Below are 230,686 nucleotides of genomic sequence, written 5' to 3' on the forward strand. Positions count from 1 at the left end.
GCACGGTGCTGCCCTCGTAGACGCGGTAGCCGGTGACGGTGCCGGTCGAGGCGTTCCAGGCGAGGGTGAAGCTGGTGTTCGTGGTCGCGGTCACCTGGAAGTTGCCCGGCACGCCAGGGGTCCCGGCCGGCGTGGTCGGGGTCGTGCCGCCCCCGCACGAGGCGCCGTTGAGCGTGCAGTTGGTCGGGGTGCCGCTGCCGGCGGCGATGAACCCGAAGCTGGCCGTGCCGCCGGGGGCGATCGTGCCGTTCCAGGAGTTCGTGAAGGTCACGTGACCGGAGGTGCCGGTCCGGTTGGAGTCCCACGACGAGCTGACCGAGGTGCCGCTGGGCAGGTCGAACGCGACCGTCCAGCCGTTGATCGTGCTGCTCGTGCCGTTGGTGATCGTGTACTTAGCCTCGTAGCCGGAACCCCAGGTGGAGGTTTGGACGAAGGCCGCGGTGGCGGCCGCGGCGGACGCCGGCGTCGCGGCGACGGTGATGACGGTGGCCGCGGCCGTTGCCAGGGCAGCCGCGATCACCCCGATTCGCAGTCTCATTGCAGACCTGCCTCGGAGTCGGGTCGAGATGGGGGATGTAGGGCGCCCTAGCGCGGACACTACGCGAAGGTTTGTTAACAGTAAAGATGTTGGTCAATTACCTGTTCTTGATCTCGTGCAGAGTGTCGTACCCGGCCGTTACGCTCGCGTCGTGGATGGTCGGTCGCGGGCGACGCTCGTGCAGGAGGCCGCCCGGCGGTGGCGCTCGCAGCTCATCGACCTGGGCGGACGTAACACACTGCTGTATTACAAGGACCTGCGCTCCGGCACGCTCGACCTGTCCGCCGCCGACCCCGTCGCGGTCTCCGCGCTGCTCGGCGGGCGCACCATGTCGCTCACCCAGCTGTTCCCCCGCACCGGCGGCAAGCGGTCCGCGGCGGCCCCTGCCCCTGCCGACACGGCGCTCGATGCCGGGGAGCCGCCCGTCGCCGCGCCCGACCCCGGCGCGTCCCGTCTGGTCGACGATGGGCGTCCGGCGATCGGGCGGGCCTCCGTACCGGCGACGCCTTCCGAACCCGAAGCAGCGATGGAATCCGTCGAGCCTCCGGCTGCCGAGTCCTCGGCCGGCGAGGCTGCGGTTGCCGAGTCCTCGGCTGCTGGGCTCTCTGCCGGCGAGTCCCCGGCCAGCGGACCCGACGACGGGCCGGTGCTGACGCACGCGGCGGCGGTGAAGCGGGCTCGCACGATCAGGAACAAGGCCCGTGAGCTGGCCGAGGAGCGCGGCATCGAGACGTGTTTCGTGGCGATCGGCTCGGCGACCTGGACCCCGGCGGCCGGCAGCGGCGTGCCCGCGGCGCCGGTCCTGCTGCGCTCCGCCCAGCTGCGCGCCCGTGGCGCCGCCGAGGACGACTTCGAGCTCAGCGTCCACGGCGACACCGAGGTCAACCCGACCCTGCTGCAGCTGCTGGAGGAGGAGTTCGGCGTCCAGGTCGACGCCGACGAGCTGGAGGAGCTGATCAGCTACACCGCCGGCTTCGACCCGCAGCCGCTGTATGAGCGGCTGGTGAAGGAGGCGTCCGGGCGGGTCCGCGGGTTCACGATCGGGCCGCGGTGCGTGCTCGGCACGTTCTCCTACGCGAAGCTGCCGATGGTCAACGACCTGCGGGTCGCCGCCGAGGCGCTCGAAGGCCACGAGATCATCGCCGCGATCGCCGGCGACGGCGAGGCGCAGCGGCGGCTGCACGCGACCGGCGCGGTCCAGCTCGACGACCCCGACCTGATCGCCCCCGACGACGAGTTCCTGGTCCTGGACGCCGACTCCTCGCAGAACTACGCGATCAACGCCGTCCTGTCCGGCCAGCACAGCGTGATCAAGGGGCCGCCCGGCACGGGCAAGAGCCAGACCATCGCCAACCTGATCGCGTCGCTGGTCGCGCGCGGCAAGCGGGTGCTGTTCGTGGCGGAGAAGCGGGCCGCGATCACCGCCGTCACCGACCGGCTCGCCCGGCGCGGGCTCGGCAGCCTCGTCATGGACGTCCACGACGGCACCACCTCGCGGCGCAAGGTCGCCGCCGACCTCAAGGCCGCGTTCGACTCGGCCGCCCGGATCGCCCAGCCCGACCTCAGCGTCCTGCACGAGACCCTGATCACGAAGCGCGCCCAGCTCAACGGGCACGACGAGGCGCTGCACCAGGTCCGCGAGCCGTGGGGGATCAGCGCATTCCAGTCGCAGACCGCCATCCTCGCGCTGACCGCCGCGGGGCGGCCGATGACGGCGGTGCGGCTGCGTGGGCAGACGCTCGCCGCGCTGGACGCCGGCACCGCCCGGCGCGTCCGGGAGCAGCTGCGCGACTTCGCCGCGCTCGGCGGTTTCACCCTCACCGGGCAGCAGTCCGGCTGGGCCGGGGCGGCTGTGCGGACCCCCGCCGACGCCGAGGCGGCGTTCGGGCTGGTCGAGCGGCTCGCCGAGCGCACCCTGCCCGCGGCCCGCCCCGCGATGCGCCACGTCCAGGAGCAGACCGGCCTGCGCCCGCCCGCCGACCTGGCCGGCTGGCGGCAGCTGTTCGGGTTCCTCGACGGGGTCGCCGCGACCCTGACCCAGTTCCACGAGGACGTGTTCCGCGTCGACCTCGCCACCCACATCGCGTCGGCCGCCGACGCCGCCTGGCGCCGCGAGCACGCCGGCCAGCCCGGCACCGACGCGGGCTGGCTCACCCGCCGCCGCATGCGCAAGCAGGCCGCCCAGCTGTGGCGCGGCCCCGGCAGCCCCAGCCGGCAGCAGCTCTTCACGGGCCTGTCCACGGCACTGGCGCAGCGCGCGGCTTTTGCGAACGGCGGCGGCCGGCCGCAGCTGCCCACGGAGTATGCGCGGGCGCGGGCAGCCTTTCACGAGCTCGACGAGCAGGTCGGGCAGCTGCAGCGGCACGTGCCGCACCTCGGGCTTACCGCGATGGACCTGGACCGGCTCGGCGCCGTGCTGACCGGGCTGGCCGGCGACGAGCGCACGCTGCGCCGCGTCCCGCGCCTCAACGAGCTGGGCGCCGGGTTCACCGCGCTCGGCCTCGACCAGCTCGTCGCCGACCTCGGCGGCCGTCGCGCCGACGCCGACCTCGCCGCGGCCGTCTTCGACGCCTGCTGGCACGCGTCGATCCTGCAGCACCTCGGGTTCACCGACGACCGCATCGGCGCGTTCGACGGGGAGCGGCACACCCGCACCGTCGCGGAGTTCCGCGCCGCGGACCACCAGCACATCGACGCGACCGCGAGCCGCGTCCTGCGGGCCGTCGCCGAGCACATCACGCGCACCCGCGACCAGTACCCCGACGAGAGCCGCCTCGTCGAGCACCAGGCCAACCTGAAGCGCCGGCACCTGCCGATCCGCCAGCTCTTCGCGACCGCCCCGCACATGCTGACCGCGCTGCGCCCCTGCTGGGCGATGAGCCCGCTGGTCGTGTCGCAGCTGCTGCCCGCCGCGGCGGACCTGTTCGACGTCGTCGTGTTCGACGAGGCCAGCCAGGTCACGCCCGCCGACGCGGTCCCCGCGCTGCTGCGCGCCCGGCAGGTCGTCGTCGCCGGCGACGAGCACCAGCTGCCGCCCACGTCGTTCTTCACCGCGGCCGAGGACGGCGGGGCCGACCCCCTCGGCGTCCGGGCCGACGGCTCGATCGACCTGTCGCTCACCTCCGGCTACGAGTCGATCCTGGACGTGCTGACGGCGCTGCTGCCCGCGTACCTGCTGCGCTGGCACTACCGCAGCCAGGACGACCGGCTCATCGGCTTCTCCAACGCCCACATCTACGAGCGCTCGCTCGTCACGTTTCCGGGCACGGCCGGCGCCGGCTCCGTGCAGCACGTGCACGTGCCCTTCGACCCGGCCGGTGCTTCCGGTGACGCAGACAGCGTGACCGCCGAGGTGGACCGGGTCGTCGAGCTGGCGTTGCAGCACGCCCAGCTGCGCCCGTCGCAGTCCCTCGGCGTCATCACGATGGGCATCACCCACGCCGACCGCATCGACCTCGCGCTGCGCAAGGCCCTGTCCGCCCGCCCCGACCTGCACCCGTTCTTCGCCGAGTCCGCCGCCGAGCCCTTCTTCGTCAAGAACCTCGAACGCGTCCAGGGCGACGAGCGCGACGCGATCATCCTCTCAATCGGCTATGGCAAGAACGCCTCCGGGCAGCTGCCGTACCGCTTCGGCCCGCTCCTGCTCCCCGGCGGCGAGCGGCGGCTCAACGTGGCGGTCACCCGCGCCCGCCGCCGGATGACCCTGGTCAGCTCCTTCACCGCCGCCGACATGGACCCGGCCCGCAGCACCTCCGAGGGCGTGCGCCTGCTCCGCGCCTATCTCGAGTACACCGCCTCGGGCGGCACGTCCCTCGGCGGCGTCGCGGCCCCTTCCGCGGCACCCGACGCCTTCGAGACCGACGTCCTCAACCGCCTCACCGCGGCCGGCATCCCGGTCACCGCCCGCTTCGGCGTCGCGGGCGCCTTCATCGACTTCGCCTGCGCCCACCCCGCCAACCCCGAGGAGCTCATCCTCGCCATCGAGACCGACGGCGCCACCTACCACTCGGCGAGCACCGCCCGCGACCGCGACCGCCTCCGGCAGGAGCAGCTGGAGCGCCTCGGCTGGCGGTACCACCGCATCTGGTCCTCCGACTGGGTCGCCGACCCCGCCGCCGAGACCGCCAGGACCCGCGCCGCGTACGACGAGGCCCTCGCCGCCGCCGACGCCCGCCGCTTCAACGAGCCGACGATCGTCCTCAACTTCCCGCTCGCACCGTCCCCCGCCGCGGCCTCTTCCCCCCGCACCCTGCCCCGCCCCGACATCACCCCCGGCCGCCCGATCACCGAGTACCCGCGGGCGGCGCTGGTCGCGCTGATCGCCTGGATCGAGTCCGACACCCTCCTGCGCACCGAGGAGGAGGTCCTGGAGGAGGCCCGCCGCGAGCTCGGCTTCAAACGCGGCGGCACCCGCATCAACGCCGCCCTCACCGAAGCCCTGCACGAGTCCCGCGCCACCTCCACCCCTGAGCCCCCTGCCCCCACCCCCGCCGCCACTCCACCAGACGCGGACCGGACCACGGCGCTACCCAGCACCCCCGCGGTCGCTCCGCCTGATGCGGACCGGACGACAGTGCTGCCCATCGTCCCAGCCGACCCCGACGAGACCCGCTTCTTACCGCAGCGCCCCGAAACCGACTGACTACCCCGGGCACGTCGGCCGCCCCGCACGCTTCCCACGATGCGCAAACCCGCCCCCGACGCTGAGCCGACCCATCGGGAACCGGTGTTGTCGTGGGCGTGCCGGCAGCACCAGACGGACGACACCTGTGCCCTGCCGCGGAACCCTGAGCCCGGCTGACCGCCTCCGGGATCACCTCTGCCGGCCCGCAGGCGTGGACTTCTACGGTGCGGGGAACGCAGCCCTGACGCTGTACTGGCTAGATCCCTCATCGGCCCAGTCGGCGGTAGCGACGAGTAGACAGGTCGGACGCCGCCTGGGCAGACGTTGGTCAATGCCCTGGTTTGTGGCTTTCGCTCGATGTCTGACTGGAGAGGTGTGTGGCGGGCATTGGTCAGCGTCTGTGTGGGGCCGTGTGGGTGGCTTTCCCGGACCCGGCCCTCGTTCCGGTGGTCGGCGGTTTGGACCGTCTGGTTGGTTGGGGTGTGCAGGTCTGGCGCTGCAGCGGCAGGTTGCGCAGAGGCCAGTCGGTGACGACGACGAGCGGCCGGCCGGTCGCCGCCTGGGCAGACGCTGGTCAATACCCTGGTTTGTGGCTTTCGCCCGATGTCTGACCGGAAGGTGTGCTGCGGGCATTGGTCAGTGTCTGCGAGGGGTGTAGGTGGCTCTGGACTCGGCCTCGTTCCGGTGGTCGGCGGGTTGAAGTGTCTGGTTCTGGTGTGCAGGTCTGGTGCTGCAGCAGCAGGTGGCGTAGAGGCGACAGCGACAGCGGGCGGGTCGACCGCCGCCCCGGCCGACGTTGGTCAATGCCCTGGTTCGTGGCTTTCGCCTGATGTCTGATCGGAAGGCGTGCGGCGGGTATTGGCCAGTGCCTGCAAGGGGTGTGCAGGTGGATCTCCTGGACCCGGCCTTGTTGCGGTGGTCGGCGGGTTGGGGTGTCTGGTTGGGGGTGCAGGTCTGGTGCCGTCGCGAGCGCAGGACGGTGCGGGTCGACACCTCCAGCTCACGGCGAGGGTCGCGGATTGGTCCCCGATCGGCCGGGCGGGGGTCGGCGAGCAAGCCTTTGACAAACGTTGGTCAATGCACTGGTTCGTGGCTTTTGTGTAATCGACGGTGCGCGATCTGCCCGCAAATCAGAGATCCAAATGTATGTGGATCGCGCGATGTCTATCTGGAAAAGGGGCTTTTCGGGGCATTGATCAATGTCTGTGCCGGGGGGGGCAGGTGGCGGGTGGCGGGTCGGGGTTTCGGTGACGGTCGCGGGTGGGCGGACTCGGCAGCGAGGAAGGGCTCCGGCTGCACGACGCGGTGCAGCCGGAGCCGGGACAGGTGACTACGCGGGGGCGGTGAAGGTGTAGGAGCCGGCGGGCAGCAGGAACGTGCCCGTGCCCGAGGGGACGGCCTGGCCGGGGGCCAGGATCGAGCCCGGTGCGGAGGTGGGGACGCGGACCGTCGCCGAGGTGCCGGCCGGGATCGTCACCCGCAGGGTGAGGGTGCCGGCGGAGACGGACCAGTCGCTGACGGCCAGGCCGTACGGGGTCTCGTAGGAGGACTTGGCGGAGGTGAGGCCGCCGCCGGGCTGGGGGGCGATGAGCAGCGACGCGTAGCCGGGGGAGGCCGGGCCCAGGCCGCCGACCTGGCGGTACAGGAAGTCGCCGACGGAGCCCAGGCCGTAGTGGTTGAAGGAGTTCATGCCTGGGTCCTGGAAGGAGCCGTCGGTGCGGATGCCGTCCCAGCGCTCCCAGATCGTGGTGGCGCCGCGGCTGTTCATGTAACCCCAGCCGGGGAAGCCGGGCTGGAGCAGGATCTGGTACGCCGTGTCCGCGTGGCCCGTGTTGGCCAGGACCGGCAGGAGGTTCTCGACGCCGAGGAAGCCGACGGACAGGTGCCCGCCGGAAGCGGCGACCTTGGTGACCAACCGGGAAGCCAGGGAGGCGACCCGCGAGGGCGGGACCAGGCCGAAGGCCAGCGCGAGGGTGTAGCCGGTCTGGGTGTTGCCGGAGACGGTCCCGTCGGCGGCGACGAAACGGGAGGTGAAGGCGGCCCCGACCTGGTCGGCCAGCGCGCCGTAGGAGTTGCCCTGCGCCGTGCGGCCCGTCGCGTAGGCCATGCGCGAGACCAGGCGGGCGGACCAGGCGAAGAACGCCGTGGATATGACGTCCTGGGCGGTGTTGTCGTTGACGTTGAGCCAGTCGCCGTAGGTGGGCTGGTTGCGGATCAGGTCACTGCCCGAGGTGGCGCGCAGGTAGTCGACCCAGCGGGCCATCGCGTCGAAGTGCTCGTCGACGACGCGGATGTCGCCGTGGCGTTGCCAGAGGGTGTAGGGGACGATGACGCCCGCGTCGCCCCAGCCGGCGGTGCCGGCGCCGCAGCAGACGGCGGGGGCGACGTCGGTGAAGGCGCCGTCGGAGCGCTGGGCGTCGACCAGGTCGTCGGAGAACTTGTCGAGGAAGCCCTGGACGTCGACGTTGAAGGTCGAGGTGGCGGCGAAGATCGCGATGTCGCCGGTCCAGCCGAGCCGTTCGTCGCGCTGCGGGCAGTCGGTGGGGATGGAGAGCATGTTGGAGCGCTCGCCCCAGAGGATGTTGTGCTGCAGCTGGTTGACCAGGGCGTTGGAGGTGGTGAGGGTGCCGAGCTGGGCGCCGGCGGTCCACGCGGCGCGGCCGGTGACGGTGTCCGCGGTCGGGGCGAAGCCGGCCGGGAGGCCGGTCAGCTCGACGTAGCGGTAGCCGTGCACCGTGAAGCGCGGCTCGTAGACCTCCGCGCCGCCGGTGCCGGCGAGCGTGAAGCGATCCGTCGCCTGGGCGGCGCGCAGGTTGGTCGTGTAGAGCTGGCCGCCGGTGAGCACCTCGGCGTGCCGGATCTGGACGGTGGTGCCGGCCGGGCCGGTGACGGAGATGCGGTTCCAGCCGGTGAAGTTCTGGCCCATGTCGAAGATCCACACGCCGGGCGACGGCTGCGTGACCGAGACGGGCCGGAACTCCTGCTGCACCCGGACGCCGTTGTCGACCTGCGAGACGAGGTTGGGCTTGGCGCCGGAGCGGACGACCGCAGAGGACCACGAGGAGTCGTCGAAGCCGGAATTGTCCCAATTAGCCACAGCAAGCCGGGCGTCGTACGTCTCGCCGTGGTACAGGTCGTCGGCGCGGATCGGGCCGCTGAGCACCTTCCACGTGTTGTCGGTGCGCACCACCGACGAGGTGCCATCAGTAAAGGAAATCAGCAGCTGCGCCGAGTACCAGGGCTGCGTGCCGTACTTCTGGCTGCCGGCGAAGCCCAGGCTGCCGGAGTACCAGCCGTTGCCGAGCCAGGCGCCGAGCGCGTTCGTGCCCTGCCGGATCTGGCCGGTGACGTCGTACACCTTGTACTGGACGCGCTTCGTGTAGTCGGTCCAGCCGGGGGCGAGCACGTCGGTGCCGACGCGGGCGCCGTTGAGCCGGGTCTCGTGCAGGCCGAGCGCGGTGGTCAGCAGCCGCGCGGACGCGACGGGCTTGCTCACCGTGAAGCCCTTGCGCAGCAGCGGCGCGGCCTTCGCGATCGAGACGTTCGAGGCCCAGGGGCCGGTGCCGTAGGTGGCCACGGCGCGCGCCGCGGGCCAGGAGCTGTCGTTGAACCCGCCGGCGTTCCAGCCCGCGGGGGCGGTAGTTGACGCCTTCCACGACGCGTCGGTGACGAGCGAGGCGCCGGTGAGCTTGGCGATCATGCCTGCCGGCGACTGGGTGGTGTTCTCCGACGCGATCGCGATGGTGTTGGTACCGGCGACGAGCCGGCTCCGGATGTCGACGGCGGACGCCTGCTGCCAGGACTGGTACACCCGCGGCGAGGTGCTGACCTGGACGCCGTTGACCCACACGTCGGCGGTGTCGTCGCCGGTGACCACGAGGGTGGCGGTGGCGGGGACGGAGGCGAGGGTGAACGTGCGCCGGAAGTAGCGGGTCGCCGCCGGCACCCCGGCCGCGGGGTCACCCTCGGGGTACCAGATCCAGGTCGCGCCGGACAGGTCGGCGGTGACGGCCGCCTGCCCGATGAAGTCGCCGGTCCACTCGGTCGCGGGCGCGCGCAGGCCGGTCTCGAACGACCAGGTGGGGCTCCACGCGCTGACCCGGCCCTGGGTGTCCCAGACGCGGACCTTCCACGTGTAGCGCCGCATCGACTGCAGGGCCGGGCCGGTGTAGACGACGTCGACCTGCTGGCCGGACGCGACCCGGCCGCTGTTCCACACGCCGTCGACCGACAGCTCGTAGGCGGCCTGGCGCTGCTGCACGGCGGTCGAGGTGAGCTTCCAGCCGAAGCGGGGCTGCGCGGCGTCGACGCCGAGCGGGTTGGCGCGGTGCTCGACCGTGCCGCTCGCGACGCTCAGCGGGGAGGGCGCGTCGGGGTCGGGCGCGACGACGTTCGAGTTCCATGGGCCGATGCCGTAGGCGCCGAGGTCGGTCGCGGCGGGCCAGCCGCCGTCGGCGAAGCCGGGCTGCTCCCAGTCGGTCGGCACGGTCTGGAACGCCTTCCAGCTGCCGTCGGTGACGAGGTCGGTGGTGCCGCCGGCGGTGACGACGTGCACCTTGCCGATCAGGCCGGCCGGCCCGTCGGTCGTGTTGCGTGCCGCGATCGCGAGGGTGTTGGCGCCGCTGACCAGGGCGGACTGCAGGTCGACGTAGACGGCGTTCTTCCACGAGTCCACGGCCCGCGGGGAGGCGGCGACGGGCTTGCCGTTGAGCCACACGTCGACGGTGTCGTCGCCGGTGACGACGAGCTGGGCCTCGCTGACCGCGCCGGCGGCGACGGTGAACGTCTTGCGGAAGTAGCGGTAGGCGGCGGGGGCGCTGCTGGCCGGGTTCCCCTCGGGGTACCAGACCCAGTGCGCTCCGGCGAGGCTGACGGGGGTCGCGGCCTCGGCCGGAGCCGACGGCGCGGCGAGGAGTGCGGCGAGCAGGACGAGCGCGGTGGCGCCCGCGCGGCGTCTCTTCAGGCGCATGGCGGTGCTCCTGTTCGATGGATTGAAACGTTTCATTGAGTGGTGATGTCCTGACTGTACGTAGACCCTGGTCAATAAGCAACGTCCAGCGCCGCGACGAACCGCAAGATGAGGGAAGTGTGGAGGTGGGATGCCGGGAAAGCTGCTCGTCATCGGTGGTGCGGAGAGTCATGACGCCGGCGACGACGCCATCCTCGAGCGGTTCGTGCTGCTCGCGGGCGGCTCCGAGGCGCACCTCGTGGTGATCGCGACCGCGAGCGAGTGCCCGGAGCAGCGGGAGAAGGAGTACACGGACGTCTTCCACCGGCTCGGCGCCGGCCGCGTCACCCCGCTGCGCCTCGACGAGCGCGACGACAGCAACAGCGACCTTGCCGTGTCCGTGATCGAGCACGCCACCGGCGTCTTCTTCACCGGCGGTGACCAGCTGCGGATCACCACCGTCGTCGGCGGCTCCAAGGTCGACACGGCGATGCACGCGCGGCTCGCCGAGGGCATGATCCTCGCCGGCACCAGCGCCGGCGCCGCCATGATGTCCAGCACCATGATCCTCGGTGGCAGCATCGCGTCGGTCTCCACCGACAGCGTCCGCACCGGCCCCGGCATGGAGTTCCTGCCCGGCGTGCTCATCGACATGCACTTCGCCCAGCGCGGCCGGCTCAACCGGCTGCTCAGCGCCGTCGCGATGTTCCCGCACGAGCTCGGTCTCGGCATCGACGAGAACACCGCGATCCTCGTCGCAGGCGACGTGTTCGAGGTGCTCGGCGCCGGCACCGTCACCGTCATCGACGCCGGGCAGGCCCGCACGATCAGCGCGACGATGTCGGAGGTCGGCGGGCCGATCGCCCTGTGCGGCGCCCAGCTGCACGTGCTCCCGGCGGGCTGGCGCTTCAACCTCACCGAGCGGGCGGCCATCAAGAGATCGGATCCTGACCATGCGAATTGAGAGCAGCCGCCGCCTGCGCGGCCCGAACCGCTATCTCGCGCGCCCCGTCCAGGTCACCCGGGTCCTGCTCGACGGGCTGACCGAGCGCGAGAGCAGCGACTTCCCCGGCTTCACCGACCGGCTCCTGGCCGCCTTCCCCGGCCTCGCCGAGCACCACTGCGCGTTCGGCGAGCCCGGCGGCTTCGTCAAGCGCCTGCACGGCGGCACCTACTTCGGGCACACCGCCGAGCACGTCGCGATCGAGCTCTCCCAGCGCATCGGCCGCCCCGTCAACTTCGGCCGCACCGAGGGCACCGGCGTGCCCGGCGAATACGACGTCGTCACCGAGTGCCCGGTCGACGAGCCACCCGACTCCGGCGTCGCCGAGGCCCTCCTCGCGCTGGCGATCGCCGGTGTACTGGCGGCGCTGCACGGCGAGCCGGTGCGCGTCGAGGACGAGCTCGCGGTCCTGCGCCGCACGTACGAACGCGAAAAAGCCGGACCGAGCACCGCCGCCATCGCCGACGCCGCCCGCGCCCGCGGCATCCCGGTCGAGCGGGTCGGCGAGCTCAGCCTCCTGCGCCTCGGCTACGGCCGGCACCGCAGGCTCGTGTGGGCCGCACTCACCGACCATACCTCCGCGATCGGCGTCGACATCGCGTCCGACAAAGAGCTCACCCGGCGGCTGCTCGACGAGGCCGGCGTCCCCGTCCCCACCGGCGGCGCCGCCGCCTCCCTCGCAGAGGCCCTGGACATCTTCGCCGAGCTCGGCCCGCCCGTCGTCGTCAAGCCCCGGCAGGGGCGCCAGGGGATGCACGTGTTCCTCGGCGTCGACACCCCCGACGCGCTGCGCGCCGCCTACGAGGCCGCCACCGCCGGCGGCGACGACGCGGTCGTCGAGCGCGAGCTGACCGGCCGCGACTACCGCGTGCTCACCGTCGGCGGCAAGGTCGTCGCCGCGGCCGAACGGGTCGCCGCGCACGTCGTCGGCGACGGCGCCACCGACGTCGCCGGCCTGATCGCCCGCGCCAACGAGGACCCGCGCCGCGGCGACGGGCACGCCCGGGCGCTGACCCGGATCGTCGTCGACGACGTCGCCCTCACCCTGCTGCGCCGCCAGGGCGTCGCCGTCGACACGGTCCCGGCCGCCGGGCAGGTCGTGCGGCTGCGCGAGAACGCGAACCTCTCCACCGGCGGCACCAGCGTCGACGTCACCGACGACGTCCACCCGTCCGTCGCCGACCTGTGCCGGCGGGTCGCCGCGATCGTCGGCCTCGACATCGCCGGCCTCGACCTGCGCCTGCCGTCGATCGCCGAGCCGCTGCCCCCGACCGGCGGCCTCGCGGGCGGCGGCGTCATCGAGGTCAACGCCGCGCCCGGGCTGCGGATGCACCTCGACCCCAGCGACGGCACCGCCCGCGACGTCGGCGACGCGATCGTGGAGGCGCTGTACCCGGCCGGCAGCCCGTCGCGGATCCCGCTCGTCGCCATCACCGGCACGAACGGCAAGACCACCGTCGCCCGGCTCACCGCGCACCTGCTGGACGGCGCCGGCCTGCGCGTCGGCGTCACCACCACCGACGGGATCGCCATCGGCGGCCGGCTCGTGCAGCGCGCCGACGCCACCGGGCCGCGCTCCGCCCGCGTCGTGCTCAGCGACCCGACCGTCGACGCCGCCGTGCTCGAGACCGCCCGCGGCGGCATGCTGCGCCAGGGTCTCGGGTACGACTGGAGCGACGTCGGCATCATCACCAACCTGGCCAGCGACCACCTCGGCCAGGACGGCATCGACAACATCGAGGACCTGGTCGACCTCAAGTGCCTCATCGGCGAGCGCGTCCGCGAGGGCGGCGCCGTCGTCCTCAACGCCGACGACCCGCGCAGCCGCGGCCTCGCCGCCCACCCCGGCCGGTTCGAGAAGCGCGAGATCGTCTGGTGCAGCCTCGACCCGCGCAACCCGCTGATCCGGCGGCACTGGGACACCGGCGGCCGCGCGTACCTGCTCGCCGACGGCTGGCTCGTCGAGCTCGCCGACCGCCGCTGGATCCCGATCCTCGCCGTCGGTGAGCTCGGCGGCGGCTTCGGCGGCGCCGCCCGCCACCTCGTCGCCAACGCCCTCGCCGCGACCGCCGCCGCCCGCGTCCTCGGCGTCGCCACCGCCCGCGTCGCCGAACGCCTCCGCACGTTCACCGACAACCCCGGCCGCGGCATGCTGCTGCACCTCGGCGGCGTCGACGTCCTCGTCGACTACGCGCACAACCCCGCCGCCATCCGCGCGATCGGCGACCTCGTCGACCGCCTCTGGGGCGCCGACCACGCCGTCGCCGCCGTCACCCTCCCCGGCGACCGCCGCGACGACCTGCTCCGCGAGTCCGCGCGCGAGGTCGCCCGCTTCGACCGGGTCGTCATCTACGAGGACAGCGACCGCCGCGGCCGGGCACCCGGCGAGGTCCCGGCGATCCTGCACGACGAGCTGACCGCCACCTCGCCGAAGGCCACCTGCGCCGTCGTGCGGACCGTCGACGAGGCCGTCCCCGCCGCACTGGCGATGGCCCGCCCCGGTGATGTGGTGCTGCTGCTGTACGAGAAGATCGAGCCGGTTCTGTCGCTCCTGCGGACCCTCGGCGCCGAGACCCCGCACGATCAACACGTGTCGTTTCCGCTCATTGGGGCATCTGTATGACGTGGAGCGCTATCGGCTGATCGAGCAACTCGGAGTGGGCGGCATGTCCGTCGTCTGGCACGGCTACGACGAGGTGCTCGGCCGGCCTGTCGCCGTCAAACACCTCGCGGCCGCCGCCGACCCCGTGTCCCGGCGCCGCATCCAGGACGAGGCCCGCGCCGCCGCGCTGCTGAGCCATCCGCACATCGCCGCCGTGTACGACTTCGGCCACGCCACCGACGGTTCGCCGTTCGTCGTGATGGAGCTGGTCGAGGGCGAGTCGCTGGAGGAGCGGCTGGTCCGCACCGGCGGCCCGCTGGAGGTGACCGAGTCGCTGCGGATCGCCGCCCAGCTCGCCTCGGCCCTGGCCGCCGTGCACGCCCGCGGCCTGGTGCACCACGACGTCAAGCCGGCCAACGTCATGCTCACCGCCGGCGGGGCGAAGCTCGTCGACTTCGGCGTCCACGTGATCGCCGGCGACGACAGCGACCAGCTGATCGGCACGCCCGCCTACCTGGCGCCGGAGCGCATCCGCGGCGTCGCCGCGTCGCCCGCCACCGACGTCTACGCGCTCGGCCTCGTCCTGTACCGCATGCTCACCGGCGAACTGCCGTGGCCCGTCACCACCACCGAGGAGCTGCTGCACGCGCACCGCAAGCTGCCGCCGGCGCCGCTGCCCGCGGGCCTGACCCTGCCCGCCGGGGTGGCGGACGCGCTGCGCCGCTGTCTGGCGAAGGCGCCCGGCAACCGGCCCTCCGCGACCGACCTGGCCGCGCTGCTGTCCGCCCCGGCGGTGACCCGTCGGCTCGGCGCCCGCCACCGCTTCGCCGCCCGGCGTGCCGCGCCCACCCTGCGGCTGAGCGACGTCGCGCTCGGCGGGTCGGCCAGGCGGCGGGTCTCCGTCGCCGTCGCGGCCCTCCTGCTCTTCGGCTCCGGCGCCGTGGGTGCCGCCGCGCAGGACCGCGACCCGTCCGCCGCCTGGACCCCGGGCTCCCCGGTGACCTCTCCCGTCGCCGGCACCGACCCGCAGCCGTCCGATCCGGCCGGGCCGCCGGTGGTGCCGGCCGCCGATCCGGCCGTCCCGGCCGACACCGCGGCCAAGCACGCCGGCGGCGCGCCACCCGCCGGTGCACAGAACGGCAAGGCCAAGGGCAAGCACAACGGCAACGGCAACGGCAACGGCAAGAAAAAGTAGTGGCTGAACCTTTTCGTTGCTTATGGCGTGCAACCTTCCCGACTGGTACACAAGTCTGATCTCGGTGATGCCCTATGGTGTCCGGGTCGAGGGATGGGAGGGGCCGTGCGCTTCGAGGTCAGCCGGGTCATGGACACCATCGAGCAACGGCTGACGACCGACGTCACGCTCGCGCAGGCCGTCGTCGACCTTGCCGACGTCGCCCGGTTCGTGGCCCTCGACGGTGGCCGGCCCATCAACCTCTTACGCCTCGGGATGGTCGTCGACGCGCTCAGCCGGTACCTCATCGACGCCGGCGCCATGCTCTACCCCGTGGTCGGCCGCGAGGCCCTGTCCGAGGCGGCGCTCACCTCGAAGGAGCGCATGGTGCTCGGCCGCTGGGCCGACGACGGCCTCATCGAGGTCACGCCCGTCGTCGCCGACCGGCCCGCCGAGATCGCCGACTTCACCGGCCTGCCCCTGATCGTGGTCCGTGACCAGCCGCAGTTCGCCGCCCGGTTCCCGTGGCTCGTCGACAGCCCCGAGCGCGTGCTGCGCCTGACCCCGCGCGCCGGCGGCGCGGTCCTGACCCCCGGCGGCGAGCCCACCCCGCCGAAGGACGGCAAGGAACGCCTGGTCGTGAAGGGCACCGCCACCTTGCCGATCATCCCGCTCGAGCCCGCCGACGCGGAGTCTCCGGCCGCACCCTCCGTCCTTCCCGCCGACGAAACCGAAATTTCGGATGTATCGGCGGAGGGGGAATCTTCCGAGCAGGGCGAGTCGCCGGAGCCGGTGGAGCCCGCGCCCAAGCCATCGCCTCGTCCGGCCAAGCCCGCCGCGGCCACCACCGCCGACAAGGCCGCCGCCGACAAGGCCGCCCCGGCACCCAAGCAGGAGCAGGGCGGGCGGCCGGACGGGCTGCAGTCGTTCACCGCCCGCGGGTCGCAGCGCGCGGGGCGCACCCGGGTGATGCGGCGGCGGTTCACCCGCGCGGAGCCCAGCGGTGTCGGCGCCGCCCTGATGGCCCGCGAGTGGCGGTGCGGCGAGCCCGAGTGCCCCGCGTTCGGCCGCTTCCGCCGGATCGGCCAGCCGGTCCCGCGCATGCGCGCCGGCGTGCCCGCCTGCCCCCGCCACGGCCAGGCGGTCAAGGACATCGGCCCGCGGCCGCCCGCGTTTGCCGTGTCCGTGGTCGTCGAGGACCTGGCCCGGCGCCGGTTCGTGGTCGGCGCCGACCGTCCCATGATCGTCGGCCGCGAGCCCGCCGACCCCGACGACATCGCCGTCGGCCAGTGGCTGCACGAGGCCGCGGCCGCCTGGATCGCCAAGGAGCACCTGAAGCTCGAGGTCCGCGACGGCCACCCCGTCGTCACCGACACGAGTGAAAACGGCACCCTGATCTGGAAGCGCTCGGCCCCCGACATCAAGGAGGAGACCGAGCGGATCTACCGGAAGTCGTACCAGCTGACCGGCTGGGACTCCGTCGAGCTCTACACCGGCGTCGAGCTCATCGTGGGCGACCACCGCCTGCAGACGATCGTCGGCTCCGAGCCCGCCTCGGTCCTGCTCGACGCCCCCACGGTCGCCCTGCGCCTGATCGACTAGCCGGGCGGCACGGGACCGGCGGCCCGGCGGAGCCGGCGCACCCGCAGCCGGTGCCGGCCGATCAACCCGATCCAGACGGCCACGACCGCCACCGCCAGTCCGGCCGCGAGCGGCGTGCTGCCGGCGGCGGCCACACGCGCCTCGGCCTCGGGCTCGAACTCGGCTTCGGGCTCGGATTCGGCCTCGGCTTCCGGCGGAGGTGGGGAATCGGCCGGCGGCAGCAGCCCGCCACCCGCCGGCTCCGCGAGGGCCGTCGGTGCCGATGCGAGTACAGGGGCGGACGCCGGCACGGGCGCCGGCGAGGGACCCGCGGAGGGCTGCCGCGACGCGCCGGGGGCGGTCGTGCGCCCAGGGGCCGGCGGCACGGTGGTCGGCTGGTCCTCCGCCGGCAGCGCACCGACGTGGAAGACCTGCTGGGAGGGGTCGGGGACGGTCTGGGTGTCGACCGTCTTCCCCGTCTCGGGCGGAGGCCTGATGGCCGCACCGATCACCGCCCAGTAGTACCCGACCGGAGCGTCCGCGCCGAAGTGGATCTCGTACTTGAAGGTCGTCCGGCCGTTCACCGGCAGGGTGTAGAGCAGGGTGTTGTCGAAGAGTAGGGCGACCTGGCCCGGCGAGACGCTCGGCGTGGCGGTCAGCCAGGCACCCGTGACCGGGCTCTGCATCCTGGCGCTGATGTCCGTGTCGGCCGGCATCGGGTCCACGTACACGGAGAACATCAGCGAGGGCAGCCACTGCAGCTCGTACGGCGTGGTCTGGGTGATCTCGATCGTCGGGGAGATCGTGGTGCCGGGCAGGATGACCTTCGGCAGCTTGCTCACCCGGACGACCGCGTTGCCCGGCACGTACTGGTCGTCGGCCGCGGCCGGGCCGGCGACGGTGACGGCGGGCGCGCCGGCGGCCAGGGCCGCGAGGAGCGCGATGAGCAGCCGGCGCATTGCCGTCATGGTGTGGCACTCCCGGAGGTCCGCCGACAGCTCGGCACCTTCTGCTGGTCGGTCAAGGTGTGGGTGGACGCGGTCCACAGCAACAGATTGCCGAGGTGCTCCATAGGCCAGGCCATGTCGGGAGCGTCGGTGTAGGAGACCGGCAGCGACGAGGGAGGGTCGCCGGCGGCGTACACCACGAAGAACAGGTAACCGCAGGAGCTTGCGATCGGGTTCAGGTCGGGCTCGGGCAGGGGCAGCGTCGGACTGGTCGCCGTGAAGTACAGGTTGGTCAGGCGCGCGCGGACGTACTGCTGCTGCGCCGCGCTCCACTCGTAGGTGACCGAGTAGATCCGTATGCGGGCGTCCGGACACCGCTGGAAGTAGTTGTCCGGCGCGACGTACAGCGGGTCGCCGCCGAGCACCTGGGGCTGGATCCCGCAGCGGGCGGGGGAGCCGGTCGTCGCGGTGGACGCGGTGCCGGACGGGCTGCCCGACCCCCCGGTGGGCGTGGGCGTGGGCGTAGGGGTGGCGGTCGTCGCCGTGGTCGGGTTCGGCGCCGAGCCGGACGCGCTCGGGGCGGTGGTCGGCGGGATGCGGGCCGGCTCCGGCCGTCCGGTCGGCCGCCAAAGGACGAACGCGACGAGCGCGGCGAGGGTCAGCGCGACGCCGGCGGCCACCGTACGGGAGAGCTGGCGGCGGTGGACGGTGCGGATCACGGCGTCGGCGCCGGGCGGCCGGGTCGCCGTGGAGGACGACTCGCGGAAGGCGGCGAACCGCTGGGAGAGGGGGTCACCGGGCAGCTGGTCGGGCAGGTCGTCAGGCATTCGACACCTCCCCGTCGCCGATGCCGAGCCGCGCCTGGAGGGCCGCCCTGCCCCGGGACAGCCACGACTTGACGGTGCCCTCGGCGACCCCGGTGAACTGCGCGATCTCGCGCACGGAGAACCCGGCGAGGTAGTGCAGCACGACGGCCTGGCGATGGTTCGCCGTCAGGCCGGCGAGCGCCCGGACCAGGTCCTGGTCGGCGTCGCTCGGGTCGGGCACCGCCGGCGGCAGCAGGTCGCGGCGCCATTTCAGCAGGCGGCGGGCCCCTCGCCAGCGGCTGATCGCCAGGTTCCAGGCGACCCGGCGCACCCAGCTGACCGGGTTGTCGTAGCGCGAGACGGCGGGCCATCGGGCGTACGCGCGGCAGAACGCCTCCTGCACCACGTCCTGCGCCTCGCCGTGATCCCCGATGAACGCGTGGAGCTGCGCCGTCAGCGGCCCGAACGTCGCGGCGTAGAAGTCCGCGAAGTTGAGGTCGGTCACGATGGGCTCCGCGTGTCGAGATGGGGATGACATCCCGCCGCCGCGGGTCGGGGCGTGCTGACCCGGCCCGCGGCGGCGGACTGCTGAGGTGGGGTCAGGCGAGGTGCTGCGGGGTCTTCGCGGTCAGTTTCGCCGGACCGGTCGCCGAGAGGTTCGTGATCACGTAGGCCGTCACGGTCCCGTCAGGGGTGACCGCCCACAGGTCGGGCACACCGTCGGCGTTCACGTCGGTGAGCTGCAGCTCGGACAGCTGCGCGCCCGGCAGCCAGGCGCCGGCCAGGCGGAACTGCGTGAAGGCGAGCGCCCCGGTCTCCTGGTCGTAGGTGACGCCCTGCCACAGGTACAGGGCCCCCGTCGACTGGTTCCACAGCGCGACGGCGGTGCCGCTGGGCAGCAGCTTCGAGGCGAGGCGCCAGTGCTCCCAGTCGCCGCCGCCGGTCGGGGTCGCCGTCCCGAGCTGCGTGGGGAACGCGAAGTTGGCGGTGCCGTTCTGCGAGGCGTAGTACTGCAGCGTGTACCCGTTGGCCGGGCTGCCCACGATGCCCAGCAGGTCCGGGTAGGTCAGGTGGTTGCCGCTGCCGTCGTAGGCGTTGACGAGCTGCAGCGGGTTGTCGTTGTTGATGTCGGCGAACAGGCCCGCGGACAGCGTCGCCTCGTAGCCCCGGTCGGCGCGCAGCGGCTCACCACGGCCGAGGCCGTCGATGATCATGCCGCTGCCCGGGTTGATCCCGCCCGGGTAGTACACGAAGACGTCCTCGAACGGCCCGCCCCTGAACTTGCCGGTGAAGACCTGCGCGCCGGTGAAGGGGGTGCCGACACCGTTGCCGTTGACGCCGATGTCCACCGCCGGGGTGCGCACCTGACCGCGCAGCCCGCGCCCGGTGGCCTGCCACAGGCCGGGAGCGAGCCCCGGGGTGCCGCCGACGGCGAGCAGGTCCGGCTTGCCGTCACTGTCGAGGTCCTGGTCGGCGGCCGGTGGTGGGAACGCCGCGTTGAAGATGGTGACGGTCGAGCCGCTGACCGAGCCGTCGGCGGCCACGGCGTAGACCGACAGGACGTTGGTGGCCCGCTCGACGACCACCGAGGCGGTGGCCCGCCCGTTGGTCGCCGTGACGTGGCCACCCGGGCCGCTGCTGAGCGAGAACACGAACTGGGTGACCGGCACGCTGCCGGCGGGCGTGCCGAACCGGAACCTGGCGGTGGCGCCGACCACCGGCGCGGTCGTGAGCGCCGTGACGGTCGGTGCCAGCACTCCCGCCGCGGACGCGGGCTCGGCGGCCAGGACGGCGCCGGCCACGGCGGGCGCCACCAGGACCGCCGCCGCGGTGGCGGTCAGGCGTCGCAGTCGATGCAGACTCATGGATTCCCCTCGTGATGTGCCCCGCGGGGTGCGGAGCGCATCAGTCAGACGCGGGCATCGACGATCGGTTGCACCTTCGGCCGAACTATTTTCTGACCGGCGCCGGTTGACAGAACCGTTGAGAGGATCTCGCGATGGTGTGAGGTCCGTATATTGGCGCTGTGGACTCGCGAGGCTACCGGCTGGGCATCGACTTCGGCACCTCGAACACGGCGGCGGTGCTGGCCTGGCCCGACGGGCACGTGCGGCCGCTGCTCTTCGACGGTTCGCCGAGCCTGCCCTCGGCGGTGTACGCCGACCCGCAGTCGGGCCTGCTCGTCGGGCGCGACGCGGTGCACGCCGCCCGGGTCAGCCCCGAGCGCTTCGAGCCCAACCCGAAACGGCGCATCGACGAGCCCGCCGTCCTGCTCGGCGACCACGAGGTGCCGACCGCCGACCTGTTCGCTGCCGTGCTCGCCCGCGTCGGCGGCGAGGCGCGGCGGGTCGCCGGCGGCCCGATCGGCCAGGTCACCATCACCTGCCCCGCCGCCTGGGCGCACACCCGCCGCGGTGTGCTGCTCGCCGCCGCCGAACGCGCCGGCCTCGGCACCGTGACGCTCGTGCCGGAGCCGGTCGCCGCGGCCGAGGTGTTCCGCACCCTCGAAGGCACCGACGTGCGCCCCGGCACCGCGTTCGTCGTCTACGACCTGGGCGCCGGCACGTTCGACGCGTCCGTCGTCCGGCACGACCCAGGCACGTTCGAGGTCCTCGCCGCGGAGGGGCTCAGCACCAGCGGCGGCCTCGACATCGACGCCGCGATCGTCGGCTACCTGGGCGCCAGCCAGTCCTCCCGCGACCCCGCCGCCTGGAGCCGGCTCGTGCACCCCACGACCAGCGCCGAACGCCGCGCCAACCGGCTGCTCTGGGACGACGTCCGGGCCGCCAAGGAGATGCTGTCGCGCACGTCCTCGACGATGATCCATATCCCGATGTACGACGAGGACGTCCCCCTCGGCCGCGACCAGTTCGAGCAGCTCGCCCGCCCGATCCTCGCCGCCACGGTCACCGCGACCCGGGCCGCCATCGCCGCCGCCGGGCTCACCCCGGCCGACATCGCCGGCGTCTTCCTCGTCGGTGGCGGCAGCCGGATCCCGCTCGTCGCGACACTGCTGCACCAGGCCCTCGGCACGGCCCCGACCGCCGTCGAGCAGCCCGAGATGGTGGTGGCGCAGGGCAGCCTCGGCGCCCCGGCCCAGCCCGGCCCGGCCGGCCAGCCGGCCTCCGCCCCGGTCTCCGGTGCCGCCTTCCCGACCTCGTCCCCACCCGTCACGTTCCCGACCTCGTCCCCGCCGGCCGCGTTCCAGGCAGCGGCGGCGTCCGCACCGGCCGCGTCCCCGCCGGCGCCGTCCGCCGGGTTCCCGACCTCGGCGCCGCCCGCGTCGTCACCGGTCTCCGGTCCGGTGTCCGGCTCCGCCGCCGTGCCGGTGTCGGGAGCGCCGATGTCAGGGGTGCCGATGTCGGCGGTGCCGGTGTCGCCGGGGTTCGCCGCCGAGCCGACCTCCGGCCAGCCGTCGTCGCAGTTCGGGCAGGACTCCGGGTACACCCCGCCGTCGGGCTACGCCGCCGCCCAGCCCGGGCCCGCGCAGCACTCCCCGGCCGCCCCGCAGCCCGGTCCGGCCCAGCACTCGCCGGCGGCCCCGCAGCCCGGCCGGGCCGCCGTGCCCGCCACCTACGGAACGCCGCCACAGCCGGCGCCGCAGACCCCTCCGCAGACCCCGCCGCAGGCCCCTCCGCAGACCCCGCCACGGACGCCGGCCCCGCCGCAGCCGCCGCAGCAGGCACCCGCGGCGGCGCCCGGCGGGCAGCGCCGGACCGGGATGCTCGCCGCGGCCGCCGTGGTCGTGCTCCTGGTGGTCGGCCTCGGCATCTACGGCTTCACCAAGCTCGGCGGCGACGACGACAACGGTGGCAAGGGCGACCAGTCGGCGAGCCAGACAGAGACCCCCGGCGACGGCAGCGGCGACAGCGGCGATGGCGGCGGTACCGACAGCACCACCGAGGTCAACGCCGAGAAGGACAACAGCGACTGGAACACCAACGCCGAGGAGTACAACGGCAACGAGGGCAAGCTCATCCGGTACACCTGCCCCAAGGGCGGCAAGGCCGGCAAGGTCTGGGGCAACGGCCCCTACACCACCGCCTCGTCCGTCTGCACCGCCGCCGTCCACGCCGGATACCTCAACCTCGACGAGGGCGGCAAGGTCGTGATCCAGATCCGGCAGGGCTCGGACTCCTACGAGTCCAACACCCAGTTCGAGATCACGACCAGGACCTACGGCAAGTCCGACTGGGAGTTCACGATCGCGGGCTGAGCCGCCGGCTCAGCGCAGCGCCCGGATCGCCGTCAGGGTGGTGTGCACGTTGAACTGCGCGCCGTCGTCGCTCTCCCAGCCGCCGTCGCTGCGCTGCGTCTCGCTGAGGCGCTTGCGGGCCGCGCTGAGCAGCCAGTCCTCCGGTGACATGCGGACCCGCCGCAGCGCCGCGTAGAGCGACGCCGTGTCGGCGGGGGTCATCTCCGGCACCCGGTCGGCGAGCGCCACCTGGATCTGCGCCGACTCGTAGAACCAGCCGAGGTGGAAGAGCACGGCGCAGCCGAGCCAGCCCGCGACCAGGAACGACGGCCAGCTGCCGTCGGGCCGCAGCGACGCCCGGAACGCCTCGGCGGCGCGGGCCACCCGGGTCGCGTGCTGGTCGTCGCCGTTGTTCGGGCCGCCGACCACCAGCCAGTAGGCGGCGTTGGTGGTCAGGTACAGCTTCGCCTCGTCGTCGCCGGGCTGGGCCCACGGCGGGGCGATGCCCGCCAGGGACGCGTCCTCTTCCCACATGCCGTCGGGCCGCTGGCTGCGGCCGAGCCACCCCAGGGCCCGGCGGGCCGCGGGGCGGTCGATGGCGCCGAGGTCGTCGAGCTCGCCGAGCCGGAAACAGGTGGCGTCCACGGACGCGACGTCGGCGCCCCACAGCGCCGGCCAGCCGCCGTCGGGCGACTGGCCGATCTCGGCCTGCTCCAGCACGTCGGCCGGTGGGGACTGGCCGGTGCGCAGCCAGGCGAGGCGGGCGCGATCGACGGCGTCGCCGTGTGCGACGACGTAGCCGATCGCGGCATCAAGGTCGACCATGGGCCGTACGCTACCGCCCGCCCGCTGCCCGCGCGTCGTGACCTAATACACCGGCAGTGACGGATCGACGGTCTTCACCCAGGAGACCACCCCGCCCTGCACGTGGACCGCGTCCTTGAAGCCCGCCGCCTTGACCGCCGCGAGGGCCTCCGCCGAGCGGACGCCGCTCTTGCAGTACAGGACGATCTGGCGGTCCTGCGGAAGGTCGGCGAGGGCGGAGCCGTTGAGGATCTCGCCCTTCGGCACGAGCCGCGCCCCCGGCACCCGCACGATCTCCCACTCGGCCGGCTCGCGCACGTCGATCAGCTCGATCGGCTTGCCCGAGTCCTGCCAGTCCTTGAGCTCGGTGGCGGTGATCGTCGAGCCCTGCGCGGCGGCCTGCGCCTCGTCGGACACGGCGCCGCAGAAGTCGTCGTAGTCGATGAGCTCGGTGACCGTCGGGTTCTCACCGCAGATCGCGCAGCCCGGGTCCTTGCGGAGCCGGATCTTGCGGTAGGTCATCTCGAGCGCGTCGTACACCATGAGGCTGCCGAGCAGCGAGTCGCCGACACCGGTCAGGAGCTTGATCGCCTCGGTGACCTGGATCGCGCCGATCGAGGCGCACAGCACGCCCAGGACGCCGCCCTCGGCGCAGGACGGGACCATCCCCGGCGGCGGCGGCTCCGGGTAGAGGCAGCGGTAGCACGGGCCGTGCTCGGCCCAGAAGACGGAAGCCTGGCCGTCGAACCGGTAGATCGAGCCCCAGATGTACGGCTTGCCGAGCAGCACCGCGGCGTCGTTGACCATGTACCGGGTGGCGAAGTTGTCCGTGCCGTCGACGATCAGGTCGTACTGCCGGAAGATGTCCATCACGTTGTCGTTGTCGAGCGCCTCGTTGTGCACCACGACGTTGACATACGGGTTGATCTCGAGCACCGAGTCGCGCGCCGACTCGGCCTTCGGCCGGCCGATGTCCGACTGGCCGTGGATGATCTGGCGCTGCAGGTTGGACTCGTCGACGGTGTCGAACTCGACGATGCCGAGCGTGCCGACCCCGGCCGCGGCGAGATACATCAGTGCCGGCGAGCCGAGACCGCCCGCGCCCACACAGAGCACGCGCGCGTTCTTCAGGCGCTTCTGCCCGGCGACACCCACGTCGGGGATGATCAGGTGCCGGGAGTAGCGACGGACCTCGTCAACGGAGAGGTCGGCGGCGGGCTCGACCAGTGGAGGCAACGACATGGTTCTCATTCTGCCGCGCCAGCACCGCAAACCCACGTGACCTACGGCACTTTGGCGCCGCTGTACCGCTGGCCATCGACGAACGGCCACGCGTTGGCGACGCAGCCCTTCAGCCCGTACGTCTGCTGCTGCATCACCGGTGCCGGACGGCCGGGGCCGGGGCAGGCCTCGTGGCCGTTGCCGAGCTCGTGGCCGACCTCGTGGTTGATCACGTAGTGCTGGTAGTCCTCGACCGGCGCGCCGTAGTCCGGCACCCCGGTCAGCCAGCGGGCCAGGTTGATGACGACCTTCCCGGTGATCCGGCAGGAGCTGTACCCGGCGGTGTGCAGCCCGGCGGTCGCGCAGATCTGCTCCGACGTGACCGGCGTGGCCAGGAAGATCGTGAAGTCGGCGGTGCCCTGGCCGGCGACCCGCTGCAGCCGCACCTGGCCGGCGGCGGGCCAGCCGCGCGGGTCGGCGAACACCCGCTCGACCGAGGCGGCGAACGCGTCCGCGTCCTGGCCGCTGCCGTTCTCCACCGCGACCCGGTACTTCCGCACCGTCCCCGCACTGCCGGCGACCGGTCCGGCGCTGGTCGCGTACGCGAACGTGCCGGCGGCGCTGGACGGGCCGGCCTCCGGCGGCTGGCTCGCGGGGCGGCTCGGCGGGTCGAGCATCGGCGCCGGCCCGCGGGTCGCGGCGACCGTCACCGGCGCCTCCTTGTCGGCGCCGCCGAAGAACAGCAGGCGGCCCAGGCCGGCCGCGGCGATCAGGAACGCGGCGGCCATCACGCCCGCGACGAAGTAGCGCCGCCGCCGGCGGACCTGCTCACGCCGCCGGCGCTGCTCGGCCCGGACGACCTCACGGGCCTGCCGCGGGTCGCTCGGCAGCGGCACCGGCAGCCGGGAGCCGCCGGAAGGGGGCTCCTGGGGGCTGCCAGCAGGGTGTGACAGCTCCTGGGAGCTGCCGACCGGGCGTGCCAGGTCCCCGGAGCTGCCGGAAGGGCGTGACATCTCCCCGGAGTTGCCGGAAGGGTGTGACGGATCCCGGGAGCTGTCGGCATGGCGTGACAGGCCCCGGCGGTCGCTGCTCAGCCGGCTCGCCATCGATTGGTCAGCTTGCCATGCGCACCCGCGGCGCGCGCTGCCGCACCCCATCCCGCACCTGAGTTGCAACCTGCTGGGTGGCGGCCCGGCCGGCCTTGTCCTCCTGCAGCTCGTCGAGCATGCCGAACACGGCGCGCGCGACCGTGCGCGGCACCTCCATCTGCGCCACGTGGCCGACGCCCTCCAGCATCATCAGCCGGCTGTCCGGGATGAGGCGGGCGACCTGCGGCGCGGTGCGGATGTCGACGAGCCGGTCCTGCCGTCCGGCGATCACCAGCGTCGGCGCCTTGATCCTCGCGGCCATCTTCCACATGGAGCCCTCGCCCGGCAGGTACGCGCGCAGAAAGCTGCTCACCAGGCCGCGGAGGCTGCCCACGTACGCCTCGGCGTACCACGGCACCAGGTGCCGCCGCCGGGCCTCCTCGATCGCCTCCAGCCGCCGCTGCTCCGGGTAGCGGGTCGGGTCGGCGTAGCAGGACTCGATGACCATCGAGGCGAGGGCCTCCGGCTCCATCGACGACATCCGCCGGGCCGCCAGCTTCGCCGCGTTGGGCAGCAGGAGCAGCGGCACGATCGGCCCCTGCAGCGACCGGCGCGGGTCGAGGAACGGCATCGCCGGCGAGATCAGCGTCAGGCTGCGCACCAGGTCGGGGCGCAGCGCGGCGGCCACGACCACGGCCGCGCCGCCCATCGAGTTGCCGAACAGGTGGACCGGGCCGCGGCCGCTGTGCTCGACCCACCGGACGATGTGCGAGGCCATCGCCGCCAGCGAGTAGCTGCGGGCCGGGTCGCTGTACCCGAACCCGGGCAGGTCGATCGCCTGGCCGTCGAGCCGCCCGGCGAGCACGCCGGCCAGGTCGGTCCAGTTGGTCGAGGAACCGCCGAGGCCGTGCACGTAGACCGCCGGCTCGGCGCCCGGCGCGGTGGCCGGCGTGTCCCGCACGTACGCCTTCAGGCCATCGAGCTCCACCTCGCGCCCGGGCCACATGTCCGGCAGCCGCTCAGGTGACGGGACGGTGAACTCCGGGACAAGGGCAGCTCTCTTCATGCTTACCAGTGTGCCCCAAGGGGTCTACGGCAGCCGTGCTTCCAAAATGCTTACCCGGCTGCCCGAAAGGGCTATGGCAGCAGGGCCTCCAGGCGCCGGTTCACGGCCGCGAGTGTGGCGCGGACCACAGCCTGCCGCGGATCGCCCGAGTTCACGGCGGAGCCCGTCAGCTGCTCGACCCAGCCGTCGTACAGCAGCAACAGCACGACGACGGCGACCTCGCAGCCGCCGAGCTGCACCACCGCGGCGTGCTCGATGTAACACCTGGCGCGGGACGTCGCGTCGACGTCGACCAGCAGCTGGTCCACGGCCGAGGCGGCGGCCGCCGCGGACAGCCGCAGGATGTAGCCGTCGACCGCCGGGCCGCTGGCGACCCCGACCGCCGGGTGACCGTCCGCGATCAGGCGCACCTCGACCACCGCGTCGACGCCCTGCGTGCTGACCTCGACCTGGTCGATGATCACCCGCGGCGACACGATCGTGCTGGACTGCGGCACCAGCGCCGGGGGCGCGTCCCGGTTCACCGGGACCGGCGCGTGCTCTCCCGGCGTTTTCGGCGCCTGTACAGGCTGCTGCAGGCCGGACGCGACGAGACCCGGCGGCTGCGGCGGCCGGCGCGGCTCGTCGACCTCGGCGTTCGGCACCTCCGCACGGAACTGCTGCGGGAGCTCCTCGACCTCGGGGCGGGGGGCCTCGGCCGGGCGGCGCACGCCGCTGACCGGGCGCCGCCGGCGGGCCTCGCGGCCGTAGCCGGGCAGGGCGCTGTGCGGCGCGTTGCCCCGGATCGCCGGGCGGCCCGAGAGCGCGGCGGGCTCCGGCGGGTTGGGCTCGGCGGCCAGGCCCATCCGCTCGTTGAGCAGGCGCGCGACGGCCCGGCTGACCCGGCCCGGGTCGGCCTCGTCGAGCAGCTCCAGCCGGAGCGTGTGCAGGCCGTCGGCGTTCTTGCGCAGCGTCGCCTCGCGTACACCGGAGACACCCTGCACGGCGCGGAGGACCGCCGGGATGTCGAACCCGTCGGGGCGGTCGTCCAGGCTGGGCTCGTCGTCCTCGTCCTCGCGCTCCTCGCGCAGGAACGTGGCGATCCTCGCCAGCTCCGCACCGCCGGCCGGGGTGGCCTCCGCCACGAGGGGCTCGACCTCGACCTCCGGCACCTGCGGCACGTCAGGGTGCGACGGGACGCGCTGCGGCAGCTCGGGGGCGTTGCCCCAGTCCGCGTCGGCGATCCCGGCGGGCTGCTGGGCGGCGTACGGCGGCTCCGACGCGAACGCCGGCATCGTCGGCTCCGCCGCGGACAGGGGCGTGGCGTTGCCGAGCAGCTCGGGCGGCAGCGGGCCGACGAGCGGGTCGTCCTCCGGCATCCGCTGCGTGGGCAGCGGCGGCACCGGGTGCAGCGCGGGCAGTGGCACGGGGTGCAGGGCGGGCTGCGGCACAGGGTGCAGGGCCGGCGCCGGGACCACCGGCTCCTGCGACGGCGCGGCCCAGTCGAACTCGGGGCCGGGCTGCTCGTACGCCTGGAAGCCGTTCGGGGGTGGCGGCTGCTGCTGCGGGTACTCCTGCGACGGGTACTGCTGTTGGGGGTATTGCTGCTGCGGGTACTGCTGCTGCGGGTACTGCGCGGGGTACTGCTGGCCCTGGTACGGGTACTGCTCCCGCTGATCCTGGCCCTGGTACTGCTCCTGTGCCTGGTAAGGCTCCTGGTGGCCGCCGGCCTGCGGGTCGTGGTGGGCCGCGCCGTTGGCGGCGGGCGTCTCCTGGTGGAACGCGCCGTTGTGCGGGCGGATGTCCCTGGTCTCGTAGCCCCAGGCCTGATCCGGATAGGCGGCGGGCCGGTCCGGGTAGGCACTGGCCTGGTCCGGATAGGCGGCGGCCTGTTCCGGGCGGGCCGGGGTCTGGTCCGGGTAGGCAGCGGCCTGGTCCTGGTAGGCGGCGCTCTGGTCCTGGTAGGCGGGGGCCTGGTCCTGGTAAGCGGCGCTCTGGTCCGGGTAGGCGGAGGTCTGGTCCTGGTAGGCGGGGGCCTGGTTCGGGTAGGAGCCATACGGCGGCATGCCGTTGTCGCCGTGCACCCGGGCGCGGGGGTCGACCGGGCCGGGCAGGCCGCTGAGCCGGTCCAGGGCCGACGGTGCCGCGCCATACCCGCCGGACGTCGGCGCGGGCGGCGGACCGTAGCCCCCGGAGGTCGGCCGGACCGCCTCCTCGCGCGCGTCGGCGACCGGGGCGGCGCCGTAGACGGTGCCGGAGCTGACGGCGGGCAGCGGGCCGGTGTGGCCGGTCTCGTGCGGCGGCTGGGCCTGCGCCGGCGACCCGGAGGCGGGGAGCGACCCGCTGGTCTCCGGCTGGCCGACGGAGCTCGGCCAGCCCTGGCCGTCGGGTCCGTAGTGCCCGTAGTGCAGCGACGTGGTGGGGTGCACCGGCGGCGGGGCGGAGACCGGGGGGCTCATCGGGGCGAGCATGTCGGAGTAGGAGCCGCGGACCTCGGCGCGGCCACGCGGGCCGCCGCCATTGATCGAACCGCTGATCGAACCGCTGATCGAGCCGTTGACCGACGCGCGCCCAGCGATGGCTCCTGTTGCCGGCTCACGCCATGCGGAGACGATCGCCTCGAGCGCGTCATCGCTCGGCGTCGACCCGTCACCATGGGTGCCGTCCGGTGACCTGTGCGGATCCGTGTGTCCTCCTCCGCGATATGCGCCTGACCCTTGTGGGCTTCCGGCTTGCCCCGTTTCGTCCACCGCGCGCTCCTCCGTCGCCCCTAGGTGAGGCTACCGTGTGGGCGGAAAGGGGGTAAGTTGCAATCCCGACCCAAATCCGGATGGTGAACATGACCTCGGCGATGAGCGGCACCCAGGCGGCCGGACGGCCGGTGCGGCTGCCCCGGTCGGCCCGCCGCAAGCAACTGCTCGCCGCGGCGCAGCAGGTTTTCGTGGCGCAGGGTTACCACGCCGCCGCGATGGACGACATCGCCGAGCGGGCGGGTGTCTCCAAGCCTGTGCTCTACCAGCACTTCCCCGGCAAGCTCGAGCTCTATCTGGCGCTGCTCGACACGCACTGCGACGCGATGGTCTCGCGGATGCGCGCCGCGATGGAGGCGACCACCGACAACAAGGAGCGGGTCCGCGGCGCCATCCAGGCGTATTTCGACTTCATCGACCACGAGAGCGAGGCCTTCCGCCTCGTCTTCGAGTCGGACCTGCGCAACGACCCCGCGGTCCGCGAGCGGGTCGACCGGGTGGAGAGCGGCTGCATCGCCGCGATCACCGACACGATCATGGCCGACACCGACCTGAGCCAGGAGCGCGCCGAGCTGCTCGCGTCGGGGCTCGTGGGCGCCGCCGAGGTCGCGGCCCGGTTCTGGGTCGCCGGTGGCCGCCAGGTCGCGAAGCCCGAAGCGGAGGCGCTGCTGACCGCGCTGTCGTGGCGCGGCATCGCGAGCTTCCCCCTGCACGGCGAACACGCCTGATCGCGTTAGTCTTCAACCACACTGGGTGTGCGCGCCGAGGCACGGCCGCGCCGCAGCCCGATCAAGGAGGAAGACGTGGAGGTCAAGATCGGCGTGCAGTATGCGCCTCGGGAGTTGGTGCTGGAGAGCAACCAGTCACCCGCCGAGGTCGAAGCTGCGGTCACCGACGCGATCGACGGTGGCGACAAGGGTGTGCTTTCTCTCGTCGACGAGAAGGGCCGCCGGGTGATCGTCCCGGTCGGCAAGATCGCCTACGTGGAGATCGCCGAGTCGTCGCCGCGGCCGGTTGGGTTCTCTTCCGCGCGTTGACAGATAGCGCTCAGGCCCTGCCCCGTACGGGTGCCAGGGCCTGGGCGTCGTCAGCCTTCGTGCCCCGAGCTGTTCGATCCCTCGGTTGTTGAGCGCTCAGCTGTTGAGCCTTCAGTTGTTGAGCCCGACGGCGCCCATACGGGCGGTGTGCGCCGAGGTCAGGCGCCTGAGCAGGGCCTGGAAGTCGGCGCCGCCGATGGCCAGCAGCTCGGCGAGCGACGGCCGCTCGGCCGCGACCCGCAGCGCCTGCGAGATGCCCTCGCCGACCAGGCGGCGCGCCCACATCGACAGCCGGTTGGCCACCTTCGGGTCGGCGGCGATCGCGGCCCGCAGCTCGTCGGCGGCGAAGTCGGCGTGCCGGGAGTCGTGCAGGACGTCCAGGATCAGGTCCCGGTCGGGGCCGGCGAGCACCGCCGCGACCTCGCGGGTGAAGTCGTCCGCGATGCCGTCGCCGACGTACGCCTTGGCCAGCCCCTCCAGCCAGTCGGCCGGCTCGGTCTGCTGGTGGTACTCCGACACCGCCTGCACATAGGGCCGCATGGCGTCCTCGGTGTCGGCGCCGAGCTCGGCCAGGCGGTCGGACAGCCGGCGGTAGTTGGTGATCTCGCGGGCGGCCATCTCGCTGAGCACCGCCCGGCGGCGGAGGTCGGGCGCGAGCCGCGCGTCGGCCGCCATCCGGTCGAACGCGACCAGCTCGCCGAAGGCCAGCATGCCCAGCAGGTCGACCACAGCCGTGGCGGGCGGAGTGAGATCGGACACGACGGCACACTACCTCGCCGGATCACCGGGCGCGCCCCGATGCCCGACCGAAGCCCGGCCGAAGCCCGGCCGAAGCCCGACTGAAGCCACTGAGCGGAACCGCTCACAAGCCGGTACAATGACTCCGATAGCCGTGGACGGACCCTAGTCCTGGCGCCCGGCGCTTGTAGCCCGCGACCTTGATCATTTCGGTCGCGTGTGGCCCGCGCCCTACCCATTTGAGCGCACCCAGCTTCACCAGGGGCGCTCCCGCGAGAGAGACACCCTGAGCACAACATGACGATCGACAACACTGAGGCCGCCGAAGCAGTGGCCCCGCGCGCACCCGTGCGCCCAGACGCACCCACGTTCGCCGATCTGGGGGCGCGGCCGGAGACCGTGGCCGCCCTCGAAGCCGTCGGCATCATCCACGCGTTCGCCATCCAGGAATACGCTGTGCCGATCGCGCTGCGCGGCACCGACCTCATCGGCCAGGCGCCGACCGGCACCGGCAAGACGCTCGGCTTCGGCGTCCCGCTGCTGGACCGGGTCACCGCCCCCACCGAGGGCGCCGACGGCCTGCCGCAGGCGCTCGTCGTGGTCCCGACCCGCGAGCTGGGCCTGCAGGTGGCCCGTGACATCGCCGCCGCCGGCAAGACCCGCGGCGTCCGCGTGCTCCCGCTGTATGGCGGCGTCGCCTACGAGCCGCAGGTCGACGCGCTGCAGAAGGGCGTCGAGATCGTCGTCGGCACCCCCGGCCGCCTGCTCGACCTGGCCAAGAGCAAGCACCTGCGGCTGCACGCCGTGCGGGCGCTCGTGCTCGACGAGGCCGACCGCATGCTCGACCTGGGCTTCCTCGACGACGTCGAGCGGATCCTGACCCTGCTGCCGGAGGACCGGCAGACGATGCTGTTCTCCGCCACGATGCCCGACCCGATCGTCACCCTCGCCCGGCGCTTCCTGCGCCACCCGATGACGATCCACGCGCACCACGACGCCAGCACCGGGCCGTCGCCGCTGACCAAGCAGTTCATCTACCGCACCCACCCGATGAACAAGATCGAGATCGTGGCGCGGGTCCTGCAGGCGGAGGACCGCGGCCTGACCATGATCTTCACGCGCACCAAGCGCGCCGCCGACCGCGTCGCCGAGGACCTGGACTTCCGCGGCTTCGCCGCCGCCGCCGTCCACGGCGACCTCGGCCAGGGCGCCCGCGAGCGCGCCCTGCGCGCCTTCCGCGCCGGCAAGATCGACGTGCTGGTCGCCACCGACGTCGCCGCCCGCGGCCTCGACGTCTCCGGCGTCACCCACGTCATCAACTACGACTGCCCCGAGGACCAGGACACCTACACCCACCGCATCGGCCGCACCGGCCGCGCGGGTGCGACGGGCGTCGCCGTGACGTTCGTCGACTGGGAGGACATGCCCCGCTGGCGGATCATCGACAAGACGCTGGGCATGGACCTGGCGGAGCCGCCGGAGACCTACCACACCTCGGCCCACCTGCTGACCGACATCGGCATCCCCGAGGGCGTCACCGGCTCCCTGCCGACCGCGGACCGCAAGCGCGCAGGCCTCGCCGCCGAGCAGCTCGAGGACATCGAGGGCAAGCCCCGCGGCCGGGGCCGCACCCGTGGCCGGGGCCGCGGCGGCGACCCGTCCGGCTCCGCCCCCGCCGCCGCGGACCCGATCGGCGAGCCCCGCCGTCCCCGCCGCCGCAGGCGGCGCGGTGAGGTCGACCCCGCCGAGCTGCCCGTCACCGACACCGCCGAGGCCACCGGCGCCTCCGCGGACGCCGGCGAGCAGTCGGAGCCCCGTCCGACCCGCACCCGCACCCGCCGCCGCCAGGTGGTCGAGGGCTCGGACACCACGGACACCGGCCCCGTCGCCACCGCCGAGGCCACCGAGGACGGCGAGCCCCGCACCGCCCGCGCCCGCACCCGCCGCCGCCGTCGCGGCGGCCGCGGCAAGGGCGGCGAAGGCCCCGCCACCGAGGCCGGCGACAGCCCCGAGGCCTGACCCTTCCGGCCGTCCGCGGCCGACTTCATCCCGACGATCCGAACAGCGCGGCAGGCCCCCAGCCGGCCGCGCTGTTCGCCGTCCTGGCGCCGGCACCCGTCGCCGGGTGGTCAGGGGACGACGACGGTGAACTCGACGCGGTGGACCTGGCCGGAGCGCTGGAACTCGAAGTAGAGGCGGTAGCGGCCGCTGCTCGGGGCCGACAGCCAGAACTTCACCGCGCCGCCGACCAGTTCGGTCTCGGGGTGCACGTGCAGGTAGCCGAGGTCGCCGTCGCGGAGGACGACGAGGTGGCCGTACGTGCCGAGATAGCGCTGCAGGTCGGTGACGGGGGTGCCCGAGGCCAGCACCCGCAGCGACAACGGCTGGGTGGCGTTGACCGCCGGGGTGCCCTCCATCGCCACCGTCATCCCGGCGACCTCCGCGGTCCGGGCGGGCGCGGGAAGGGCCACCGGCTGGTAATCGCCGGCGACGGTGGCGTCCACGGCGAGCGTGACCGGGGCCTGGGCGCCGGTCGCGTCGAAGGTGACGAAGTCCGTGTAGATCCGCCAGATGCCCGGCGACGGCAGGGCCAGCGGGATCGACCAGGTGCCGTCGGGGGCCATCTCCGGGTGCAGGTGCTGAAACCCGGACAGGTCGTGCCGGGCCACCACCAGGTGCATGAGCTTCTCGTGGTTGACCACGAAGCGGGTGACCGGCTTGCCGTCCGGGCCGAGGATCCGGAACGCGAACGGCTGGGTGGCGCCCGCGGCGAACGTCGTGGTCGTCGGCGACAGCGTGAAGCCGGCGGCGCTGAGCGACAGGCCGCCCAGGTCACCCGCGGTCGCGCCGCCGTGGGAGTGCGAGGGGATGGCCGTCGGGGCGGGGGCGGCGGCCGGCGGTGATGCGGTGGACCTGGCGATCACGAAGCCAAGCAGCAGCGCCAACACGAGTCCACCCGCGACGACCGGCCCCTTCATGCCCAAGACCGTAGCGGCAGGCCGTCGCCACCACTCCACCGGGGGACTTTTAGTGACGTTTGTCCAAATCGTGGTGTTAGTGACACGTGGGGTCAATCGGCAAGATGTGGACCGCGGCCGCGGGCATGGTCGCTGCGTTGATCGTGCCCGGCATCGGGTTCGCCGACCCGGTCACCGACCGGCAGCGGCAGCTCGCCACCGCCTGGCAGGAGCTGGAAGGCGTCATCGAGCGGTTCAACGCCGTACGCGACGACCTGCGCGCCACCGAGGCGCAGCTCGAGCGGGTGAACGCCCGCACCGGCCCGCTGCAGGCGAGCGTCGACGCCGCCCAGCGCGACGCGGACGAGCTCGCCGCCAGGCTGTACCGCAGCGGCGCCGTCACCAGCACGGCCGTGCTCGTCAGCGCGCCGTCGCCGGAGTCGTTCATGGACCAGCTGGCGACCCTGGACCACCTGCAGCGCCGGCGTACCGACGCGCTGCGCCGCCTGAAGGCCGACAAGGCCGCGCTCAAGAAGGAGCAGGCCGACCTCGGCGACCTCCAGGTCCGCCAGCGCACCCAGGAGCAGGAGCTGGGCCAGCGCAAGGCGACGATCGAGGCGCAGGTCCGGCGGCTCGGCGGGGTCCGGGCCGCACGCACCGCCAGGACGCCGTCCGGGGCGCTGCGCGACGGCTACGTGCCGCGCTTCACCGACGACCCGGCCGGGCGCGCGGTCAGGTACGCCTACTTGCAGCTGGGCAAGGTGTACCGGTGGGGCGCCGACGGCCCGGACACGTTCGACTGCTCGGGCCTGACGATGGCCGCGTGGAAGGCGGCCGGTGTGGTCCTGCCGCACAACGCGGCGAGGCAGAAGAAGACCGTCACGCCGATCAGGCGCGAGGAGCTGCGCCCCGGCGATCTCGTCTTCTATTACAAGGACGTCAGCCACGTCGGCATGTACATCGGCGACGGCAGGGTGATCGAGGCGCCGCGCGAGGGCGAGCGGATCTCGATGCGGCTGCTCGACTACGCCCCGATCGTGGGCTACGGACGGCCGGACTACCAATAGAAGATCAGCGCATCGCGATCGAGCCGCCACGATGCGCTGATCAACTCCCCGCGGACCAGCTACGACGGGCCTGTTTGTGTCCTAACGGACGAGGCGCGCCAGTCGGCTTGGCGACAGCATCTTCCTGACAGTGGACATCTACTGGCTGTCTCCCCCTGCGCGTCCGCATCCAGGAGTGCCCTCATGAGGCGTCGCCGCCGCTCCCGTTTATCCCTGGGCCTAGTGCTCGCGCTCTGCGTCCCGGCCTCGGCGGCGCTCACCGCACCCGAGGCGGCGGGCGCCGTGACCACCCTGCCGAGCGGGTTCTCCGAGCAGGTCGTGCTGTCCGGGCTCAACCACCCGACGAAGCTGGTGTTCTCTCCTGACGGACGGGTGTTCGTCGCGGAGAAGGGCGGCACGATCCAGGTCTATGACAGCCTGTCGGACCCGACGCCGACCCTGTTCGCCGACCTGAGCGCCCGCGTCCACGACAACGAGGACAAGGGCCTGCTCGGCCTGGCGCTGCCGCCGAACTTCCCGTCCAACCCGTCGGTGTACGTCACGTACACCGCGACGCAGCCCATCGGCGGCGGACTCGACCTCGGCGACACCTGCCCGACACCCGGCACCGGCTGCATCGTCAGCGGGCGGCTGTCGAAGCTCACCGCGAGCGGCAACACGTGGACCGGCACCGAGCAGGTGCTCATCAACGACTGGTGCCAGCAGTTCGAGACCCACTCGGTGGGCGACGTGCGCTTCGGCCCCGACGGCGCGCTCTACGTCAGCGGCGGCGAGGGCGCCAGCCCCGTCTTCACCGACTGGGGCCAGCAGGGCAACCCGGTCAACCCGTGCGGCGACCCGCCCGGCGGCGTCGGCGCGGCGCTCAGCCCGCCCACCTCCGAGGGCGGCGCCCTGCGCTCCCAGGACGTGCGGACCCTCGGCGACCCGACCGGCCTGAGCGGCACCATCATCCGCATCGACCCGGTCACCGGCGCCGCGAAGACCGACAACCCGCTCTACAACGCGACCACCGACCCCAACGCGCGGCGGATCGTGGCGTACGGCCTGCGTAACCCCTTCCGGTGGACGTTCAAGCCCGGCAGCAGCGAGATCTGGATCGGCGACGTCGGCTGGCGGACCTGGGAGGAGATCAACCGGCTGCCCAACCCGCTCGCCACGCCCGTCACCAACTTCGGCTGGCCGTGCTTCGAGGGCAACTCGCAGCAGCCCGGCTACCGCGACGCGAACCTGAGCCTGTGCACCACGCTGTACAACCAGAACACGGCGACCGGTCCGGTCTACACCTACGGGCACCACCAGCAGGTCAACGACAACGACGGCTGCCCGACCGGCGGGTCCAGCCCGACCGGCGTCGCGTTCTACCCGACGTCCGGCGGCGCCTACCCGGCCAAGTACCAGGGCGCGCTCTTCTGGGGTGACTACGCCCGCCGCTGCGTCTACGCGATGCTGCCGACCAACGGCACCCCCGACCCGAGCAAGATCGAGACGTTCGCGCCCGGCGCGGCCGGCCCCGTCGACCTGGAGATCGGCCCCGGCGGCGACCTGTACTACGTCGACGTCGACGGCGGCACGGTCCGCCGGATCAACTACAGCGCCGGCAACCAGCCGCCGACCGCGGTCATCGGCGCGGACAAGACCTCCGGCGCGCCGCCCCTGGCCGTCCAGTTCAACTCCGCCGGCACCAGCGACCCCAACAGCGGCGACGTCCTCACGTACCAGTGGGACTTCACCAACAACGGCAGCTACGACGCGACCGGCCCGACCGCGAGCTTCACCTACACGACCGCCGGCAACTACACGGCCAAGCTGCGGGTCACCGACGCGGGCGGGCTGTCGGACACCAAATACCTGCAGATCCTCGTCGGCTCCGACGCGCCGGTACCGGTGATCGACACACCCGCGGCCGGCTTCACGTGGGCGACCAACGACACGGTCAACTTCACCGGACACGCCACCGACGTCCAGGACGGCAACGTCCCCGCGGCCAACCTGCACTGGCAGCTGATCCTGCAGCACTGCGCCTCGGCCGACAACTGCCACCAGCACTACATCAGCGAGAGCGACGGCGCGTCCGGCTCGTTCATCGGGCCCGACCACGAGTACCCGTCCTATGTGGAGCTGCGGCTCACGGCGACCGACAGCAGCGGGCTCAGCACGACGGTCAGCCGCCGGCTGGACCCGAAGACCGCGAACATGACGTTCAACACCGTGCCGAGCGGCCTCAACATCACCGTCGGCTCGGTCACCGGCGTCACGCCGTTCACCGCGACGGTCATCCAGAAGTCGACGCAGACCGTGTCGGCGCCGACGCCGCAGACGCTCAACAGCACCCAGTACACCTTCGGCTCCTGGAGCCAGGGCGGCGCGGCCACGCAGGTGATCACCGCGCCGACCACGGCGACGACCTACACCGCGACCTACGCGGCGACCGGCGGCGGCACGTGCTCCGACAGCTTCGGCTACGTGTGCACCACCGCGACCAAGGCGTTCGTCAACGCCGATACGACGGTGCTGAGCCTGACCGGCGACGAGGCGCTGCAGCAGATCTCCCTGCCGTTCCCGGTCAAGTTGTACGGCGCTTCGTATTCGACCGCGTGGGTCGACACCAACGGCGTCGTCAGCCTGGTCAACCCGAACGGGCCGAAGTGGGACAACACCGCGGTGCCGAGCGCGGCCCTGCCCAACGCGGCGGTCTACGCCTTCTGGGACGACCTCGTGGTCGACGCCAACGCGTCGGTGCGGACCACGACCCTCGGCACCGCGCCCAACCGCCAGTTCGTCGTCGAGTGGCGCAACCCGTACATCTACGGCAACACCAGCCGACGCGTCACGTTCGAGGCGATCCTCTCGGAGAACGGTGACGTGGTCACCAACTACGCGAGCCTCGACAACGACATCGAGAAGGGCAACGCGGCGACGGTCGGCATCGAGAACGCCGACGGCACCGTGGGCCTCGCATACTCCGTCAACACCCCGAAGCTCCAGTCCGGCCGCGCGGTCATCTTCACCGCGCCGGGCGGCACGACCCCGCCGCCCCCGCCGCCGCCGTCCACCGGGACGGTCAGCGGCACCGTGAGCGTCGCGGGCGGTGGGCCCGTCGCCGGGGCGACCGTGACCCTCACGGCCGGCACGACGACGACCACCGACGCCTCGGGCAAGTACAGCTTCTCGAGCGTGGCGTACGGCTCGTACACCGTGAGCGCCACCGCCAACGGGCAGTCGACGTCGGCGGCACTCACCGTCGACGCCGCCACGGAGACGCTCAACCTGACGCTGCCGGCCCCGCCGCCGCCGACCGGAAACTACGGGATCACCACGGTGGCCACCCCGTTCGTCCCGGCCGACGCCACGGTGCTCACGCTCACCGGTGACGACAACATCCAGCAGGTCACGCTGCCGGCGCCGGTCACGTTGTACGGCGTCACCTACACCACGGCGTGGATCGACACCAACGGCAAGGTCTCGTTCGTCAACCCGGGCGGCGCCTACGTGGAGCACTCCGCGCTGCCGTCGACCGCCGCCCCGAACGCGACCGTCTACGCCTTCTGGGACGACCTCGTCGTCGACGGCTCGGCGTCGGTGCGCACCGCGCTCGTCAACGGTTCGGTCGTGATCGAGTGGCGCAACCCGTACATCTACGGCAACGGCGTCCACAACCGGGTGACGTTCTCCGTCGTGTTCGCCCCCGACGGGGTGATCACGCTGCACTACTCCAGCCTGGACAACGACATCGAGAAGGGTGGCGGCGCCACCGTCGGCGTCGAGAACGCCGCCGGCACCACGGCCGCGCAGTACCTGTTCAACCAGCCGTTGCTGGTGTCGGGGACGGCGGTCCGGTTCACGCCTTAGCGGGTTTCTGTCGTACCCGGCGGCTAAGTTCGTGGGGTGCGATCTGAGGCATCGGTACTTCTGAAGAAGCTCGCTGGTCCTTCCGCCGAACTGCGGGAGGACCAGTGGGCCGCCATCTCCGCCCTGGTGGCGGAGCGCCGCCGCGTCCTCTGCGTGCAGCGCACCGGGTGGGGCAAGTCCGCGGTGTACTTCATCGCCACCGCCCTGCTGCGGGCCCGTGGCGCCGGCCCGACGGTGATCGTCTCGCCGCTGATCGCCCTCATGCGCAACCAGGTCGACGCCGCCGCCCGCGCCGGGATCGCCGCCCGCGCGATCAACTCGGCCAACCTGGAGGAGTGGGACCAGATCACCGGCGAGATCGCCGCCGGCACCGTCGACGTCCTGCTCGTCTCGCCCGAGCGGCTCAACAACCCCGACTTCCGCGACAACGTGCTGCCCAAGCTCGCCGCGAGCACCGGCCTGCTCGTCGTCGACGAGGCGCACTGCGTCTCCGACTGGGGCCACGACTTCCGCCCCGACTACCGGCGGCTGGCCACCCTGCTGGCCGACCTCGCCCCCGGCACGCCGGTCCTGGCCACCACCGCCACCGCCAATGCCCGTGTCACCGCCGACGTCGCCGAGCAGCTCGGCGACGCGCTCGTGCTGCGCGGCTCGCTCGACCGCGAGTCGCTGCGCCTCGGCTCGCTGACGCTGCCGTCCGCGCCGCACCGGCTCGCCTGGCTCGGCGAGCACCTCGGCGCGTTCACCGGCTCCGGGATCATCTACACGCTGACCGTCGCCGCCGCCCACGAGACCGCCGCCTATCTGCGCGGCTGTGGCTACGAGGTCGCCGCCTACACCGGCCAGACGGAGAATGCGGACCGCCTCGCCGCCGAGGAGGACCTGCTCAACAACCGGATCAAGGCCCTCGTCGCCACGTCCGCGCTCGGCATGGGCTTCGACAAGCCCGACCTCGGCTTCGTCGTGCACCTCGGCGCCCCGTCGTCGCCGATCGCCTACTACCAGCAGGTCGGCCGGGCCGGCCGCGCCGTCGACAAGGCCGACGTCCTGCTCCTGCCCGGCACCGAGGACCAGGCGATCTGGCGGTATTTCGCGTCCCTCGCCTTCCCGCCCGAGGCGCAGGTCCGCGGCGTGCTGTCCGTCCTCGGCGCGGCGGGCCGGCCGATGTCCACCGCCGCCATCGAGCCGCAGGTCGAGCTGCGCCGCGGGCGGCTCGAGCTGATGCTCAAGGTCCTCGACGTCGACGGTGCCGTCCGTCGCGTCCGCGGCGGCTGGGAGTCCACCGGCGCGCCCTGGCGCCACGACAGTGAGCGCTATGACCGCATCGACGCCGCCCGCGCCGCCGAGCAGGACGCGATGCGCGAGTATGCCGCCCTGACCACGTGCCGCCTGGAGTTCCTGCGCCGGACCCTCGACGACCCGGGCGCCGTCCCCTGCGGCCGCTGCGACACCTGCGCGGGCACCTGGTATCCGGCGGAGGTCTCCGACGACGCCCTCGCCTCGGCCCGCGCCCACCTCGGCCGCACCGGCGTCGAGATCGCCCCGCGCAAGCTGTGGCCGACGGGCCTCTCCGCCGTCGGCGTCTCCCTCACCGGCAAGATCCCGCCCGCCGAGCAGACCCTCCCCGGCCGGGCGATCGGCCGGCTCAGCGACCTCGGCTGGGGCGACAAGCTGCGCAGGCTGCTCGCCGCCCCCGACGCCCCGCTCCCCGACGACATCTTCGCCGGCGTCGTCGCCACCCTGACCGAGTGGGCGAAGGGCGACGAGCGCTGGCCCGCCCGCCCCGTCGGCGTCGTGGTCCTCGGCTCCCAGAGCACCCCCGTCCTGCTGGAGTCGCTGGGCGCCCGCATCGCCGAGGTCGGCCGGATGCCGCTGCTCGGCACGGTCCAGCCGGCGCACGCGGCCGACGCCGCCTCCCGCACCAACAGCGCCCAGCGGGTCCGCGCCCTGCACACCGCCTTCACGGTCCCGTCGGAGCTGGCCGCCCGGCTGGGGACCCTCGACGGCCCGGTCCTCCTCGTCGACGACCTGGTCGACACCGGCTGGACGATGGCCATCGCCGGCCGCCTCCTGCTCCGCGCCGGCGCTCCGGCGGTCCTGCCCTTCGCCCTCGCCGTCTCCGCCTGACCCTTCCCGCCCATTCGCATGATCCCGAACGGTTGTGGCTGTTCTGGCTGCCGGAATCGTTCGGGATCATGAGGCCGGGGCGGGAGCAGCGTCAGGGGGTGTCGTCGGGCCACCAGGCGGCTCGGCGCATGTCGATTTTGTCCGACCTGAGCGGGGTGCCTTCCTCGCGGTGGCGGCGGAGGGCCTCCTGCTCGTGGCCCGGGACGAGGCGGCCGTTGGCGGCGACGACGCGGTGCCAGGGGACGCCGCCGCCGTAGTGGGACATGACGGCGCCGACCTGGCGGGGGCCGCCGCGACCCAGGTACTCGGCGATGGCGCCGTAGGACATGACGCGGCCGGGCGGGATGCGTTCCACCACGGTGAGGACCAGCTCTGTGAAGTCGTCGTCGGCCACGATATGGGAACCTACCGTGGATCGACGGTGGCGACCCGGCAAGATAGGCGGCGTGCGCACCCAGGTCACCGAGGCTCGACGGATCGTGGTCAAGGTCGGGTCGTCGTCGCTGACCACCGCGGCCGGCGGGCTCGACGGCAAGCGGGTCGATGCGCTCGTCGACGCCCTGGCGGGGAGCCCCGCGGAGGTGGTGCTGGTGTCGTCGGGGGCGATCGCGGCCGGGCTGGCGCCGCTGGGGCTGCTGAAGCGGCCGAAGGACCTCGCGACGCAGCAGGCGGCGGCAAGCGTCGGGCAGGGGCTGCTGATGCGGGCCTACAACGACGCGTTCGCCAGGCACGGCAGGGTCGTCGGGCAGGTGCTGCTGACGGTCGACGACGTGACCCGCCGGGCGCACTACCGCAACGCGTACCGGACCCTGCGCCGCCTGCTCGACCTGCGGGCGGTCCCGGTCGTCAACGAGAACGACACGGTCGCCACGGAGGAGATCCGGTTCGGGGACAACGATCGGCTCGCCGCGCTGGTCGCGTCCCTCGTCCACGCGGATCTGCTGGTGCTGCTGTCGGACGTGGACAGCCTGTACACCGGCGACCCGTCGCTCCCGACCTCCAAGAAGATCACCGACGTGCGAACGCCGGACGACCTGCTGGACATCGACGTGAGGCGGCCCGGGAAGGCCGGGGTCGGCACCGGCGGCATGGTGACGAAGGTCGAGGCGGCGAGGATCGCGACGACGAGCGGCATCCCGGTGGTGCTGGCCTCCGCGCCCGACGCCAAGGCGGTGCTCGACGGGGAGCCGGTCGGGACGCTGTTTCACCGGCTGCGGGAGCGGCCGCAGGCGCGGCTGTTCTGGCTCGCGCACGCCACCAGCCCCCGCGGCCGGCTGCACCTGGACCCCGGCGCCGTGCAGGCCGTGCGGCAGCGGCACGCGTCGCTGCTGCCCGCCGGGATCACCGCGGTCGACGGCCGGTTCGCCGCAGGGGACCCGGTGGACCTGGTCGACGTGGGCGGCGTGCCGGTGGCCCGCGGCCTGGTCAACTACGACGCGGCCGAGCTGCCGCCGCTGCTCGGCCGGTCGACGGGGGAGCTCGCCGCCGCGCTGGGCCCGGCGTACGAGCGCGAGGTCGTCCACCGCGACGACCTGGTCCTGCTCTAGAGCGCCTACAGCGTGCGGCCCACGCCGCCGCGGCGGGGGTCGCCGGCGGCCCCCGCGAGACCGACGGCGCTGACGCCGCCGAAGTAGTGGTCGAGCCGGTCCCAGTGCTGCACCTTGAAGCCGGTGAAGTGCGACGGGTCGCAGCCGGGCTCCAGGTGGACGAGCCGCGACCCGTCCACCGACACGGGGTGGAAGCGCGGCCGGCGGATCGCGGTCGTCATGTCGTCGCCGTGGACGAGGACGTTGGTGAGCGTCTGGATGATCGCGGTGCGGATGCGGGTCGCGCCGGCCGAGCCGATCGCCATGACCAGCGCGCCGGCGGGGTCCAGGACCACGGCCGGGCACATGCACGACGCCATCCGCTCGCCGGGCAGCGTGCCGGGGCGGATCAGCTCGCCCTCGCCGAGCATCGAGTTGAGGTGGACGCCCAGGCCGGGCAGCCACACCCCGGCCCCGATCCCGAGCGTCATGGTGATCACGCAGGCGTCGCCCGCGCTGTCGACGACCGAGATGTTGGTGGTGTCGCCGAGGCGCTGCGACCCGTACGCCAGCAGCGCCGACGCGAGATCGAGCGGCGAGAACAGGGGCGGCAGCGCGGCGATGGTCCTGATCGTCTCGTTCAGGTCGGCGCGGGCCAGCACCCGACAGGGACCGAACGAGGCCGATGAGACCGGTGCCTGCATCACGCGGTACGACGACAGATCCAGCGGACTGAGCACGCCACCGCCGGCGGCCACCTCCGACACCATCGCGGCGCCGATCCGCCCGGTGTAGAAGGCGGCCGGGCCCTCCTCCGCCAGGATCCCGAACGTCGTGTCGAGCCCGGGGTGGTGCAGCAGCTCGCCGCCCTCCAGGAGCCGCCCGTCCGGCGCGTACACCGCGGCACCGAGACCCGGCAGCATCGCCGGCGCGAGCGACACGAGCGTCCGGGCGTGCGCACCCGGCAGGAGCACGCCGCTGCGGGCCAGGTTCTGCGCCGGCGCAACGATCCGCTGCCAGGGGAGGCGGCCCCAGCGCCGGTGGATCTCGCCGGCCCCGGCCGGGATGCCGGGCACGCCGACGCTCGACGCGCCGATCTCGTACCGCTGCGGCACACCGCCGAAGGAGATCCTGATCGGCACCATCGGGGCCGCGGGGGTGGTGCTGCCCAGGCCGGGCACCGAGCAGAAGAAGTCGAGGCAGGTGACCTCGCCGGTGGACGCGTCGAAGTAGGTCGCGAACCCACCGCCGGCCAGCCCGGTCAGGACGCTCTCCGCGGCGCATCCCGCCAGCATCGCGGCGACGGCGGCGTCGGCCGCGGACCCGCCGGCGGCGAGGACCCGCAGCCCGACCTCGGTCGTGGCCGGATGCCCGGCGGCGACCCCGGCCGGCACCGACGACCTGGGGCGTGACTGGGGCTGCAGCAGCGCGGTGGACAGCGGAGGTTCCCTTCCTGCGAGGCGATGGCTAGCATCCGTGGACCATGGCCCCAGACGTGCGAACCGAGGTCCTGCCGGGACGTGTGCGGGCGGGCTACGCGCTCGGCTCACTGGTCACCGGCGCGTTCGGCACCGTGCCGGGACTTCTCCTACTGCCATACCTGACGGACACCCTCGGCGTCGCTGCCGGGGTGGCCGGGCTGCTGGTGCTGGCGCCGAAGGCGTGGGACGTGCTGATCAACCCGGTTGCCGGGAGGATTTCCGATCGTACTCGCACCTCGATGGGTGCCAGGCGGCCATTTCTGCTCTTCGGCGGCCTCGCGCTCGCGGTGCTGTTCGCCGGGATCTTCGCCGCGCCGTTCGGTGGCGGATCGGCCGCCTACGCGGCCGTGATGTTCCTGCTCGCGGCGACCGCGTTCGCGTTCTACCAGGTGCCCTACGTCGCGATGCCGGCCGAGATGACCGACGACTACGCCGAGCGGACCCGGCTGATGAGCTGGCGGGTCGCGATCCTCGCGGTCGCGATCCTGGTCTCCGGCGCGCTGTCGCCGATGGTGACGAAGCAGTTCGGGGGCGGCGTCCCCGGTCACCGGGCGATGGGGGTGTTCGTCGCGGCGTTGATCCTCATCGGCACCTTCGGCTCCTTCTTCGGCACCAGGAGCGCCCCGGTCGGCAAGGTGCTGCCGAGCGAGCCGTCGTTCGCCGCGCAGCTGAAGGTCGTGCGGGGCAACCGGCCGTTCCGGCTGCTGCTGATCTGCTTCGTCGTGCAGGCCGCCGGCATCGCCACGATGCTCGCCGGGGTCAGCTACTTCGCCACGCAGATCCTCGAGTCCCCGGACACCGGCGCGACGCTGCTCTTCGCCTGCTTCGTCGGCCCGGCGCTGCTCGTGATGCCGGTCTGGACCCGGGTCGGCGCGCGGCTCGGGAAGCTGCGCTCCTACACGGTCGCGTCGCTGGTGTTCGCGGCCGCCGCGGCGTTGCTGGCGTTCGCCCCGTTGCTGCCCGCCGTCGCCGTGTACGTCCTCACCGGGCTCGTCGGCAGCGGATATGCGGGGCAGCAGGTCTTCGGCATGGCCATGCTGCCGGACTGCATCGCCTTCGACGCGCGGCGGACCGGGCGGCGCCAGGCCGGCGTGTTCACCGGCCTGTGGACCGCGGGGGAGACGTTCGGCATGGCGCTCGGCCCCGGCGTCTTCGCCGTCCTGCTGGCGATCTTCGGATACGTCTCCAGCTCGTCGGGGGAGGCGGCCGTACAGTCGGACACCGCGAAACTCGGGGTTTTGCTCGGATTCACCGTCGTGCCGGCCATCGTCGTGGCATCGGCGCTCATCGGTCTGCGAGGCTACGACCTGACCGAACGACGGCTCACCGAGGAGGTCTCGTGAAGGGTGTCCCGGCCGAGCAGGTGCTCGCGGAGCTCGCCGAGCTGCGCAAGGCTGACCTGCCGACGCACGGCGGGCGGCTGTTCGCCTACGTCTACGACCCGGCGGTGCCCGGGCTCGACGAGCTGGCCGCCGCCGCGTACGCGTCGTCCGCGCACGTCAACGGGCTGGACCCGACCGCGTTCCCGTCGCTGCTGCGGATGGAGAACGACCTCGTCGGCATGGCCGCGGCGGTCCTCGGCGGCGGCCCGGCGACGGTCGGCAGCGTCACCAGCGGCGGCACCGAGTCGCTCATCCTCGCGGTGAAGGCCGCCCGGGACGCCGCGCCGCACATCGCCGAGCCGCGCCTGGTGATGCCGGTGACGGCGCACGCCGCGCTCGCGAAGGCCGCCGCCTACCTCCGGGTGGCGTTGGATGTCGTACAGGTCGGCGCCGACCTCCGGGTCGACCCGGAGGCGGTCGCGGCGGCCATCGGGCCCTCCACGGTGCTCGTGGCGTGCTCGGCGCCGTCCTACGCGCACGGGCTCATCGACCCGGTCGAGCCGATCGCGGCCGCCGCCGCCGCGGCCGGGGTCCGCTGCCACGTCGACGCCTGCTTCGGCGGGTGGACGCTGCCGTTCCTGCGCCGCCTCGGCGAGCCGGTCCCGCCGTTCGACCTGTCCGTCCCGGGCGTCACCAGCATCTCCGTCGACCTGCACAAGTACGCGTACGCGCCGAAGGGCGTCTCGGTCCTGCTGCACCGCGACGAGCAGCTGCGGCTGCCGCAGTACTTCGGCTACGCCGACTGGCCGGGGTACACGATGGTCAACCCGGTCATCTCCTCGACCCGCTCCGGCGGGCCGATCGCGGCCGCCTGGGCGACGCTGCGGCACCTCGGCGACGACGGCTACCTGGCGCTGGCCGCCACCACCCTTGAGGCGGTGCGCGGGCTGGCCGCCGCCGTCTCCGCCGTGGACGGGCTCGTCCTGCTGCCGGTCGAGTCGACGGTGGTCGCGTTCCAGTCCACCTCGGTGGATCTCTTCGTGCTCGCGGACGAGCTGGCGGCGCGGGGGTGGCACACGCAGCCGCAGTTCCAGCACGGGGACATCGCGCCGTCGGTACACCTGACGGTGACCGCGGCGGTGGCGCCCCGGGTGTCGGAGTTCGCGGCGGATCTCGCCGCCTCGGTCGACGCCGCCCGCGCACTCGGGCCGGTCGCGCTTCCTGACGGGATTTTCGATCTCCTGGGGTCCGTCGAAGCGGTCGCGGCCGCCCTCGGTGTCGGCTCCGGTCCGTCGGTGCTGCCCGATCGGATGGCCGTGATCAACACGTTGTTGAACGCGGCGCCACCGGCCGTGCGCGAGCAGTTACTGGTCGCATTCCTCAGTCTGCTGCAGCGGCCGACGAGCGTAGGCTGAAAGACATGTCGAGTGTCCTGGGCGACCCGATCAAGTTCGTGCTCAACTGGGGCCGCCGCTATTCGCTGTGGGTGTTCAACTTCGGTCTCGCCTGCTGCGCGATCGAGTTCATCGCCACCTCGATGGGGCGGCACGACTTCATGCGCCTCGGCGTCATCCCGTTCGCGCACGGGCCGCGCCAGGCCGACCTCATGGTCGTCTCCGGCACCGTCACCGACAAGATGGCGCCCGCGATCAAGCGGCTCTATGACCAGATGCCGGAGCCGAAGTACGTGATCAGCTTCGGCGCGTGCAGCAACTGCGGCGGGCCCTACTGGGACTCCTACTCCGTCACCAAGGGCGTCGACCAGATCATCCCCGTCGACGTCTACATCCCCGGCTGCCCGCCCCGCCCCGAGGCGCTGCTGCACGGCATCATGAAGCTCCAGGACAAGATCGCGGGGGAGCGGTCGGGGCTCGGCGGCGTCAACCGGACCGACGTCAAAGCGCTGACCGCCCCTCCGGTACACAAGCCTTAGGATCGCGGGCATGGATTCGGACGAGATCGGCGAGCTGTTCGGCGACGGTGCGTCCGTGACCGAGTCCGCCGGCGGCGGTCGCTTCGCCCGGCCGACGGTCGACGTGCCGCCGGAGCGCTGGGCGGAGGCGCTCCGCATCGCGCGCGACGAGCTGGCCTGTGACTTCTTCGACTGGCTGTCCGCCGTCGACGAGCTGCCGGGTGGCTTCGCCGTAGTGGCGCACGTCTATTCGACGTCGCGCCTGTCCGGCGTGCTGCTGCGCGCGGTGCTGCCGCGGCTCGCGCCGTCGGTGCCCACCGCCGTCGGTGTCTATCCGGGCGCGGCCTGGCACGAGCGCGAGACCCACGAGATGTTCGACATCGACTTCGCCGGCAACGACGCGCTCACGCCGCTGCTGCTGCCGCCGGAGTTCGAGGGGCACCCGCTGCGCAAGGAGTTCGTCCTCGCGTCCCGGGTCGCCAAGCCGTGGCCCGGCGCGAAGGAGCCCGGGGAGAGCGAGCACACCGTCAGCAAGCGTGCCCCGATGCGTCCACCGGGCGTCCCGGACCCCAGCGAGTGGCCGGGAGGCCGGACCTGATGCCGATCTGGTTGGAGCTGGCGCTGCGCGTGCTGGTCGTCGTCGGCGCGTTCCTCACCCTGCCGCTCATCGTCGGCCAGGCCGAGCACAAGGTGATGGCGCACATGCAGGGCCGCCTCGGCCCCATGTATGCCGGCGCCTTCCACGGCTGGGCCCAGCTGGTCGCCGACGGCGTCAAGTTCGTGCAGAAGGAGGACATCACCCCGCGCGCCGCCGACCGGCCGGTGTTCCGGCTCGCGCCGGTCGTCGCGCTGCTGCCCTACCTGGCCGTCCTGCTCGTCATCCCCCTCGGCCCGCACGGCCTCGTCGCCCAGCCGCTCGACGTCGGGCTGTTCTTCGTCCTCGCGGTCGTCGGCATCGGCGTCATCGCCGTGCTCATGGCGGCCTGGTCCTCCGCCAACAAGTACTCGCTGCTCGGCGGGCTGCGGGCGGCCGCGCAGCTGCTCGGTTACGAGCTGCCCTTCGTGCTCTCGGCGGCGTCGGTCGCGATGGCCGCCGGCACGCTGTCGCTGTCCGGCATCGTCGAGGCGTGGCGCCCCTGGTGGCTGCTGTGGCAGCTCCCCGCGATGCTGATCTTCTTCATCGCCGGGCTCGCCGAGATCCGCCGCCCGCCCTTCGACATGCCGATCGCCGACTCCGAGCTGGTCTTCGGCTACATGACCGAATACACGGGCCTGCGCTTCGCGTTCTTCCTGCTGGCAGAGTATGTCGGCATCGTCGTCATCGCCGCCCTCACCACCGTGCTGTTCCTCGGCGGCTGGAAGGGGCCGTTCGACGACCAGCTCGGCTGGCTGTGGACACTCCTGAAGGTCTTCGCCGTCGCGTTCGTCGTGATCTGGCTGCGGGTGGCGTATCCGCGGCTGCGCGAGGACCAGCTGCAGCGCCTCTGCTGGCTGATCCTCGTCCCCCTCGCGTTGCTGCAGCTCGTGCTCACCGCCGCGGTCAAGGTCGCGCTCTGAAAGGTCTCCGACTGTGGACATTCCTGGTAAGGGCCTCGTCAAGAGTCTCGCCGTCACGCTCGGCACGCTGACCCAACGCTCCCACACGCACCAGTACCCGGACGTCGAGCCCGACCTGCCGCCCCGCAGCCGCGGCGTCATCGCGCTCATCGAGGAGAACTGCACGGTCTGCATGCTGTGCGCCCGGGAGTGCCCCGACTGGTGCATCTACATCGACTCCCACAAGGAGGAGGTCGTCGTCCCGGGCGCGGCGCGGGCCCGGCAGCGCAACGTGCTCGACCGGTTCGCGATCGACTTCTCCCTCTGCATGTACTGCGGGATCTGCATCGAGGTGTGCCCCTTCGACGCGCTGCACTGGACGCCCGAGTTCGAGTACGCCGAGCACGACATCCGGGACCTGCTGCACGAGAAGGAACGCCTGGAGGAGTGGGTCGCGACCGTCCCCGCCCCGCCGGCCCACGACCCCCGCGGCGAACCGGCCAAAGAGCAGACCGCCGCCGCAAAACGCTCAGGTCGCGGCGCTGTCTGACCGATCCTCGTGGTGAGCCGCGCCTTCGCCGCGGCCGACTGCGCGGAGGTGGCGGCATGTCCCGGCTGGGGATCTCGCAGAAACTGTTCATCGGCTTCCTGCTCGTCTCGGTGGTGACGGTGGTGGTCGGCGTCTACGGGATCACCCGGCTACGGGTGCTCAACCAGCACACCGGCGACGTGTACGCGACGGCCGGCGCCCCTGGGTACAACGCCCAGCGGATGCAGAACCACTGGACCGAGACGCAGCTGCTCATGTACGCGGCGGCCATCAGCCCGGCGGCCAACCTCGAGCAGATCGTCACCGGCTACATCAAGCCGGTCGACGCCGAGTTCGACGCCGCGTACGCGGGCTACCTCGCCAGCCGGCACACCGCCGAGGGCAGGCAGCTCGCCGACGAGCTGGCCAGGCAGATGGCCACGGTCCGCAAGATCCGCGACGAGCAGCTGCTGCCGGCCGCCCGGCAGGGCAACACGCCCGCCGCCATGGGGGTGCTCTTCAAGCCGGAGATGGGCGCGATCCTGGAGGCGCAGCAGAACACCGGCAGCAAGATCGCCGACCTCGAGCAGGCGAACGCGAAGAAGATCTCCGACCGGGCCACCGAAACCTACAGCTCCGCCCGGACCAGCCTGATCGTCATGCTGGTGCTCGGCATCGCGCTGTCGATGCTCCTCGCGGGCCTCGTCGCCCGCTCGATCGTGCGCTCGGTGCGCCGCGCCAAGACCGTCCTGGACGAGGTCGCCGGCGGCGACCTGACCGCCCGCATGGACGTGACCAGCGGTGACGAGGTCGGCCAGATGGGCCGGTCGCTGAACGACAGCCTCGACCGCATCGCGGAGATGGTCCGCCTCGTCGGCACCTCCGCGACGTCCCTGGCCGGCTCGTCCAACCGGCTCACCGGCGTCGCCCGCACCATCGCCTCCGGCGTCGACGACGCCGCCGAGCAGGCCACCGCCGTCAGCGGCGCGGCCGGCGAGGTGTCACGCAACGTGCAGACCGTCGCCGTCGGCACCGACGAGATGAACGAGAGCATCCGCGAGATCGCGCAGAACGCCACCGAGGCGGTCCGGGTCGCCAACGAGGCCATGGAGGCCGCCAACGAGACCACCCGCACCATGGCGAAGCTCGGCGAGTCCAGCGCCGAGATCGGCAACGTCATCAACGTCATCACCGGCATCGCGGCCCAGACCAACCTGCTCGCGCTGAACGCGACGATCGAGGCCGCCCGCGCCGGCGAGGCCGGTAAGGGCTTCGCCGTCGTCGCCAACGAGGTCAAGGACCTCGCCCAGGAGACCGCGAAGGCCACCGAGGACATCAGCCAGCGGATCTCCGCGATCCAGGCCGACGCGGCCAGCGCCGTGGCCGCGATCAGCCGCATCAGCGAGGTCATCGAGAGCGTCAACGGCTACCAGACGACGATCGCCTCGGCGGTCGAGGAGCAGACCGCGACGACGAACGAGATGGGGCGCAACGCGGCGAACGCGGCGAACGGCAGCACCGAGATCGCGGCCAGCATCGACCGGGTGGCGAAGGCGGCGCAGTCCACGAGCGTCGGCGTGCAGGAGACGGAGACGGCGGCGGCGGAGCTGGCGGGCATGTCCGCGGAGCTGAGCCGGGTGGTGTCGCGCTTCCGGGCGTAGCTTTTTGCTCGTCTTTTGCCGCCCGCCGGTCGAAACCTGTCACACCCTGGTGGCAGGATGTCCGCCATGAGGGTGGCATCGGGATGACAGCGGCGGATGTGCTGCTCGCCGCGCTCGGCGCCGTCGCGCTGGGCGCCGGCCTGCTGGTCGTGACCACCCGCCACGTCGTGCGCGCCGGGCTCTGGCTCGTTGTCACGCTCGGCGCGGTGGCCGGGCTCTATCTCGTGCTGTCGGCCGAGCTGCTCGCCTGGGTGCAGGTGCTGCTCTATGTCGGCGCCGTCGTGGTCCTGCTGCTCTTCGCGGTGATGCTGACCCGCGCGCCGATCGGCGCCAGCGACGATCTCGACCGGGCCCGCTGGCCCGGCGCGCTCGTCGGCGCCGGCGCCGGCGCCGGGCTCGTGGTCCTGTTCGCCGACGCGTTCCACTGGAGCCGGGTCGGGCTGCCCGCGCCCGGCACCGCCGAGGCGATCGGCGGCGCGGTGTTCCGCACCTGGGTCCTGCCCTTCGAGCTGGTGTCGGTGCTGCTGCTGGCGGCGCTGGTCGGCGCGATCGTGGTGTCCCGGCCCGACATCAGCACCCGCTCCCGCTCCGACTCGCGGGGGCGCTGATGCATCCGGTCCTGCCGTTCACGATCGCGGCGCTGCTCTTCGCCATCGGCGTCTATGGCGTGATCGTCCGGCGCAATGCCGTCCTGCTGCTGATGGCGGTCGAGCTGCTGCTCAATGCCGTCAACCTGGTGTTCGTCACCGCCGACGCGACGATCCGGTCGGTCGTGCCGCACAGCGGCCAGTCCTTCACCCTGTTCGTCATCGTGCTCGCCGCCGCCGAGATCGGCGTGGGGCTCGCGCTGATTCTCCAGCTGTACCGGCTGCGCCGGTCCGTCGACGTCGAGGACCTGCCGCTCACCGAGGCCCCCGCACCCGACTCGGAGGTGGCGCGGTGAAGGCGGACCTGCTCGGGCTCGCGCTGCCCGCCGTCCCGCTCGCCGCCGGCCTGCTCGGGCTGCTCCTGCGGTATCAGCGCCGCGGCGTCGCGGCCGCGCTCGGCACCGGCGCCGCCGCGGCCGCCCTGGCCTGCGCCGTCGCCGTCGCCGTGCGGGGCCCGCGGCCGGCCGACGCCGGGCTCACCGTCGCGGAGTTCGGGCGGTTCTCCGTGCGGCTCGGCACCTGGCTCGACGGCCCGGCCGGCCTGGTCGCGGTCGCCGTCGGCGTCGTCGCGCTCTGCGTCCAGCTCTACTCGGTGGCCTACCTGCACGACGACGAGCGCTATGCGCCGTATGCCGCGCAGGTCAGCCTGTTCACCGGCGCGATGCTGCTCGTCGTCGTCTCCGGCGACCTGATCGCCCTGCTGGTCGGCTGGGAGATCATGGGCATCTGCTCCTACCTGCTGATCGGCCACGACCGCCGGCTCCCCGAGGCGCCCCGCGCCGCGGTCAAGGCGTTCCTCGTCACCCGCGTCGGCGACGTCGGCTTCCTGCTCGGCATCGTGCTGCTCGGGCTGCAGGCCCACAGCTTCCGCATCGCCGACATCTTCGCGGCGGACCTGCCGGCCGGCACCCTCACCGCCGCCTGCGTCCTGCTCCTCGCGGGCGTCGCCGGCAAGAGCGCCCAGTTCCCGCTGCACACCTGGCTGCCCGACGCCATGGCCGGCCCGACCCCGATCTCCGCCCTGATCCACGCCGCGACGATGGTCGCCGCCGGCGTCTATGTCGTCGCCCGGCTCCACCCGCTGTTCGAGCGCTCGGCCGCGGCCGTCACCGTCCTCGCGGTCATGGCGTCGATCACGATGCTGCTCGGCGCCCTCGCCGCCCTCGGGCAGGACGACATCAAGCGGGTCCTGGCCTGGTCGACGGTCAGCCAGCTGGGGTACATGACCGGCGCCCTCGCCGTCGGCGCCCCGGCCGCGGCCCTGTTCCACCTGCTCACGCACGCCGCCTTCAAGGCGCTGCTCTTCCTCGCGGCCGGCGCCGTCATCCACGCCGTCGGCACCAACCTCATGGCCGCCATGGGCGGGCTGCGGCCCCGCATGCCGGTGACCTTCTGGACCATGACCGCCGGCCTTGCCGCCCTCGCTGGCGTCCCACCCCTCGCCGGCTTCTGGAGCAAGGACTCGATCATCGAGGCCGCCTGGCACGCCGCCCACGACGAGACCGCCTCATCCCCGCTGCCCCGATGGGCGGCCTGGCTCGTGCTGGCCGCCGCCGCGCTCACCGTCCTGCTCACCGCGGCCTACGTGGTCCGCCTCTGGCGCCGCACGTTCTTCGGCGACGCCCGCACCGCCACCGCCCGCACCGCGCACGAGCCCCCGTGGGCGATGCGCGGCCCGCTCCTCGTCCTGGCAGTGCCGACGGTCCTGCTCGGCTTCGCCGGCCTGTCGGCCGCCTTCGCCACCCGCCTCGGCGGCGACGGGCCCATCGCCGAGGTGGGCGCCTTCGCGCTGATCCCGCTCGCCCTGCTGGTCGCGGGGGCCGCCCTCGCCTGGCGGCGCGACCCGGCCACCGCGCTGCCCGACACCGCCGTCACCCGCCTGCTGGCCAACGCCTTCTACCTCGACGCCGTCCAGGACGCCCTGGTCACCCGCCCAGTCACCGCCCTGGCCCGCCTCGCCCGCCGCACCGACGAGTCTGCCGTCGACGGCGCCGTCGACGCCACGGGCACCGCCGCCACGACCACCGGCGGCCTCCTCACCCGGGCCCACACCGCCGGCCTGCCCCGCGCCGTCACCACCGTCCTGACCGGCGCCGCCCTGCTGACCGTGGTCATCGCCCTCGTCGTGGGGGTGTCCTGGTGACCCCGGCCCCGACCCCACCGCCACCCGGCCCGCGTGTTCGCGTCCGGCACCTGGTCCGGCCGTCGGTCTGCCGGTCCGCGGAGCCGCTTGTCTGCCGCCCGGTCGAGACGCCGTCCGGCGCCGGCACGGCGCGCCGTCGTCGTGGGGGTGTCCTGGTGGCTTCGTCTGCGGTCCCGGTCCCGGTCCCGGTCCTGCCGCCGCCCGGTCCGTGTGTTCGCGTCCGGGCCGGGTGGCCTGCGCGTTTCCTGGCCGCTCGGCGCGTCCGGCATCCGGTCCGGTCGTCGGTCTGTGGGCCCGTCGAGCCGTTTGCCCGCCGCCCGGCCGAGGTGGCCCGCACCGCCGCCACCGCCGCAGCGCCGCCTCGTGTGGGCCTCTCGGGCGGCCGTGGTTGCTGCGGGGGTGCCTTCACGAGTTCGGCATCGGTGGTCCGGCCGGCGCTCGCGCGCTGTGCTGCCGAGGTGTTCGCTCATCGTTCGATCGAGCCGGTCCCGCGCCGTCCCGCGACGTTCCCGGTCGCCGCCGCGCCGTCCCGTCCGGTTCTCGCCGGCGGCCGTGCTTCCCACCGTGATTGGCGCGGGGGTGTCTTCGGGAGCCCGGCACCGGTCGCCCGTCCCGCCTTCGCGGCGCCGCCTGCTGCCGGTCCGGCGGTGTCCCGTGCCGCTCGCCGGAATGTTCCAGCGGGCGCCGGACCGGTTGCCCGTCCGGCCCGTCCCTCGGCCGGGGCGCCCGCACGGCCCCAGCACACCGGGGGCACAGCCGCTGTCGTCGCACTTGTCGTGGGGGTGTCCTGGTGAGCGCCGATCAGGGTCTGCTCCTCGCGCTGCTGATCGTCCCGGCGATCGGGGCGCTCTTCGCGGCGGGCATGCCGGCGAGGCTCGACCGGGTCGCCCGCATCGGTGGCGCCGCCTTCGCCGCCGCGAACTGCGGCGTGGTCCTCGCGTTCCTGCCCGGCGGGGATCCGCCGTCGTCGGCGAGCGAGGTCCCGACGTTCGCGCCCGTCAAGGCCAACCCCATCGCGCCGTGGGCCGAGATCGACCTGCCGTGGGCGCCCGACCTGAGCCTGCGGTTCCATCTCGGCATCGACGGCATCTCGTATCCGCTCGTGGCGCTCACGGCCGGGCTGACGATGCTCTGCTGCGCGTACTGCCTCTGGCGGGTGCCCGACCCCGGCCGCGGTCGGCTCCTCGTGGCGCTGCTGCTGGTCCTCGAGGTCGGCATCATCGGCGTGTTCCTCGCCCTCGACCTGGTGCTGTTCTTCGTGTTCTTCGAGGTCGTCCTCCTGCCGATGTACGCGGTCATCGCCGTCTGGGGCGGCCCCGACCGCCGCCGCGCCGCGCGCAAGTTCGTGCTGTACACGCTGTTCGGCTCGGTGCTGCTGCTCGTCGGCGTCTTCACCGTCGTGTCGGCCGCCGGCACCGGTGACCTCGTCGCGCTGTCCGACCCGACGAGCACCCGGATGGGCGGCGGCGTGCAGCTGCTCGCGTTCGTGTTGCTCGCCGTGGCGTTCGCGGTCAAGAGCCCGCTCTGGCCGCTGCACACCTGGCTGCCCGCCGCGCACACCGAGGCGCCGACCGTCGGCTCGGTCATCCTCGCCGGCGTCCTGCTGAAGATGGGCACCTACGGCCTGCTCCGCGTCGCCGTCGGCGTCGCGCCGGAGGCCGCCGCCCGCAGCGCGCCGGTCCTCGGGATCCTCGCGACCGCCGCCATCATCGTCGGGGGCCTCGTGTGCCTCGCCCAGACGGAGCTCAAGCGCCTCATCGCGTATTCCTCCGTCGGCCACATGGGCTTCGTCCTCCTCGGCGTCGCCACCCTCACCACGACCGGCTTCCAGGCCGCCCTCATCGGCAACATCGCCCACGGCGTCATCACCGGCCTGCTGTTCTTCGTGGCGGGAGGCATCAAGGACCGCACGCACACCGGCGACCTCGCCCAGCTCGGCGGGCTGCGGGAGACCGCGCCGGCGCTCAGCGGCGTCCTCGCGTTCGCCGCCATCGCGTCCCTCGGGCTGCCCGGCCTCGCCGGCTTCTGGGGTGAGGCGTTCGCGGTCGTCGCCGCCTTCGAGCGCGGCGGCCCCCTCTGGACCACCCTCGGCGTCGTCGCGGCCATCGGCGCCGCCCTCGCCGCCGCGTACTTCCTGCGCCTGCTCCGCCGCGTCACCCACGGCGCCGCGACGCCACCGGTCACCGCGCTCACCACGACCGCGACCGGCCGCCTCCGACCGGGCGAACTGGTCGCCTGGTCCCCGCTGATCGTCCTCACCCTCGCCATCGGCGTGGTCCCGATGGGCGTCCTGTTCTTCTCCGCCGGCGCCGCCGACGCCCTGGCAGGCGTGATCACCCGATGACGCCTTCCACCCGCCGCGCCGCACTCCGGGCCACCGCACCCGTGGCCGCCCGTCCACCCGGCCCACGCCCCGACCACGTGCCCGGTTCGGCGGCCTGGGTTCTGCCTGGCCCGGAGTCCGGGTTCGCGCCCGGGCCGGTGGGCCGTGAGCCTGTCAGGGAGGTCGGGCGATGACGATCGACCAGATCGCGCTCCTGCCGACGTACGTCGCCGCCGCCACCGCGGTCCTCGTGCTGCTCGCCGACCTGGTCGCGCCGGGCAGGCTGGGCGCGGTCGTGGGGACGACGGCGTTCGGGATGGTGGCGACCGCGGGCACCGCCATCGGGGTCGGGCTGGGGCTCGGTGACGCCGGTCGGCGGACCGCGTTCTGCGTCGGGCCCGACCAGTGCTCGCTGGTGGCGGACCCGGCCGCCGCGGCCGTCGGTGCCGCGTTCGCGATCCTGGCGCTCGGCGCGGTGGCGCTGTCGCTGCCGGTGCTGCGGACGGGTGAGGTGCCCGTCGGCGAGTACTGCTTCCTGCTCGCCTGCTCGCTGACCGGCGCGGTCGTCCTCGGCGGAGCCCGCGACCTGATCACGCTGATCGTGGCGCTCGAGACGCTCACCCTGCCGCTGTACCTGCTGGTCGGCATCAGGCGCGGCGCCACCGCCGGGGCGTCGGCGGCGGTCACGTTCTTCGTGGTCAGCGTCGTGTCGACGGCGGTGGCGCTGCTCGGGGCCGCCCTCGTGTACACGGCGACCGGCGGCGTGCACCTCGCCGACATCGCCCGGGCGGACCTCGCCGTGCCCGAGCTGCGCCCGCTGCTGAAGGTCGGCATGGTGCTGCTGCTGGCGGGGCTGGCGTTCAAGGTCGCCGCCGTGCCCGCGCACGCCTGGGCGCCGGCCACGTACGACGGCGCCCCGCTGCCGGTCGCCGCGTACCTGTCGACCGCCTCGAAGCTCGGTGGGGTTGTCGCGCTGCTGCTGGTCGGTGTGCTGGCCGGCGGTCCGGTCCTCGCCACGTCGGGGCTGACGCTCGCGGTGCTCGCCGTGCTCAGCATGACGGTCGGCAACCTCGTCGCCCTCCGGCAGCGGCGCATGGTGCGGCTGCTCGCCTGGTCGTCGGTGGCCCAGGCGGGCTACGTGCTGGCCCCGCTCGGCGCGCTCCTGGCGACCGGCGGCCGCACCACCGAGGCGGTCGCGCTCGCCGTCGCCGCGACCGTCGCGTACGCCCTCTTCTACGTCATCCTCGAGTTCTCGGCGTTCGCCGCCGTCGTCGCGGTCCGGGGCAGTGCCGACGGTGGTGAGATCGCCGACTACCGGGGGCTCGCCCGCCGCTCGCCGTGGCTGACGGCGGTCCTCGTGATCGCGTTGACGGGCCTCGCAGGGCTGCCGCCGGGCCTGGCCGGCCTGTTCGCCAAGGTCGCCGTGGTGCGATCCCTGCTCGGCGGTGACGCGGCGTGGCTGGCGATCGTCGTCGCGATCAACGCGGTCATCGGCCTCGCGTACTACATCCGGGTCGTCGCGAGCCTGTTCTCTGGTTCCGCGGAACCAGCGACCGTGACGGCCGTCACAGCCGCGACGGCCGCGACCACTGCGGGCGCACCGGCCACGCCACCGGCGCCCGCCACAACCACGACCACGGCGACCGCGCCGGCCATCGCAGCGGTCATGGCCCCAGGCGCGGCGCCGGTGCGCGCCGGGTGGCCGGTCGCCGCGGCGGTCGGGGTCGCCGCCGTGCTCGCGGTGCTGGTCGGGCTGGCGCCGCAGGGAGTGCTCGAGCTGGCGGCGTTCTTCACCCCATGAGGCACTCCATGAGGCTCGGACGAGACGTTCAGCCAGCTCACAGCCGGCGTAGGGAAGGGGCACGGCCGACCGGGGTGTTGTAGATGGTATGCAGCACAGGCATCTCAACGGTCTCAAGACGGCGGCCCTCCTGGGGCTGCTGACCTCGCTGATCCTGCTCGTCGGCTACTGGCTCGGTGGCAGCACCGGCCTGGTCGTCGCCGTGTTCCTGTCGCTCGGCATGAACGCGTTCAGCTACTTCTTCTCCGACAAGCTGTCCCTGCGTGCGATGAACGCCCAGCCTGTCACCGAGGCCCAGGCGCCCGAGCTCTACGCCATCGTCCGGGAGCTCGCGACGTCCGCCGGGCAGCCCATGCCCAGGCTGTACATCAGCCCGACGGCGCAACCGAACGCCTTCGCCACCGGGCGCAGCCCACGGCACGCGGCGGTCGCCGTCACGCAGGGCATCCTCGGCATCCTCACCCCGCGCGAGCTGCGCGGCGTGATCGGACATGAGCTGTCACACGTGTACAACCGCGACATCCTCATCTCCAGCGTCGCCGGCGCACTCGGCGGCATGATCACCATGCTGGCGCAGCTGGCGATCTTCCTGCCGATCGGGGGCTCGTCGAGCGACGACGACGGTCCGGGCATCGGCGGCCTGCTGCTGATGCTGATCCTCGGCCCGCTCGCCGCGACCGTGATCCAGCTCGCCATCAGCCGCAGCCGTGAGTACCAGGCGGACGAGTCGGGCGCCCGGCTCACCACGGACCCGCTCGCCCTGGCCAGCGCCCTGCGCAAGATCCATCGCGGTACGCAGGCCCTGCCGCTGCCGGCCGACGGTCAGCTCGCCAGCCAGGCCCACCTGATGATCGACAACCCGCTGCGGAGCGGGGGCATCGCATCGCTGTTCTCGACCCACCCGCCGATGGAGCAGCGGATCGCCAGGCTGGAGCAGATGGCGGGTGTCACGCGCCGCTGACGCAAATTCCTGAACGGGTGACCGGAGCCTGCCGTTAGGATCGGCAGGCTCTTCACCCGTTACCGGCAGGAAATGAGGCAGTGCGTTGCGGCAGTACGCGGCGGTTTGGCGGCTCCCCGGCGCACCGGTCCTCCTGGTCGTCGGCGTGATCGCCAGGCTCGGCATCGGCATGGTCTCGCTGTCGCTGCTGCTGCTCCTGCAGCAGACGACCGGCCGGTACGCGCAGGCGGCCGCCGCCTGCGCCGTCTACGCCCTCGCGGGCGCCGCGGCCAGCCCGATCGCCGGACGGCTCGCCGACCGGGTCGGTCCCGGACCGGTCCTGCTCGTCACCGGCATCGCCCACCCGCTCGCCCTCGCGGCGCTGATCGTGGTCGCGCTCCGGCATTCGCCGATGCCGTTCGTCGTCGGTACAGCGGTGCTGGCCGGCGCCACGTTCCCGCCGCTGACGGCTGCGGTGCGCGGTACGTGGAACGCGCTGACCGCCGACCTGCCACACGTACGGGTGACGGCGCTCGCGGCCGAGACGGCGCTGTTCGAGGTCGTCTTCGTGGCCGGGCCGATGCTGGTCGCGTTGTGCGTCGTGCTGTGGCAGCCCGCGGTCGCGCTCGGCGCCGCCGCCGGCGTCACGCTCCTCGGCACACTGACCGTAGCCCGGGGCCGGGCCATCCGGTCCTGGCGCCGCCACGCGGACCACACCAACGCCAAGGGCCTCGGCCCGCTGCGGGTCCCCGGCTTCGTGCCGCTGCTGGTGACCGCGTTCGGCCTCGGGTTCGCGTTCGGCGGGGTCGGGGTCGCGGTGCCGGCGTACGCCACCGCGTACGTCGAGCACGACCCGGCAGGCGTCGGCGGGCTGCTGCTCGGGGTGTGGGGCATCGGCAGCGCCGTGAGCGGCTTCTACTTCGGCACGCGCCCGCCGGGGCGCCTCGGCTGGCTGCTCGGCGGGGTCTCCGCCAGCATCCTGATCCTGGCCGCGATGCCCAGCGCGCTGGCGCTCGGCATCGCACTCGTGCTCGGCGGCGCGACCATCGCCCCGGCCCTCACCGTGCAGAACTCGCTCGTCGGGCAGATCGTGCCCGGATCGATGCTGAACGAGGCGTACACCTGGCTGGTGACCGTCTCCGTGGCGTCCAGCGCCGCCGGCGTCGCCGCGATGGGACTCGTCGTCGACCGCCCCGGCGGCGTCGTCTGGGCGTTTCTGCTGGCGGGCACCGCTGTCGCGTTCGGCGCCCTGGTGGCGGCCAACCCGCGCGGCGCGATCGCGCGGGCCGCCACGCAGACGTCACTCACATGAGTGATGCCAGGAGCACGTCCGTGTATGGTCCAGCCTCATGGCATTGCCGATCCACGCCGTGCTGGCAGACCCCGATCATCGGGAGAAGGCCGACACCGAGATCTGTGACACCGACAGTTTCGTGCTGATCCGGGCCGAGGAGACCGCGGAGCGCCCCGAGCGGCGCCCGCCGGCCCGCCAGGACTGAGCCGTCACCGGTAGTTGGTGAACTGCAGCGCGATCCCGAAGTCCTCGCCCTTGAGCAGCGTGATGACCGCCTGCAGGTCGTCCTTCTTCTTGCCGGTCACGCGCAGCTGATCGCCCTGGATCTGCGCCTGGATGCCCTTGGGCCCCTCGTCGCGGATCTTCTTGGAGATCGCCTTCGCCTTCTCCGACTCGATGCCCTGCACGATCTTCGCGTCGATCTTGTACGTCTTGCCGGACGCGCGCGGCTCGCCCGCGTCCAGCGACTTGAGCGAGATGTTGCGCTTGACCAGCTTCTCCTTGAAGACCTCGAGCGCCGCGACCACGCGCTCCTCGGTCTCCGCCTGGAGGCTGACCGTCTCCTCCCCGGCCCACTTGATCTCAGCGCCGGTGCCGCGGAAGTCGAACCGCTGCCCCAACTCCTTGTCGGCCTGGTTGAGCGCGTTGTCGACCTCCTGCCGGTCGACCTTGCTGACGATGTCGAACGAGGGTGCCGAAGCCATGGCAGCTGCTCCTGAGGTGCGGTCGATTGGCGGTATGGGCGTGCCGAGGGTACCCGTTTGCATTGCCCCCGGGGCGTACCGCTATTCTTGCTTCCGCCAGGCGGGTTGCCCGAGCGGCCAATGGGAGCGGACTGTAAATCCGTCGCGAAAGCTACAGAGGTTCGAATCCTCTACCCGCCACTGGCAAGACAGCACGGCCCCGGACCGGGGGTGACTCTGGTCCGGGGCCGTTCTCGTTCCGGCGGCCCTCCCCGGACCTGTAGGCAAGCTACCGGTTGAGCCTGCTCCCGAAGCTCCGAAAATTGTCGTACATGCGTTCTAAGATGTACCCATGAATGAGCGGCAGTGGTGGAACGGGCGGTGGTCCCGGCTCGTGCGGCGGGACGTCTTCGTGCGCAACGCGGCCGGCGGCCGGTGGCAGGTGGAGCTCCGGCGTGGCGGCCCCGACGGGCGGCTCCGGGTCCGGTCGTTCGACTCCGAGCGGGATGCGGTCGGCTGGGTCGAGTCCGCGGTCCTTGCCGACGACGATCCCGAAGCCGGTTGGCGTGAGGTGCGCGACGAGGCCCCCCGTCTCCCGTCCGTCAGGGGACGAAAGATGGGCAGGTCTGACTCCCGGCGTCGCGAAAAAGTTGCCAGGGATTTAGATCAGGCGGGCTGATGTAGCCGGATCGCCACTATCGGAATCGGCCGAAAGGTCGATTCTTCCGTGGCGGCGCTTCATCCTGGCCCTCGCACTGTTGGATCAGACGTTGGCTGTGGCAGGATCGTGGGTATCCATACGGGACCCTGATGTCACTGCGATCGCATGGGAGCGACAGATGCGAGAGACGACGCCTGGCCGTTGGATGACACGGTTCGCGGTGATGATCGGCGCTGGCGTGGTTGCGCTCGGTGTCTCGGCCGGTGCAGCGCATGCGAGCACGGACAGTGAGGGATCTGTGGTGAGACTGGTGAGCGTTCTGCGCGCCATCCAGCCGCACACTGCCCCGCCGGTGGTCGAGCCGATCTTTGTCACTGAAGGCTGGGACTGGAGCTAGCCGGCCCGCCCGCGTCGCGGACGGTGTGATGCACCAGGCTCCATGCCCGAAAGGTAGGGGAATGGGTGCCGGCTCCAAAGGTTCCGATCAGCCGCTCTGAGGTCCACTCGTGGCTGATCACGGCTCCCCTGTTCGTCCTGGGGGTCCTGCTCTCGCTCCCCATCCTGCTCTCCGACCGGCCGTCACACGTCGGGCACCACTACGGTCACGCGCTGGCGCTGCTGGCCCTCGCGACCCTCGCCACGCCGCTCGAGCTCCGCTTCGACATCAGGCGGCAGGGCCTGAGCACCAAGATGAACGAGATCCCGCTCATCCTGGCGCTGTACTACCTCTCGCCGTGGCTCGTCCTGGCGGTGCGGGTGACGGCCGGGCTGGTGTGGAACGTCTTCGGTGCGCGGTTCAGCTGGCACAAGGTCGCCTTCAACGCCGCCAGCCACTTCGCCGGCACCGCGACGGCCAACCTGATCGTGTTCCAGTTCGGGCTGCACGGCGGCGGCTCGCCGCTGACGTGGCTGGTGCTCGGCATGGCCATCCTCGCGGGCAACGTGGTCACCCTGGCTGCCATCGCGGGCGTCATGGTGCTGCTGCAGGGCGTCGGCCAGCTGCCGCAGTTCCTGAAGTCGTCGGTCCCCGGATTCGCCGTGATGGGCGTCAACATCGTCCTGGGCCTGGTCATGCTGCTCGCCCTGGTCGCCAGCGACTGGGGTGCGCTGCTGCTGGTCGCACTGGCGATCGTGCTGTTCATTCTGTATCGCTCCTACACGCAGTTCTTCCGGCAGCACCGCAACCTCACCGAGATCTATGCGTTGACGCGTGAGATCGCCGCGACCAACCACGACGGCACGCTGCCGGACGTGCTGCTCGGCCGGGTGCGGGCGCTGCTGACCGCGGACTCGGCGACGCTCTGGCTGCCGCGGCACGGGCGCCATCACGAGATGCTGCTGTCGTCCAGGTTCGACTACCAGGGGCTGCTGGACAGCGCCCCGACACCGGACCTGTTCCGGCAGCTGGCGATGCGCACCGGGCAGACCGTCGTCGCCGGGCCCAGGGCCGGCGGGCCGGAGCTGCAGTCCGCGCTGCAAGAGGCGCAGGTCAAGGACATCATCGTCGTGCCGCTGCGCTCCAGCGGCGTCGCGATCGGCACGCTGGAGGTCGCCGGCCGGCTCGGCGACAAGGTGCTCTTCGGCAAAGAAGACGTGCAGCTGCTGGAAACGGTGTCGCTGCAGGTCGGCGCGGCGGTCGAGAACAGCCGCCTGGTCGACCGGCTCCAGTTCGACGCCAACCACGACGCGCTCACCGGCCTGGCCAACCGGCGCCGGATGCTCACCGCGTTGGGCGAGGCGATGACCGGCCGGGGACCGCGCGAGGTCGTCGCCGTGCTGCTGTTCGACGTCGTCGCGCTGCGCGAGGTCAATGAGTCGCTGGGGCATGACGCCGGCGACCAGGTGCTGATCCAGGTCGCGAAGCGGCTGCGTGGGCTGGCGCCGCAGGGTGCGCTGGTGGCTCGGGTCGGCGGCGACGAGTTCGCGGTCGAGCTGCGCACGGCCAGTGCCGAGGCGGCCGCGGCGGTTGCCGACACGCTGCGGGCGGGGCTGCGCGACCGGATGGTCATCGACTCGCTCACGATCGACGTCGACACCAACGTCGGTGTGTCGATCTACCCGGACCACGGCTCGGAGCCCGAGGCGCTGCTGCAGCGGGCCGTGGTGGCCACATCGGTGGCGAAGTCGCGCGGGATCGTCCAGCTGTTCAACGCCGGCCTGCAGTCGCGCTCTGTGCGGCGCGTCGGGCTGGCCGCGGACCTGGATGCCGCGCTCAACACCGGCGAGCTGGAGGTCTACTTCCAGCCCAAGGTGTCGCTCAAGGACCGCCGGCTGGTCGGGGTGGAGTGCCTGGCCCGCTGGGAGCATCCGGTGCACGGTCAGGTGGCGCCGCCGGACTTCGTCGCGGTCGCGGAGCACACCGGTCAGCTCGCCCGGCTCAACAGTGTGGTCCTCAAAGAAGGCATCCGCAGGGCCCGTGAATGGGCCGACGCCGGGCGTTCGCTCACCGTGGCGGTCAACATCTCGGTCCGCACCCTGGGCGACGCAGACTTCCCGTTACAGGTGTCGGAGCTGCTCGAGAAGCACGGCGTGCCGGCCGAGCGGATCATCCTGGAGCTCTCCGAGCAGGAGCTGCTCGGCAGCGGCCGCAGCGTTCCCGCCCTGAAGCGCCTGCGCGAGCTGGGCGTGCTGCTGTCCGTCGACGACTTCGGCGCGGGCCGGTCGTCGTTCGCGGACCTCGGCCGCCTGCCGGTGCAAGAGGTCAAGATCGACCGCGCGTTCGTGCAGGGCATGGCGACCGACACCGCGGATCTCGCGATCGTGCGGACCGTTGTCGACATGGCCCGCCACTTCGGGCTCGCCGTGGTCGCCGAAGGCGTTGAGAGCGAGCTCACACTCGGCCTGCTCGAGGACATGCACTGCGACATGGGTCAGGGCTTCCTGTTCAGCCGCGCACTGCCCTACGAGCGCTTCGAGTCCTGGCTCCAGATCCAGGCCGACGCCGACCCCACCGTCCCACCCGCGGGCGAGGTCCGCTGGCTCCGCGCCGTGCCGTAGCCCCACTCCAGCCGCCGAGTCCCGTGCCCTGCGCTGTGCCGTAGGCCCGCCAACCGATGCGGCGGGGCGACACGGGCGGGCGGCTGGGCTGGGCTGGGCTGGGCGGCGGGGTGATGTGGCAGAGCGACGCGGCGATGCGGCTAGGGACGCGGCTCCGGCGCGGTGGTCACCGGGCGTGGACGTGCCGGGCGTGCCGGCGGACGTTGCCTCTAGAGGCCCCTGTGCCTCTCGGAGAGGCCCGAGCGGTCCTGCGACATGTGGGAACCAAGGCTCCCGGTCGTCCGCCGACCTCCCGGCCGAATCGTCACCCGGCGGCGTGCCCCGGTGCAGGGGTTCGCGGCGACACACGAAGCAGCGCCCTGGACCGGGGCTGCGCGACGTTCAGGCCGGCGCGGCAGGCAGTGATGCTGGACGGTGGCGCATCCGCGAGAAGGTGGTGACGTGGCCCACTCGGCGAGTGCGGGAAGGGTCGGCCGAAGCGGGGAGACACGCCGGAGGCAGGGGTCACAAGCTGGGCAAACACCACTTCGGGGAACTCGATTTCGTGCCACGGCGAGGGCCGTGTACGCTTAGCGAGCGCATGTGCGGGATCGCACTTGATGCGCCCCCTTAGCTCAGTCGGCAGAGCGTCTCCATGGTAAGGAGAAGGTCTACGGTTCGATTCCGTAAGGGGGCTCGAGAGACCGGGCTTGAGTCATCGAGTCCGCCGCGGCGGTGTAGCTCAGATGGTAGAGCAAGCGGCTCATAATCGCTGTGTCGCCGGTTCAAGTCCGGCCACCGCTACAGACGCACCACAGAGGTCGTCCGATTCGGCGACTGCCAGTGTGAGCCGCTATGCTCGTTCGCTGGACCTGAACCCCGCTCTGAAGGAAGGCACTTCGCCATGGCCAAGGCGACCGACGTTCGTCCGAAGATCACGCTGGCGTGCACGGAGTGCAAAGAGCGGAACTACATCACGAAGAAGAACCGCCGTAACGACCCGGACCGCATCGAGCTGAAGAAGTTCTGCCCCCGGGACGGCAAGCACACCGTGCACCGCGAGACGCGGTAACCAGTCTCAGGAACGAAGGAACAAAGCCCCGGCCCACGGCCGGGGCTTTTTCGTGTCAGCGGTAAGTTGCACACCATGCCGTTGGATCAGTCGTACATGGGTCGGGTGTTTCCGCCGACCCCGCCATACGAGGTCGCCCGGGAGAAGATCCGGGAGTTCGCCGACGCGGTGAGCGCCAGCGACCCGGTGCACCGGGATCTCGCCGAGGCGCGCGCCAAGGGCTACAAGGACGTGATCGCCCCGCCCACGTTCGCGATCATCTTGAGTCAGAACGCCGGGCAGCAGCTGGTCGAGGACCAGGCGTTCGGGTTGGACTACAGCCGGGTGGTGCACGGCGGGCAGACGTTCCGCTACGAGCGGCCGATCGTCGCCGGCGACCATCTGGTGACGGTGATGGCGGTGGAGGAGATCAGCAGCCGCGCCGGGCACGCGTTCCTGACGACCAGGCACGAGGTGTCGACCGTCGAGGGCGAGCTCGTCGTGACGATCTGGACCCGCCTCGTGGTCCGTGGGGAGGGCTGAGATGCAGGTCGGCACCGTTTTCCCGCCGCAGACGTTCCAGGTGACCCGCGCCGATCTGGTGCGGTATGCGGGGGCCTCCGGCGACTTCAACCCGATCCACTGGAGCGACCGCGTCGCGACCTCGGTCGGGCTGCCGGGTGTCATCGCGCACGGCATGCTGACGATGGCCCTGGCGGGACAGGCGGTTGCCTGCTGGGTGGGTGGCACCGCGTCGATCGTCGAGTACTCCACCCGGTTCGCCAACCCGGTGGTGGTCCCGGACGACGACAAAGGCACCGAGATCGTGGTGAGCGGCGTCGTGAAGCGGGTAGCGGAGGATGGTGTCGCGCAGATCGACATCACCGCCACGTGCAACGGCGACAAGATTCTTGGTGCCGCAAAAGCCCTGGTCAGGGCATAGGGAGCGACTCGGTGGAGGGGGGTGGTTGGGATATCCCACCCGAACCCGTACACTGGTCGCCCGTGGGGTGAGCAACCTCTCGGCACCCTCTGAAGAGGGGTCCGGGAGGCGCGATCACCACGAAGGGGTGTGGCGCAATTGGCAGCGCAGCGGTCTCCAAAACCGCAGGTTGCAGGTTCAAGTCCTGTCGCCCCTGCGCCGAAGGCCTGACCTGGGTCTGGGGTGCCCGATCCGCCGATCGGGTCGGACCTCCAGCGGTCACGGGTTGGTCCCGCCGAGTGCCGCCGGCTCATCGCCGGTGGCCCTGGTCGGGCGGATCCGCGGGCCACTCATCGGACCGAGCACTCGCGAGATCACGGAAGAGGGCGAAAGTGGCCGAACGCAGGCGACGCGGGACCGACCCCGCCGACGATCGCCGTGACGAGGAGCTCAGCGCCGAGGACGCGGCCATCGAGGAGGAGTTCGCCGATGAGCTCGACGAGCTCGACGGCGACCTTGACGATGACGTGGACGCCGATGACGACGACGCGGACGGCAAGACGGTCCTGACGAAGTCCAAGGACGCGAAGGCCAAGTCCAAGGACGTCAAAGAGACGGACAAGAAGAAGACCAAGGTCAAAGAGGGCAGCTCGAACAACATCTTCGCGCGGCTCATCAACTTCGTCCGCGAGGTTGTCGCCGAACTGCGTAAGGTGATCTGGCCGACCCGCAAAGAGCTGACCACTTACACGGTGGTTGTCGTCGTGTTCGTGATCGTGATGCTGACGATCGTGGGTGGCCTCGACTACCTGCTCGCCAAGGGCGTCCTCTGGGCCTTCGGCAACAAAGCGGAGTAGTCCACAGCGGACCGGCCGCAGATGCGAAGACTTGACAGACGGAAGTGAGCAGCGTGCAGGAATTCGACGAGACCGCCTCAACCGACGACGAGCAGCACGAGGAAACGTCGACGGTGATGACGGCCGCCACGCCCAGCACGGCCCCCGAGCCGGCAGGGGCGGCGGCCGACGCCGAGGACCCCGTCGCCGAGCTGCGTGCCGCACTGCGATTCGCGCCCGGTGACTGGTTCGTGGTGCACTCCTACGCCGGGTATGAGAACAAGGTCAAGACGAATCTCGAGACCCGTATCACGAGCCTCGACATGGAAGAGTTCATCTACCAGGTCGAGGTCCCGACTCGTGAAGAGGTCGAGATCAAGAACGGCAAGCGCACCCAGGTGCAGAACAAGGTCTTCCCCGGCTACATCCTCGTCCGGATGGAGCTGACGGCGGAGTCCTACTCGTGCGTGCGCAACACGCCCGGCGTGACCGGCTTCGTCGGCGCGACCGACCGGGCCGACCGGCCGGCGCCGCTGTCGCTGGACGAGGTCCTCAAGTGGCTCGCGCCGGTGGTGCAGCAGGAGGGCAAGAAGGCCGGCAAGCCCGAGGTCAAGGTCCTCGACTTCGAGGTCGGCGACTCGGTCACCGTCACCGACGGCGCGTTCGCCTCGCTGCAGGCCACGATCAGCGAGATCAACGCCGATCAGCAGAAGCTCAAGGTCCTGGTCTCGATCTTCGGCCGGGAGACCCCGGTCGAGCTCAACTTCAACCAGGTCACGAAGATCTAATTCGTCTGCGGTACGCTTGAGCGTCCGGCCAAGTGCCGGGCGCTCAGTCGTGCGTGGAGACGGCCGCGAGCCGTCATACAACAAGGCACGAAACTCCAGCCCAGGAAGACGAAAGCAGCCATGCCTCCGAAGAAGAAGCTCGTCAAGACCTTCACGCTTCAGTTGCCGGGCGGCCAGGCCACTCCGGCGCCGCCGGTCGGCCCCGCGCTCGGTCAGCACGGTGTGAACATCATGGAGTTCGTCAAGGCGTACAACGCCCAGACGGAGTCCCAGCGCGGCGACATCATCCCCGCGCAGATCAGCGTCTACGAGGACCGGACGTTCACGTTCATCCTCAAGACCCCGCCCGCCGCCCGCCTGCTGCTCAAGGCCGCCGGCGTGCCGAAGGGGTCGGGTGTGCCGCAGAAGGACAAGGTCGGCTCGATCACCAAGGCCCAGCTGCGTGAGGTCGCCGAGAAGAAGATGGCCGACCTCAACGCCAACGACATCGAGCAGGCCGAGAAGATCATCGCCGGCACCGCCCGCTCCATGGGCATCGTCGTCAAGGACTGATCAAGCTCCGCCGGCAAGCACAACCAAAGACCAAGTGGGAGGGCGCGGAAAGCGCCCGCACGATCACCACAGGAGTAAAAGCGACATGTCGCAGCACGGAAAGAACTACCGCAAGGTCTCGGACCTTGTCGACCGCAACGCGCTGTACAGCCCCATCGCCGCGGTGAAGCTGGCCAAGCAGACCACCACCGTCAAGTTCGACCCCACCGTCGAGGTGGCCATGCGGCTGGGCGTCGACCCCCGCAAGGCCGACCAGATGGTCCGTGGCACGGTCAACCTGCCCCACGGCACCGGCAAGACCGCCCGCGTCATCGTCTTCGCGCAGGGCCCGAAGGCCGCTGAGGCCGAGGCCGCCGGCGCCGACGCGGTGGGCACCGACGACCTCGTCGCCCGGATCCAGGAAGGCTGGCTGGACTTCGACGCGGCGATCGCCACCCCCGACCAGATGGCCAAGATCGGCCGGATCGCGCGGATCCTGGGCCCGCGCGGCCTGATGCCGAACCCGAAGACGGGCACGGTCACGATGGACGTCACCAAGGCGGTCAACGAGATCAAGGGCGGCAAGATCACCTACCGGGTGGACAAGCACTCCAACCTCCACCTGATCATCGGCAAGGCGAGCTTCTCCGAGCAGCAGCTGGTGGAGAACTACGCGGCGGTCCTCGACGAGGTCAACCGGGCCAAGCCGAGCGCGGCCAAGGGCAAGTACCTGAAGAAGATCTTCATCACCACCACCATGGGCCCCGGCATCCCGGTCGACCCGAACCGCACGCGCAACCTCCTCGAGGACGACGCGTCCGCGGAGTAAGCACAGCGGCACGACGACGGCGGGCATCCGAGGGTGCCCGCCGTCGTCTATGTTCGGGGGCGTGCAGTTCCACGACGTCTGGTTCCGGTACGCCCGTAATGCGGCGTGGACCCTGCAGCACGTCGACCTGGAGCTCGGTCCCGGCGAGACCGCGGTCGTGCTCGGCCCCAACGGTTCCGGCAAGTCGACTCTGCTCCAGCTCGCCGCCGGGGTGCTGAGGCCCGGCCGGGGCACGGTCTCCGGAAGGCGGCCGGTGGTGGGCTGGGTCCCGGAGCGGTTCCCCGCCGACCAGCCGTTCACCGCCCGCGCCTACCTGACGCACATGGCGGCGATCCGCGGAGCCGACAGCGCCGGCATCGACGAATGGGCCGAGCGCCTCAATTTCGTGGGGTTTCTCGATGTACGCCTGAGCCGCCTCTCCAAGGGCTCCGCCCAGAAGGTGGGCCTCGTCCAGGCACTGCTGGACCCGCCGGGCCTGCTGGTCCTCGACGAGCCGTGGGAGGGCCTCGACGCCGCGACCCGTGAACAGGTGCCGGCGATCGTCGCCGACGTGGTGGCCCGCGGCGGGTCGGTGCTCATCAGCGACCACCTCGGCGAGGTCGCCCGCCTGCCGGGGGCCCGCCGCTGGCACGTCCGCGACGGCCGGGTGAGCGAAGCCGATGGCCGGGTGGGCGAAGACAGCCGGGTGGGCGAAGACGGCCGGAAGGGCGTGACCGGCCCCCGGGGCGAGCGCCCCGCCGCCAGGCGCATCATCGAGCTCGCCGTCGCGGCGACGCACGCGGACCGGGCGGTGGCGAGGCTGCGCGCCGACGGGTTCGACGTCCTCGGCGTCCGGGAGGAGCGGTGACCGCCCTGGTCAGGATGCGGCTCGCGGGCTTCGTCCAGACGGGCCGGGCCGCCGCGCCGCTGCTGGCCGCCCTGGTCGTGCTGTCCATCCTGTACGGCGGCGGGCAGTCCCAGGCCGGCGAGGCCTACGGGGTGTCCGCGGCCGTGCTGTTCGGGGTCCTGGCCTGGCAGACGAAGCTCCTGCTCGACGTGGAGCCCGACGTGCAGCGGCGGATCGGCAGGGTCGCGCTCGGCGCCGGCCGGGAGACCGCCGCGGGGGTCGCCGCGGCGCTGGTCGCCGCCCTGCCGGTGATCCTGGTCGCGATGATCCTGCCGTGGCTCGTCGGTGGCGTCACCGGACCGCAGAAGGTCGGCGACCCGCCGCTGGGGGAGGGCATCGCGCTCGGCCTGTGGGCGCACCTGCTGCTGCTCCTGCCCGCCGTCGGCCTCGGCGCCCTGGCCAGCCGCGCGGTGTCCGGGCAGGCGGCCCGCGGCCTGGCGATCCTCGTCGGCGGCGTGGTCATGGCGGTCGTGCTCGGCCTGAAGAGCTCGCCGGCGCCGTGGCTGGCCCCGCCGCTGATGACCACCGCCCGCGACACCGTCGGCGGTGCCGACCTGACCGCCGTCGCCGTCACCACCGGCTGGGGCGTCGTGTGGGCCGCGCTCGCCGTCGCCGCCTACGCCCACCTGCGGCGGACCAGGCCGTAGACGCGCCGCGATTTGGTTGCGCACGGCGAGTCAAGTACAGTTTCCATCGAAACCCGAAGACCGCTGGTCATGTCCGCGTGAGTGGACATCGAAGGCCCTGTGTCAACGCAGGCGACCCGCGCAGGGCCGGACAAGCGTTGCCGACACATGTCGCTCCGCCCCGTGCGCCCCTGCGCCCGGGGCGTTTTTCGTTGCCGCGAGTGCGCCCGAGAGCGTGGCCAGCACCGTAGCAAGAGAGAGGAGGGACATGGCGGACAAGCCGGTTCGAGACGACAAGGCCACCGCGGTCGCGGAGCTCACCGAGAGCTTCCGGGGCTCGACGGCCACCGTGCTGACCGAGTACCGCGGCCTGACCGTGGCGCAGCTCAAGACCCTGCGCCGCAGCCTGGGCCGCGAGACCACGTACGCCGTCGCGAAGAACACGCTCGCGAAGCGTGCCGCGACGGACGCGGGCATCAGCGGGCTCGACGATTTGTTCTCCGGTCCTACCGCGCTCGCTTTCGTCTCCGGCGACCCGGTCGAGGCGGCGAAGAGCCTTCGTGAGTTCGCGAAGGCCCACCCGCTGCTCGTCATCAAGGGCGGCGTTTTCGAGGGCAAGGCCATCAGCGCGGACGAGGTCCGTCGCCTGGCCGACCTGGAGTCCCGTGAGGTGCTGCTGGCCAAGCTGGCCGGCGCGATGAAGGGCAGCCTGTCCAAGGCCGCGTCGCTGTTCCAGGCGCCGCTGTCCAAGGCCGCCCGCACCATCCAGGCTCTCGCCGACAAGCAGGACTCCGGCAGCGCGCAGGAAGCCGGCAGCGACGCGGCCGAATAGGCCCGCGCGCTCCACATCACTTTTTTCGAAAGGAACGCCAACATGGCGAAGCTGAGCACCGCCGAACTCCTCGACGCGTTCAAGGAGATGACCCTGATCGAGCTCTCCGAGTTCGTGAAGGAGTTCGAGACCACGTTCGACGTCACCGCTGCCGCGCCGGTCATGATGGGTGGCGGCGGCGCCGCTGCCGCTCCGGTCGAGGAGAAGGAAGAGCAGTCGGAGTTCGACGTCGTCCTCGAGGGCGACGGCGGCAAGAAGATCCAGGTCATCAAGGTCGTGCGCGAGCTGACCGGCCTGGGCCTGAAGGAGGCGAAGGACCTCGTCGAGGCCGCGCCGAAGGCCGTCCTCGAGAAGGCCAACAAGGAGACCGCGGACAAGGCCAAGGCCAAGCTCGAGGCCGAGGGCGCCAAGGTTACCCTCAAGTAACTTGCACCACAGCGGGGCGGTCGCCGGGAAACCGGCGGCCGCCCTTTGTGTGTAAGGACCCAAGATCTAGGGGTGGCCACCACAACACCTTGTGATCGGAGTGCGAGATTTCCGTCACGGTGGCCCGACGCGCGTGGGAACCCTTGACGCGATGACCTGGTGGCAGGCACGCTAATCAGGCACTGCCTTCCGCGGACGCGGCGGCCGGTGGCCCGACAGATGTGCCCCGATCCTTCTTGGGTCTGGTTCAGCGCACATCGACCGATGAGCCCCAGGCCTCGACCGACGCGAGCGGCTCGGCCGGTGGAACAGCGATCTTCAAAAAAGATCGTTGAAACATCGTGCACGGGGCCGCTCGACAGCGGTTAGCCTTTCGGCTACACTGCTAGTTTGCGCTGTCTTCTGACTTCACCTCTGGCGTGGAGTGCCTCTTCGTGGGCACTTTGCATCGGGGGTCGTCAGGCTGCACGCAAAACGGCCTGTCTGCACCACCGGTCCTCGGAAGGACGCATCTTGGCAGCTTCCCGCCCTGCGAAGACCAGTTCGAGCGCATACGCTCCCCGCCGGGTCTCCTTCGGCAGGATCACCGAACACCTTGAGGTTCCCAACCTCCTTGCCATCCAAACCGACTCGTTCGACTGGTTGGTTGGCAACGAGAAGTGGCAGAGCCGCTCGGCCGGTGATCCGCACGCCCGTTCCGGGCTGGCGGAGATCCTCGATGAAATCAGTCCCATTGAGGACTTCTCCGGCACGATGTCCCTGTCGTTCTCCGCGCCCCGCTTCGACGAGGTCAAGGCTCCCATGGAGGAGTGCAAGGAGAAGGACCTCACCTACTGCGCGCCGCTGTTCGTGACGGCGGAGTTCACCAACCACACCACTGGCGAGATCAAGAGCCAGACGGTGTTCATGGGTGACTTCCCGATGATGACGCCCAAGGGCACCTTCATCATCAACGGCACCGAGCGCGTCGTGGTGAGCCAGCTCGTCCGGTCGCCGGGCGTGTACTTCGACAAGCAGCCGGACAAGACCTCCGACCGCGACCTCACCAGCGTCAAGGTCATCCCGAGCCGGGGTGCCTGGCTGGAGTTCGACATCGACAAGCGCGACACCGTCGGTGTCCGCATCGACCGCAAGCGCCGGCAGGCCGTCTCCGTCCTGCTCAAGGCCATCGGTTGGTCCGCCGAGCGCATCCGTGAGAAGTTCGGCTGGTCCGAGCTCATGATGACGACGCTCGAGAAGGACCACATCGCCGGCCAGGACGAGGCCCTGCTAGACATCTACCGCAAGCTCCGCCCCGGCGAGCCGCCGACGCGTGAGAACGCGCAGACCCTCCTCGACAACCTCTTCTTCAACCCGAAGCGATACGACGTCGCCAAGGTCGGTCGATACAAGTTCAACAAGAAGCTCGAGTTGGACCTCCCGATCAACCAGGGTGTGCTGACGGAAGAGGACGTCGTCGCCACGGTCGAGTACCTCTGCCGCCTGCACACGGGCGAAGAGGGCTACGAGGCCGACGACATCGACCACTTCGGCAACCGGCGCCTGCGCACGGTCGGCGAGCTCATCCAGAACCAGGTCCGCGTCGGCCTGTCCCGGATGGAGCGCGTCGTCCGCGAGCGCATGACGACGCAGGACGTCGAGGCGATCACGCCGCAGACCCTGATCAACATCCGTCCCGTCGTGGCGGCGATCAAGGAGTTCTTCGGCACGTCGCAGCTGTCGCAGTTCATGGACCAGACCAACCCCCTCGCGGGCCTGACCCACCGCCGGCGCCTCAGCGCGCTCGGCCCGGGCGGTCTGTCGCGTGAGCGGGCCGGCTTCGAGGTCCGCGACGTGCACCCGTCGCACTACGGCCGCATGTGCCCGATCGAGACCCCTGAAGGTCCCAACATCGGTCTCATCGGCGCGCTCTCGACGTTCGCGCGGGTCAACCCGTTCGGCTTCGTCGAGACGCCGTACCGGAAGGTTGTCGACGGCCGGGTCACCGACCAGATCGACTACCTGACCGCCGACGAGGAGGACCGGTTCGTCAAGGCGCAGGCCAACGCTCCGCTCAAGAGCGACGGCAACTTCGCCGAGGACCGCATCCTCGTCCGCCGGAAGGGCGGTGAGGTCGACAACGTCCCCGCCGACCAGGTCGACTATATGGACGTGTCGCCGCGGCAGATGACCTCGGTCGCCACCGCGATGATCCCGTTCCTCGAGCACGACGACGCCAACCGTGCACTCATGGGCGCCAACATGCAGCGCCAGGCGGTGCCGCTGGTCAAGGCCGAGGCCCCGCTCGTCGGCACCGGCATGGAGTACCGTGCCGCCGTCGACGCCGGTGACGTGGTCGTGGCCGAGGTCGCCGGCGTGGTCGAGGACATGTGCGCCGACTACGTCACGATCCACCAGGACGACGGCCACCGCCGGACCTACCTGCTGCACAAGTTCCGCCGCTCCAACTCCGGCTCCTGCGTCAACCAGAAGCCGGTGATCTTCGAGGGCGACCGGGTCGAGGCGGGGCAGGTCATCGCCGACGGTCCGTGCACCGACGAGGGCGAGATGGCGCTCGGGCGCAACCTGCTCGTGGCGTTCATGCCCTGGGAGGGTCACAACTACGAAGACGCCATCATCCTGTCCCAGAAGCTGGTGCAGAACGACGTCCTCACCTCGATCCACATCGAGGAGCACGAGGTCGACGCGCGCGACACCAAGCTGGGGCCGGAGGAGATCACCCGCGACATCCCGAACGTCAGCGAGGAGATGCTCGCCGACCTCGACGAGCGGGGGATCATCCGGATCGGCGCCGAGGTCGTGACCGGCGACATCCTGGTCGGCAAGGTCACCCCCAAGGGTGAGACCGAGCTGACCCCGGAGGAGCGCCTGCTCCGCGCGATCTTCGGCGAGAAGGCCCGCGAGGTGCGCGACACCAGCCTCAAGGTGCCGCACGGCGAGACCGGCACGGTCATCGGCGTGCGCACGTTCAGCCGGGAGGACGGCGACGAGCTGTCCCCGGGCGTCAACGAGCTGGTGCGCGTCTACGTGGCCCAGAAGCGGAAGATCCAGGACGGCGACAAGCTCGCCGGCCGCCACGGCAACAAGGGCGTCATCTCGAAGATCCTCCCGGTCGAGGACATGCCGTTCCTCGAGGACGGCACCCCGGTCGACATCGTGCTCAACCCGCTCGGCGTGCCGAGCCGGATGAACATCGGCCAGGTCCTGGAGACCCACCTGGGGTGGGTGGCCAAGACAGGCTGGAAGATCGACGGTGACGACACCGAGTGGAAGCGGGCGCTGAAGGCCATCAACGCGGGGGAGTCCGAGCCGGACACCAACGTCGCGACCCCGGTCTTCGACGGCGCCAAGGAGGAAGAGATCGCCGGCCTGATGAGCAGCACGCTGCCCAACCGGGACGGCAACCAGCTCATCGGTGCCAGCGGCAAGGCACGGCTGTTCGACGGCCGCTCCGGTGAGCCGCTGCCGGACCCGATCGCGGTGGGCTACATCTACATCCTCAAGCTCAACCACCTGGTGGACGACAAGATCCACGCCCGTTCCACCGGCCCGTACTCGATGATCACGCAGCAGCCGCTGGGTGGTAAGGCGCAGTTCGGTGGTCAGCGCTTCGGTGAGATGGAGTGCTGGGCGATGCAGGCCTACGGCGCCGCCTACGCGCTGCAGGAGCTGCTGACGATCAAGTCCGACGACGTCCTCGGACGCGTCAAGGTCTACGAGGCGATCGTCAAGGGCGAGAACATCCCGGAGCCGGGCATCCCGGAGTCCTTCAAGGTGCTCCTCAAGGAGCTGCAGTCGCTGTGCCTGAACGTCGAGGTGCTCTCCAGCGACGGCGTGGCCCTCGAGATGCGCGAGACGGACGACGAGGTGTTCCGCGCCGCCGAGGAACTCGGCATCGACCTCTCCCGGCGTGAGCCGAGCAGCGTCGAGGAAGTTTGATCCGTGGGCGGGCGCCCCGCGAAGGCGCCCGCTCCACGACCTAGCAATTACCCGAGCAACTGAATCGTGAGGACATAGACGAAGTGCTCGACGTCAACTACTTCGACGAACTGCGCATCGGTCTGGCCACTGCCGACGACATCCGCCAGTGGTCGCATGGCGAGGTCAAGAAGCCCGAGACGATCAACTACCGCACCCTGAAGCCGGAAAAGGACGGGCTCTTCTGCGAGAAGATCTTCGGTCCGACCCGGGACTGGGAGTGCTACTGCGGCAAGTACAAGCGGGTCCGGTTCAAGGGCATCATCTGTGAGCGCTGCGGCGTCGAGGTGACCCGTGCCAAGGTCCGCCGCGAGCGCATGGGCCACATCGAGCTCGCCGCCCCGGTCACGCACATCTGGTACTTCAAGGGCGTGCCCAGCCGGCTCGGCTACCTGCTCGACCTGGCGCCGAAGGACCTCGAGAAGATCATCTACTTCGCGTCGTACGTGATCACGAGCGTCGACAAGGAGGCCCGCCACCGCGACCTCGCCACCCTCGAGAACGAGGTCTCGGCGGAGAAGCGCCAGGCGGAGAACGCCCGCGACTCGGAGATCGAGAAGCGCGCCGCCAAGCTGGAGCAGGACCTGGCCGAGCTCGAGGCCGAGGGCGCGAAGGCCGACGTGCGCCGCAAGGTCAAGGAGTCCGGCGAGCGCGAGATGCGCCAGATGCGGGACCGCGCGCAGCGTGAGATCGACCGTCTCGACGAGGTCATGGACACGTTCCGCAAGCTGGACCGCAAGAACCTCATCACCGACGAGCTGCTCTACCGCGAGCTGCGCGACCGGTTCGGTGAGTACTTCACCGGCGCCATGGGTGCCGAGGCGATCAAGGCGCTGCTGGAGAACCTGGACCTCGACGACGAGGCCGAGTCGCTGCGCGAGACCATCCGCAGCGGCAAGGGCCAGCGCAAGATCCGGGCCCTCAAGCGCCTCAAGGTCGTCGCGGCGTTCCTCAACACCGCCAACTCGCCGCTGGGCATGGTCCTGGACTGCGTCCCGGTCATCCCGCCGGACCTGCGTCCGATGGTGCAGCTCGACGGTGGCCGGTTCGCCACCAGCGACCTCAACGACCTGTACCGGCGCGTGATCAACCGCAACAACCGGCTCAAGCGCCTGATCGACCTGGGTGCCCCGGAGATCATCGTCAACAACGAGAAGCGGATGCTGCAGGAGGCCGTCGACGCGCTGTTCGACAACGGCCGCCGCGGTCGTCCCGTCACCGGCCCGGGCAACCGGCCGCTGAAGTCGCTGTCCGACATGCTCAAGGGCAAGCAGGGTCGCTTCCGTCAGAACCTGCTGGGCAAGCGCGTCGACTACTCCGGCCGTTCGGTCATCGTCGTCGGCCCGCAGCTCAAGCTGCACCAGTGCGGCCTGCCGAAGCAGATGGCGCTGGAGCTGTTCAAGCCGTTCGTGATGAAGCGCCTGGTGGACCTCAACCACGCGCAGAACATCAAGTCGGCCAAGCGCATGGTCGAGCGTCAGCGTCCGGTCGTGTGGGACGTGCTGGAGGAGGTCATCGCGGAGCACCCGGTGCTGCTCAACCGCGCGCCGACCCTGCACCGCCTGGGCATCCAGGCCTTCGAGCCGCAGCTGGTCGAGGGCAAGGCCATCCAGATCCACCCGCTCGTCTGCACCGCCTTCAACGCCGACTTCGACGGCGACCAGATGGCCGTGCACGTGCCGCTGTCCGCGGAGGCGCAGGCCGAGGCCCGCATCCTCATGCTGTCCAGCAACAACATCCTCAAGCCGGCCGACGGCAAGCCGGTCACCATGCCCACCCAGGACATGGTCATCGGCCTGTACCACCTGACGCACATCCAGAAGGGCCTGACGGGCGAGGGGCGCACCTTCAGCTCCGACGCCGAGGCGCGGATGGCGTTCGACAACGGCGAGCTGCACCTGCAGGCACCGGTGAAGATCCGGCTCCGGGGCATCATCGGGGTCGACAACGGCGCCTCCGGCCAGCCGTGGGAGGCCCCCGAGGGCTGGCAGTCCGGCGACACGGTCACGGTCGAGACGACCCTCGGCCGGGTGCTCTTCAACGAGACGCTCCCGGTGGGGTACCGCTTCGTCAACTACGAGATCCGCAAGGGTCAGCTGTCGGCGATCGTCAACGACCTCGCCGAGCGCTTCCCGAAGGTCTCCCTCGCGGCGACCCTGGACGCGCTCAAGCTTGCCGGCTTCCACTGGGCCACCTGGTCCGGCGTCACCATCGGCATGGAAGACGTCATCCAGCCGCCTCGCAAGCGCGAGATCCTCGAGCGCTACGAGAAGGAGGCCGAGCGGATCGACAAGCAGTACCAGCGCGGTCTCATGACGGCCGAGGAGCGCCGCGGCGAGCTCATCGAGATCTGGACCAAGGCGACCGGTGAGGTCGCCAAGGAGATGGAAAGCGCGCTGCCGCAGGAGAACCCGCTGTGGAAGATGATCAACTCGGGCGCCCGCGGTAACCTGCTCCAGCTCCGCCAGATCGCCGCGATCCGTGGCCTGGTGGCCAACCCGAAGGGTGAGATCATCCCGCGGCCGATCAAGGCCAGCTACCGGGAGGGTCTGTCCGTGCTGGAGTACTTCATCTCCACGCACGGTGCCCGTAAGGGTCTGGCCGACACCGCGCTGCGGACCGCCGACTCGGGTTACCTGACCCGTCGTCTGGTCGACGTGTCGCAGGACGTCATCATCCGCGAGGAGGACTGCGGCACCGACCGCGCCATCCCGATGACGGTCGGTGAGCTGCACGACGGCGTCATGCGCATCCACCAGCACGCGGAGACGGGCGTGCACGCCCGTACCCTCGCCGACGACGTCCGTGACAAGGACGGCAAGCTCGTCGCCGAGCGTGGCACGGACATCAACTCGATCACGGTCGACCTGCTGGTCGCCGCCGGGACCGAGACCGTCCGCGTCCGTAGCGTGCTCACCTGCGAGTCGAAGCTCGGCGTCTGCGGCGCCTGCTACGGCCGGTCGCTGCCCACGGGCAAGACCGTCGACGTCGGCGAGGCGGTCGGCATCATCGCCGCCCAGTCGATCGGTGAGCCGGGCACGCAGCTGACGATGCGTACCTTCCACACCGGTGGTGTCGCGGGTGAGGACATCACCCAGGGTCTGCCCCGTGTGCAGGAGATCTTCGAGGCCCGCGTGCCGAAGGGTAAGGCGCCCATCGCCGACACCCCCGGTCGCGTGCGCATCGAGGACGGCGAGCGGATGCGGAAGATCATCATCGTGCCGGACGACGGCAGCGAGGAGATCGTCCACGACAAGCTCAGCCGGCGCGTCAAGCTGCGCTACCAGGACGGCGAGCACGTCGAGGTCGGTGAGAAGCTCACCGAGGGCACGATCGACCCGCACGAGCTGCTGCGCATCATGGGTCCCCGGGCGGTCCAGGTCCACCTGACGTCCGAGGTCCAGGAGGTGTACCGCTCGCAGGGCGTGCTCATCCACGACAAGCACATCGAGATCATCATCCGGCAGATGCTCAAGCGGGTCACGGTCATCGACTCCGGCTCCACCGAGTTCCTGCCCGGTGTGCTGGTCGACCGTGCGCTCTTCGAGGCGGAGAACCGTCGCGTCGTCGCCGAAGGCGGCGAGCCGGCGGCCGGCCGTCCCGTGCTCATGGGTATCACCAAGGCGTCCCTCGCGACGGAGTCGTGGCTGTCCGCGGCCTCGTTCCAGGAGACGACCCGGGTGCTGACCGACGCGGCGATCCACGCGCGCAGCGACTCGCTGATCGGTCTGAAGGAGAACGTCATCATCGGCAAGCTCATCCCGGCCGGTACGGGCATCAGCAAGTACCGCAGCATCCGGGTCGAGCCGACCGAGGAGGCGAAGGCGAAGGTCTACTCGATGACCGGCTACCCGGAGGCCGACTACGGCTTCGGCCCGGCCAGCGGGCAGGCGGTCCCCCTGGACGACTTCGACCTGGGCTCCTTCCGCTAAGCACCACCGGACGACGAAGAGGGCGGGGACCCCACGGGGCCCCGCCCTCTTCCCGTGGACCGGATAGGCTCGGGTGGTGACGTCCTCGACGCGCCATCCGCTCGACCCCGACCCGGTCCGCGCCACCAAGGCCTCGGCCGTGTTCGGGCTGGGCCTGCTGTCGGTGGTGACCGGGCCGTTCCTCGGCGGGGCGATCCCGGCGACCCTGGCGCTGATGATGGCCCGGCAGTCGCACCGCGAGCTGGTGGCCGCGGAGGGCTTCCTGCTGGGCGCCAGGAGGCTCCGCAACGGCGTGCGGCTCGCCTGGACCGGCATCGTGCTGTCGATCGCCACGCTGGTCGTCCTGGCGATCCTGGGCCTGCTGGCCTATGCCCGGGGCCGCGGCACGGACTTCGACCCGCTGGTGAACTGACGTGACCTACCCCTACCAGCACCAGCCGCCCCACCAGCCCCAGCAGCCCTACCAGCCCCACCAGCCCCACCAGCCCTACCAGCACCAGCAGCCGGCCCAGCCCGTCGCGCAGCAGGGCATGCGGATCGACGTCGTCCAGGGGACCCCCTTCGGGGTGGCCTACCCCCTCGTTCAGGCGACCCCGAGCGGCCCCGCCATCGGCAGCCTCGTCGCCGGCATCGCATCGGTCTTCGTCGGCCTGTTCGTGGGCTGCCTCGGCCTGCTCGGCGCGCCCGAGGGGTGGGGCCCGCTCGCCGGCGGCGCGTTCACCGTGCTGGCCGTGTTTCTCGGCCTCGGCGCGATCGGCCTCGGCGTCTTCGGCATGCGCCAGGTCCGCCAGGCGGGCCGGCTGGTCAGCGGCCGCGGGATGGCGATCACCGGGGTGGTGCTGGGCTCCACCGGCGCGGGCGTCGGCGTGCTGTCCCTGTTGCTGGCCTTTGTGGCCGCGGCCACCTCTACGAGCCCATGAGAGCCCATGAGAGCCCATGAGAGCCCGTGAGCGCCCGCGAGAGCGCCGCTGACCGGCCCTGACGCCGAGAACGCGACCCCCGGGACGGACGGATCAGACACCAGGTACTCTTGGTGTGAAGAGTGTTCCGTCATGGGGCCGAGCCGTCGATTTTGACCAGCGTCCTCACGGTGGGTACTCTTTCCCCTCGTGCCCGGCTTTGCCGGGCAACTCGTGCGTGCGTCCACAACGGCCCGCCTCCGCGGGTTGAGGGTGGACGCAAACCGCGAAACCCGGTTGGCACTTCTTGGACCGGGTTCGCGCGGCGGGCGACACGCCCGACCGCGGGTGCCGGTCACGCCGTGGAGACAGCGAAGAAGAAGACGTGCGGCCGCGAGGCCGAAGGGAGACAGGCCCAGTGCCTACGATCCAGCAGCTGGTCCGCAAGGGCCGCCAGGCGAAGCTGAGCAAGACCAAGACGCCGGCGCTCAAGGGCAGCCCGCAGCGGCGTGGCGTCTGCACGCGTGTGTACACCACCACGCCGAAGAAGCCGAACTCGGCCCTGCGCAAGGTGGCCCGCGTGCGACTGAGCAACGGTATCGAGGTGACGGCCTACATCCCCGGTGTCGGTCACAACCTTCAGGAGCACTCGATCGTGCTGGTCCGTGGTGGCCGTGTGAAGGACCTCCCCGGCGTCCGGTACAAGATCATTCGTGGTTCGCTGGACACCCAGGGTGTCCGCAACCGCAAGCAGGCTCGCAGCCGGTACGGCGCGAAGAAGGAGAAGAGCTGACATGCCGCGTAAAGGCCCCGCGCCGCGCCGGCCCCTGGTGGCGGACCCGGTCTACAACTCCCTGCTCGTCACCCAGCTGATCAACAAGATCCTGGTCGAGGGCAAGCGTCAGCTCGCCGAGCGCGTTGTCTACAGCGCTCTCGAGGGTTGCCGGGAGAAGTCGGGCACGGACCCCGTCGTCACGCTGAAGCGCGCGATGGACAACGTCAAGCCGACCCTCGAGGTCCGCAGCCGCCGCGTCGGTGGCGCGACCTACCAGGTGCCGGTCGAGGTGCGCCCTCCCCGGGCGACGACGTTGGGCCTGCGCTGGCTGGTCACCTACTCGCGCGCCCGTCGTGAGAAGACCATGGTGGAGCGGCTCATGAACGAGCTGCTCGACGCCAGCAACGGGCTCGGTGCTTCGGTGAAGCGCCGCGAGGACACCCACAAGATGGCGGAGTCCAACAAGGCCTTCGCGCACTACCGCTGGTAAGCGACGCTTTACCAAGCAATCCGACGAGAGCGAAGTAGGGATTCGAAGTGGCTGCCGTAGACGCTGCCCTCGCCAAGGTCCGCAATATCGGCATCATGGCGCACATCGACGCCGGTAAGACGACGACGACCGAGCGCATCCTCTTCTACACCGGCATCACGTACAAGATCGGTGAGGTCCACGAGGGCGCAGCCGTCATGGACTGGATGGAGCAGGAGCAGGAGCGGGGCATCACCATCACCTCCGCCGCCACGAAGTGCGAGTGGAAGGGCCACGTCATCCAGATCATCGACACGCCCGGCCACGTCGACTTCACGGTCGAGGTCGAGCGGTCGCTGCGGGTCCTGGACGGTGCCGTGGCGGTCTACGACGGCGTCGCCGGCGTGGAGCCGCAGACCGAGAACGTCTGGCGGCAGGCCGACAAGTACAACGTCCCGCGTATGTGCTTCGTCAACAAGCTGGACCGCACCGGTGCCGACTTCTTCCGCTGCGTGCAGATGATGGTCGACCGGCTCAACGCGACCCCGCTGGTGCTGCAGATCCCGATCGGTCTGGAAGGCGACCACATCGGCGTCGTCGACCTGCTGGAGATGCGCGCGCTGACGTGGCGCGGCGAGACCCAGAAGGGTGACGACTACGCCATCGAGGAGATCCCCGCGGATCTCGTCGACCAGGCCAACGAGTACCGGGACAAGCTCCTGGAGACGCTGTCCGAGACCGACGACGACATCATGGTCCGCTACCTGGACGGTGAGACGTTCGACGTCAAGGAGCTCAAGGCCGCGATCCGCCGGGCGACCATCGCCGGCAAGCTCAACCCGGTCGTCTGCGGTTCGGCGTTCAAGAACAAGGGCGTCCAGCCCATGCTCGACGCCGTCGTGGAGTTCCTGCCGTCGCCGCTGGACATCCCGGCCGTCGAGGGCGTGGCGACCGACGGCGAGACGCCGCTGCTGCGCAAGCCGTCCAACAGCGAGCCGTTCTCCGGCCTGGCCTTCAAGATCCAGACGGACAAGCACCTCGGCAAGCTCACCTACGTGCGCATCTACTCCGGCACGCTCGAGTCCGGCTCCCAGGTGGTCAACTCCACCAAGGACCGCAAGGAGCGGATCGGCAAGATCTACCAGATGCACGCGAACAAGCGTGAGGAGCGCCCAAGCGCTCAGGCGGGTGACATCATCGCCGTGCAGGGTCTCAAGCAGACCACCACGGGTGACACCCTCTGCGACCCGGCCCACCCGGTCATCCTCGAGTCGATGACCTTCCCGGAGCCGGTCATCCAGGTCGCCATCGAGCCGAAGAGCAAGGCCGACCAGGAGAAGCTGGGCACCGCCATCCAGCGGCTGGCCGAGGAGGACCCGACCTTCCGCGTCAAGAACGACGAGGAGACCGGGCAGACCATCATCGCCGGCATGGGCGAGCTGCACCTGGACATCCTGGTCGACCGGATGCGCCGCGAGTTCAGCGTCGAGGCCAACATCGGCAAGCCGCAGGTGGCCTACCGCGAGACCATCAAGGGCATCGTCGACAAGATCGACTATGTGCACAAGAAGCAGACCGGTGGCTCGGGTCAGTACGCGAAGGTCATCGTCAAGCTCGAGCCGCTCGAGGTGACGGCGGACGGCCCGACGTACGAGTTCGTCAACGCGGTCTCGGGCGGTCGCATCCCGAAGGAGTTCATCCCTTCGGTCGACGCCGGCGCCCAGGACGCGATGCAGTACGGCGTGCTCGCGGGCTACCCGATGGTGGGCGTGAAGCTGACGCTGCTCGACGGGCAGTACCACGAGGTCGACTCGTCGGAAATGGCGTTCAAGATCGCTGGTTCGATGGTGATGAAGGAGGCGGCCCGCAAGGCTACCCCCGCTCTCCTCGAGCCGTTGATGGCCGTCGAGGTCACCACCCCGGAAGAGAACATGGGTGACGTGATCGGCGACCTCAACTCCCGGCGTGGCACCATCCAGGCGATGGAGGAGCGCGGCGGTGCCCGTGTCGTCCGCGCCACGGTGCCGTTGTCGGAGATGTTCGGCTACGTCGGCGACCTGCGGTCGAAGACCCAGGGCCGGGCGAGCTACTCGATGCAGTTCGACTCCTACGCCGAGGTTCCCGCGAACGTCGCCAAGGAGATCATCGCGAAGGCGACCGGGGAGTAGTTCCCGGTCCGCGGCCGCGAGGCTGCATCAGCGGGCCTGAAGGCTTCAGCCGCCAGACCCAAGTCGACAGGGTGCGTCGACGCTTCAGGCGTCGACGCACCGCGAACCAGAAGTCCACAGGAGGACACCAGTGGCGAAGGCGAAGTTCGAGCGGACTAAGCCGCACGTCAACATCGGCACCATCGGTCACATCGACCACGGGAAGACGACGCTGACGGCGGCCATTACCAAGGTGCTCCACGACCGCATGCCGGACGTGAACCCCTACACCCCGTTCGACGAGATCGACAAGGCGCCGGAGGAGAAGGCCCGCGGCATCACGATCTCGATCGCGCACGTCGAGTACCAGACCGAAGCCCGGCACTACGCCCACGTTGACTGCCCGGGCCACGCCGACTACATCAAGAACATGATCACCGGTGCCGCGCAGATGGACGGCGCGATCCTGGTGGTCGCGGCGACCGACGGCCCGATGCCGCAGACCCGCGAGCACGTGCTGCTGGCCCGCCAGGTCGGCGTCCCCTACATCGTGGTGGCGCTGAACAAGAGCGACATGGTCGAGGACGAGGAGCTCCTGGAGCTCGTCGAGCTCGAGGTCCGTGAGCTCCTGTCGAGCCAGGAGTTCCCCGGCGACGACGCGCCGGTCGTGCGCGTCTCGGCCCTGAAGGCCCTCGAGGGCGACCCGAAGTGGTCGGACGCCCTCATGGAGCTCATGGGCGCCGTGGACAGCGCGATCCCGCAGCCCGAGCGTGAGACCGAGAAGCCGTTCCTCATGCCCGTCGAGGACGTCTTCACGATCACCGGTCGTGGCACCGTCGTCACCGGTCGTGTCGAGCGTGGCATCCTCAAGCCGAACGAGGAAGTCGAGATCGTCGGCATCAAGGCCAAGTCGATGAAGACCACCTGCACCGCCATCGAGATGTTCCGCAAGATCCTCGACGAGGCGCGCGCCGGTGAGAACGTCGGCCTGCTCCTGCGTGGTATCAAGCGCGAGGACGTCGAGCGCGGCATGGTCGTGGTGAAGCCGGGTAGCAACACCCCGCACACCGAGTTCGAGGCGACCGTCTACATCCTCTCCAAGGAGGAGGGTGGCCGGCACACCCCGTTCTTCCAGAACTACCGTCCGCAGTTCTACTTCCGCACCACGGACGTCACCGGCGTCGTCACGCTGCCCGAGGGCACCGAGATGGTCATGCCCGGCGACAACACCGGCATGACCGTGCAGCTCATCCAGCCGATCGCCATGGAGGAGAACCTCCGCTTCGCGATCCGCGAGGGTGGCCGCACCGTCGGCGCCGGCCGTGTGACGAAGATCCTCAAGTAAGGACCTGAAGCACCCCGATTTCACTTTGTCGCAAGTCATGCGGCATAATGGTCGGGTTGCGTCGCGGGGCGGTCGAGACTGCTCTATATCCAGCTGTCACGCCATATCGGCAGCTCTGAGAAGTCTCGACCGCTTCCGCGCGGCGTCAGTCCAAGCGGCTGGCGCTCACCTCCGCGAACCGGGCGTGGCACGCCCTGGGGTAGGTCTCCTGAGCCACCAGCGGTCCTGCGAAGGACGTCGGCGGCGGAGCCTGGCCCTTGGCCGCGACACGCCCGACCGCGGGGGTCGGACAAACCAAATAGGCGGCACCGGACCCTTCGGGGTTCCGCGAGGTCGAGAGACCTCGCATGAGAGAGGGAACTGAAGCCACCATGGCGGGACAGAAGATCCGCATCCGGCTCAAGGCCTACGACCACGAGGTCGTCGACTCCTCGGCGCGGAAGATCGTCGAGACGGTCACGCGCACCGGGGCTCAGGTCGCTGGGCCGGTGCCGCTGCCCACTGAGATCAACCGCTACTGCGTGATCCGCTCGCCGCACAAGTACAAGGACTCGCGCGAGCACTTCGAGATGCGCACGCACAAGCGTCTGATCGACATCATCGACCCGACCCCGAAGACGGTTGACTCGCTCATGCGGCTCGACCTGCCGGCTGGTGTCGACATCGAGATCAAGCTGTAGGGACCGGACTTATGGACAGGCAAGTCAAGGGCATCCTGGGTGAGAAGCTCGGCATGACCCAGATCTGGGACAACGGCAAGGTCGTCCCGGTGACTGTGGTGCAGGCCGGCCCGTGCGTCGTGACCCAGGTGCGCACGGCTGACAACGACGGCTACTCCGCGGTCCAGCTCGCGTGGGGCCAGATCGACCCGCGCAAGGTCAACAAGCCGCGGTCGGGCCACTTCGCCAAGGCGGACGTCGCTCCCCGTCGGCACGTCGTCGAGCTGCGGACCAGCGACGCCGGCGAATACTCGCTCGGCCAGGAGATCACCGCGGACCTCTTCGCCGCCGGCCAGCGGATCGACGTCACCGGCCGGACCAAGGGCAAGGGCTACGCCGGTGTCATGAAGCGGCACGGCTTCCACGGCCTCCGCGCGAGCCACGGTGTCGAGCGCAAGCACCGCTCGCCCGGCTCCATCGGCGCCTGCGCGACCCCGGGTCGCGTCTTCAAGGGCGTGAAGATGGCCGGTCGCATGGGTGGGGCGCGCTTCACCGTGCAGAACCTGACCGTCCAGGCGGTCGAGCTGGAGCAGGGCCTGATCCTCATCAAGGGTGCGGTCCCCGGTCCGAAGGGCAGCCTCGTGCTGCTGCGGAGCGCCGCCAAGGTTGCGGTGAAGGCGCAGAAAGGTGGGATCACCAAGTGACCACCGTTGACATCAAGACGGCAGACGGCGCCACCAACGGCACCGTCGAGCTGCCGGACGACATCTTCGACGCGCAGGCCAGCATCCCGCTGCTGCACCAGGTCGTCGTCGCGCAGCTCGCCGCGGCCCGCCAGGGCACGCACAAGGTCAAGACCCGCGGGGAGGTGTCCGGCGGCGGCAAGAAGCCCTACAAGCAGAAGGGCACCGGCCGTGCCCGCCAGGGCTCGATCCGCGCGCCGCAGTTCACCGGCGGTGGCGTCACGCACGGCCCCGTGCCGCGTGACTACACCCAGCGGGTGAACAAGAAGATGAAGGCCGCCGCCCTGCGTGGCGCGCTCTCCGACCGGGCCCGCGAGGGTCGCATCCACGTCGTGGAGAACTTCATCAGCGGCGACACCCCGAAGACCAAGGACGCCCTGAAGGTGCTGCGCGGCATCACCGACGCGCGCCGGGTCCTCGTGGTCCTCCCGCGCGACGACGAGGCCAACTGGCTGAGCCTGCGCAACGAGCAGTCGGTGCACCTCCTGGTCGCCGACCAGCTCAACACGCACGACGTGCTCCTCGCCGACCAGGTCATCTTCACGACCGCGGCGCTGGACGAGTTCCTCGGCGTGCCGGCCGCCGGCGCTGCCGACGCCGCCGAGACCACCGAGGAGGCCTGATCATGGCGACGATCGCCGATCCACGCGACGTGATCATCCAGCCGGTGGTCTCTGAGAAGAGCTACAGCGAGCTCAACCGCAACTGGTACACGTTCCTGGTGCACCCGGACGCGAACAAGACCGAGATCAAGATCGCGATTCAGCAGATCTTCAACGTCCGCGTCCTGTCGGTCAACACCATCAACCGCGAAGGCAAGCGCAAGCGGACCCGCACTGGCTGGGGCAAGCGCAAGGACACGAAGCGGGCGATGGTCAAGCTCGCCGACGGTGACCGGATCGAAGCCTTCGGCGGACCGGTCAGCTGAGGGGTATAGACGATGGCTATCCGTAAATACAAGCCGACGACCCCGGGTCGTCGTGGTTCGAGCGTCGCCGACTTCGCCGAGATCACCCGATCGACGCCCGAGAAGTCGCTCCTCGTTCCGCTGCCCAGCAAGGGCGGACGCAACGTCCACGGCCGCGTCACCGCGCGCCACCAGGGCGGCGGCCACAAGCGTCAGTACCGGCTGATCGACTTCCGCCGGGCGGACAAGGACGGCATCCCCGCCAAGGTCGCGCACATCGAGTACGACCCCAACCGCACCGCGCGCATCGCGCTGCTGCACTACGCCGACGGCGAGAAGCGGTACATCATCGCGCCGAAGGACCTGAAGCAGGGCGACCGCGTCGAGGCCGGGGCCGGCGCCGACATCAAGCCGGGCAACAACCTCCCGCTGCGCAACATCCCGGTCGGCACCACCGTGCACGCGGTGGAGCTGCGCCCGGGCGGCGGCGCGAAGCTGGCCCGCTCGGCCGGCGTGGGCATCCAGCTGCTGGGCCGTGAGGGCCAGTACGCGACGCTGCGCATGCCGTCCGGCGAGATCCGGCGCGTCGAGGTCACCTGCCGGGCGACCGTCGGCGAGATCGGCAACGCCGACCAGTCGAACATCAACTGGGGCAAGGCCGGCCGCATGCGCTGGAAGGGCAAGCGCCCGACCGTCCGTGGTGTCGCCATGAACCCCATCGACCACCCGCACGGTGGTGGTGAGGGTAAGACCTCGGGTGGTCGCCACCCGGTCAACCCGAAGGGCAAGCCGGAGGGCCGCACGCGGCGCAAGGGCCAGCCGAGCGACCGACTCATCGTCCGTAGGCGTTACGCCACCCGGAAGCGCGGCTAAGGAGCCTGAGCAATGCCTCGCAGCCTCAAGAAGGGCCCGTTCGTCGACGACCACCTCATCAAGAAGGTGGAAGTCCAGAACGCCAAGAACTCCAAGAACGTCATCAAGACCTGGTCGCGCCGGTCGACGATCATCCCCGACATGCTCGGGCACACGATCGCCGTCCACGACGGGCGTAAGCACGTTCCCGTCTTCGTGACGGAGGCGATGGTCGGGCACAAGCTCGGCGAGTTCGCGCTGACCCGCACGTTCAAGGGTCACGAGAAGGACGACCGGAAGAGCCGCCGCCGCTAAGGCAGCCAACTAAAGGGGATTTCCCAATGCCAACGAAAGCAGCGGCGGCGCTGCCCGGTGCCCGGGCGATCGCGCGCCATGTGCGCGTGTCGCCCATGAAGGCCCGCCGGGTGGTGAACCTCGTCCGCGGCCTGCCCGCGCGCGACGCACTGACGGTGCTGCAGTTCGCCCCGCAGTCGGCGAGCGAGCCGGTCTACAAGGTGCTGGCGAGCGCCATCGCCAACGCAGAGAACAACGAGCGGCTCGACCCGGACTCGCTCCTGGTCGCCGAGGCGTACGTCGACGAGGGCCCGACGCTCAAGCGGTTCCGTCCGCGGGCGCAGGGTCGCGCGTACCGGATCCGCAAGCGGACCAGCCACATCACCATCGTGGTCGAGAGTGTCCCCGCCGCCCAGGCCCGCGCGGCCAAGGCCGGCGTGGCGAAGGCGACCAAGGCGGCGAAGGCCGTGACGCCGGAGACCGACGAGACCGACGAGGTCGAGGCGCCCGTGGCGAAGAAGGCCGCTCCGGCGAAGAAGGCCACGAAGGCGACGCCGAAGGCTGACGCCGAGGAAGGGACCGAGTAATGGGTCAGAAGGTTCACCCGCACGGGTTCCGGCTCGGCATCAGCACCGACTGGAAGTCCCGCTGGTACGCCGACAAGCTCTACAAGGACTACATCGCCGAGGACGTCAAGATCCGTCGGATGATGTCCAAGGGCCTTGAGCGCGCCGGCATCGCCAAGGTCGACATCGAGCGCACCCGCGACCGGGTCCGCGTGGACATCCACACGGCCCGCCCGGGCATCGTCATCGGCCGCAAAGGCGCCGAGGCCGACCGCATCCGCAACGAGCTCGAGAAGCTGACCGGCAAGCAGGTGCAGCTCAACATCCTTGAGGTGAAGAGCCCCGAGTCGGACGCGCAGCTCGTCGCGCAGGGCGTGGCCGAGCAGCTGTCCAGCCGGGTCAGCTTCCGCCGTGCGATGCGCAAGGCGATGCAGTCCGCGATGAAGAACACGCTCGTCAAGGGCATCCGGGTGCAGGTCTCCGGCCGCCTCGGCGGCGCCGAGATGAGCCGCACGGAGTTCTACCGTGAGGGTCGTGTTCCGCTGCACTCGCTGCGGGCCAACATCGAGTACGGCTTCTTCGAGGCCCGTACCACCTTCGGCCGCATCGGCGTGAAGGTCTGGATCTACAAGGGCGACGCCGTCCCGGGTCGCGAGGCGCCGGCCGAGGCCGCCGCTCCGCGCGGTGGCCGTCGCGAGCGCACCGACCGGCCCGAGCGGCCGCGTCGCGGGCGCTCCGGCTCCTCCGGCACGACCGCCGGTGGCACCGAGGCCGGCCGGGCCGCCGCTGCGGCGCAGGCCGCCGAGGTGACGCCCGACGCGGCCCCGGCGGAGTCCGCTCCGGCAGAGACGCCTCAGGAGGGCTGACGAATGCTGATCCCTCGTAAGCCCCCGAAGGGCTTCCGCAAGCCGCACCACCCGGACCGTCACGGTCCGGCCAAGGGCGGCACCCGCGTGGTCTTCGGTGAGTTCGGTATCCAGGCCCTCGAGCCCGCGTACATCACGAACCGCCAGATCGAGGCGGCCCGTATCGCCATGACCCGGCACATCCGTCGTGGCGGCAAGGTCTGGATCACGATCTTCCCGGACCGCTCCATCACCAAGAAGCCGGCCGAGACCCGCATGGGTTCCGGCAAGGGCTCCCCCGAGTGGTGGGTGGCCAACATCAAGCCGGGCCGGATCCTGTTCGAGATGTCGTTCCCGAACGAGCAGATCGCCCGCGAGGCAATGCGCCGCGCGATCCACAAGCTTCCGTTGAAGTGCCGGATCGTCACGCGTGAAGGGGCTGATGTCTGATGGCCGCCGGAATCAAGGCGACCGAGCTGCGCGAGCTGTCCGACGAGAGTCTGGTCGAGAAGCTCCGGGAAGCGAAGGCGGAGCTGTTCAACCTCCGCGTCCAGTCGGCCACCGGCCAGCTGGACAACCACGGGCGGTTGCAGATCATCCGCAAGGACATCGCCCGGATCTACACGATCATGCGCGAGCGTGAGCTGGGTCTCTCAGCCGCGCCCGACGCTGTGGCTGAGGTGGCATGAGCATGAGCGAGCAGACGACCGAGAGCACCGAGGTGCGCGGCCGCCGCAAGGTCCGCGAGGGCCTCGTGGTCAGCGACAAGATGAACAAGACCGTCGTCGTGGCGGTCGAGGACCAGGTCAAGCACCCGCTGTACGGCAAGGTCATGCGCCGCACCAACAAGCTCAAGGCGCACGACGAGCAGAACGCGTGTGGTATCGGCGACCGGGTGCTGCTCATGGAGACCCGGCCGCTGTCCGCCACCAAGCGCTGGCGGGTCGTGGAGATCCTCGAAAAGGCCAAGTAAGGCCGTCGTTCCGCCAAGCTCGGCACCGGCCCTCGAAGCGCCGGTGCCGAGAACTGGCAGACATTAGGAGACAAGCGTGATTCAGCAGGAGTCGCGGCTGCGCGTCGCCGACAACACGGGTGCCCGGGAGATCCTGTGCATCCGTGTGCTCGGTGGCTCGGGTCGCCGCTATGCAGGCATCGGCGACATCATCGTGGCCACCGTGAAGGACGCCATCCCGGGCGCCGGCGTGAAGAAGGGCGACGTGGTCAAGGCCGTCGTCGTCCGGACCACCAAGGAACGGCGCCGGCCGGACGGGTCCTACATCCGGTTCGACGAGAACGCCGCCGTGATCATCAAGGACGGCGGTGACCCCCGTGGTACCCGCATCTTCGGCCCGGTCGGGCGTGAGCTCCGGGACAAGCGTTTCATGAAGATCATCTCGCTCGCGCCGGAGGTGTTGTAACCATGAAGGTCAAAAAGGGCGACACCGTCCTGGTCATCGCGGGCAAGGACAAGGGCACCCGAGGCAAGGTCCTCACCGCCCTCCCGCGCGAGGACAAGGTCATCGTCGAGGGCGTGAACCGCGTCAAGAAGCACACCCGGATCCGCACCACCCAGCGTGGTTCGAAGACCGGTGGCATCGTGACCCAGGAAGCCGCCATCCACGTGTCCAACGTGATGGTGATCGACTCGGACAACAAGCCGACCCGCGTCGGTGCCCGCATCGACGAGGACGGCGTCAAGACCCGCACGTCGCGTCGCTCCGGTAAGGATCTGTGATGACGACGGTCGACAAGGTGAACCCGCGCCTCAAGCAGCGCTACCGCGACGAGATCGCCGGCAAGCTGCAGGAGCAGTTCAAGTACGCCAACGTGATGCAGATCCCGGGCGTCGTCAAGGTCGTCGTCAACATGGGTGTCGGCGAGGCGGCCCGCGACTCGAAGCTGATCGACGGCGCGGTCCGCGACCTGGCCACGATCACCGGCCAGAAGCCGCAGATCCGTCGCGCCACCAAGTCCATCGCGCAGTTCAAGCTGCGTGAGGGCATGCCGATCGGCGCGAAGGTCACCCTCCGCAACGACCGGATGTGGGAGTTCCTCGACCGGCTGCTGTCGATCGCATTGCCGCGTATCCGCGACTTCCGCGGTCTCGACGGGCGCAAGCTCGACGGCAACGGCAACTACACCTTCGGTCTCACCGAGCAGTCGGTGTTCCACGAGATCGACCAGGACCGCATCGACCGGCCGCGAGGGATGGACATCACCGTGGTCACCACCGCTCGCACGGACGAGGAAGGTCGCGCGCTGCTCAAGCTGCTCGGCTTCCCCTTCCGTGAGAACTAGGGAGAACTGACCAATGGCGAAGAAGGCCCTCATCCTCAAGGCCGCCGCGAAGCCCAAGTTCGCGGTCCGCGCTTACACCCGCTGCCAGCGCTGCGGCCGGCCCAAGGCCGTGTACCGGAAGTTCGGGCTGTGCCGCGTGTGCATCCGTGAGATGGCGCACCGCGGCGAGCTGCCCGGCGTCTCCAAGGCCTCCTGGTAAACCTCCTTCGCCGTAGGCCCGCCCACAGCGGCGAGGAACCGCGGCGAGAAAGGCTGACAAAGCAATGACCATGACCGACCCGATCGCAGACATGCTGACGCGTCTGCGCAACGCCAACCAGGCGTACCACGACCGGGTGTCGATGCCCTACTCGAAGATCAAGGCGAACATCGCCGAGGTGCTCAAGTCCGAGGGCTACGTGTCCTCGTGGCAGGTTCAGGAGCCGGACGAGGGCAAGGTCGGCAAGACGCTGATCGTTGAACTCAAGTACGGCCAGAGCCGTGAGCGCAGCCTCGCCGGCATCCGCCGCGTCTCGAAGCCCGGTCTCCGGGTGTACGCGAAGTCGGTGGAGATGCCGCGCGTGCTCGGTGGCCTCGGTGTGGCCATCATCTCGACGTCCCAAGGGCTGCTCACCGACCGGCAGGCCCGCAAGCGAGGGGTGGGCGGGGAAGTCCTCGCCTACGTCTGGTAAGGGAGAGCCTTCAATGTCTCGAATCGGACGTAAGCCCATCGCGGTGCCCGCCGGCGTTGACCTGCGGGTCGACGGTCAGGTCGTCACCGTCAAGGGACCCAAGGGCGAGCTGAACCACACGATCGCCGAGCCCATCACGCTGGAGAAGGCCGAGGACGGCTCCTTCAGCGTCGTGCGCCCCAATGACGAGCGCAAGGCCAAGGAGCTGCACGGCCTGACCCGCACGCTCATCGCGAACATGGTCATCGGCGTGACCGAGGGCTACCGCAAGAGCCTCGAGATCGCCGGCACCGGTTACCGCGTCACCGCGAAGGGCGCCGACCTGGAGTTCGCGCTCGGGTTCTCCCACCCCGTGCTCGTGACGCCCCCCGCGGGCATCACGTTCACCGTCGAGCGGCCGACGCTGTTCCACATCGCCGGCATCGACAAGCAGCAGGTGGGCGAGGTCGCCGCCAACATCCGCAAGATCCGTCCGCCGGAGCCGTACAAGGGCAAGGGCGTGAAGTACCAGGGCGAGGTCATCCGCCGTAAGGCTGGAAAGGCAGGCAAGAAGTGAGCGCCACGCTGCTCAAGCGCCGCAACGCAGGCGGCACCGCCGCGGCGCGCCGAGTCGGGCGCGCACGCCGGCACTTCCGCATCCGCAAGCACGTCAGTGGCACCGCCGAGCGTCCGCGCCTGGTCGTCACCCGCACGCTGCGGAACATCACGGCGCAGATCGTCGACGACCTCAAGGGCCACACGCTGGCCTCGGCGTCGACGCTCGACGCGAGCATCCGCGGCACCGACGGCGACAAGAAGGCGCTGGCCACCAAGGTCGGCACCCTCCTCGCCGAGCGGGCGAAGGCCGCGGGTGTCGGCAAGGTCGTCTTCGACCGTGGCGGAAACCGTTACGCCGGCCGCATCGCGGCCCTGGCTGACGCCGCCCGCGAAGCCGGACTCGAATTCTAGGAAAGGGAACGTTCATGCCTGGTCCTCAGCGCAGGGGCGGCGGGTCCGGTGGGAACACCGAAGGTGGCGGCCGTCGCGAGAATCGTCGCGAAGGAGGCGGCCGCGGCAACGCGCCCGCCGAGAAGACCCCGCACCTCGAGCGGGTCGTCGCGATCAACCGTGTCGCCAAGGTCGTGAAGGGTGGTCGTCGCTTCAGCTTCACCGCCCTCGTCATCGTCGGTGACGGCGACGGCACTGTCGGCGTCGGATACGGAAAGGCCAAGGAGGTGCCCGCGGCCATCGCCAAGGGCGTCGAGGAGGCCAAGAAGCACTTCTTCAAGGTGCCGCGGATCGCGGCCTCGATCCCGCACCCGGTGATCGGCGAGGACGCCGCTGGCGTCGTGCTGCTCAAGCCGGCCTCCGCCGGTACCGGCGTCATCGCCGGTGGCCCGGTGCGTGCCGTCCTGGAGTGCGCGGGCATCCACGACGTGCTCTCCAAGAGCCTCGGCTCCTCGAACGCGATCAACATCGTCCACGCGACGGTGGCGGCGCTGAAGAAGCTCGAGGCGCCGGAGGCCGTGGCCGCCCGTCGCGGTCTGCCGGTCGAGGACGTCGCTCCGGCGGCCATGCTGGCCCAGCGGGCCGGGGTCGGTGCATGACCATGGCGCGCCTGAAGGTCACCCAGATCCGGTCCGAGATCGGCACCAAGCAGAACCAGCGGGACACGCTGCGTTCGCTCGGTCTGAAGCGGATCCGCGACGTCGTCGTCAAGGAAGACCGTCCGGAGATCCGCGGCATGATCCACACCGTGACGCACCTGGTCACCGTGGAAGAGGTGGAGTAATCCGATGACGATCAAACTGCACCACCTGCGGCCCGCCCCGGGCGCCAAGACCGCGAAGACCCGTGTCGGTCGCGGTGAGGGCTCCAAGGGCAAGACCGCCGGTCGTGGCACCAAGGGCTCCAAGGCCCGCAAGAACATCTCGGCGGCGTTCGAGGGCGGGCAGATGCCCCTCCACATGCGCCTGCCGAAGCTCAAGGGCTTCAAGAACCGCAACCGCATCGAGTTCCAGGTCGTGAACCTGGCCCGCCTCGCGGAGCTGTTCCCGAAGGGCGGCACCATCGGGGTCGACGAGCTCGTCGACGCCGGCGCCGTCCGTAAGGGCGAGCTGGTCAAGGTCCTCGGCGACGGGGAGCTCGGCGGCGTGAAGCTGCAGGTCAGTGCGCACAAGTTCAGTGCGACGGCCAAGGAGAAGCTGGAAGCAGCGGGCGGCTCCGCCACGCTGCTCGGCGGCTCCGCAGCGGAGTAGAGAACGCGCTACCGTGGCGTCCACCGGAGCATCTTTGGTGGGCGCCACGCGGTGCCTCAAGGACAGTCGGAGCACCACCCATAGGACCACCTGAAAAGCTGAGGGATCGCCGGGGCGTGATGTGCTGCGGGCATCCTGTTAGAGTCCGTTGCGCAGTAACACGCTCTGCTCAGCCGTTCAGTCGCACCACCCGCACCAAACGCACCACCAGGACCCCACCTCGTCGGCCGACTGGCCGCCTTGCGCAGGAGGAAGAACGTTGCTCTCCGCCTTTGCCAGCGCGTTTCGCACGCCTGACCTGCGCAACAAAATCCTGTTCACATTGCTGATGATCGCGCTCTACCGGGTGGGTGCCACGCTCCCCAGCCCCGGTGTGTCGTTCGGCAATGTGCAGAAGTGCCTCGACATCGTCGAGAGCGGTGACAGCAGCAACGTCGCGACGCTGCTCAACCTGTTCTCCGGTGGCGCGCTGCTGCAACTTTCAGTCTTCGCGCTCGGCATCATGCCGTACATCACCGCGAGCATCATCCTGCAGCTGCTGACGGTCGTGATCCCGCGCCTGGAGCAGCTGCGCAAGGAAGGCCAGTCCGGCCAGGCGAAGATCACCCAGTACACGCGCTACCTCACCCTCGGGCTCGGCGTGCTGCAGGCCTCGGCGATCGTCGCCCTGGCGCGGTCCGGCCAGCTCTTCAACGGCGCGTGCGACCAGACGCAGTTCCCGGTCATCCCGGACACCGGCAAGATCCCGCTGTGGCTGACGCTCACCGTGCTGGTCATCACGATGACCGCCGGCACCGGCATGGTCATGTGGTTCGGCGAGCTGGTCACGGACCGCGGCGTCGGCAACGGCATGTCCGTCCTGATCTTCACCTCGATCGCCGCCCGGCTCCCCAACGAGGGCCTCTCGATCTTCCAGGACGACAAGACCACGTTCTTCGTCATCGTGGGCCTCGCGGTCGTCGTCATCGCCTTCGTGGTCTTCCTGGAGCAGGCCCAGCGTCGCATCCCGGTGCAATACGCGAAGCGCATGATCGGCCGCCGCATGTACGGCGGGACGTCGACCTACATCCCGCTGAAGGTCAACCAGGCGGGTGTCATCCCGGTCATCTTCGCCTCGTCGCTGCTCTACCTGCCCGACCTGATCACCAGGTTCGCCGGGTCGGACACGACCAACAAGACCGTCCTGTGGATCCAGCGCAACATCGTCGCCCAGGACAAGCCGGCGCACATCATCCTCTACTTCATGTTGATCATCTTCTTCACGTACTTCTACGTGTCGATCACGTTCAACCCCACTGAGGTCGCGGACAACATGCGCAAGTACGGCGGGTTCGTCCCCGGTATCCGGCCGGGCAAGCCGACCGCCGAGTATCTCGACTTCATCCTCAGCCGCATCACCCTCCCCGGCGCGCTCTACCTGGGCATCATCTCGATCCTGCCCAACCTGCTCATCGGGGTCGTCGGTGGCGGACAGGCTCTGCAGAACTTCCCGTTCGGCGGCACCGCAGTGCTCATTATTGTTGGTGTGGGCCTCGAAACGGTGAAGCAGATCGAGAGCCAGCTCATGCAGCGCAACTACGAAGGGTTCCTCCGGTAGTGAGGCTGGTGCTGGTAGGTCCCCCCGGGGCGGGCAAGGGGACCCAGGCCGAGTTCATCGCCGCGCACCTCGCCGTGCCCAAAATCTCCACGGGGGACATCTTCCGGGCCAACGTCGGGCAGGGCACCCCGCTCGGCGTCGAGGCGAAGCGCTACATGGACGCCGGCCAGCTCGTCCCCGACGAGGTCACCATCAACATGGTGTCCGACCGCCTGTCGGAGGGCGATGCGGCCGACGGCTTCCTCCTCGACGGCTTCCCGCGCACCGTCCCGCAGGCCAACGCCCTCGACAAGCTCCTCGCCGACCTCGGCACCGGGCTCGACATCGTGCTCGAGCTCGTCGTGGAGAACGAAGAGGTCATCCGGCGGCTCTCCGGCCGCCGGACCTGCCGTGGCTGCGGCAAGATCTGGCACGTCGAGTTCGACGCGCCGACCCACGAGGGCGTGTGCGACCGCTGCGGCGGCGAGCTCTTCCAGCGCGACGACGACAAGGCCGAGACGATCGCCGAGCGGCTAAAGGTCTACGCCCGGGACACCTCGCCCCTCGTCGACTACTACGGCGCGCAGGGCAAGCTGGTGGGCATCGACGCCACCGGACCGGTCGAGGACATCACGGTCCGCGCGATCGATGCCCTGCGCTCCTACGGCGGCTGACCGTGGCGCACCAGGTCGAGATCGAGCTCAAGACCCCCGAGCAGGTCGGCCACATGCGGCGCGCGGGCCTGGTCGTCGCCGACGCCCTGGCCCGCATGCGGGCCGCGGTGGCGCCCGGCGTCAGCACCGCCGACCTGGACGCGATCGCGGAGGAGACGATCCGGGCCGCCGGCGCCATCCCGTCCTTCAAGGGCTACCACGGCTACCCGGCCTCGATCTGCTCCTCGGTCAACGACCAGGTCGTCCACGCCATCCCCAGCGCCCGCCAGGTGCTGCGCGCCGGCGACCTGATCTCGATCGACTGCGGCGCCGAGCTGGACGGCTGGCACGGCGACGCGGCTATCACGGTCGGCGTCGGCGAGATCAGCAACGACCTGCGCCGCCTGGTCACCGTCGCCGAGGACGCGATGTGGGCCGGCATCGCCGCCGCCGCCCGCGGCGTCCGCTCCGGCAAGGGCCGCCTCACGGACATCTCTTTCGCGATCCAGTCCGCCGTCCGCAAGGCCGGCCGCTACGGCATCGTCGACGGCTACGGCGGCCACGGCATCGGCAGCGCCATGCACCAGGACCCGTTCGTGGAGAACTCCGGCCGCCCCGGCAAGGGCCCCGCGCTGCGCCCCGGCATGGCCCTCGCCATCGAGCCGATGATCACGAAGGGCAAGCCGAAGGTCGCCGAGCTCGACGACGGCTGGACCGTGGTGACGGTCGACGGCTCCGTCGCCGCCCACGTCGAGCACACGATGGCCATCTGCGACGACGGCGTCTGGGTCCTCACCGCCCCCGACGGCGGCAGGTCCCGCCTCGGCGAGCTCGTCACCGCCCGCCAGCAGGTCAACGCCTAGCTCATCGCCATGCGGCGACCCCGGTCCTTCGGAAGGGGTCAGCGCGACGCACAGCCGATCCCTCATGGCGTTGGTGCTCTTTCATGATCCGCGGGACTTCTTATCGCCAGGGCGGCACAAAGTCCTCCGGATCACGGAAACGGGGCGGACGGGAAGGGTGAGCGGCAGTCGTACCGTGGCGGGCCAGGGTGGAAGAACGGCGTGCGCGGATGGGATGCTTCTTGCGGGGAACGCGACTCGGGGAGGGTGGCAAATGGCGGTGGACCGGCGGGAGCACCTGCGCGCGGCCGACGTCGACCGGCAGTTCGTGGCGGAGCGGCTCAAGGCCGCGGTCGACGAGGGCCGGCTGTCACTCGGCGAGTACGACGAGCGGCTGAAGGACACCTACGCCGCGCGGACCTATGGCGACCTCGACGTGATCCTCAGCGACCTGCCCGGCTTCCGCCCCGTGGACAGCGGCGCGGTGGCGCCCGCGAGCGGGTATGCGTCGGCGCCCGCGCCGGCCGAGCCCGAGGCCAGGGCGCAGTTCGGGCGGCAGCCGCACTGGCTGCTCGGGATCTGGAGCGGCTGGCTGATCGCGGTCACCGTCAACGTCGTGATCTGGGCGCTGGTCAGCATCTCCAAGGGCGACGCGGTGTACTTCTGGCCGATGTGGGTCGCCGGGCCGCTCGGTGCGGTGCTGCTCGCGACGTCGGTGAGCACCTATCTCGCGGGCGGGCCGGACGCCGCGCGGGAGCTGAAGCGGGAGCGCAGGCGGCAGCGGCGCGGGGGTTGAGACCCCGATTTGGTGCATCGCGCTCACCGCGCGTAGACTCGTCCATTGGCGCAAAGCGTCCACTCAGGCATGCCCCCACGCGCTTCTAGTGGTAGGCCTGAGCCGCGGCTGGCGCGGGTCCTCCAACAGGGCTCGTGAAAAGGATGCAAGCGTCGACACCCAACCCGATCGTCAGGTAGCGGAGGACATGCCGAAGAAAGACGGGGCCATCGAGATCGAGGGCCGAGTGATCGAGCCACTCCCGAACGCAATGTTCCGGGTGGAGCTCGCCAATGGCCACAAGGTCTTGGCGCACATCAGCGGGAAGATGCGGCAGCACTACATCCGCATCCTGCCCGAGGACCGAGTGGTCGTCGAGCTGTCGCCTTATGACCTGACTCGCGGGCGCATCGTCTACCGCTACAAGTAAATCGGTGTCGGTTCCCAGGAAACGGTCGGGACTGTCGCTCCCATGTAGGGGTGCGCAGCGAGAGTTAGGCAAACCGTGAAGGTCAAGCCGAGCGTCAAGCGGATCTGCAACAACTGCCGGATCATCCGGCGGCATGGCCGGGTCATGGTCATCTGCAGCACTGACCCGCGCCACAAGCAGCGCCAGGGCTGAGTCCCGGCGTCGCCAGATCCACGGCACCACCATGTTTTAGCCCGTTCCAGCCCCGGGCCACCGCGCGCGACGCGTGCGGAGCGCGTGGGCTGCACCCCCGGTCGGAGGCCGGGGCCCGTCTGTGGGCAGACGGGAGTGGAGCGGGCTCAGACCTCCGCACACGCAAGGAGCACGCCCACCTATGGCACGTCTCGTTGGTGTCGATCTCCCGCGCGAGAAGCGCACCGAGATCGCACTCACCTACATCTATGGCATCGGGCGCACCCGATCCATCGAGCTGCTCGCCGCCACCGGTATCGACGGCAACAAGCGGGCTCGTGACCTCACCGATGAAGAGATCGTGCAGCTGCGCGACTACATCGAGCAGAACTTCAAGGTCGAGGGCGACCTGCGCCGCGAGGTCGCCGCGGACATCCGCCGCAAGGTCGAGATCGGCTGCTACCAGGGCATCCGGCACCGCAAGGGCCTGCCCGTGCGCGGTCAGCGCACCCGGACCAACGCCCGCACCCGCAAGGGTCCGAAGCGCACGGTCGCCGGCAAGAAGAAGCCGGGCAAGAAGTAGTAGCTGGTCGGTAGAGAAAACAATCTAGGAGCGCATAGAGAATGCCGCCGAAGGCTCGCGCCGGCGCGACCGCTGTCAAGAAGGTCCGGCGCAAGGAACGCAAGAACGTCGCCCACGGGCAGGCGCACATCAAGAGCACCTTCAACAACACCATCGTGTCGATCACCGACCCGACCGGTGCTGTCATCTCCTGGGCCTCCGCCGGCCAGGTGGGCTTCAAGGGCTCGCGCAAGTCGACCCCGTTCGCCGCGCAGCTGGCCGCCGAGGCCGCCGCTCGCCGCGCGATGGAGCACGGCATGCGCAAGGTCGACGTGTTCGTCAAGGGCCCCGGCTCCGGCCGGGAGACCGCGATCCGCTCCCTTCAGGCCGTGGGCCTCGAGGTCGGGCAGATCAGTGACGTCACGCCGCAGCCGCACAACGGTTGCCGTCCGCCGAAGCGCAGGAGGGTCTGACGATGGCTCGTTACACCGGGGCTGACTGCCGCCGCTGCCGTCGCGAGAAGATGAAGCTGTTCCTCAAGGGCAGCAAGTGCGATGGGCCGAAGTGCCCGTTCGAGTCGCGCCCCTTCCCGCCCGGCCAGCACGGCCGCGGTCGCCCGAAGGAGACCGAGTACCTGCTCCAGCTGCGCGAGAAGCAGAAGGCCCGCCGCATCTACGGCGTCCTCGAGCGGCAGTTCGCCGGCTACTTCGACGAGGCTGTGGCCAAGCCCGGCAAGACCGGTGAGGAGCTGCTCAAGATCCTCGAGTCGCGCCTCGACAACGTGGTCTACCGCGCCGGCCTCGCCACCTCGCGTGACGCGGCCCGCCAGCTGGTGAGCCACGGCCACATCCAGGTCAACGGCAAGAAGGTCGACATCCCGTCGTACCGGCTGCGCGAGCACGACATCGTGCAGGTGCGGCAGAAGTCGCGGGAGCTCACCCCGTTCCAGATCGCGCAGGGCCTCGCGGGCAGCAAGACCGTCCCGGCGTGGCTCGAGTTCATCCCCAGCGAGCTCAAGGTCCTGGTGCACAGCCTGCCCGCGCGGCAGGTCATCGACACCCAGGTCCAGGAGCAGCTGATCGTCGAGCTCTACAGCAAGTAGTTGTGTTGTGGGGGCGGGGCGATCACGCTCCGCCCTCTCGGAGCGCGTCAAATAGCGGGCGCGCAACGAACTGGAGGAACCGCAAGTGCTCATCTCCCAGCGTCCGAGCCTCGCCGAAGAGTCGATCAGCGAGACCCGGTCAAAGTTCACCATCGAGCCGCTCGAGCCCGGCTTCGGCTACACCCTCGGCAACTCGCTGCGTCGCACCCTGCTCAGCTCCATCCCGGGTGCCGCGGTGACCAGCATCAAGATCGACGGTGTGCTCCACGAGTTCACCACGATCCCCGGTGTCAAAGAGGACGTCGTCGAGCTCGTCATGAACGTCAAGGAGCTGTGCGTCAGCTCCGAGCACGACGAGCCGGTCTCGATGTACCTGCGCAAGCAGGGCCCCGGTGACGTCACGGCGGGCGACATCCAGCCCCCGGCCGGCGTCTCCGTGCACAACCCCGACCTGAAGCTGGCCACGCTCAACGGCAAGGGCCGGCTCGACATGGAGCTGACCGTGGAGCGGGGTCGCGGCTACGTGACCGCGAACCAGAACAAGCAGCAGGGCCAGGAGATCGGTCGTATCCCGATCGACTCCATCTACTCCCCGGTGCTGAAGGTCACGTACCGCGTCGAGGCCACCCGCGTCGAGCAGCGCACCGACTTCGACCGGCTCATCATCGACGTCGAGACCAAGGCGTCGCTGACCCCCCGCACCGCGCTGGCCTCCGCCGGCTCCACCCTCGTCGAGCTCTTCGGCCTGGCCCGTGAGCTGGATGAGACCGCAGAAGGCATCGACATCGGCCCGTCGCCGCAGGACGCGCAGCTCGCTGCCGACCTGGCACTGCCGATCGAGGAGCTCGACCTCACCGTCCGCTCGTACAACTGCCTCAAGCGCGAGGGCATCAACTCCGTCGGGGAGCTGATCAGCCGCACGGAAGCAGACCTCCTCGATATAAGGAATTTCGGTCAGAAGTCGATCGACGAGGTCAAGATGAAGCTCGCCGGGATGGGTCTGGGTCTCAAGGACTCCGCCCCGACGTTCGACCCGGCACACGTCGTGGACTCGTTCGCCGATGTTTCCTACGACGACACCGACGACTACCGCGAGACCGAGCAGCTCTAACCGGCTGCTGTTCGATTTGAGGAGCCCCAATGCCCACGCCCACCAAGGGTCCCCGCCTCGGCGGCAGCCCCGCGCATGAAAAGCTGATGCTGGCGAACCTCGCCACGTCGCTGTTCAAGCACGGTCGCATCCAGACCACCGAGACGAAGGCCAAGCGGCTTCGCCCGCTCGCCGAGCAGCTCATCACCAAGGCCAAGCGCGGCGATCTGCACGCGCGCCGTCAAGCGCTCGCCGTGGTGCGCGACAAGGACGTGGTGTTCCAGCTGTTCGACCAGATCGCGCCGCGGTTCGCCACCCGGCCGGGTGGCTACACCCGGATCGTGAAGACCGGCCCGCGCAAGGGTGACGCCGCTCCCATGGCGATCATCGAGCTGGTCGAGGAGCTCGAGGTCGCCGCCGCGCCGGCGCCGCGCAAGGCCGCCGCCCGGAAGGCCGCCAAGGCCGACTCGATCGCGGTCCTGGCCGGCGAGGACACCGACGAGGCCCCCGCGGCCGCGTCGGCGACCGCCTCCGACGAGGCCGCCACGGCGGAGTCGACGGACGAGCCGGCCGCGGACGAGGACGAGAAGAAGGCCTGACCACAGGCCTGAAATCGACGGCCCGGCACCCCGCGCGACGGGGTGCCGGGCTGGTTCTTTTGGAGGGTGTGCGTTGATCCGTGTCCGCCTCGACGTGGCGTACGACGGGACCGACTTCTCCGGCTGGGCGGTCCAGCCGACCCGCCGCACCGTCGCCGGCGAGCTGACCACGGTCCTGACCCGCCTGTTCGGCACGGTCGAAGGGCTGACGGTCGCGGGCCGCACCGACGCCGGGGTCCACGCCACCGGCCAGGTCTGCCACGTCGACGTCCCCGACGAGCGCTGGGCGGCCCTGTCGTCCATGCTGCTGCGCAAGCTCGCCGGCCTGCTCCCGCTCGACGTGCGCGTCCACGCGGCCGCGGAGGTCCCACCGGAGTTCGACGCCCGCTTCTCGGCCCTGTCGCGCCGGTACGAGTACCGCGTCACCGACGCCGTGGCGGGCGCCGAGCCGCTGCGCCGGCACGACACGGTGGCCTGGCCCCGGCCGCTGGACCTCGACGCCCTGAACGCCGCCGCCGCCGGCCTGGTCGGCGAGCACGACTTCGCGGCCTTCTGCCGCCGCAAGGAACACGCCACGACGATCCGGGCCGTCAACCGCCTCGACTGGCGCCGCGACCCGGACGGCATCCTTGTGGCGACCGTCCAGGCCGACGCGTTCTGCCAGCAGATGGTGCGCAGCCTCGTCGGCGCCCAGCTCTTCGTGGGCGACGGCCGCCGCGACCCCTCGTGGCCCGCCGGGCTGCTCAGCCGGAGGATCCGCGCCGACGAGGTGACGGTCGCGCCGGCGCACGGCCTGGCACTGGTCGAGGTCAGGTACCCCGACGACCCTTCGGAGCTCCGCCTGCGCTCGGAGCAGACCCGCCGCCGCCGCGACGCCGACTGACCGGTGATCCAGTGGCGGATCCGGCCGCCATGACGACCGGATCCGCTACCTGATCAAGACGGAGGCGGGACCGAGCCGGGGAGGGACGCGGCGGGGGTGGCTTCCGGCTGGATGATGGCCCGGTTGCCGATGATGCCGTTCTCCAGGTAGGTCTCGACGATGTCGTACGTGATCTGGTTGGGGTACGGGTCGTCGGGCGCGAAGTCCTTGCCGTCGACCCTGGCGATCACGACGAACGCGATGAAGTGCCCCCGGTAGTTCCAGCCGAGCTGGGTAGGGGCGCGGACGATCGCGTCGGTGCCGGTGCCCGCCCCGACGCTCATCCCGGCGAAGCGGCCCTTCTGGCCGTCGACGATGGGTTTGACGCCCTCGAACGCGGTGGCGGCGGACTTCTCGGTGTCGAGGTTGAAGATGCCAGCGGTGATCAGGTACTCCTCGTTGGGCGACTTCATCGTCGCCCGCACGACCTCGGAGCAGCCGGCGCCGGCGAGCAGGGTCGCCAGCTGGTCGGTGGCCGCGGTCTTGCAGTCGGGGGAGGCCTGCGTCTTCAGGATCAGGTACGGCGGCTCGTCCGGCACCGCGATGATGTTGTTCTGCGGGAAGACCTCGGCCTCGGTCAGCGGGTTGGGGTCGACCTGCCGGCTGCTGATGTCGCGCTTCTTCGGGCCGGCGTTGGCGGTCGAGCGGGCCGACTCGGGGCCGTTCTTCTCGTCCTTGAAGATGAACCAGGAGCCCAGGCCGCACGCGCCGAGCAGCACGATCACGCCGATGACGCTGAGCGCGGCGATCCAGCGGTGCGGGCGGTGCTCGCCGCCGCGGGCCGGCTCGGCCTTGGTGGTGCGGCCGCCGCCGGGGCGCCGGCTGTCGGGGCGGTCCGCGGGCCGGTTGCCGGGTGGCTCCCGTAGCGCCCGCTTGGTGCCGCCGGTGGTGTACTCGCCCGTCCCGCGGGCCGAGCCGCCGCCTGGACGCCCGCGGCGGCCGGTGCCCGACGGCTCGTCGAACGGCAGGCCGTCGTCGAGCGGGCGGCGCTGGTGGGGTGCCTCGTCGGCGCCGGGGCGGCGGCGGGTCGCGGTGCCGCTCGCCTCGAACGCGGCGCTCGCCGGTTCGTAGCCGTTGCCGGTCCGGTCGAAGCCGGGGCCGGTGGGCTCGAAGCCGCGCCGCCGGGCGGTGCCGGTGTCGTCCCGCCTGTCGTCGCGCCTGTCGTCGCGCCGCAGTGGCATGTCGTCGAACCCGCGCCCCCGCACGCCGGTGTCGTCACGGCGGAGCCCGGACGTGTCGTCCCGCCGGAGCCCGGAGGTCTCGTCACGGCGGAGGCCGGAGGTCTCGTCACGCCGGAGGCCGGACGTGTCGTCCCGCCGGAGCCCGGAGGTGTCGTCGCGGCGGAGGCCGGAGGTGTCGTCGCGGTCCGCGCCGGAGGGGGCGCCGGTGTAGAAGCCGCCGCGGCGGCCGGTGCCGGTGCCTGGCTCGGTGGAGCCGGGGCCGTAGCCCGACCCGGTGGAGGGGCCGCCGACGAACCCGGGGCCAGAGCGTTGCCGGCCGACGCCGGGCTCGGGGCCCGCTGGCTCGAAGCCACCGCGCTCCCGCCGGGCCGTGCCGGTGTCGTCGCGCCGGAACGCGGCGGGGTCCTCGGCACCGCGGGACCGCCGGCCAGGGCCAGTCTCCGTTGCGGCGGCGGCTGGTGTACCGGTGTCGAACCCACGGCGCCCCGACGTCGTCTCGGGGCCGGCGTCGCGGCCCCGCCGCCCGGCCGTCGGGCTCTCCGCGCCCCCACCGGCCCCGCCGGCGGCGCGGCGGCCGGTGCTGTCGGGGTCGTCGAACCGGCGGCGGGCGCCCGTCGGCGAGTCGGCCTCCTCCGCGGCGCGCCGGGCCCGGCGGCCACCACCCGAGCCGCTGGTCGGGCTGCCCGGGGGGCCGCTGACAGGGCCGCGGGAGCCGCCTGAGCCGCTGGTGGGGCTGCTGTCGGGGCGCATCGTCGGGAAGATCGGCACGAGCGGTGGCGGCTCGGTCGAGGTCCCCGGCGGCGTGTAGTCCGCGAGGGGCTTGATGATCGGCTCGAGGGCGGGCCCGTGCGCGTACGACTCCGAAGGGCGACCTTCCGCGGCGCGCCGGCCGGCGGGCTCGTCGTCGGTGCGCGCCCGGCGGCGGCCGCCGCGCGGCTCGGTGGTCTCCACGGGCGGTGGCGGCTCGATCGCGGCGCGTGCCGGCGGTGGCACGGTGGCGGGCCTGGGGAACACCCCGCTCGGCGAGTCGCCGCGCCCGGCCCGCGGCTCGGCGGGCTCGTCACGCACCGGCCGGAACGCTCCACCGGCCGAGTCGTCACGCAACGGCCGGAACGACGTCGGCTCGTCCCGCGGCCCCCGGAACGACCCGCTGGGCGAGTCTTCGCGGGGCGCCCGGAAGGACCCGCTGGGCGAGTCTTCGCGGGGGGAACGGAAGGACCCGCTGGGCGAGTCTTCGCGGGGGGAACGGAAGGACCCGCTGGGCGGGTCTTCGCGGGGGGAACGGCCCGGGCCGCCGGCGGAGTCGCGCGGCGCGCGGAAGGAGCCGCTGGGCGGGTCTTCGCGAGGTGCCCGGAACGACCCGCTAGGCGAGTCTTCGCGAGGAGCGCGGAAGGAACCGCTGGGGGAGTCGTCGCCCGGCGCCCGGCGCCGGCCGCCCTCCGGGACCCGGGGCCCGGCCGGCGGCGGCACGGCAGAGGCCCGGAACACCCCGCTGGGTGAGCCGTCGCGGGGGGAACGGCCCGGCCCCCCGGCGGCGTCGCGCGGCCCCCGGAACGACCCGCTGGGCGAGTCGTCACGCGGCGCTCGGAAGGATCCGCTGGGCGAGTCGTCACGGGGAGCGCGGAACGACCCGCTCGGCGAATCGTCCGGACGCGAACGACCACCCCGTCCTCCGCCGCGGAGATCGTCGAAGGCCGGCTCGTCGTACGACGGCGGTGGCGGCGCCGTGAACGGGTCGGGTCCGCTGCCGCGGAGACCGGCCAACCAGTTGTCGGCCTCGTCCGCCTCGTCCCGGCGGAACGAGTCGGAGCGCCGCTTCCGGCGCTGCTCGTTCCCAGAAGTCATGTCGCACAGGGTAGCCGAGACTCCTGGGAGGTGGCGTGTCGGCGATGTTTCGCACTATCCGAACGAGTGGGCCGCGAGCAGGGGCGTTCACCTCCTTGGGGACAATGCGTTGCGTCACCGGTCGAAGGAGGGGCATCGTGTCCGGCGAGCACTACTTCACCGCGGAGCCGGCGGCCGCCGAAACCCGGCACGCCGTCGAGTTCACCATCGACGACCAGGAGTTTCGCCTGGTGGCGTCGGCCGGGGTGTTCTCCGCGAACCGCCTGGACCCGGGCACCGCCGTGCTGCTGCAGCGCGCCCCGCTGCCGGACGCGGCGGAGACCGGGCCGCTGCTGGACCTCGGCTGCGGGTACGGCCCGATCGCCGCGGTCCTGTCCCGCAACGCGCCGCGGGCGACGATCTACGCCGTCGACGTCAACCAGCGGGCCCTGGAACTCGCGCGGGAGAACACGGGCCCGAACGTGGTCACCGCGCTGCCCGGCGACGTGCCGGACAGTGTCGGGTTCACGCAGATCTGGTCCAACCCGCCGATCCGGATCGGCAAGCCGGAGCTGCACGCGCTGCTGCTGCGCTGGCTGCCCCGGCTGGCCCCGGACGGCGTCGCGTGGCTGGTCGTGGCCAAGAACCTCGGCGCCGACTCGCTCCAGCGGTGGCTGGAGGAGCAGGGGTTCAGCGCCGCCCGGCACGCCAACCACAAGGGCTTCCGGATCTTCGAAGTCAGAAAAGCGGGCGACGGACCGGCGGACGCGGCGCAGAATTCCTGACTCGTGGGATACGTGGACGTGGCAGGGGTCGGGCACACGCTCGCGGACGGTCGTGAGCTGTTCGCCGAGGTGTCGTTCAGGGTCGGTGAGGGCGCCAAGGTCGCGCTCGTCGGGCCGAACGGCGCGGGCAAGACGACGCTGCTGAAGATGGTGGCCGGTGACCTGCCGGTGCGGACCGGCGCGATCGCGCGCTCCGGCGGGCTCGGCGTGATGCGCCAGTTCATCGGCATGATCGGCGACGACCGCACCCTGTACGACCTGGCGCTGCAGCTCGCCCCGGACGGCCTCAGGAAGGCGGGGGAGCGGCTGCACGCCGCCGAGGTCGCCATGCACGCCGAGGGCACCGAGAAGGCGCAGCTGCGGTACGCGAACGCGCTCGCCGCGTGGGGTGAGGCCGGCGGGTACGACGCCGAGGTCCTCTTCGACACGGTGAGTGTCGCCGCGTTGAACAAGCCGTGGGACGAGACCCGGGACCGGCCGGTGCGGACCCTGTCCGGCGGGCAGCAGAAGCGGTTCGCCCTGGAGCTGCTGCTGCGCGGCGACGACGAGGTGCTGCTGCTCGACGAGCCCGACAACTTCCTGGACGTGCCGGGGAAGCGCTGGCTGGAGGATCGGCTGCGCGAGTCGGCGAAGTCCGTCCTGTACGTGTCGCACGACCGTGAGCTGCTCGCCAGGTCCGCGGACCGGGTCGTCGCGGTCGAGGGCGGCTCGGCGTGGGTGCATCCGGGTGGGTTCGCCTCGTGGCACGAGGCGCGGGTCGCCCGGCACGAGCGCCTCGACGAGCTGCGCCGCCGCTGGGACGAGGAGCACCAGAAGCTCAAGGACCTGGTCCTCATGTACAAGACGAAGGCCGCCTACAACGACGGGCTCGCCTCGCGGTATCAGGCGGCGCAGACGCGGCTGAAGAAGTTCGAGGAGGCGGGCCCGCCGCCGACCCCGCCGAAGGACCAGGACATCCGCATGCGGCTGTCGGGCGGGCGCACCGGCAAACGCGCCGTCATGTGCGAGCAGCTCGAGCTGGACGGCCTGACGTACCCGTTCGACCTGGAGATCTGGTACGGCGACCGGGTCGCGGTCCTCGGCGGCAACGGCACCGGCAAGTCGCACTTCCTGCGGCTGCTCGCCCGCGGCGGCACCGACCCGGACCCGACGCAGACCCCGATCGGCGTGCAGATCGCGCCGGTCGCGCACGGCGGGCAGGTGCGGCTCGGCGCGCGGGTGCGCCCGGGCCACTTCTCGCAGACGCACGACCGTCCGGAGCTGCTCGACAAGACGCTCGTGGAGATCCTCTGGCGGGGCGACGACTGGCGGACCGGGCTGCCGCGGCCGCAGGCGATGCCGGCGCTGTCACGGTACGAGCTGGCGGCGCAGGCCGACCAGCGCTTCGGCACCCTGTCCGGCGGCCAGCAGGCCAGGTTCCTGGTGCTGCTGCTGGAGCTGTCCGGGGCGACGCTGCTGCTGCTCGACGAGCCGACGGACAACCTGGACCTGGCCAGCGCCGAGGCCCTGGAGGAGGGGCTGCGCACCTTCGACGGGACGGTGATCGCCGTGACGCACGACCGCTGGTTCAGCCGGTCGTTCGACCGGTTCGTGCTGTTCCGGGCCGACGGTGAGGTCGTAGAGGTGCCGGAGCCGGTGTGGGAGGGGCGCGGCTGACGTCCTGACGGACGCGTTGTCCGTGGCGCTGCGTCACCGCGTGCTCACATAGCCCGGTGAATCCCTCTGTTGTGCTCACCGTCGGCGCGTCCGACTCGTCCGGTGGTTCCGGAATACAGGCTGACCTGCGCACCCTCGCCGCGATGCGGATGCACGGGGCGTCGGTCGTGACGGCGGTGGTGTCGCGGAACACGCGCGGCACCACCGATGTGTTCCCCCAGCCGACGACCGTGGTGTCGGGGCAGCTCGGCAGCGTCCTGGAGGACCTGCCGGTCGCGGCGGTCAAGACCGGCATGTTCCCCAACCCGGAGACGGCGGTCGCGGTCGCCGCGAGGGCCCGGTCGGGCGCGCTGCCGAACCTCGTCGTCGACCCGGTCCTGGAGGCGGCCGGCGGCGGGTCCAGGAGGGGTCTCGCCGCGGCGGTGGAGCGGCTCCTGCCGCACGCGCTGGTCGCCACCCCCAACCGGGAGGAGGCGTCGCTGCTGGTCGGCTGGGAGGTCGTGACGCCCGCCGACATGGCGAAGGCGGCGGCGCAGCTGTCGTCGGGGGGTCCGCGGTACGTGGTGATCACCGGGGGTGACTTCGTCACCGGCGACGACGCGGTCGACATGATGTGGGCCGACGGCGCGGCGCGGCTGCTGCACAGCCCGCGGGTCGCCAGCCGCAACACCGACGGCTCCGGCGCGACGTTCGCGACGGCGGTCGCGGCGCGGCTCGCCATGGGTGACGACCCGGTCGAGGCGGTCACCTGGTCGAAGGGGTTCGTCGGCAGGGCGATCAGCGACGCCGCGGACTGGCGGATCGGCGCCGGCACCGGACCCATCGACCAGTTCGGGTGGTCGTCACTCACCCTCCGCTGACGCCGGCGCGACCGGGCATGATGACGGGATGGACGAGAAGACGTTGATCCACCAGATCTCGGCGCTTGTGGACGACGAGCACAAGCTGAGGACCCAGCTGCAGGCGGGCAAGATCTCCGAGGACGAGGAGCACGAGCGGCTCCGCGCCATCGAGGAGCAGCTCGACCAGCTGTGGGACCTGCTGCGCCGCCGCCGGGCGGCGAAGCTGCAGGGTGTCGCCCCCGACGAGGTCGAGCCGCACGCGGTCGACGAGGTCGAGCACTACCTGCAGTAGCGGTGCCGTCGCCGGCCGCCTGCCTCAGTCGATGCGGAGGCGGTAGCCGCGCTTGACGACCGTCTGCACGAACGCGGGGCCGCCGAGGGCGGCACGCAGGCGGGCGACGGCCATCTCGACGGCGTGCTCGTCGGCGCCGCGGGGCAGCTCACGCAGCAGCGCTGCCCGGGACAGGACCCGCCCGGGCGACGCGGCGAGCGCCCGCAGCACCGCCATGGGGCCGGGGGCGAGCGGCTTCAGCGTGCCGTCGATGATCGCGGCGTGCCCGCGCAGCGTGACCGCGGCACCCGCGACGTGCAGCGTCGGGGCGCGCTTGGGCAGCTCGTCGACGAGGATGCGCACGAGCGCGCCCAGGCGGGCCCGCTGCGGCGCCGCCACGGGCACGCCGAGGCGTTGCAGCGGCGCGGCGGTGACCGGGCCCACGCACGCGGCCAGGACGTCGGTCCGCAGCGCCTCCAGGACGTCGGGGGCGTCGGGGCCGGCCACCCGCAGCAGCGAGCTGACGGCGGGCGCGGACGTGAACGTGACCGAGTCGACCAGCCGCGAGCAGATCAGGTCGACGAGCCGCCGCAGCGGCGCGGGGTCGACGGGCGGGGCCCACCGGTACACCGGGATCTCCACCACGATCGCCCCGGCGTCGCGCAACGCGGTCGTGAACTCGGGGTGCGGCTCACCGTGCAGCTGCAGCGCGATCCGCCGGCCCGCGATCCCGCCCGGGAACCCGCCGCCGAGGAGGAAGTCGAGGACCTCGTCGCAGCTCTCCGTCTCCGGGGACCAGGCCTCGAGCATGCCGGCGGCGCGGACGGCACCCTTCGCCTTCGGGCCGCGGGCGATGAGGAACGCGTCGTTGAGCCGGGCCCGCAGCGACTCGGCGAGCCCCCAGCCCTCGGCGGCCTCTAACCAGCCGCGCAGCCCGATGCCGGTCGTCGCGATCACGATCTCCGGCGCGACGTCGACGCAGGACACGGTCGCGGCCTTCAGCTCGGTGTCGTCGGCGACCGGCACGATCCGCAGCGCTGGCGCGAGCACGACCCGGGCGCCGCGGCGCTCCAGCAGGGCGCTGAGCTCGTCGCGCCGCCGGTCGGCGGTCACCGCGACCGTGAACCCGGCGAGGGGCAGGTCCTCACCCGACATCGGCTTGGCCTCCAAAACGCTGGCCGCGCTCATTCCGTCACCTCCGCTGGCGCTCCGGCGCCGGCCTGAGCCGACACTGCGCCCATGGTTCGCGGTCCTCCGCTGCGCTCCGGCCCGCTCACGTAACGGCCTCGGCCGCCGCCAGCTCGACCGCGGCCACTTCGACGAGGCCGTCGCGGACGCGCACCGGGTAGACGGGCACCCGTACCCCCGGCTGGTCGAGGCACTCGCCGCTGCGCAGGTCGAACGCCTGCTTGTGCATCGGCGACGCGACCGTCGGCACGTCGCCACGGCTGCCGACGATCCCGCGGGACAGCACCGCGGCGCCGCTGATCGGGTCGAGGTTGCCGATCGCGTGCACGTCACCGTCGTACGTGCGGAACAGCGCCACCTGCGCCCCGTCGACCAGCGCGGCGACGCCACGCTCCGGCTCCAGGCGGGGGAAGGGGCACACGACGGTCCACTTCATGAGCGCACTCCAAGGACGACAGGGACGGGCTGGCCGCGTTCGGAAGCGAACGTGATCGTCGGGTCGGGGGTGTCCGGCGCGTTGACGAACGACACGAACCGGGCGAGCCGCTCAGGGTCGCCGATCGTCGCCCGCCACTCGTCGACGTAGGACCCGACGTGGTGCGCCATCATCGATTCGAGCTCGCCGGCGATGCCGAGGGAGTCCTCGACGATGACGGCCTTCAGGTAGTCCAGGCCGCCGTCCATCGCCTCGATCCACGCCGACGTGCGCTGCAGCCGGTCGGCGGTGCGGATGTAGAACATCAGGAACCGGTCGACGAGCCGGATCAGCTCCTCGGTGGTGAGGTCGCCCGCGATCAGGTCGGCGTGGCGGGGCCGGAAGCCGCCGTTGCCGCCGACGTACAGGTTCCAGCCGTTGTCGGTGGCGATGATGCCGAAGTCCTTGCCCTTCGCCTCCGCGCACTCCCGCGCGCAGCCCGACACGGCCGACTTCAGCTTGTGCGGCGCGCGCAGCCCGCGGTACCGCAGCTCCAGCTCGACGGCGAGCCCGACGGAGTCCTGCACGCCGTACCGGCACCAGGTCGACCCGACGCACGACTTCACGGTCCGCAGCGCCTTGCCGTAGGCGTGCCCGGACTCGAAGCCGGCGGCGACGAGCCGGTGCCAGATCGCCGGCAGCTGCTCGACGCGGGCGCCGAGCAGGTCGATGCGCTGCCCGCCGGTGATCTTCGTGTACAGGTTGAAGTCGCGGGCGACCTCGCCGATGACGATCAGCTTGTCGGGGGTGATCTCCCCGCCGGGGATCCGCGGGATCACCGAGTAGGTGCCGTTGCGCTGGATGTTGGCCAGGAAGTGGTCGTTGGTGTCCTGCAGCGCCGCCTGCTCGCCGTCCAGGACGTAGTCGTTGTGCAGCGACGCGAGGATCGAGGCGACCGTCGGCTTGCAGATGTCGCAGCCGCGCCCCGTGCCGTGCTCGGCGACGAGCTGCGAGAACGTGCGGATGCCGCGGACCCGGATGATGTCGAAGAGCTCCGCCCGCGACTGGGTGAAGTGCTCGCACAGCGCCTTGCTGGGCGCGACGCCGCCCTCGGCGAGCAGCTGCTTCAGCAGCGGCACGCACGAGCCGCAGCTGGTGCCGGCGCGGGTGCACGCCTTCAACTCCGCCACGTCGGTGCAGCCCTGCTCGTGGATCGCCGTGGTGATCTGGCCCTTGGTGACGGCGTTGCAGGAGCAGATCTGCGCGTCCTCGGACAGCGCCGCGCGGGGCGCGTCACCGGCGAGCAGCGCGAGGGGCGACGCGGGCAGCGGGCCGCCGACGCTGGCCCGCAGCGCCGGGTACGAGCCGGCGTCGCCGACGAGGATGCCGCCGAGCAGTGTCTGCGCGTCGTCGGACAGGATCAGCTTCGCGTACGTGCCGCTCGCCGGGTCGAGGTAGACGACGTCGAGCAGGTCGGTGCGCAGCGCGTCGCCGAAGCTGGCGACGTCGACGCCGAGCAGCTTCAGCTTCGTCGACGTGTCCGCGCCCGGGAACGACGCCTCGCCGCCGAGGAGCCGGTCCGCGACGACCTCCGCCATCGCGTAGCCGGGGGCGACGAGGCCGTAACAGCGGCCGTCGATCTCGGCGCACTCGCCGATCGCGTACACCGCCGGGTCCTCGGTGCGGCAGGCCTCGTCGACGACGATCCCGCCGCGCGCCCCCGTCGGGAGGCCCATCGTGCGGGCCAGCTCGTCGCGCGGCCGGATGCCGGCCGCCACCACGACGATGTCGGCCGGGATGTGCGCCCCGTCGGACAGGGTCAGCGCGAGCGTCGCGTTGACCGTCTGGGTCTGGCGGATCGCGGTGGTCGCCGCGCCCAGGTGCACCCGGACGCCGAGGTCCTCCACGTACTTGCGCAGGACCGCGCCGCCGGCCTCGTCGACCTGCACCGGCATCAGCCGCGGCGCGAACTCGATCACGTGCGTGCGCAGGCCCAGCAGGCGCAGCGCGTTCGCCGCCTCCAGGCCGAGCAGGCCACCGCCGATGACCGCGCCGACCTCGCGACCCTGGGCGTGCGCCCGGATCGCCTCCAGGTCGTCGAGGGTGCGGTAGACGAAGACGCCCGGCTGGTCGACGCCGGTGATCGGCGGCACGAACGCCGACGAGCCCGTCGCCAGGACCAGCGCGTCGTACTCGTACATGGCCCGCGCGGTGGTGACCTTGCGGGCGGCCCGGTCGATCGCCAGGGCCGGCTCGCCGAGGTGCAGGTCGACGCCGTCCGGCACGTCGTAGGTGAGCTCCTCGGCGGACACGCCGTCGAAGAACGCCGACAGCCGCACCCGGTCGTACGCGGAACGGCTCTCCTCGGCGAGAACCGTGATCTCCCAGGCGTTCCCGGTGTCCCGGGCGCGGAGCGCCTCCAGGAACCTGTTCCCGACCATGCCGTGACCGACAACGACGACCTTCATGGCCAAAAGGCTGACGCCGGGCGGTTTCGCTCCAGGGTCCCAAATGTTTCGCGCCTGCTAAGAGCGCCTCACTAGAGCGTTGAGCAGGACGTTACGGCGCAGCCACAGCCTGGTGAAGGTTGTGCCAGATCGTCCCACGGTACGGTTCGACGATCTGCTCGCGGGGGTAGACAGTAACGGACCCCAATATGAGGAGGAACCAGATGCGCTCGACCGCCAAGGTCACCATCGTGGCCATGACGGCGCTGGGCGTCGGGCTCGCCGGCTGCAGCGGCGAAGCCGGCACCCCCGGCGCCGGTGCCAGCGGCAAGACCTCGGCCGGTGCCTCGGCGGGGGCTCCGGGCGGCTCGGCCGGCGCCACGTCCGGCACCCCCGGCGGCACGTCCGGGACCGGCGTCGCGGCGCCGTGCCTCGTCGGCACCTGGAAGGCGACCGGGCTCGACGGCAAGCTCAGCGGACCCGTCACCGGGACCTTCACCGGCGGCGGCGGCACCACGCTGACCGTCGACAGCGCCGGCAAGGCCCAGGTCGACTTCGGCGCCATGAAGCCGGTCACCTTCGCGTTCACCGTCTCCGGCGGCGACGTCAAGGGCAGCTTCGGCTACGGCGGCAAGGTCAACGGCACCGTCAAGACCCCGTCGGCGGCGACCGGCACGTGGGAGCCCGTCGGCACCGTCGACTTCAGCACCCTCACTGTCACCGTCGACCTGACCAGCCCCGCCGCGGTCCGGGTGGCCGACAAGACCTCCATCGCCGACTTCGCCGGCACCGGCACCGCGGACACCGGCGGCGCCGTCGACGCCCAGCCCGTCCTGAAGAAGAGCAGCTACGACTGCTCGGGCGGCACCACCCTGAAGCTCGGCCCGCCGCAGGGCGGCCCGGACACCGGCACCTGGATCTTCACCAAGGCCTAGCAGCCGATCTCTGCTCCGCGGGCGGCCGTCCGGTTCTCACAACCGGGCGGCCGCCGACGTGGGGGAAACGTTTCGGTCAGGACAAGAAGCGGTGCGCGCGACCGAAACGTGGCGTCCTTAACTTCCGCGTCATGACTCTCGCCGTGGAAACCACCGAGCCTGGCGCACAGCCCCCGGCCCCCCGCCGCGGCGGCCGCTGGATCAGCGACTGGCGGCCAGAAGACCGCACCTTCTGGGAGGACGGCGGCGCGAAGATCGCGCGGCGCAACCTCATCGTCTCCATCCTGTCGGAGCACATCGGCTTCTCCATCTGGAGCCTGTGGTCGGTCTTCGTGCTCTTCCTCGGCCCGAAGTACGGCTTCGACCCGGCCCAGAAATTCCTGCTCACCAGCGCCCCGACGCTCGTCGGCGCGGTGCTGCGGCTGCCCTACACGTTCGCCGTCGCCACCTTCGGCGGCCGCAACTGGACCATCTTCAGCGCCCTCATGCTGCTGGTGCCGAGCATCCTGGCCGGCATCATCCTGGAGCCTGGCGTCTCCTTCACCACCCTGCTGATCGTGGCGTCCGTCGCCGGCGTCGGCGGCGGCAACTTCGCCTCCTCGATGGCCAACATCAACGCCTTCTACCCGCAGCGGCTGAAGGGCTGGGCGCTCGGCATCAACGCCGGCGGCGGCAACATCGGCGTCCCCGCCGTCCAGCTCGTTGGCCTGCTCGTCCTCGCGACCGCCGGCGCCGGTCACCCGCGCCTCATCATCCTGATCTACCTGCCGCTCATCGTGATCGCGGCGACCCTCGCGGCGCTGTACATGGACAACCTCGCGCACGCCGCGAACGACCGGCGGGCCATGCGTGACGTGATCAAGGACCGCCACGCGTGGATCATGTCACTGCTGTACATCGGCACGTTCGGCTCGTTCATCGGCTTCGGCTTCGCGTTCGGCCAGGTGCTCCTCGTGCAGTTCAAGTCCGACTTCGACACCCCGGTGAAGGCGGCCTACCTCACATTCCTCGGCCCGCTGCTCGGCTCGCTCATCCGCCCCGTCGGCGGCCTCCTCGCCGACCGCTTCGGCGGCGCCAGGATCACCTTCTGGAACTTCGTCGGCATGGCCCTCGGCGCCACCCTGGTGCTCACCGCGTCGCGGCAGCACTCCCTGCCGCTGTTCCTGACCGGGTTCATCGCGCTGTTCGTCTTCAGCGGCATCGGCAACGGGTCGACCTACAAGATGATCCCGGCGATCTTCCGCGCCAAGTACCCCACGGACGAGAACCAGTCCCGGCGGCTCGCCACCGCGCTCATCGGCGTCGCCGGCGCGATCGGCGCGGCCGGGGGCGTGCTGGTCAACCTCGCGTTCCGGCAGTCGTTCCTCGCGTACAAGACCGGTGACGGTGCGTACATCGCCTTCCTCGCCTTCTACGCCGTCTGCTTCGCCGTCACCTGGTTCGTCTACCTCCGCAGGTCACCCGGCAGGCTCGAGGGGGTCTGAGGCCGTTTTGACTCGCACAACAGCGGCCCGGTATCGTGGACCGCTGTTGTGCGATGACAAGGCGTCCCCACTGTTCGGGTACGCTAGGTGGTCGTGCGCCCCTTTAGCGCCGCCATGAGAGCGCACCCCAGAACCGACGACGTGGAAGACAAGGTAGACCTGTGGGTACGTACAGCCCGAAGCCGGGTGAAATCGAGCGCGTGTGGCACGTGATCGACGCGTCGGACGTAGTGCTCGGCCGCCTGGCCACGCACGCCGCCACGCTGCTGCGCGGTAAGCACAAGCCGACGTTCGCCCCGCACGTTGACACCGGCGACTTCGTCATCGTGATCAACGCCGGCAAGGTGGCGCTGACCGGCAACAAGCGGCAGACCAAGGTCGCCTACCGCCACTCGGGTTTCCCGGGTGGGCTCAAGAAGGTGGGCTACGAGGAGCTGCTGACCAAGAACCCGGAGCGGGCGATCGAGCTGGCCGTCAAGGGCATGCTCCCGCACAACCGCCTCGGCGCCCGGCAGATCCGGAAGCTGAAGGTCTACGCGGGCGCCGAGCACCCGCACGCCGCGCAGCTGCCCCAGCCGTTCGAGATCAAGCAGATCGCGCAGTGAGCGCGGACGAAGGACTGAGCGTGACCGACGAGACCGTCGAGACCATCGACACCGAGGCCGCTGAGCCGGCCGCTGCTGCTGTCGCCACCGTCGAGACCCCGGCCGTTGAGGCGACGGCCAAGGTCCCGACCCGTTCCCGCCGCGCCGGCCAGCCGATCCAGACCGTTGGCCGCCGCAAGGAGGCCATCGTCCGGGTCCGCCTGGTTCCCGGCACCGGCAAGTTCCTCCTCAACGGCCGCGAGCTGGAGAACTACTTCCCCAGCAAGGTCCACCAGCAGTCCGTCAAGGAGCCGCTGGTGATCGTCGAGAAGCTCGAGCAGTTCGACGTGTTCGCCAACCTGCGTGGCGGCGGCACCACCGGCCAGGCCGGCGGCCTGCGCCTCGCGATCGCCCGTGCGCTCGTCGAGAACGACCCCGACGACCGCCCGGCGCTGAAGAAGGCCGGCTTCCTCACCCGTGACGCCCGCGCCACCGAGCGCAAGAAGTACGGTCTGAAGAAGGCCCGTAAGGCTCCGCAGTACTCGAAGCGCTAACCAAGCTTCGCGGCCGGGTGCACCCTGGAGGTGTACCCGGCCGGTTTGCGTTCGCGGCCCTTTCGGATCGACGGTTCGCGGCCTAAAAGCTCAACGGAGGTATCGCAGTGGGGCGACTCTTCGGCACCGACGGCGTCCGCGGACGCGCCAACGCCGACCTGACTCCCGAGCTGGCAATGGCCGTCGCCATCGCCGCGACCCAGGCGCTGTTCGAGCGCGACCACTCCCACGCGCCCCTGGCGGTCGTGGGCCGCGACCCGCGGGCCAGCGGGGAGATGCTGGAGGCGGCCGTCGTCGCCGGCCTCACCAGCGCCGGCGCCAACGTGATCCGCGTCGGCGTCCTGCCCACCCCGGCCGTCGCCTACCTCACCGGCGTGCTGTCCGCCGACATCGGCGTGATGCTGTCCGCGTCGCACAACCCGATGCCCGACAACGGCGTCAAGCTCTTCGCCGCCGGCGGTCACAAGCTCCCCGACGAGGTCGAGGACGAGATCGAGCGGCTCATGACCGAAGGCACCAAGGTGCGCCCCACCGGCGCCGGTGTCGGCCGCGTCACCGACCTCGACGACGGCGAGGACCGCTACGTCCGGCACCTGCTGACGTCGCTGCCCGGCCCGCTCGTCGAGCTCAAGGTCGTCGTCGACTGCGCCAACGGCGCCGCCTCCTCCGCCGCCCCCGAGGCGTACCGGCGGGCCGGCGCGTCCGTCGTCGCGATCAACGCGGACCCCGACGGGCTCAACATCAACGAGAACTGCGGCTCCAACCACCTCGAGCAGCTCCGCGCCGCCGTCGTCGAGCACGGCGCCGACCTCGGCATCGCCCACGACGGCGACGCCGACCGCTGCCTCGCCGTCACCGCCGACGGTGACGAGGTCGACGGCGACCAGATCATGGCCGTCCTCGCCCTCGCCATGCGCGACGGCGGCCACCTCAAGGACGACACGCTCGTCGCCACCGTCATGAGCAACCTCGGCCTGAAGATCGCCATGGCCGACGCCGGCATCCGGCTTCTCGAGACCCGCGTCGGCGACCGGTACGTCCTCGACGAGCTCCGCGCGAAGGGCCTCGCCCTCGGGGGCGAGCAGAGCGGGCACATCGTCATGCCCGCCTTCGCGACCACCGGCGACGGCGTGCTCACCGCCCTGCACCTCATGGGCCGCATGACCGGCACCGGCCGGACCCTCGCCGACCTCGCCTCCGTCGTCCAGCGGCTGCCGCAGGTCCTGATCAACGTGCCCGTCGGCGACCGCGCCGCGGCCGCCAAGGCCGCCCAGGTCCTCGACGCCGCGAAGCAGGTCGAGGCGGAGCTCGGCGGCGCCGGCCGGGTCCTGCTCCGCCCGTCGGGCACCGAGCAGCTCGTCCGGGTCATGGTCGAGGCGTCCACCCTGGCGATCGCCCGCGAGGCCGCCGAGCGCATCGCCGCCATCGTCCGCACTGTCTCTCCCGTCTCTCCCGTCTAGCCCCCGGCTCAGCTCGCTTTCCGGGTCACGCGCGGTGGCGGCGGTCGTCTCGTACCGACGCCGCCATGGCCGACATGAAGGGGTCTACCCGGGAGTAACGTGCGGCGCATGACTGACGCCCGCACCGTTCTCGTCACCGGCGCATCCCGCGGCATCGGCAAGGCGACCGCCGTCGCCTTCGCCGCGCAGGGCTGCAACGTCGTGCTCACCTCCCGGGACCAGGAGGCGCTCGACGCCGTCGCGGAGGAGATCCGCGCCGCCCATCCGTCCGCGGGGGTGCTCGCCCACGCCGCGCACGCCGCGGAGCCCGACCAGGCCGGCGCCGCCGTCGACGCCGCCATGGCCCGGTTCGGCGCGATCGACGTCCTGGTCAACAACGCCGGCACCAACCCGTACTTCGGCCCGCTCATGGACATCGACCCGGTCCGCGCGGAGAAGACCGCGCGGCTCAACCAGTTCGGCCCCGTGCTGTGGAGCCAGCTGGCCTGGAAGGCGTCGATGTCGTCCCGGGGCGGCGCGATCGTCAACGTCGCCTCCGTCGGCGGGCTGCTCACCGAGCCCGGCATCGGCTACTACAACGCGACGAAGGCCGCGGTCATCCACCTCACCCGCCAGCTCGCCGCCGAGCTCGCCCCGGCGGTCCGGGTCAACGGCGTCGCGCCCGGCATCGTGCGCACCAAGCTCGCCCGCGGGCTGTGGGAGAACAACGAGCAGTACCTCAGCGAGCACCTCCCGCTGGGGCGCATCGGCGAACCCGACGACATCGCCGACGTCATCACCTTCCTGGGCGGGCCGGCGTCGCGCTGGATGACGGGCCAGACGCTCGTCATCGACGGCGGCGCCCAGATCCGCTCCTCGCTGGCCTGACCTCGCCTGTCACGCGTGCTACCCCCCGGCCCGGGGGTGGCACGCGTCGCTTTCGTCCCACTGTGCGCAGGCGTCGTGCGCAATCACGACAGTTTCGAGCATCGGGCATGCTCGAATGTCTGCTACGGTACGGGACATGTGCGGAATCGTGGGGTACGCCGGTTCGCGTCCGGCCCTGACCATCGTTCTCGACGGCCTGCGCCGGCTGGAGTACCGCGGGTACGACTCCGCCGGGGTCGCCATCGTCGACGACGTCCTGCGCACCGCCAAGCGCGCCGGCAAGCTCGCCAACCTCGAGAAGGCCCTGCAGAGCGAGGACGGCCTCGACACCGGCACCACCGGCATCGGCCACACCCGCTGGGCCACCCACGGCGGCCCCACCGACCGCAACGCACACCCGCACCGCTCCGTCGACGGCCGGGTCGCCGTCATCCACAACGGCATCATCGAGAACTTCGCGAAGCTGCGCACCGAGCTGGAGCAGCAGGGCATCGAGTTCGCCAGCGACACCGACACCGAGTGCGCGGCGCACCTGCTGAGCTTCGAGGTCTCCCGCAGCTCGGTGGAAGACCCCGCCGAGCGGCTGGCCGACGCGATGCGGGCCGTCTGCCGCCGCCTCGAAGGCGCGTTCACGCTGCTCGCCGTCGACGCCCAGGCCCCGGGCGCCGTCGTCGGCGCGCGCCGCAACTCGCCGCTCGTCGTCGGCCGCGGCGAGGGCGAGAACTACCTCGCCAGCGACGTCGCCGCGTTCATCGAACACACCCGCGAGGCCGTCGAGCTCGGCCAGGACCAGGTCGTGCTGATCACCGGCGACGCCATCGTGATCACCGACTTCCTCGGCAACCCCGCCGAGGGCAAGGACTTCCACATCAACTGGGACATCTCCGCCGCCGAGAAGAGCGGCTACGACTACTTCATGCTCAAGGAGATCGCCGAGCAGCCGCACGCCGTCGCCGAGACCCTCCTCGGGCGGCTCAACGAGCAGGGCGACCTGCTGCTCGACGAGGTGCGCCTCACCGACCAGGACCTCCGCGACGTCGACAAGGTCTTCATCGTCGCGTGCGGCACCGCGTACCACGCCGGCATGGTCGCCAAGTACGCGATCGAACACTGGACCCGCATCCCCTGCGAGGTCGAGCTCGCCAGCGAGTTCCGCTACCGCGATCCCGTCCTGGACCGCTCCACGCTCGTCGTGGCCATCTCCCAGTCCGGCGAGACCATGGACACCCTCATGGCCCTGCGGCACGCGAAGGAACAGAAGGCCCGCGTCCTGGCCATCTGCAACACCAACGGCTCCACCATCCCGCGCGAGTCCGACGCCGTCCTGTACACCCACGCCGGCCCCGAGATCGCGGTCGCCTCGACCAAGGCGTTCCTGACCCAGCTCGTCGCCTGCTACCTGGTCGGCCTGCACCTCGCGCAGGTCCGCGGCATCAAGTACGCCGACGAGGTCGGCGCCGTCGTCGCGCAGCTGCAGGAGATGCCGCAGAAGGTCGAGCAGGTCCTGGCGATGATGGAGCCGATCCGCAAGCTCGCCCGGGAGCTCGCCGACGCCAAGAGCGTCCTGTTCATCGGCCGGCACGTCAGCTACCCGGTCGCCCTCGAAGGCGCGCTCAAGCTCAAGGAGCTCGCCTACATGCACGCCGAAGGGTTCGCCGCCGGCGAGCTGAAGCACGGCCCGATCGCTCTCATCGACGAAGGCACCCCCGTCGTGTGTGTGGTGCCGTCGCCCCGGGGCCGCGGCGTCCTGCACGACAAGGTCGTCTCCAACATCCAGGAGGTACGGGCGCGGGGCGCTCGCACGATCGTGATCGCCGAAGACGGCGACACGGCGGTCGAACCCTACGCCGACCACCTCTTCCACGTGCCGGTCACCCCGACGCTCCTGGCGCCGCTGGTCACGACCGTGCCGCTGCAGGTCCTCGCCTGCGAGATCGCGTCGGCCCGCGGACACGACGTCGACCAGCCGCGCAACCTGGCCAAGTCGGTTACCGTCGAATAGGCGTATGTGACAGGCTTGGCGCTGTGATCGTGTCATGAGAGCCGCCTGGCGGGTGGCGCAAGTCCGTGCGGCCGAAGAGGCCCTCATGAAGACCCTGCCCGGCGGTGCGCTCATGCAGCGCGCCGCCGCCGGCCTCGCCAGGCGCTGCGCGCAGACCCTGCCCAAGGTGTACGGCAGCCGCGTCCTGCTCCTCGTCGGCCCGGGCAACAACGGCGGCGACGCGCTCTACGCCGGCGCCTTCCTCGCCCGCCGCGGCGCGCACGTCTCGGCGCTGGTCCTGGACCCCTCCCGCGTCCACACCGGGGCGCTCGCCGCCCTGCAGGCCGCAGGCGGTGTCGTCGGGTCTTCTTTCGCCGGCGGGTTCGATCTCGTGGTGGACGGCATCCTGGGCATCGGCGGCCGCGGCGGCCTGCGGGAACCGGTCGCGAGCCGCGTCGCCGACGTCGCCGGCGCGCTGCGCGGCACCCCGGTCATCGCCGTCGACGTGCCGTCCGGCGTGGACGCCGACACCGGCGCCGTCACCGGCATGGCCATCCACGCCGACATCACCGTCACCTTCGGCGTCCTCAAGCCCGGCCTGCTCGTCGGCGCCGGCGCCGTCCACAGCGGACTCGTCGAGCTCGTCGACATCGGCCTGACGCCCTTCCTCACCGGCGACCCCGCCTGCTACGTGCCCGACGCCGCCGACGTCGCCGCCTGGTGGCCCCGCCCCACCGCCGACGACAACAAGTACTCCCGCGGCGTGGTCGGCGTCGCGACCGGCTCCGACGAGTACCCGGGCGCCGCCGTCCTCTCCGTCGCGGGCGCCCTGGCCGGCCCCGCCGGCCTCGTCCGCTACGCCGGCGGCGCGGCCCCGCTCGTCCGGACCCAGCACCCGACGGTCATCGCGAGCGACCGGGTCGCCGACGCCGGCCGGGTCCAGGCCTGGACGTGCGGCAGCGGTATGGGCACCGACGAGCGCGCCTACGCCGAGCTGCGCACCGTCCTCGGCGCGCCCGTCCCCGCCTGCCTCGACGCCAGCGCCCTCACCCTGCTCGTCGACGCCCGCATGGCGGACTGGCTCCGCGACCGCGACGCCCCGACCGTCGTCACCCCCCACGACGGCGAGTTCCAGCGCCTCGCCGGCGGCGCCCCCGGCGACGACCGCATGGCCGCCGCCGCGCACCTCGCCGAGCGCATTGACTGCGTCGTCCTGCTCAAAGGCAACCGCACGATCGTCGCCACCCCCGACGGCCGCGTGTACGTCAACCCGACCGGCACCCCCGCCCTCGCCACCGGCGGCACCGGCGACGTCCTCGCCGGCCTGCTCGGCTCCCTGCTCGCCGCCGGCCTGCCCGCCGAACAGGCGGCGGTCGGGGCCGCCTTCACCCACGGCCTCGCCGGCCGCCTGGCCGCCACCACCGGCCCGGTCACCGCCGCCGACGTCGCCACCCACCTCCGCGAGGCGGTGTCAACCCTGCACCCCTGACCCCTCCGGCAATCCGCCCCGACACGCCGATCCCAGTCACGCTGCGTGTTCGCCCGCTGGCCGGGAACTGGGGTTGAGCCGGGTGGTGGGGGCACCGCTTAGGCTTAGGCGCATGTGGCAGGCTCAGGTCCGGATCGACCTCGACGCGATCCGGCACAACGTGGCGACCCTCAAGGGGATGCTGCGGCCTGGGACGGCCCTGATGAGCGTCGTGAAGGCCGATGCGTATGGGCACGGCATGCTGCGCGTCGCGGAGGCCGCTGTGCGGGGCGGGGCGACCTGGCTCGGCACCGCCACGCTCGACGAGGCGCTGGCGCTGCGTGAGCACGGCGCCGGCGGCGGGGTGAAGATCCTTTCGTGGTTGCACAGTCCCGGGCGGCCGCTGGGCGAGGCGGTCGCGGCGGACGTGGACCTGTCGGCGTCGTCGATCGACGCGCTGGACGAGATCGTGGACGCGGCGCGGAAGGTGCGGCGGGTCGCGGCGGTGCATCTGAAGATCGACACGGGGTTGTCGCGGAACGGGGCGGGGCGCGGGGACTGGCCGGCGTTGGTCACGGCGGCGGCGAAGGCGCAGGCCGACGGGGACGTGGAGATCGCGGCGATCTGGAGTCACTTCGCGTGCGCGGACGAGCCGGGGCACCCGTCGATTCTGCGGCAGCAGCTGGCGTTCGACGAGGCGCTCGACGTGGCGGCCGGGCTGGGGGTCGAGCCGCCGCTGCGGCACTTCGCGAACTCCGCGGCGGCGCTCACGCTGCCCGAGAGCCACTTTGAGCTGGTTCGAGTGGGTTTGTCCACGTATGGACTCTCGCCGATTCCGGGTGGCGCGCCTGACCTGCGGCCCGCGATGAGTGTCCATGCGCGCGTGGCGCTGGTGAAGGCCGTCCAAGCCGGCGAAGGCGTGTCGTACGGCCACACGTACAAGATTCTCAAGGACACCAACCTGGCGCTGGTGCCGGTCGGGTACGCCGACGGGGTGCCACGCTCGGCGAGCAGCCGCGGGCTCGTCCACATCGGCGGGAAGGTGCGCCGGGTCGTCGGACGGGTGTGCATGGACCAGATCGTCGTGGACTGCGGCGACGACGACGTCCGCGCGGGCGACGAGGCCGTGCTCTTCGGCGCCGGCACGCGCGGGGAGCCGACCGCCGACGACTGGGCCGTGGCCGCCGACACGATCAACTACGAGATCGTCACGCGGATGGGCAGCAACAGAACGCCGCGGGTGTACCTGGGAGAGAGCGCATGACGGGTAGCGAGGTCGAGAAGAGCAGCCGGCGCCGGAAGGTCGGGATCATCGGCGCGATCCTCGGTGTGGCCGCCGCCGGTGTCGCCGCCGGGGTCGCGACCGAGCGGTACCTCGTGCACCGGTCCAAGAGCGCCGACGACGTCTACGCCGACGAGGAGTTCGGCGTCTGGGACTCCGACGAGGAGCTGACCGTCACCACCGACGACGGCATCGAGCTGCACGTCGAGATCGTGGACGGGCCGGAGGACGGGCCGGACGACGCGCCCACGCTGGTGTTCGTGCACGGGTTCTGCCTCGACATGGGCACGTTCCACTTCCAGCGCAGGGCGCTGGAGGGCAAGCACCGCATGATCTTCTACGACCAGCCGGGCCACGGCCGCTCCGGGAAGCTCCGCAAGGGCGAGTACTCCCTCGACGCCCTCGGCGCGGGGCTCCGCGCGGTCCTGCAGGCGGCCGCCCCGACCGGCCGGGTCGTCCTGATCGGCCACTCCATGGGCGGCATGACCATCATGGCGCTGGCCGAGCAGGTCCCGGAGCTGTTCGAGTCGCGGGTCGACGCCGTCGTGCTGATCTCCACGTCCGCCGGCAAGCTGGACCAGGTCACGTTCGGCCTGCCGGAGGTGGTCGCGAAGTTCAAGCGGCCGCTGCTGCCGGTCGTCGGCATCGCCGGACCGATCAGCTCCGGTGTCGTCGACCGCGCCCGGCGGGCGTCCACCGACCTCGCGTGGCTGCTGACCCGCCGGTACGGCTTCGGCACCGCCCGCCCGAGCCCCGCCCTCGTCTCGTACGTCGAGAAGATGAACACCACCACGTCGACGGACGTGATCGCGCGGTACCTGCGGACCCTCTACACCCACGCCCGGCTGCTGGTCCTCGGGCCGCTGCGCAAGGTGCCGGTGCTGCTCGTCTGCGGCGACCGGGACGTGCTCACCCCGCTCACCCACACCCGCGAGATCGCCGCGGTGCTGCCGGAGGCGGAGCTGGTCGTCGTCGCCGACGGCGGGCACGTCGTGATGCTCGAGCACGCCGAAGAGGTCAACGACGCCATCGAGACGTTCCTGAAAAGGGTCCAGGACCGGTGACGCAAGCGGTACAGCTGCCGACAGCCGCCGACACGCACGAGTTCGGGCGGAAGCTCGCCGCGGTCCTCCACGCCGGGGACATCGTGCTGCTCACCGGACCGCTCGGCGCCGGCAAGACGGCGCTCGCGCAGGGGATCGGCAAAGGGCTGGACGTGCAGGGCGCGGTGACGTCGCCCACGTTCGTGATCGCCCGCGTGCACCGTCCCGTCGTCGCCGGGCGCCCCGCGATGGTGCACGTCGACGCGTACCGCCTCGGCGACGTCAAGGACCCCATCGGGGAGCTCGACGCCCTCGACCTCGACGCCACCGTCGAGGACTCGGTGACGCTCGTCGAATGGGGAGAGGGGTTCGTCGAGCACCTCGCCGACGACCACCTCGAGCTGCGCCTGACCCGCCACGACGACGACACGCGCACCGTCACCGTCGTCCCGCACGGCGCCGGCTGGCCCGCCCGGGTGGCACATCTCGTACCGGCGAAGAAAACGCCATGAAGCAGCGCTGAAGCCTAGGCGGGCTGCAGGACTTCCCAGACGTCGATCGATGTGCCTTCGTCGTCGGTCCGGCGGGCCAGCAGGTGCCGCCCCTGGTGGCAGAACGCGGTCCGGACCTGCCGCGCCGGCGACAGGTCCGCGCGGAAAACCTCCGCCTCCGTCTCGACGTCCCGCACGCACACCGAGCCGTCGAGCACCGCAGCCCGCAGCCGCCCGTCGGGGCTCGCCATCTCGGTCGCGAACGCGTCCGCGCGGCTCGTGCCCGTGTAGCCGGCGAACCGCCGCATCAGGTCCTCCCCGACGATCCGGTCGAGCCGAGCCCCGGTCGCCAGGTCCCACACGGTGGCCACGTCCCGCCGGTACCGGCCGACGCTCGCCGCACCCTCACCGGACGCGACGAGCCGCCACTCGCCCTCGTTGACGAGGACCGCGTCGGGCCGGTGCCCGTCGGAGAAGCTGCTGGTCATGCGCCCCGACAGGACGTCCCACACGGCGAAGTGCCCGTCGGCGTCCCAGGTGACCAGCGACAGCTGCTGGTTGGGGCCGAGCGCCACCTGCCCGTGCTGCGGGCGGCCCGCGCCGCGACCGGGGCGCAGCTCCGTGACCAGCGCACCGCTGTCGACCGCGCGGACCTTCACGTACTCGCCGGTCCGCGACCACTCGACCAGCATCCGGCGGTCCGGCATCAGCAGCCAGTCGCCCGCGACCCGCAGGTGGTGCCGCTTCGCGAGCTGGAACCGTTCGGCGGTCGGCACGATCCGCACGTGCGCCGCGGCCGCGCCCGACACCACCATGCCGCCGACCGGCACGCGGTGCTCCAGCAGCACCCCGCCGGTGCGTCCAGCGGTGAGGTCGAAGACCCGGTCGTCGGCGGTGCGGACCTGCGCGAGCGGCGCGCCCGCCGGATACGGCTCGCCCTCCTTCGCCAGCCAGCGCACCAGCCGCCCCCGCCCGCCGGGGACCGTCCACGCGAGCGGCTCGACCCGCCACGGCGCGGGGTCCGCCGGCAGCGTCCGCGTCCCCCTGTCGCCGGCCAGCCGGGCCGCGCCGCGCAGCACCGCCAGCTCCGGCTCCGGCGGCCGTGTCACCGGACGGCCGAGCCCCGCGTGCAGCGCCTGCGCCACCCCCGGCAGGTGCGAGCAGCCGCCGTCGAGCACCACGGCCGCCAGCTCCGCCGGCACGATCCCGGCGCGCGCGACCACCGCCCGGCAGCTGGCGATCAGCCATCGGTTCGCCGGCTCGGTCAGCTGCTCCAGGAGGTTCCGGCGGATGGTGTACGGCGGAGCTCCCGGCTCGACCTGGTCCGTCGCCTCCGGCGCCTCGCTCAACCGATGCTTGAGCCTGCGCACGATGTCGAGGGCGTGGAAGTTGGCCCGCACGCTGGTGTCGCCGCCGGCCGCGAACGCGGGCTCCACCCACTCCGCCAGGGTGGCGCGCAGGTCCGCGGCGAGCACCACGTCGAGGTCGCGCCCGCTGCCGGAGCTCTCCTGGCTCAACGGCACCGCCATCCCGCGCTGCACCTGCGTCAGCGTGGCGCTCCAGGTCGCCCCGAGGTCGCAGACCAGCACATACGCGCCGTCGGGCAGGTCCAGCTGCGCCAACGGGTCGGCGACCGCCGCCGACGGGTCGTGCACCAGCTCCACGTCCGGGAACCCGGCGACCGCCGCGGCCGTCACCAGCATCTCCCTGCGCGGGTCGTGCGTCCGATACGCCGCCGGCACCGTCACCGCGAGCCGCCTGACGTCGCCGTGCTGCCGCCGCGCCTCCTGGACGACCGCGTCGAGCGCCGCCGCGACCAGCTCGGCGCCGTTGACCAGCTGGTCGCCGAGCCAGATCGGGGCGTTCGCGTCGACGGCCCGCCGCACCCCGTCGACGTAGTGCCGGGGGTGCTGGTTCCTGAGCTGCTCCCCGGCGACCAGCCGCTTGCTCGCCGGGTCGAGGCTCGCCCCGCCGGGCCAGCGGGCGGCGCCGGTCGCCGGATCCCGCACGAGATGCAACTGGTCCCGCGTGACGACGGCGGCGGACAGTGCCCAGGACCCCAGGTCCACGACCAGGACCGGCTCAGTCATACCGCTCTCCCTGCCGCGCGCGGGTCGATGTCGGCCGATGCTAGGCCTGGCTCGTTGCAGGCCTGTTAACTGACGCGGACGACGACCGCGGGAAGTGTCGGACCCGGTCGGTAGAGTTGGCGGCGTGCTGGTGATGGTGGTGGACTCCTCGACGCCCGCGGTGACGGCCGCGCTCGTCCGCGTCGACGAGCTCGCGGTCACCGTCGTCGCCGAGCGTGTCACCGTCGACGGCAAGGCCCACGGTGAGCTGCTCGCCCCGCAGATCCATGCGGTCCTCGCCGAAGGTCAGGTGGCGCCCGGCGACCTGGCCGCGGTCGTCGCCGGCACCGGCCCCGGCCCGTTCACCGGCCTGCGCGCCGGCATGGTCACCGCCGCCGCCCTCGCCCACGCCCTCGACGTCCCGGTCTATGGCGTCTGCTCCCTCGACGGCATCGGCCACCCCCTCCCCGGCCGCGTCCTCGTCGCCACCGACGCCCGCCGCAAGGAGATCTATTGGGCCGTCTATCACGACGGCACCCGCGTCACCGGCCCGGCCGTCGACAAGCCCGCCGCGGTGGCCGCCGGTGGAGGCATTGTCGTCGACGCGGCGGCGGGTGACGGGGCCGGGAAGTATGCCGATGTGCTCGGCCTGCCGGTGCTGCCGCTGCTGTATCCGTCCGCGCGGGCGCTCGCCGAGCTGGCCGCCGACCGGGTCCTGTCCAAGGCGCCCAGCGAGGCGCTCGTCCCGCTCTACCTGCGCAGGCCCGACGCCGTCGCGCCCGGCGAGCGGAAGCCGGCGCTGCGGTGAGCGTCCAGCTGGCCGAGCTCCGCTGGTTTCACATCGAGTCGCTGCTGCCGATCGAGGACGAGCTGTTCGGCGAGGAGCGTTGGTCCGCGGGCATGTTCTGGAATGAGCTGGCCAACGGTCACCACTATCTCGTGGCCCTCGACAGTGAGCGGGTCGTCGGCTATGCCGGGCTGGCCCTCGCCCCGCCCGACGAGGCGTGGATCCAGAATGTCGGGGTCCGCAAGGACGCGCAGCGGCAGGGCATCGGTCGGCGGCTGCTCGAGGCGCTGCTCGACGAGGCGGCCCGGCACGGCATCCAGCAGGTGCTGCTCGAGGTCGCCGTCGACAACCTGCCCGCGCAGAAGCTGTATGCCGGCTACGGGTTCGAAGGTGTCGGCGTCCGCAAGGGCTACTACCAGCCGAGCAACACGGATGCGTTGGTGATGAGACGTGAAGACTGAGCCCCTCGTCCTCGGCATCGAGACGTCCTGCGACGAGACGGGCGTCGGCATCGTCCGCGGGCACACGCTGCTCGCCGACGAGGTCGCGTCCAGCGTGGAGGAGCACGCGCGGTTCGGCGGGGTCGTCCCCGAGGTCGCCAGCCGCGCGCACTTCGAGGCGATGGTCCCGACCGTCCAGCGCGCCCTCGACACCGCGGGGATCACGCTCGGCGACGTCGACGCGATCGCCGTCACCGCCGGGCCCGGGCTCGCCGGTGCGCTGCTCGTCGGTGTCGCCGCGGCCAAGGCGTATGCGCTCGCCGCCGGCAAACCGATCTATGGCGTCAACCACCTCGCCGCGCACGTCGCCGTCGACACCCTCGAGCACGGCCCGCTGCCCGAGCCGGCGATCGCGCTCCTCGTCTCCGGCGGCCACTCGTCGCTGCTGCGGGTCGACGACCTCGCCGGCCGGGTCGAGCCGCTCGGCGCCACCATCGACGACGCCGCGGGGGAGGCGTTCGACAAGGTCGCGCGGCTGCTCGGGCTGCCGTTCCCGGGTGGCCCGCCGATCGACCGCGCCGCCCGCGATGGGCAGATCGTCATTCCGTTCCCGCGCGGGCTGACCGCCGCCCGGGACCTGGTCGAGCACCGGTTCGACTTCTCGTTCTCGGGCCTGAAGACCGCGGTCGCCCGCTGGGTCGAGGCCCGGCAGCGCACCGGCGAGCCGGTCCCCGTCAACGACGTCGCCGCCAGCTTCCAGGAGGCGGTCTGCGACGTGCTCACCGCCAAGGCCGTCGACGCCTGCCTCGCCGGCGGCGTGCGGACCCTCGTCATCGGCGGCGGCGTCGCCGCCAATTCCCGCATCCGCGCCCTCGCCCAGGAGCGCTGCGACAAGCACGGCATCACGCTGCGCGTCCCGCGCCCCAACCTCTGCACCGACAACGGCGCCATGGTCGCCGCCCTCGGCTCCCACCTCGTCGCCGCCGGCGCCACCCCGGGCCGGCTCGCCCTGCCCACCGACTCCGCGATGCCGATCACCCTCGTCACCGCCTGACCACCAGCCCCCTGCACAGCGGAATCCACCGCCCAGCGAGCACGGCCGCCCGCCGGCCGGAGCCGTTTGCGTTGGAGCGGCCGTTGGCGGGAACGGCTGTTCGGCGGGCGGAGTCGTTCGGCGGGAGCGGCCGTTCGACCTGCACGGCGGAATCCACCGCCCGCCGGAATCCACCGTTCGACGGGGCGGCCGTCCGGCGGGGGAGCCGTTTGGCGGGAGCGGCCGTCCGACCTGCACAGCGGAAGCGACCGCCCGCCGGAATTCACCGTTCGACGGGAGTGGCCGTCTGGTGAGAGTGGCCGTCTGGCGAGTGGCCGTCTGGCGGGAGGAGTTGTTCGACGGGAGTGGCTGTTCGGCGGGGAGCCCGTTTGGCGGGAGCGGCCGTTCGACCTGCACAGCGGAATCCACCGTTCGCCGGGAGCGGCTGTTCGGCGGCTGTTCGGTGGGAGGAGCCGTTTGGTGGAGTGGCTGTTCGATGGGGGCGGCCGTTCGGCGGGAGGAGCACGAACAGCAGGAGCGGCCGACCGGCGGGTGCAGCTCGAACAGCGGTAGTGCTGGACTGGCGGGAGTTGCCGGCCGCCGGGGTGCAGGTTGAACAGCGGTAGTGGCGGACCGGCGGGGGTGGGCAGACCGGTGGGAGCGACTCGACTTGGACAGCGGGAGTGGCAGAGCGGTGAGCTGACCGATCGGTGGAAGCCGCCTGCGTCGCCGATCGGTGGGAGTCGTTGACCGGTGGGAGCAGCTTGAACAGCGGGGTTGGCCGGCCAGCGGGAGTGGCGAATCGGCGGGAGCTGCTGATCGGTGGGAGCGGCTCGACGTGGACGGTGGGAGTGGCCGGGCGGTGGAAGTGTGGACCGGTGGGAGTCGGCGTCCGCTGGGAGCGGCTGCGAGCCAGAGCGGTCAGCTGGTCAGGAGCAGCCCGACCAATCGGAGCGGTCGGCCGGCAGAAGTGATGGACCAGTTGAGCGGCCGGTGGGAAGGAATCGTCCGGCCAGCCGGGGCGGTCGGCTGGCAGAAGAGGCGTGACCCACTGGAGCAGCCGGTCCGCAGAAGTGGGCCGACCAGCCAGAGCAGCCAGTCCGCCGCAGCGGCCGGCCAGTCAGAGCAGGCGGCTCGCAGGGGGCGGTCGGTGGGGTGGCATGGTGGGCAGGAGCGGGAAGGACGGTGGGAGTGGCATGGGAGTAGAGTCCAGCGCCGTGATCGTGCGCATGTGGGAGGTCCGGGCGCACCCGGAGGCGTTCGACGAGCTGCTGTCGTGGGTGTGTGAGGCGATGCTGCCCAAGGTCGAGGTGCATCCGTTGCACATCAGCAGTGAGGTGTACTCGTCGACGGACCATCGGCTGGTGGTGATCGCGAAGTGGCGGGGGAGCACGCCTGAGGAGTTCGCGGACCCGCCGTCGCATCTCGTGTCGCGGCGGCCGCAGGCGTGGGACTTCACCGAGGTCGACCGCTGAGGACGGGCCGCGGGGGCGGACCGGCGGCCGGAAAATGTAAGGCGTCCGACCGGTCTTCCGGGTTACCGTCGGCGGGCCATGAAACGGTTGCCGATCGACGAGCCGGGGGAGCCTGACAGCAGGTCCGCCGCGCGGTTTCTGCTATGGGTGCTGCGGCACCAGCTGCCGACGATCATCGCGGGGATCGCGCTCGGGATCGTCTGGATGGTGAGTCAGGCGCTCGTGCCGGCGGCGCTCGGTGCGGGGGTCGACGCGTTGACCAGCCATGACCGGGGTGCGCTGGGCGCGGCGGGTGGGGCGCTGCTCGGGCTCGGGACGGTGACCGCGGTCAGCGGCATCATGCGGCACCGGTTCGCCGTCACGAACTTCCTGTCCGCCGGGTTCCGGACCATGCAGGTCACCGCCCGGCACGCGACGCGGCTCGGGGCGACCCTGCCGAAGAAGGTCGCCACCGGCGAGGTCGTGAGCATCGGCACCACGGACTTCGACCATGTCGGGTACGCGATGGACGTCACCGCCCGCGGTGGTGGGGCCGTCGTCGCGATCGTTGTCGTGTCCGTGCTGCTGCTCGACGTGTCGGTGCCGCTCGGGCTCGTCGTCGTCATCGGCGTGCCGCTGCTCGTGGCCGTTGTCGGGCTGCTGCTCAAGCCGCTGCACCAGCGTCGCCGCGCGCAGCGGGAGCTCGCCGGCGCGCTCACCGGCCGCGCCGCCGACATCGTGTCGGGGCTGCGGATCCTGCGCGGCATCGGCGGTGAGGACGTCGTGTCGGGGCGGTACAGGACCGAATCGCAGCAGGTGCGCGCCGCCGGCATCCGGGTCGCGAAGGTCGAGACGCTCCTCGAAGGCGCCCAGATCCTGCTGCCGGGGCTGTTCGTCGCGCTGGTCACGTGGCTCGGCGCCAGGTTCGCCGTTGCGGGCAAGATCACGCCGGGTGAGCTGGTCGCGTTCTACGCGTACGCGGCGTTCCTCGTCAGCCCGCTGCGGACGCTCACCGAGGTCGCGGAGAAGGTGACCCGCGGGCACGTCGCCGCCGGCCGGGTCGTGTCGCTGCTGCGCGTCGAGCCCGAACTGCACGACCCCGCCCGTCCGGAGGCGCCGCACGACGGCGACCTCGAAGACCCCGGGTCGGGCTTCACCGCGGGCCACGGCCGGCTCACCGCCATCGCCGCCGCCCGCCCCGAGCACGCCGCGGCCATCGCCGACCGGATCGGCCTGCTCGACCCCGGGTCGGAGGCGAGGCTGCTCGGCGTGCCGCTGCGGACCATGCGGATCGACGACGTCAGGTCGCACGTGGTCGTCGCCGACAACGACGACCGGCTCTTCCGCGGCCGGCTCCGCGACGAGCTGGGCAGCAACCGAACCACAAAAAGCAACCAAACCACAAAAAGCCACCAAACCGCGCAGAGCGACACCGCCGTGCTGGGCGCGCTGGAGACGGCCGCGGCGCAGGACATCGTCGACGCGCTCCCCGACGGGCTCGACACGGAGATCGCCGAGCGGGGGCGCGACTTCTCCGGCGGGCAGCAGCAGCGGCTGCGGCTCGCCCGCGTGCTCGCCCTCGACCCGCCGGTCCTGGTGCTCGTCGAACCCACCAGCGCCGTCGACACCCACACCGAGGCCCTCATCGCGCGGCGCCTGCCGGCCGCCCGCGCCGGCAGGACCACCGTCGTGTGCACCACCAGCCCGCTGCTGCTGGACCGGGCCGACGTGGTCGCGTTCGTCGACGCCACCGGCCGGGTCGCCGCCACCGGCACCCACCGCGAGCTGCTCGCCACCTGCCCCGCGTACAGCGCGACCGTCACCAGGGAGGAGGACGCCTGATGCTGCTGCCCGTCGCCTCCGGCGCCGAGGTCCGCGCGTACCTGCGGCGGCTCGTCCGCGAGCACCCGCGGATGCTGGCGCTGGTCGTCACCCTGCACGTCAGCGCCGCGGTCGCCGGCCTCGTCACCCCGCGCCTGCTGGGCGACCTGGTCGAGAAGACCTCCGCCGGCACCACCACCTGGACCGTCGACCGGATCGCGCTCACCATCACCGGTTTCGTCGTCGCCGTGTCGGTACTGGTGCGCTACGCCAGACTCGCCTCCGCCCGCCTCGGCGAACAGGTCCTCGCGACGCTGCGGGAGGAGTTCGTCGACCGGGTCCTCGCCGTCCCGCCGTCCACGGTGGAGCGTGCCGGCACCGGCGACCTGCTCACCCGCGCGTCCCGTGACGTCGAGGGGACCTCGGACACGGTCCGGTTCGCCGTGCCGGAGGTCGTCGTCGGCATCCTGCAGGTCATCCTGACGATCGGCGCCGTCGCGCTCGTGTCGCCGCTGTTGCTGCTGCCGGCCCTCGTCGCCGTGCCGATCCTGTGGGGTGCTTCGCGCTGGTACTTCCGGCGGGCGCCGGCCGGATACCTCGCGTCCAGCGCCGCGTTCGCCGAGCTGACCGACGGGCTCGCCGAGACCGTCGAGGGCGCCCGGACCGTGGACGTCCTGCGGCTGCGGCGGCGCCGGGTCGAGCGCACCCAGGAGCATCTGCGCGGCCTGTACGACCGGAACATGTACACGCTGAAGCTGCGCACCGTCTGGTTCCCGCTGACGGAGTTCGGCTACGCGCTGCCGGGCGCGGTCACGCTCGTCGCCGGCGGGTGGTTCGTCGCGGAGGGGTGGGCGACGGTCGGTCAGGTCACCGCGGCCGTCCTGTACTTCCTGGCGCTCATCGACCCCCTCGACCGGGTCCTGTCGTGGTTCGACCACCTGCAGGTCGGGTTCGCCTCGTTCGCCCGGATCGTCGGCGTCCAGTCGGTGCCGGTCCCCGCCACCGGTGCCGCCGCGGTCCCCGCCGACGAGCGGATCGTCGCGCGAGGGGTGCGGTACGCGTACGTCGACGGCCGTGACGTCCTGCACGGCATCGACCTGGAGGTCCGGCCCGGGGAACGGCTCGCGATCGTCGGCCCGTCCGGCGCCGGCAAGTCCACCCTCGGCCGGCTCCTCGCCGGCATCTACCCGCCGGGCGGCGGCACCGTCACCATCGGCGGCGTCCCGCTGTCGGACCTGCCGCTGTCGTCGCTGCGCCGGCATGTCGCCCTCGTCACACAGGAGCACCACGTCTTCCTCGGGACCGTCCGCGACAACCTCGTCCTCGCCCGCCCGTCCGCGACGACCGCGGACCTCCGGCACGCGCTCGCCACCGTCGACGCCCTCGACTGGGTCGACGCCCTGCCCGCCGGCCTCGACACCGTCCTCGGCGAGCCGCCGCTGTCCCCGGCCCAGGCGCAGCAGCTCGCCCTGGCCCGGCTCGTCCTCGCCGACCCGCACACGCTGGTCCTGGACGAGGCGACGTCCCTCATCGACCCCCGTGCCGCCCGCCACCTGGAGCGTTCACTGGCGGGCGCGCTGCACGGGCGGACCGTCATCGCCATCGCGCACCGGCTGTTCTCCGCCCACGACGCGGACCGGGTCGCCGTCGTCGAGGACGGCCGGATCACCGAGCTCGGCACCCACGACGACCTGGTGGCCGCCGGCGGTGCCTACGCCGCCCTGTGGCGGTCCTGGCACGGCACCACCCACCAGCCCACGGCGTAGGAGGTCAGTGGAACGCGGCGTAGACGATGCCCAGCAGGACGGCCGCGACCAGCGCGATCGCGAACACCCACAGCACGTGCCGGTCGTTCGACGTGCCCGCGGCCACCGGCGTCGGTGCCGGTGGGAGCGCCGGCAGGTCGTGGGTGACGGCGCGCAGCTCGGCGAGGGTCTTCGCGGCGAGGACGGTGTCGCAGCGGTCGGCGAACTCGTCCAGGGTGAGGCGGCCGGCCTGGGTGTGGTGCTGGAGCGCGTCGATCACCCGCCGGCGGTCCTCGTCGGAGGCGCGCATGGCCGGTGCGTGCGGGCGGGCCTCGTCCGGCGGGGGCATGGTCAGTGGGTCGCGATGGGGGCGAGGACGGCGCCGGTGACCTTGACCAGGTCGTCGGGGGCGAGCTCGATCTGCAGGCCGCGCCGGCCGCCCGAGACGTACATCGTGGACAGTCCGGACGCCGATGCGTCGATGACGATCGGGAGCCGGGAGCGCTGGCCGACGGGGGAGATGCCGCCGGTCACGTAGCCGGTGGCGCGTTCGGCGGCGGCGGGCTCGGCCATCGCGGCGCGTTTGCCGCCGACGGCGGCGGCCAGGGCCTTCAGGTCCAGGGACGCGGAGACGGGCACGACACCGACCGTGAGCTGCCCGTCGACGGTGGTGACGAGGGTCTTGAAGAGGCGGTCGGGCGCGACGCCGAGGGCGGCCGCGGCGGCCTCGCCGTAGGAGGCGGCCCGGGGGTCGACCTCATACGTGTGCGGAGTGAACACGATCTTCTGCCGCGCCAACAGTGCGGTCGCCGGGGTGCCCTTGCTCGCCACTGGCCCACAATAGCGAGATGCAGATCGGTGCCGTCCAGATGTACCTGGGCTTCGGGCACATCTTCCTGGGCGCCACCAGCGGCCGGGACATGTCCGTGTTCGACGGCGACGGGCCGATCACGGCGACGGACCGGCACGTGCGGGTGGCGGCCAGGCCGCAGGTCGGGCTGGTCAGGGTCAGGTTGTGGCAGGGGGCGGGGCCGCGGGTCGGGCGGCTGGTGTTCGACGGGGTGCTGGACCTGCCGGACGCGCGGTTCTGCGTGGAGGAGGCGACGGGGCTGTCGCGGTTCGTGACGAAGGTCAGCTCGGTGGAGCCGCGGGTGCTCGTCGCCGTCGACGACCCGGGGCACGCGTCGCGGATCGACGTGGTGCTGGAGCCGGAGTTCGTGCCGCGCAGCGCGCAGGTGTGGACGTCGGGCGATCCGCCGTTCCCGAAGCTGACGGTCGCGCCGACCGCGCCGCGGCACCGGGCGGACGTGTTCGCCGACGCGCTCGCCGGGCACGACTTCCCGCGGCGGCGGCTGGCGGCGGCGCTGACGGTGATGGCGGAGGAGCGGCGGGTCCGGGGGTCGGAGCAGATCGTCGCGTTCTTCATCAACGACGTCGTCGAGTGGCTGCGGTGGCTGCACGAGCGCGTGACGTGGGACATGTGCCGGGAGTCGGGGCGGATGCTCACGGAGCAGCTGGGCCGCCGCCCGCCGGAGGACCTCGCCGACGACGTCCTCATCGACCTCCAGCGCCGCCTGGGGCAGCAGCTCTACTGAGCGACGGGCCGCAGCAGGAGGACGGCGGGGGCGCCGGCGACCCTGGTCAGCGCGATCACCGCGGGCCGGGTGCCGGACAGGCGCAGCGACCTGCGCAGCTCCTCCACGTCCAGGGCCGAGCCGCGTTTCAGGATCGTCAGGGAGCCGACGTCGAGGGTGCGCAGCGCCGCCCGGAGCCGCTTCAGGGCCACCGGCAGCTGGTCGAGCACCTCGTAGCAGCGTCCGAACGGGGTCGGCACGGCAGAGGCGGTGTAGACGTAGGCGATGGTCGGGTCGGCGATGGTGCCGTCGACCGTGGCGGCGAACTCGGCGACGAGATGCGACCGCACCACCGCCCCGTCAGGGTCATACACGAAATTTCCGACCTGTCCGACAGGTGCGGCGGTCGTGCCGGAACCGGTCAGCGAGAAGACCTGTGATCCCTGGAACAGGGTCGCGCGGCGGGGAGCGGCCGCGAGGGGGCCGCACCAGGCGGCGGCCTCGACCACGTCACCGTCGACCGAGACCCATTCCCCTTCCGCGCCGGGCGGCAGCAGCGCGTGGTCGATGCCCGGCGCGAGCTTCAGCACCGTCATCGGCACCCGCGCCGCCAGGCCGACCACGAAGTCCCACGGCGGCGAGTAGGCGCGGGGGTCGAACACCCGCCGCCCGCCGGACGTGCGCCTGGCGGGGTCGCAGAACACGGCGTCCACCTCGTCGAGGGGCACCTCGGTCGCGTCGCGGGCCTCCACCAGTACACCGGCCGCCAACCCCAACGCGTGGACGTTGGCCGACGCCGTCGAGGCCGTCTCCGGCGAGGCGTCGACCGCGTGCACGCGCAGCCCGGCGCGGGCGAAGGCGATCGTGTCGGCACCGATGCCGCAGCCGAGGTCCGCGACCCGGGTGGCGCCCGCGGCGGCGAGCCGGGCCGCCCGCCGGGCCGCGACGGGAGCCCTGGTCGCCTGCTCGAGGCCGGCGCGGGTGAAGTGCATCACCGCCGCGTCGGCGCCGAACTTCGTGACCGCCTTGCGCCGCAGCGCCACCTGGGTGAGCGCGGCGGCGGCGAGGTCGGGTGGGAAGCCGGCCGCCCGCAGCGCCGACGCGGCGGCGAGCGGGTCGCCGTCAGGGAGTGCGGCCGCGGCCTGGATCGCCTGTTCGAGCATGCGTCTATGAAATCCCTAGGATGCCCCCGGCCTTGCCGAGGCTCTTGCGAACCTTGAAGGTATAGCTGTCGCCGGCGTTCGACGAACCGTGCACGAGCCAGTAGTCGCCCTTGTCCTCCTTGGGCTGGCCCTCGGTCCAGTTCGGCGGCGCCTTCTTGCCGCCGTAGCTGCCGGCGATCGACTGGCTGGAGTAGCTGGCCATCCGGGCGGTGTTGCCGTTGTACCAGGCGTTGATGAAGTTCTGCACGTAGCTGGACGCGTCCGACGGGTACTCGGTCTTCTCGATGACGACGTCGGTGATGGCCTGCGGCTTGCCCAGGTTGTGCTCGTCGACCGTGACCTGGAGCTGGTCGCCGTGGTCGTTGCGCAGGACGCACTCGGAGCCGTCCTTCTTCACGTACTTCCAGTTGTGGTCGGCGCCCTTCTCGATGTACTGGAAGTTGGACACGGCGCCGCTGCTCGCGAGCTGCTTGATCCGGTTCATGTCGTTCTTGGTCCAGGCGGACACGGCGGCCTGGCAGTAGCCCTTGGCGTCACCCGGATAGGTGGGTCCGGCGGCGCTCTTGTCCGCGACCGGATCCTGGGTGCCGCCGGTCCCGCCGGTGCCCCCACCGCCGGGCGACGCCGAGGCGCCGCCGGGGCCCTCGCCGAACTCGGCCGAGTTCGAGGGGCCGTTGCTGGCCTCCGCGGCAACGTCGCCGCCGTCCTTCTTGCCGCAGGCGGCGAGGGACCCCATGGCCAGGGTCGCGACGATCAACGTGCCGAGCAGCCTCTTCATACAGGTGAGCGTAGATCGGTATGTGATGTCGGGCCGCTGTCCGTCGCGTAGCCGACGACGGGTGATTTCGTGGCGTGTTTGGCACTCTCCTTGACGGAGTGCTAGCCCGCGACATAACCTCCGATTAGCACCCTCGACATGAGAGTGCCAGCCAACCGGCTGGAGCCGGCACCCGCGACGACGGCTTCACCGGGCACTCGATAGCGTAAGAAATCGATACCCCAGGAGGGTATGCCCGTGACTACCGCGACGAAGGTTGCGATCAAGCCGCTCGAGGACCGCATCCTGGTCCAGGCCAACGAGGCTGAGACGACCACCGCCTCGGGCATCGTCATCCCGGACACCGCCAAGGAGAAGCCCCAGGAGGGCACCGTCCAGGCTGTGGGCCCCGGTCGCATCGACGACAAGGGCAACCGGGTCCCGATCGACGTCAAGGTCGGCGACACCGTCATCTACTCGAAGTACGGCGGCACCGAGGTCAAGTGGGGCGGCCAGGAGTACCTCGTGCTCTCCGCCCGTGACGTCCTCGCGGTCATCGAGAAGTGACCCAGACCAAGTAGATCAGTGGCCACCGCCCCGGACCCGTGCGCAGGAGCGCTGCGGCCGGGGCGGTGTCGCTTTGAAGGGACATCACACGCATGGCGAAGATCCTGAGCTTCTCCGACGATGCGCGGCACCTGCTGGAGCACGGCGTCAACCGCCTGGCCGACACGGTCAAGGTCACGCTCGGCCCGCGCGGTCGCAACGTCGTCCTGGACAAGAAGTTCGGTGCCCCGACCATCACCAACGACGGTGTGACGATCGCGAAAGAGATCGAGCTCACCAACCCTTATGAGAACCTCGGCGCCCAGCTGGTCAAAGAGGTCGCCACCAAGACCAACGACGTCGCCGGCGACGGCACCACCACCGCCACGGTGCTGGCCCAGGCGCTGGTCCGTGAGGGTCTGCGCAACGTTACCGCCGGCACCAACCCGGCGGGCATCAAGCGCGGCATCGACCTGGCGACGGCCGCCGTCGTCAAGGCGCTCAAGGACAAGGCGACCCCTGTCGCCAGCCACACCGAGATCGCGCAGGTCGCCACCATCTCCGCGCAGGACGCCACCATCGGCGAATTGATCGCCTCGGCGATGGAGCGGGTCGGCCGCGACGGCGTCATCACGGTCGAGGAGGGCTCCACCCTCACGACCGAGCTCGAAGTCACCGAGGGCATGCAGTTCGACAAGGGCTACATCTCCCCGCACTTCGTGACCGACGCGGAGTCGCAGGAGGCGGTGCTCGAGGACACCTACGTCCTCGTCACCACCCAGAAGATCGCCGCGATCGAGGAGCTGCTGCCGCTGCTGGAGCAGATCGTCAAGGACAACAAGCCTCTGCTGATCATCGCCGAGGACGTCGAGGGCCAGGCCCTGTCGACCCTGGTGGTCAACGCCATCCGCAAGACCTTCAAGGTCGTCGCGGTCAAGGCGCCCGGCTTCGGCGACCGGCGCAAGGCCATGCTCCAGGACATCTCGATCCTCACCGGCGCCGAGCTCGTGGCCCCCGAGCTGGGCTACAAGCTCGAGTCGGTCGGCACCGAGGTCCTCGGCCGGGCCCGGCGCATCGTCGTGGGCAAGGAGCTCACCACGATCGTCGACGGCGGCGGCGAGCAGAGCGAGGTCTCCGCGCGGGTCGAGCAGCTCCGCAAGGAGATCGAGGCCTCCGACTCCGACTGGGACAAGGAGAAGCTCAACGAGCGGGTCGCCAAGCTCGCCGGTGGGGTCGCGGTCATCAAGGCCGGCGCCGCCACCGAGGTCGAGATGAAGGAGCGCAAGCACCGCATCGAGGACGCGATCTCCGCGACCAAGGCTGCGGTCCAGGAGGGCATCGTCCCCGGCGGCGGCGCCGCCCTGGCCCAGGTGCTCCCGGTCCTCGACGGCGACCTCGGCCTGACCGGCGAGGAGAAGGTCGGCGTCTCGATCGTGCGCAAGGCGCTCGTCGAGCCGCTGCGCTGGATCGCGCAGAACGCGGGCTTCGACGGTTACGTCGTCGTCGGCAAGGTCGCCGCGCTCGACTTCGGCCACGGCCTCGACGCCGCCACCGGCGAATACGTCGACCTGGTCAAGTCCGGCATCGTCGACCCGGTGAAGGTGACCCACAGCGCGGTCTCCAACGCCGCCTCGATCGCCGGCCTGCTGCTCACGACCGAGAGCCTGGTCGTGGACAAGCCGGTCGCCCCCGAGCCCGCCGCCGGTGGCGGTCACGGCCACGGGCACGGCCACGGCCACTCGCACGGCCCGGGCTTCTGAGTTCTGAGCGTCGGAAGAAGGGCCCGGTCCTGTGACCGGGCCCTTCTTCCTTATGGATCGATTACCGCCCTTGGTGGGTGGTGGTGCGCGGCGCAGACTGGAGCCGTGCTCAGCAAACGGAACGGCGCGCTCGCCGGCATGGCCGCCGCAGGGGTGGCGCTCGGCGTCGCCGAGGTCGTCTCGATCCTGACCGGCGCGACCACCTCCCCGCTCGTTTCCGTCGGCGGGGTCGTGATCGACGCGGTGCCCGCACCCGTGAAGGACTTCGCGGTCGCGGTCTTCTACACGTACGACAAGATCGCGCTGCAGGCCGGGACGCTGCTGATCCTCGCCGTCTTCGCGGCGGTCGTCGGGATCCTGTCGCTGCGCCGGATGATGTACGGGTATGCCGGGATCGGCCTGTTCGCCGTGATCGGCGTCCTGGCGGCGATGACCCGCCACGACGCGCCCTGGTACGCGTTCGTGCCGACCGTCGCCGGGGCGCTCGCCGGCGCGGGCGTGCTGCGGTGGCTGCTGGTCCGGCCGCCGATCGAGTCGTATGAGCAGCGCCGCTTCTTCCTGCGCGTCGCCGGTGGCACGCTCGCCGCCGCGTTCGTCGCCGGCTTCACCGCCCGCTGGTGGGCGACCCGCCGCGACGTCGAGGCCGACCGCGCGGCCGTGCGCGTCCCGGTCGTGCCCGACACCGCCACGCCGCTGCCGGCGGAGGCCGACGCCAACCTGCCGGACCTGGCCCCGTTCGTGACGCCGAACAAGGACTTCTACCTCATCGACACCACCCTCGTCGTGCCGCAGGTGTCGCCGGAGGACTGGACGCTGCGCATCCACGGCCGGGTCGAGAAGCCGCTCACCCTCACCTTCGACGAGCTGCTCAAGCGGCCGATGATCGAGCGGTACGTGACGCTCGCCTGCGTCTCCAACGACGTCGGCGGCGACCTGATCGGCAACGCGAAGTGGCAGGGCGTGCGGATCGCCGACCTCCTCGACGAGGTCCGGCCGAAAGCCGGCGCCGACCAGGTGGTCAGCAGGTCCGTCGACGGATGGACCGCCGGCACCCCGACCGCGCTGCTGCGCGACGGGCGGGACGCGATGCTCGCGATCGCGATGAACGGCGAACCGCTCCCGATCGAGCACGGATTTCCCGTTCGAATGGTGGTGCCCGGCCTGTACGGATATGTATCGGCCACGAAATGGCTCGCCGAGCTGGAGCTGACGTCGTTCGCCGACTTCGACGCGTACTGGATCAATCGCGGCTGGGCCCGGGAAGGGCCGGTCAAGACGCAGTCGCGGATCGACACACCCCGCGACGGCGGCCGGCCCGCGGCCGGCCAGGTCGTCATCGCCGGGGTCGCCTGGGCCCAGCACCGCGGCATCTCCAAGGTCGAGGTCCGCGTCGACGACGGCCCCTGGCAGCAGGCGAAGCTCGCCGCCGTGCCGTCGATCGACACCTGGCGGCAGTGGACGCTGCCGTGGACCGCGACGCCCGGCAAGCACCGGCTGACCGTCCGCGCCACCGACAACGGCGGCGACACCCAGACAGACGCCGTGGCGCCGCCGGACCCCGACGGCGCCACCGGATGGCACTCGGTGCAGGTCGAGGTGCGCTGACCTGCACATGTCCGCCGGCGCGGCCGGCGGTTCGTACTTGGAGACTCGCTCCCCGCCGTTACCGGGCGGCGGGGCGGGCGCGGTCGGTGCCGGCGCGGCGCCGCTGGGACGGCACGCTGGGCGCCGGGTGGGTGCGGATCGTGCGCAGCTGGATGGGCGGCGGCGAAGGACGCAGCCCGAGCTTCGCCTCCAGGCGCGACACGTCGACCTTCTCCTGGCCCCGCACGGCGCAGTCCTCCCAGCCGACGGCCAGCAGCCGCAGGCGCTCGCCCTCGCTGAAGCCGCCCCACACGCCGTACGGCTCGCGGGTCGCCAGGGCCTGCGCGGCGCACTGCGCCCGGACCGGGCACGCCCGGCACACGTTCTTCGCCGCCGCCTCACGCCGGCCGCGCGACGCGCCACGCTCGCCGTCCGGGTGGAAGAACTGCGCGCTGTCCCGCCCGCGACACAGGCCGAGACGTTGCCAGTCCCACATGTCCGCGATCGGGCCGGGCAGTCGAGTCACATTCGTCATTCGCCCCTCCTTCCTAGCTTGCGGGCCGGAATTCGCGAGTGGCACAAACCCTGTACAACGCGCGAGACCGCCGCAGGTAACGGGATGTCGTCGGTCAATTTCTCGTAGGCCAATCGCGGCGAAACCACGTCTAGATCTCGCCATTTCGTGTTTCTCTCTTTGAGAGAGAGGAGCACGACGGTGCGTACGATTTTGGTGTGTGTGCGAACACAGGTCGCGGCACAGACGGTCGCCGCGGCCGCGGCCAGGCTCGGAGTGGCACACGCGGTGCGGACCGCCGTCACGATGGTCGAGGCCCTGGCCCGCCTGAGTGAGCAGCCCGCGGACCTGGTGCTGGCCGACCCGACCCTCGCCCGGCCCGACAGCGCGGAGTTCTCCCGCCGCGTCCTGGCGGTGTCGCCGGGCTCGACGGTGGTCTTCTTCGGCACGGAGGAGCCCCGCGCGGCGGCGGCGGCGATCGCGGCCGGTGCCAGGGCGGTCATCCGGGTCGACACGGCGGACCCGGTCACGACGCTCGCGAAGGCGGTGCTGCTGGTGCTGAGCCAGGTCGGCCGCGGCAGCAACGGCGAGCCGGTCCTGCCCGCGCGGGTCGGCACGCCGGCCCAGACGCCCGGCGGGATGCTTCCGGCGGGCCGGGGGCTGCCCGGTGCGGCGAGGACGGCGGTCGGGGTGCCCAACGCCCGCATCGTGGGCGCCGGCGTGCCGCAGCAGCGCGGCGACATGCCCGGCGAACCGCCGCGGCGGCGCGTCGAGCTCACCGAGCGCGAGCTGCAGGTGCTGCGCGGCATGGCGGACGGCAAGAGCAACGCCGAGATCGGCCGGGAGCTCTTCGTCTCCGAGGACACGGTCAAGACGCACGCTCGCCGGCTGTTCCGGAAACTGGGAGCACGCGACCGGGCACACGCCGTAGCGGCGGCCTTCCGTGCCGGGTTGGTGAGCTAGCGTCGCGTGCCATGCCGCGTCGGTACCCCGCGCGCGGCAAACCTAAACGAAGGTGCCCGCGGACTCAGCCTTCGTTGTCGTCCGTGGCGCTCGCAAGTGCGTCGTGGACCCCGTCAGCGTAACCCCGCGCGTACTCCCATGTGACGTAATGGTCCGGGTCCGGGTCGAAAGCCGGCTCGTGCACCCGCGGCCGGCCCGACGTGAGCAGGTGCTTCAGGTTTCCCCGCAGCAGGTCCCAGTCGAAGTAATGCGGCTCGTGGCAGTCCTCACACTCGATGACGAGCCCACGGACACCGATCGCCGTGAGCAGCGCCTGGTAGATCTCGAGGTCGGCAAGGTCCTCGAGAACGTCCTGGCGCTCGGCGGCGGTCAACGGGTCGTCGGCACCGCTGTCGTCGAGCTCGGCCGAAGGATCGGCCGGGTCACCGGCGAACGGGTCGATGGGCTCTTCGTGCACGCCTCAACGGTAGCCCTAATACCGGCATGTGTGGGGCTCGGTGTGCGGAGCGGTAGTAAGCCAGGGCACGTCCGGCCATGGCGGAGGGGGTGCGCCGTCGGGGCGGAAGTACGATGAGACGCACCCGCCGGAGACCGAGAGCTGGGATGCGCTTCATGGATTTCTCGCCGCGACCTGACGTGCTGTCACGCCCTTCCAGCAGCTCCGAGCTGCCTTTGGGCCTGACCTTCGACGACGTGCTGCTGCTGCCGGGCGAGTCAGACGTCGTGCCGAGCGCCGTCGACACGTCGAGCCACGTCACCCGCAACATCACCCTGCGCATCCCGCTGGTCTCCAGCGCGATGGACACGGTGACCGAGGCCAGGATGGCGATCGCCATGGCGCGCCAGGGCGGCATCGGCACGCTGCACCGCAACCTGTCGATCGACGACCAGGCGCAGCAGGTCGACCTGGTGAAGCGGTCCGAGGCCGGGATGGTCACCAACCCGGTGACCTGCTCGCCCGACGACACCCTCGGCGAGGTCGACAAGCTCTGCGGGCGATACCGGATCTCCGGCGTCCCGGTCGTCGACAGCGCCGGCCAGCTCGTCGGCATCGTCACCAACCGGGACATGCGCTTCGTCTCCGACCCGGCCACGCCCGTCCGCGAGATCATGACCGTCACCCCGCTCTACACCGCGCCCGTCGGGGTCAGCAAGGACGAGGCGCTCGCGCTGCTGCGCAAGCACAAGGTCGAGAAGCTGCCCATCGTCGACGGCTCCGGCAAGCTCCGCGGCCTGATCACGGTCAAGGACTTCTCCAAGAGCGAGAAGTTCCCGCACGCCACGAAGGACGACGCCGGCCGGCTCCGCGTCGCCGCCGCCGTCGGGGTCGGCGAAGACGCCTACAAGCGGGCCCGCACCCTCATCGACGCCGGCCTCGACATCGTCATGGTCGACACCGCGCACGGGCACAACCGGCAGGTCGTCGAGATGGTCGCCCGGCTGAAGAAGGAGACCACCGTCGACGTCGTCGGCGGCAACGTCGCCACGTATGCCGGCGCGAGGGCCCTCGCCGAGGCGGGCGCCGACGCGGTCAAGGTGGGCGTCGGCCCCGGCTCCATCTGCACCACCCGCGTCGTCGCGGGCGTCGGCGTGCCGCAGATCACCGCGATCATGGAGGCCGCCCGGGCCTGCGCGCCGCTCGGCGTGCCGGTCATCGGCGACGGTGGCATGCAGTATTCCGGCGACATCGCCAAGGCGATCGTGGCCGGCGCCAGCACCGTCATGCTCGGCAGCCTCCTCGCCGGCTGCGAGGAGAGCCCCGGCGACCTGATCTTCATCAACGGCAAGCAGTTCAAGTCCTACCGGGGCATGGGCTCGCTCGGCGCGATGCAGTCCCGCGGCCAGGCCCGGTCCTACTCCAAGGACCGCTACTTCCAGGACGACGTCCTGTCCGACGACAAGCTCGTCCCCGAGGGCATCGAGGGCCAGGTGCCCTTCCGCGGCCCCCTCGCCGCGGTCGCCCACCAGCTCGTCGGCGGGCTGCGCTCCGGCATGGGCTTCGTCGGCGCCGCCACCGTCCCCGACATGCACGAGCGGGGCCAGCTCATCCGGATCACCGCGGCCGGGCTCAAGGAGAGCCACCCGCACGACATCCAGATGACCGTCGAGGCACCCAACTACCACTCGCGGTAGACACCCCTAGCAGGGCTTAAACAATGGCAGGAGCGGCAAATGCGTGACGTGGTCGAGATCGGGCTGAGCAAGAGTGCCCGGCGTGGCTACCACCTGGACGACATCGCGATCGTCCCGACACGGCGCACCCGTGACGTCGACGACGTGTCGACCAACTGGCAGCTCGACGCGTACCCGTTCAAGATCCCGTGCGTGGCGCACCCCTCCGACGCCATCATGAGCCCGGCGACCGCCGTCGAGCTCGGCCGCCTCGGCGGGCTCGGCGTGCTCAACGTCGAGGGCCTCTGGACCCGCTACAGCGACCCGAGCAAGATCCTTGAGGAGCTGTCCGGGCTGGACGAAGACTCCCGGGCCACCAGGCGCCTCCAGGAGGTGTACGCGGAGCCCATCAAGCCCGAGCTCATCGGCGAGCGGGTCAAGGAGATCCGCGACGGCGGCGTCACGGTCGCCGTCCGAGTCTCCCCGCAGCACACCCTCGCCCTCGCGCCCGTCATCCTCGACGCCGGCGTCGACCTGCTGGTCATCCAGGGCACCCTCGTCTCCGCCGAGCACGTGTCGACGACCGACGAGCCGCTGAACCTCAAGGAGTTCATCGCCGACCTGGACCTGCCGGTCATCGTCGGCGGCTGCACCAACTACCAGACCGCGCTGCACCTCATGCGCACCGGCGCGGCCGGCGTGATCGTCGGCATCGGCGCCGACGAGTGGTCGACGACCGACCGGGTCCTCGGCATCCGCGTCCCGATGGCCACCGCCATCGCCGACGCCGCCGACGCCCGCCGCGACTACCTCGACGAGACCGGCGGCCGGTATGTCCACATCATCGCCGACGGCAACCTGCAGACGTCCGGGGACATCGCCAAGGCGCTCGGCTGCGGCGCCGACGCCGTCATGGTCGGTGAGCCCCTGTCGCGCAGTGAGTCCTCCCCGGCCGGCGGCGCCTGGTGGCACTCCGCCGCCAGCCACCCGAAGCTGCCCCGCGGCTCGTTCGGCTCCGCGGAGGAGTCCCTCGGCGACCTCGAGAAGGTCCTGTACGGCCCGTCCGAGGACCCCGACGGCGTCCTCAACCTGTTCGGCGGCCTCCGGCGCGCGATGGCCAAGTGCGGCTACCGCGACCTGAAGGAGTTCCAGAAGGTCGGCCTGGTCCTCGACCGCTGACCGGCGCGCGACGCCTGACGGCCCGGCCCCCGCCTCGGGGTCCGGGCCGTTTCGCATCCTCCCGGGAGCGCCCGGCTCCCGGGACCCGGAAGAGGCGTCTTCCGGGTCACGCGAGAAGGGTCAGCGGGGGAGGGCCTGCTGGAGCTCGGCCCGCAGCGCCGGGGTGAGCATCTCGCCGGCCTGCTTGGCCAGGCGGGCCATCTCGTAGCCGACGACGCCGATGTCCGCCTCGCGGCCGGCGAGCACGGCCAGGATCGAGCCGTCGCGGATCGTCATGACCAGGAAGAAGCCCTGGCCCATCTCGACCACGGTCTGCTTGACCTCGTCGCCGTCGAAGATGCGGGCGGCGCCGCTGGTGACGCTCACCAGGCCCGACGTGACGGCGGCCAGCTGGTCCGCGCTGTCGCGCGGCAGATGGTCCGACACGGCGACCAGCAGGCCGTCGGAGGACACCACCACCGCGTGCGCGATGCCCGGCACCCGTTCGGTGAAGGCGTTGATCAACCAGCTCAGGTCCCGTGCTTGTTGGCTCAGGGTCACGCCGTGCTCCCTCGATGATCGTTGATCGGCACCGTGGGTACCTCGTCCTCGTTCGCGGCCCGGTGCACGCCACTGTAGAACCGGGTGAGCATGCTGCTGACGCTCGCGGGGTCCGGCTCGGTGTGCGACGAGACCTGGATCGGCTGGGTCGCGTCAGGTCTGGTCTCCGCCTGCCCAGTGTCACCCGGCAGCTGTGCCAGCGGCACCCTGATCGGCAGGCCGCTGGCGCTCGTGCCCGCGGTCACCGGGGTCCGCTGCGCCGGGACCGCCGGGGCCGACGACGCCGGCGCGTCACCCGCGCCGCCCCGCGACCACCAGCGGGTGCCCTTGGCGGGCGGCGCGGTGTTGCCCCGCGCGGCCGCGCCGATGATGTCCTCGGCCCGGCTCGGCCCGCGCCGCTGCGCGCCCGCGGCGGGTCCACCGTTCGCGGTCCGCTGCGCGGGCGGCCCCGAGGCGGGACCCGCCGGGCCACCGCCGGCCCCCGGCACCCCGGAGACGGGCGCACCAGAGCCCACACCAGAGCCCACACCGTTGCCGGCCACGGGCACACGCGGTCCCGGCACCTGCGGTCCGGGCCCGCCGGAGACAGGGCCGGCCGGACCGACCGAAGCGGGAACCCCTGCGACAGGCACGCCGGGGCTCTGAAGTCCGAAGCTCGACGCCGGGACGCCCGACGCCGGGACACCGGAGACCGACGCACCCGACACGGGCACGCTCGAGACCGGCACCCCCGACACGGGCGCCGCGCGCAGTGGCATCCCGGACACCGGCATGCCGGAGACCGGTACACCGGAGACGGGCGCACCTGAGACAGGCACGCCGGACACGGGCGCCCCCGAAACCGACGCCGGCACCGGCTCGGCGCCCGCGGCAGCATCGGCGGTAACAGCGCCCGCGGCGGCGGAGGCGGCGACCGGCCAGGTCGGCAGGGCGACCGGCCCCGCCGGCAGCGGCGGCGCCGCGACGGCCGGCACGTCCCCTTCGGCCGGCGACCCGGCGGTGCCGGCCCCGCTCGGCCGCCCGGGCAGCGCCGGCAGCACGGCCGTCGGCGCGTCCTCGGCGGAGACCATCGCGGGCACGGGCCGTGCCTCGTCGGCGGCGATCGGCAGCCGCGACATGCCGGCGATGCGGTTGCCGCTGCCGTGGTACAGCCCGGCGCCCTCCGGCGGAGCGGCCAGGAGGCGGGCGGGCAGGGTCACGTAGGCGGTGACACCCTCGTCGGAGGCGTCGAGCCGGACCTGGACGCCGTGCCGCGCGGCCAGGTGGCCGACGACGACGAGACCCATCCGCTCGGACGCGGCCACGTCGATGGCGATCGGCGCCGACACGCGGTCGTTGGCTTCGACGAGCCCGGACTCGGTCATGCCGAGCCCGCGGTCCTCGATGACGATCGTGGCCTCGCGGGTCTGCTTCGAGGGCCAGCCGGACACGGTGACGACCGTGTCGGGCGGCGAGAACGTGGTCGCGTTCTCGAGCAGCTCGGCGAGCAGGTGGACGATGTCGGAGACGGCGTGCCCGACGACGAAGATGTCGGTGGCGACGTCGTGCCGGATTCGCGCGTACTGCTCGATCTCCGCCATCGCCGCGAGCGTCACCGCGGAGAGGGACACGGGCTGCGCCCAGCGCCGGGTGGCCTCGCTGCCGGCGAGGACGAGGAGGTTCTCGTCGTTGCGGCGCATGCGGGTGGCGAGGTGGTCCAGGCGGAAGAGGTTCGCCAGCTGGTCGGGGTCGGTCTCGGCGGACTCCAGCTGGTCGAGCAGCTGCAGCTGGCGCTCGACCAGGGTCTGCGAGCGGCGAGCCAGGTTGACGAACATCGAGTTGACGTTGCGCCGCATGACGGCCTGCTCGACGGCGAGGCTGACGGCGCTACGGTGCACGGCGGTGAACGCGTCGGCGACCTCACCGATCTCGTCGGTGGAGCGGACCCTGGTGGTGGTGTCGACGGTGACGGTCTCGCCGCGGGGGAGGGTCCGCAGGCGTTGGATGGCCTCGGGGAGGCGGTGCTGCGCCACGTCGAGCGCCTGGGCCCGCAGCTGCCGCAGCGAGCGCGCCATCGACCGGCCGATGAGCCACGACAGCAGCAGCGCGATCAGCATGACCAGGACGATCACGGAGGTGGCGACGATGGCGTCGGTGCGCTGCGAGGCGCTGCGGTTGGCGGCGCCCTCGATCGCGTCCTCGAGCAGCTCCTGCTCGATGGTGCGGATGTAGTCCAGCTCGCTGGTGCTGGCGAGCCACCACTCCTCGGGGGTCACGCCGACGGCGGCGCCCCGGGCGCGGGAGATGACCTGCTGCTGGAGGCGGGCGACCGTGCCGACGGCGGTCTGGCGCAGGTTGCGGTCGTAGAGGGCCAGGTGCCGCGGGCTGGCGGAGTCGCGGAAGCGCTCGACGGCGGCCACCTGCCGCGCCTGGATCTCGGAGAACGTCTCGAAGTCGTCAGGGGCGAACTTGCCGGCGCTGGCGGCCGCGAAGATCCGCCCGCGCAGCTGGTCCTTGAGCTCCTTGGCCTGGGCGAGGTCCATGAGGGAGGCGACCTCGGTGACCGACTGGGAGTCGCCGCCGATGTCGGGGCGGTCGGGGACGAGCCCGAACAGGTGCTGGATGGTGGAGGAGTACTGGTCGAAGACCGCGTCCTGGCGCAGCCACCGTTGCTTGACGCCCTCGCGGACCAGCTGCAGGTCGGCGAAGTCGGCGGCGACCCGGTTCTGCGACTGGTTGAAGATCGGGTTGGCCAGCAGCGGGCGGGCGGCGTTGGAGAAGGCGGCGAGGGCCGCGTCGGTGGCGGCGTAGTTCGCGGCCAGCTCCTGGTTGCTCGAAGTCGACCCGCTCGGCGCTTGGACGGTGGTCGATTTGGCGAGAACTCCGGCCGTTCGGTCCCTTTCCAGCTGCAGGTAGTGGATCAGATTGGTCAATTGGCGGCCGACCTTGACCCCTTGGGCGAACTGGTCGAGCTTGGAGGCGTCCTGGACGGAGGCGTTGATCTGGACGCCGGCGATGACGAGGAAGGCCACGGCGGGCAGCACGAGGACGGCGGCGAGCTTGGTCGGCACGCGCCAGTCGCGGACCCGGAACAGCGACGCGCTGCGCCGCTGCGGCTCCCCTGGCCTGCGGCGCCGGTGGCTGTTCACCTTCATGACGACGGCGGGAGCCCTCGATGAAGGTGGCGAAGCGAAGGTCTGCACCCCTCACACCTTTCGCATGCGTCATCGCGCTGCCTGAGCAGCGTGCGAGCCTTATCAAACCAGGGTTGCGACATCTGTCCAACCACGGCATTGTGGTCCAGGTCACATTACTTGGCATTCGACTTCGGGGTTGAAACGCATCGACCAGACGGGAAGGATACGCACCGTCCGACCAGCCGCGTGTCCCAAGGAGCTTCCTGTCGTGCACACCCTCGGCCGCCGGCCCGCCGTGGCCGCGTTCGCCGTGGTCACCGCGCTGCTTCTGACCGCCTGCACGAGCAAGGGCAACCCCGCGCCGAAGCCGCCGGCGTCGGTCGCGATCGGCCTGCTGGTCTCCACGACCGGGCCGAACGCCGCGATCGGCCAGCAGGCGCAGCTCGGCGCGAAGCTCGCGATCGAGCTGGTCAACAACGACATCACGGACCTGAAGATCCCCCTGCCGCTGGCCGCCGGCGCCGGCCTGCGCAACGGCACGAAGCTCACGCTCGTCGTCGGCAACAGCGACAGCGCGCCGGAGAAGGTCGAGAAGGAGGCGTCGCGGCTCGTGCACGACGGCGCCGTCGGGCTCGTCCTGGCCGACACCCTGGACGTCGCCGCCCCCGCCGGCCGCGAGACCGACACCATCGGCGTCGCGCTCGTCGACGCGCTGAGCACCGCGGACACGTTCGCCGACCTCAACCGGGCGGCGCACTTCCGCATCCAGCCCAGCGACCGGCAGGCGATCTCGACCGCGCTGGCGCTGCTGTACCGGGAGCGCGACACCGGCGACGAGTTCAAGCGGGTCATCACCGCGATGGGCAAGGCCAGCGGCACCGTCGGCGAGGAGCTCGCCAACGTGCGCGCCTCGATCGAGGACCTCAGCCTCGCCGCCGGCTACGAGATCGGCGGCAAGCAGCAGATCGCCCTGGAGTCCGGCGGCGCCGGCGACAGCAGCTTCGTCGAGAAGGGCGACGCCGTCCTCGCCTTCGTGCTCAACGCGCAGGACGCGGCGGCCGCGGTGGAGCTCGCCGGCCGGCTCAAGGGCAAGGCGCCGGTCATCGCGCTCGGCCCCGGCGTCGGGGCGCTCGACACGGTCAAGGGCAACAACCAGGTGCTGCGGGCCACGGGCTGGTCCGGTGACTTCGCGGGGCGCAACCCCGTCGCGAGGGTCGTCGGCGGCATGTACGAGCAGGCGTTCCACGCCAAGCTGACCGAGGTCGCGGCGGCCGCGTTCACCGCGACGATGCTGCTCGCGCTGGCGATGAACACCGTCACCACCGACCTGAGCCCGCCGACGATCCGCAACGCGGTGCAGCAGTTCTCGCTGCCGGCGACCCAGATCGTCATGCCGTGGAACGGGATCCGGTTCGACGGCGCCGGCTACAACCAGCTCGGCGCCTGCGTCGTCGAGCAGCACGCCCCCAACGGCTACCTGGTGATCCACCCCGTCGAGCTGGCGGCTACCCCGACGCTGAGCCTGTAGCCGCGAGCAGCCGCCGCAGCTCGTCGGGCTTCTGGTACAGCTCGTTCAGGTCGAGCACCTCGCCGCCGGGCGCGACCAGGCGCCGGGCCACCAGAGGGTGCTCCCGCCGCCAGCCCTGCCGCAGCAGCGTGTGCTCGACGAGCACGGACAGCAGCACGACACCCATCCACGGCGGCGCCGGCTGGTCGTCGGCGGCGGTCTCCCCGCGCCGGGCCCGCTCCACGTCGACCGGACGGCGCAGCAGCGTGCCGGCGAGCTCGTCACGGTCGTCCGGGTCGCGGCCGAGCACGGCCCGCACCGCCCGCACGTATTCGCGGGCCTGGCGCTCGACCTCCGCGCCGTACACCTCGACCGGCAGCTGCTCGAAGCGCGTCCACTCCCCGTCGCCCCCGATCACCTCGGCGGCGAGCGTGCGCTCCTCCTCGGCGGTCAGGGTTTCCACGTCGACGGCGTCGCCGGCCAGCCCGGGCCGGGGCACCTCGCCGATGGCGCGCAGCTCGGCGGCGAGCCCGGGGTGCCGCAGCGGCACCTCGTCGAGCAGCGCGCCGCCGTCGACCGCCGGCGCGCCCCACCGCGACAGGCGCAGCCGCCAGCCGGCGTGCAGGTCCGAGATCCGCACCGGCACCGGTTCGGCGGCCGGTTCGGCGGCACTGCCAGGGGTGATCAGGTGGCGGCCCTCGGCCGCGGCGAACGCGGCGAACGCCGCCTCGATCGTCGCGGCCCGCAGCAGCGCCGCGGCCGCGTCCTCGACGCCGGACAGCCCGCCACCGCCCGCGGCGATCGCCGCCGCGTCACGGACCTGCTCCACCGTGACCCGCAGCGGACCTGTCGCGGCGTGCACCTTGGCGTCCGCCGCCACGAGCAGGCCGCGGACCAGCTCGGGGTGCTTCGTGTCCGGCAGCGCCAGCTCGTGCGCCAGAACGATGCGCAGGTGGTCGGCGGGCAGCCCCCACACCAGGGGCAGTCCGACGCGCAGCACGCCGCCGGTGTACCGGACGGTGCCGGACCCGGCGAGGGTGACCGCGACCGGTGGGGTCGCGTCCGCGTACTTCGCCGCCTCGGTCACGAGCGAGTGCAGGACCGTGTGGCGGGCGGCGGTCACCTTGGCGGTGTCGGGGCCCCAGTGCTCCTTCATGGGCGCCGGGCCGGCACCGCGCAGCAGCCGGCGGCCACGCCAGGCGGCCAGCCCGCCGGGAAGTCTCGCCATGCGCCTCAGTGTGCCGCACCCCGCCCGGTAGCTGGGGGAGGCGCTCCGGCGGGACTGACGCCGGCCGATGCGAAACTGGGTACTTCCCAGTAACTTACTGGTGAGTCACCATGAGGCGTGCGATATGACGTGGTGGTCATCGGTTCGGGCTTCGGCGGCAGCGTGACCGCGCTCCGCCTCGCCGAGAAGGGCTACTCGGTCGCGGTCCTGGAGGCCGGTCGGCGCTTCGCCGACGACGAGTTCCCCAAGACGTCGTGGGACGCCAAGCGCTTCCTGTGGGCACCGGCCCTGCGCTGCTTCGGCGTCCAGCGGCTCAAGCTGCTGCGCAACGTGCTGGTGCTGTCCGGCGCCGGCGTCGGCGGCGGGTCGCTGATCTACGCCAACACCCTCTACCGGCCACTCGAGCAGTTCTACGACGACCCGCAGTGGCGCGGCATCGCCGACTGGCGCGCCGAGCTCGCGCCCTTCTACGACCAGGCCGAGCGCATGCTCGGCGTCAGCGTCTACCACCGCATGACCCGGGCCGACCTGGCGATCAAGGCCGTCGCCGAGCGGATGGGCGTCGGCGACACCTTCCACCAGACCCCCGTGGGGGTGTACTTCGGCAAGTCGGGCGTCGACCCGTACTTCGGCGGGGCCGGACCGCTGCGTCACGGCTGCGAGCACTGTGGCTCATGCATGACCGGCTGCCGGGTCGGCGCGAAGAACACCCTGGTGAAGAACTATCTGCACCTGGCTGAGCGGCTCGGCGCCGAGGTCCACCAGTTGACGACGGTGGCGTCGGTACGACCTGAGGACGGCGGCTATCGCGTCGACACCCGCGGGACCGGGCGGCGGCGGGACCGCCGGGCGTTCCACGCGGCGCAGGTCGTGTTCGCCGCCGGCGCCCTCGGCACCCAGGAGCTGCTGCTGCGGATGCGCGCCGACGGGCAGCTGCCCGAATTGTCGGCGAAGGTCGGCACGCTCACCCGCACCAACTCCGAGTCCATCCTCGGCGCCCGCTCGCTGCGCAAGGACGTCGACTTCACCGACGGCGTGGCGATCACCAGCTCGTTCCACCCCGACGCGCACACGCACATCGAGCCCGTCCGGTACGGCCCCGGCTCCAACGCCATGGGGCTGCTGCAGACCGTCCTCACCGACGGCGGGCCGCTGCGGCCGCTGCGCTGGTTCGGGGCGTTCTTCCGGCACCCGATCCGGCACACCCGGGTGCTCTCCGTGCGGCGCTGGTCGCACAAGACGGTGATCGCCCTGGTCATGCAGTCGCTGGACAACTCGCTCAACGTCCGGCTCCGCCGCGGCTGGACCGGCCGGCGCAAGCTCACCACGTCGCAGGGGCACGGCGAGCCCAACCCGGCCTGGATCCCGGCCGGCAACCACGCCGTCCGGCTGCTGGCCGAGGAGATCGGCGGCATGCCCGGCGGCAGCTGGACCGAGGTCTTCAACATCCCGGTCACCGCGCACATCCTCGGCGGCGCGCCGATCGGCGACTCGCCGGAGCACGGGGTCGTGGACGCCTATCACCGCGTCTACGGCCACCCCGGCCTGCACGTGGTCGACGGTGCCGCGGTCAGCGCCAACCTGGGCGTCAACCCGTCCCTGACGATCACCGCCCAGGCGGAGCGGGCCATGTCCATGTGGCCCAACCGCGGCGAGGAGGACCCCCGGCCGCCGCTCGGCGAGACCTACGTCCCGGTGCCACCCGTCCCGCCGGCCAACCCCGCGGTCCCGGCCGGCGCGCCGGCGGCGTTGCGGGTCACCGCCGTGCCGGCGCCGCGACGGCGACAGGAGCACCATTCGTGACGAAGTGCGCGGCACCGCGGTACCGACGCGGCAAAGGCTGAAAGAGCGGCAGTGAGGCGCAGGTCACCCCGGGGCGCCGACTAGGCTCGACGCATGACCACGCCGCCGCCGGTTCTCGTCGTCGACTTCGGTGCCCAATACGCGCAGCTGATCGCCCGCAGGGTGCGCGAGGCGCACGTGTATTCCGAGATCGTCCCGCACTCGATGCCGGTCGCGGACATGCTCGCCAAGCGCCCCGCCGCGATCATCCTGTCCGGCGGCCCCTCCTCCGTCTACGAGGAGGGCGCCCCGCAGGTCGACCCCGCCCTGTTCGACGCCGGTGTGCCGGTCTTCGGCATCTGCTACGGCTTCCAGGCGATGGCGGTCGCGCTGCGCGGCGAGGCGAGCCACACGGGGCTGCGCGAGTTCGGCGGCACCCCGCTGAGCATCGCCGGGAGCGGCGGCGTGCTGCTGCGCGACCTGCCCGACGCCCAGTCGGTGTGGATGAGCCACGGCGACTGCGTCACCGCCGCCCCGGCCGGCTTCACGGTCACCGCGGGCTCGCCGGCCGCGCCGGTCGCCGCGTTCGAGGACGTGTCGCGGCGGCTCGCCGGCGTGCAGTTCCACCCGGAGGTCGCGCACACCCCGCACGGCCAGGAGGTGCTGCGCCGGTTCCTGTACGACATCGCCGGCATCGAGCCCACCTGGACGTCCAACAACATCATCGAGGAGCAGGTCGAGGCGATCCGCGCCCGCGTCGGCAGCAAGCGCGTGCTGTGCGCGCTCTCCGGCGGCGTCGACTCCGCCGTCGCCGCGGCCCTCGTGCACAAGGCCGTCGGCGACCAGCTGACCTGCGTCTTCGTCGACCACGGCCTGCTGCGCGCCGGCGAGGCCGAGCAGGTCGAGAAGGACTACGTCGCCGCCACCGGCATCAACCTGAAGGTCGTCGACGCCTCCGCGCGCTTCCTCGGTGCCCTCGCCGGCGTGACCGACCCGGAGCAGAAGCGCAAGATCGTCGGCCGGGAGTTCATCCGGGTCTTCGAGCAGGCCGCCCGCGACCTGGACGCGGAGGAGCACGTCGAGTTCCTCGTCCAGGGCACCCTCTACCCCGACGTGGTCGAGTCCGGCGGCGGCACCGGCACCGCCAACATCAAGTCGCACCACAACGTCGGCGGCCTCCCCGACGACCTGCAGTTCGCGCTGGTCGAGCCGCTGCGGACGCTCTTCAAGGACGAAGTGCGCGCGATCGGCGCCGCGCTCGGCCTGCCCGAGGAGATCGTCATGCGGCACCCGTTCCCCGGGCCCGGCCTGTCGATCCGGATCATCGGCGCCGTCGACGAGGAGCGGCTCGCCATCCTGCGCGCCGCCGACCTGATCGCCCGCGAGGAGCTCACCGCCGCCGGCCTTGACCGGTCGGTCTGGCAGTTCCCGGTCGTGCTGCTCGCCGACGTCCGCAGCGTCGGCGTCCAGGGCGACGGCCGCACCTACGGTCACCCGATCGTGTTGCGCCCCGTCTCCAGCGACGACGCCATGACCGCCGACTGGTCCCGGCTGCCGCACGAGCTGATCGCGAAGATCTCCACCCGGATCACCAACGAGGTCCGCGAGGTCAACCGCGTGGTCGTGGACGTGACGTCCAAGCCGCCGGGCACCATTGAATGGGAGTGAATGTTTTTCCTCCTGTGGGTCTCCCTTGCTCCTGGGCGGAAATGCCGGACAATTTATTGTCGTGACTCCTGCGTTACAGCCGCTGCGGCGCATCGCGGCCTACTGCGTCATCGCTGACTCCGACGAGTTCCTGCTGGTCCGGGCGTCGGCGAAGGCCGGCACGCCCGGAGTCTGGTCGCTACCCGGCGGCGCCGTCGACCACGGTGAGCAGCCGGTCGACACCGTCGTGCGGGAGACCGCCGCGGAGACCGGCCTGTCCGTCGCCGTCGCCCGGCTGCGCGACGTGCTCGCCGACATGCGGGCGCTGCCCGACCGTGGCCTGACCATCCACACCGACCGCCTCATCTACGAGGTCACCGTGCGCGGCGGCGCGCTGCGCGACCGCGTCGGCCAGCCCACCGACCTGGCCCGCTGGGTCACCCGCGAGGAGGCCGAGCAGCTGCCGTTGCGCCGCTTCACCGCCGACGCGCTCGGCCTGCGGGAGGCCGCGGTCGACCTGCGCCCCGACGGTGTGCCCGAGGTGCCGTCCTTCTACGCCGTGCCCGGCCCCGACGGCCTGCACCGCGCCCAGCGCTTCGCCGCCTACGCCGTCTGCACCGACCGGCGCAACCGGGTCCTGCTGACCCGCATCTCCGACGGGTACCCGGGCGGCGGCTCCTGGCACCTCCCCGGCGGCGGGACCGACTTCGGCGAGCAGCCCGGCGTGGCGCTCATCCGCGAGCTGGTCGAGGAGACCGGGCAGGAGGGCCACATCGTCGAGCTGCTCGGGGTGGCGTCGCACCGGGACGCGGCCCAGCTCGGCCCCGAGGGGTACCCGATCGACTGGCACGGCGTCCGCGCGTTCTACCGGGTCCAGGTGCCGCGCTCCAGCCGTCCCGTGATCCACGACGTCGGCGGCTCGACCGCCGAGGCCCGCTGGTTCGACCCCGAGGACCTCGACGAGCTGCAGCTGACGGAGGTCACCGAGGAGGCGCTGCGCGGGGCGGGCCTCCGCTAGCTCTGGTTTGCTTTGGTTTGCTCTGGTTTTCGTGCTGCGCGGTGTTGCCCGAGCCTGCTCTGCGGCGGGCGCGTTCTAGGCTTGGCGCCATGTGCGCAGCCCGGGTGATCACCGTCTACGGCCGTCGACCCGGAGGGACCGACGACGTCGGCGGACCGGTCCGGCACGGCGAGAGCCCCGCGACCGCGATGGTCCGGCACTTCGTCGAGCAGGCCGACCTGTCCGTCGTGGTGCTCTCGGTGCTCGACGTGCACGCCGTCATCACACCCGACCTGCACGAGGACCGGGTGGTCTTCGAGGTCGCCCCGGCCCCCGGCGCGGCCGTCGGCGACTTCACCGAGCGGCCCGACCCCAACGGGCTGCCGACCGGGCAGCGCTTCGCCGCGTACGGCTTCGTCACCGATCCTGCCGGCCGGGTGCTGCTCACCCAGATCGCCCCCGGCTACCCCGGCGCCGGCAAGTGGCACCTGCCGGGCGGCGGCACCGACCCCGGCGAGCAGCCCGGCGAGGCGCTGCTGCGCGAGCTCGTCGAGGAGACCGCCCAGCACGGGGAGATCACCGAGCTGCTCGGGGTCACCCACCGGCGCAACCCGGGCGCGATCGGCCCCGAGGGTTACCCGATCAACTGGCACGCCGTACGGGCGCTCTACCGCGTCCTGGTGCCCTCGCCGACCGCACCCAGAGTGACCGAGGCCGCCGGCGGATCGACCGCGGCCGCGGCCTGGTTCGACCGGGCCGAGCTGCCCGGCCTTCAGCTCACGGAGGTGGTCCAGTGGGCCGCCTCACTTCCGCGACGGGACAGTGATCGTGGTCGTTAAGATAAATTACAGGTGAATTTGGTACTACGCTGAGTAGTCCGGCATCAGCACCCGACGAGCATGTTTCTAGGCTGGTTCCTATCTGAGCCATCGCCAAGCGCGACACGATATGCGATGGTGTAGATCGCGAGGCAGTCTCGCGAAGACGGACACAGTGGGGCAAAGGGCCCCGGAATGCGACCGTGGGAACCCCGTTCCTGCATGGAGGATCAGTGCCGAGAGCACCTTGGCAGCGACGACGCACCACGGACAGTCCGCGCCCCGGTGGCAGCAGACAGTGGGCGGGCCGGCTGCGACGCAGCGGTTCGCTCGCCCGCCAGGTGCTCTTCGCCGGGCGGGTCGGTCGTCGCGGTGACGGCAACGTCGCCGGCGCCACCTCGCTGCTCATGCCGCCGCCCGCCGAGACCGAAACCCGCGAGGGCAGGGTCCGGCTCCCGCGCCTGCGTATGCGCCGCCGTGACGGACTGTCACGAGACGTGGTGTCTGTCGCGCCGGTCAGCCCCGCCGTCCCGTCGGTCTCCCTGGGCGCCGAAGAGGCGTCGAGCTTCAGCATCCCGCTGCTGCCGGGCGAGCGCACCGTCGGCCGCCGCATCCGCTTCGCCCTGGCCAACGCCTGCACCATCAGCAGCCTCCTGCTGGGCCTGTGCGCGATCTTCGTCGCCGTGAACCACGGCGACGTCCGCATCGCCGCCACCCTGCTGATCGCCTGCGTCGTCTTCGACGGCCTGGACGGCTTCCTGGCCCGCCGCCTCGGCGTCGCCAGCCCGTTCGGCGCGCAGATGGACTCCCTCGCCGACATGTGCTCCTTCGGCCTGGCCGCGCCCGTCGTCGTCTATGCCTGGCTGAGCGACTCGGCCCCGGCCGCCGCCCTCGTGCCCGCCTGTGCGCTCGTGGCCGCCTGTGCCGCGATCCGCCTGGCCCGCTTCAACGTCTCCCCGAAGGACGGCCGCTTCTTCTGCGGCGTGCCGACCACCATGTGCGCGGCGGTGCTCGCCCTCGCCACGCTGATCGCCCCGGAGATGCCCCCGGCGCTGCGTGTGGCCGGTGTCGCGCTGCTCGGCCTGGCGATGGTGTCCAGCTTCCCGTATGCGAAGCTCGCCCGCCTGGCGAAGCTGCCGCCGTGGCTCTTCGCCCTGCCGGTGGTCGGTGCTCTGGTCGACTTCCGCCTGACGTTCGTCGCCGTGGTCCTGGCGTACCTGGTGAGCGGCCCGATCCTCTGGCTCCGCCAGCGCCGCCACGCCGCCGCCTGACCTTCCCGCACCTCGCAGCGCCCCGCCTCCGGCTCCCCGGACGCGGGGCGCTTCGCTATTCCCCGTGGCCCAACACTGCAACCGGCCAGACGCCGCGCGATCCACCTTTGGTTCCAGAGATCAACTTAAGGGCGGACGACGCATCATCTGGTGCAAAGGCCGCAGACCCGGGCATTGACCAACGTCTGCCGAGTGGCGTGGAGCGCCGGGAACAGGTGTGCCGGAAGGCGGGCGAACGTGCGGCCGCCGCCGTGCGCGGGGTGCTTGGCTGCCCTTGGCTCAACTGCCGCGCTCGGTGCCGCGCGGATAGACGTTGCGCGATCCGCCCCCGGGTTTTGGAGAGCAACTTGGGGGTGGATCGCGCAGGCTCTGTGGCGCAAAGGCCGTAAAGCCGGGCATTGACCAGCGTTTGTCGAGTGGGGCGGGGCGCTGGGAATAGGGCTGCCGGAAGGTGGGCGAGCGCGTCGTTGGCGCCGTGCGCGGGGGCTGCCGGTTCGTGGGCGGGTGTGCTGTGCCGGGGCCGGTGGAGTGTGATCTCCGCCGGCCCCGGGGAGGACGGGCTCAGAGCCAGGTGGCGATGACCGTCGAGCCGCCGACGACCCGGTCGCCGGGGGCGACCGCGGGGGTGGCCTTGTCGGCGGGCAGGTAGACGTCGGTGCGGGAGCCGAAGCGGATCAGGCCGAAGCGCTCACCCTTGGCGAGCAGGGAGCCGACCGGGGCACGCTGCACGATGCGGCGGGCGATCAGGCCCGTGCGCTGGACGACGGCGACGGGGCCGTGGGCGGTCTCCAGCAGCGTGTACGCCGCGACGTTGTGCTCGGCCTCCGGCTTCATCGCGGCCGCGTAGCCGCCGTCCTCGACGAAGTAGTCGACGACCTTGCCCGCGACCGGGGCACGGTTGACGTGGACGTCGAGGACGGACAGGAAGACCGCGATGCGGAGGAACTCGATGTCGCCGAAGCGCTTGTCGTGCAGGCGCTCGACGCCGAGGACCTTGCCGTCGCTGGCGGCGACCACGGCGCTCGCGTCCTCGGGGACGTCGCGCTGCGGGTCGCGGAAGAATGCGGCGACGGGCGCGGCGGCCAGGGCCGGGACCAGCCACAGCTTCGACTTCGGCCGGGCGGCCTTGGCCAGGGCGGCGAGGCCGAGCGCGATGCCGGCGGCGGCGACGCCGTTGGAGTCGATGTGCATGCCCCGGGTGAGGGGGACGCTGGAGGGGCGCAGCGCCGGCAGCAGGTTGTGCGCCGCGGCGTGGTGGGCCGGGGTGTGCCGGAGGCGGTGCACGCGGACCGGCGGCACGTTGCGCAGGACGAGGTCGCTGCCCACGCCGTACAGCGCGGCCTGGCGCTCCACCTCGTCGGCGGCGCCGCTCGGCAGGCGGGTCGCCGGGACGACGACCGTGAGGACGCCGCCGGTGGTGACCAGCTTGGTCAGGCCGGCGAGGACGGCCCGGGCGTCGTCGGCGCTGCCCGCGAGGGGCTCGGCCAGGATCACCACGTCGGCGGGCTCCGCCTCGGTGAGCGACTCGACGACGCGGGTCCGGTCGGACACCCAGCGCCCCTGCCGCTCGACATGCTCCCGGAGTGCCGCGACGGCCCCTGCGGCAGCCGAGGCGCCGGACGTGGCGACGATGGTCAGGCGGTCGTCGGGCAGCAGCGCGTCGATCGCCGCCGCGAGCGTGGCGGAGCCGGCCGCGGCGCCGACCAGGAGGCCGGTCTTGGGCCCGCCGTGACGGGCGAGCTCGGAGGCGAGGACCCGGGCGGCGCGGTCACCGATCTGGATCGGGCGGCGGGAGACGCCGGACGCGCCGCCAACGGGAAATTGGGTCATGTCTGAAGGGCTCCTCAAGAAATACATGCAAACGAAAAGGCCGGCGGGGGAACGCGCCCCGCCGGCCCAGCATATTCCGTGACTAGTCCGCGTCGTCCGGGTCGTACGCGGGAGGCGCCGAAGAAGCCGGCGGCGCCGACGTGGCGGGCACCGAACTGGACGGCTTGTCGGACTTGTCGGAGCGCAGCGCCCCGAGCAGCCCCAGCAGGCCGAAGACGATCAGTCCGACGGCGACGATCCAGCCGGCGTTGAGATTGACCGAGACCGCCTGGTTGAAGAGCCAGACGATGACGATGCCGAGGAAGATCAGGCCGAACGTGAGGGAGAGGCCATCGGTGCGGTGCGGCTTCACCGGGTCACCTCCAGGTTGCCGTAGCGAAGGTCGAGGTCGAGGTGCAGCTTGCCGCCGCCGGCGCCGTCGGTGCCGAGGTCGGTGAACTCGTTGGTCTGGTTGAACCCGCCGCACTCGCGCCCCAGGACGCGGCAGTCGCCGCCCTCGACCCGGACGTCGACGTACACGTCCACGTTCTTCGGCAGGATGATCTCCATGTTGCCGCCGTACCCGACGCGGAAGCTGATGTTGACGTCCTGGCCGGCGAAGTCCACCTGGCGGAGGTCGGCGTGGATGTTGCCGAAGTCGGTGCGGTAGTCGCTGTCGAGCTCGGTGACGGACATCGGGTTGATGTTGATGTTCTCGACGTCCTTCCTGCTCGGGCCGTCCATCGTCGACGCGGTCGAGATGGCGAGGGCGAGGCTCAGCACGACGCCGAGCAGGATCATGAGCCGGGCCCGGCCGAACCACGCGCCCACGATCAGGCCGAGCGCGACGATCGCGAGCGGCACCGCGAAGTACGTGCTGACCAGGAGGTCGAACGTGGTCACCTCGAGCACGGCGAGCACGCCGAGCGACAGGCAGATCAGCGAGAAGATGACCCGGCCGAGGCGGGAGCGCGGCTTCGGCGGCTTCGGGGGCTTGGGCGGCTGCGGGGCGAGCCCCGGGTACGGCGACGCGGGCGCCCCCGCCGGGTAGCCGAGCGACGCCGCGTAGGGGCTGCTCCCGCTGAACGGCCCGTGCGGCGCGAACGGCGGCCGGTAACCGGTCGGCGGCAGCGGTGGCAACGGCGGCAGCGGCGGCACGAGCGGTGCCGGCGGCCCGGACGGCCGGGCGGGTGCCGGCGTCGCCGGAGTGGCGGCCGGGACGGGCTGGGTCACGGCGGTCTGGTGTTGCAGCCACGCCGGGTGTACGCCTGGCGTCTTGCCGACGGATCCACCACCGCGCCCGGTGTACGACGGTCCGGCGGACTGGAACGGCGGCACCGACGGCGGGAACGGCGCGGCGGCCGCCGGGCCCGGCACGAACGGCCCGGGCGGCGTCGGCGGCATCGGCGGCATCCAGGGTCGGCCGCCCCCCAGCGGGCCGCCCGGCTGGTCCGGCTGCGGCCCGGGCGGCAGGTTGCCCTGCCCGCGGACGAGCAGCGCCACCACCCCGATGACCACCGCGAGCCCGACCGCGGCCGCGCCGACGTTGCGGGACATGACCAGCAGGAACGCCAGCACCGCGCCGACGCCGATCACGATCGCGACCGGGGCGGACGTGGTCGACCTGCCCCGGCCGAGCAGCGCCTCCAGCGGGGAGCCGGTGTCGCCCTCGGCGGGCAGCAGGAGCCAGCCCAGCAGGTACGCGACGATGCTGACCCCGCCGGCGAGCGTGAGCACGGCGAAGATGACCCGCCACAGCGTCGGGTCGGTGTTCGTGGCCCGGCCGATCGCGGCGCACACCCCGGCGACGTACCGGCCGTGCTGCGGCCGCACGAGATTGCTGCGGCTGAATCCGAACGGCGGCACCCCTCCGGCCGCCGTTCCGAACGCCCCAGGACCACCGGGACCGCCAGGACCACCAGGACCACCAGGACCACCAGGACCGCCGGGCCCACCGGAACCACCAGGACCACCGGCGCCGCCGGTGGGAGGAGGGCCGGGTGGCGGCGGGCCGGCCGGTCCGGCACCGGCGGGCGTGAAGCCACCGGACGGCGGCTCGAAGTCCTCCGACGCGGGCTCCTCCCGCTCCACCTTGGTCAGATCAAGCTTCGGCTCCGCGGGCACGGTCGCCGCCTCCCAGGCAGGATCCCCGGCGGCGCCGCTGGCGGGCGACACGCTGGCGGGCGGGGCAGGGGCGTCCTGCGACGTGGCGGCGTCGGAGGCGGCATCGGCGGCATCGGCATCGGCGGCGGCGTCGTCGGACCCGTCGGGCAGGTAGTCCGCCGCGTAGCTGGGCGCCACTCGTACACCATCCGGCTCTTGATCTTCTGCACGTGCTCTTGCGGCCGCCGGCTCGTCGGCGGCAGGCGGGTTCGTCATGCCACCGATCGTCGCCGACCCGGAGCCCTCCGCGCCTCAGGCATCGACCCTGACACCACCCTGATTTGCCGGTTCCGGGGCGGCTCGGAGTGGTCCGGGCGTCGGTCGGCGTGTGACGATCTGGTGGAACCCAGTTCCGACCGCGAGCCGAAACGAGTCCGATGACCAGCCCAGTGCCCGTCCGCCGCCTCTACCGCGAGCCCGCGGACCGGGTCGTCGCGGGGGTCGCCGCCGGCATCGCCGCGCACCTCGGCGCCTCCGTGGTGCTGGTGCGGGTGGCGTTCGTGCTGCTCGCGGCCTTCAACGGGCTCGGCGCGCTGCTCTACGCGGCGTTCTGGGCGGTGCTGCCGATGCCGCCGCACGTGCGGTCGGGCCGGCGCAACGTCAACCAGCTCTTCTCGTTCCTCGCGCTCGGCGTCGGCATGGTGCTGCTGGTGCTGATGGCCGGCCCCAGCGACGGCATCCAGGCGGTGATCGGCTGGCTGGCCGCCGTCATCGCGCTCGGCGCCGGCATCATCTGGCACCAGGCCGACCCGAAGCGGCGCGAGCGCTGGTCGGCGACCGTGCCCGGGATGCCCTGGCTCGGCGCCGTGATGGACAACAACCGCAAGTCCTACCTGGTCCGGTTCATCGGCGGCGGCCTGCTCGTCATCGTCGGCATCATCGGCGCGTTCGTGGTGGGGGTGCCGATCTCCGGCGCCACGCTCGCCTCGATCGGTTACGGCCTCGGCTTCGCCGCGGTCGCCCTCGCCGGCGTCGGCCTCGCCCTGGCCCCGCTGCTCTACCGCATGTTCACGCAGCTCAGCACGGAGCGCGAGGCGCGGGTGCGCGAGCAGGAGCGGGCCGAGCTGGCCGCGATGATCCACGACCAGGTGCTGCACACCCTGGCCCTGATCCAGCGCAACGCCGGCGATCTGAAGGAGGTCCAGCGCCTCGCCCGCGGGCAGGAGCGGACCTTGCGAAACTGGCTGTACAAGCCCACCGCGTCGCCGACGGAGAAGTTCAGCGCCGCGCTGGAGGAGGCGTCGGCCGAGGTTGAGGACACGTTCGCGATCGCGGTCGAGACCGTCGTCGTCGGTGACGTCGACGTCGACGAGCGGGTCGGTGCGATCGTCGCCGCCGCCCGCGAGGCCCTGGTCAACGCGGCCAAGCACGCCAAGGTCCAGACCGTCTCGCTCTACGCGGAGGTCGAGCCCGACTGCGTGAGCGTGTTCGTCCGCGACCGGGGCGTCGGCTTCGAGCTCACCGCCGTCGAGTCCGACCGGCACGGCGTGCGAGGCTCGATCCTGGCCCGCATGCGGCGGCACGGGGGCAAGGCGGAGATCCGCAGCACACCGGGCGACGGCACCGAGGTGCGGTTGAGCCTGCCCATCGATACGGAGAAGTGATGACTGACGAGACCCAGCGCCTGCGGGTGTTCCTGGTCGACGACCACGCCATGTTCCGGGCGGGGGTCCGCGCCGAGCTCGGCGTGCACGTCGACGTGATCGGTGAGGCCAGCGGGGTCGCGGAGGCGGTGCAGAAGATCGGCGCGCTGGAGCCCGACGTGGTGCTGCTGGACGTGCACATGCCCGACGGCGGTGGCCGGGCCGTCCTCGACGCGATGCGCCGCGCGCGGCCGCAGGTGAAGTTCCTGGCGCTGTCGGTCTCCGACGCCGCCGAGGACGTCATCGGGCTGATCCGGGCCGGCGCGCGGGGGTATGTCACCAAGACCATCTCGCCGGACGAGCTCGCCGACGCGATCCGCCGGGTCGCCGACGGCGACGCCGTCTTCAGCCCGCGCCTGGCCGGCTTCGTGCTCGACGCGTTCGCCGCGCGCCCCGACGCGCCGGTCGCCGACCCGGAGCTCGACCAGCTGACCAACCGCGAGCGCGAGGTCCTGCGGCTGCTGGCGCGCGGTTACGCGTACAAGGAGATCGCCAAGGAGCTCTACATCTCGATCAAGACGGTCGAGACGCACGTGTCCAACGTGCTCCGCAAGCTGCAGATGTCGAACCGGTATGAGCTGTCCCGCTGGGCCGCGGATCGCCGTCTGGTCTGATTTTTTTCCCGGGATTTCCGGACAAACTGGTGTGACTGGTGTGGCTGCTGTTGCGCAGGAGGTGACAGGAGGGGTCTCCGACCGCTACAAACGAGCGTCCCCCTGATTCTCGTCAAAGGTGGTCCAGTCACCGTGTCACACACCACCCGTCTGGCCGGTCTGGCCGCAGCGGTGCTCGTCGGAGGTGCCGTCGCGCTCAGCGGCGCCGGCGCCGCCTACGCTGACACCGTCACCGGCACGCAGGTCTTCATCGATGACAAAGCTTCGGCGATCAAGGTCATCAACTCGAAGGACACCAAGACCAACCCGAACGGCAACGAGACCGCCGCGCCGCGTCTCGGCCTGAAGGTCGCCGGTGCGTCCGAGCCCGTCATCGCGTACTGCATCGACTTCGCCCGCGACATCACCGACGCGAACTACGTCGAGGCGCCGTGGGCGAGCAACAAGAACTCCTCGCCGACGGCGGAGGAGCTGGGCCAGGTGCAGTGGGTGCTGACCCACGCGTACCCGACCGTCAGCCCCGACGACCTCCTCAAGGCAGCGAAGGGCGACAAGCCGGCCGGCATCGACGCCACGCTGCTCACCAAGCTGGTCTACGCCGGCACGCAGAGCGCCATCTGGACGATCACCGACGGTGACATCTTCGCGCTCCGCGACAACAACGAGGGCTTCAACACGGGCAACACGCCGGAGCAGTACGCCGTCATCGTCGCCGTCAGCGAGTACCTCGTGAAGGCGTCGAAGAACCCGGCCGCCGACCCGCAGCCGAAGCTCGAGATCAACCCGGCCACCCTGGCCGGCGTGGTCGGCAAGAAGATCGGCCCGTTCACCATCGTCTCCGGTGGTGGCGAGGCCGACCTCACGGCCACCGGCGGCAAGCTCGTCGACGCGGACGGCAAGGCCGTCACGTCCCTGCCGAACGGCGGCAAGTTCTACGTCGTCGCCGACGCCGTGGGCACCGTGACGATCGACGCCAAGGGCAGTGGCTCCGTGCCGATCGGCCGCATGTTCGTCACCTCGAAGGACCCGAACAAGACGCAGAAGCTGATCCTGGCGGGCGTCGCCGGCACCGAGCTCGAGGCGAAGGCCACGGTCACCGTGAACCCGGCCCCGCCGGAGCTGCCGGTCACCGGTGTGAAGCTCACCGGCGCGATCACCGCCGGCGCGCTGCTCGTCGCGGGTGGCGTCGCCCTGCTGCTGGTGGTCCGCCGCCGCCGGCAGGTCCGCTTCACCGCCTAGTTTCCTGTCACGTCGCGTGCCCGGTCTTCCTCGGAAGGCCGGGCACGCCGCGTTTCAGGCGGTGCTCTTCGGGCCGTGCTTCTTCGGGCCGTGCTTCTTCAGGCCGTGCTTCTCAGGCCGTGTGGAACACGGAGAAGGCCTCGGCGAGGCGGCCCGGCGTCCCCGACGTGGCGGCGAGGCGGGCCCGCAGCATGCCGTCCAGGTCCTCCAGGTGCGACGTCTGCGACACGTGCGCCCTGAGTGCCTTGAGCTTCCGCTCGTACGTGTCGGTGATGTCGACCAGATGGTCCGGGTCCGGTCCGCCCGAGTACCAGATCTCGCGGACGGTCCACGCGGGCAGGTCGAGCTCCGTGAACGTGAACGGGTTGCGCGCGTCCGGGTACACCGCGCACGTCGTCGCCTCCCCGGCCGCCAGATGATCGGGGTGGCTCGGCCCGGCGATCCGGTCCCAGCGCCGCAGCGGCGAGTTGGTCAGGACCCGGTCGGGGCGGAACCGGCGGATCGCCGCGGTGATGTCGCGCCGCAGGTCGATCGACGCCGTGAGCACGCCGTCGCGGTAGCCGTCGAGGAACTCGACGTGATCCACCCCGACGACCGCGGCCGCCGCGCGCTGCTCCGCCTCCCGCAGCGCCGGCATCATGGCGCGCGGGGTGTCGTCGAAGCCGCCGGCGTCGCCGCGCGTCACCAGCAGATACCCCACCTCGAGTCCGGCGTCGACCCAGCCGGCGACGGTGCCGGCGCAGCCGAAGTCGACGTCGTCGGGGTGGGCGAACACGCACAGGACCCGCCGCACGTCCTGAAGCGGGGTGGCTGATCTCGGGAAGCTCATGACTTCCTGTTTACCGTTTCTTCGCCGGTACCGGCGAACCACCCGCACGGTCCGCGGTCGGCGGCGCGAGTGGGTCTGCCCGTATCGGGGCCGACGACGCCGCACTGCGTCGGCCGGCCCACGTGTCGCCGCCGGTCCGGCCGGCTCCGGCGGTACAGACGCCGCAAGCCAGGACGCGAACCTCGGCGGTCCGTGCGAGGGCTACAGGGGTCCGCGGCCGGCGCGCAGGATGAGCAGGGCCAGCTGGGTGCCGTCGGCGCCGAGCTCCGCGGAGAAGCGCTCCAGGATCTCCCGCTCGCGCGACAGCACCAGACGCGTGCCGCCGGCGGCGACGCGGGTCGCGCCGACCTCGCGGGAGATCGCAGCCCGCTCCTTCCAGAGCGCGACCAGCGCCGCGTCGATCTCGTCGATCCGGTTGCGCAGGCCGGCGATGTGCTCGTCGGCGGCGGGCTGCTGTTCCATGGTGATGGCGGCCATTCTCTCGTCCTTGTCAGCTCTGGCTCTGGTCCCGCCCCGGGAACGCGGAACGCCCCGGGCTCGGGAGCCCGGGGCGTCGGTAGGTATCAGCGTTCAGGCGCGACCTACGGCTGCCGGACTCCCGGAGCCGTAAAAAAAGTACGGACGCGCCTGCTCGATCACGTCAACGAGTATGGCACGGTCTTCTGAGCGACGTGAAGTCCTCCGCCGGTTTTCTGTCAGTGGTGCGGCATAGACTCGCCGGTGCGATGCATGCTCTCTTCGATCTTCCCCAGTCAGAGCCGGCCGGCGTGACCGCTCCCGCCGCCCCGGCCCAGCCGTCCCGCGGCCGTGACCCGCAGTCGCTGCTCGAGGGGCTCAACGGCCCTCAGCGCGACGCCGTGATCCACGAGGGCGCCCCGCTGCTCATCGTGGCCGGCGCCGGCTCCGGCAAGACCAAGGTGCTGACCAGCAGGATCGCCTATCTGCTCGCGGCGCGGCACGTGCATCCCGGCGAGATCATCGCGATCACGTTCACCAACAAGGCCGCCGGCGAGATGAAGGAGCGCGTCGCCAACCTCGTCGGCGGGCGCGCCCGGCTGATGTGGGTGTCCACGTTCCACTCCGCCTGCGTGCGCATCCTGCGCGCCGAGCACGGCCACGCCGGCCTCAAGTCGACGTTCTCGATCTATGACGCCGACGACTCGCGCCGGCTCATGCAGCTCGTCATCCGCGAGCTCGACCTCGACCCGAAGCGTTATCCGGCCCGCGGCCTCGCCGCCCAGGTCTCCAACCTCAAGAACGAGCTGGTCGACCCCGAGACGTTCGCGGCCAGGGCGGTCGGGCCGGCCGAGCGCGCCCTCGCCGAGGCGTACACGCTCTATCAGCAGCGGCTCACCGAGGCCCACGCCCTCGACTTCGACGACCTGATCATGCGGGTGGTGCACCTGCTGCAGAGCCATCCCGAGGTCGCCGAGACCTATCGTCGCCGCTTCCGGCACGTGCTCGTCGATGAGTACCAGGACACCAACCAGGCGCAGTACATGCTGGTGAAGGAGCTCGTCGGCAGCACCGGCGAGCTGTGCGTCGTCGGCGACGCCGACCAGTCGATCTATGCGTTCCGCGGCGCCACGATCCGCAACATCCTCGAGTTCGAGCGCGACTATCCCAACGCCCGCACCATCCTCCTGGAGCAGAACTACCGCTCCACCCAGACGATCCTGTCCGCCGCCAACGCCGTCATCGGGCGCAACACGGAGCGCAAGCCCAAGCGCCTGTGGAGCGACCAGGGCGCCGGCGAGCAGATCGTCGGCTATGTCGCCGACACCGAGCACGCCGAGGCCGACTGGGTCGCCCGCGAGATCGACCGGCTGTCCGACAATGCCGGCGTCCGCCCCGCCGACGTCGCCGTCTTCTACCGCACCAACGCGCAGTCCCGTGTGTTCGAGGAGATGTTCATCCGCTTCGGCCTGCCGTACAAGGTCGTCGGCGGCGTCCGGTTCTACGAGCGCAAGGAGGTCCGCGACGCCCTCGCGTACCTGCGCGCCGTGGTCAACGAGGACGACACCGTCAGCATCCGGCGGGTCCTCAACACCCCGCGCCGCGGCATCGGCGACCGCGCCGAGGCCTGCGTCGAGGCCCTCGCGTCCCGCGAGCGAATCTCCTTCGGCGCCGCCCTGCGCCGCGCCGCGGAGGCCCCCGGCATCTCGACCCGCGCCGTCAACGCCATCGGCGACTTCGTCGCGCTGCTGGACGAGCTGCGCACCCTCGCCGAGACCGCGCTGCCCGAGGAGGTCCTCGAGGCCGCCATCGAGCGCTCCGGCTACCTCGGCGAGCTGGAGGAGAGCACCGACCCGCAGGAGGCCGGCCGCGTCGAGAACCTGCAGGAGCTCGTCAGCGTCGCCCGCGAATACACCGAGCGCGCCGAGGCCACCATCGCCGTCGCCGCCGAGCAGGGCGACGCCACCGCCGCCCCGCCCGCCACCGTCGCCGGCTTCCTGGAGCAGGTCTCCCTCGTCGCCGACGCCGACCAGATCCCCGACGACGACCCCGACCACACCGGCGTCGTCACCCTCATGACCCTGCACACCGCCAAGGGCCTCGAGTTCCCCGTGGTCTTCCTCACCGGCCTCGAGGACAGCGTCTTCCCCCACCAGCGCTCCATGAGCGACCGCAAGGAGCTGGAGGAGGAGCGCCGCCTGGCGTATGTCGGCATCACCCGGGCCCGCCAGCGCCTCTACATCTCCCGCGCCGTCACCCGCTCCGCCTGGGGCCAGCCCGCCTACAACCCGCCGTCCCGCTTCCTGGAGGAGCTCCCACCCGAGCTGGTCCGCTGGGAGCGCACCGACGCCGCGTACACCAGCTGGTCCGGCGGCGGCGGCCACGGCGGCCGCAACACCGGTCCCGCCCAGTCCCGCACGTCCTCCTTCGTCGGCGGCACCCCGAAGGCCGCCCAGCTCGCCGCCAAGCTCGGCCTGGACGCCTCCAAGCTCTCCACCGCCAGCGAGCTCTCCCGCGACATCCCGTCTCTCACCGTCGGCGACCGCGTCAACCACCAGCGCTACGGCCTCGGCCGCGTCCTCGCCGTCGAAGGCACCGGCCCCCGCACCCAGGCCCAGGTCGACTTCGGCGACCAGGTCATGTGGATCGTCCTGCGCCACGCCCCCATCGACAAACTCTGACACCCACCCACCGCTCCCAGCCCGGGTCTGGAAGCGTCCCGCCTGAACCCGCTGCGGCCCGGTCCGCCTCGGCCCCAGTTCGGCTCGGCTCCGCTTCGGCCTCGGCTCGGCACGGGTCCGGCTCGGCTCGACTGGGGTGCGGCTCGGCTCCGGTCGGTTTCGGCTCGGGCCCGGTTTGGCCCCGGGTTGCCTCGGCCCCGGTCGGGTCCGGTCTGGGGGCGGCGCTGACTTGGTCCAGGTCTGTCTCTGGCCAGACCTGTCTCTCGGCCGGCCTGGCTTTGCCCCTAATGGCCTGACCTCTTGATTGGTTCAGCCCGGCTCGGTCCCATCGCCGCGCCGATCGATCGGGTAATCAGTCCCGGCTGTCCTCGCCTGCGGGAAGCGGCCGTCGGTGATCCTCGTTCTTGGCCCAGTGGCAGTGGTGTCGCCACTTCACAGGCGCGGCACGGGCGGCCATCGGCCGGCTGGCCGCGCGCAGGCGTTGGTCAATGCCCTGGAGTGCCCCCTTTGGGGGATCGACATTGCGCGATCCACCCACATGTTGATCTCTGAATTGGGGGTGGATCGCGCAGCGTCGATGCGCAAAGCCGCAAAGTCGGGCATTGGCCAACGTCTGTGGAGGGTGCCGAGCGGTGGCGGGTCGGCGTTCCGTCGGCGGGGCGACCGTGCCGCCGTTCCCCGTGATCGAATGACGATTCTGGTCGTCTGGACAGCCGGATCCGTCTGTGGATCAACGCCGTCGTGATCGACATCGCGTGCTGGTCGTCCGGGTTGGGCGGCCACCGGATGCGGCGTGTATGCGCTGCTTGGCCTGTCTCGCGTCTCGGCGCGGGCAGTGCGGCGCGGAGCGGCGCATTGGGGTGCGGGTGAGCATCCCCGCCGGGCCCCGCCGCGAAGCGGTGGGCGGAGGCACAGCATTCCCCGCCGGGCCCCGCCGCGGCAGCGGTGGGGGGAATTACCGCTCAGCCGTAGATGTCTTCGGTGTGCTTCTGGATGTCGACGCCGTGTTTGCGCATGAAGGCGAGCGGCTCGACCGGCTTGTCGTGCTCGCGGACCTCGAAGTGCAGGTGGGCGCCGAACGAGTGGCCGGTGTTGCCGGTGAGGGCGATCCTGTCGCCGGCCCGCACGACCTGGCCTTCCTTGCACAGGAGCTTGGAGGCGTGGCCGTACACGGTGACGATGCCGTCGCCGTGGTCGATCATGACGTTGTAGCCGTAGCCGCCGTTCCAGCGGCAGAGGATGACCTTGCCGGCGGCGACGGCGTTGAAGGGGGTGCCCTGCGGGGCGCCCAGGTCGACGCCGGGGTGGAGGCGGCCCCAGCGCTCGCCGTAGAACGAGGTCAGCGTGTACCGCTGGATGGGAAGGATCCACACGTCGGGGGCCGGCATGTTCACGGTCGTCATGGGGCTGCCGGTCCGCGAGCGGCTGGCGCGGTCGTCGGAGGCGGCGCCCCGCACGCTGACGTCGTCGAAGTTGCCGCTCGCCTCCAGGGAGAGGTCGTTGCGCGGCTCGGGGAGGGCGGTGGACACGCCGAGCGCGACAATGCCGGCGCCCACGACGGCGGTGGTGAGCACGGCCGCGTAGCGGGTGTGCGCCGACTGGGCGCGGTGATGGCCGCGGTACGCGTAAGGCGCCTGGGCATCGTCCATATACGCACACCCCCGCAATTCTGGAAAAGACGGAAATGACGGAGACGTCATTCGAGTGCAATGGCTGAACCGCAGGCCACCGTAGCCAATACGGAATACGCGCCACAAGCCACGACAGGCCCGAAGGTCAATGAGTGCCCGGGCGGTTGGTTGTGCGTAACCCGGGGTCCGCAAGGTCGTTGCGGGCGCTCCATGCGGTACCTTCGGGCCAGGCGTGCGCCGCAACGGAGCGGTGCCTCCAACGGGAAGGACCGTGAGGATGAGCGCGCGGACCCGCGTCGTCATCGCCAAGCCCGGCCTGGACGGGCACGACCGAGGCGTCAAGATCGTCGCCCGGGCACTCCGGGACGCCGGGATGGAGGTCATCTACACGGGCCTGCACCAGACGCCGGAGCAGATCGTGGAGACCGCCATCCAGGAGGACGCCGACGCGGTCGGCCTGTCGGTCCTGTCGGGGGCGCACATGACCCTGTTCCGGAAGGTCATCGAGCTGCTCGCCGAGCGCGGCGCCGACGACATCCTCGTGTTCGGTGGCGGCATCATTCCCGACGACGACCTGCCGGAGCTGGAGCGGCTCGGCGTCAGGAAGATCTTCACGCCGGGAGCGACCACGCAGTCGATCGTGGAATGGGCCCGCGAGCACATCGCACCTGCGCATGCCTGATTGACGGCATTCAATCGGAAATGGTGCGGAAAAAGGGGGAGAGGCCGGACGCACCCCTCACACGTCCGGCCCCTCTATCGCACGATGCCCCGCCGCCACCCCTCGACCGACAGGGCATCGGCCGTTTTTGGTGCCGGCCCTACCCCTGCAGGCGGGCCGACACTGCACTCAACGACGGCCGCCGGGCCCGGTTACGCGCGCCGGGCGGCGTCCCTCTAAAGAGGGAGCGGCTGTGGAATCGGGCACACCCCGCACCCGCCAAGTCGCAGCCTGTTCAGACCTGGTTAGGCTGCGAGCGTTGAGCCGTCCTCGCGATGGGGCAGGCGGCACGGTTGACGGAACGGGACCACTGTGGACCTGTACGAGTACCAGGGGCGCGCCCTCTTCGCCAAGCACGGGTTGCCTGTGCTCGGCGGCGGCGTCGCCGAGACCCCTGAAGAGGCCCGTGCGATCGCCGAGGAACTCGGCGGCCGGGTTGTCATCAAAGCCCAGGTGAAGGTCGGCGGTCGGGGCAAGGCCGGCGGCGTGAAGCTCGCCGAGGGCGCCGACGAGGCGACCAGCCACGCCACCAACATCCTCGGCATGGACATCAAGGGCCACACGGTCCACAAGGTGATGGTCACGACCACCGCCGACATCGCCGAGGAGTACTACTTCTCGTACCTGCTGGACCGGGCGAACCGCACGTTCCTGTGCATCGCCAGCGTCGCCGGCGGCATGGAGATCGAGACCGTCGCGCACGACGCGCCGGAGAAGGTCGCCAAGGTCGCGATCGACGCGGTCAAGGGCGTCGACGAGGCCACCGCCCGCGCGATCGTCGAGCAGGCGAAGTTCCCCGCCGAGGTCGCCGACCAGGTCGTGGCGATCGCGGTCAAGCTGTGGCAGGCGTTCATCGCCGAGGACGCCACGCTGGTCGAGGTCAACCCGCTCGCGAAGACCGCCGACGGCACGGTGCTGTGCCTCGACGCGAAGGTGACCCTCGACGAGAACGCGGGCTTCCGCCACGCGGACCACGAGGCGCTCGAGGACAAGGCCGCCGCCGACCCGCTCGAGCAGGCGGCCAAGGCCAAGAACCTCAACTACGTGAAGCTCGAAGGCAACGTCGGCATCATCGGCAACGGCGCGGGCCTGGTCATGTCGACGCTCGACGTCGTCGCGTACGCCGGCGAGGGCCTCGGCAGCAAGCCCGCCAACTTCCTCGACATCGGCGGCGGCGCCAGCGCCCAGGTCATGGCCGACGGTCTCGAGATCGTGCTCGGCGACCCGGACGTGAAGAGCGTGTTCGTCAACGTCTTCGGCGGCATCACCGCCTGCGACGCGGTCGCCAACGGCATCGTGCAGGCCCTGCAGCTGCTCACGGACCGCGGCGAGACGGTGTCGAAGCCGCTCGTGGTCCGCCTCGACGGCAACAACGCCGAGGAGGGTCGCCGGATCCTCGACGACGCCGCCAACCCGCTGATCGAGCGGGTCGACACGATGGACGGGGCGGCCCGCCGCGCCGCCGAGCTCGCAGCGAGTGGGGTGTAACGACCATGGCGGTATGGCTGACCGAGTCCAGCAAGGTCATCGTCCAGGGCATGACCGGTGCCGAGGGCTCCAAGCACACCCGGCGGATGCTCGCCGCGGGCACGAACGTGGTCGGCGGCGTCAACCCGCGCAAGGCCGGCACGCAGGTCGACTTCGACGGCACGAAGCTGCCGGTCTTCGCCAGCGTCGCCGAGGCGATCGAGCAGACGGGCGCCGACACGAGCGTCATCTTCGTCCCGCCGGCGGGCACCAAGTCCGCGACGCTCGAGGCGATCGACGCGCAGATCCCGCTCGCCGTGGTGATCACCGAGGGCGTGCCGGTGCACGACACCGCGAACTTCTGGGCGCACCTGCAGTCCAGCGGTAGCAAGACCCGCGTCATCGGGCCGAACTGCCCCGGCATCGCCAGCCCCGGCAAGTCCAACGCGGGCATCATTCCCGCCGACATCACCGGCCCCGGCAAGATCGGCCTGGTGAGCAAGTCGGGCACGCTGACCTACCAGATGATGTACGAGCTGCGCGACATCGGCTTCTCGACGTGCATCGGCATCGGCGGCGACCCGGTCATCGGCACCACGCACATCGACGCGCTCGCCGCGTTCGAGGCCGACCCGGAGACCGCGGCGATCGTCATGATCGGCGAGATCGGTGGCGACGCCGAGGAGCGTGCGGCCGACTTCATCAAGGCCAACGTGCGCAAGCCGGTCGTCGGCTACATCGCCGGCTTCACCGCGCCGCCCGGCAAGACCATGGGCCACGCCGGCGCGATCATCTCCGGCTCGGCGGGCACCGCCGACGCCAAGAAGCTCGCCCTGGAGGCCGCCGGCGTCCGCGTCGGCAAGACCCCCACCGAGACCGCCAACCTGATGCGGGACCTCGTCAAGGCACTGTAAAAGCAAATTCAGGACGGCCGGGGTGAGTGACCGGCCGTCCTGTCTTTGACAGAGTTAAGAGCGATGCCCACCACCCCAGAGGAACCAGACGAAAGGGCGCAGACCCGGCTGGCCGAGCGGGAGACCGTCCGCCTGCCGATCCAGCGGCGCTCCACCCGGGGCCGGCCCCCGGGGCGGCGCCCTGCCCGGCGTGCCCCACTGATCCTCGCCGCCACCGTCACCACGCTGTGGGCTGCGGTGGTGACGCTCGTGCCGACCCTCGTCGTGGTGTGGCTCCTGCACGCCGTGGACAGCTCCGGCGCGCCCCTGATGCAGATCCTGCGCGTCGGCGCGGCCGGCTGGCTGCTCGCCCACTGGGTCGCGCTGGACACCGGGATCGGCCCGCTCTCCCTGGCGCCGCTCGGGCTGACCGCCGTCGCCGTCTGGCGCGTCTACCGGGCCGGCGTGCACACCGCCCGCGCCGTCGGTGCCCGGGCCCGCCAGCCCGGCGGTGCGTGGAGCCCCTGGCCCGCCGCGCGGGCCGCCGGGTGCATCGCCGTCGTGTACGGGCTGCTCGGCGCCATCGTCGCGATCGTCGCCGGTCACAAGGGCGTGGACGTCTCAGTCGTCGGCGCCGGGTTCACGTTCGCCGGGTTCGGGCTGCTGGCGGGCGGGCTCGGCGCGTTCGTCGAGGCCCGCGCGATCGCCCGGCTCGCCGGCCGGCTGCCGGGCGTCCTGCGCGACGCGACCCGCACCGGTGCCGTCGCGGCGCTGCTGATCCTCGGCGCGGGCGCGGCGGTCGCGGGGATGGCGATCGCGGTCAGCGCGAGCGACGCCGGCCAGATCATCGACGACTACCACACCGGCGTGGCGGGGCAGGTCGGGCTCGTCGTCCTGTGCGGCTTCTACATCCCGGACGTCGCGGCGTGGAGCGCCAGCTACCTCGTCGGCCCCGGGTTCAACATCGGCGCGGAGACGACGATCAGCGCCGCCGAGGTGTCGATGGGCCGGCTGCCCGCGGTGCCACTGCTCGCCGGGCTGCCGTCCACGCCCGCGACCGGCTGGGCGCCGCTGCTGCTCGGCCTGCCCCTCGCCGCGGCGCTGGTGGCGGGCTGGCTGCTGGCCCGCCGGTCGCTGCGCAGCGACACCGGGCGCGGCTGGCTGCCGCTGCTCGGCGCGGCGGCCCTCGCCGGACCGGTCGCGGGGCTGCTGCTCGGGCTGATGTCCGTCGCGGCGAGCGGGTCGGTCGGCGCCGGCGGGCTGGAGGTGGTCGGCCCGCGGGCGGGGGAGGTGGCGTTCGTCGCGATGCTGATGGTGACGATCGGCACAGTCCTCGCCACGGCCGCCACGAAGATCGCGCTGCGGGTCCGGCAGGGCAGCCCCTGACCGTTTCCGGTTGCCGTCGCCGGTACGAGTCGCCGCCCGGACGAGCCGGCGACGTGTGAGCTCCCCTGTGCGGCACGCGGATCAGCAGCACCGGCCGGCAGGTCCCGGTCGCCCATTCGGCGAAGCGCCCTGAGTCGGGCGTCGCGCTACCGGTACAAGATGAAAAAACGCAAACAGCCCGGTCGCTGCGGACAGCGGACCGGGCGATTGCGTCGTGCGCAGGGGGTGGGCTAGTAGGTGTAGAACCAGCCGCTCGCCGCGCCCGCGAAGTACAGCACCCAGATGGCGATCTCGATCACGACGCCGACGGCGCCGGTGATGATGCCGGCGAGGGCCATGCCGCCGTTGTTGGCCAGGCCCTGCTTGACCTTCTGCTGGCCGAGGTAGCCGAGCACGATCGCCGCGGCGCCGAGCAGGAGGCCGATGTAGCAGCAGGCGAACGGGATCGACACGATGCCGAGGATCATCGAGACGAGGCCGAGCGTGTTCTGCGGCTGCTGCTGCCCGTAGCCGGGCTGCTGGTAGCCGGGGGTGCCGTAGCCGGCCGGCGGGTACGCGCCGCCGGAGGTGGGGTAGCCACCGCCCGACGTCGGGTACGGGGTGCCGGACACCGGCGGCTGCTGCGCGTACGGGTCCTGGTAGGCCGGCTGCTGCGGCTGCGCGTAGGGGTCCTGGTACGCGGGCTGCTGCGGCTGGGCGTAGGGGTCCGGCTGCGGCTGCCCGTACTGCGGCTGGCCGTACTGCGGCTGCTGACCGTAGGGGTCCTGGTACGGCTGCTGCTGCCCGTACGGATCCTGGCCCTGTGGTGGGTAGCCCATTGCGGTGGCTCCTAAGGCTGGGGACGTCTGTTGCTCCGTGTTCGCATCAGGTTAGTCCCGAGGGTGATACGGAACTTCGGCAGCGTACTGGCCAGGATCAAATCTTCGCAGTGGCAGAACGGTGGAACATCGGCAACTTGCGGCTTTCATCGCCATATGTCACCCGGCCCGACGCTGAGCAGGGCCGACCCGGTCGGTAGAGTTTCACGGTGACCGTTCGGCTTGTCGTGCTCGTGTCCGGCTCCGGCTCCAATCTGCAGGCACTCCTCGATGCTTCCGCGGACCCTTCCTACGGTGCCACGGTCGTGGCCGTCGGGGCGGACCGGCCCGACATCGAGGGTCTGGCCAGGGCCGCCAAGCACGAGGTGCCGACCTTCGTGGCGGCCGTGCCGTCGTTTCCCACCCGGGACGAGTGGGACGCGTTCCTGACGGCGTCGTGCGCCGGGTTCGCCCCCGACCTGATCGTCTCGGCCGGGTTCATGAAGCTGGTCGGGCCGCGGTTCCTCGCCTCATTCGAGGGGCGATACGTGAATACGCACAATGCGCTGCTCCCGGCGTTTCCGGGCATGCACGGGCCGCGTGACGCGCTCGCCTACGGGGTGAAGCTCGCCGGCGCCACGCTGCACTTCGTCGACAGCGGCGTCGACACCGGGGCGATCATCGCGCAGGTCGCGGTGCCCGTCCTCGACGACGACACCGAGGAGACCCTCCTCGAGCGGATCAAGGTGGCCGAGCGCCGCCAGCTGGTCGACACCGTCGGCCGGATGGCCCGCGAAGGCTGGACCGTCAACGAACGAAAGGTCAGGTTGGGTCGTGGCTAACCGCCGTCCCATCAGGCGCGCGCTCATCAGCGTCTACGACAAGACCGGGCTGGAGGACCTCGCGCGCGCCCTCGCCGGCGCCGGCGTCGAGCTCGTCTCCACCGGCTCGACAGCGGCCCGCATCGAGGCGGCCGGCCTGCCGGTCACCAAGGTCGAGCAGCTCACCGGGTTCCCGGAGACGCTCGACGGCAGGGTCAAGACCCTCCACCCGCGGGTGCACGCCGGGCTGCTGGCCGACCTGCGGCTGGAGTCGCACGCCGCGCAGCTCGCCGAGCTGTCGATCGAGCCGTTCGAGCTGCTCGTCTCCAACCTGTACCCGTTCACCGACACCGTCGCGTCGGGCGCGTCGGACGACGAGTGCGTGGAGCAGATCGACATCGGCGGGCCGGCGATGGTGCGGGCGGCGGCGAAGAACTTCCCCTCCGTGGCCGTTGTGACGTCGCCCGCTTCATACGGCGCCGTTTTGTCCGCTCTGTCCTCCGGCGGTTTTTCGTTGGACGAGCGCCGCGCGCTTGCTGGTGTCGCTTTTGCGCACATTGCCGAGTACGACGTTGCGGTGGCGGCGTGGTTCGCGCGGGAGAGTTCGGACTTTTCTGGCACGGCGCTGCGTCGTTCGGCGACGCTGCGGTACGGCGAGAACCCGCACCAGAGCGCCACGCTCTACGTGGACCCGGCCGCCGCGCCCGGTCTCGCGCAGGCCGAGCAGCTCGGCGGCAAGGAGATGTCCTACAACAACTACGTCGACGCCGACGCCGCCTGGCGCGCCGCCCACGACTTCACCGAGCCGTGCGTCGCGATCATCAAGCACGCCAACCCGTGCGGCATCGCGATCGGCGCCGACGTCGCCGAGGCCCACCGCAAGGCGCACGCGTGCGACCCGGTCAGCGCGTTCGGCGGGGTGATCGCGGTCAACGCGCCCGTCACCATCGACCTGGCGAAGCAGATCAGCGAGATCTTCACCGAGGTCGTGGTGGCTCCGGCGTACGAGGAAGGCGCCGTCGAGGTCCTCACCGCCAAGAAGAACCTGCGGGTCCTGCGCGCCCCCGCCTGGACGCCCGCCCCCGTCGAGTCCCGCCAGATCTCGGGCGGTGTCCTCGTGCAGGCCGCCGACCGCGTCGACGCGCCCGGCGACGACCCCGCCAACTGGACGCTGGTCACGGGCTCCGAGGCCTCGCCCGAGGTCAAGCGGGACCTCGAGTTCGCCTGGCGGGCCGTGCGGGCCGTCAAGTCCAACGCGATCCTGCTCGCCTCCGGCGGCGCGACCGTCGGCGTCGGCATGGGTCAGGTCAACCGGGTCGACTCCGTGCGCCTCGCCGTCTCCCGCGCGGGTGACCGGGCCGCCGGCTCCGTCGCCGCCTCCGACGCGTTCTTCCCGTTCGCCGACGGGCCGCAGGGGCTGATCGAGGCGGGCATCACCGCCATCGTGCAGCCGGGCGGTTCGATCCGCGACGAGGAGGTCATCGAGGCCGCCCGCGCCGCCGGGGTCACGATGTACCTCACCGGGACGCGGCACTTCTTCCACTGAGCACTGTTTGCGGTTTTTTGCGGGCCCGGCTTTTTGCCGGGCCCGTTGCTCACGGTGTCGTGATCTTCGCCGGTACCGGTGCGCCGAAGTACATCGCCACCGCGTCGCTCACCGCATGGGCGCCCTTGCCGAGGGTGCCGCTCGCGCCCTGCTCGTACATGGCGGCCACGACGTACCGCTCCCCGGCGCCCGCGAACCCGACGGTGTGCGTCACCCAGACCGTCTTGCCGTTGACCGGCTTCTGCGCCCAGCCGTCCTTGTTGCCCGGGTTGAGGGTGCTGCCGGCGGCCCACACGCCCCAGCGCTGGTTGCTCGCGACGTTGCGCAGCGTCTTCGTGAGGTAGGCGCGGTCCGCCGGGTCGAGCTTCTCCAGCACGTACCCCATGAGCGCCTGCAGATCGTCGGCGCTGCACCGCAGGTTCCGCCAGAACGTGTCGTACCCCGGGACCACGCTCAGGGTGCGCATGCCGAACTTCTGCTGGAAGCGCCCGAGCATCCCCGGCCCGTCGTACCGGTTCCACAGCGCGGTCGCGGCGTCGTTGTCGGAGCTGATCAGCGCCTTGTCGAGGTTGGCCCGGTCGGTGCCGTCCAGCGTGATCGCGCCCTGCCGATGCCGCTCGAGCAGGTCGGTGGCGATCGCCAGCTTGATCGTCGACGCGGTCCAGGTGGTGGCGGTCGTGTTGCCCGCCTTCCACACCGTGCCGGTCTGCCGGTCACGGATCACGACGCCGAACGTGCCCGGCTGCTGCTTCACGAACGCGGCGGCGCTGGCCTCTCTGCTGCCTGCGCTCGCTTTCACCGTGGGGCTGGCGCTCGCGTTCGCGCCCGCCTGCCGCGCCCCGACGCCGGCCTCCGCCGCGCCGGCGCTGACACTCTCGCTGGCCGGCGCTTGGCTGGCGTTCTGCGGTGCTTTGTCGCTTCCGCACGCCGCGAGGGCGAAGATGGTGAGGAGAGGGACAAGCCACCGCCGGACGGACACCCCCGGAACTCTAGCGGCAGGATCAACCCCGTGACGGCAACGCTGCTCGCCGGCAAGGCCACCGCGGCCGCCATCAAGGCCGAGCCCCGCGTCCGGTCAAGGCCCTCACCGCAGGCCCGATGACCAGAGCCATGCTCCTCGCCAACGCCGTCACCCTCGCCGACCACCACTCTTTCTGAACGCCGGGGAGAAGCCCGTTTCGTGATGGCGGCGGCAAGCGTCCTCTGAGTAGACCCGGCGACGTAAGGATCAGCGCCGGAGCATGCCCCAGTCCAGCAATCGCCGCCGCTCGCACATGAAGCCGCAGCGGCCAATCGGGCGAGCCGGGCCGTACTTGCCGGTCGTGGCGGGCATGTCGGCAGGACGATGCGGTATTGCGGTATTGCCGTTCGCCGGGCTGCCGAGTCGCGGCCCGCAGGACGGTGCCGAGTCGCTTGCCGTCGGCCGGGCCAGCGCGTGCTCATGGGCCCGCCTGCTGGGCTATCCGGACAAGCCCGCCAACCCTGCGCTACCTGCCAACCTGCGCCTTGCCGCCTGCCAAGCGGGCCGAGCAATCGCCTGCCGGCTCGGCCGATTGCTGCCCGCCCAGGCGCTGACCGGTCGTCTGCTGAGCGACGCAGGCCTGGCCTGCCAGGTCGAGCAGATCGCTGCCCGCCGACCAGGTCGAGCAGATCGCTGCCCGCCGACCAGGACGGCCCGCTGCCCGTGGACCAGGACGGCCCGCAGCCCGCCCGACCCGGGGTAACGGGCCTGCTGCCCGCCGGGTGGGGCGACCCGCTTCATTTCAGGCGATGTGCGCCGGGCCGTTGCCCGCCAACCGGCCCGCCCGTTGCCCGCCAAGCCGCCCGCCCGTTGCACGCCAAGCCGCCCGCCCGTTGCCCGCCAACCGGCCCGCCCGTTGCACGCCAAGCCGCCTGCCCGTTGCACGCCAAGCGGCTCGCCCGTTGCACGCCAAGCGGCTCGCCCGCGGCCCGCCGGGTGAGTTGGCCCGCTTCGTTCGGGCGATGCGGGCCCGATCCGCTGCCCGCCGACTGGGACGGGCCGCTTCACCTCGGTGATGCGGCCCGGCGGCGGTGGACGTCGGGCTGCGGGCGGGGCGGGGTGCGGCTGTCCGCGGGGTGCGGCGGGTCAGGTGACGCTCAGGTACAGCTCGGTGGCCTTGTCCTCCCTGGTGGTGACGACGGCGTGGGCGGGGGTGGCGGCGACGGAGACCTCGGGGCAGCGGGTGGGGCAGGTGATGGTGCGGTCCTCGGTGGCGCTGCCGTCGGTGGTGCGGGCGCCGATCAGCCGGAGGCGGCCGTCCGGGGTGCGCCAGACGACGTACGCCTTGTCGGCGGTGGTGGTGGCGGTCAGAGGCTGGTGGGAGCCGAGGCCCGGCAGGCCGACATCCCACTTGACGGTGCCGGTGTGCGGGTCGACGGCGGTGAGGTGGGCGCGTTCGCCGCTGGGCTCGGCGTACAGGAGCAGGCCGGACGGCGTGGCGACGGCTAAGGCGCCGGCGGGGTCGTGGCGGGTGCCGACGGTGCCGGTGACGGCGTCCATGAAGACGGCGCGGCGCGGGGAGGTGCCGGTGATGGTGACGAAGCCGTCGCCGGTGGAATGGACGCGCAGCTCGGTGGCGCTGCGCTGGACCGTGTGCCAGGACCAGCGCTCCGCGCCGGTGGTGGCGGTGAGGCCGACGGCGACGTCGTCGACGCCCTGGGCGCGGCAGCGCAGGGCGACCGCGACCGTCTCGGCGGTGGTGGCGAGGTCGGTGACGTCGCAGGGGCCGCCGTTGCGCGCGGGGGTCCACCGCCACAGGAGCGTGCCCGTGGTCGCGTCGATGGCGAGCAGGTCGCCCGCACCGATGCCGGCGCCGGCGAGCACGACGGTCTTGCCCGCGCCGTGGACGGATGCCATTTTCCCGGAGGTGTACCGGCCGGAGAAGCGCACCTGACCGCTGCCGGCATCCAGGGCCGCGACGAGAACGCCGTCGTCGGTGCCGAAGACCACGACGACCGTGCCGTCCACTAAACCGGCGGTCTGGGTCGGCAGGTCGGAGCGCAGGTAGCGCCAAGCGACGGCGCCGCTGGACAACCACACGGCCCGCACGCCGTCCTCGGCCCGCACGATCGCCAGCTGGTCGTGGACGCCGACGAGCTGCACCCCGACATATGGCAGCGGCCAGGTCTGGTCGCCGCCGGCCGGGGGCGGGTCGCCGGCCGTGGTCGAGTCGACGAAACGACCCTCGCGGGCATAATCGACGCCGAATCCGGCCACGATCACCAGTACGACACCCGCTGCGACAATCGCGAGCCACGGTCGGGTGGCAGACGGCAGCGCACCTGGCCCGGAGGCTGTGAGCAGCACCCAGCCGAGGGCGGCCGCGGCCGCGCCCGCGACGGTGACAGGGCCGCCGAGCCCGACGCCCGCGCTCGGCTCGACCAGCCTGGCGAGGCCGACGGCGACCAGGGTCGCGGCGAGCCCGGCGACGGCCGCGACGGCCGCGGTCAGCCGGAAGCGGCGCGGCTCGGCCCGCGTGTAGGCGACGCACAGTCCGCTGATCAGCGGCCCGAGGAACACGATGCCGGCGACCGTCACCAGGTCGGGGTGGCGGCTGCCGGCGATGGTCCAGGGCAGCACGAGGCCGGCGGTGACGGCGATGGTGCCGAGGGCGATCGCCAGGAGGCCTGCGCCGCGAATCACGGGGTTCACGGGAACAGGATGCCGGGTACCTACGACAATTTCACGCGGCGCTTCTGCCGGTACGCGGCGGACTTCGCCCGGTTCTGGCACGCGAGCGAGCAGAACCGCCGCGACGTGTTCTTGGTGACGTCGAGGAAGTAGGCGTCGCACGCCTCGGCCTCGCACGTGCCCAGCCGGTGCGTCTGCCGGGTGCCGACGAGAAACGCCAGGCTGGTGGCCGACTCCGCGGCCCACGCGTCGACGACGTTGGCGTCGACGGCGTGGAAGGCGAGGACGGCGGCTCCGTGCAGGTTGGGCACCGCGCCGTGATCGGCGAGCACCTCGTTGAGCGCGCGGGCGGCGCTGTGCAGGTCGCCGGCGATGCACGCGTCCACCGCGACCCGCAGCCGGACGGCGGCTTCGGTCAGGACGTCGACGTCGGCGCCGGCCAGCGGGAACTTCTGCCACCGTTCGCTCTCGGCCAGGTCGGTGAACGCGTCGCCGATCCGCTGGTCCACGCCGAGGTGGCGGCCTTGTCGCGGCGTCACTGTGAGGTCGTTGACCAGGTCCAGGCACAGTTCGACGTGCTTCAACACGTAACTGTCTATCTCGCCTTGACCAGTGATGCCCATCCCAGCTAACGTCACTGGCATAGCTTAACTTGGCAGTGACGGGGAGAGGCGCGATGCAGTTCGAATTCACCGACGCCGGCCGCATCCTGGCTGGCATCGCCCTGCTGTCGATCGTGACGATCGAGGTCGGCGGCTGGTTCCTGACCAAGATCGTCCGGGGCGACGTGCCGATGACACCGTTCCAGCAGGCCTTCGCCCGTGCCGGGCACGCCCACGCCGGCGTCCTGGTCACCCTCGGGCTCGTGGGCATCCTCTATGCCGACCTGGCCCGCATCGACGGGGTCCTCGGTTGGCTCTCCCGAGGCGGTGTGCTGGCTGCCGCCATCCTTATGTCGGGCGGGTTCTTCGCGGCGTCGGCGGGCAAGGGGCGTACCGCGCCCAGCAAGGCCATCGTGATGGTCTGGATCGGCGCGTTGTCGCTCGCGGCGGGCGTGCTCAGCCTGGGGGTCGGGGTCCTCGGCTCGTGATCCGCTCGATGCAGTACGCTCGTACTGCTAAGCGAAGCAAGCCCGCGAGAGGAGCGCCCGGCCGATGGCGAAGATCAAGGTAAACAACCCTGTCGTCGAGCTCGACGGCGACGAGATGACCCGCATCATCTGGAAGCAGATCCGCGAGCAGCTGATCCTGCCGTACCTCGACGTCGACCTGAAGTACTACGACCTGTCGATCGAGTACCGCGACCAGACCGACGACCAGGTCACGATCGACGCGGCCAACGCCATCAAGGAGCACGGCGTCGGCGTCAAGTGCGCGACGATCACCCCCGACGAGGCCCGGGTCGAGGAGTTCAAGCTCAAGAAGATGTGGCGGTCGCCGAACGGCACCATCCGCAACATCCTCGGCGGCGTCGTCTTCCGTGAGCCGATCATCATGTCCAACGTCCCGCGGCTCGTCCCGGGCTGGACCAAGCCGATCATCATCGGCCGTCACGCCCACGGCGACCAGTACAAGGCGACCGACTTCGTCGTGCCCGGCCCCGGCAAGGTCACCGTGACCTACACCCCTGAGGACGGTGGCGCGCCGATCGAGTTCGAGGTCGCCAAGTTCCCCGGCGGCGGTGTCGCCATGGGCATGTACAACTTCGACGACTCCATCCGCGACTTCGCCCGCGCCTCGCTGCGCTACGGTCTCGACCGCGGCTACCCGGTCTACCTCTCGACCAAGAACACGATCCTCAAGGCCTACGACGGCCGGTTCAAGGACCTCTTCGCCGAGGTCTTCGAGACCGAGTTCAAGGACGAGTTCGCGGCGGCCGGCATCACGTACGAGCACCGCCTCATCGACGACATGGTCGCCGCCGCCCTGAAGTGGGAGGGTGGCTTCGTCTGGGCCTGCAAGAACTACGACGGCGACGTCCAGTCCGACACCGTCGCGCAGGGCTTCGGGTCGCTCGGCCTCATGACCAGCGTCCTCATGACTCCCGATGGCAAGACCGTCGAGGCCGAGGCCGCCCACGGCACCGTCACCCGGCACTACCGCCAGTGGCAGAAGGGCGAGAAGACCTCGACCAACCCGATCGCGTCCATCTTCGCCTGGACGCGCGGCCTCGCCCACCGTGGCAAGGTCGACGGCACCCCCGAGGTCACCGCGTTCGCGAACACCCTGGAGCAGGTCTGCGTCGACACCGTCGAGGCCGGCCAGATGACCAAGGACCTCGCGCTGCTCATCTCCCGCGACGCCCCGTGGCTCACCACCGACGAGTTCATGAACGCGCTCGACCAGAACCTCGCGAAGCGTCTCGCCGGCTGATCAGCACGACCACGACGGACCGGCCGGGGTGTCCCGTGCGGACACTCCGGCCGCCCGCACTGCCCGACGGATCGCGTCGCCGACGGCCCCGGCCGCCGCGGCGCTGACAGAGGAACACCACCGCCGCAGCGCGGTGACCAGCGGCGCGACCCGTCCGAGCGGGTCAAGCCGCACCAGCCGCCCGCGCGGTCCCGCCCGCGCGTTGAGGACCGCGGTGAGGACTGCCGCCGCAGGAGCGCGGTGATGAGCGGTGTGGGCCGTGAAGGTGCGCCCAGCCTGGCCGGTATCCCGCGTGGTGCTGTCCGCGGTGCGAGCCGTCCGAGTGCGTCGAGCCGGGTCGGCCGTCCGCGTGTCGAGGAACTGCTGCCGCGGGAGTGCGGTGTGGGCTGTGAAGGTGCGTTGAGTCGGATCGGAATCCCGCGTGGTGCTGTCCGCGGTGCGAGCCGTCCGAGTGCGTCGAGCCGGGCCGGCCGTCCGCGTGTCGAGGAACTGCCGCCGCGGGAGTGCGGTGTGAGTTGTGAGGGTTCGCCGAGTCGGGCCGGAATCCCGCGTGGTGCCGTCCGCGGTGAGGAATGCTGCCGCAAGCAGTGCGGTGGCCAGTGGTGTGAGCTGTGAGGATGCGCCGAGTCGGCCGGTATCCCGCGTGGTGCCGCCCGTGGTGAGGGCCGCCACCGCGGCGGTGTGGGGCGAGCCGGGCCAGCATCTCGTGCGTTCTGGTTCGGCGGAGATGTCGGGATCGGTGACCCGAATTCTGCGGAGCCTGTTCGAGACTGAGCGCCTTGGGCGGGTCGCGGTGCCAGGTGTTGTGCAGGCAGGTGGCACGAGGTCTGGTCGGGCAGGAGGGGCTGCCCGGGCGGCGGCGTGGCTCGCCCGGGGGCACGAGCGTCAGGGTTCGGGCGAGCCGGGGCGGGTGGGGTCAGATGCCGTGGCCGCGGCGGTGGAGGGCGCCCAGGACGCTTTCGACCTTGACCACGCCGGTGACGGCGGCCAGGGCGATGGCGGCGCGGGGTTCGCGCCAGTTGGAGCGCATGGCGGCCTTGGTCCAGAGCCAGGCGTCGCGGCGGTTGCCGGAGGCGGCGGACCAGCAGGCGAGCTGGCCGTAGACGCGGCCGGCGCCGGTGCCGGAGCCGGCGATCTCCGGGTGGCGGGTCATCATCCAGCGCAGGGAGGCCATCTTGGTGGCGTACTCGTAGGCGAACATCGACGTGCGGCCCCACAGGACGCGGACGAGGGGCTCGTCGACGTGGACGATCTCGCCGCGCTTGGCGGCGCGCAGGAGCAGGTCCCAGTCCTCGTTCTGACTGCCGGGGGCGTCCTCGGCGACGAGGCCCATCTCGTCGTCGGCGAAGACGAAGCGGCGTACCAGGAACGTCGATGAGTGCAGCATCGACATCCGCGACCGGATCAGGTCGTCGAGGCCGACGAGGGACGCCCCCGCCAGGCGGGGGGTGAGGCGGTCGCCGAACTCGACCTCGATCGCCGCCGTGCAGAACTCCGCCTGCGGTCGCTGCTGCAGCGCGTGCACCTGCCGGCGCAGCTTCGTCGGGGTCCAGGCGTCGTCGTCGTCGCAGAACGCGACGAGATCCGTGTCCAGGGCGACGATGCCGGTGTTGCGGGCGCCGGCGAGGCCGGGCTTGCGCAGGTTGGGCAGCACGTCGAGCGGGCGGTCGCCGCCGCGGCACAGGCCGGCGTCGGGGTCGTGCTGGTCGAACACCACGATGGTGCGCACGGGTCCCGGGTAGTCCTGGGCGACGATGCCTTCGACGGCGCGGGCGAGCAGTTCAGGGCGGTTTCGCGTCGGTACGACCACACCCACGCTGGGCCAGTGACCGGTGGTGTTCATCGGGCCCCCCGGTAGCCGTACATGCCGAGCAGCGGTGCGGTGAGCGCGCTGACGACCCGTCGCTGCCGCCCAGGCAGTGCGGTGCGCCAGGCGTCGTCGCGGCGTAGCGGGACCGGGCCGACGGTGAAGCGCATCGGGTTGCCGGCGGCGCTGTGGCACGGCCCCAGCTCGGCGGTGCCGCCGTGCAGGAAGTCCATCCCGCCTCCCGCCAGATCGGCGAAGTCCGAAATTTCCGACAGCACCGTCGCCGGGGAGTCCAGCAGCGACTCGTAGCGGACGCGCATCACCGGTACGCCGCAGCGGTGCAGGACCGACAGCGCGGTGTTGTGCGCGTTCCACAGCAGGGCCGACCGGCTGGGCGAGTAGCGGGTCATCTCCTCGGCGCCGTCGGTCTCGGGCCGCCGCACCTTCTTCGTCCAGGAGTACGCGACGCCGCGGCTGTCCCGCACCACGTGCACGACCCGCAGGTCGATGCTCGGCGCGAACCGCAGGCAGTACGCCAGCGCCGCGTGCTTCGAGGAGTCGACGAGCACCTGGGCCCCGGAGACGACCGCCGCCGCCTCGTACAGCCGCGCGTACCAGTCCGCGTACTCCTCGACGAGCAGCCGGTGGGAGGGGCTCATCCGTACACTCGCCAACCGCGGAATGTGCCGGGTCCGCTCCACCGCGTGCCGCAGCGCGAGCACCCGCCACACGTCGACCTGCTGCCAGCCGCCGAACGCCTTCTCCCCGACCGCCTGCCAGAAGTCGCAGGACGAGAAGTGTGCCCCGCAGGCGCAGCGCTCGTCACCGGCGACATCGCGCTCCCACAGGTGGACGACCTCGCCGAGCGGGCACACGCCGGGCAGCTCGCCGAGCAGGCGCTCCAGCAGGGTGGTCCCGCTGCGCCCGAGCCCGCCGAGGAACAGAACGCGTACCAACCGTCCTCCTTGGTCGTTTTGGTAGATATGCCAGCTGTGCTGGCATCTGTTACCTCTAACGACGAATTACGGATGAACGATGCTGCACACCAGAGCACGCTGGCGGCGGGTCCCTCTCGGCGGCCTCTCCGTGGACCCGTTGACCGAGGCCGAGGTCGTCTCGCACGTACGGTCGGCGCTGGCCCGTGGCGAGGGCGGCTGGATCGTCACGCCGAACGTCGACATCCTGCGCCACGTGTCCCGCGACCCGCACCTGCGCGCCCAGCTCCGGGAGGCGGACCTGGTCGTCGCCGACGGCACGCCACTGGTCTGGGCGGCCCGCCTCGCCGGCTGGAACCTCCCCGCCCGCGTCACCGGCTCCGACCTCATCTGGTCGCTGTCCCGCGCGCTCGCCGCCGACGACCACGGCGTCTTCATCCTCGGTGGCACCCCCGGCGACCTCGGCGAGGACGACGGCGCGCACCGGGCCGCCCTGGTCCTCGCCGACACCTTCCCGGGCCTGCGGATCGCCGGCACGCTCTGCCCGCCGTTCGGCTTCGACAAGGACCCGGCCACGCTCGCCGAGGTGTGCGACGCGGTCGTCGCCGCCGACCCGCGGATGGTGTACGTCGGCATCGGCTTCCCCCGCCAGGAGCACCTCATCCGCCGCCTCCGGGCCGCCCTGCCCCGCACGTGGTTCCTGGGCTGCGGCGCGGCCGTCAACTTCGTGGCCGGCGACATCCAGCGCGCGAACCCGGCGATGCAGAAGGCCGGCCTGGAGTGGCTCGACCGCCTGGCCCGCGAGCCCCGCCGCCTGGCCCGCCGCTACCTGCGCGAGGACGCCCCGTTCGCCGCCGCCCTCCTCGCCCGCTCACTGCACCATCGCCTGACCCACCGCCCCGCCCACCGCGCCTGACCTGCCGAACCTCTGATCGAAGGATGCCCCTGGCCGCGTCCACGACCGCTGAACGACTTGGATCACGGTGGCCGTGGTCGGATGTCCTTTGACGCCGGCGCACGACCCAGCGGTGGATGGTGATCCACGGACGGTCCTGGCCGCGGGGGCAACCGCTGGACGACTTGGATCATGTCGCGGTCTGTAGGCGGATGTCGGTCGTTGCCGTGGCCGGGTGGAGTTTGGTGGTCGTGCAGGGTCCGGCGTTGTTGATCGAAGGATGGTCGTAGTCGCGGGCGTGGCCGTTGGGCGACTTGGATCAATGAAGGGTTTGTCCAACGGCGGTGGCGACAGATCCGGCACGATCCGAACGCATTGCCATGACTGTGGGCCAACGACGGCACGCAACGCGCCGGCGTCCGGAGTGTTGGGCACCGGTGATGAAAGCCGGCGGAAGCACCGAATGATGCCCTCGACGGCGCGGGACCAGGTGTGGACGGTGGCCGGGGAGCATCACCGCGACCACGGCACGAACCGTGCCCACGCCGCCCGGGACGCGCAGACGGAGTCTGTGCGTGGCCATCGGCCGAGGCGGGCGCGACCGTTACACCACACGGCACAACGGCACCCGCACGCGGACACCGTAAGCCGGGCGACCAGAGCGAAGCGCACCGCGGGAACGGTTGATCCAAGGACGACCCCGGCCGTCCGGACAGCCACCACGCGACTTGGATCACGAGCATGGGCGGCGGCCGGCGGCCCAGCGGTCGTCGGGTCTGCGGGCGCCGGGGAAGGGGAGGCGGGGAAGGGGAGGCGGTCAGGCGGGGACCGGGTCGCCGAGGACGGTCTTGAGCAGCTCGGCGGCCCAGTCGAGCAGCTGGGTGTCGCGCATGGGCTCGCCGCCGATGCGGCGGGTGGAGGGGCGGGGCAGGGAGACTGTGTCGGCGGCGGACTTGTAGACCGACTCCGGGTAGAGGCGCTTGAGCCGCAGCTGCTTCGAGTCGGCCAGCTGCAGCGGCCCGAAGCGCACGTGCTTGCCCTGCAGCGACACGTCCGTCAGGCCGTAGGTGCGGGCGAGGAACCGGAACCGCGCGACCGCGAGGAGGTTCGCGACCGGCAGCGGCGGCTCGCCATAGCGGTCCTTCATCTCGGCGATGATCTCGTCGAGGGCGGCGCCGTCCTTGGCGCCGGCGATCTTGCGGTAGATCTCCAGGCGGAGGCGCTCGGCGGAGATGTACTCCAGCGGTAGGTGGGCGTCGACCGGCAGGTCGATCTTGACGTCGGGCTCCTCCTCCTCGGGGCGCTCGCCCTTGAACTGCTGGACGGCCTCGCCGACCATCCGCACGTACAGGTCGAAGCCGACGCCCTCGATGTGGCCGGACTGCTCGCCGCCGAGAAGGTTGCCGGCGCCGCGGATCTCGAGGTCCTTCATCGCGACATACATGCCGGCGCCGAGCTCGGTGTGCTGCGCGATGGTGGCGAGCCGCTCGTGGGCGTGCTCGGTCAGCGGCTTCTCCGGCGGATACAGGAAGTACGCGTAGGCGCGCTCGCGGCCACGGCCGACGCGGCCGCGGATCTGGTGCAGCTGGGAGAGGCCGAGCAGGTCGGCGCGCTCGACGATGAGGGTGTTGGCGTTGGGGATGTCGATGCCGCTCTCCACGATCGTGGTGCAGACGAGGACGTCGTACTCCTTCTCCCAGAAGCCGACCATGATCTTCTCGAGGGCTTCCTCGGTCATCTGGCCGTGGGCGACCGCGATCCGCGCCTCGGGGACGAGCTCGCGCAGCTTGCGGGCGGCGCGCTCGATCGACTCGACCCGGTTGTGCAGGTAGAAGACCTGGCCGTCGCGGAGCAGCTCGCGGTGGATGGAGGCGGAGACCTGCTTGTCGTCCTGCGCGCCGACGAACGTGAGGACCGGGTGCCGCTCCTCGGGCGGGGTCGCGATCGTCGACATCTCGCGGATGCCGGTGATCGCCATCTCCAGGGTGCGGGGGATCGGGGTGGCCGACATGGTGAGCACGTCGACGGAGGCCCGCAGCTGCTTCAGGAACTCCTTGTGCTCGACGCCGAAGCGCTGCTCCTCGTCGACGATGACCAGCCCGAGCTGCTTGAACCGGGTCGCGGTCTGCAGCAGCCGGTGGGTGCCGATGACGATGTCGACGGTGCCGTCGGTGACCTTCTCCATGGTCAGCTTGGTCTCGGTCGGGGTCTGGAAGCGCGACAGCTGCCGCACCTCGACCGGGAACTGGGAGACCCGCTCGGAGAACGTGTTGAAGTGCTGCTGCGCGAGCAGCGTCGTCGGCACGAGCACGGCGACCTGCTTGCCGTCCTGCACGGCCTTGAACGCGGCCCGGACCGCGATCTCGGTCTTGCCGTAGCCGACGTCGCCGCAGATGAGCCGGTCCATCGGGGTCGACTTCTCCATGTCGCCCTTGACCTCTTCGATCGCGGCGAGCTGGTCGGGCGTCTCCTGATAGGGGAACGCGTCCTCCAGCTCCCGCTGCCAGGGCGTGTCGGCCCCGAACGCGTGGCCCTGCGAATTCTGCCGGACGGCATACAGCTGGATGAGCTGCGCGGCGATCTCCCGGACCGCCTTGCGGGCCCGTGACTTGGCCTTCTGCCACTCGGAGCCGCCCATCTTGTGCAGGGCGGGCGTCTCACCGCCGACATAGCGCGACAGCTGGTCGAGCTGGTCGGTGGGCACGAAGAGCCGGTCGCCGGGCTGGCCGCGCTTGGTGGCGGCATACTCCAGGACCAGATACTCCCGGTCGGCGCCGTTGACGGTGCGCTGCACCATCTCGATGTAGCGGCCGATGCCGTGCTGCTCGTGCACCACGTAGTCGCCGGTGCGCAGCTCAAGAGGGTCGATCTGGTTGCGCCGCCGCGAAGGCATCTTGCGCATGTCCTTGGTGGACGCGCCCCGGCCGCCGGAGATGTCGGTGCCGGTGATGATCGCCAGCCGGGCGCCCTCGTCCAGGTAGCCGTTGCCCAGCGAGCCGGTGGTGACGGTGACGACGCCCGGGTCGGGCAGCGAAGCGATGCCGTCGACCAGCACCACACCCAGGCCGGCATCGCGCAGCACCTCGACGGCACGCTGGGCGGGGCCGGAGCCTTCGAAGACCAGCGCCAGCCGCCATCCGTCACCGGCGAGCCGCTTCAGGTCGTCGACGACCCGGGCGGTCTCACCGTGATAGAGCGGCGCGGGCTGCGCCGGCAGGGTGATCGAGATGGCGTCGTCGGAGACGACGACAGGAGCGTCCTCGCCGGCCCGCCAAGGCTCATCAACCAGATGATCAGCGGAAGGAGTAAGCGAAAAGGCGCTCAGCGACCACCACGGCAGCCCGAGCGACGCGGCCGCCGCGCGCACCTCCGCCAGGCTCTTGAACGCGGCCGCGCCCAGGTCGATCGGCGCCTTCCCGCCGACCGCGGCGGCGGCCCAGCTCGCCTCCAGGAACTCCTCGCTGGTGCGGACCAGGTCGTGCGCGCGGGTGCGGATGCGCTCGGGGTCGCACAGCAGCACGTGCGTGCCCGCCGGCATGGTGTGCAGGACCAGCTCGAGGGAGTCGGTGTCGCCGAGCAGCGCGGGCGCCAGGGACTCCATGCCCTCGACGGGGATGCCGCCGGCGAGCTTGTCCAGCAGCTCCGCCAGCTGCGGGTGGTCGGTGGACAGTGCCGCGGCCCGGGCCCGGACCTCGTCGGTGAGCAGCAGCTCCCGGCACGGTGGCGCCCACAGCCGGTCGACCGTCGCGATCGTGCGCTGGTCGGCGACCGCGAACGAGCGGATCTCCTCGACCTCGTCACCCCAGAACTCCACCCGCAGCGGGTGCTCCTCCGTCGGGGGGAACACGTCGAGGATCCCGCCGCGGACCGCGAACTCGCCGCGCTTGGTGACCAGGTCGACCCGCGCATACGCCAGGTGCGCCAGCCGCGCCACGAGGTCGTCGAGGTCGGCGGATCCGCCGGGGACCAGCTCGACGGGCTCCAGGTCGCCGAGCCCCTTGAGCTGCGGCTGGAGCACCGAACGGACCGGGGCCACGACGACCCGCGGCAGCCCGGAGGAAGGGGTGGGGTGGGCGAGCCGCCGGAGCACGGCGAGCCGCCGCCCGACCGTGTCGGAGCGGGGGGAGAGGCGCTCGTGCGGCAGGGTCTCCCAGGCCGGGTAGACGACCACGTCGGCGGGGTCGAGCAGGCAGCCGAGCGCGGCGGCCAGGTCCTCGGCCTCCCGGCCGGTGGCGGTGACCGCGAGGACGGGGCGCTCCGCCGCCACGACCGCCGTCACGAAGGTGCGCAGCGCCGGCGGCGCGGTCAGCTCGACCTGGTCGCTGTGGCCGCCCCGGGCCAGGTCACGGGCGCGGGCGAGCGCCGGGTCGGACAGTGCGGCGGAGGTGAGACCGGCCAGTCTTGGCATTGGAGCAACCCATCTGCACGGCAAACAACCCCGGCGCCCAGGAAGGACGGGGGTATGTCGAGCGGTACCCAGCCTATCCCTGGGGTATGACAAAACAGAGTTGAGACCTGACTCACCGGAACGGCACGGTGCGTCGTAGTAGCCGATACGATGCCGGTGAAAACGGACAGCGCCGTCCCAGCCGTCTCGTCCGGAGGGATCCGCCATGTCTGCAGAGGCACCCGCGACCAGCGACGCTGACGCCGCGCTGCGCGCCGACATCCGCCGCCTCGGCTCGCTGCTCGGGCAGAGCCTCGTCCGGCAGGACGGCCAGCAGCTGCTCGACCTCGTCGAAGAGGTCCGCGCGCTCGTCCGGTCCGACCCGGAGGCCGCCGCCGAGCGCCTGAGCGGCCTCGACGTGGTCGCTGGCACGCAGCTGGCCAGGGCGTTCTCCACCTACTTCCACCTGGCCAACATCACCGAGCAGGTGCACCGGGCCCGCGAGCTGCGCCGCATCCGGGTCCGTGAGGGCGGCTGGCTGGAGCGTGCCGCGAAGCTGATCGCCGACCGTGGTGTCGGGGTGAAGGAGATCGGCTCGATCGCCTCGAAGCTCGCGGTGCGGCCGGTCTTCACCGCCCACCCGACCGAGGCGGCCCGGCGCTCGATCCTGACGAAGCTGCGGGCCGTCGGCGACGAGCTGGACGCCGAGGCGGTCGCGACCGCGCTGGACGGCTCGCTGGAGCCGGACAAGACCCGCACCGCCCGCACCGACCGCCGCCTGGCGGAGCTGCTCGACCTGCTGTGGCAGACCGACGAGCTGCGGCTGGAGCGGCCCGAGCCGAGCGACGAGGCCCGTAACGCGGTCTACTACCTCGCCGACCTGGCCGGCGGCGCCGCCCCGCAGGTGCTCGACGACCTCTACGACACGCTGAAGGACCTCGGGGTGCAGCTGCCCCCGACCGCCCGCCCGCTGAGCTTCGGCTCGTGGATCGGCGGCGACCGGGACGGCAACCCGTTCGTCACCCCGGCCGTCACCCGCGATGTCCTGCTGATCCAGCACGAGTACGGCATCCGCGCCGCCGAGGGCGTCATCGACGGCCTCATCGACGAGATCTCGGTCTCCAAGCGCCTGCGCGGGGTGTCGCTCGACCTGTCCGCGAGCCTCGCCGCCGACCTGGACAACCTGCCGGAGCTGCCGGCCCGCTACCGGCGGGTCAACCTGGAGGAGTCCTACCGGCTGAAGCTGCGCTGCATCCGGCTGAAGCTCCAGCACACCCGCGCGCGGCTGGCCACCGGCACGCCGCACAAGCAGGGCCGCGACTACCTCGGCACCGGCGAGCTCATCGCCGACCTGGAGCTGATGCGGGCGTCCCTGGCGCGCAACGGCGGCCAGCTCGCCGCGACCGGCAAGCTCGCCTCGGCGATCCGCACGCTGTCCGCGTTCGGCCTGCAGCTGGCGACGCTCGACGTGCGCGAGCACGCCGACGCCCACCACGAGGTGCTCGCCCAGCTGTACCGGCGGGTCGGCGAGGTCGACTACGCCACGCTCGACCGGGACGCCCGCCGCCAGCTGCTGATCGACGAGCTCAACGGCCGCCGCCCGCTCGCCACCCGCGACACCGGGCTGACCGACACCGCCCGCAAGACGTTCGACGTGTTCGCCGCGATCCGTGAGGTGCAGGAGCGGTTCGGCCCGGAGGTCGTCGAGACGTACATCATCTCGATGACGCAGGGCATCGACGACGTGCTCGCCGCGGTCGTCCTCGCCCGCGAGTGGGGCCTGGTCGAGGTCAGCGCCGGGGCCGGGTTCGGCGGGGCGTCGATGGAGTCGGCCCGGGCCCGGGTCGGCTTCGCGCCGCTGCTGGAGCAGGCCCGCGAGCTGGAGATGGCCGGCGAGCTGCTGGACGATCTGCTGTCAATTCCGGTGTACCGCGCGATCGTGCGCGCCCGGGGTGACGTCCAGGAGGTCATGCTCGGTTACTCCGACTCCAACAAGGACGCGGGCATCACCACGTCCCAGTGGATGATCCACAAGGCGCAGCGGCAGCTGCGTGACGTCGCCGCCCGCCACGGGGTGCGGCTGCGGCTCTTCCACGGCCGTGGCGGCACCGTCGGCCGCGGCGGCGGCCCGACCCACGAGGCGATCCTCGCCCAGCCGTGGGGCACGCTCGACGGCGCGATCAAGGTCACCGAGCAGGGTGAGGTCATCTCCGACAAGTACACGCTGCCGGCCCTCGCCAGGGAGAACCTGGAGCTGACGCTCGCCGCCGTGCTGCAGAGCGCCCTGCTGCACACCGAGCCACGGCAGCCCGCGGAGGCGCTCGCCCGCTGGGACGCGGCGATGGAGACGGTGTCGACGGCCGCGTTCGCCAACTACCGCGGCCTGGTCGAGAACCCGGACCTGCCGGCGTACTTCTGGGCGGCGACGCCGACGGAGCTGCTCGGCGCGCTCAACATCGGCTCCCGCCCGGCGAAGCGGCCGAACGCCGACGCCGGCCTCGGCGGCCTGCGGGCGATCCCGTGGGTGTTCGGCTGGACGCAGTCGCGGCAGATCGTGCCCGGCTGGTTCGGCGTCGGCAGCGGCCTGGAGGCGGCCCGCGTGGCCGGCCTGAGCGACGTGCTGCGCGAGATGCACGAGAAGTGGCACTTCTTCGGCACGTTCCTGTCCAACGTCGAGATGATGCTGGCCAAGACGGACCTGGAGATCGCCTCGCGCTACGTCGACTCGCTGGTGCCCGACCCGCTGAAGCCGGTCTTCGACGTCATCCGCGCGGAGTACGACAAGACCGTCGCCGAGGTCCTCGCGATCACGGGCGAGTCGACGCTGCTGGAGCGGCAGCCGGTGCTGGACCGCACGCTCGGCGTCCGCGACAGCTACCTGCAGCCCCTGCACCACCTGCAGGTGTCGCTCCTGGCGCAGTACCGGGCGAGCAAGGCCGCCGACAGCGGCGTCTGGGGCGGCGGGCGGAAGTCCTCGCCGGACCCGGCCCTGGAGCGCGCCCTGCTCACCACGGTCAACGGCATCGCCGCGGGCATGCGCAACACGGGCTGAGCGCATCGCGGAAAGGGCCCGTCGCATGCGCGACGGGCCCCGCTGGGAGAAAAGCGCGGGAAACTGACAGACTGTCACGCGTGTCTGTGAACGGTTGGCCTGCCGAGGAATGGTCGTTGCCGGACGAGGTCCTCCGGGACGCCCCGACCTACACGCCCAAGCCGTCGGAGATCGCCGACCTCGAGCTGCTGCTGTCGGGCGCGTACAAGCCGCTGACCGGCTTCCTCGGCTCGGCCGACCTGACGTCGCTGCGCCGCAACGGCCGGCTCGCCGACGGGACGGCCTGGCCGGTGCCGGTGACGCTGGAGGTGCCGCCGGGCCTGATCGGCCAGATCGACGTCGCCGACCCGACGCGCCGGGTGCTGATCCTCGCCGACCTCGAGGGCGCCCCGATCGCCGCGATGAACACCGCCGAGGTGTACCCGACGCGGCGGGGCTGGGGCGCCGCCGGCACGGTCAAGCGGCTCGGTGACGGCGGCCACGGGCCGTTCCGCCGTATGCGTAGGACGCCCGCGGAGGTGCGCGGCGTGCTGCCGCAGGGCCGGGTCCTCGGGGTCATCGCGGACCGCCCGCTGCACCGGCCGCAGCTGGCCCAGATCGCGCGCGCCGCCCGTACCCTCGCGGCACACCTGCTCGTGCTGGTGCCGGTCGGCAGCCCCGGCCCCGACGGCCTGGCCCCGGAGGCGCTGGTCCGCTGCGTCCTGGCGGCCCGCGACCGGATGCCCCCGTCCACGATCGTGACGCTGCCGCTGCCGCATCACGACGGCGACGACATCCGCGCGGCCATGCTGCGCACCCGGGTCGCCGCCGCGTACGGCGTGACCCACCTGCTCGCGTCCAGCGACTCGATGCTGTCCGGCGGCGGCCTGCGGGTCCTCGTGCCCCGGGAGCTCGCGTACGACGGCCGCGACGGGCAGTGGCGCTCGCTCGACGACATCCCGCCGAAGCACCGCAGGCTGCCGCTGACCACCGCGGAGATCGACGACCACCTCGACCGGGGCACGATCCTGCCGGAGTGGCACACCCCGCCGGCGGTCGCCCGCGAGCTGACCCGGGACCGCCCGCCGCGCCGGCAGCGGGGCCTGGTCGTGTTCTTCACCGGCCTGTCCGGCTCCGGCAAGTCGACGATGGCGACCGGCGTCGCCGACGCGCTGCAGGAGACGGGGGAGCGCAGCATCACGCTGCTCGACGGCGACATCGTGCGCCGGCACCTGTCGGCCGGCCTCACGTTCTCCGCCGCGGACCGCGACACGAACATCAAGCGGATCGGCTGGGTCGCCGCCGAGGTGGGCCGGCACGGCGGGGTGGCGATCTGCTGCCCGATCGCGCCGTACCACGACGGTCGCGCGGCCGCGCGGGAGTTCGCCCGTAACGCTGGGGCCGGTTTCGTGTTGGTCCATGTGTCGACGCCGCTCGCCGAGTGCGAGCGGCGCGACCGCAAAGGGCTCTACGCGAAGGCGCGGGCCGGCCTGATCAAGGGCATGACGGGTATCGACGACCCGTACGAGACACCGGTCGACGCCGAGTTGACGATCGACACGACCGGTCTGTCGTACGGCGAGGCGGTCACCACCGTCCTGCGCTACCTCGGTAACAACGGCTGGCTGGACCCCCGCCCTATTCCGTAAAAGAGACGGAAAAGACGTAAAGCGGGCACATCAGCCCATTACGCCGAACGTCCCGGAAGCGTTAGCCCCTGGAGAACCTGACGCCGAAGGGGCCGCCGCTTCATGGACGCCAACCGCCAGCTTTCCGCCGAAATCGACTCTCCGGGCGTCGACCTGCTCGGCATGGCCCGGCGCCATTGGTGGCTGGTGCTCCTGCTGGTCGGCGCCGGTCTCCTCGGCGCGGTGCAGTTCACCGGCATGCAGACGAAGGTGTACGAGTCCGCCACGTCCGTCCTCGTCTCGCCGCTCGGCAACGGGCAGGACGCGAACTCCACCAGCGGCCGCACCAAGGGCGACATCAACCTCGACAACGAGGCGCAGCTGGTGACCTCGACGACGGTGGCCGCCGGCGCCCGCGAGCTGATGCGCGCCGCGGAGACGCCGGACGAGCTGGCCCGCAAGGTCCGCGTCGAGGTCCCGCCGAACACCACGTTCCTGGTCATCACCTACTCCTCCAGCGACGCCCGCGTCGCGCAGGCCGGCTCCCACGCGTTCGCCGAGGCGTACCTGCGCAACCGCGAGGAGAGCGCGAAGACCGAGGTCGCCGGCCGGATCGCGATCCTGCAGGACAAGCTCAACCAGCTCAACGCCAACCTGCTGCAGATCAACAACCGGCTCGCCAACCTCCGCCCGACCGACCCCAACCGGCCCAACCTGGAGAGCCAGCGCACCACCGCCACGTCGCAGATCAACACCCTCGCCGGCCAGCTCAACCAGCTGCTGACCACGACCGTCAACGCCGGCAAGATCACCCGCGACGCGGAGCTGCCGTCCCGCCCGGTGAAGCCCAACCGGCTGCTCAACCTCGCCAGCGGCGCCATGCTCGGCCTGCTGCTCGGCGTCGGCGCGGCCCTGCTGCGCGAGCGGCTCGACCAGCGCGTCCGCCGCCCCTCCGACCTGCCCCGCCGGGTCGACGTCACGGTCCTCGCCGCCGTCCCCGGCCGGGTCAAGCCGCGCCTCGACGACGTGTTCGCGCCGTTCGGCGCCGGCGGCCGCATCTTCAACCGGCTCCGCAACGAGGTCCTCGCCAGCATCCCCGCGCCGCTGGGTGCCGACGCCCGGGTCGCCCTCGCCGGGCAGGTCGTCGTCGTGGCCGGGGCCAGCCGCGGCGCCGCGTCGACCGTCGTCGCCGCCAACCTCGCGGCCGCGTTCGCCCGTACGGGCGCCGAAACGGTCCTCGTCTGCGCCCACCTCCCCGACAGCCTCGTCGACACCGCCAGCGTCAACAGGATGCTCGGCGTGCGGTCCGTGCCGGGCCTGTCCGACGTGCTCGCCGGCAGGTTCTCCCTGAGCAGCGCCACCCAGCGCGCGCCACGGCACCCCAACCTCAGCGTCGTCACCACCGGCGGCACCGCCAGCGCCGGCGGGCTGCTGCAGTCGCAGGCGCTGCGCGACACCCTCGCGACGCTGCGGGAGCGGGCCGCCTACGTGGTCGTCGAGGCGCCCTCGACGTCGACCAGCGCCGACGCGCAGAGCCTCGCCAGCCTCGCCGACGCCGCGATCGTCGCGGTCGAGCTGCGGCGCACCCGCAACACCGAGGTCGCCGACGCCGCCGACCAGCTGCGCCGGGTCGGCACGCCGCTGCTCGGCGCGGTCGTCCTGCCGCGCCTGGCCGTCACCCGCGGCGGCGAGGAGCGCGACGCGCAGGAGGTCACCATCGCCGACGACATGACCGCCGTCCTGGAGAAGCTGCCGCCGAAGGAGCCCGAGGAGCCGGTGGCCCCGAAGCGGATCCGCACGGCGCCCGCCGCACCCGCCGCGCCCGCCGGCGGCACCGCCACCGCGACGGCGCCGAAGGTCACGCAGGCGTCGCCGAGCGTGCCGAAGCGGCAGACCCGCACCATCTCGGTGACCCGCGTCAACGCCGACACCGCGGGTGAGAACGGCGCCGACAAGCGCCGATGAGTGAGCTTGCGAGCGAATCATGTAGCAGGTTCAGGGCAGGCCGACGCCGGAGCGAAGCGGAGGTGGCGGGATGACCGCCCTCGCGAACCATCCCTCGCCGCAGGCGGCGGCACCGTCGACCGGCCTGCTGAAACGGGCGCACCGGCTGCCCGCCTGGCCCGTGACCGGCCTGCTCCTGCTGTACCCGCTGTGGTGGGCGCTGGGCCTCGGCACCCTGATCTTCTTCCTGGTCGCCGTGCCGATGCTGGTGTCGCTGCTGCGGCACCGCGCGTCGGGGCAGCTCGTCAAGCTGCCGCCCGGGTTCCTGCTGTGGCTGCTGTTCCTCGCCGTGGTCGCGCTGGGGCTGTTCAGCCTCGGCGCCGATCCGGCCGGCACCGTGCCGGGCACCGCCGCCAGCCGGCTGGTCTCCTACACGTACCGCCTCGGCGGCTACGCGGCGCTGACCGTGATCCTGGTCTACGCCGGCAACGTCGGCCGCCGGGAGCTGCCGCAGCAGCGGTTCGTCCGGCTGCTCGCGTGGCTCTTCGTCATCACCGTCGCCGGCGGGCTGCTCGGCATGGCCGCGCCCACGTTCGAGTTCACCGCGCCGCTGGAGCTGCTGCTGCCGCACCACCTGCGCGAGAACAGCTTCATCCAGTCGCTGGTCCACCCGACCGCCGCGCAGATCATGAACCTGCTCGGCGGGGAGACGCCGCGCCCCGGCGCGCCCTGGGGGTACACCAACACCTGGGGCAACAACGTCTGCCTCCTCATCGGCTGGATGCTCGTCGCCGGCTGGTCGCTGACCAGGAGCAGGAAGGTCAAGACGGGCACCGCCGTCGTCCTCCTCGCGGCGATGGCGCCGATCGTCTACTCGCTCAACCGCGGGCTGTGGATCGGCCTGGGCGTCATGGCGCTGTACGTGTCGGTGCGCCTGGCGCTGCGCGGCCGCCTCGCCGCCCTCGGCCTGGTCGGCGTCGCCGGCATCGCCGTCGTGGTCGCCGTCGCCACCACGCCGCTGGGCGACGTCGTCAGCGCCCGGCTCGAGGACGGCAAGTCCAACGGGGTCCGCATGTACACCACGGAGAAGGCCGTCGGCGGGGTGGCCGAGTCGCCGCTGATCGGCTTCGGATCCACCCGCAACACCATCGGCGGCCGCAACTCGATCGCCGTCGGGGAGAGCGACGGCTGCGAGCGCTGCGGCAACTTCACCATCGGCGGCAACGGCCAGCTGTGGCAGCTCCTCTTCGCGCACGGGCTGCTCGGCACCGGCACCTACCTGGGGTTCTTCGTGGTCGGGCTGTGGCGCTTCCGGCGCGACGCGACCCCCGCCGGCCTCGCCGCGTCCGCCGCGATCGTGTCCAGCTTCGCCGCGATGTTCTGGTACAACGCGCTCGTCACCCCGCTGGCGTTGACCTTCCTCGCGTATGCCGTCCTGTGGCGCAACCGTTTGGAGAGCCGATGAGCCCAGTGAAGACCGCCCCGGCCGCGCTGCAGGTCGACGACGAGCAGCTGCGCGCGCAGTACATCGAGGAGGTCCTCGCCCTGCTGTACCCGGGGCAGGGATCCGGGGTCGTGGAGTACCTGGTCGTGCCGAACGCCCGCAAGCCGCGGCTGCTCGTGCCCGCCGACGACCGCCGCCTCGCCGCCGCCGCCGTGCGCCGCTACGCCGAGCCGCAGTCCCGGATGGCGAAGCTCAAGCGCGACGCGGTCGTCGCCGCCCTGCGCACCGGCGCGTCGTCGGTGCTGCTGCGCGACCGGCTGCGGATCACGCCCGGCGCCGACACCATCGACACGTACCTGCGCCGGGCCCTCGGCACCGACGTGCGGCTCAGCGTCCACATCGGACCGGCGCGGGCCAACCGCAAGCCGGTGCTGCAACTGCTCACCGAGTCCGGCGCCACCATGGCGTTCGCGAAGCTCGGCACGTCGGCGCTGACCCGCACCCTGGTCAAGGCCGAGGGCAACGCCCTGGCCGCCGTGTCGACCGCCGGGCTCAAGGCGCTGCGGGTGCCCGACGCCATCCACATCGGACAGTGGGGCGAGCACGAGGTCCTCGTGCAGTCGGCGCTGCCGGTGTGGCGGCCCAGGGTCCCGCTGACCGCGCCCCGGCTCGCCAAGGCGATGGGCGAGGTCGCCGCCTGCTGCGGCACCCGCCGCGGCCGCCTCGACGACAGCGGCTACTGGACCCGGCTGCGGGCCCGGCTCGACGCGATCAGCGGCCACGCCGAGGGCGGGGCGCTGCGGGCCGCGGCCGAGCGGATCGCCCGCGCCGCCGGCGGCGTCCAGCTCACCTACGGCTCCTGGCACGGCGACTGGTCCCCGTGGAACATGGCCTCCCTCGCCGACACGATCCTGGTCTGGGACTGGGAACGCTTCACCCCCGGCGTCCCGATCGGTTACGACGCGCTGCACCACGCGCTGCAGCTCGACATCGGCCGGTCCCCGTCGCCGGACAGGTGCGTCAACGACCTCATCGACGCCGCGCCCGAGCTGCTGCTGCCGTTCGGCGTGGTGCACCGCCAGGCGGTCGAGGTGACCACTCTGCTCTACCTCATCGACCTGGCCACCCGGTACGTCACCGACCGGCAGGCGGAGGCCGGCGCCCGGCTGGGCGTGCTCGGCAGCTGGCTGCTGCCCGTTCTCGTCGCGCGAGTGGAGGCTCTGTAACCATGCCCGTGCAGGTTCCCGACACGATGAAGCGGATCATCCACTTCGGATCCCGCAACTACGGGCAGCTCACCGCCAACCGGCGGATGCTGCCGCAGTTCCTGATCTGCGGCGGGCAGCGCTGCGGCACCACGTCGCTCTACCGCGCGCTCGCCGCGCACCCGGCCGTCATCAAGGCCGTGCTGCACAAAGGCGTGCACTACTTCGACGTCGGCTACCACCACGGGCTGCGCTGGTACCGCGGGCACTTCCCGCTGCAGCGGCGGTCCGAGCGGATCCGCGACGAGCTCGGCGTGCCGGCGCAGACGTTCGAGTCCAGCCCGTACTACATGTACCACCCGCACGCCCTGGCCCGGATCGCCAAGGACCTGCCCGGCGTGAAGCTCGTCGTGCTGGTCCGCGACCCGGTCGAGCGCGCCTACTCCCAGCACGCGCACGAGGTCGCCCGCGGCTTCGAGCCCGAGGTCGACTTCGGCAAGGCGCTCGCGCTGGAGCCGGCCCGGCTCGCCGGGCAGCGGGAGCTGCTCGTCGGCGACCCGTCCGCCTACAGCTTCGCCCACCAGCACCACGCGTACCGGGCCCGCGGCGAATACATCGAGTACATCGAGCCGATGGCCGCGCTGCTCGGCCGCGACCGGGTGCACGTCGTGGACAGCACCGAGTTCTTCCTGCGCCCGGAGCCCGTGTACGACGCCGTCCTGGACTTCCTCGGCCTGCCGCGGGTCGGCCAGTACCCGGCGTTCGAGCGGCACAACGCCCGCCCCCGCAACCGCCTCGACGACTCGATCGCCCAGGAGCTCGCCGCGCACTACGCGCCCTACGACGAGCGGCTCGCCGCCTGGCTCGGCCACCGCCCCTCCTGGCTGTCCACAGCGGACAGTCCAGCGTGACGGCGACCCTCGACAAGCCCACCACCGGAGCCGGTCTGGAGTCGCCCGGCGGCATGCTGCGCGGCGCCGCCCGGGGCGGTCTTGCCAACCTCGCCGGCACCGTCTGCACCGGCGTCGCCGGGCTCGGCGTCACGTGGCTCGCCGCCCGTGCCCTCGACCCGCGCGGTGCGGGCGCGTTCTTCGCCGCGACCGCCGTCTTCGGCCTCGGCGTCACGGTCGCCAAGCTCGGCGTGCAGACGTCGCTGGTGTACTGGCCGGCGCGGATGCGCGCGGTCGGCGACCTGTCGCGGCTGCGGGAGTGCCTGCGCGCGGCGCTGGTCCCGGTCGTCGTGGCGGCGCTGGTAATCGCCGGCGGCCTGTGGTTCGCCGCGGACCTGCTGCCGGGGCGGCCCGACCTGGTCCGCACGCTCGCCGTGTTCCTGCCGCTCGCCACGGTCAGCGACGCGCTGCTCGCGGCGACCCGCGGGCTGCGCTCGATGCGCCCGACCGTGCTGCTCGACCGGGTCATGCGGCCCGGCGCGCAGCTGGTCCTCCTGGCGCTGGTGTGGGCCACAGGCTGGGGCCCGGACGTGTTCGCCGCGCTGTGGGCGCTGCCCTACCTGCCGGCCGCGCTGTTCGCCGGCGTGGCCCTGACCCGGCTCCGCACCCGCATCACGGAGTCCACAGGGGACTCCACAGGGGACACCGCGGAGCGCTCCGACTTCACCCCGCGGCGGTTCTGGGCGTTCACCGCGCCCCGCGCCGTCGCCAGCTTCGCGCAGATGGCGCTGCAGCGCGTCGACGTGCTGCTCGTCGCGGCCCTCGCCGGCCTGGCACCCGCCGCCATGTACGCCGTCGCCGGCCGCTTCGTCATCCTCGGGCAGTTCGTCAACCAGGGCGTCACCCAGTCCGTCCAGCCGCGCCTCGCCGAGCGCCTCGCCGTGCGGGACAAGGCCGGCGCGAACCTGCTCTACCGCCAGGCGACCGCCTGGGTGGTGCTCGCCTGCTGGCCGTTGTACCTGCTGATGTTCACCTACGCCCACCTGTACCTCGACCTCTTCGGCGAGCACTACGAGGGCGGCGCGCGCATCGTGCGGCTCCTCGCCGCCACGATGATGGTCGCGACCGCGTGCGGGATGGTCGACGTCGTCCTCGCCATGGCCGGCCGCACGTGGTGGAACCTCGCCAACGTCGGCCTCGCCCTGGTCACCATGCTCGGCGTCGACGCGCTGCTGATCCCCCGGCTCGGCGCGTTCGGCGCCGCCGTCGGCCTGTGCGCCGCGGTGCTCGTCAACAACCTGGTCCCGCTCGTGCAGGTCGTGCGGGGCCTCGGCCTGCACCCGTTCGGGCGGGCCACGCTGCTCGCCTGCGGGCTGGCCACATCGTGTTTCGCCGTGCCGCAGTTGGCCGTGCTGCCGGTCCACGGGCTGATGGTGAAGTTCGCCGCCACGGGGGCGGGTGCGGCCGTGTACTGCTACGCGGCCGTGCGTTTGAGGCACATTCTGATGCAGGGGGAGCGATGAGAACCGATTACGCGGAGGTCTTCCAGTCGGATGCGGCGGTCGACAAGTACGAGCGGGTGGTCTACGCGCCGGAGACCTACTCGACGGCGGTGAGCGGCCGGCAGCGCGCGTTCCTGCGCCGCCTGGTCCGCCGGGAGTTCACCGCCCGCCGGCCCGTCCAGCACGACTTCGCGTGCGGCACCGGCCGGGCGATCAAGCTGCTGCACGGTGTCGTACGGGCGGCGCACGGCTACGACGTGTCCGCCCAGATGCTCGCCAAGGCCCAGGAGGCGGGCGTCTACGCGAAGCTGCACCAGGTCGCCGGCGACGGGCCCATCCCGGAGCCGGCCACGGTCGACGGCCCGGCGCTGGTGACCGTGTTCCGGCTGCTGCTCAACGCGCCCAAGGACGTCCGGGACCGGGCGATCGCCTTCGCCGCGAAGATCCTGCCGGAGGCGGATTCAGGCCTGCTCGTCGTGGAGAACCACGGCAACCGCTCGTCGCTGCGGCACCTGCGGTACCGCTCCAACCGCACCAACAGCTGGTTCGCGGAGCTGCACCACGCCGAGGTGGAGCAGCTCCTCGCCCGGCACGGCTTCGAGGTCGTCGAGCGGCGCGGCTTCGCGCTGTGCCCGGCCGGGGCGTACCGGCGCGAATGGCTGCGCCCGGTCGCCCGCCGCACCGACGACATCGCCGCGCGCAGCCGCCGCCTCTCGGGGGTGGCCACCGACGTGCTCTACGTGGCACGGCGGATACCCAAGTAGCTCTAGCGGAGGACCTTCTCGCAGTGAAGCGGATCGGGCTCGTCGCCGCCGTCGTGGTCGCCGTCGTGGCGGGTGCGACGGCGGTGACCCTCAGCGTGATGTCCACGAAGGACACCCCGGCCCCGCGGCCGTCGCCGACCGGCACCCAGGCACCCCCGGGCGCGCCCGGGGCGCCGCCGGCCATCGCCACCTCGACCGGCCCGTTCGCGGCCGGACCCATCGCGCCGCCGAAGCACGGCTCGTACCTCGGCGCGTGGGTCCGGCCGGAGCACCTCACCGAGTCGGGCCGGCTGTCGGCGATGACGGCGTGGGAGAAGACCGTCGGCCGCAAGATGGCGATCGTCAACACGTACCGCCGCTTCGACGAGAACTTCTTCAACGCCTCCGACGAGCAGTTCGCCGCCCGGGGCACGACCCTCATGCTGTCGTGGGCGAGCGGCGACACCAGGCTCATCACCCTGGGTCGTTACGACACGCTCATCCGCGACCGGGCCCGCGAGCTCAAGGCGTTCGGCAAGCCGGTGCTGATGCGCTTCCGGTGGGAGATGGACCGCCCCAACCTGCGGGCCCAGATGTGGTCGGGGGAGGACTACATCGCCGCCTGGCGGCACGTGCGCGCCATCTTCACCGAGGAGGGCGCCACCAACGCGTCCTGGGTCTGGTGCCCGACCGTGGAAGGCTTCCAGGGCGGCTACGCGGCCGATTTCTACCCCGGCGACGACGCCGTCGACTGGAACTGCGTCGACGTCTACGCCGGCTCCAGGTACGGCACGATCGGCGAGCTGATGCGGCAGTTCCTGGAGTTCTGCGCGGCCCACCCGACGAAGCCGGTGATGATCGGCGAGTTCGGGGTGGCCCGCGCGTGGGGCACCGAGCAGCGCGCCGCATGGCTGCGTGACGCGTCCGCGACGTTCAAGGCCAACCCGCAGATCCGGGCCGTGATGTACTTCGAGTCCGACCCGACGGACAACAAGGGCCCCACGCAGCAGTTCCAGGTGTCGGACGACCCCACGGTCCTCGGCGCCTTCCGCCAGTCCCTCGCCCAGGACCCGCACTACACGCCGATGACCACCGCCGTCGCCGGCAAGACGAGGAAGAAGTGACGATGCCCCGGTTCCGTGTGTTCGCGCTGGTCGCGGCCCTCGCGTGCGCGTCCCTCGCCGGCTGCCGGTCCGACCCGGGGGTCGCCGCCTACCTGGGCGGCGGCGCCGTCACCATCGACCAGGTCACCGCCGTCGCCGACGACCTGACCTACGCCCCCGCCCAGCGCGGCAACGTCACCGGATACGTCCTCGGCTCCATGATCATCCGGGACGTCGGCGGCCGGCTCGCCGCCTCGCGCGGCCTCGCGCTGCGCCACGACACCGACCCCGGCCTGGTCGCGCAGTACTACGGCGTCGCCCCGGACGCGCCGATCGTGCCGCTGGTCACCGAGGCCCAGGACATCCTGGTCACCCTCGCCGCCGCCGTCACGCCCGTCGAGCCGGACCTCGCGCAGCAGCGGGCCGCCTTCGACGCGCTGTTCTTCGCCAGCGGCCGCCCGGTCTCCGACTTCTACGCGTTCGAGCAGGTCCAGTACCTGCTGACCCGCGACGCGATCGGCCGGATGATCGCGCTGCGCCGGCAGCTCGACGACGCCGTCGCCGGCTCGGGCATCACCGTCAACCCGCGGTACCAGGGCCTCACGTACGGGCTGCCGGTCACCGTCGACATCGGCCGGGGCGGCGTCGCCCGGGCCAGTATCCTGGTCCATCTGACCTTCGACGGAGGTCTCGCCGAGGAGGTCTGAGGAACTGTGCCGGGCAGCGTGATCCTGCTGGTGACCTCGCCCCGCCTCCCGGCCGGCGTGCTCACCGCCGAGGCGTGGGACGTGGTCCGCGCCCATCCGGTGTACACCGGATCCGACTCCCCGCAGGTCGACGCGCTGCGGGCCGCCGGCGCCACCGTGACCGTCGTGGACCCCGCCGTCGAGGTCCTGCTCGACGCCCTCGCCGAGCACGGCACCATCGTCTGGCTCGCCGCCCCCGACGGCGACGAGGAGCTCGCCCGCTCGCTGGGCCTGCGGCTGGCCCGCGAGCCCGGCCTCGCCGCCCTGGAGCTGCTCTACGGCTCCTGGGACCCGCCCGGCGCCCGCGTCCTGGACGCCGTCACCGTCATGGACCGGCTCATGCACCCCGAGACCGGCGACGCGTGGAAGCGCGCACAGACGCACGAGAGCCTGGCGCCGTTCCTGCTCGAGGAGGCGTACGAGCTCTACGACGCCATCCGCGACGCCGACCCCGAAGCGGTCCGGGAGGAGCTCGGCGACGTCCTGCTCCAGGTCGTGCTGCACGCCCGCCTCGCCGAGGAGGCGGCGGACACCTCCGACAGGTTCACCCTCGACGACGTCGCCGGCGACCTCGTCGCCAAGCTCATCCGCCGCAACCCCCACGTCTTCGCCGACACCCAGGTCGGCGGCATCGACGACATCATCGCCAACTGGGAGCAGATCAAGCAGGCCGAGAAGTCCCGCGGCTCCGCCGTCGACGGGGTCGCCCTCTCCCAGCCCGCGCTCGCCCTGACCGCGAAGCTCCTGCACCGCGTCGCCCGCGCCGGCCTCACCGTCGACTTCACCCCCGCCGACCCGCTCGGCGCCGCCCTCTTCGCCCTGGTGGTCGAGGCCGACCGGACCGGCCGGGACGCCGAGGCCGCCCTGCGCGCCGCCGCCCTGTCCTACATGGACGCCGTCCGCCGCGCCGAGTAAGGATCCCGCCCCCTTCTACCAGGGGAGAGGGTGGGTGGCGCCCTGGTGGGTGGCGGCCTCGACGACGGCGGGCCAGCGGGACGGGTCGAAGACGTTGCCGCCGATGGCGGACTGGGCGGCCGGGTCCGGCTCGATCAGCGTGCCCGTGGCGGGGGTGTCGCGCTGGAGCATCGGGATGCGCGGGGCGAGGACGACGACGCGGTCGTAGCCGGCGGCCAGGTCGGCGTTGGTGCGGGAGCGGACGCCGCCGTCCATGTACCTGCCGCCGTTGACGGGCATCGGCGGGAACAGGCACGGCACCGCGCAGCTCGCCGCGACGGCCGGCACCAGCGGGACGCCCGACGCCGCGGTCCAGAAGGCCGGCTCGCCGGTGGCGGTGTCGACGGCGGTGACGAGCAGGCGGTCGGGGAAGCGGTCGATCGGCAGGCGGCGGGCGAAGGACGCCAGCCACGGCTCGGGCGGCCCGACCTCGGCTTCGAGGGCGATCGCGCCGATCCGGCGGCGCAGCTCAGCGGGTGGCAGTGACGGGTCCTGCAGCAGCTGGAACGCGACGGCGCCGCGGGTCCAGTCGGCGCGGATCCGCGGGTCGCCGGGGCCGAGCGGGGCCTCCATCGCGGCCGCGGCGGCCGGGTCGTGGCCGGCGGCGACCAGGGCGCCGGTGATCGCGCCGGCGGAGGTGCCGACGATCAGGTCCGCGCGGGTGAGGTCGAGGCCTTGCTGGGCGAGGCCGATGAGGAGACCGAGCTGCCAGGCGACGCCGGTGATGCCGCCGGCGCCGAGGACGAGTGCGGTGCGTTCCATGCATCCTGGTTATCACGGCCGGCGCCGGTGTCCGGGGATCGTGGACCGCCGCGCAGGCCGAGGACCAGGCCGGCGGAGACGGCCGCGACGCCGAGCAGCTGGCGCGGGTCGGGCGTGACCCGGTCCACCACGGCGACCGTGATCAGGGCGAAGACCGGGACCAGGCCGACGAACACGCCGGCGCGTTCGATGCCGAGGTGGGCGACGCCGCTGTACCAGCAGACGAACGCGACCACGGTCAGCACCAGACCCAGGAAGGCCAGGGCGGCGGCCTCGCCGGCGGACGGCAGGCGCGGCACCTCGCCGGTGAAGGGGAGGGCGACGAGGAGGAGCGGGACAGCGAGGGCGGTGCTCCACGCCGACACCCGCACCGGCCCCAGCCGGGGCAGCAGCGGCGCGGCCAGCAGCGAGAACGCCGCCTCGCAGACGAGGACGCCGGTCGCGGCGGCGAGGCCCGCGCCGTCGATACGGCCGCCGCCCTGCACGAGGACCGCGCCGAGGACCACGACCGCGGCGGCGAGGAGCAGGCGCGGGGCGGGGCGGCGGCGCTCCTGCAGGGGACCGAGCAGGGCGAGCAGCAGCGGGCTGGCGCCGACGATCGTGCCGATGGCCGCGGGGTCGGCGTGGCGCAGGGCGTACATGAGCAGGACGTTGAAACCGACCAGCCCGGTCGCCGCGACGCCCACCAGGCGCAGCAGCTCGCGGCCCGTGGGCCGTAGCCAGCTGGTGAGCAGGGCGAGCGCGGCCGCGGCGAGGGTGTAGCGCAGCGCCTGGCCGGTCAGGACGGGAAAGTCGGCCAGCGACCGGCTGACGGTGAACGAGGAGCCCAGGATCGCGCAGGTCAGCACGCAGTAAAAGGTGTGCAGCCGGTTCATGACAGCGAACTTACGATCGCCAGTGGTCCACGCTACAGTGCCACCGAGCCCCGCGTTTGGAGGTCCACTTTGTCGGTCTGGGAGGCGTTGGTCGAGCTTGACCGCACTCGGCCGCGGGTCGGCGACCAGCTCGTCGGTGCGCTCCGCGAGGCGATCACCGGGGGGCGGCTGGCGCCGGGGACGCGGCTGCCGTCGACCAGGGACCTCGCCGCCGACCTCGGTGTCTCGCGAGGCCTTGTCGTCGGGGCATACGAGCAGCTCACGGCCGAGGGGCGCCTGCTGACGCGGCGGGGGTCCGGGACGGTCGTCGCCGCCGTCTCCGCACCGGTGCAGCGCCGTCGCAGCGACCCGCCGGACCGGCCCGTCGCGGTCGCGCCGCTGCGGCCGGGCGTGCCCGACCTGGGGATGTTCCCGCGCACGGCGTGGCGGCGGGCGTACGAGACGGCCCTGACCAGCGCCCTGGACGCCGACTTCGACTACGGCGACGCGACCGGCGCGCCCCGGCTGCGCCAGGAGCTGTCGGGCTACCTCGGGCGGGTCAGGGCCGCGCTGGTGCCGCCGGAAGGGCTGATCGTCACCGCCGGCGTCACCCAGGGCCTGGCCCTGCTGGCGAAGGCGCTGCTGGCGCAGGACGTGCGGCGGATCGCGCTGGAGGATCCGGGCCCGTCGGCGCTGCGGGAGCACCTGCAGCGGCTCGGGCTCGACGTGGTGCCGGTGCCGGTCGACGACGACGGCCTCGACGTGCGGGCGCTCGCGCGCAGCAGGTGCACGGCGGTGGTCGTCACCCCCGCGCACCAGTTCCCGACCGGCGTGGTGCTCGCCCCGCAGCGGCGCACCGACCTGATCGCCTGGGCCCGCCGGGTCGGCGGGCTGATCGTCGAGGACGACTACGACGCCGAGCACCGCTACGACCGCGAGCCCGTCGCCTGCCTGCAGGGGCTCGCGCCGGACCGGGTCGCGCTCGTCGGCTCGGTGAGCAAGGTCCTCGCGCCGGGGCTGCGGCTGGGCTGGCTCGCGCCGCCGCCGGGGCTCCACCAGACGCTGCGCGCGGCGAAGGCGGACGCCGACAACGGCGGCCCGGCGCTGCAGCAGCTCGCGTTCGCCGAGTTCCTCGCCGCCGGCGGCTACGACCGGCACCTGCGCCGGGCCCGGCGGCTGCACCGGGAGCGCCGCGACGCGGTGGTCGCCGCGCTGCGCCGGCACCTGCCGCGGGCCCGCATCGGCGGGATCGCCGCCGGGCTGCACCTGGTCGTGGAGCTGCCGCCGGGCACCGACGACCGGGCCGTGGCGCAGCGCGCGCTCGCGAGCGGGCTCGGGCCCCTCGCCCTGTCGTCGCTGCGGGTCCGCAAGGGACCGCCGGGGCTCGTCCTCGGGTACGCCGCGCACACCCCGCACGAGCTCGCCAGAGCGGTCCGGACCCTCGCCGGTCTCGTCTAGGTTCCTCGTCCTGGTTTCTCGGCCAGGTTCCTCGTTTTGGTTTCTCGGCTAGGTTCGAAGCCATGCCGCATGACTTCGTGCCACTGGCCGAGCACATCGCCGACGCGCTGCTGGAGTCCGACCCCCGGCTCGCGGCGTCGGCCGGCGACCACCGCTTCGACGACCGGCTGCCGGACCTGTCCGCGGAGGCGGTCGCCGGCGACGTCGACATGCTCCGCGACGCCTCCGCCGCGCTGACCCAGGTCGACCTCGACCTGCTGGACCCGCAGGAGCAGGTCGACCACGCGGTGCTCCTGGCGCGGGTCGAGCGGATGCTGTTCGAGCGGACCGAGATCCGCGAGCACGAGTGGAACCCGCTCGCCCACAACCCGGCGACGCTGCTGAACGCGCTGATCGCCCGGCCGTTCGCGCCGGCGGAGGAGCGCCTGGTGTCGATCGCGGCGCGGCTGTCGGCGATCCCCGACGCGCTCGCGACCGCCCGGGACACGCTCACGGACATGCCACGGGTCCACGTGGAGACCGCGGCGGGGCAGTTCCAGGGCACCGCGGCACTGGTACGGGACGAGCTCGGCGATCTGCTGAAGGAGGCGCCCGGGCTGGCCGACGTGGTCCGCCCGCTGCAGGAGCGGGCCGCGGCCGAGCTCGACGGGTTCGCCGCCTGGCTGCGCGAGCGGATCGACACCGCCGACCGGGACCCGCGGCTCGGCCGGCGGCTGTGGGAGGCCCGGCTGTGGCACACCCTGGACACCGAGCTCGGCGCCGCGACGGTCCTGCGGCGCGCCGAGGACAACCTCGCGGAGGTGACCGCCCAGCTGCGGGCGGCGGCCGCCGAGCTGACCGGCGGGCCGGAGTCCGACGAGACGGTCCGCGCCGCGTTCGCGCAGGCCGCCGCCGACGTGCCCGACAACGACACGATCGTGGACCTGGCGAAGGTCGCCCTCGCGGAGGCCACCGCGTTCGTCCGGGAGCACGACCTCGTCACCCTCATCGACGACCCGCTGGTCATCATGGAGATGCCGGAGTTCGCCCGGGGGTTCGCCGTCGCGTACTGCGATCCGCCCGGCCTGCTGGAGTCCGCCGAGCTGCCGACGTTCTACTGCATCTCACCCACCCCGTCGGACTGGAGCGCGGAGCGGGTGGCGTCGTTCTACCGCGAGTACAACAGCCACATGCTGCGCGACCTCACGGTCCACGAGGCGACCCCCGGCCACTTCCTGCAGCTCGCGCACGCCCGACGCTTCCGGGGCCGCACGCGGGCCCGGGTGATCGGCTGGAGCGGGCCGTTCGTCGAGGGCTGGGCGGTGTACGCGGAGCAGCTGCTGGCCGAGCGCGGGTTCGGTGGCCTGCCGGTGCGGCTGCAGCAGCTCAAGATGCAGCTGCGGATGAGCATCAACGCCATCATCGACCAGCGGATCCACTGCGACGGGATGACCGAGCAGGAGGCGATGGAGCTCATGATGGGCCCCGGCTTCCAGGAGGAGGGCGAGGCGGCCGGGAAGTGGCGCCGGGCGCTGCTGTCCTCGACGCAGCTGTCGACGTACTTCGTGGGCTACACCGAGGTCCGCGAGATCGCCGATGAACGACCGGTGAACGTCACGCTGCGCGACTGGCACGACCAGATGCTCGCGCACGGCTCACCCCCGCCCCGTCACCTGCGAACGCTGCTCAACATCTAGGTCCAGGTCGGCAAGATCGGCGCAACCGATAGGCTCAGGGTGCCGCACCGTGGCGGCCGACCAATCTTTGTCTGCAAGGAGTGACAGTGGCCACGATTGAAGCAATCGGCGCGCGGGAGATCCTCGACTCGCGGGGCAACCCGACCGTCGAGGTCGAGGTCGTCCTCGACGACGGCACCCTGGCCCGCGCGGCTGTCCCGTCCGGCGCCTCGACCGGCGCCTTCGAGGCCAACGAGCTGCGCGACGGCGACTCGAAGCGTTACCTCGGCAAGGGCGTCGAGAAGGCCGTCGAGAACGTGAACGAGCGCATCGCCGAGGCCGTCCGCGGCTTCGACGCCACCGAGCAGCGCCTCGTCGACCAGGCCATGCTCGACCTCGACGGCACGCCGGAGAAGGCCAACCTCGGCGCCAACGCGATCCTGGGCGTGTCCCTCGCGGTCGCCAAGGCCGCCGCCGACTCGGCCGGTCTCAGCCTGTTCAAGTACCTCGGCGGCCCCAACGCACACCTGCTGCCGGTGCCGATGCTCAACATCCTCAACGGTGGCTCCCACGCCGACTCCAACGTCGACGTCCAGGAGTTCATGATCGCCCCGATCGGCGCGCCGACCTTCCGCGAGGCGCTGCGCACCGGTGCCGAGGTCTACCACTCGCTCAAGTCGGTCCTGAAGAAGAAGGGCCTGTCGACCGGCCTCGGCGACGAGGGTGGCTTCGCGCCCAACCTGCCGACCAACGCCGCCGCGCTCGACCTGATCGCGGAGGCCGTGGAGAAGGCCGGCTTCTCGCTAGGCAGCGACATCGTCCTCGCCCTCGACGTGGCCGCCACCGAGTTCTACAAGGAGGGCGCGTACACCTTCGAGGGTGGCGGCAAGTCCTCCGACGAGATGATCGCCTACTACACCCAGCTCGTCGACGCCTACCCGATCGTGTCCATCGAGGACCCGCTGTCGGAGGAGGACTGGGACGGCTGGAAGGCGATGACCGACGCGCTCGGCGGCCGCATCCAGATCGTCGGCGACGACCTCTTCGTCACCAACCCGCAGCGCATCGCCCGTGGCATCGCCACCGACACCGCCAACGCGGTGCTCGTCAAGGTCAACCAGATCGGCTCGCTCACCGAGACGCTCGACGCCGTCGACCTGGCGCACCGCGCCGGCTTCCGCACGATGATGAGCCACCGCTCCGGCGAGACCGAGGACACCACGATCGCCGACCTCGCGGTCGCGGTCGGCAGCGGCCAGATCAAGACCGGCGCCCCGGCCCGGTCCGAGCGGGTCGCCAAGTACAACCAGCTCCTGCGCATCGAGGACGAGCTCGACGACGCGGCGCGCTACGCCGGTCGGGGCGCGTTCCCGCGGTACCGTTAGTCCGGTTTCACGCCCGCGGCTCTCTCCTGGGGAGCCGCGGGCGCTTCTCCGGGGGTGGTGGCACAGCCCCCGGCGGCGAACCTAGGGGGAGGGCATGCAGCAGCGCACCAGGCCGGGCGGGCGCGGCACGCCCACCAGGGCCTCGGGTCCTCGGGGCGCTGCCGGGCGGGCCGGAGCGGGCCGGGCACCGGCCAGACCGACCGTGGCCCGCAGGTCCGTGTCGTCCGGCGGCGCCGCGATGCGCACCCGGGCGCCGCAGCCCAAGCGCTTCACCAGCCGAGCCGTGGTCCTCGGCCTCCTCCTGAGCGTCCTGCTGCTCGCCTACGCCTACCCGGTCCGGGTCTACCTGGCCCAGCAGGCGGAGATCGCCGCCCTGGAGCAGAGCCAGGAGCGGCAGACCGTCAAGATCGCCGAGATGGCGGAGCGGGCGGCGAAGTGGAACGACAACGAGTATGTGATCAGCCAGGCCCGCCAGCGGCTCAACATGGTGCTGCCGGGCGAGAAGTCGATCGTCGTGATCGACCCGGCGCGCGGCCAGCAGACCGACCCGGCGGCGATCCCCGGCGCGGAGAAGTCCGCCCGGCCCTGGTACGGCAAACTGTGGTCGAGCGTCGAGGCGGCGGACTGAGGATGACAACGGAATTCGAGCCGACGGCCCCCGGGTCGGCGGCCTCTTCGCCTGTGCCCGCTGACGCGGCTCCCGCTGCCGGGTCGGATGCCGGGTCGGCGCCCGCTGCCGGGACGGAATTCGAGCCGGCCACCGAGGAGGATCTCGCGGTGGTGGCCGCCCAGCTCGGCCGCACCCCGCGCGGCACGCGCGCGGTCGCCCACCGCTGCCCCTGCGGCCTGCCCGACGTGGTCGAGACGACCCCCAGGCTGCCCGACGGCACCCCGTTCCCGACCCTGTTCTACCTGACCTGCCCGCGTGCCGTGCACGAGTGCAGCCGCCTGGAGTCGTCCGGCCTGATGCGCGAGATGGGCGCCCGCCTCGCCGAGGACCCTGAGCTGCGCAAGGCGTACGAAGCGGCCCACGAGGACTACCTCCGCCGCCGCGAACAGGTCGGCCACGTCGACGAGATCGCCGGCGTCTCGGCCGGCGGCATGCCGACCCGGGTGAAGTGCCTGCACGTCCACCTGGGCCACGCCCTCGCGGTCGGCCCGGGCGTCAACCCGTTCGGCGACGAGACCCTCGCCCTCGCCGCCGAGTGGTGGGCCTCCGGCCCCTGCGTCCCGCCCCCCGCCTGACCCGAACACGGGACGCCCGTCCACCATTGGCGACACGCCTGGAGATCCAAGTCGCGAAACGGGCAACTATTCAGGTGGTCGGCGTGTTTGATCGAGCCACCGGCCGTGAACAACTCGACCCCAAGGTCCTGACCGACCTGCACACCTGCTGGCAGGCCGGACTTGCCGACGCAGCACCGCGGGCGCCCAACACTGGTTACACGTCCGCAGCTACATCTCCACCGCCGCCGAACACGGCCAGAACACCCTGGCCGCGCTCCACGACGCCCTCACCGGCAACCCATGGCTCCCACCACTACCTGAATAGTTACAACCACGGCCGCCCGAACAGCCACCACGCGACTTCGATCACCACCCGTGGCCACCCGGCCACTCGGACTCACCGCGGACGCTGACCTCGGCCACGACGGCGGCCGGTCACCGGATGCGGCGCGCATGCGCGATCCCAGCCAGCGCGGCACGCGCGGCTGTGCGTCGCGGAGCGGCGCATTGGGGTGCGGGTGAGAATCCCCGCCGGGCCCCGCCGCGCAAGCGGTGGGGGGAGTTACAGCTAGATGCGGGTGACGACGGAGCGGAGGATCTCCCAGCCTTCGAGGTCGTCGGCGGTGCCGGTGTGGGGGCGGCGGAAGCGGCGGACCTCGACGGCGATGTCGGTCAGGGCCCAGCGCAGCTGGTACAGCATGATGGTCGAGGGGCGGGGCAGGACGCCGGTGGCCGCCGCGTAGGCCGAGAAGATCGAGCCGTCGCCGGGCTCGATGAGCCACAGGTCGCGCTCGGGCGGGGAGATCAGGACGGTGTCCCAGTCGATGAGGCGCCAGCCGGTCGGGGTGAGCATGGTGTTGCCCGAGTGCGGCTCGCCGTGGGTGAGAACCGCGCGGACCGGCTCGCCGTGGCTGTCCAGGACCAGCTCGTCGTAGCGGGCGAGCAGGCCGGCCAGGGCCTCCCGGTGGCCGGCGAGGAGCTCCGCGGCCAGGCGGGCGTAGGGGCCGCAGTCGGGGCCGGGAGCCTTCAGCGCCGCCTCGATCTCGGCGCGGCCGGGGACGGCGAAGTCGTCGACGCGGGCGTGGCGGTGGACGATCGAGGGCGCGGTGTGCAGCTGGATGATCATGTCGAGGGTGGCCTGGCGGTGCTCGGGGCCGCGGAAGGCGTTCCAGTCGAAGCTCTGCCCGTCGACGAACGGGAACAGCGCGACGGCGAAGCGCCCCAGCAGGAACAGCGGCTCGCCGCGGCGGGTCGGCACGGGGGCGACGGCGAAGGTGCGGCCGGTGGCGTGCAGGTCGACGGCGACGCTCAGCGACGCGGTGAGGCGGGCGACGTCGGCGTCCTGGTCGACGGTGACGAACCAGCGGTTGCCGCCGTCGTCGGCGACCTCCCAGTGGTGGCTGCCGAAGCCGACCGCCCGGTAGCCCAGCGACGCGACGGAGAGGCCCCACTCGCGGAGAAGGGCCTCCTTGAGCGCGTCTTCGGGAAGACCAGCGGGCGGCGTCAGCACGGTTCTGCACGTTACGGCAGCCCCGGCGCCTTCGCCGCCCGACAACTACAGAGTAGGACAGGAATGGTTACTTACCAGCGACCGGCGGAGCGGTGCTCTCGACGATCTGGGCGCCCTTCGGGGCGACGAACGCCTGCGCGTCGACCTTGTCGCTGTACTTGCTGAGCTCGACGCCGATGGCCTTGTCGTCGGTGCCCACACCCTTGAACCGGGTGAGCAGGCCGCTCTCGGCGACGCAGACGTGAAACTCCTTGGCCGTGACGTCGTTCGGGCCCGCGTTGGCGTCCTGCGGGATACCGGTGACGTCGAGGCAGTCGCTCTTCTGGCCGGCGATGGTCGCGGTGTTCTCGGCGATCTTGACACCCGGTACAAGAGCCGCCGCCGTCATCAGGCCGAGCGCCATCTCCGTGTTGATGAAGCCACCGCCCGCGACGGCGGAGAGGTAGGCGGCCTGGTCGGCGGAGGACAGCTGGCCGGTCTGCACGGCGCTCTTCTGGCAGACGACCTTCTGGCCGCTCTTGCCGGTGCAGACCAGCAGTGCGTCCTCGGTGAGGATGAAGCGGCCGTCCTTGCCGATGTACGCGGCCTTCGGCGGCTGCTGCACCACGGTCGTCGGGGTGCCGTCGTCGGTCTTGTACTCGGCGGTGAAGGTCAGGCTCCCGGACTTGCCCATCCGGTCGGCGAGGTCGGTGATCGCGGAGACGTTGTCGACGGTCTGCTTGACCTGGTTGATGAGACCGCAGCCGAGCGCGCCGGCGCCGAGGGCGGTAGCGAGCACGACGGTCAGGATTCGGGTACCGGCACGATGCATGCCGCCCAATGTGGGGCCGGTCACCGGGTCTTTCAACGAACTGTCAGCAGGGCGACCCGTTGACGGTGCAGCTGACCGGGTCGGCCGCGGCGCCCTTCGCCTCGAACCCCATCCGGATCGACCCGCCCGGCTCCAGGTAGGTGTTCCACGACTGGGAGCGCAGCGTCAGCCGGTCGGCCTTGTGCTCGGCCGCGGCGCCCCAGGTGGACGTCGGGTCCACGTGCGGCGGCAGCTGCAGTTGCACGACCCAGCCCTGCAGCGGCTGGCTGCCGATGTTGGTGACCGTCACCTCGGCGTTGAAGCCGTCCTTCCACTTGCTGCGCACGGCATAGCCGGCCTTCACGCCACCCTTCGCGACAGGTTTGCCGGCCGAGGCGCTCGGCGTCACGAGCTGGGGCCGCTCCACGGTCACCACCTTCGCGGCGGGTTCCTGCGTCAGGTACAAAACGGTCATGGTGCCCGCGGCCACGGTCGCCACCGCGGCGGTGACGACAAGCACGCGCTCACGTGTCATATGCCACATCCGCGCGCCACTACCCTGACCGTCATGGAGGTAACCGTCCGGCGGGCCCGGACCGCAGACGTGCGGGGCATCCGGCGGCTGGTCGCCATGTACGTGGCGGACCGGCGGCTGCTGTCGAAGCCGATGGTGGCGCTGTACGAGGCCGTGCAGGAGTTCTGGGTCGCCGAGCGCGACGGTGTGATCGTCGGCTGCGGCGCGCTGCACGTCATGTGGGAGGACCTGGCCGAGGTGCGCACCGTCGCGGTCGATCCGACCACGCGCGGGCACAAGATCGGGCACAGGATCGTGTCGGAGCTGCTCACCGCGGCCCGCGAGATCGGCGTCCGGCGGGTGTTCGTGCTCACGTTCGAGACCCGGTTCTTCGGCTCGTTCGGCTTCGTGCCGATCGACGGCACGCCGGTCACCCATCAGGTCTACGAGGAGCTGCTGCGTTCGTACGACGAGGGCGTCGCGGAGTTCCTCGACCTGGAGCGGGTCAAGCCCAACACCCTCGGCAACCACCGGATGCTGCTGCATCTGTAGCTTGATCGCATGACTCGCGTCGCGGCCATCGACTGTGGAACGAACTCCGTCCGCCTGCTGATCGCCGATGCCCAGCCCGACGGGTCGCTCGTCGACGTCACCCGGCAGATGCGCATCGTGCGGCTGGGCGAGGGCGTCGACCGGACGGGGCGGCTGGCGGAGGCGGCGATCGAGCGCACCCGCGTCGCCCTGGTCCACTACGCGGCCGAGATCGCCGCGGCCGGGGTGGACCCTGCGCAAGGGACTGTCCGGATGGTCGCCACCAGCGCGAGCCGCGACGCGTCCAACGCCGACGACTTCCGGGCCATGGTCACCGCCACCCTCGGCTTCGCCCCGGAGGTCGTCAGCGGCGACGAGGAGGCCCGCCTCACGTTCGCCGGCGCGGTCCAGGGGCTGGGGGCCGAGCCGCCGTTCCTGGTCTTCGACATCGGCGGCGGCTCGACCGAGTTCGTGGTGGGCTCCGCCAGCGGCGTCGACGCCGCGATCAGCGTCGACATCGGCTGCGTCCGGCTCACCGAGCGCCACCTGCACGACCACCCGCCGACGGCGGCGCAGGTCGCGGCGGCCGGGAAGGACATCACCGGCGCGGTCGACCGGGCCCTCGCGGCGGTCGACGCCGGCCGGGCCCGCACGTTCGTGGGGCTGGCCGGGTCGGTGACCACCGTCACCGCCCTGGCGCTGGGGCTGACCGAATACGTGCCGGAGCGCATCCACCGGGCCCGGGTCTCCACCGCCGACGTGGCGAAGGTGACCGCGGACCTGCTCGCCGCCACGCCGGAGCAGCGGCTCGCCAACGCCGTCATGCACCCGGGGCGCGCCGACGTGATCGGTGCCGGTGCGCTGATCCTGCGCATCATCCTCGAACGGGCCGGCGCCGACGACGTCATCGCGTCCGAGTCGGACATTCTGGACGGTGTCGCGATGTCGTGTTTGCGTCAGTAAAAGGTCAGCCGGTGCGGCGCACCTCGGCGCGGGACTGCTCGCGCGGGTCGGCGTCGTCGCGGGACCACCACCAGCCGTAGGTCAGGACGCCCTCGGCCGGCATCGTCATGATGATCTTCGCGGGCATGGGTCCCTCGTACGCGTTGAACACCCCGGGCTCGTGCTCCACAAACCGGGTCACACCGGGCAGTTCCAGGCATGTGACGTGGAGTTCGAGCCGCCCGGCCTCACTCGCCGTGAGGATGGTGTGCTCAACGTGTTGCAGGCCCTTGCTGTCACTGACCGCCTCGTAGTCGAGGGTGATCGCGTTGCCGCGCACCACCGACGTCACCTTGATGCGGGCGACGAACGGCCCGGACTCCAGCCCGTCGCCGCGCCCGCGGTAGACACCGGGCGCTGAGGCGAGGCGTTTCAACAGATCGGTCACGGCGCACACCGTAATACGTGCGCGCACCTGACTGTATGCATCTCGCACCTGCGGTTATCGTGGGCCGTCACCCCCGCGCCTAAGGGGCACGTTAGGGTGATATTTGCGGCATATCCGGAAGGAAGCACATGTCTGATCAGTACCCGCCGCCCGGCGGCTATCCGCCGCCCCCCGGCGGCGGTGATCCATACGGGCAGCAGCCACCACAGTACGGCCAGCAGCCGCAGTACGGGCAACAGCCGCAGTACGGGCAGCAGCCCCAGTTCGGCGCCCCGCAGTACGGGGAGCAGCCGCAGTACGGTGGCGCCCCGCAGTACGGCGACCAGCCTCCCTTCGGCGCGCCGCCCGGCCCGCCCTTCGGCGCCCCGCCGCCCCCGCCCCGCCGGGGCAAGGCCGGCAAGGTCATCCTGATCATCGTCGCGGTCCTCGCTGTGCTGTGCGTCGGGTGTGGCGGCGCGATCTGGTACTTCGCCAAGGACAGCTCGACCAACGCCAAGGTCGGCGACTGCCTCGCGGGTGACGAGATCACCGGCTCGAGCACCAAAGAGGTCGACCTCAACATCGTCAAGTGCACCGACGCCAAGGCGAAGTACAAGGTCATCGGCATCGTCGACAAGGTGGCGCGGGCCGACGCGCTGAAGCAGAAGACCACCGTCTGCGACGCGTACATCGAGCAGGGCGCGGAGTCCGTGCTCTGGCAGGGCACCGACCCGGCCAAGGGGCAGGCGCTCTGCCTGGGTCCCGCCAAGTAGTTCCCCCGAAGCACGTCCTGACGGGCGGTCCGCGACACGCGGGCCGCCCGTCCGCTTGTGCACTTGATAGTACTGCGCATTGCGTACTACTCTGCTTCACGTGGACACCACCCAGCTGCTCAAAGGGGTCCTCGACCTGGCCGTGCTCGCCGTCCTGCGGGACGAGGACGGGTATGGCTACGACATCCTGCGCCGCCTTCGGTCGGCCGGGCTCGACGAGGTCGGCGACGCCTCCGTGTATGGCACCCTGCGCCGGCTCTTCCAGGCCGGGATGCTCACCACCTACGTGGTCCCCAGCGAGTCGGGGCCGCACCGCAAGTACTACGCGCTGAACGCCGCCGGCCGGACCCAGCTCGGCGCCTCGGGCAAGGTGTGGCGGGGCTTCGCCACGACCATGGACCAGTTGATCGGGGAGACGTCGTGACCGAGGCAGCCACGATCGAGATCGACTACTACTACGAGCGGGTGGCCGCGGCCCTCGCCGACCTGCCCGCGGAGACCCGCGACGAGCTGCTCGAGGACCTGCCGGCGCACTTCGCCGAGGTGCTCGAGGAGCAGGGCGGCCCGCTCGTCGACCGGCTCGGCCCGCCGGCGACCTACGCCGCCGAGCTGCGCGCCGCCGCCGGTCTCGACGCCGCCGCGGGAGCGGAGGCCCGCCGGGCGCCGGTCGTCGTCTACTACGAGCGGTTCGTCGCGGCCCTGCCGGAGCTCGACCGGCGCGCCGGCCGGGTCATCGGCTACCCGCGGGTGACGGAATTCCTGCGGCTGCTGCGCCCGGCCTGGTGGATCGCCCGCGCGGTGGGGATCGTGGTGCTGATCTTCGCCATGGACGTGGTGCCCGCCGACCGCTTCGACGACCCGATCGGCTGGCTGCTGCTGGCGGTCGCGATCGTCGTGTCGATCCGCGTCGGCGCGACGGGCGTGCCCCGGGCGCCCCGCTGGATCCGGTTCGCCGGGACCGCCGTCGCCGTCGTCGGCGTGCTGTTCGTGATCGCGAACGCGCCGAGCCTGCTGCGGGGGTATGGCAGCAGCCAGGACTACTACCCGACCAGCGGCGGCCGCTTCGACAGCGTGACCAACGTCTTCCCGGTCGACGAGCAGGGCCGCTCGCTGCAGCACATCACCCTGTACGACCAGAACGGCCAGCCGATCCAGGTCGGCGACTACTGGCGCTGCACCACCGGCGACGAGTCCAAGCCGGTGAGCTACCCGCTGTGCCTCGGCACGCCCCGCCCCGGCGAGTCCGAGACGCCGTCGCCGTCCGTGCCGCCGTCGGCGTCGCCCTCCGCCGTTCCATCGGAGTCTCCCGCCGCGCCCGGTTCGCCATCGGCGTCCCCGTCGGCGTCGGCGTCGCTCAGCCCGAGCCCGTCCCGCTAGTTTTGAGGCGTGCCAGACGACCTTGACCTCCTCGACGCGGAGATCTGCGACTGCCGGCTGTGCCCCCGGCTGGTCGAGTGGCGGGAGCAGGTCGCGGCGACGAAACGGGCCGCGTTCCGCGACCAGGAGTACTGGGGCCGTCCCGTCCCCGGCTTCGGCGCCCACGACGCCACGCTCGCCATCCTCGGCCTGGCACCCGCCGCACACGGGGGGAACCGGACCGGTCGCATCTTCACCGGCGACCGGTCCGGTGACGTGCTGTTCGCCGCCATGCACCGGGCCGGCCTCGCCAACCAGCCCACCAGCGTCAGCAGTGACGACGGCCTGTCACTGGAGCGCACAAGGATCTTCTCCGCGGTGCGGTGCGCCCCGCCGGACAACAAGCCGACCCCCGCGGAGCGCGACACCTGCGCGCCCTACCTGCACCGCGAGCTCACCCTCATCCGCCCGACCCTGCGGGTCGTGGTCGCGCTCGGCGGATTCGCCTGGGCCGCCTTCTGGCCCGCGCTGCGCGCCGTCTACGGTGTAGCACCGGCACGAAAGGTACCGTTCGGCCACGGCACCCTGTGGCAGGCCGACGGCGCCCCCGCGTTGCTCGGTTGTTACCACGTGAGCCAGCAGAACACCTTTACCGGCAGGCTCACGCCAGGAATGCTGGACGAGGTTTTCACCCGTGCGAAGGCACTCGCCGGGATCGGATGACGCTGACCGACGGGATGTCATGGACCGCACCTTCAACCGCTGGTTGCCGGTGCTCGCCGTCGTCGCCGTGCTCGGCATCGCCGCCGCGGCCGCGTCCACCTCGTCGCCCGAGATCAGCAAGGTGCCCGTGCCGGAGCTGCTCGCGACGCCGCCCGCGGTGTCCCCGACGCCGGACGTCATGACCTCGGGCGGGCCGCTGGCCTCGGCCGCGCCGGAGGAAGCCCCGTTCACGCTCCCCGACTGGGTGACGTACACCGCCGGCATCCTGTGCCTGCTCGTCGTCGCGGTGCTCGTCGGCTGGCTCGCCTGGTCGCTCCTGCGCAACGCCGGCCCCAAGCGCAAGGCCCGGCTCTTCGTCGAGCCGAAGCAGCCGACCCCGATGACCGACGGCGGCGCCGAGGTGATCGCCGCGGTCGACGCCGGCATCGTCGAGCTCTCCGACACCGACACCGACCCGCGCCGCGCGGTCATCGCCTGCTGGGTCCGCCTGGAGCGGGCCGCCGCGGCCGCCGGCACCCCCCGCGAGACCGGCGACAGCCCCACCGACCTGGTCACCCGGCTCCTCGCCGGCCACCAGGTCAGCCGGTCGACCCTCGAAGGGCTCGCCTTCGTCTACCGCGAGGCGCGGTACGCGACCCGCCCCGTCGACGAGCGGTCCCGCCAGGGCGCGATCGAGGCGCTGCGGCAGCTGCGCTCGGAGCTGTCGCTGCAGGGAGGTGCGGCCCGTGGCGCGTAACCCCGACGAGATGGTCAGCCTCGAAGAGCTCTTCGACGCCGGCCGCACCGCCGTCGCCGCCGACCCGCGGCCGGTGCGCCGCCCGTCCCGGCCGTACGACACCCGCTGGTGGATCCGGCGGCTGTTCATCGCGTTCGCGCTCACCACCGTCGGCTGGGGGCTGCTGTACGTGGTGGGCCTGACCGTGTCGTACCCACTCGTCTTCCTCGGCATCCTGGCGGTCGGCATCATCCAGGAGGCGCTGCGGCAGGTCCATGCCGACGAGCTGCCGGTCACCGTCACCGGCCGCGGCCTCACCCCGGTCCGCCCGCCGACCCTGGCCAAGAAGAAGGCCCTGGCCAGGACGCGGCGCACCGGCGAGGTCCTCGACGGCGTCCCCGTCCTCGACGGCCTGCGCCTCGCCGTCGGCCGGTGGGAGGACCGCCTCGTCTGGGGCGAGCGCGACGCGAAACGTTTCGCCGCGCTCGTCGTGCCCCGCATCTCCGACCTGGTCGACACCAGGCTGCGGCAGAAGCACGGGATCACCCTGGCGGGGTCGCCGAGACAGGCAAGGGCACTGCTGGGGGAGGAGCTGTGGACGCTGCTGCACCAGCCGCCGTCGCGCGTGCCGAGCCCAGGAGACGTAGCATCGATCGTCGCGAAGGTGGAGGGGCTATGAAGACGCTCGCACCGGCCGAGGTTGGCCGGATCGCCAAGGTGGTCCTCGACCAGGTCGGCACGGTGGTCGTCGGCAAGCGCGACTCCCTGGAGCTGGTGCTGGCCGGGATCCTCGCCGGCGGGCACGTGCTGCTGGAGGACCTGCCGGGTCTCGCGAAGACGCTGACCGCGCGCTCGTTCGCGCAGGCGCTCGGCATCAGCTTCCGGCGGCTGCAGTTCACCCCCGACCTGCTGCCCGCCGACGTCACCGGCTCGTTCCTCTACGACCAGCGCTCGCACGAGTTCACCTTCCGTGCCGGCCCGGTCTTCACGAACCTGCTGCTCGCCGACGAGATCAACCGCACCCCGCCGAAGACGCAGTCGGCGCTGCTGGAGGCGATGCAGGAGCGGCAGGTGTCGGTCGAGGGCGCCACGTACCGGCTGGACCCGCCGTTCCACGTCCTCGCCACCGCCAACCCGATCGAGTACGAGGGCACCTACCCGCTTCCCGAGGCGCAGCTGGACCGGTTCCTGCTGCGGGTGTCGTTCGGATACCCGGACGCCGACGAGGAGTGGGAGGTCCTGCGCCGCAGGATGTCCCGCCGGCAGGAGGACGCGATCCTCGAGCCGGTCGTCGACTCCGAGACCCTCCTCGCCATGCAGGGCGCGCTGGAGGACGTCAGCGTCGAGGACTCGATCGGGCGGTACATCGTCACCCTCGCCGCGGCGACCCGCTCCCACCCGCAGGTCCTCGTCGGCGCCTCGCCCCGCGGCTCGCTCGCGCTGCTGCTGCTCGCCCGGGCCGCCGCCGCGCTCAGCGGCCGCGACTACGTCATCCCCGAGGACGTCAAGGCCGTCGCCGTGCCCGCCCTCGCCCACCGCATCACGCTCCTGCCGGAGATGTGGCTCAAGCGCATCGACCCCCGGGCCGTCGTGGGCGAGGTGCTCGCGCAGACCCCGGCACCCGCCAGCGGCGCGCTGCCCACGTACGGCGGAAGGCGTGGCTGAGCGGCGCCCCTCGCCGGGCGTGCGGTCCCATGCGCGGGCCTTCGAACCGACCCGCGCGCTCGGCCGGGCGGTCTTCGTCGCCGGCGTGCTCGTGTTCGTCGCCGTCCTCATCGGCCGCTTCGACCTGGTCCTGCTCGCCACGCCGTTCGCCCTCGGCACCGCCCTGTCGCTGCTGCGCCGGCCCGCCCGCGCGCCGACCCTCGAGGTCACCGCCGCCGAGCCGTTCGTCGTCGAGGGCGCCGACCTCGACGTGAGCGTGGGCGTCGGCAACCCCAACCCGGGCGGCTTCGACCTCGTCGTGGTCCGCATCGCCGTGCCCCGCTGGATCCGCCTGGAGCACAGCGACCGCCCGTACGCCGTCGGCGTTGACCCCGGCACGATCGCCTCCGTCGACCTGCACGGCCGGGTGCTGCGCTGGGGCCGCCATCCGCTCGGCCCCGTCGACGCGCACGGCTTCGCCGCCGACGGCCTGCTCATCAGCCGCGCCGTGCAGGCCCCCGCGCTGCCGATCAAGGCGTACCCGGCGATCGAGCACTTCGACGCCGCCGAGGCCATGCCCCGCGCCGCCGGCCACGTCGGCGGCCACCGCTCCCGCCGCCCCGGCGAAGGCGGCGAGCTCGCCGGCGTCCGCCGCTTCGGCTCCGGCGACCGGCTGCGCCGCATCGACTGGCGCGTCTCCCTGCGCACGCGGGAGCTGCACGTCGTCAGTACCCTCTCCGACCGCGACGCCGAGGTCGTCGTCCTGCTCGACGCCCTGCACGAGGCCGGCCGCTCCGGCGGCATCGACGGCCGCGCGTCCGTCCTGGACACCACCGTCCGCGCCGCCGCCGGCATCGCCGAGCACTACCTGCGCCGCGGCGACCGGGTGGCGCTGCTGCAGTACGGCGGCCAGATCCGCCAGCTGCGCCCCGCCAGCGGCCGCAGGCACTACATGACGACCCTCGAGTGGCTGCTCGACATCAGCCCCGCACAGGTCGCCGACGAACCGCCACCCTCGGTCTTCGGCCCACACATGGTGCAGCACAACGCGCTGGTCATGGTCCTCACCCCGCTCCTGGACCCCCGCTCGGCATCGATGCTCGCCAACCTGGCCCGCGCCGGCCGCTTCGTCGTCGCCGTCGACACCCTCACCGAGCCCTCCGCCGCCCTGCGCGGCACCGGCCCGTGGGGCGCGGTCGCCCACCGCCTCTGGCTCCTCGAACGCGACAGCGTCATCGGCCAGCTCCGCGAGCACGGCGTCCCCGTCGTCCCCTGGGGCGGCGCCGGCAGCCTCGACGAGGTCCTGCGCGGCGTGGCCCGCGTCGCGCTCTCCCGGACGGTCACCAAATGATCGAGGAGCTGCAGGACGCCCTGCTCACCCGCCTGGGCCGCCTCAAGGACATGCTCGAGCGCGCCGCCGCCGGCCCCCTGCTCGTCCGCTTCGCGGTCTTCCTGCTCACCCTGGTCGCGGCCCTGGTCGCCTTCCCGGCCGAGGTGATCCTCAGCCCTCTCGCCCTGCTGATGGCCGCTGTACTGGCCGCGCTGCCCGCCCTCTTCCCCCGCACCCGCCTGGTCGGACTGGCCATCCTGCTGTGTGCCTTCGGCTGGCTCCTGAACACCTACACGTACGGCCAGAAGATCACCATCCCGCGCCTGATCGCCCTGGCGACCGTCCTCTACCTCACCCACTCCCTGTCCGCCCTGGCCGCCGCCCTGCCC

At 71.8% G+C, this 230,686-nt stretch carries 203 protein-coding genes, 4 tRNA genes and 3 pseudogenes (1 of these 210 cut by a window edge); 161 read left to right on the forward strand and 49 right to left on the reverse strand.

The genetic code is table 11. The annotated features are described in order from the left end of the window. The coding region (locus ABZ321_RS10655) for a cellulose binding domain-containing protein (RefSeq protein WP_354890800.1) at positions 1–538 on the reverse strand (538 nt) is incomplete at its 3' end. A 151-nt stretch (positions 539–689) separates the two neighbouring features. On the opposite strand from ABZ321_RS10655, the gene ABZ321_RS10660 reads away from it, so the two are divergent. Further along, positions 690–5,180 carry an AAA domain-containing protein gene (locus ABZ321_RS10660; RefSeq protein WP_354890801.1) on the forward strand — a complete coding sequence of 1,497 codons (4,491 nt, stop codon included), beginning with the start codon at positions 690–692 and terminating at the stop codon, positions 5,178–5,180. Positions 5,181–6,492: 1,312 nt separating this feature from the next. Here the strand turns inward: ABZ321_RS10660 and ABZ321_RS10665 are convergent. Beyond that, the gene (locus ABZ321_RS10665; protein WP_354890802.1) at positions 6,493–10,131 is read right to left on the reverse strand and encodes a family 78 glycoside hydrolase catalytic domain; all 3,639 of its coding nucleotides are present in this window, start codon (positions 10,129–10,131) and stop codon (positions 6,493–6,495) included. 130 nt (positions 10,132–10,261) lie between these two features. On the opposite strand from ABZ321_RS10665, the gene ABZ321_RS10670 reads away from it, so the two are divergent. The 4 genes from ABZ321_RS10670 to ABZ321_RS10685 all read left to right on the forward strand — a co-directional run bounded on the left by ABZ321_RS10670 (position 10,262) and on the right by ABZ321_RS10685 (position 16,491). Further along, entirely contained in the window at positions 10,262–11,074 is an 813-nt protein-coding gene (locus tag ABZ321_RS10670; RefSeq protein ID WP_354890803.1) for a cyanophycinase, read from the forward strand. Beyond that, positions 11,064–13,736 carry a cyanophycin synthetase gene (gene cphA, locus ABZ321_RS10675; protein WP_354890804.1) on the forward strand — a complete coding sequence of 891 codons (2,673 nt, stop codon included), beginning with the start codon at positions 11,064–11,066 and terminating at the stop codon, positions 13,734–13,736. The genes ABZ321_RS10670 and cphA overlap by 11 nt, the downstream gene beginning before the upstream one ends. Beyond that, positions 13,618–14,910, forward strand: a complete 1,293-nt coding sequence (locus ABZ321_RS10680; RefSeq protein ID WP_354890937.1) for a protein kinase — start codon at positions 13,618–13,620, stop codon at positions 14,908–14,910. Before cphA ends, ABZ321_RS10680 begins: the two co-directional genes overlap by 119 nt. A gap of 105 nt (positions 14,911–15,015) precedes the next feature. Then, positions 15,016–16,491, forward strand: coding sequence for a hypothetical protein (locus ABZ321_RS10685; RefSeq protein WP_354890805.1), 1,476 nt, complete (start codon positions 15,016–15,018; stop codon positions 16,489–16,491). On the opposite strand, the gene ABZ321_RS10690 is transcribed toward ABZ321_RS10685, so the two are convergent. From ABZ321_RS10690 to ABZ321_RS10705, 4 genes are all read right to left on the reverse strand, one after another. Beyond that, a complete protein-coding gene (locus ABZ321_RS10690; RefSeq protein WP_354890806.1) occupies positions 16,488–17,429 on the reverse strand; it encodes a hypothetical protein in 942 nt (313 codons plus the stop codon). The two genes, ABZ321_RS10685 and ABZ321_RS10690, sit on opposite strands and share 4 nt — an antisense overlap. 5 nt (positions 17,430–17,434) lie before the next feature. Then, positions 17,435–18,244, reverse strand: a complete 810-nt coding sequence (locus ABZ321_RS10695; RefSeq protein ID WP_354890807.1) for a hypothetical protein — start codon at positions 18,242–18,244, stop codon at positions 17,435–17,437. Then, positions 18,237–18,728, reverse strand: coding sequence for a SigE family RNA polymerase sigma factor (locus ABZ321_RS10700; RefSeq protein ID WP_344501888.1), 492 nt, complete (start codon positions 18,726–18,728; stop codon positions 18,237–18,239). Before ABZ321_RS10700 ends, ABZ321_RS10695 begins: the two co-directional genes overlap by 8 nt. 94 nt (positions 18,729–18,822) lie before the next feature. Next, positions 18,823–20,088 carry a hypothetical protein gene (locus ABZ321_RS10705; protein WP_354890808.1) on the reverse strand — a complete coding sequence of 422 codons (1,266 nt, stop codon included), beginning with the start codon at positions 20,086–20,088 and terminating at the stop codon, positions 18,823–18,825. A gap of 161 nt (positions 20,089–20,249) precedes the next feature. Here ABZ321_RS10705 and ABZ321_RS10710 point away from each other — a divergent pair, with 161 nt between their 5' ends. Beyond that, positions 20,250–22,439: an Hsp70 family protein gene (locus tag ABZ321_RS10710; protein WP_354890809.1), complete on the forward strand. Its 2,190-nt coding sequence runs from the start codon at positions 20,250–20,252 to the stop codon at positions 22,437–22,439. A 9-nt stretch (positions 22,440–22,448) separates the two neighbouring features. On the opposite strand, the gene ABZ321_RS10715 is transcribed toward ABZ321_RS10710, so the two are convergent. From ABZ321_RS10715 to ABZ321_RS10735, 5 genes are all read right to left on the reverse strand, one after another. Beyond that, positions 22,449–23,243, reverse strand: coding sequence for a prenyltransferase/squalene oxidase repeat-containing protein (locus tag ABZ321_RS10715; protein WP_344501885.1), 795 nt, complete (start codon positions 23,241–23,243; stop codon positions 22,449–22,451). Positions 23,244–23,285: 42 nt separating this feature from the next. Beyond that, positions 23,286–24,464 (reverse strand): adenylyltransferase/sulfurtransferase MoeZ, encoded by a 1,179-nt coding sequence (moeZ, locus tag ABZ321_RS10720; protein WP_344501884.1) that lies wholly within the window; start codon positions 24,462–24,464, stop codon positions 23,286–23,288. 41 nt (positions 24,465–24,505) lie between these two features. Further along, positions 24,506–25,456, reverse strand: a complete 951-nt coding sequence (locus tag ABZ321_RS10725; protein WP_354890810.1) for a DUF3152 domain-containing protein — start codon at positions 25,454–25,456, stop codon at positions 24,506–24,508. A gap of 100 nt (positions 25,457–25,556) precedes the next feature. Continuing rightward, a complete protein-coding gene (locus tag ABZ321_RS10730) occupies positions 25,557–26,597 on the reverse strand; it encodes an alpha/beta hydrolase (protein WP_354890811.1) in 1,041 nt (346 codons plus the stop codon). Positions 26,598–26,668: 71 nt separating this feature from the next. After that, positions 26,669–29,035 (reverse strand): hypothetical protein, encoded by a 2,367-nt coding sequence (locus tag ABZ321_RS10735; RefSeq protein WP_354890812.1) that lies wholly within the window; start codon positions 29,033–29,035, stop codon positions 26,669–26,671. A gap of 380 nt (positions 29,036–29,415) precedes the next feature. Here ABZ321_RS10735 and ABZ321_RS10740 point away from each other — a divergent pair, with 380 nt between their 5' ends. Then, positions 29,416–30,054, forward strand: coding sequence for a TetR/AcrR family transcriptional regulator (locus tag ABZ321_RS10740; RefSeq protein ID WP_344501880.1), 639 nt, complete (start codon positions 29,416–29,418; stop codon positions 30,052–30,054). A gap of 75 nt (positions 30,055–30,129) precedes the next feature. After that, positions 30,130–30,363, forward strand: coding sequence for a DUF3107 domain-containing protein (locus ABZ321_RS10745; protein WP_344501879.1), 234 nt, complete (start codon positions 30,130–30,132; stop codon positions 30,361–30,363). A gap of 111 nt (positions 30,364–30,474) precedes the next feature. Here the strand turns inward: ABZ321_RS10745 and ABZ321_RS10750 are convergent, their stop codons facing one another. After that, positions 30,475–31,122, reverse strand: a complete 648-nt coding sequence (locus tag ABZ321_RS10750) for a ferritin-like fold-containing protein (RefSeq protein WP_344501878.1) — start codon at positions 31,120–31,122, stop codon at positions 30,475–30,477. A gap of 276 nt (positions 31,123–31,398) precedes the next feature. On the opposite strand from ABZ321_RS10750, the gene ABZ321_RS10755 reads away from it, so the two are divergent. After that, a complete protein-coding gene (locus ABZ321_RS10755) occupies positions 31,399–33,120 on the forward strand; it encodes a DEAD/DEAH box helicase (RefSeq protein ID WP_354890813.1) in 1,722 nt (573 codons plus the stop codon). Between the two features lie 110 nt (positions 33,121–33,230). On the opposite strand, the gene ABZ321_RS10760 is transcribed toward ABZ321_RS10755, so the two are convergent. Then, positions 33,231–34,079 carry a hypothetical protein gene (locus ABZ321_RS10760; RefSeq protein WP_354890814.1) on the reverse strand — a complete coding sequence of 283 codons (849 nt, stop codon included), beginning with the start codon at positions 34,077–34,079 and terminating at the stop codon, positions 33,231–33,233. Between the two features lie 104 nt (positions 34,080–34,183). On the opposite strand from ABZ321_RS10760, the gene ABZ321_RS10765 reads away from it, so the two are divergent. The 3 genes from ABZ321_RS10765 (at position 34,184) to ABZ321_RS10775 (ending at position 41,101) form a co-directional block, all read left to right on the forward strand. Continuing rightward, positions 34,184–35,125: an NlpC/P60 family protein gene (locus tag ABZ321_RS10765; RefSeq protein WP_354890815.1), complete on the forward strand. Its 942-nt coding sequence runs from the start codon at positions 34,184–34,186 to the stop codon at positions 35,123–35,125. A 183-nt stretch (positions 35,126–35,308) separates the two neighbouring features. Beyond that, on the forward strand, positions 35,309–38,974 hold the full coding sequence (locus ABZ321_RS10770; protein WP_354890816.1) for a PQQ-dependent sugar dehydrogenase: 3,666 nt from the start codon (positions 35,309–35,311) through the stop codon (positions 38,972–38,974). Between the two features lie 36 nt (positions 38,975–39,010). After that, positions 39,011–41,101, forward strand: coding sequence for a DEAD/DEAH box helicase (locus tag ABZ321_RS10775; RefSeq protein WP_344501873.1), 2,091 nt, complete (start codon positions 39,011–39,013; stop codon positions 41,099–41,101). 91 nt (positions 41,102–41,192) lie between these two features. Here ABZ321_RS10775 and ABZ321_RS10780 read toward each other — a convergent pair whose 3' ends face one another. Beyond that, complete coding sequence (locus tag ABZ321_RS10780) at positions 41,193–41,495, reverse strand: MGMT family protein (RefSeq protein ID WP_344501872.1); 303 nt, start codon at positions 41,493–41,495, stop codon at positions 41,193–41,195. A gap of 52 nt (positions 41,496–41,547) precedes the next feature. Here ABZ321_RS10780 and proB point away from each other — a divergent pair, with 52 nt between their 5' ends. Then, entirely contained in the window at positions 41,548–42,648 is a 1,101-nt protein-coding gene (proB, locus tag ABZ321_RS10785) for a glutamate 5-kinase (protein ID WP_354890817.1), read from the forward strand. A 5-nt stretch (positions 42,649–42,653) separates the two neighbouring features. Here the strand turns inward: proB and ABZ321_RS10790 are convergent, their stop codons facing one another. After that, a complete protein-coding gene (locus ABZ321_RS10790) occupies positions 42,654–44,021 on the reverse strand; it encodes a gamma-glutamyltransferase (protein WP_354890818.1) in 1,368 nt (455 codons plus the stop codon). 101 nt (positions 44,022–44,122) lie between these two features. Between ABZ321_RS10790 and ABZ321_RS10795 the strand changes: the two genes are divergently transcribed. The 15 genes and pseudogenes from ABZ321_RS10795 (at position 44,123) to ABZ321_RS10865 (ending at position 60,421) form a co-directional block, all read left to right on the forward strand. Then, positions 44,123–45,451, forward strand: a complete 1,329-nt coding sequence (locus tag ABZ321_RS10795) for an MFS transporter (protein WP_344501869.1) — start codon at positions 44,123–44,125, stop codon at positions 45,449–45,451. Next, entirely contained in the window at positions 45,448–46,845 is a 1,398-nt protein-coding gene (locus ABZ321_RS10800; RefSeq protein ID WP_354890819.1) for an aminotransferase class V-fold PLP-dependent enzyme, read from the forward strand. Before ABZ321_RS10795 ends, ABZ321_RS10800 begins: the two co-directional genes overlap by 4 nt. A gap of 5 nt (positions 46,846–46,850) precedes the next feature. Next, positions 46,851–47,363: an NADH-quinone oxidoreductase subunit B family protein gene (locus tag ABZ321_RS10805; protein WP_344501867.1), complete on the forward strand. Its 513-nt coding sequence runs from the start codon at positions 46,851–46,853 to the stop codon at positions 47,361–47,363. Positions 47,364–47,373: 10 nt separating this feature from the next. After that, on the forward strand, positions 47,374–47,940 hold the full coding sequence (locus tag ABZ321_RS10810; protein ID WP_344501866.1) for an NADH-quinone oxidoreductase subunit C: 567 nt from the start codon (positions 47,374–47,376) through the stop codon (positions 47,938–47,940). Then, complete coding sequence (nuoH, locus tag ABZ321_RS10815) at positions 47,940–48,899, forward strand: NADH-quinone oxidoreductase subunit NuoH (protein ID WP_354890820.1); 960 nt, start codon at positions 47,940–47,942, stop codon at positions 48,897–48,899. The genes ABZ321_RS10810 and nuoH overlap by 1 nt, the downstream gene beginning before the upstream one ends. 13 nt (positions 48,900–48,912) lie before the next feature. Next, positions 48,913–49,410: pseudogene (locus ABZ321_RS10820) on the forward strand (NADH-quinone oxidoreductase subunit I); the annotation flags it as partial. A gap of 74 nt (positions 49,411–49,484) precedes the next feature. Continuing rightward, positions 49,485–51,068, forward strand: coding sequence for a methyl-accepting chemotaxis protein (locus ABZ321_RS10825; RefSeq protein ID WP_354890821.1), 1,584 nt, complete (start codon positions 49,485–49,487; stop codon positions 51,066–51,068). A gap of 83 nt (positions 51,069–51,151) precedes the next feature. Then, complete coding sequence (locus tag ABZ321_RS10830; RefSeq protein ID WP_344501863.1) at positions 51,152–51,676, forward strand: NADH-quinone oxidoreductase subunit J; 525 nt, start codon at positions 51,152–51,154, stop codon at positions 51,674–51,676. Beyond that, positions 51,676–52,011: an NADH-quinone oxidoreductase subunit NuoK gene (gene nuoK / locus ABZ321_RS10835; RefSeq protein ID WP_344501862.1), complete on the forward strand. Its 336-nt coding sequence runs from the start codon at positions 51,676–51,678 to the stop codon at positions 52,009–52,011. Before ABZ321_RS10830 ends, nuoK begins: the two co-directional genes overlap by 1 nt. Further along, positions 52,008–53,858 carry an NADH-quinone oxidoreductase subunit L gene (locus ABZ321_RS10840; protein ID WP_354890822.1) on the forward strand — a complete coding sequence of 617 codons (1,851 nt, stop codon included), beginning with the start codon at positions 52,008–52,010 and terminating at the stop codon, positions 53,856–53,858. The genes nuoK and ABZ321_RS10840 overlap by 4 nt, the downstream gene beginning before the upstream one ends. A 790-nt stretch (positions 53,859–54,648) precedes the next feature. Continuing rightward, on the forward strand, positions 54,649–56,202 hold the full coding sequence (locus tag ABZ321_RS10845) for an NADH-quinone oxidoreductase subunit M (RefSeq protein ID WP_344501860.1): 1,554 nt from the start codon (positions 54,649–54,651) through the stop codon (positions 56,200–56,202). Between the two features lie 169 nt (positions 56,203–56,371). Next, positions 56,372–57,982, forward strand: coding sequence for a proton-conducting transporter membrane subunit (locus tag ABZ321_RS10850; protein ID WP_354890823.1), 1,611 nt, complete (start codon positions 56,372–56,374; stop codon positions 57,980–57,982). Between the two features lie 88 nt (positions 57,983–58,070). After that, positions 58,071–58,943 (forward strand): zinc metalloprotease HtpX, encoded by an 873-nt coding sequence (gene htpX / locus ABZ321_RS10855; protein WP_344501858.1) that lies wholly within the window; start codon positions 58,071–58,073, stop codon positions 58,941–58,943. An 85-nt stretch (positions 58,944–59,028) separates the two neighbouring features. Beyond that, positions 59,029–60,234 (forward strand): MFS transporter, encoded by a 1,206-nt coding sequence (locus ABZ321_RS10860; protein WP_344501857.1) that lies wholly within the window; start codon positions 59,029–59,031, stop codon positions 60,232–60,234. Between the two features lie 37 nt (positions 60,235–60,271). Next, positions 60,272–60,421, forward strand: a complete 150-nt coding sequence (locus ABZ321_RS10865; protein ID WP_344501856.1) for a hypothetical protein — start codon at positions 60,272–60,274, stop codon at positions 60,419–60,421. Positions 60,422–60,425: 4 nt separating this feature from the next. Here the strand turns inward: ABZ321_RS10865 and ABZ321_RS10870 are convergent, their stop codons facing one another. Beyond that, positions 60,426–60,920 (reverse strand): YajQ family cyclic di-GMP-binding protein, encoded by a 495-nt coding sequence (locus ABZ321_RS10870; protein WP_344501855.1) that lies wholly within the window; start codon positions 60,918–60,920, stop codon positions 60,426–60,428. A gap of 99 nt (positions 60,921–61,019) precedes the next feature. Between ABZ321_RS10870 and ABZ321_RS10875 the strand changes: the two genes are divergently transcribed. The 59 genes and pseudogenes from ABZ321_RS10875 to truA all read left to right on the forward strand — a co-directional run bounded on the left by ABZ321_RS10875 (position 61,020) and on the right by truA (position 104,563). Beyond that, positions 61,020–61,100: transfer RNA gene (locus tag ABZ321_RS10875), tRNA-Tyr, on the forward strand. Positions 61,101–61,251: 151 nt separating this feature from the next. After that, complete coding sequence (locus ABZ321_RS10880) at positions 61,252–61,578, forward strand: hypothetical protein (protein WP_344501854.1); 327 nt, start codon at positions 61,252–61,254, stop codon at positions 61,576–61,578. 160 nt (positions 61,579–61,738) lie between these two features. Further along, positions 61,739–61,957 (forward strand): hypothetical protein, encoded by a 219-nt coding sequence (locus ABZ321_RS10885; RefSeq protein ID WP_344501853.1) that lies wholly within the window; start codon positions 61,739–61,741, stop codon positions 61,955–61,957. 65 nt (positions 61,958–62,022) lie between these two features. Then, on the forward strand, positions 62,023–64,557 hold the full coding sequence (locus ABZ321_RS10890) for a bifunctional diguanylate cyclase/phosphodiesterase (RefSeq protein WP_344501852.1): 2,535 nt from the start codon (positions 62,023–62,025) through the stop codon (positions 64,555–64,557). A 603-nt stretch (positions 64,558–65,160) separates the two neighbouring features. After that, positions 65,161–65,233: transfer RNA gene (locus ABZ321_RS10895), tRNA-Thr, on the forward strand. 34 nt (positions 65,234–65,267) lie between these two features. After that, positions 65,268–65,340 (forward strand) — tRNA-Met (locus tag ABZ321_RS10900). A 100-nt stretch (positions 65,341–65,440) separates the two neighbouring features. Then, on the forward strand, positions 65,441–65,608 hold the full coding sequence (rpmG, locus tag ABZ321_RS10905) for a 50S ribosomal protein L33 (protein ID WP_033357682.1): 168 nt from the start codon (positions 65,441–65,443) through the stop codon (positions 65,606–65,608). 75 nt (positions 65,609–65,683) lie between these two features. Beyond that, positions 65,684–66,130, forward strand: coding sequence for a MaoC family dehydratase N-terminal domain-containing protein (locus ABZ321_RS10910; protein WP_344501851.1), 447 nt, complete (start codon positions 65,684–65,686; stop codon positions 66,128–66,130). A gap of 1 nt (position 66,131) precedes the next feature. Then, positions 66,132–66,530, forward strand: a complete 399-nt coding sequence (locus ABZ321_RS10915; protein WP_344501850.1) for a MaoC family dehydratase — start codon at positions 66,132–66,134, stop codon at positions 66,528–66,530. 123 nt (positions 66,531–66,653) lie between these two features. After that, a tRNA-Trp gene (locus ABZ321_RS10920) sits at positions 66,654–66,726 on the forward strand. A gap of 175 nt (positions 66,727–66,901) precedes the next feature. After that, the gene (gene secE, locus ABZ321_RS10925) at positions 66,902–67,366 is read left to right on the forward strand and encodes a preprotein translocase subunit SecE (protein WP_344501849.1); all 465 of its coding nucleotides are present in this window, start codon (positions 66,902–66,904) and stop codon (positions 67,364–67,366) included. A gap of 53 nt (positions 67,367–67,419) precedes the next feature. Next, complete coding sequence (nusG, locus tag ABZ321_RS10930) at positions 67,420–68,133, forward strand: transcription termination/antitermination protein NusG (protein ID WP_344501848.1); 714 nt, start codon at positions 67,420–67,422, stop codon at positions 68,131–68,133. Between the two features lie 120 nt (positions 68,134–68,253). Further along, positions 68,254–68,685, forward strand: a complete 432-nt coding sequence (gene rplK, locus ABZ321_RS10935; protein ID WP_033357679.1) for a 50S ribosomal protein L11 — start codon at positions 68,254–68,256, stop codon at positions 68,683–68,685. An 85-nt stretch (positions 68,686–68,770) separates the two neighbouring features. Next, positions 68,771–69,493, forward strand: a complete 723-nt coding sequence (gene rplA, locus ABZ321_RS10940; protein ID WP_344501847.1) for a 50S ribosomal protein L1 — start codon at positions 68,771–68,773, stop codon at positions 69,491–69,493. Between the two features lie 61 nt (positions 69,494–69,554). Then, positions 69,555–70,340, forward strand: a complete 786-nt coding sequence (locus tag ABZ321_RS10945; RefSeq protein WP_354890824.1) for an ATP-binding cassette domain-containing protein — start codon at positions 69,555–69,557, stop codon at positions 70,338–70,340. Next, positions 70,337–71,026, forward strand: coding sequence for a hypothetical protein (locus ABZ321_RS10950; RefSeq protein ID WP_354890825.1), 690 nt, complete (start codon positions 70,337–70,339; stop codon positions 71,024–71,026). Before ABZ321_RS10945 ends, ABZ321_RS10950 begins: the two co-directional genes overlap by 4 nt. Positions 71,027–71,273: 247 nt before the next feature. Then, positions 71,274–71,837 (forward strand): 50S ribosomal protein L10, encoded by a 564-nt coding sequence (gene rplJ, locus ABZ321_RS10955; protein ID WP_344501844.1) that lies wholly within the window; start codon positions 71,274–71,276, stop codon positions 71,835–71,837. 42 nt (positions 71,838–71,879) lie between these two features. Continuing rightward, positions 71,880–72,263: a 50S ribosomal protein L7/L12 gene (gene rplL, locus ABZ321_RS10960; RefSeq protein ID WP_344501843.1), complete on the forward strand. Its 384-nt coding sequence runs from the start codon at positions 71,880–71,882 to the stop codon at positions 72,261–72,263. Between the two features lie 513 nt (positions 72,264–72,776). Further along, positions 72,777–76,202, forward strand: coding sequence for a DNA-directed RNA polymerase subunit beta (locus tag ABZ321_RS10965; RefSeq protein WP_344501842.1), 3,426 nt, complete (start codon positions 72,777–72,779; stop codon positions 76,200–76,202). An 83-nt stretch (positions 76,203–76,285) separates the two neighbouring features. Continuing rightward, positions 76,286–80,173 (forward strand): DNA-directed RNA polymerase subunit beta', encoded by a 3,888-nt coding sequence (locus tag ABZ321_RS10970; protein WP_344501841.1) that lies wholly within the window; start codon positions 76,286–76,288, stop codon positions 80,171–80,173. Positions 80,174–80,249: 76 nt separating this feature from the next. Continuing rightward, positions 80,250–80,585, forward strand: a complete 336-nt coding sequence (locus ABZ321_RS10975) for a hypothetical protein (RefSeq protein ID WP_344501840.1) — start codon at positions 80,250–80,252, stop codon at positions 80,583–80,585. Between the two features lies 1 nt (position 80,586). Further along, a complete protein-coding gene (locus ABZ321_RS10980) occupies positions 80,587–81,093 on the forward strand; it encodes a hypothetical protein (protein WP_354890826.1) in 507 nt (168 codons plus the stop codon). Positions 81,094–81,490: 397 nt separating this feature from the next. Beyond that, positions 81,491–81,865: a 30S ribosomal protein S12 gene (rpsL, locus tag ABZ321_RS10985; protein WP_033357671.1), complete on the forward strand. Its 375-nt coding sequence runs from the start codon at positions 81,491–81,493 to the stop codon at positions 81,863–81,865. 1 nt (position 81,866) lies between these two features. After that, positions 81,867–82,337, forward strand: a complete 471-nt coding sequence (rpsG, locus tag ABZ321_RS10990) for a 30S ribosomal protein S7 (protein ID WP_033357670.1) — start codon at positions 81,867–81,869, stop codon at positions 82,335–82,337. Between the two features lie 47 nt (positions 82,338–82,384). Further along, a complete protein-coding gene (gene fusA / locus ABZ321_RS10995) occupies positions 82,385–84,484 on the forward strand; it encodes an elongation factor G (RefSeq protein WP_344501838.1) in 2,100 nt (699 codons plus the stop codon). Between the two features lie 130 nt (positions 84,485–84,614). Continuing rightward, positions 84,615–85,808, forward strand: a complete 1,194-nt coding sequence (tuf, locus tag ABZ321_RS11000) for an elongation factor Tu (protein WP_344501837.1) — start codon at positions 84,615–84,617, stop codon at positions 85,806–85,808. Between the two features lie 371 nt (positions 85,809–86,179). Further along, complete coding sequence (gene rpsJ, locus ABZ321_RS11005; protein WP_018347762.1) at positions 86,180–86,488, forward strand: 30S ribosomal protein S10; 309 nt, start codon at positions 86,180–86,182, stop codon at positions 86,486–86,488. Between the two features lie 11 nt (positions 86,489–86,499). Continuing rightward, a complete protein-coding gene (gene rplC / locus ABZ321_RS11010) occupies positions 86,500–87,171 on the forward strand; it encodes a 50S ribosomal protein L3 (protein ID WP_344501836.1) in 672 nt (223 codons plus the stop codon). After that, positions 87,168–87,833: a 50S ribosomal protein L4 gene (rplD, locus tag ABZ321_RS11015; protein ID WP_354890827.1), complete on the forward strand. Its 666-nt coding sequence runs from the start codon at positions 87,168–87,170 to the stop codon at positions 87,831–87,833. The genes rplC and rplD overlap by 4 nt, the downstream gene beginning before the upstream one ends. Positions 87,834–87,835: 2 nt before the next feature. Further along, positions 87,836–88,138 (forward strand): 50S ribosomal protein L23, encoded by a 303-nt coding sequence (rplW, locus tag ABZ321_RS11020; RefSeq protein ID WP_203845079.1) that lies wholly within the window; start codon positions 87,836–87,838, stop codon positions 88,136–88,138. Between the two features lie 12 nt (positions 88,139–88,150). After that, positions 88,151–88,990, forward strand: coding sequence for a 50S ribosomal protein L2 (gene rplB / locus ABZ321_RS11025; RefSeq protein WP_344501834.1), 840 nt, complete (start codon positions 88,151–88,153; stop codon positions 88,988–88,990). Positions 88,991–89,002: 12 nt separating this feature from the next. After that, positions 89,003–89,284, forward strand: coding sequence for a 30S ribosomal protein S19 (gene rpsS / locus ABZ321_RS11030; protein WP_203845081.1), 282 nt, complete (start codon positions 89,003–89,005; stop codon positions 89,282–89,284). 26 nt (positions 89,285–89,310) lie between these two features. Continuing rightward, positions 89,311–89,676, forward strand: a pseudogene (gene rplV, locus ABZ321_RS11035) (50S ribosomal protein L22); the annotation flags it as partial. A gap of 173 nt (positions 89,677–89,849) precedes the next feature. Further along, on the forward strand, positions 89,850–90,695 hold the full coding sequence (gene rpsC, locus ABZ321_RS11040; RefSeq protein ID WP_344501833.1) for a 30S ribosomal protein S3: 846 nt from the start codon (positions 89,850–89,852) through the stop codon (positions 90,693–90,695). A gap of 3 nt (positions 90,696–90,698) precedes the next feature. Beyond that, complete coding sequence (gene rplP, locus ABZ321_RS11045) at positions 90,699–91,124, forward strand: 50S ribosomal protein L16 (protein WP_190249381.1); 426 nt, start codon at positions 90,699–90,701, stop codon at positions 91,122–91,124. Beyond that, on the forward strand, positions 91,124–91,363 hold the full coding sequence (gene rpmC, locus ABZ321_RS11050; protein WP_344501832.1) for a 50S ribosomal protein L29: 240 nt from the start codon (positions 91,124–91,126) through the stop codon (positions 91,361–91,363). Before rplP ends, rpmC begins: the two co-directional genes overlap by 1 nt. 2 nt (positions 91,364–91,365) lie before the next feature. Next, positions 91,366–91,647 (forward strand): 30S ribosomal protein S17, encoded by a 282-nt coding sequence (gene rpsQ, locus ABZ321_RS11055; protein ID WP_033357658.1) that lies wholly within the window; start codon positions 91,366–91,368, stop codon positions 91,645–91,647. Positions 91,648–91,723: 76 nt separating this feature from the next. After that, the gene (gene rplN / locus ABZ321_RS11060; RefSeq protein WP_033357657.1) at positions 91,724–92,092 is read left to right on the forward strand and encodes a 50S ribosomal protein L14; all 369 of its coding nucleotides are present in this window, start codon (positions 91,724–91,726) and stop codon (positions 92,090–92,092) included. Positions 92,093–92,094: 2 nt separating this feature from the next. Beyond that, positions 92,095–92,409, forward strand: a complete 315-nt coding sequence (gene rplX, locus ABZ321_RS11065; protein WP_033357656.1) for a 50S ribosomal protein L24 — start codon at positions 92,095–92,097, stop codon at positions 92,407–92,409. Further along, a complete protein-coding gene (gene rplE, locus ABZ321_RS11070; RefSeq protein WP_344501831.1) occupies positions 92,409–92,972 on the forward strand; it encodes a 50S ribosomal protein L5 in 564 nt (187 codons plus the stop codon). The genes rplX and rplE overlap by 1 nt, the downstream gene beginning before the upstream one ends. Before the next feature lie 13 nt (positions 92,973–92,985). Beyond that, positions 92,986–93,171, forward strand: a complete 186-nt coding sequence (locus ABZ321_RS11075) for a type Z 30S ribosomal protein S14 (protein WP_033342853.1) — start codon at positions 92,986–92,988, stop codon at positions 93,169–93,171. 64 nt (positions 93,172–93,235) lie between these two features. Then, positions 93,236–93,643 (forward strand): 30S ribosomal protein S8, encoded by a 408-nt coding sequence (gene rpsH / locus ABZ321_RS11080; RefSeq protein WP_344501830.1) that lies wholly within the window; start codon positions 93,236–93,238, stop codon positions 93,641–93,643. Positions 93,644–93,656: 13 nt separating this feature from the next. Beyond that, positions 93,657–94,199 carry a 50S ribosomal protein L6 gene (gene rplF / locus ABZ321_RS11085; RefSeq protein ID WP_344501829.1) on the forward strand — a complete coding sequence of 181 codons (543 nt, stop codon included), beginning with the start codon at positions 93,657–93,659 and terminating at the stop codon, positions 94,197–94,199. 8 nt (positions 94,200–94,207) lie between these two features. Beyond that, a complete protein-coding gene (gene rplR, locus ABZ321_RS11090) occupies positions 94,208–94,591 on the forward strand; it encodes a 50S ribosomal protein L18 (RefSeq protein ID WP_344501921.1) in 384 nt (127 codons plus the stop codon). A gap of 14 nt (positions 94,592–94,605) precedes the next feature. Further along, complete coding sequence (rpsE, locus tag ABZ321_RS11095; RefSeq protein WP_344501828.1) at positions 94,606–95,229, forward strand: 30S ribosomal protein S5; 624 nt, start codon at positions 94,606–94,608, stop codon at positions 95,227–95,229. Between the two features lie 2 nt (positions 95,230–95,231). Then, positions 95,232–95,414 carry a 50S ribosomal protein L30 gene (rpmD, locus tag ABZ321_RS11100; protein ID WP_033357651.1) on the forward strand — a complete coding sequence of 61 codons (183 nt, stop codon included), beginning with the start codon at positions 95,232–95,234 and terminating at the stop codon, positions 95,412–95,414. A 4-nt stretch (positions 95,415–95,418) separates the two neighbouring features. Continuing rightward, on the forward strand, positions 95,419–95,880 hold the full coding sequence (gene rplO / locus ABZ321_RS11105; protein WP_344501827.1) for a 50S ribosomal protein L15: 462 nt from the start codon (positions 95,419–95,421) through the stop codon (positions 95,878–95,880). Between the two features lie 259 nt (positions 95,881–96,139). Then, complete coding sequence (secY, locus tag ABZ321_RS11110; RefSeq protein WP_344501826.1) at positions 96,140–97,477, forward strand: preprotein translocase subunit SecY; 1,338 nt, start codon at positions 96,140–96,142, stop codon at positions 97,475–97,477. After that, positions 97,477–98,130, forward strand: a complete 654-nt coding sequence (locus ABZ321_RS11115) for an adenylate kinase (protein ID WP_344501825.1) — start codon at positions 97,477–97,479, stop codon at positions 98,128–98,130. Before secY ends, ABZ321_RS11115 begins: the two co-directional genes overlap by 1 nt. Before the next feature lie 2 nt (positions 98,131–98,132). Continuing rightward, positions 98,133–98,972 carry a type I methionyl aminopeptidase gene (gene map, locus ABZ321_RS11120; protein ID WP_354890828.1) on the forward strand — a complete coding sequence of 280 codons (840 nt, stop codon included), beginning with the start codon at positions 98,133–98,135 and terminating at the stop codon, positions 98,970–98,972. Positions 98,973–99,225: 253 nt separating this feature from the next. After that, entirely contained in the window at positions 99,226–99,747 is a 522-nt protein-coding gene (locus ABZ321_RS11125; RefSeq protein ID WP_344501823.1) for a DUF1707 domain-containing protein, read from the forward strand. 187 nt (positions 99,748–99,934) lie between these two features. Beyond that, positions 99,935–100,156: a translation initiation factor IF-1 gene (gene infA, locus ABZ321_RS11130; RefSeq protein ID WP_007073013.1), complete on the forward strand. Its 222-nt coding sequence runs from the start codon at positions 99,935–99,937 to the stop codon at positions 100,154–100,156. A 75-nt stretch (positions 100,157–100,231) separates the two neighbouring features. Further along, positions 100,232–100,348, forward strand: coding sequence for a 50S ribosomal protein L36 (rpmJ, locus tag ABZ321_RS11135; protein WP_014687778.1), 117 nt, complete (start codon positions 100,232–100,234; stop codon positions 100,346–100,348). A gap of 181 nt (positions 100,349–100,529) precedes the next feature. Next, on the forward strand, positions 100,530–100,910 hold the full coding sequence (gene rpsM / locus ABZ321_RS11140; RefSeq protein ID WP_344501822.1) for a 30S ribosomal protein S13: 381 nt from the start codon (positions 100,530–100,532) through the stop codon (positions 100,908–100,910). Between the two features lie 41 nt (positions 100,911–100,951). Then, entirely contained in the window at positions 100,952–101,362 is a 411-nt protein-coding gene (rpsK, locus tag ABZ321_RS11145; RefSeq protein WP_033357646.1) for a 30S ribosomal protein S11, read from the forward strand. Positions 101,363–101,364: 2 nt separating this feature from the next. Beyond that, entirely contained in the window at positions 101,365–101,991 is a 627-nt protein-coding gene (gene rpsD / locus ABZ321_RS11150; RefSeq protein ID WP_033357645.1) for a 30S ribosomal protein S4, read from the forward strand. A gap of 85 nt (positions 101,992–102,076) precedes the next feature. Further along, positions 102,077–103,102, forward strand: a complete 1,026-nt coding sequence (locus ABZ321_RS11155; protein ID WP_033357644.1) for a DNA-directed RNA polymerase subunit alpha — start codon at positions 102,077–102,079, stop codon at positions 103,100–103,102. 29 nt (positions 103,103–103,131) lie between these two features. Continuing rightward, entirely contained in the window at positions 103,132–103,680 is a 549-nt protein-coding gene (gene rplQ, locus ABZ321_RS11160) for a 50S ribosomal protein L17 (RefSeq protein ID WP_344501821.1), read from the forward strand. A gap of 76 nt (positions 103,681–103,756) precedes the next feature. After that, the gene (truA, locus tag ABZ321_RS11165) at positions 103,757–104,563 is read left to right on the forward strand and encodes a tRNA pseudouridine(38-40) synthase TruA (protein WP_354890938.1); all 807 of its coding nucleotides are present in this window, start codon (positions 103,757–103,759) and stop codon (positions 104,561–104,563) included. A 53-nt stretch (positions 104,564–104,616) separates the two neighbouring features. Here the strand turns inward: truA and ABZ321_RS11170 are convergent, their stop codons facing one another. Continuing rightward, positions 104,617–106,851, reverse strand: coding sequence for a hypothetical protein (locus ABZ321_RS11170; protein ID WP_354890829.1), 2,235 nt, complete (start codon positions 106,849–106,851; stop codon positions 104,617–104,619). Between the two features lie 914 nt (positions 106,852–107,765). Here ABZ321_RS11170 and ABZ321_RS11175 point away from each other — a divergent pair. From ABZ321_RS11175 to ABZ321_RS11190, 4 genes are read left to right on the forward strand one after another with little or no spacing between them, the layout of a single operon-like run. Next, positions 107,766–108,392, forward strand: a complete 627-nt coding sequence (locus tag ABZ321_RS11175) for a methyltransferase (protein WP_354890830.1) — start codon at positions 107,766–107,768, stop codon at positions 108,390–108,392. 3 nt (positions 108,393–108,395) lie between these two features. Further along, positions 108,396–110,048: an ATP-binding cassette domain-containing protein gene (locus ABZ321_RS11180; protein ID WP_344501818.1), complete on the forward strand. Its 1,653-nt coding sequence runs from the start codon at positions 108,396–108,398 to the stop codon at positions 110,046–110,048. A 56-nt stretch (positions 110,049–110,104) separates the two neighbouring features. Next, the gene (thiD, locus tag ABZ321_RS11185; RefSeq protein ID WP_344501817.1) at positions 110,105–110,908 is read left to right on the forward strand and encodes a bifunctional hydroxymethylpyrimidine kinase/phosphomethylpyrimidine kinase; all 804 of its coding nucleotides are present in this window, start codon (positions 110,105–110,107) and stop codon (positions 110,906–110,908) included. Between the two features lie 28 nt (positions 110,909–110,936). Continuing rightward, positions 110,937–111,182 carry a DUF2630 family protein gene (locus tag ABZ321_RS11190; RefSeq protein WP_344501816.1) on the forward strand — a complete coding sequence of 82 codons (246 nt, stop codon included), beginning with the start codon at positions 110,937–110,939 and terminating at the stop codon, positions 111,180–111,182. A 24-nt stretch (positions 111,183–111,206) separates the two neighbouring features. On the opposite strand, the gene ABZ321_RS11195 is transcribed toward ABZ321_RS11190, so the two are convergent. The 3 genes from ABZ321_RS11195 to nirB all read right to left on the reverse strand — a co-directional run bounded on the left by ABZ321_RS11195 (position 111,207) and on the right by nirB (position 115,232). Further along, positions 111,207–112,316, reverse strand: a complete 1,110-nt coding sequence (locus tag ABZ321_RS11195) for a uroporphyrinogen-III synthase (RefSeq protein ID WP_344501815.1) — start codon at positions 112,314–112,316, stop codon at positions 111,207–111,209. Between the two features lie 118 nt (positions 112,317–112,434). Next, on the reverse strand, positions 112,435–112,785 hold the full coding sequence (gene nirD / locus ABZ321_RS11200; RefSeq protein ID WP_354890831.1) for a nitrite reductase small subunit NirD: 351 nt from the start codon (positions 112,783–112,785) through the stop codon (positions 112,435–112,437). Then, complete coding sequence (nirB, locus tag ABZ321_RS11205) at positions 112,782–115,232, reverse strand: nitrite reductase large subunit NirB (protein ID WP_344501813.1); 2,451 nt, start codon at positions 115,230–115,232, stop codon at positions 112,782–112,784. Before nirB ends, nirD begins: the two co-directional genes overlap by 4 nt. Positions 115,233–115,435: 203 nt before the next feature. Here nirB and ABZ321_RS11210 point away from each other — a divergent pair, with 203 nt between their 5' ends. The 11 genes from ABZ321_RS11210 to tsaE all read left to right on the forward strand — a co-directional run bounded on the left by ABZ321_RS11210 (position 115,436) and on the right by tsaE (position 127,381). Beyond that, complete coding sequence (locus tag ABZ321_RS11210; RefSeq protein WP_354890832.1) at positions 115,436–116,146, forward strand: hypothetical protein; 711 nt, start codon at positions 115,436–115,438, stop codon at positions 116,144–116,146. 131 nt (positions 116,147–116,277) lie between these two features. After that, the gene (locus ABZ321_RS11215) at positions 116,278–117,630 is read left to right on the forward strand and encodes a nitrate/nitrite transporter (protein ID WP_344501811.1); all 1,353 of its coding nucleotides are present in this window, start codon (positions 116,278–116,280) and stop codon (positions 117,628–117,630) included. Between the two features lie 161 nt (positions 117,631–117,791). After that, complete coding sequence (gene rplM, locus ABZ321_RS11220; protein ID WP_344501810.1) at positions 117,792–118,235, forward strand: 50S ribosomal protein L13; 444 nt, start codon at positions 117,792–117,794, stop codon at positions 118,233–118,235. Positions 118,236–118,279: 44 nt separating this feature from the next. Next, positions 118,280–118,768: a 30S ribosomal protein S9 gene (gene rpsI, locus ABZ321_RS11225; RefSeq protein WP_344501919.1), complete on the forward strand. Its 489-nt coding sequence runs from the start codon at positions 118,280–118,282 to the stop codon at positions 118,766–118,768. 107 nt (positions 118,769–118,875) lie between these two features. After that, positions 118,876–120,228: a phosphoglucosamine mutase gene (gene glmM, locus ABZ321_RS11230; RefSeq protein ID WP_344501809.1), complete on the forward strand. Its 1,353-nt coding sequence runs from the start codon at positions 118,876–118,878 to the stop codon at positions 120,226–120,228. A gap of 108 nt (positions 120,229–120,336) precedes the next feature. Then, positions 120,337–121,095, forward strand: a complete 759-nt coding sequence (locus ABZ321_RS11235) for an SDR family oxidoreductase (RefSeq protein ID WP_344501808.1) — start codon at positions 120,337–120,339, stop codon at positions 121,093–121,095. 136 nt (positions 121,096–121,231) lie between these two features. Next, positions 121,232–123,097, forward strand: a complete 1,866-nt coding sequence (gene glmS / locus ABZ321_RS11240) for a glutamine--fructose-6-phosphate transaminase (isomerizing) (protein WP_344501807.1) — start codon at positions 121,232–121,234, stop codon at positions 123,095–123,097. Between the two features lie 34 nt (positions 123,098–123,131). Then, on the forward strand, positions 123,132–124,565 hold the full coding sequence (locus ABZ321_RS11245) for an NAD(P)H-hydrate dehydratase (RefSeq protein WP_354890833.1): 1,434 nt from the start codon (positions 123,132–123,134) through the stop codon (positions 124,563–124,565). Positions 124,566–124,677: 112 nt separating this feature from the next. Further along, positions 124,678–125,808, forward strand: coding sequence for an alanine racemase (gene alr / locus ABZ321_RS11250; RefSeq protein WP_354890834.1), 1,131 nt, complete (start codon positions 124,678–124,680; stop codon positions 125,806–125,808). Continuing rightward, positions 125,805–126,890 carry an alpha/beta hydrolase gene (locus ABZ321_RS11255; RefSeq protein ID WP_344501804.1) on the forward strand — a complete coding sequence of 362 codons (1,086 nt, stop codon included), beginning with the start codon at positions 125,805–125,807 and terminating at the stop codon, positions 126,888–126,890. Before alr ends, ABZ321_RS11255 begins: the two co-directional genes overlap by 4 nt. After that, complete coding sequence (gene tsaE, locus ABZ321_RS11260) at positions 126,887–127,381, forward strand: tRNA (adenosine(37)-N6)-threonylcarbamoyltransferase complex ATPase subunit type 1 TsaE (protein ID WP_354890835.1); 495 nt, start codon at positions 126,887–126,889, stop codon at positions 127,379–127,381. The genes ABZ321_RS11255 and tsaE overlap by 4 nt, the downstream gene beginning before the upstream one ends. Before the next feature lie 14 nt (positions 127,382–127,395). On the opposite strand, the gene ABZ321_RS11265 is transcribed toward tsaE, so the two are convergent. After that, positions 127,396–129,450: an Hsp70 family protein gene (locus tag ABZ321_RS11265; protein ID WP_344501802.1), complete on the reverse strand. Its 2,055-nt coding sequence runs from the start codon at positions 129,448–129,450 to the stop codon at positions 127,396–127,398. Between the two features lie 124 nt (positions 129,451–129,574). On the opposite strand from ABZ321_RS11265, the gene tsaB reads away from it, so the two are divergent. The 6 genes from tsaB to ABZ321_RS11295 all read left to right on the forward strand — a co-directional run bounded on the left by tsaB (position 129,575) and on the right by ABZ321_RS11295 (position 136,730). After that, positions 129,575–130,237, forward strand: coding sequence for a tRNA (adenosine(37)-N6)-threonylcarbamoyltransferase complex dimerization subunit type 1 TsaB (gene tsaB / locus ABZ321_RS11270; protein WP_354890836.1), 663 nt, complete (start codon positions 129,575–129,577; stop codon positions 130,235–130,237). Further along, positions 130,234–130,677, forward strand: coding sequence for a ribosomal protein S18-alanine N-acetyltransferase (gene rimI / locus ABZ321_RS11275; protein WP_354890837.1), 444 nt, complete (start codon positions 130,234–130,236; stop codon positions 130,675–130,677). The genes tsaB and rimI overlap by 4 nt, the downstream gene beginning before the upstream one ends. Continuing rightward, entirely contained in the window at positions 130,667–131,710 is a 1,044-nt protein-coding gene (gene tsaD / locus ABZ321_RS11280) for a tRNA (adenosine(37)-N6)-threonylcarbamoyltransferase complex transferase subunit TsaD (protein ID WP_354890838.1), read from the forward strand. The genes rimI and tsaD overlap by 11 nt, the downstream gene beginning before the upstream one ends. Before the next feature lie 1,196 nt (positions 131,711–132,906). Continuing rightward, complete coding sequence (locus tag ABZ321_RS11285; RefSeq protein WP_344501918.1) at positions 132,907–133,164, forward strand: hypothetical protein; 258 nt, start codon at positions 132,907–132,909, stop codon at positions 133,162–133,164. A 78-nt stretch (positions 133,165–133,242) separates the two neighbouring features. Next, positions 133,243–134,985 carry an ABC transporter ATP-binding protein gene (locus ABZ321_RS11290; protein WP_354890839.1) on the forward strand — a complete coding sequence of 581 codons (1,743 nt, stop codon included), beginning with the start codon at positions 133,243–133,245 and terminating at the stop codon, positions 134,983–134,985. Further along, positions 134,985–136,730, forward strand: a complete 1,746-nt coding sequence (locus ABZ321_RS11295; protein ID WP_344501797.1) for an ABC transporter ATP-binding protein — start codon at positions 134,985–134,987, stop codon at positions 136,728–136,730. The genes ABZ321_RS11290 and ABZ321_RS11295 overlap by 1 nt, the downstream gene beginning before the upstream one ends. Before the next feature lie 4 nt (positions 136,731–136,734). On the opposite strand, the gene ABZ321_RS11300 is transcribed toward ABZ321_RS11295, so the two are convergent. Together ABZ321_RS11300 and ybaK are read right to left on the reverse strand one after the other, a co-directional pair. After that, positions 136,735–137,058 (reverse strand): DUF1707 domain-containing protein, encoded by a 324-nt coding sequence (locus tag ABZ321_RS11300; protein WP_354890840.1) that lies wholly within the window; start codon positions 137,056–137,058, stop codon positions 136,735–136,737. A 2-nt stretch (positions 137,059–137,060) separates the two neighbouring features. Beyond that, a complete protein-coding gene (ybaK, locus tag ABZ321_RS11305; RefSeq protein ID WP_354890841.1) occupies positions 137,061–137,540 on the reverse strand; it encodes a Cys-tRNA(Pro) deacylase in 480 nt (159 codons plus the stop codon). A 17-nt stretch (positions 137,541–137,557) separates the two neighbouring features. On the opposite strand from ybaK, the gene ABZ321_RS11310 reads away from it, so the two are divergent. Beyond that, positions 137,558–138,304, forward strand: a complete 747-nt coding sequence (locus ABZ321_RS11310) for a hypothetical protein (RefSeq protein ID WP_344501794.1) — start codon at positions 137,558–137,560, stop codon at positions 138,302–138,304. Here the strand turns inward: ABZ321_RS11310 and ABZ321_RS11315 are convergent. Together ABZ321_RS11315 and ABZ321_RS11320 are read right to left on the reverse strand one after the other, a co-directional pair. After that, a complete protein-coding gene (locus ABZ321_RS11315) occupies positions 138,298–139,446 on the reverse strand; it encodes a class I SAM-dependent methyltransferase (protein ID WP_354890842.1) in 1,149 nt (382 codons plus the stop codon). The genes ABZ321_RS11310 and ABZ321_RS11315 overlap by 7 nt on opposite strands. Positions 139,447–139,450: 4 nt before the next feature. Further along, entirely contained in the window at positions 139,451–140,224 is a 774-nt protein-coding gene (locus ABZ321_RS11320) for a hypothetical protein (RefSeq protein ID WP_354890843.1), read from the reverse strand. Positions 140,225–140,455: 231 nt separating this feature from the next. On the opposite strand from ABZ321_RS11320, the gene groES reads away from it, so the two are divergent. The 3 genes from groES (at position 140,456) to ABZ321_RS11335 (ending at position 144,114) form a co-directional block, all read left to right on the forward strand. Beyond that, positions 140,456–140,770 (forward strand): co-chaperone GroES, encoded by a 315-nt coding sequence (groES, locus tag ABZ321_RS11325; protein ID WP_203845131.1) that lies wholly within the window; start codon positions 140,456–140,458, stop codon positions 140,768–140,770. Positions 140,771–140,862: 92 nt separating this feature from the next. Beyond that, complete coding sequence (gene groL / locus ABZ321_RS11330; RefSeq protein ID WP_354890844.1) at positions 140,863–142,509, forward strand: chaperonin GroEL; 1,647 nt, start codon at positions 140,863–140,865, stop codon at positions 142,507–142,509. 138 nt (positions 142,510–142,647) lie between these two features. Next, on the forward strand, positions 142,648–144,114 hold the full coding sequence (locus ABZ321_RS11335; protein ID WP_354890939.1) for a molybdopterin-dependent oxidoreductase: 1,467 nt from the start codon (positions 142,648–142,650) through the stop codon (positions 144,112–144,114). Between the two features lie 175 nt (positions 144,115–144,289). Here the strand turns inward: ABZ321_RS11335 and ABZ321_RS11340 are convergent. Next, a pseudogene (locus tag ABZ321_RS11340) lies at positions 144,290–144,628 on the reverse strand (WhiB family transcriptional regulator); the annotation flags it as partial. Between the two features lie 180 nt (positions 144,629–144,808). On the opposite strand from ABZ321_RS11340, the gene ABZ321_RS11345 reads away from it, so the two are divergent. Then, positions 144,809–145,570, forward strand: coding sequence for a LuxR C-terminal-related transcriptional regulator (locus ABZ321_RS11345; protein ID WP_344501790.1), 762 nt, complete (start codon positions 144,809–144,811; stop codon positions 145,568–145,570). 64 nt (positions 145,571–145,634) lie between these two features. On the opposite strand, the gene ABZ321_RS11350 is transcribed toward ABZ321_RS11345, so the two are convergent. Next, positions 145,635–146,027, reverse strand: coding sequence for a DUF5319 domain-containing protein (locus tag ABZ321_RS11350; protein ID WP_327008183.1), 393 nt, complete (start codon positions 146,025–146,027; stop codon positions 145,635–145,637). 155 nt (positions 146,028–146,182) lie between these two features. On the opposite strand from ABZ321_RS11350, the gene guaB reads away from it, so the two are divergent. Both guaB and ABZ321_RS11360 read left to right on the forward strand, forming a co-directional pair. Further along, positions 146,183–147,703, forward strand: coding sequence for an IMP dehydrogenase (guaB, locus tag ABZ321_RS11355; RefSeq protein WP_354890940.1), 1,521 nt, complete (start codon positions 146,183–146,185; stop codon positions 147,701–147,703). 39 nt (positions 147,704–147,742) lie between these two features. Then, positions 147,743–148,861 (forward strand): GuaB3 family IMP dehydrogenase-related protein, encoded by a 1,119-nt coding sequence (locus ABZ321_RS11360; RefSeq protein WP_344501789.1) that lies wholly within the window; start codon positions 147,743–147,745, stop codon positions 148,859–148,861. A gap of 120 nt (positions 148,862–148,981) precedes the next feature. Here ABZ321_RS11360 and ABZ321_RS11365 read toward each other — a convergent pair whose 3' ends face one another. Then, positions 148,982–149,395 carry a roadblock/LC7 domain-containing protein gene (locus tag ABZ321_RS11365; protein ID WP_344501915.1) on the reverse strand — a complete coding sequence of 138 codons (414 nt, stop codon included), beginning with the start codon at positions 149,393–149,395 and terminating at the stop codon, positions 148,982–148,984. A 2-nt stretch (positions 149,396–149,397) separates the two neighbouring features. Next, positions 149,398–152,583 (reverse strand): nitrate- and nitrite sensing domain-containing protein, encoded by a 3,186-nt coding sequence (locus ABZ321_RS11370; protein WP_354890845.1) that lies wholly within the window; start codon positions 152,581–152,583, stop codon positions 149,398–149,400. A gap of 202 nt (positions 152,584–152,785) precedes the next feature. On the opposite strand from ABZ321_RS11370, the gene ABZ321_RS11375 reads away from it, so the two are divergent. Then, positions 152,786–154,045 (forward strand): ABC transporter substrate-binding protein, encoded by a 1,260-nt coding sequence (locus ABZ321_RS11375; protein ID WP_344501787.1) that lies wholly within the window; start codon positions 152,786–152,788, stop codon positions 154,043–154,045. Here ABZ321_RS11375 and ABZ321_RS11380 read toward each other — a convergent pair. Further along, positions 154,023–155,252 (reverse strand): hypothetical protein, encoded by a 1,230-nt coding sequence (locus ABZ321_RS11380; RefSeq protein WP_354890846.1) that lies wholly within the window; start codon positions 155,250–155,252, stop codon positions 154,023–154,025. The genes ABZ321_RS11375 and ABZ321_RS11380 overlap by 23 nt on opposite strands. 117 nt (positions 155,253–155,369) lie before the next feature. Here ABZ321_RS11380 and ABZ321_RS11385 point away from each other — a divergent pair, with 117 nt between their 5' ends. From ABZ321_RS11385 to ABZ321_RS11405, 5 genes are all read left to right on the forward strand, one after another. Continuing rightward, the gene (locus ABZ321_RS11385) at positions 155,370–157,055 is read left to right on the forward strand and encodes a GMC family oxidoreductase (protein ID WP_344501785.1); all 1,686 of its coding nucleotides are present in this window, start codon (positions 155,370–155,372) and stop codon (positions 157,053–157,055) included. A gap of 93 nt (positions 157,056–157,148) precedes the next feature. Beyond that, positions 157,149–158,702, forward strand: coding sequence for a glutamine-hydrolyzing GMP synthase (guaA, locus tag ABZ321_RS11390; protein ID WP_354890847.1), 1,554 nt, complete (start codon positions 157,149–157,151; stop codon positions 158,700–158,702). Positions 158,703–158,763: 61 nt separating this feature from the next. Continuing rightward, positions 158,764–159,699 carry an NUDIX domain-containing protein gene (locus ABZ321_RS11395; RefSeq protein WP_344501783.1) on the forward strand — a complete coding sequence of 312 codons (936 nt, stop codon included), beginning with the start codon at positions 158,764–158,766 and terminating at the stop codon, positions 159,697–159,699. A gap of 89 nt (positions 159,700–159,788) precedes the next feature. Continuing rightward, entirely contained in the window at positions 159,789–160,517 is a 729-nt protein-coding gene (locus tag ABZ321_RS11400; protein WP_344501782.1) for an NUDIX domain-containing protein, read from the forward strand. 290 nt (positions 160,518–160,807) lie between these two features. Beyond that, positions 160,808–161,767 carry a CDP-alcohol phosphatidyltransferase family protein gene (locus ABZ321_RS11405; RefSeq protein WP_354890941.1) on the forward strand — a complete coding sequence of 320 codons (960 nt, stop codon included), beginning with the start codon at positions 160,808–160,810 and terminating at the stop codon, positions 161,765–161,767. 561 nt (positions 161,768–162,328) lie between these two features. Here ABZ321_RS11405 and ABZ321_RS11410 read toward each other — a convergent pair. From ABZ321_RS11410 to ABZ321_RS11420, 3 genes are all read right to left on the reverse strand, one after another. Then, on the reverse strand, positions 162,329–163,597 hold the full coding sequence (locus ABZ321_RS11410) for a phosphatidylserine decarboxylase (RefSeq protein ID WP_344501781.1): 1,269 nt from the start codon (positions 163,595–163,597) through the stop codon (positions 162,329–162,331). A gap of 82 nt (positions 163,598–163,679) precedes the next feature. Further along, entirely contained in the window at positions 163,680–163,949 is a 270-nt protein-coding gene (locus ABZ321_RS11415; protein ID WP_344501780.1) for a hypothetical protein, read from the reverse strand. Further along, positions 163,946–165,955 carry a PspC domain-containing protein gene (locus ABZ321_RS11420; protein ID WP_354890848.1) on the reverse strand — a complete coding sequence of 670 codons (2,010 nt, stop codon included), beginning with the start codon at positions 165,953–165,955 and terminating at the stop codon, positions 163,946–163,948. Before ABZ321_RS11420 ends, ABZ321_RS11415 begins: the two co-directional genes overlap by 4 nt. A 161-nt stretch (positions 165,956–166,116) precedes the next feature. On the opposite strand from ABZ321_RS11420, the gene ABZ321_RS11425 reads away from it, so the two are divergent. The 3 genes from ABZ321_RS11425 (at position 166,117) to ABZ321_RS11435 (ending at position 169,235) form a co-directional block, all read left to right on the forward strand. Beyond that, on the forward strand, positions 166,117–167,343 hold the full coding sequence (locus ABZ321_RS11425) for a PspC domain-containing protein (protein WP_344501778.1): 1,227 nt from the start codon (positions 166,117–166,119) through the stop codon (positions 167,341–167,343). Next, the gene (locus ABZ321_RS11430; protein WP_344501777.1) at positions 167,343–167,996 is read left to right on the forward strand and encodes a response regulator transcription factor; all 654 of its coding nucleotides are present in this window, start codon (positions 167,343–167,345) and stop codon (positions 167,994–167,996) included. The genes ABZ321_RS11425 and ABZ321_RS11430 overlap by 1 nt, the downstream gene beginning before the upstream one ends. 132 nt (positions 167,997–168,128) lie before the next feature. After that, on the forward strand, positions 168,129–169,235 hold the full coding sequence (locus tag ABZ321_RS11435) for a thioester domain-containing protein (RefSeq protein WP_344501776.1): 1,107 nt from the start codon (positions 168,129–168,131) through the stop codon (positions 169,233–169,235). Between the two features lie 112 nt (positions 169,236–169,347). Here ABZ321_RS11435 and ABZ321_RS11440 read toward each other — a convergent pair whose 3' ends face one another. Further along, on the reverse strand, positions 169,348–170,064 hold the full coding sequence (locus ABZ321_RS11440; protein WP_344501775.1) for a PIG-L deacetylase family protein: 717 nt from the start codon (positions 170,062–170,064) through the stop codon (positions 169,348–169,350). A 201-nt stretch (positions 170,065–170,265) separates the two neighbouring features. Then, the gene (locus ABZ321_RS11445; RefSeq protein ID WP_354890942.1) at positions 170,266–170,631 is read right to left on the reverse strand and encodes a chorismate mutase; all 366 of its coding nucleotides are present in this window, start codon (positions 170,629–170,631) and stop codon (positions 170,266–170,268) included. Positions 170,632–170,789: 158 nt separating this feature from the next. Between ABZ321_RS11445 and pcrA the strand changes: the two genes are divergently transcribed. Then, a complete protein-coding gene (gene pcrA, locus ABZ321_RS11450) occupies positions 170,790–173,201 on the forward strand; it encodes a DNA helicase PcrA (protein ID WP_344501774.1) in 2,412 nt (803 codons plus the stop codon). Positions 173,202–174,163: 962 nt separating this feature from the next. On the opposite strand, the gene ABZ321_RS11455 is transcribed toward pcrA, so the two are convergent. After that, positions 174,164–174,850, reverse strand: coding sequence for a M23 family metallopeptidase (locus ABZ321_RS11455; protein WP_344501773.1), 687 nt, complete (start codon positions 174,848–174,850; stop codon positions 174,164–174,166). 259 nt (positions 174,851–175,109) lie between these two features. On the opposite strand from ABZ321_RS11455, the gene ABZ321_RS11460 reads away from it, so the two are divergent. The 4 genes from ABZ321_RS11460 (at position 175,110) to ABZ321_RS11475 (ending at position 179,299) form a co-directional block, all read left to right on the forward strand. After that, positions 175,110–175,514 carry a cobalamin B12-binding domain-containing protein gene (locus ABZ321_RS11460; RefSeq protein WP_344501772.1) on the forward strand — a complete coding sequence of 135 codons (405 nt, stop codon included), beginning with the start codon at positions 175,110–175,112 and terminating at the stop codon, positions 175,512–175,514. Positions 175,515–175,865: 351 nt separating this feature from the next. Then, positions 175,866–177,041 carry an ADP-forming succinate--CoA ligase subunit beta gene (gene sucC, locus ABZ321_RS11465; RefSeq protein ID WP_344501771.1) on the forward strand — a complete coding sequence of 392 codons (1,176 nt, stop codon included), beginning with the start codon at positions 175,866–175,868 and terminating at the stop codon, positions 177,039–177,041. 5 nt (positions 177,042–177,046) lie between these two features. Beyond that, positions 177,047–177,934, forward strand: a complete 888-nt coding sequence (sucD, locus tag ABZ321_RS11470) for a succinate--CoA ligase subunit alpha (RefSeq protein ID WP_344501770.1) — start codon at positions 177,047–177,049, stop codon at positions 177,932–177,934. Between the two features lie 63 nt (positions 177,935–177,997). Further along, positions 177,998–179,299: a DUF6350 family protein gene (locus ABZ321_RS11475; RefSeq protein ID WP_344501769.1), complete on the forward strand. Its 1,302-nt coding sequence runs from the start codon at positions 177,998–178,000 to the stop codon at positions 179,297–179,299. A gap of 230 nt (positions 179,300–179,529) precedes the next feature. Here ABZ321_RS11475 and ABZ321_RS11480 read toward each other — a convergent pair whose 3' ends face one another. Next, entirely contained in the window at positions 179,530–180,117 is a 588-nt protein-coding gene (locus ABZ321_RS11480) for a DUF4190 domain-containing protein (RefSeq protein ID WP_344501768.1), read from the reverse strand. Between the two features lie 209 nt (positions 180,118–180,326). Between ABZ321_RS11480 and purN the strand changes: the two genes are divergently transcribed. Together purN and purH are read left to right on the forward strand one after the other, a co-directional pair. After that, positions 180,327–180,938, forward strand: a complete 612-nt coding sequence (purN, locus tag ABZ321_RS11485; RefSeq protein ID WP_344501767.1) for a phosphoribosylglycinamide formyltransferase — start codon at positions 180,327–180,329, stop codon at positions 180,936–180,938. Further along, complete coding sequence (purH, locus tag ABZ321_RS11490) at positions 180,931–182,463, forward strand: bifunctional phosphoribosylaminoimidazolecarboxamide formyltransferase/IMP cyclohydrolase (protein ID WP_344501766.1); 1,533 nt, start codon at positions 180,931–180,933, stop codon at positions 182,461–182,463. Before purN ends, purH begins: the two co-directional genes overlap by 8 nt. Positions 182,464–182,512: 49 nt before the next feature. On the opposite strand, the gene ABZ321_RS11495 is transcribed toward purH, so the two are convergent. From ABZ321_RS11495 to ABZ321_RS11505, 3 genes are all read right to left on the reverse strand, one after another. After that, positions 182,513–183,442, reverse strand: a complete 930-nt coding sequence (locus ABZ321_RS11495; RefSeq protein WP_354890849.1) for a hypothetical protein — start codon at positions 183,440–183,442, stop codon at positions 182,513–182,515. A gap of 1,128 nt (positions 183,443–184,570) precedes the next feature. Beyond that, entirely contained in the window at positions 184,571–186,136 is a 1,566-nt protein-coding gene (locus ABZ321_RS11500) for a PQQ-binding-like beta-propeller repeat protein (protein ID WP_354890850.1), read from the reverse strand. 20 nt (positions 186,137–186,156) lie between these two features. After that, a complete protein-coding gene (locus ABZ321_RS11505) occupies positions 186,157–186,699 on the reverse strand; it encodes a CGNR zinc finger domain-containing protein (RefSeq protein WP_344501763.1) in 543 nt (180 codons plus the stop codon). A gap of 92 nt (positions 186,700–186,791) precedes the next feature. Here ABZ321_RS11505 and ABZ321_RS11510 point away from each other — a divergent pair, with 92 nt between their 5' ends. Together ABZ321_RS11510 and ABZ321_RS11515 are read left to right on the forward strand one after the other, a co-directional pair. After that, positions 186,792–187,205, forward strand: coding sequence for a hypothetical protein (locus ABZ321_RS11510; RefSeq protein ID WP_344501762.1), 414 nt, complete (start codon positions 186,792–186,794; stop codon positions 187,203–187,205). 64 nt (positions 187,206–187,269) lie between these two features. Further along, positions 187,270–188,487 (forward strand): NADP-dependent isocitrate dehydrogenase, encoded by a 1,218-nt coding sequence (locus ABZ321_RS11515; protein WP_344501761.1) that lies wholly within the window; start codon positions 187,270–187,272, stop codon positions 188,485–188,487. Between the two features lie 916 nt (positions 188,488–189,403). Here the strand turns inward: ABZ321_RS11515 and ABZ321_RS11520 are convergent. Both ABZ321_RS11520 and ABZ321_RS11525 read right to left on the reverse strand, forming a co-directional pair. After that, on the reverse strand, positions 189,404–190,330 hold the full coding sequence (locus tag ABZ321_RS11520; RefSeq protein ID WP_344501760.1) for a glycosyltransferase: 927 nt from the start codon (positions 190,328–190,330) through the stop codon (positions 189,404–189,406). Beyond that, the gene (locus ABZ321_RS11525) at positions 190,327–191,250 is read right to left on the reverse strand and encodes a sulfotransferase (RefSeq protein ID WP_344501759.1); all 924 of its coding nucleotides are present in this window, start codon (positions 191,248–191,250) and stop codon (positions 190,327–190,329) included. Before ABZ321_RS11525 ends, ABZ321_RS11520 begins: the two co-directional genes overlap by 4 nt. Before the next feature lie 79 nt (positions 191,251–191,329). Between ABZ321_RS11525 and ABZ321_RS11530 the strand changes: the two genes are divergently transcribed. Beyond that, positions 191,330–192,145 carry a WecB/TagA/CpsF family glycosyltransferase gene (locus tag ABZ321_RS11530; RefSeq protein ID WP_344501758.1) on the forward strand — a complete coding sequence of 272 codons (816 nt, stop codon included), beginning with the start codon at positions 191,330–191,332 and terminating at the stop codon, positions 192,143–192,145. Positions 192,146–192,941: 796 nt separating this feature from the next. Here the strand turns inward: ABZ321_RS11530 and mfd are convergent. Continuing rightward, a complete protein-coding gene (mfd, locus tag ABZ321_RS11535) occupies positions 192,942–196,532 on the reverse strand; it encodes a transcription-repair coupling factor (protein ID WP_354890851.1) in 3,591 nt (1,196 codons plus the stop codon). Positions 196,533–196,737: 205 nt separating this feature from the next. On the opposite strand from mfd, the gene ppc reads away from it, so the two are divergent. The 11 genes from ppc to ABZ321_RS11590 all read left to right on the forward strand — a co-directional run bounded on the left by ppc (position 196,738) and on the right by ABZ321_RS11590 (position 211,662). Next, positions 196,738–199,563: a phosphoenolpyruvate carboxylase gene (gene ppc, locus ABZ321_RS11540; RefSeq protein ID WP_344501756.1), complete on the forward strand. Its 2,826-nt coding sequence runs from the start codon at positions 196,738–196,740 to the stop codon at positions 199,561–199,563. 86 nt (positions 199,564–199,649) lie between these two features. Further along, on the forward strand, positions 199,650–201,191 hold the full coding sequence (gene cysC / locus ABZ321_RS11545; RefSeq protein WP_344501912.1) for an adenylyl-sulfate kinase: 1,542 nt from the start codon (positions 199,650–199,652) through the stop codon (positions 201,189–201,191). 102 nt (positions 201,192–201,293) lie between these two features. After that, entirely contained in the window at positions 201,294–203,135 is a 1,842-nt protein-coding gene (locus ABZ321_RS11550) for a GNVR domain-containing protein (RefSeq protein WP_354890852.1), read from the forward strand. A gap of 70 nt (positions 203,136–203,205) precedes the next feature. Beyond that, the gene (locus tag ABZ321_RS11555; RefSeq protein WP_344501754.1) at positions 203,206–204,579 is read left to right on the forward strand and encodes a hypothetical protein; all 1,374 of its coding nucleotides are present in this window, start codon (positions 203,206–203,208) and stop codon (positions 204,577–204,579) included. Next, positions 204,576–205,784 carry a hypothetical protein gene (locus ABZ321_RS11560; protein WP_344501753.1) on the forward strand — a complete coding sequence of 403 codons (1,209 nt, stop codon included), beginning with the start codon at positions 204,576–204,578 and terminating at the stop codon, positions 205,782–205,784. The genes ABZ321_RS11555 and ABZ321_RS11560 overlap by 4 nt, the downstream gene beginning before the upstream one ends. 2 nt (positions 205,785–205,786) lie before the next feature. Then, the gene (locus tag ABZ321_RS11565) at positions 205,787–206,674 is read left to right on the forward strand and encodes a sulfotransferase domain-containing protein (protein WP_344501752.1); all 888 of its coding nucleotides are present in this window, start codon (positions 205,787–205,789) and stop codon (positions 206,672–206,674) included. Further along, entirely contained in the window at positions 206,671–208,176 is a 1,506-nt protein-coding gene (locus ABZ321_RS11570; protein WP_354890853.1) for a lipopolysaccharide biosynthesis protein, read from the forward strand. The genes ABZ321_RS11565 and ABZ321_RS11570 overlap by 4 nt, the downstream gene beginning before the upstream one ends. Further along, entirely contained in the window at positions 208,173–208,919 is a 747-nt protein-coding gene (locus tag ABZ321_RS11575; RefSeq protein ID WP_344501750.1) for a methyltransferase domain-containing protein, read from the forward strand. Before ABZ321_RS11570 ends, ABZ321_RS11575 begins: the two co-directional genes overlap by 4 nt. Before the next feature lie 23 nt (positions 208,920–208,942). After that, positions 208,943–210,022, forward strand: a complete 1,080-nt coding sequence (locus ABZ321_RS11580) for an endoglucanase (RefSeq protein WP_354890854.1) — start codon at positions 208,943–208,945, stop codon at positions 210,020–210,022. 2 nt (positions 210,023–210,024) lie between these two features. Beyond that, a complete protein-coding gene (locus ABZ321_RS11585; protein ID WP_354890855.1) occupies positions 210,025–210,708 on the forward strand; it encodes a hypothetical protein in 684 nt (227 codons plus the stop codon). A 6-nt stretch (positions 210,709–210,714) separates the two neighbouring features. Then, a complete protein-coding gene (locus ABZ321_RS11590; RefSeq protein ID WP_354890856.1) occupies positions 210,715–211,662 on the forward strand; it encodes a MazG nucleotide pyrophosphohydrolase domain-containing protein in 948 nt (315 codons plus the stop codon). A 15-nt stretch (positions 211,663–211,677) separates the two neighbouring features. Here ABZ321_RS11590 and ABZ321_RS11595 read toward each other — a convergent pair whose 3' ends face one another. Together ABZ321_RS11595 and ABZ321_RS11600 are read right to left on the reverse strand one after the other, a co-directional pair. Continuing rightward, on the reverse strand, positions 211,678–212,463 hold the full coding sequence (locus ABZ321_RS11595) for a patatin-like phospholipase family protein (RefSeq protein WP_354890857.1): 786 nt from the start codon (positions 212,461–212,463) through the stop codon (positions 211,678–211,680). Beyond that, a complete protein-coding gene (locus ABZ321_RS11600; protein WP_354890858.1) occupies positions 212,349–213,338 on the reverse strand; it encodes a DMT family transporter in 990 nt (329 codons plus the stop codon). Before ABZ321_RS11600 ends, ABZ321_RS11595 begins: the two co-directional genes overlap by 115 nt. 69 nt (positions 213,339–213,407) lie before the next feature. Here ABZ321_RS11600 and ABZ321_RS11605 point away from each other — a divergent pair, with 69 nt between their 5' ends. The 5 genes from ABZ321_RS11605 to ABZ321_RS11625 all read left to right on the forward strand — a co-directional run bounded on the left by ABZ321_RS11605 (position 213,408) and on the right by ABZ321_RS11625 (position 219,060). Beyond that, positions 213,408–214,775, forward strand: coding sequence for a PLP-dependent aminotransferase family protein (locus ABZ321_RS11605; RefSeq protein ID WP_354890859.1), 1,368 nt, complete (start codon positions 213,408–213,410; stop codon positions 214,773–214,775). 62 nt (positions 214,776–214,837) lie between these two features. Next, on the forward strand, positions 214,838–216,451 hold the full coding sequence (locus ABZ321_RS11610; RefSeq protein WP_344501743.1) for a DUF885 domain-containing protein: 1,614 nt from the start codon (positions 214,838–214,840) through the stop codon (positions 216,449–216,451). Positions 216,452–216,537: 86 nt separating this feature from the next. Next, positions 216,538–217,815 (forward strand): phosphopyruvate hydratase, encoded by a 1,278-nt coding sequence (gene eno / locus ABZ321_RS11615; protein ID WP_344501742.1) that lies wholly within the window; start codon positions 216,538–216,540, stop codon positions 217,813–217,815. Between the two features lie 202 nt (positions 217,816–218,017). Beyond that, complete coding sequence (locus ABZ321_RS11620; protein WP_344501741.1) at positions 218,018–218,443, forward strand: septum formation initiator family protein; 426 nt, start codon at positions 218,018–218,020, stop codon at positions 218,441–218,443. 149 nt (positions 218,444–218,592) lie between these two features. Next, positions 218,593–219,060, forward strand: coding sequence for a DUF501 domain-containing protein (locus ABZ321_RS11625; protein WP_344501740.1), 468 nt, complete (start codon positions 218,593–218,595; stop codon positions 219,058–219,060). Between the two features lie 550 nt (positions 219,061–219,610). Here ABZ321_RS11625 and ABZ321_RS11630 read toward each other — a convergent pair. The 3 genes from ABZ321_RS11630 to ABZ321_RS11640 all read right to left on the reverse strand — a co-directional run bounded on the left by ABZ321_RS11630 (position 219,611) and on the right by ABZ321_RS11640 (position 221,877). Beyond that, positions 219,611–220,552 carry a phosphotransferase gene (locus tag ABZ321_RS11630; protein WP_344501739.1) on the reverse strand — a complete coding sequence of 314 codons (942 nt, stop codon included), beginning with the start codon at positions 220,550–220,552 and terminating at the stop codon, positions 219,611–219,613. A 67-nt stretch (positions 220,553–220,619) separates the two neighbouring features. After that, on the reverse strand, positions 220,620–221,363 hold the full coding sequence (locus tag ABZ321_RS11635; RefSeq protein ID WP_344501738.1) for a hypothetical protein: 744 nt from the start codon (positions 221,361–221,363) through the stop codon (positions 220,620–220,622). A gap of 43 nt (positions 221,364–221,406) precedes the next feature. Continuing rightward, positions 221,407–221,877, reverse strand: a complete 471-nt coding sequence (locus ABZ321_RS11640; RefSeq protein ID WP_344501737.1) for a cellulose binding domain-containing protein — start codon at positions 221,875–221,877, stop codon at positions 221,407–221,409. A 33-nt stretch (positions 221,878–221,910) separates the two neighbouring features. Here ABZ321_RS11640 and ABZ321_RS11645 point away from each other — a divergent pair, with 33 nt between their 5' ends. Together ABZ321_RS11645 and ABZ321_RS11650 are read left to right on the forward strand one after the other, a co-directional pair. Next, positions 221,911–222,408: an amino-acid N-acetyltransferase gene (locus ABZ321_RS11645; RefSeq protein WP_344501736.1), complete on the forward strand. Its 498-nt coding sequence runs from the start codon at positions 221,911–221,913 to the stop codon at positions 222,406–222,408. Positions 222,409–222,417: 9 nt separating this feature from the next. Continuing rightward, positions 222,418–223,350 carry a Ppx/GppA phosphatase family protein gene (locus tag ABZ321_RS11650; protein ID WP_354890860.1) on the forward strand — a complete coding sequence of 311 codons (933 nt, stop codon included), beginning with the start codon at positions 222,418–222,420 and terminating at the stop codon, positions 223,348–223,350. 4 nt (positions 223,351–223,354) lie between these two features. On the opposite strand, the gene ABZ321_RS11655 is transcribed toward ABZ321_RS11650, so the two are convergent. Beyond that, positions 223,355–223,777, reverse strand: coding sequence for a hypothetical protein (locus ABZ321_RS11655; RefSeq protein WP_344501734.1), 423 nt, complete (start codon positions 223,775–223,777; stop codon positions 223,355–223,357). Between the two features lie 128 nt (positions 223,778–223,905). Here ABZ321_RS11655 and ABZ321_RS11660 point away from each other — a divergent pair, with 128 nt between their 5' ends. The 9 genes from ABZ321_RS11660 to ABZ321_RS11700 form a co-directional block, all read left to right on the forward strand. Further along, positions 223,906–224,529, forward strand: coding sequence for a hypothetical protein (locus ABZ321_RS11660; RefSeq protein WP_354890861.1), 624 nt, complete (start codon positions 223,906–223,908; stop codon positions 224,527–224,529). Between the two features lie 100 nt (positions 224,530–224,629). Continuing rightward, a complete protein-coding gene (locus tag ABZ321_RS11665) occupies positions 224,630–224,953 on the forward strand; it encodes a PadR family transcriptional regulator (protein ID WP_203845204.1) in 324 nt (107 codons plus the stop codon). Beyond that, positions 224,950–225,906 (forward strand): hypothetical protein, encoded by a 957-nt coding sequence (locus ABZ321_RS11670; protein ID WP_354890862.1) that lies wholly within the window; start codon positions 224,950–224,952, stop codon positions 225,904–225,906. Before ABZ321_RS11665 ends, ABZ321_RS11670 begins: the two co-directional genes overlap by 4 nt. A gap of 9 nt (positions 225,907–225,915) precedes the next feature. Beyond that, on the forward strand, positions 225,916–226,608 hold the full coding sequence (locus tag ABZ321_RS11675; RefSeq protein WP_354890863.1) for a uracil-DNA glycosylase: 693 nt from the start codon (positions 225,916–225,918) through the stop codon (positions 226,606–226,608). A gap of 19 nt (positions 226,609–226,627) precedes the next feature. After that, positions 226,628–227,344 carry a DUF4129 domain-containing protein gene (locus ABZ321_RS11680; RefSeq protein ID WP_354890864.1) on the forward strand — a complete coding sequence of 239 codons (717 nt, stop codon included), beginning with the start codon at positions 226,628–226,630 and terminating at the stop codon, positions 227,342–227,344. Further along, complete coding sequence (locus tag ABZ321_RS11685; RefSeq protein ID WP_344501729.1) at positions 227,334–228,002, forward strand: hypothetical protein; 669 nt, start codon at positions 227,334–227,336, stop codon at positions 228,000–228,002. The genes ABZ321_RS11680 and ABZ321_RS11685 overlap by 11 nt, the downstream gene beginning before the upstream one ends. Continuing rightward, positions 227,999–228,988 carry a MoxR family ATPase gene (locus tag ABZ321_RS11690; RefSeq protein WP_344501728.1) on the forward strand — a complete coding sequence of 330 codons (990 nt, stop codon included), beginning with the start codon at positions 227,999–228,001 and terminating at the stop codon, positions 228,986–228,988. The genes ABZ321_RS11685 and ABZ321_RS11690 overlap by 4 nt, the downstream gene beginning before the upstream one ends. Continuing rightward, a complete protein-coding gene (locus ABZ321_RS11695; RefSeq protein WP_344501727.1) occupies positions 228,981–230,318 on the forward strand; it encodes a DUF58 domain-containing protein in 1,338 nt (445 codons plus the stop codon). Before ABZ321_RS11690 ends, ABZ321_RS11695 begins: the two co-directional genes overlap by 8 nt. Then, positions 230,315–230,686, forward strand: partial view of a hypothetical protein gene (locus ABZ321_RS11700; protein ID WP_354890865.1) — the 5' portion only. 201 nt of this gene lie beyond the right edge of the window; the window shows 372 of its 573 coding nt (coding positions 1–372); its start codon is at positions 230,315–230,317; its stop codon lies beyond the right edge, outside the window. The genes ABZ321_RS11695 and ABZ321_RS11700 overlap by 4 nt, the downstream gene beginning before the upstream one ends.

Origin of the sequence: Dactylosporangium sp. NPDC006015 (genome assembly GCF_040614215.1) — a bacterium.
Lineage (GTDB): Bacteria > Actinomycetota > Actinomycetes > Mycobacteriales > Micromonosporaceae > Dactylosporangium > Dactylosporangium maewongense.

Coding starts and splice junctions, on each gene's coding strand:
- ABZ321_RS10690 (WP_354890806.1), bottom strand. CDS start 17,429: ATGCGCCGGCTGCTCATCGCGCTCCTCGCGGCCCTGGCCGCCGGCGCG.
- ABZ321_RS10850 (WP_354890823.1), top strand. CDS start 56,372: ATGACGATCGACCAGATCGCGCTCCTGCCGACGTACGTCGCCGCCGCC.
- rpsQ (WP_033357658.1), top strand. CDS start 91,366: ATGAGCGAGCAGACGACCGAGAGCACCGAGGTGCGCGGCCGCCGCAAG.
- ABZ321_RS11515 (WP_344501761.1), top strand. CDS start 187,270: ATGGCGAAGATCAAGGTAAACAACCCTGTCGTCGAGCTCGACGGCGAC.
- rpsM (WP_344501822.1), top strand. CDS start 100,530: ATGGCACGTCTCGTTGGTGTCGATCTCCCGCGCGAGAAGCGCACCGAG.
- ABZ321_RS10695 (WP_354890807.1), bottom strand. CDS start 18,244: ATGCCTGACGACCTGCCCGACCAGCTGCCCGGTGACCCCCTCTCCCAG.
- ABZ321_RS11595 (WP_354890857.1), bottom strand. CDS start 212,463: ATGGAACGCACCGCACTCGTCCTCGGCGCCGGCGGCATCACCGGCGTC.
- ABZ321_RS11475 (WP_344501769.1), top strand. CDS start 177,998: ATGCCCACCACCCCAGAGGAACCAGACGAAAGGGCGCAGACCCGGCTG.
- nuoH (WP_354890820.1), top strand. CDS start 47,940: ATGCCGATCTGGTTGGAGCTGGCGCTGCGCGTGCTGGTCGTCGTCGGC.
- rplC (WP_344501836.1), top strand. CDS start 86,500: ATGGACAGGCAAGTCAAGGGCATCCTGGGTGAGAAGCTCGGCATGACC.
- ABZ321_RS10825 (WP_354890821.1), top strand. CDS start 49,485: ATGTCCCGGCTGGGGATCTCGCAGAAACTGTTCATCGGCTTCCTGCTC.
- rplP (WP_190249381.1), top strand. CDS start 90,699: ATGCTGATCCCTCGTAAGCCCCCGAAGGGCTTCCGCAAGCCGCACCAC.
- pcrA (WP_344501774.1), top strand. CDS start 170,790: ATGCATGCTCTCTTCGATCTTCCCCAGTCAGAGCCGGCCGGCGTGACC.
- ppc (WP_344501756.1), top strand. CDS start 196,738: ATGTCTGCAGAGGCACCCGCGACCAGCGACGCTGACGCCGCGCTGCGC.
- rplW (WP_203845079.1), top strand. CDS start 87,836: ATGGCGACGATCGCCGATCCACGCGACGTGATCATCCAGCCGGTGGTC.
- ABZ321_RS11300 (WP_354890840.1), bottom strand. CDS start 137,058: ATGCCCCCGCCGGACGAGGCCCGCCCGCACGCACCGGCCATGCGCGCC.
- ABZ321_RS11075 (WP_033342853.1), top strand. CDS start 92,986: ATGGCGAAGAAGGCCCTCATCCTCAAGGCCGCCGCGAAGCCCAAGTTC.
- ABZ321_RS11550 (WP_354890852.1), top strand. CDS start 201,294: ATGGACGCCAACCGCCAGCTTTCCGCCGAAATCGACTCTCCGGGCGTC.
- glmS (WP_344501807.1), top strand. CDS start 121,232: ATGTGCGGAATCGTGGGGTACGCCGGTTCGCGTCCGGCCCTGACCATC.
- rplK (WP_033357679.1), top strand. CDS start 68,254: ATGCCTCCGAAGAAGAAGCTCGTCAAGACCTTCACGCTTCAGTTGCCG.
- ABZ321_RS11295 (WP_344501797.1), top strand. CDS start 134,985: ATGCTGCTGCCCGTCGCCTCCGGCGCCGAGGTCCGCGCGTACCTGCGG.
- ABZ321_RS11210 (WP_354890832.1), top strand. CDS start 115,436: ATGCGCTCGACCGCCAAGGTCACCATCGTGGCCATGACGGCGCTGGGC.
- ABZ321_RS10870 (WP_344501855.1), bottom strand. CDS start 60,920: ATGGCTTCGGCACCCTCGTTCGACATCGTCAGCAAGGTCGACCGGCAG.
- rplL (WP_344501843.1), top strand. CDS start 71,880: ATGGCGAAGCTGAGCACCGCCGAACTCCTCGACGCGTTCAAGGAGATG.
- ABZ321_RS10885 (WP_344501853.1), top strand. CDS start 61,739: ATGCGAGAGACGACGCCTGGCCGTTGGATGACACGGTTCGCGGTGATG.
- ABZ321_RS10770 (WP_354890816.1), top strand. CDS start 35,309: ATGAGGCGTCGCCGCCGCTCCCGTTTATCCCTGGGCCTAGTGCTCGCG.
- ABZ321_RS11440 (WP_344501775.1), bottom strand. CDS start 170,064: ATGAGCTTCCCGAGATCAGCCACCCCGCTTCAGGACGTGCGGCGGGTC.
- ABZ321_RS11635 (WP_344501738.1), bottom strand. CDS start 221,363: ATGCATCGTGCCGGTACCCGAATCCTGACCGTCGTGCTCGCTACCGCC.
- ABZ321_RS11610 (WP_344501743.1), top strand. CDS start 214,838: ATGCCGCATGACTTCGTGCCACTGGCCGAGCACATCGCCGACGCGCTG.
- ABZ321_RS11310 (WP_344501794.1), top strand. CDS start 137,558: ATGCAGATCGGTGCCGTCCAGATGTACCTGGGCTTCGGGCACATCTTC.
- groES (WP_203845131.1), top strand. CDS start 140,456: ATGCCCGTGACTACCGCGACGAAGGTTGCGATCAAGCCGCTCGAGGAC.
- ABZ321_RS10810 (WP_344501866.1), top strand. CDS start 47,374: ATGGATTCGGACGAGATCGGCGAGCTGTTCGGCGACGGTGCGTCCGTG.
- ABZ321_RS11195 (WP_344501815.1), bottom strand. CDS start 112,316: ATGTCGGGTGAGGACCTGCCCCTCGCCGGGTTCACGGTCGCGGTGACC.
- infA (WP_007073013.1), top strand. CDS start 99,935: ATGCCGAAGAAAGACGGGGCCATCGAGATCGAGGGCCGAGTGATCGAG.
- ABZ321_RS10670 (WP_354890803.1), top strand. CDS start 10,262: ATGCCGGGAAAGCTGCTCGTCATCGGTGGTGCGGAGAGTCATGACGCC.
- ABZ321_RS11430 (WP_344501777.1), top strand. CDS start 167,343: ATGACTGACGAGACCCAGCGCCTGCGGGTGTTCCTGGTCGACGACCAC.
- guaA (WP_354890847.1), top strand. CDS start 157,149: ATGACCACGCCGCCGCCGGTTCTCGTCGTCGACTTCGGTGCCCAATAC.
- ABZ321_RS11290 (WP_354890839.1), top strand. CDS start 133,243: ATGAAACGGTTGCCGATCGACGAGCCGGGGGAGCCTGACAGCAGGTCC.
- ABZ321_RS11585 (WP_354890855.1), top strand. CDS start 210,025: ATGCCCCGGTTCCGTGTGTTCGCGCTGGTCGCGGCCCTCGCGTGCGCG.
- ABZ321_RS11400 (WP_344501782.1), top strand. CDS start 159,789: ATGTGCGCAGCCCGGGTGATCACCGTCTACGGCCGTCGACCCGGAGGG.
- rplQ (WP_344501821.1), top strand. CDS start 103,132: ATGCCCACGCCCACCAAGGGTCCCCGCCTCGGCGGCAGCCCCGCGCAT.
- ABZ321_RS11380 (WP_354890846.1), bottom strand. CDS start 155,252: ATGGCGAGACTTCCCGGCGGGCTGGCCGCCTGGCGTGGCCGCCGGCTG.
- ABZ321_RS11565 (WP_344501752.1), top strand. CDS start 205,787: ATGCCCGTGCAGGTTCCCGACACGATGAAGCGGATCATCCACTTCGGA.
- mfd (WP_354890851.1), bottom strand. CDS start 196,532: ATGCCAAGACTGGCCGGTCTCACCTCCGCCGCACTGTCCGACCCGGCG.
- nuoK (WP_344501862.1), top strand. CDS start 51,676: ATGCATCCGGTCCTGCCGTTCACGATCGCGGCGCTGCTCTTCGCCATC.
- rpsD (WP_033357645.1), top strand. CDS start 101,365: ATGGCTCGTTACACCGGGGCTGACTGCCGCCGCTGCCGTCGCGAGAAG.
- ABZ321_RS10830 (WP_344501863.1), top strand. CDS start 51,152: ATGACAGCGGCGGATGTGCTGCTCGCCGCGCTCGGCGCCGTCGCGCTG.
- ABZ321_RS11245 (WP_354890833.1), top strand. CDS start 123,132: ATGAGAGCCGCCTGGCGGGTGGCGCAAGTCCGTGCGGCCGAAGAGGCC.
- rpsC (WP_344501833.1), top strand. CDS start 89,850: ATGGGTCAGAAGGTTCACCCGCACGGGTTCCGGCTCGGCATCAGCACC.
- ABZ321_RS11125 (WP_344501823.1), top strand. CDS start 99,226: ATGGCGGTGGACCGGCGGGAGCACCTGCGCGCGGCCGACGTCGACCGG.
- ABZ321_RS10680 (WP_354890937.1), top strand. CDS start 13,618: ATGTGGTGCTGCTGCTGTACGAGAAGATCGAGCCGGTTCTGTCGCTCC.
- ABZ321_RS10915 (WP_344501850.1), top strand. CDS start 66,132: ATGCAGGTCGGCACCGTTTTCCCGCCGCAGACGTTCCAGGTGACCCGC.
- groL (WP_354890844.1), top strand. CDS start 140,863: ATGGCGAAGATCCTGAGCTTCTCCGACGATGCGCGGCACCTGCTGGAG.
- rpsE (WP_344501828.1), top strand. CDS start 94,606: ATGCCTGGTCCTCAGCGCAGGGGCGGCGGGTCCGGTGGGAACACCGAA.
- ABZ321_RS11650 (WP_354890860.1), top strand. CDS start 222,418: ATGACTCGCGTCGCGGCCATCGACTGTGGAACGAACTCCGTCCGCCTG.
- guaB (WP_354890940.1), top strand. CDS start 146,183: ATGGATTTCTCGCCGCGACCTGACGTGCTGTCACGCCCTTCCAGCAGC.
- ABZ321_RS11575 (WP_344501750.1), top strand. CDS start 208,173: ATGAGAACCGATTACGCGGAGGTCTTCCAGTCGGATGCGGCGGTCGAC.
- ABZ321_RS11520 (WP_344501760.1), bottom strand. CDS start 190,330: ATGAACACCACCGGTCACTGGCCCAGCGTGGGTGTGGTCGTACCGACG.
- ABZ321_RS11645 (WP_344501736.1), top strand. CDS start 221,911: ATGGAGGTAACCGTCCGGCGGGCCCGGACCGCAGACGTGCGGGGCATC.
- ABZ321_RS11530 (WP_344501758.1), top strand. CDS start 191,330: ATGCTGCACACCAGAGCACGCTGGCGGCGGGTCCCTCTCGGCGGCCTC.
- ABZ321_RS11460 (WP_344501772.1), top strand. CDS start 175,110: ATGAGCGCGCGGACCCGCGTCGTCATCGCCAAGCCCGGCCTGGACGGG.
- ABZ321_RS10880 (WP_344501854.1), top strand. CDS start 61,252: ATGAATGAGCGGCAGTGGTGGAACGGGCGGTGGTCCCGGCTCGTGCGG.
- ABZ321_RS11660 (WP_354890861.1), top strand. CDS start 223,906: ATGTCTGATCAGTACCCGCCGCCCGGCGGCTATCCGCCGCCCCCCGGC.
- ABZ321_RS11235 (WP_344501808.1), top strand. CDS start 120,337: ATGACTGACGCCCGCACCGTTCTCGTCACCGGCGCATCCCGCGGCATC.
- ABZ321_RS10805 (WP_344501867.1), top strand. CDS start 46,851: ATGTCGAGTGTCCTGGGCGACCCGATCAAGTTCGTGCTCAACTGGGGC.
- ABZ321_RS11420 (WP_354890848.1), bottom strand. CDS start 165,955: ATGACGAACCCGCCTGCCGCCGACGAGCCGGCGGCCGCAAGAGCACGT.
- rpsK (WP_033357646.1), top strand. CDS start 100,952: ATGCCGCCGAAGGCTCGCGCCGGCGCGACCGCTGTCAAGAAGGTCCGG.
- ABZ321_RS11335 (WP_354890939.1), top strand. CDS start 142,648: ATGGCCGCCGCAGGGGTGGCGCTCGGCGTCGCCGAGGTCGTCTCGATC.
- ABZ321_RS11410 (WP_344501781.1), bottom strand. CDS start 163,597: ATGACCCAATTTCCCGTTGGCGGCGCGTCCGGCGTCTCCCGCCGCCCG.
- ABZ321_RS10665 (WP_354890802.1), bottom strand. CDS start 10,131: ATGCGCCTGAAGAGACGCCGCGCGGGCGCCACCGCGCTCGTCCTGCTC.
- ABZ321_RS10740 (WP_344501880.1), top strand. CDS start 29,416: ATGACCTCGGCGATGAGCGGCACCCAGGCGGCCGGACGGCCGGTGCGG.
- cphA (WP_354890804.1), top strand. CDS start 11,064: ATGCGAATTGAGAGCAGCCGCCGCCTGCGCGGCCCGAACCGCTATCTC.
- ABZ321_RS11255 (WP_344501804.1), top strand. CDS start 125,805: ATGACGGGTAGCGAGGTCGAGAAGAGCAGCCGGCGCCGGAAGGTCGGG.
- moeZ (WP_344501884.1), bottom strand. CDS start 24,464: ATGTCGTTGCCTCCACTGGTCGAGCCCGCCGCCGACCTCTCCGTTGAC.
- rplB (WP_344501834.1), top strand. CDS start 88,151: ATGGCTATCCGTAAATACAAGCCGACGACCCCGGGTCGTCGTGGTTCG.
- ABZ321_RS11680 (WP_354890864.1), top strand. CDS start 226,628: ATGGACCGCACCTTCAACCGCTGGTTGCCGGTGCTCGCCGTCGTCGCC.
- rplX (WP_033357656.1), top strand. CDS start 92,095: ATGAAGGTCAAAAAGGGCGACACCGTCCTGGTCATCGCGGGCAAGGAC.
- ABZ321_RS10910 (WP_344501851.1), top strand. CDS start 65,684: ATGCCGTTGGATCAGTCGTACATGGGTCGGGTGTTTCCGCCGACCCCG.
- rplJ (WP_344501844.1), top strand. CDS start 71,274: ATGGCGGACAAGCCGGTTCGAGACGACAAGGCCACCGCGGTCGCGGAG.
- ABZ321_RS10765 (WP_354890815.1), top strand. CDS start 34,184: ATGTGGACCGCGGCCGCGGGCATGGTCGCTGCGTTGATCGTGCCCGGC.
- ABZ321_RS10865 (WP_344501856.1), top strand. CDS start 60,272: ATGGCATTGCCGATCCACGCCGTGCTGGCAGACCCCGATCATCGGGAG.
- ABZ321_RS11425 (WP_344501778.1), top strand. CDS start 166,117: ATGACCAGCCCAGTGCCCGTCCGCCGCCTCTACCGCGAGCCCGCGGAC.
- rplO (WP_344501827.1), top strand. CDS start 95,419: ATGACGATCAAACTGCACCACCTGCGGCCCGCCCCGGGCGCCAAGACC.
- ABZ321_RS11640 (WP_344501737.1), bottom strand. CDS start 221,877: ATGACACGTGAGCGCGTGCTTGTCGTCACCGCCGCGGTGGCGACCGTG.
- ABZ321_RS10705 (WP_354890808.1), bottom strand. CDS start 20,088: ATGAGTCTGCATCGACTGCGACGCCTGACCGCCACCGCGGCGGCGGTC.
- htpX (WP_344501858.1), top strand. CDS start 58,071: ATGCAGCACAGGCATCTCAACGGTCTCAAGACGGCGGCCCTCCTGGGG.
- ABZ321_RS11510 (WP_344501762.1), top strand. CDS start 186,792: ATGCAGTTCGAATTCACCGACGCCGGCCGCATCCTGGCTGGCATCGCC.
- ABZ321_RS11360 (WP_344501789.1), top strand. CDS start 147,743: ATGCGTGACGTGGTCGAGATCGGGCTGAGCAAGAGTGCCCGGCGTGGC.
- ABZ321_RS11315 (WP_354890842.1), bottom strand. CDS start 139,446: ATGCTCGAACAGGCGATCCAGGCCGCGGCCGCACTCCCTGACGGCGAC.
- ABZ321_RS10730 (WP_354890811.1), bottom strand. CDS start 26,597: ATGAAGAGAGCTGCCCTTGTCCCGGAGTTCACCGTCCCGTCACCTGAG.
- rplA (WP_344501847.1), top strand. CDS start 68,771: ATGTCGCAGCACGGAAAGAACTACCGCAAGGTCTCGGACCTTGTCGAC.
- nirB (WP_344501813.1), bottom strand. CDS start 115,232: ATGAAGGTCGTCGTTGTCGGTCACGGCATGGTCGGGAACAGGTTCCTG.
- ABZ321_RS10735 (WP_354890812.1), bottom strand. CDS start 29,035: ATGAGCCCCCCGGTCTCCGCCCCGCCGCCGGTGCACCCCACCACGTCG.
- rpmC (WP_344501832.1), top strand. CDS start 91,124: ATGGCCGCCGGAATCAAGGCGACCGAGCTGCGCGAGCTGTCCGACGAG.
- ABZ321_RS11600 (WP_354890858.1), bottom strand. CDS start 213,338: ATGAACCGGCTGCACACCTTTTACTGCGTGCTGACCTGCGCGATCCTG.
- ABZ321_RS10760 (WP_354890814.1), bottom strand. CDS start 34,079: ATGAAGGGGCCGGTCGTCGCGGGTGGACTCGTGTTGGCGCTGCTGCTT.
- rpsS (WP_203845081.1), top strand. CDS start 89,003: ATGCCTCGCAGCCTCAAGAAGGGCCCGTTCGTCGACGACCACCTCATC.
- ABZ321_RS11190 (WP_344501816.1), top strand. CDS start 110,937: ATGGACGAGAAGACGTTGATCCACCAGATCTCGGCGCTTGTGGACGAC.
- rpsG (WP_033357670.1), top strand. CDS start 81,867: ATGCCGCGTAAAGGCCCCGCGCCGCGCCGGCCCCTGGTGGCGGACCCG.
- ABZ321_RS11265 (WP_344501802.1), bottom strand. CDS start 129,450: ATGACTGAGCCGGTCCTGGTCGTGGACCTGGGGTCCTGGGCACTGTCC.
- ABZ321_RS10725 (WP_354890810.1), bottom strand. CDS start 25,456: ATGTCACGCCCTTCCGGCAGCTCCGGGGACCTGGCACGCCCGGTCGGC.
- rpmG (WP_033357682.1), top strand. CDS start 65,441: ATGGCCAAGGCGACCGACGTTCGTCCGAAGATCACGCTGGCGTGCACG.
- rpmD (WP_033357651.1), top strand. CDS start 95,232: ATGGCGCGCCTGAAGGTCACCCAGATCCGGTCCGAGATCGGCACCAAG.
- ABZ321_RS11455 (WP_344501773.1), bottom strand. CDS start 174,850: ATGGACGATGCCCAGGCGCCTTACGCGTACCGCGGCCATCACCGCGCC.
- ABZ321_RS11480 (WP_344501768.1), bottom strand. CDS start 180,117: ATGGGCTACCCACCACAGGGCCAGGATCCGTACGGGCAGCAGCAGCCG.
- rplF (WP_344501829.1), top strand. CDS start 93,657: ATGTCTCGAATCGGACGTAAGCCCATCGCGGTGCCCGCCGGCGTTGAC.
- rpsJ (WP_018347762.1), top strand. CDS start 86,180: ATGGCGGGACAGAAGATCCGCATCCGGCTCAAGGCCTACGACCACGAG.
- ABZ321_RS11690 (WP_344501728.1), top strand. CDS start 227,999: ATGAAGACGCTCGCACCGGCCGAGGTTGGCCGGATCGCCAAGGTGGTC.
- ABZ321_RS10755 (WP_354890813.1), top strand. CDS start 31,399: ATGACGATCGACAACACTGAGGCCGCCGAAGCAGTGGCCCCGCGCGCA.
- rplE (WP_344501831.1), top strand. CDS start 92,409: ATGACGACGGTCGACAAGGTGAACCCGCGCCTCAAGCAGCGCTACCGC.
- ABZ321_RS11215 (WP_344501811.1), top strand. CDS start 116,278: ATGACTCTCGCCGTGGAAACCACCGAGCCTGGCGCACAGCCCCCGGCC.
- alr (WP_354890834.1), top strand. CDS start 124,678: ATGTGGCAGGCTCAGGTCCGGATCGACCTCGACGCGATCCGGCACAAC.
- ABZ321_RS11555 (WP_344501754.1), top strand. CDS start 203,206: ATGACCGCCCTCGCGAACCATCCCTCGCCGCAGGCGGCGGCACCGTCG.
- sucD (WP_344501770.1), top strand. CDS start 177,047: ATGGCGGTATGGCTGACCGAGTCCAGCAAGGTCATCGTCCAGGGCATG.
- ABZ321_RS10715 (WP_344501885.1), bottom strand. CDS start 23,243: ATGGTCGACCTTGATGCCGCGATCGGCTACGTCGTCGCACACGGCGAC.
- ABZ321_RS11560 (WP_344501753.1), top strand. CDS start 204,576: ATGAGCCCAGTGAAGACCGCCCCGGCCGCGCTGCAGGTCGACGACGAG.
- nirD (WP_354890831.1), bottom strand. CDS start 112,785: ATGAAGTGGACCGTCGTGTGCCCCTTCCCCCGCCTGGAGCCGGAGCGT.
- rpsH (WP_344501830.1), top strand. CDS start 93,236: ATGACCATGACCGACCCGATCGCAGACATGCTGACGCGTCTGCGCAAC.
- ABZ321_RS11320 (WP_354890843.1), bottom strand. CDS start 140,224: ATGAAGAGGCTGCTCGGCACGTTGATCGTCGCGACCCTGGCCATGGGG.